Raw genomic sequence first — 230,686 nt, 5'->3', positions numbered from 1 at the left:
GGAACGAGCTTCCGCGCAGAATTTGGTCCTCCCAAGCTTGACCTCACCCCCTCGTATTTACAGAAATACGTAAAATCGTGTTTCTGTTTTTCCGTTCCATGCTTCCAGACCTCATATCACCAGAGCCCGTTTTACAGCCTTGCGGCCGTTAGCTCGATCGTTCTTCTGGTGCCTACCTGGCAGCGCGAAAGATATTAATGACACAGGGCAAACTTCCTGAACTACCTCCGACTGATGCAGGAGTAGACGAACGCCCTTCCTGCTAAAGCACATTCGTCATTTTGTCCTGACCGGCTCGAAGAGGGACTAGTCGCACAACTGGCTAGCCACGAAATAATCAAAAATATAACTACAAAAATTTTCACATGCATTTTTTATTCTTGGGAAATCCTTTTCAACCGGTCCGATCGGTGACGTTCGTGAGAAATCGTGAATCGTCCAATGCTCAGTTAGCAGTGCGAACGGCCTATTCCTCTGCCGCAGTTGACGATCATCTGAGCGAGAAGCTCGCGCAGCCGCACCGGTTCGGCAGACCGGTCAGCTCGTCGTAGTTGGCCATGCGCCAGATAGTCATCGGCCTCCCCCGCCTTCTGACTCACCCGTAGTGAGGAGATGCCAAAGCCACGGCCGACGCGGTTTCGACGAGTAGCCGCCGTTCCTCGTCGTCGAACGCGTCCGGTTTCGCCGCGTATATCATTAGCGCGCCCGTCACCGTCCCGTCCACGCGAACCGGGCAGCGAAATCACTGAAGCATAGCCGCGCTGGAGCGCCTCGTCTCGTCACGGCGCATAGCGCGCATCGTTGAGAACGTCGCGCACAGGGTCATGTGCTGCGGATGCCGCTTTGCTCGGGGGGCATCTTCTCATTTTCCATGTTCTATTCGTGTCCAAGCCGGACTATCCCGACTCTCGCACAGAAGTGCTCGAAGATATATTTTATTATGCCGTCGTAAATCGCGTAGATCCCTGTTCACTTGGGAAAGCGAATGTCGCTCCATTTCCTAGTGTAGCGGGGGACATGGCTTCCCGTGCATGGGCCCAGGGCTTGAGAGCCGATGAAGAAAATACGGACCGGGTATTGCGCCAATACGCGTATTTTAACCGCCAGTAGCAGGGAGCGAAGCGATTGAAGAGCGTTCGCCGCTAGTAGTCTATTCGCGATAGCATCTCCACTGGGAGCGGACGTGTGCAGTCCGGCCCAAACGTACGTTTCCAACTTATTTGTTCCGAAATCCAGTTTAACCACAGGAGGATCAGAACCATGGCTGAACCCACCATTCAAGATCGAGCCGCCGGCGCGATCATGGGCGCCTTTATCGGAGACGCCCTTGGAGTTGGACCTCACTGGTACTATGACCTCGAGGAGCTTCACCGCGACTACGGTGACTGGATCACGACTTATACTGATCCCAAGCCCGGCCGCTACCATGAAGGGCTGAAAGCAGGCCAGTTGTCGCAGGCAGGCATTATTCTCAGGCTCATGCTCCGCTCGCTCGTCGAGCGAGGTGGTTATGACGAAGCGGATTTCTGCAGGCGAATGGACGAAGAGCTGTTTCCCTTGCTTGACGGTACTCCGGCGAACGGACCCGGCGGATACACCAGCCAATCCATCCGCAACGCCTGGCGCAAGCGCGTCGAGGAGGGACTGCCATGGGGACAAACTGGCGGGAATGCCGATACTACCGAAGCCATAGAACGAACACTTGCCCTGGCGGTTCGCTATGCGATGCAACCGCACGAACTGGCCACCGCCATTTCCGATAATGCTCGCCTTACCCAAACCGACGATGTCGTGCTATCGATGACGGTGGCTTACGGGGCCGTGCTCGGCCTCCTGATCCAAGGGCACAAGCTCGACAAGAATCTCTCCAGTACCATGATGCAATTGGTGAAGACGGGCCAACTGCCTTTCCACGCGGTGACTCACTCCGATCTACAGCCACCCCGCCCCGGCGATCCGGATCCTCCCCGTGCAGGAAGGTTCGCATCACCTGACGCGCTGCTGACGCCATCGTATATTTCCACTGCCGCGGCAGATCCCGCCATCCGGATAGAGCCCGCGTGGAAGGTGTCCCTCGTATACGGCATGCCCTGCGCCATCTACCACCAGCTTCCCGCAGCCTACTATTTGGCTGCCCGCTTCCCTCACGACTTTGAATCGGCTGTGCTGCACGCCCTGAATGGCGGAGGGCAAAACCAGGCTCGCGCCATTCTGACCGGAGCGTTAGCCGGAGCCCAAACCGGGCTGTCTGGCATTCCCCAACGCTTCCTGGATGGACTGGAAGAAGACGAAACGCTCAGACAGCTTGCGATGGACTTGGCGGCGAAAGTAGGCACACCGGCAGCCCGCCGGGGAGGGTAAAAACCTGGTAGCCCGGAAAACGATCAGCGAGGTATGCCAAGAGGGCGACTCGAGTGACTCCGCCAGATTGAGAAGTGTAAAAGGACTTCCTTTTGCTACATTGAAACAAGAGCTGCCAGTTGAAAGACTTGCTTTTAAGTGGTTGAGCCCGTAAACGTATGCGCTGTGCAGCCGCTATTGCCTTGCTGGTATCGGACCAGTGGGATCGGGGATGAGGCGGGCTGCAGCTTTCCCATGCCGGGTAATGAGAACTTCTTCCCCATTCTCGACCCAGTCGAGCAAGGTGCCAAGCTTGTTCGTGGCTTCGAAGGACCGATCTCACGCATTTTTTCCCCCATTACGCTGGACTATGAAGCTAGCTTAACTTTAAGGTATGTAAACGGGGGCATCGATAAACTTTCTATACTTTATTTCTCGCCTTAGCTATATTGAAATCGCAGGAGGCAGAGTATCTGCCGAGAAATCCGTCCGCGCGACGATCAGTTGGTGCGTGGGCACGCGAGAGGAATCGTTAAGTACCGGTTTGCAGGCTCTGGAGGTGCGATGTCATGTCGCGCTTGCAATGTAAGCGTGCGGATAGCGATGGATAAGACATAGACTTCCATTCCTCGAATAATATATTCACGCACTATTCTTCACCCGTCCGGAGGACAGCGATATGAGGAAAATTGCGATCGCAGCCGTGGCGAGTGGTTTTATGATGGCGATAGCGATTGCTGCAGCAATCGTGACAAAAACCTCATTTGCAGCTCCTCCTGCTCCCAGTGGAGCCTTCGTATGGAAAGACGGGCCCGAGGTCTATGCCAAGGTCTGTGCATATTGCCACGAGCAGGGCGTTGGGCCAGCCATTCGCGGCCGTGCGCTTCCCCCCATTTATATCCGCACTATTGTACGAAATGGAAACCGGGCAATGCCATCTTTTCGCGCGGCAGAAATTGACGACGAGTCTCTGACAAAATTGGCCGAATACATCTCGGCGAACTGAAAAGGCTGCCAAGGGAAGTCAAACGGGGGAGAGTAGCTCATGGATGTGTATCGACGTAATCTCATGAAAGGCGCATTGATGGGAAGCACGCTGCTGACGCTGGGCATCTCGCCGATAACAACGGCGGCCGCTTCCGCGGGCAAGCCGGGAAGACTGCGACTGTTGCTTGGGAGCGGGGCGGCTGACGCCGAATTCGCAGCTGGAGCTCGCACCGCCTTTGCCGCGAACGCCCGCCGAGCCGCTACAGGGCACGATGCCACTTCCGCAACCGATGCAAGAGGCGCACAAAGTGGGCTGGAGGTGATGAAGCTTAAAGACGGATTGCTGAACGAATACGAGAAAGTTGCCTACTTGCTTGAGACGTTCCGCGATACCCGATGGATCGCAGTCATGGATGATGGCAGCGCCGCGGTCTTCACCGAACTGGTGCGCAACGCGGGCGGCGGTTTGGTTTCGTTGGGTTCTCATGCTTCTTCGGGCGAGGCTTTGGTACGTGGGAGCGCCGCGCGCGTTTCCGGACTCAGGCACGTTTGGGCCGCCGCATCCCCTTCGCATGCCGCAGGCGGCATCCTCGCCGCGCGGCTCGTCCAAAGCCAGCGCAGCTTTTCCATCGTGGAGAATTTCTTTTCCACTCAGGGGGCGGAAGAGCGGGGCACGGCCAATAAATTTCCTCCCGGGTTTCTAGCCTGGCGACTCGAGGGCGCCGGATCCGGACACGACCCGGCCTATCTTTATTGCGCTGGCGTGTCGCCAACGGATGGCTGCCAATTGCTGGGCTGGGACACGACCCCTGCATGGATTCCGGTTAATCAGGAACCAGGGCTCGAAACAGCAGCCTCCGGAAAGCGAAGGAGCGCCTTCGAGAACGATGAGCCGCATGCCAGCGGGTGGGTGGAAGCGGTAGGGTATGCAGTAGTGGCTGCCGCGCTAGGCGCCGAAGCGGGTCATGAATCCTGCTCCGCGCGCGCCCATGTATACCAATCAGGCGGAGTCAAGCGTGGCAGGCCCGACAAGGCAGGCCGGTTCACCTCATTCGTAATAGACATTTAGCCAGGGGACCAAATAATGGCCAGTAAATATATTGCGTTGCCCCACGGCGTGTCCGAACAGACTTTCGATGCCGCCATCAGCGCCTTTCGCGCCGTACTGGGAGATTCTGCTGTGCTCGTATCCGCTGAGCAACTCGCCCCCTACATCAAAACCATGATGCCGGTCCCGGACTCGCGGCACACTCCTTCTGCGGCAATAATGGCCACAAAGGTGGAGCAGATCCAGAAGATCGTGGGCATTTGCAACAAGTACCAAGTACCTGTCTGGCCCATCTCAACCGGCAAGAACTTGGGTTACGGTTCAGCGGCACCGGCCGAACGCGGACAGGTGGTGCTTGATCTCAAGCGCATGAATCGTATTCTTGAAGTCGACAAGGACCTGGCCTATGCCCTGGTTGAACCGGGCGTCACTTATAAACAGCTCTACGACTATATCGCCGAGCACAAGCTGGGCTTATGGCTTTCCATGCCAGCGCCCTCGGCCATTGCCGGTCCGGTAGGCAATACGCTGGACCGGGGAGTCGGATATACCCCCTATGGAGAGCATTTCATGTTTGCCTGCGGAATGGAGGTAGTGCTGGCGAATGGCGAAGTGTTGCGTACCGGGATGGGCTCGCTGCCAAACTCAAATACCTGGCAGGTTTTTAAATGGGGATACGGTCCCTATCTTGATGGAATTTTTACCCAGTCCAACTATGGAATCGTCACCAAATTCGGTTTCTGGCTCATGCCTGCGCCACCGGTTTTCAAGCCGTTCGTCGTTCAGTACCAGGATGAGCAGGATATCGTGGAGATTGTGGAAACAATCCGTCCGCTGCGTATCAATAGTGTTATTCCCAATGCTGTGGTCATAGCCCATGCATTGTACGAAGCCCCGACCAAAGCGCGGCGTGGCGACTATGTAACCGGACCTGGATCGATCCCGGATGAAGCTGTTCGTAAAATTACGAAAGATCACAATCTTGGAATCTGGAACGTGTATGCGGCCCTCTATGGGACACAGGAACAGATTGACGTGAACTGGAAGATCGTAACACAGGCGTTTGGCAAATCCGGCAAGGCGAAGATATTGACTGAGAAGGAAGCGGCAGGCGACGCCGCGTTTGAATACCGGGCCAAGCTCATGAGCGGAGAAATGACGCTCAAGGAATTTTCCCTCTACAACTGGCGCGGCGGCGGCGGCTCAATGTGGTTCGCGCCCGTATCGCAGGCTCGCGGGAGCGAGACGCTCAAACAGATGACCCTGACCAAACAAATTCTTGCCAAGCATGGGCTGGATTATTCCGGGGAATTCATTGTCGGCATGCGCGACATGCATCATGTCGTCGATGTCTTGTACGACAAGGCAAACCCGGAGCAGGTGAAGGCAGCGCACGAGTGCTTCGATGAGCTGCTGACGACGTTTTCGGCACAGGGATATGGAATCTACCGCGTCAACACGGCATTCATGGATAAGGTGGCCGATACATACGGCCCGGTGCAGCGCAACGTCAACAAAATTCTAAAGAAAGCGCTTGATCCAAACGGGATTCTTGCGCCGGGCAAATCGGGCATCCGGCTTTAGCCGAGCCGCATGCGGATTGTCCCATGCTGCCTAAAATCTTTTTCGAAGTTAACCGAATGAGGCATATCGGAGACCAGGGATGAGAGAGATCACGGGGGCAACAATACGCCAGAAGGGCGGCCCTTTCCAGGTCGAGAAACTGTTCCTGGATGAGCCGAGGCCGGACGAGGTGCTGGTGCGGGTAGTGGCGACCGGCATGTGCCATACCGATATGGTTGCGCGCGACCAGCTCTACGATGTGCCGCTACCGATCGTGCTCGGGCATGAAGGCGCGGGCGTGGTTGAAGAGGTGGGCGGCAGTGTGAAAAAGGTCAAGGCAGGAGACCACGTGGTGCTGACCTATATGTGGTGCGGGCACTGCAAACCCTGCCTGCGGGGAGACCTAACCTATTGTGAGAATTTTTACCCGCTCAATTTTGGCGGCGCGCGGGAGGACGGGAGCACAGCCACTTGCGAAGCTGGGGGAAGGCCAATTCACGACCATTTCTTCGGGCAATCGTCTTTCGGGACCTTGGCGCTGGTGCACGAGCGTAACGTCATCAGGGTGCCGCGCGATGCGCCCCTCGAGTTACTGGGTCCGCTGGGCTGCGGCATCCAGACCGGGGCCGGAGCGGTCATCAATGCGCTTAAAGTCACGCCCGGCAGCAGTTTCGCAACCTTTGGCGGTGGGGCGGTTGGATTGAGCGCAGTCATGGCGGCACGTGTGGCGGGTGCAACGACAATTATTGTCTCCGACGTAGTTCCTTCCCGCCTGGAGCTTGCGAAGGAACTCGGCGCCACTCATACCGTGAACAGCCGCGAAACTGACCCGATAACAGCGGTGGGTGAAATTACCGGGGGAGGTGCCGATTTCACGCTCGAGTCAAGCGGCCGGCCCGCAGTTCTTCGCCAGGCGATTGATGCGCTATCGATCGGCGGGACCTGCGGCATAGTTGGCGCGCCCGCCCTGGGCACCGAGGCGAGTTTCGACGTCAATGATGTGATGACGGCTGGCAAGCGCATCATTGGCATTATAGAAGGTGAAAGCAAGCCGGATCTTTTCATTCCGGCGTTGGTCGAGCTTTATATGCAGGGAAGGTTTCCTTTCGACAAGCTGGTGAAATTCTATACGCTCGACCAGATCAACCAGGCAGCAGAAGACAGCGAGAAGGGCGTCACTATCAAGCCTGTCATCCGTCTGGCCGCCAGTGAGGGATGATTCAGCATGCGGGCATCCCATCAGGAGTATGCCAATTTAATCAGATATCCTTGAGGAATATTATGAAGTTTGACAGGCCAACGCCAAGGCGGACAACACCTGGTCGGCGCACCGTTCTGAAAGCCTCAGCAGCTCTACTCGCTGCCGGTATGCTCGCCCCCATAAGTTCTGTTCTTGCCCAGATGACGCTAAGGCGGACACAAGACCAGATCCTGGGTCCATTTTATCCTATCATGAGCAAGCCCAATCGCAGCGGGGACCTAACCCGGGTCCCGGGAGGCTCGGAACGCGCCAAGGGAGAGCTTCTCATTGTCAGGGGCCGCGTGATCGACCCCCACGGGAGACCGGTTGCGGGAGCCGATGTCGAAATCTGGCAAGCCAATTCCGCAGGACGCTACGCTCATCCTGATGACACGAACCCAGCGCCGCTCGATCCCAACTTTGAGGGTTTCGGGGCAGTCACTACCGGCGCCGATGGCCGCTATCAGTTCAAAACTATAAAGCCGCTTCATTACCCCGCTGCACCAGGCATGATTCGGCCAGCTCATATTCACTTCGATGTGAGAGGCAAACGCGACGAGTTGATTTCACAGCTGTATTTCGAGGGAGATCCGTATATCTCAAAGGACCGATTTCTGCAGAGCGTCCTTGATCCGGAAGCACTGATTGTAAAGCTCAGCCCGTCCCGGGAGGAGCCCGACTTCATGGTCGCGGAATTCGATATCGTATTCCGAGGTTAGCCAGTCTTCGCACTTTTAGAAATGTCGTCTACGTTCATGGTTTCCTCTAGTGTGGCGATTAAGATGTGTGTTGGCAGGCTGTCTCAGCCGGAACTGATGGATCTATCAAGACTCTCTTATAGTCCACTCAGCGCCTCAGGCATGCTGGCTTCTGCGGAGGCATGGTTTTCTTTGAGCCTTCCAGCGATCTGTCGGTGCATCGCGGCGGCTTGCAGATTTTTCCTGACAGACTTCTCGTAGTTGCGGATTAATGCATGGGTATGCGATTGCAGATCCTGAGCCCGCCTGCCATAAAGATAGCTTTTATCCTCATAGTGTTCGAGCAGCTCCTTTGTTTCCGCTACCTTTGCCTGCAATTCTGTTGCGGCGTCTTCATATAGCTTTGCCAAGGCGTCATGATCGTCTTGCGTAGTCGCACCCTCGGCTGCCACACGGATCACGGCAGCCTCAACAGGCTCGGATGCCATCACAACAGGACTCAGCGAAGCGAGCAGGCCCGCCATTGATAACGCTGCCATAAGATTCGCCAAATTTGTTTTCATGATCGCAATGATTCAAAGGGGATAGGTAGTTTCATCCTAATCCAGCTAATGGAATCAGTATATTGGGGAAACCTTGGTTTTTTGCTAGGGAAAACTATTAGGAATAAAAACATAACAACGTGCTGCCTACGTAAACCTGATTTGCACTGTCCACATAAGAACAGCTTAGCAAAGGTTCTTTACTTTGTCCACTTATATATGACTAAAGTATCAAATCTTATAACTCATACCCGTCATTTGGTTTTCGTCCCTTGTATTTATCTGACGCCTTGGCCTTGGCGACACTTCTCCGCAGGCAATAAAAAACCGCCGAAGCGGGTTGATCAGGGAAAGCCACAGCACTGGTGCTTTCTCAAGCGCTAGCAGAGATCAGCCAAGCAAGGGAACCGGGGGAGAAAGTACAGGCCTGTTGCCTAAATCCCATTCCAGATCAGTTGCCTTCGTGCCCATCTCACCAAGTAACCGTTTTTATGGAGCGATCTACCAATGGCCAGTGTATGGCGTTTCGCCTCGGAAGTTTTAAAGTGGCGGCTACTGCGAATTGCCGATTCGGTATCCTGTGCCCATTTCCTAGTATCCGTCAGCCGCTCGAAAGTCGTGGATTGAATAGGGAAACCTTTTAGTCTCACCTTTACCGGTACGCAGTCTTGCCGTTCCCGGAAATACATTTCTCAATATTTGCCATTGCTGCCCCGTTAAGATATCCCAAACACCATACGAAGCCAATAAATAGCAACAAGGGATATTAAATCCCTCGAGTGCTTCGTAAAATGTTCAGTAACAGCAATAATAAATAACGTGGCAGACGCGGTAATGGGGCATTCATGGGGCTGTTCTAAGAAAAAGGATTTTTTTCCGCTGTTATAAATAAGCAGAAGCTACGGTGACTGTTACCTCTCACGGCATAGCGGCAACAAAAATGATTTTTTCTCATATAACCCAGCTTCAGGCAAGAACGTTGCGGCCGTTACCGGATATGTTCAAGTCAATAGCACTTTCTACAGGACTATTACTGCCGCTCGAAGTACATCAGCAGATGGTGGGTTGGGAGCAGCGTGTTTATCATGAGTATGCAAAAATAAAAGATTTTTGTACTGTTTTTGGCGGGTAGCTGAAAATCTTTGAAGGCTTTCATAAAGCCAAGATTTGTTCCGGGAAATGGGGGGCTTTCCAGCAATAACTGATGGCAAACATGAAAAACAGTTAGAAAATATCGATGTGAATAATAGGACGCGGATTGCCGCAGAGATAAACCGACTTACGGAAGCATCGCCTGTGTAGCGAATTAGGATTCCCTCTTCCGAAGCTCGGTATATTTCTTAAGTTCGAAGGAGACCGTGGTGACAATTCCTTGAGGAGGTAATGGGTGAGAAGGCAAAATGGAAAATCTGAGTTTGTTGATCGCTTACCCCATAGAGATGGAAGCGAAGTCCAGAGGCCGAGTTGTGGTTGGGGCGAAAAACAGTCGCCTTGTAAAAAACGACAAAGAGGATGTTAAGGTGTGCAATCCGAAGCTCTTCATTTCCTATAGTTGGACGAGCCAAGATCATGAAGCTTGGGTCGTTCAGCTTGCTACTGATTTGCGAGAGTCTGGTATCGATGTGATCCTCGACAAGTGGGATCTCAAAGAAGGCCACGACGCCCATGTCTTCATGGAACGTATGGTTTCCGACCCAGAAATAAAAAAGGTGGCGCTCATCTGCGACAAGGTTTATGTTCAGAAGGCCGACGGCAGAAGCGGTGGAGTTGGAACCGAAACTCAGATCATCTCACCGGAAATCTATACTAGCCAAGCGCAAGATAAATTTGTCGCAGTCGTCAAGGAGCGAGATGACGAAGGAAAGGCATATCTCCCAGCCTATTACCATTCTCGCATTTACATCGACTTCAGTGATGCTGGTACCGCGGGCGAAAACTTTGAGAAGCTGATTCGCTGGGTGTATGAGCAACCACTTTACAGAAAGCCTGGTCTCGGTCAAAAACCAGGTTTTCTCTCGGAGGAACAGCGACAGGTTTCATTAGGTACTTCGTCGCGTCAGAAGCGTGCACTTGACGCAATAAAGAACGGGCGTGGCAACTCCGACGCCGTAACGATCGAGTATCTGACAACGCTTGCGAACGAGTTAGAGAAATTCCGAATCGACGCATCAATTGATCCGTTTGACGACGAGGTAATTCAAAACATTGAGACATTCTTACCTTATAGAAACGAAGCTATTGAGTTATTCGTGAATATTGCTCTATACCGAGATTCGTACGAAACTCATACAGCGATTCACCGCTTCTTTGAACGCCTCATTCCCTACCTCGAGCAGCAGCAGAACGCTGGCAGCTATAGAGAATGGGATGTTGATAATTTCAAATTTATCGTTCACGAACTATTCCTCTACGCCTTAGCAACATTAATTCGCGCTGAAAGATTCGAATCTGCAAACTTTCTCATGGCAAACGGATACTACGTATCCGGCTACTCAAAGTACAGCAAGGAGCCGATGGTTCCGTTTGAGGTCTTCGGCCAACACGTGAAGTCGCTCGAGTATAGAAACAAAAGACTCGGTCTACGTCGACTATCTCTTCGAGCCGACCTACTCGAACAACGCTCGAAAGGATCGGGAGTCGAGTTCCGGTATCTAATGCAGGCGGACTTTATTCTCTTCATGCGTGGCAACCTTGACAGGCCAAATGATCAGTGGCATTGGTGGCCAGAAACTCTCTTGTATGTAGCCAGTCAGCATCCCGGATCTTTTGAAGTATTCGCACGCTCCAGGTCAGCAATTTATTTCGAAAAAGTAAAGATTCTCCTAGGAGTGGAGTCCAAGGATGCTCTTTTGCCGCTTCTGGAAGGATTCCGTACAGAGCGTCAACGCATCCCTAGATGGGAGGGCACATCCTTTGGTCCTTCTGGACTGCTTGGATTTAACGAGATCGCCACGAAACCATGAATAATGCCGAGTCGAACGCTGCAGTCATTGGACGTGACGAAAAATGCGCCGCTGAGTGCTTTGAGCGTAAGCGTCTGGTCTCCCCACAATAGCCAGGCCGATTAAGGTCGCATAGGAACTTCCTGTATCCGCAGGATATAAGGTGGTGTCCCCCCTTCCGTATCTTTTAACAAGTTAAACAGAGCTTTAATATTATTTGTAATTAAACGTATTTATCCTACTAAACGGCCCAAATGGATCTTCTAGAAGAACTAAAAGCTCGAGTTAAAGAATTCAGAACCGATGGGTATCCAATGTCCATCGGGGAGATCGTAAATCTCTACGAGAACGACGAAATGGTCATTAACCCAAACTTCCAAAGATTTTTCCGATGGACTCAGGGGCAAAAGTCGCGTTTGGTGGAATCGTTTCTGTTGGGCATTCCCACACCTGCAATTTTCGTCTATCAGAGGAGCGACGGTGTTTGGGAGTTGGTTGATGGCTTACAAAGAATATCAACCATTCTTGAATTTGTTGGAAAGCTAAAAGGCACTCAAGGGGCGGTATTGCCACCGCTCAAATTGATTGGAACAAAACTACTTCCCAGCCTCGACGGTATCGCTTGGGAGGAATCAAGCCAAAACACAAAACCGCTTCCAAAATCGCTTCAGCTCGATTTCAAGCGTTCGAAATCAAGGTTGAAATTATCCAGAAGGAGTCAGATGCGAACGCTAAATTTGAGGTGTTTCAGCGGTTGAATACGGGTGGAACATTTTTGTCAGAGCAAGAGGTAAGAAACTGCCTGCTGGTGATGTTGAATTTAGCGGCATTTGAATGGTTGGAAGCGGTTAGCCACTTCGATAAATTTGAAGAATGTCTTTCACTAACCGACCGGGCTCTTGATGAGCGCTACGATGTGGAACTGGCCTTAAAGTACTTTGCTTTGTCCCGGAGCGAGTTAGGCGGCAGGGATGTTTCTGACTACTTGACGGATAGCATTGAAAAACTTTTCGTCGAGCAGAACATTGCGACAAGCGATGAAAAAATACGTTTTGAAAAGCTTTTTACCCTGTTATTTAACGCAACTGGAGAATCCACATTCCGTAAATATAATGGCCAGAGATTCCAAGGTCGCTTTCTCGATTCTGCGTTTGAGCCCATTGCGGTTGGTCTAGGTTTTAACCTGGATAGCTACGATGAGAACGACGAAAATGACATTGCGCTTGTTAGGCAGAAAATCAAAGAGATGTGGTCTATGCCGCTGTTATTGGCTAACGTTGGTTCCGGATCAAACGCAAAAATACGCATTCCTCGTTTAGTTGAGCTCGGACGAAAGCATTTCAAAAAATGAGCAAGACTCTTCGAACGTTGTCACAGCTTCAAGATGCGCTGGATGCTGAGAGAGTGTGGCGATTAAAAGAGTTAAGTATATTACGTAAAAAACTCTTATCGGGTATCGGGAAAATTGGGGTGGCTAGGGAGGACGATCTTTCTCTCTTAAGACCTTGCATCACGATGCTATATGCGCATTGGGAAGGGTTCGTGAAGGCAGCATGTGGGGCCTATTTGGAATTTGTTGCCTTGCAGCGGCTTGCCAACAAAGAAATGTTATCCCCGTTTTTGGCGTTGGCTGCACGTCGGCATGTTTCTCAAAGTGACGTTACTGGAGCTGAGGCCGATCGGCTCATGGCTTCCTTTTATCGAGAGCACGGAGACCGTCGTGGTTACATACCATATAAAAACGGCGTGGATACCAAGAGCAATTTGTGGTTCGATGTTTTTCGCGATATTTATGAGTCCCTGGGGTTGTCATGGCAAGGCTATGAGCTGAAACGGATGCTCATCGATACGAAGCTTGTAAGCAAGCGGAACGCAATAGCGCATGGGCGATTTATCGACGTAAAGTCAGATGATGTTGAAGAGTTGTTCGATAACATTATTGAACTGATGGATAAAATAAAAGAGCAATTATTGGACTCAGCTCAGAATGGTAAATACAAATTACCAAACCACTGAGGAAGTTTAGGTGCCGAGCAATCGCCAAGCAATTTGTCACATCAATAACGCCGTGACGTGCTGGTATTGGAGCATGAAATGCGGTCCACCTTCCCGGCCGCAGTTCAAGGTTCTCAGTTGTCTGGTTCAAATGCAAATTTCTTTGGCCAGTGTCCCGTAAGTGCCCCAAAACACGGGATCAAAAAAGTCTGCGAGAAAATCTACATTATAAGTGCTTGAATTTGGTGCCCGGAGCCGGAATCGAACCGGCATGGGCGATTAAGCCCGAGGGATTTTAAGTCCCTTGTGTCTACCGATTTCACCATCCGGGCGGTAGGGTAAGGTTTTTTTATTGTAACTCAAGCGGAGACGCTGGAGACACGGAAACGTCTGCAAAATTTTACCGAGTTTAGAGCGGGCATAAGGTCAAGGTCCGCTGATGGGGAGGGGTGAACAGCATTAAGGCAACATGACAGCCCAGACCCAACGACGCTCAAACAAACTCCCCCGGTCTAAAGCAGCTTATAAGGGTTTCCCTTAGTCTAAAACCATGGTTTCCCCAATGTACTGATGGTATTGACTGCAGTACGATGAACTCACATTAATTCTATATGGGTTCATTCTCATCATGAAAACAAATTTGGTACGTATTTTCGCCGCTTTATCTGTGATGGGGCCGTTAGCTTTGCTGAGCTCTACCGCAACGGCGGCTCAGCCTGTCGACACACCCGAGATTCGCGCCGCTGCTCAGAATGCCACAACTTCGGGCGACCACGAGGCCGTGGCGAAACATTATGAAGATGTTGCTGCTCAGGTGCAGGCGAAATTGAAAGAACAAAAGGAATTGCTGGAGCAATATCAGAATAAAAGCTATCTTTATGGTAGACAGGCCCAAGACCTGCAATCGCATACTGAAGCGTTGATTCGCGCTCACGAGCAGACGGTGACCGCCACTATAGAAGAGGCGAATGTGCATCGTCAAACGGCTTCGAAGCTTCAGGAGAAGCACGCGTCCGATAGTCAACCGGCCAATAGTGTGCGCGGATTATAGTGACCCCTGCAGTTGCGCAATACTCAGTTCAGTCCTTTCCTCAAATATCGGGCTATCGGCGGCGGTGTTTGAGGTAACCGCCGCCCGGACAGTGAGTCCCAACCTTGCCCGGCTGGTGCGTCGGCGGGGTCGTGAAATTCCAGGCGTTCAACAGGGCTTAGGTGCTCCTCTATTGAGGCATCATCCTTTGCCGCCCCGGTCTTGCGCTTGGTTCCTTGCCGGCACACATGTGCGGTCCTACGCATTGTTCAGCGCCACAGCCAGCCCAGCCACTTTGCGTGGAGGCTCTGCACATAGAGCCGGTCTTCAGTTTCTGTAACGGCGGTCGTATCGGGGTAGACCCCGGTGGGGTCCTGCAGATCAGCCACTACCTTGCCGTCTTCCGTGAAGGCCATCAGATGTCCATAGGGCATTGCGATCCGCCACAACGCGCGGAAGTCGCAGCGCGAGTTGGCGCAGAAACGGCGTGCCCGCCATCGAATCGGCCGCCCTGATTACGCGGTTTGGCAAAACCAAGCCAGATCTTGCCGTTCAGTCCACGCATCAGGTTGTCCGGGTAGCCGGGCAGGTTGTCGAGGAGGACAGTGGCCTGGGAGCTGCAATGTCGAGGTGTGAGCCGACACAGGGATCTTCCACACTCGGTATTTACCGGTCTCGTTGATGAACAGGTACTGCTCGTCGTTACTTAGCGCTACACCGTTGGCAAAGCTTAGGCCCCTCGCTATGATTCACACCGCCTGTTTGCTCGGGGTCGTACTCGAGGATGCGCCCAGTTGAGGAGTGGAGTGCTCGACGATGTCGAGCACGCTAGCCTCGAAAGGGCCGCCCTATTCCAAGGGCGCGAAGCGGGTCGGCGCATCGCTGAAATAAATCTTGCCATTACCTGGCGCGATGACGGCATCCGCATAGCGGATCGGGGCGCCCTCCACCGTTTCTGCGAGCATGGGATTCGACCCTCGGGACCGATTGTTAGTAAACCCCTGATCGCGTCAGCTGCGATCAGGTTACCGGCGGAATCGAAGTCGAAGCTCAGCACCCTCCCTCCCGATGGCGCGAAGCGGAAGTACCTTGGCCGCTAACAGCGGTTCACGCCTTCTCGGCGCGCCTGATAGTTGGTCAGGCGGATCTCGAGACCGGATCAGGCTACGCTCATCCCGACCCTATTTTTTCCATAATTGTTTTCAAGGTTGTCTCCAATTAGAGACAATTTGGAAATGCCTTCTGTCTATCGCCATCACGCCGAAAGTGGACGAATTTAAGGATATATTGTCTCAAAATGGAGACAGCCATATTCTCATAATTAATCAATACGTTAGATACATTGCAGCTCTTGCGCGACAGCTTTACTGTCGGGGTCTGCGGCGACAGAGGAGATTGTTCGGGTTGAGGTTACATACGAGTTATTGTCTCGTAAAAGCGCAACTGCAACAAGGAGTTAGGGTTACTGGCATAGTCCCTGCTAAGGGGAAGTTGCAAGGTGCGGGAGTGGATCGTTTTAGGGGTTGACGAGGGAGAGCAGCCTGGTCCATAGAATAATAACCGCCCTGCGACCGGCTTCGGCCGGACCTGTTTTTACATGCATGTAACACAATGTTTAACTCACCCTCAGGAGACAAACATGGGAATCTCTCAAGCAAGCCACGACGATTACGACAAAGATGCAAAGGACCACGGCAAGGGGCCAGGGGACGATAAGAAGGACGATAAGGGCGGCAAGGATAACGGAGACTACGAGGAATACGGCAGTCACCCGGGCAAATACGGCGATAAATACGACGGTGCCTGTCTCCCAAAATGGCTGGAAAACAGGGACTATGACGGCAAATATAAATATGGTAAGGACTGGAAGGACGATCACCTCAATGGCTCGAACAAGAACGACTATCTGAATGGTCGCGGAGGCAATGACACGATTAATGGGAACAAGGGCAACGATGCGCTGATAGGCGGCAAAGGGAATGACAAGCTCAACGGTGGTGACGGCGTCGATATCCTCGTGGGAGGCAAAGGCTATGACACCCTCTGGGGAGGCAAGGGCAACGATTACTTCGCCTTCACCGGTGACAAGAACGGGGGCAAGTTCAATTGGGACGGTCCCGATAAGATAAAGGACTTTGAAGACAACGACCCCAAGCACGGCCGGGATGATTATGACAAAGGCAAATCAGACGACAAACTGGTATTCTGCAAAGATGATCTCGATGATGCGGTCAAAGATAAGAAATACCATGATTGGGAAAAGGACGGTCACTTAAACCCCAAGTATTTCACGGACGAGAAATCGCATCATTATGAAAAGTGGGAAAAACCCGGCGATATTGATCACCATTTCGTCTGGGACAGAAAGGGAGGCTCTGACACGGGTACGCTGTATTTCGACGCTGATGGGGAGCAGGGCGGGCATTCGTACGGACTCGTCAAGTTGGCGGAGATTACGATCGTCGGAAAAGGAGATCTCGATGCATCTGATATCCTCGTAGCATACTGAGGCCGCACCAAGTCCAAGTCTTGTGTACGAGAGACATAAAGCCGACCTGAGATTCAAGTAATCAGAATAGATGCCCGCGGAGGAATCCGTGGGCATCTATTTTTTATGTGCTATCCGGTCGACCAAAACGGAGCGGCAGAAACAGACCTCACGCCATTGAAATCGGATGGGTTCCCGGTTCTCCGTCGTTTTTTTGCGCTTACTTAAGTTCGCTCCCAAGCAGGGTGAACGGAAGCGAATCTTGAAGCGATTTCCTTCACGTTTTTGTCGATACAGCGAAAGGTGCGGGGGCGAAAGGGTGAGGATCGACCTGGCGTAACTTTTTGTTCGAGTTTCTGATTGAGATGAAAGCGCGCAAGTGTCAAAAAAATCATCTTGGCTGTGGTACTTCTGGCCGGTAAAGTTGGATCGTATTCGGGCGCCTGCAGCAGAGGGGAGGGGTCGAGGGAGGGGGCGAGAACTTAGGCGCTCGCCGCACGTACCGGGGGAACAGGCATGCTCCCTTGGAGGCGACTGGTCAGTGCCCGAAGTCCTAGGGAGCGAACGCGGCACGGGCACTGCAACGCGTGCCGGTCAATCGGGCGCTAGCACCGCGGTGCGGGTATCCGCAATGCACGGAAATGGTGGAGCTCGCTATTGAAGGAGCGAAGAATTCCACGTTTTCAGCCATGCTTCAAAATCAGTCGGAACCATGGGTTTTGCATATAGGTAACCCTGGCCTTCGTCGCATTCGATGCTCTGCAGAAATTTTTCCTGCACTTCTGTCTCCACACCCTCCGCGGTAACGCTTAATCCCAAGCTGCGGCCCATTGCGGCAATGGCGCGAACGATGGCCTTGGCGTCATCGTTCGCCGGGAGGTCTCGGATGAAAGACTGGTCTATTTTCAGTCGATCAACAGTAAGCTGTCTTAAATACGATAGACTGGAATAACCAGTACCGAAATCGTCGATCGCTATTTTTATGCCGTGGTCCTTAAGGATACGCATTTTCTGGACAACGGACTCCACATTTTGCATCACTACGCTCTCGGTTACTTCGAGTTCAAGTTGTGTTGGCGAAAGGCCTGTTTCGGAGACTACGCGCAGTACAACATCTGTAAAATCTTTTTGGCGAAATTGCACGGCTGAAACATTTACCGCAATGCTAAAGCGATTAAAGACGCCATCGTCATGCCAGCGGCGCGCCTGTATGCAAGCCTCGCGTAGAATGCGCTCCCCGAGAGACAGAATTAAGCCGCTGTCCTCGGCAACAGGAATAAAGCTTGCAGGTGAAACTAATCCGCGTCTTGGATGGCGCCATCGCACGAGCGCTTCCGCGCCGATAACCTGTCTGTTTGTAAGCTCTATCTGCGGCTGGAATACTGTAAAAGTTTCATCCCGCTCAATCGCCACGCGAAGGTCGCGATCGAGACTGAGCCTTTCGGCTGCCCGGGAATTCAAGTGGTCTGTATAAAACTGATAGCTATTCCTGCCGGCTTCTTTGGCAGAATACATCGAGGCGTCGGCATTACGGAGCAGACTGCCTGCTTCCTTGCCGTTATCCGGATACAGGCTGATTCCGACGCTTGCGGTCAGGATCAGCTCATGTTCGTCGATTAGATACGGGTGAGCAACCACTGCAATAAGTTTTTTGGCCACCCGTGCGGCGTCCTCTTCTTTCTCGATCGGACTTAGCAGGACGACGAACTCGTCACCTCCCACTCGACTTATCGTGTCCGTATTGCGGATGGTGGACCGCATACGCTCCGCGACAACCTTGAGGAGCTTATCGCCGATTTCGTGGCCAAGCGAGTCGTTGACCAGCTTAAAGCGGTCGAGGTCCAAGAATAGCAATGCTAGCCGTGTGGAATATCGGGCAGCGTTTCCTATCGCAATTTTCATCCGGTCTGCAAGCAATGCGCGGTTTGGCAGCTCCGTAAGTGAATCGTAATGGGCGAGATACTCGATGCGCGCCTGTGATTCCTTGCGCTGCGATATATCGCGCAGGACACTTGAGGCGCCGGCGATTCGGCCTGAACCATCCCTTACCGGAGAAATTGTGACGGAAACATCAATGGGTTTATTGTCCTTTCGTAACCGCACAGTCTCAAAATGGCCTATAGCCTTTCCACTCTTGAGATTCATGATGTTGTCCTCTTCTTCCAGGCCGTCCGGAGGCATCAATCGACATATGGAAGACCCTATTATTTCGCTGGCCTGGTATCCAAAAATCTTTTCTGCGCCCGTATTCCAGCTGGTAATAGTACCGTTGAGATCGCTGACAACGATCGCATCGTTGGAGGACTCCACAATAGCCGCTAACTGTGCTGTATAGGCTTCCGCTCGTCTGCGTTCAGTAATGTCACTGAAGCTCCAGACGCGACCCACATTTCGCCCTTCTGCAAATTTGACTTTCGTATATCGTTCAAATACACGTCCATCGTTAAACTGAAGCACATCGAAACTTTCTGGCGGCCACATCACATAAATGTGGCCAGTTAATCGGACGAATTGCTGCGGATCCGTTAACTGAGCGGAACAATACTCGATAATAGGCTGGTGCCTGCCATTGTCCATAAGCGGGCCTGGTATTGGCCACATATCGACATACAGCTGGTTGTAGCAAAGCACCTTGCCGTGCTTATCTGTAACCAGAAGCCCGTCAGCGGTCGATTCTATGGTCGCTCTCAACATGGCGACTGATCGATCCAGTTCCGCCGTTTTTTCCTCCAGTGCTTTTTTTGCTTGATTGAGCTCATGCTCAGTTTGTTCACGCGCCTCAAGGATGGCACGTGAAGTTTGCAGGGCCGTGGAGTAAAGCAGAGCCTCCTCCTGATCGGCGGTCTCAACGGTGGGGGGCTCCCCCTGGTTCGTCCGTTTCTGATAAGAACGAGTTACCGGAGGTAATCTTGGCTTATGCTTCATAAATTCATGGCTGATCAGCCTGGTGCATGGGTTGAAGGAGACAAAATAATCTCAATGCCTTTCCCTGATCGGTAGTATGGCTGCGGGAAGCGCACAAAAGAAAAACAGAATGTAAAGTTTATTACGGACTGGTAACCCTCGGCATCCACGGGATGCGGGGAAGTATGGGTTCATGGACTAAAAACGGACGGTAATGACTTTTATCCAAATTCGAGCCAGCTTGTAACAGGTCAATACCCGGTAGCTAAAGCGTAGCAGCGTCCCGCTCCTTGATACCACCACCGGGTCACTATTGTCCTGTTATTATTTTCGAAGCGAGCGCGGTGCCGCGCACACGCGATTGTATCTTCGCAAACGCTGTGTCACGGCTTGTCGAGGTGTCGTCGGAATCAGGCAGTCCCGATTCGCGAGCGCCTCAGTTAGTTCAGGGGTCTAGGTATACTGCCAACCGGCTCGGTTAGGATTATCATCGCAAACTCCGGCTTCGTTGATAAAAGAAAAACAAGAACTATGTTCTTGATCTGATAATGCGTCGGAGATATGGACTACTGAGCTGGGCTTCACATAAAACTTTGTTTCAATCCCGAATATCTTGCCGTCTTTTTTTTAAAACCCGCATGAGCTCTACGCGTGAAGACGGCGCTGCAGATGGTTCTAACTAAGGCTTACGTCCGGTCCATCAGCCACTCCGGCTACGATGACTGGGTTGATAATATTGTTCGCGCATTATTCTTGTCAACCCGATCGGTACCGGATTCGTTTATTCTGCTTTCCGGCTTCTTCGTACGGCTACCCGCCTGACCAGATCCCGAAAAAAATTTTGTCTTCACTCTAAAGTTCCGCGCGGCACGGCCGTTTCTGTGTGCTGGCACTGATTGCCACCAGGTAAAAAGAGCGCATGCGTTGTTTGCCGGAACAGGCTTCCGCGCTCTTTTCACTCCAGAACAGTTTCTCACACCCCTTCAAAGAGTTCCGCGTAGGAAAACTTCCTACGCGGATTGCTCGCTATTTCCTACACGCAAATCGGATGAATTCCGGTTTCCCCAAGTTGAGTGGATACGGACAATGCACTCATTCACAGACGAAGGGAGGGATTGGGAAATGAACGATAATGAGATGACGACTGAAATCAAGGAACTGAACCTGACATACCTTATGCTGGCCCAGCAGATGGTGCACGCCGATAAGGATATGGCGATTTTCCGGCTGGGCATAAGCAAGGATATAGCAGAAATCCTCAGGGTGCTGACACCCGGGCAAATTCTCAAACTATCCAATTCGAATATGATGTTATGCCGCATCCGTTTCGACGACAGCCTGGTGTTTGGCATGCTCGCGAACTACAGTAAAGAAAAAACGATGGCTCAGTCCCATGCAGCTATTCTTCTCTCAGGTCAATCGGTCGAAGAAATTTCCTGATCACTACGGAGATTTGCTCATGCGCAAGAAGAGCGTAGTATCCGAAGCCAGAGAGATCCAGGCTGCGATAGAGATGATCAATCTGGGTGCGCGACTGCAGTTGCTGGAAAGCGAAACCAGCCTGAGCCGAGAGCGGCTGATCAAGCTCTACAAGGAACTGAGAGGCGTCTCTCCCCCCAAAGGAATGCTGCCCTTTTCCACCGACTGGTTTCTAACCTGGCAGCCGAATGTTCACTCCTCGGTATTTGCCGATATTTACCACTACCTAATCCAGCATGGCGATTGCCGGGGCATTCAGGCTATTGTCAAAAGCTATAAACTCTACCTGGAGCACTGCCGGGTAAGCGAGATGGAGCCGGTCTTAAGTCTTACCCGAGCCTGGACCCTGGTGCGGTTTTTCGATGGCGGGATGCTGCAAACCACCTCTTGTACGCAGTGCCACGGGCATTTTGTGGTGCATACCCACGATCTTCATAACCGTTATGTATGCGGGCTGTGCCATACGCCCTCTCGAGCTGGAAAAACCAATAGGGCGCGACCCAGTACTCTCCCTGCGGTGGCGGCTTAGTTAACCCCCTTAGTTAACCCCCTTAGTTAACCCCCTTAGTTAACCCCCTTAGTTAACCCCCTTAGTTAACCCCCTTAGTTAACCCCCTTAGTTAACCCCCTTAGTTAACCCCCTTAGTTAACCCCGTAGTAACCCCCCTTAGCCACCCCTTTCAATCGTCCTCCCAAGGTCCTCCCGGGCTTCCGCCGCCCGGGGGGATTTTTTTATGGCGCTTTGTATCAACGAGGCGAGGGCTCAGTCGTGTCATTCCCGACCTTTCCCCCGTTTGCTAAAGTTTGCCTGATTCTCACCGTTACTGAAGGTGCGTTGCCTGGTCACGGTCTACCCCCTTATGCGCCTGCTCAGTTTATGTTCGGGACGCGCCGCTGCGATGATCGAGAGGGTGTCGTGGGGTCATGAAGAAGCGCGAACAATCTATCGGAAGCACATTTAAATGCTCGTTATCGTAGGGATTCTCGTCGTTGTCGGCTCGGTATTTGGCGGGTTTGTCCTCGCCGGTGGGCATCTGGTGGCGCTTTATCAGCCGGTTGAACTGCTCATGATTGCCGGGGCGGCGATAGGCGCGTTCCTGCTCGGCAATACGCATAAGGCGCAGAAAGCAACCTTAAAGGCGCTACCGAAGATTTTGCAAGGCCCCAAGTATACGAAGGCGATGTATATGGACCTGATGTCGTTGCTATATGAGCTGCTTGTAAAAGTGCGCAAGGAAGGAATGATGTCAATCGAGGATGACGTGGACCAGCCGGGCGAAAGCCCCGTCTTCGCGAATTACCCCAGCATCCTGGCCAACCATGAGGTGGTCGAATTCATTACCGATTACCTGCGCCTCATGGTTTCCGGCAACCTCAATGCATTCGAGCTGGAGAACCTGATGGACAACGAAATCGAGACTCACCACCACGAGGGTGAGATACCCGTACACTGCATCACCAAACTGGGCGACAGCATGCCGGCCTTCGGCATCGTGGCGGCGGTAATGGGTGTCATTCATACCATGGCCTCCGTCGGCTTGCCGCCGTCGGAGCTGGGTATACTGGTTGCACAGGCGCTCGTAGGCACGTTTCTGGGTATTCTGCTCGGTTATGGTTTTGTCGGGCCATGCGCGGCAGTGCTGGAGCAGAAACTCAACGATTCCACCAAGATGCTGCAATGCATCCGCGTCACCCTGCTTGCCAGCATCAATGGCTATACCCCGGCCCTCGCAGTGGAATTTGGACGCAAGGTGCTCTACACCACCGAACGGCCAAGCTTCACCGAGCTGGATGAACATGTCAGGCAACCGAGAACCAAATAGCGCAACTAGCTGATTGACATAAGCCATGGCCGAAGCAACCCGTCCCATTATCATCAGGAGAATCAAAAAGCATCATCGCAGCCATGGGGGACAGTGGAAGATCGCCTATGCCGATTTCGTTACTGCGATGATGGCGTTTTTCCTGCTCATGTGGTTGATAACCTCCGCCAGCCAGTCCCAGCTGCAAGGTATTTCCGAATATTTCCAGACCCCACTGGATCCGATCCCGAACAGGGGAGCCGGCAGCGGAGACCGTACCAGCCTCATCCAGGGAGGAGGGAAGGACCTGACGAGACGTGACGGGCAGGTCGGAAGTGGAAGTGACCAGCCGGTTAATCTCAAGGCGGCGCAGGGTGAGCTGGAACGCCGCGACAAGCTCAGGCTGGAGGATTTGAAAACCAGGCTGGAGCGTTTGGTCGAGTCCAACCCGACCATGCGGGAGTTTCGCAAGCAGCTGCTGCTGGACATTACTACAGAAGGTTTACGCATCCAGATTATCGATGACAAGAATCGGCCCATGTTCGGCCTGGCGCGAGCCGAGCTGGAACCGCATACGCGCGAAATTCTGCGCAAGCTCGGCGCGGTCCTGAACGAAATGCCAAACAAGGTGAGCTTGTCCGGCCACACCGATGCTACAGCTTATGCGAGCGGGGAGAAGAATTACAGCAATTGGGAACTGTCCGCCGACCGGGCCAACGCTTCACGGCGCGAGCTTATCCTGGGCGGCATGAGCGAGCAAAAGATCTTGCGTGTGGTCGGTTTGAGTTCGGTGGTGCTGTTCGACAAAACCGATCCTGCCAATCCCGTGAACCGGCGTATCAGCATTATCGTAATGAGCAACAAGGCCGTGGAGGCGCTTGGCAAGGAAGGCGCCCAGACGAAGGAAATCCGTACCAGCGCAGCATACGACCCGCGAACGGCGCAACCCCAACGCGCCAGTTAAACCAGATGTAGGCCGGTGCCCCGACAAAACCCGGTTTCACAGTAGTATGAGCATTACACATGGCATAGGCGCCAACGCCTGCCGATCAATGAGTTACGTGGTTTAAAAAAATCCCGGACAATGCCTTTGTCCTTAAAATGGAATTGCGGGACGAATTCCGTTCTTTTCCCTCGATAGCTCGCTACAGACTCATTCAATAATGCCTGCGTGTTTCATGCGCCAATTGTTCCCCTTGCCGGGAGATTGCCTACCGCTGCGGGCGGATATTGGGAAGCAACAGCGTGAGCGAAGAAAGCGATCAAGAAAAAACGGAACCTGCGTCGCCCCGGCGGCTGGAAAAGTCTCGGGAGGACGGCCAGGTTGCCCGCTCGGCAGAACTCTCCACATTCGCAGTCCTCATCGCGGCGGGCACGGGCCTGTGGCTGATGAGCGGACATCTGGCGGCACAGCTTGCCATTCTGATGAAGGACGGCATGCGGGTGTCCCGGGAATCCAGTTTCGATTCGGGGCGCCTAATGGAGCGCCTGTTCGATCAGATGACCGATATGCTGATCGCCTTCAGTCCCTTTCTGATCCTGATGTTCCTGGTGGCATTGGTCGCGCCGATGCTGGTTTCCGGCTGGCTTTTTACCTGGAAATCGGTAGCGCCGGATTTCAAGCGGCTTAACCCGATAAGCGGCATAGGCCGTATTTTTTCGGTGAACAGCCTTGTGGAACTGGCCAAGGCGCTTCTCAAGGCAACGCTTATCGGCGGAGTGGCGATGTGGGCAATGTGGCACAACAAGGAAGCCGTATTGTCGCTCGTTGCCGCTCCCATAACGGCGGGGGCCGGTTACATGGGCGAACTTGTCATTACCAGTTTTCTAACCATCGCGGGAAGCATGGCGCTGATCGCGCTGGTGGATGTGCCGTTCCAGCTTTGGGAGCACCACCGCAAGCTGAAGATGACCAAGGAAGAAGTTCGGCAGGAAAACAAGGAAACGGAAGGCGACCCTCACGTGAAGGCCCGCATCCGGGCGCAGCAGCGCTCGATGGCGAGAAAACGCATGATGGCGGAAATTCCAAAGGCAGATGTGATCATCACCAACCCGACCCACTACTCAGTAGCGCTCAAATATGAAGAAGGAAAGATGCGGGCGCCGCGCGTGGTCGCCAAGGGCGCACATTTGCTGGCCCAGAAAATCCGCGATGTGGGGCGGGAGCACGAGGTACCGGTGATGGAAGCGCCGCCTCTTGCTCGGGCTCTCTATCACCACGCCGAATTGGGAGATGAGGTTCCCCAACCGCTCTACAACGCGGTAGCCGAGGTGCTCGCCTACGTTTACCAGCTGCGCCGCTATCGGGAGGGTGGTGGACATGCGCAAGGTGGCGCCGGAGTTCCCACAATGCCGGAAAATCTGGCCGTGCCCGCCGAACTCGACCCCGAGGGTTCCATTGCTGATGGCCACACGCGAGTGCTTGACTCATGAATGCCATTACCAGACGAATATCGTTTCTGGCCAGCGTGAATGGGCGCAACCTGGCTGCGCCACTGCTGATACTCGTGATCCTTGGCATGATGGTCTTGCCGTTGCCCGCATTTCTGCTGGACGTGATGTTCACCTTCAATATCGCGCTCTCCATCATGGTGTTGCTGGTGAGCATCAATACGCTCAAGCCGCTGGATTTCGCAGCGTTTCCCACCGTGCTCCTGCTCACGACGCTTCTCCGGTTGTCGCTCAACGTCGCCTCGACGCGCATCGTGCTGATGGAAGGCCATACCGGGCCGGATGCCGCAGGGAAGGTGATCGAGGCGTTCGGACATTACCTCGTGGGCGGCAATTACGCCGTGGGTATTGTCGTTTTCATCATACTGGTGGTGATCAACTTCATCGTCATTACCAAGGGCGCGGGCCGTATCGCGGAAGTTTCAGCGCGATTCACGCTGGACGCGATGCCCGGAAAGCAGATGGCTATCGATGCCGATCTCAACGCTGGTCTCATCGGCGAAGAGGAGGCGGGCAAACGGCGAGCCCGGATATCGCAGGAAGCGGAATTCTTTGGCTCGATGGACGGCGCGAGCAAGTTCGTGCGCGGCGACGCGATAGCGGGAATCCTGATTCTTTTCATCAACGTAATCGGCGGGCTGATCATAGGCATGCTGCAACACGACCTGGACCTTGCTACCGCCGCGAGGAACTATACGCTGCTGGCAATTGGCGATGGCCTGGTCGCGCAAATACCCGCACTCATCATTTCGACTGCCGCCGGACTTGTGGTAAGCCGTGTGGGAACGGACGACGATATCAGCACCCAACTCGCGGGACAGCTGTTTTCACAGCCCCAGGTACTGGTCCTGACTGCCTCGATCATTGGCCTCATGGGCCTTATCCCTGGCATGCCCCACGTTGCCTTTCTATTGCTCGCTGCAACGTTGGGCGGAGGCGCCTACCTGCTGATGCGGCGCAGCAAGGGCGGCACAACTGCCCAGCCGGCAGCAGCGCCCGCGGCCCAACCGGAGTTGCAGGACGCAAGCTGGGACGACGTCGTTCCGGTTGATATTCTCGGGCTCGAGGTCGGGTATCGGTTGATCTCGCTGGTAGACCAGTCGCAGGACGGCGAGTTGCTACGCCGGATCAAGGGAGTACGGAAGAAATTCGCGCAAGAGATCGGATATCTTCCACCGCCGGTGCACATTCGCGACAATCTCGAACTGCGCCCGAATGCCTACCGCATCGCTCTTAAGGGGGTGGCGATTGGTACAGGCGAGGTCAATGTCGGCCAATTTCTCGCAATCGATCCCGGTAGTGTTTCAGGCAACCTGCCCGGCGCCGTCACCAAGGACCCCGCGTTCGGATTGCCGGCCGTATGGATTGATGCTGCCCAGCGGGACCAGGCTCAAATGCTTGGTTATACCGTGGTGGATGCAGGCACGGTGGTCGCTACGCATCTGAATCACCTGGTACATACGCACGCGGCAGAATTGCTCGGACGCGCGGAAGTGCAGCAGCTGCTTGACCGTTTGGCGAAAGAATCGCCCAAACTGGTGGAAGACCTTACCCCCAAACTGCTGCCACTTTCGACCTTGCAAAAAATTCTGCAAAACCTCGTCGACGAGAACGTGCATATACGTGACATGCGCACGATCGTCGAGTCCCTGACCGAGCATGCGCCGCGGGTGCAGGACGCGCATGAATTAACCGCTCTGGTCCGTATTGCCCTTGGCCGAGCGATTGTCCAGCAAATATGGCCCCAAGCCGGGGAGCTGCAGGTGATGGCGCTGGATTCGGGGCTCGAAAGACTGCTGACGCACGCCCTGCATGCGAATCCAAACGGGGCCGGCATCGAGCCAGGGCTGGCTGAAACACTTCTCCGCGAGGCCTCGGGAGCAAGCCAGCGACAGGAGCAGGTGGGGCTGGTGCCCGTCCTGCTTGTGCCCGCGCCACTGCGAACACTGCTTGCCCGGTTTCTGCGCAGCGCGGTGCCGCAACTCAAGATTCTGTCGCACGCCGAAGTACCTGATTCGAGCAATATCAAAGTTACTTCCATCCTGGGAGCCAGAGCATGAGCATCAAACGGTTTGTTGCAAAAACCACCAGCGAGGCATTGCGCAAGGTTCGCGACGCCCTCGGGCCCGAAGGCGTCATCCTTTCCAACCGATCGGTCGATGGAGGAATCGAGATCCTGGCGCTGCACCAGGATGCAATGTCGGCGTTGATACCATCCCGTATTGCAAAAGAATCAGGAGCGACGTTCTCGCCACAGCTCCATGTTAATAGTGGCGTGGCCGGGCCCGGGTATCGGGCCGCGGATTTCAGGTCCGCCGATGAGGGATTCCAAAGCTCGGCAAACGGTCGTCCCTGGGCCGGGGAGCAAAGACAGGATGAGATTCGGGCCGAGCGACCAAATAGTGCATCCTTCGGCGCAACGCCGCAATTACCGGAGCGGACAAGGACGGCAGAGGCCACGTCGTTCGGTAACAGACCCCTATCCGGGCGTGCACTCTCGCATGCCAATGAAACGATACAGGCAGACGCTCAACCCGCCGCATCCGTTTCAAAGAGCAAACCCGGTCGCGAGCAAGCGTCCGAAAATCTGCGGCCTCCAAAGCGGTCTGCCAAGGCGGTTCGCACTCCTGCAGCAGCTAAAAAAGCTCAGCCTGATGCGGTCGATACCCATGGGGTAGCCAGCGAGGTGGCAGCAAGCGTGTTGAAAGAAATAAAGGCGATGCGGGGCGCGCTGGAACAGCAGTTGGCATCACTGAGCTGGAATGACGAGGAGCGTCGGAATCCCATGCGGGGCCAGATATTAAAACGGCTGCTGAAGACGGGTTTCAGCGAAGATCTTATCCGCGAACTGGTGGCTCACATGCCTGCGGTCAGCAGTGAGGTCGATGCGATCAATCATGTCAAATCCGTTCTCGGCGGAAAGCTCAAGACCATCGGCAATGAACATGAAATGCTGGAAAAAGGCGGCGTTTATGCGCTGGTAGGCCCAACGGGTGTCGGCAAGACGACCACTACCGCCAAACTTGCCGCGCGATGCGTGGTGCGGCACGGTGCCGACAAACTCGCATTGCTTACGACCGATGGCTACCGGATCGGCGGGCACGAGCAGCTCAGAATATACGGCAAGATTTTGGGCGTTGCCGTGCACGCGGTAAGGGATAAGCACGACCTGGCACTGGCCTTAACTGAACTGCGCGGCAAGCACCTGGTGTTGATTGATACCGTTGGTATGGGTCAGCGTGACCGGATGGTGGCGGAGCAGGTCGCAATGTTCGCTGGTTGCGGCACAGAGGTGAAACGCCTGCTGCTGCTAAACGCGGCATCGAACGGGTACACGCTGAACGAAGTAGCCCATGCTTATCGTGGCGATGGCCTGGCGGGCGCCATCATCACCAAGCTGGACGAAGCAGTCATACTGGGGTGTGCGCTCGACACCGCTGTGCGCCATGCCTTGCCGCTTTACTATGTTGCGCAAGGCCAGCGTGTTCCGGAAGACCTGGAGTTGGCGGATGCGGCAAATCTGTTAACAGGCGCGCTGGACAGTCCGCCAACGTCCTCCTTCGATCTGCCTGACGAGGGGATTTTACTGCCGATGACCGTCGGCAACCAGGATAACGCCGGGCTGGATACAGGAGAACTCTCACTTGGCTGAGCATATCCACGATCAGGCCGATGGGTTGCGACGCTTGCTGATGCAGGATTTCGTGCGCGTTGTAACTGTCACGTCCGGCGGCGCGGCCGCAGGCAAGACAACCACCGTGATCGGTTTGGCCGTGGCGCTGGCGCGTGATGGAAAGAAGGTGCTGGTAATTGACGAGAACGTTGGGGCCCGCAACATTTGCGCAACGCTGGGTTTGAACGCTCACCGCGACCTGCTGGATGTGATCCGTCGCGACAAGGCCCTGGACGCGGTGATCGTTACTGCCCGCGAAGGTATCCGTGTCCTTCCGGCGGGACGTGGCATGAGGGTTCTTGAAAAGCTCGGCGCGGACGACAAGACCCATCTGATCGATGCATTTGCCGGTATCGACCCGTCAGTGGATGTGGTCCTGATTGATGCCGCACCGGGATCGGACAGCAGAGCGCTTCCCCTTGCTCTCCCCAGCCACGAAATTGTCATGGTTCTCCCTCCAGAGCCCGCTTCAATTACCGCGGCATATGCATTGATAAAGCATATCAGCAGTCATCACGAGAGTAAGCGGCGCTACCACGTCCTGTTCAACAAAACGGAGCTGGAGGCGGACGCGCGAAAAATTTTCGAGAACATGGAAAGTGCGGCCAAACGCTATCTGTCCGTCACTCTCCACCTCCTGGGCTTCGTCCCATACGATGGCAAGCATTGCCTGGGCCGCGGGCTGGCGGAAGTGCATCCCAATAGCCCTTCAGCCGGCGTATTTCGCCTCGCCGCAGAGTCGCTGGCTCACTGGCCGTGTCAGGACGGCGAGGGACCAGGACTCGAACGCTTCATGCAGTGTTTGCTGCAAGGCAACCAAGGCGGCAGGCAGAACGCCATTGCCGCACGCTCACAGCGAGTATAGTCATGTATACCTCATCCGGAACGATGGATAAACAGCAACATCTCGAAAAGTTCGCGCCTCTTGTCAAACGGATCGCCCATCACATGATGTCGAGGCTTCCAGTCAGCGTGGAGGCAGACGATCTTATTCAGGTTGGCATGATGGGTTTGATGGAGGCCTTGAATCGCTACGAGGAAATGCCCGGGGCGCAGTTCGAGACTTATGCGCAGCAGCGCATCCGCGGCGCCATGCTGGATGAGCTGCGCCAGCTGGACTGGCTGCCGCGCGGTGCGCGAAAAAATATGCGCCAGATCGACGCGGCAATTAACGCGCTGCAGCAGCGGCTCGGCCGTTCGCCATCGGAAAAGGAGATCGCCGGCGAGCTTCGCGTGACCATTGACGGCTATCACCAAATGCTGCTCGACGCGCGCGGAGCGCAGCTGGTTCATTACGAGGATTTCACGGACAGCGAAGACGACGACTATCTTGAGCGCAACTGCGCCGCGAGCGGTGCCGATCCATTGGCGAATTTACTGGATGGTGATCTGCGCCACGCACTGATTGCCGCGATAGACATTCTGCCCACGCGGGAAAAAACCCTCATGGGGCTTTATTATGAGCAGGAAATGAATTTCAAGGAGATTGGCGCCATCCTCGGCGTGTCTGAGTCCCGAGTATGCCAGATACATAGCCAGGCAGTGGCGCGGCTGCGTGCCACGCTCAAGGAATGCGCGTGGACTTCAATAGCGTAATCGGCATCGTTATCGCTTTACTCGCGATTTTTGGCGGACACGCGCTTGAAGGCGGCCATGCAGGGTCGCTCATGCAGTTCACGGCTTTCGCCATCGTGCTCGGCGGAACGCTTGGGGCAGTGCTGCTGCAAAGTCCAGTGGCCCAGTTTGTGCTCGGCATGAAAATGAGCCGGTGGGTATTTATTCCGCCGATGCTCGACCCTGACGCGCTGGTCGAGCATATCGCGGTCTGGAGCACCGCTGCGCGCAAGGAGGGATTGCTGGCGCTTGATACGCATGTCGAGGGAATCGACGATCCATTCATTAAAAAAGGATTGCAACTCGTGGTCGACGGCACGGAGCCTATGGTACTGAAGCGCGTGCTCGAAGTAGAGATCGATACCTTTGAAGACCTCCACCACCAGGGCGCCAAGGTCTGGGAAGCAGCCGGCGGCTACGCCCCGACTATCGGGATTCTCGGCGCTGTGATGGGGCTTATCCAGGTAATGGAGAATCTTTCCGATCCGGCACATCTCGGCACCGGTATTGCGGTCGCGTTCGTGGCGACCATCTATGGCGTGGGTCTGGCTAACCTGGCATTTCTGCCAATTGCAAGCAAACTCAAGACTCTGATTTCCAGCCAGGTTCTGATGCGCGAAATGCTTGTCGACGGGCTGGTGGGAATCGCCAATGGCGAGAACCCCCGCCTGATAACAGGGCGGCTGCGTGGGTACATGGCCTGATGTGACCCGTGCTTTCAAGGGCAACGTCGCAACGATTTTTAAAAGGAGAAATAATGAACGACAAAGACGGCAAACCTGAAGGCGCGGCAAAGCCCGACGATAAATCGACCGAAGATGTGCCGCGGGACGAGCGTCGAGAAGTGCTGAGGCGATCCGGCGAGGATCGCCGGGACCCCAACGCCAGACACATGCGTGTCCCGGACAGGAGGAAAAACGGCGACCGCCGGATTACGGGCCGGCGCAAAAGCGACCTCAAGTGAGCCATGTGTAACCAATCCCAGGTTAAGTTGCCGTCAGGAAGACGGCGTACGCATGCTGGAAAACACGGACAGGGATGGAATTGAGATCGTGGTGACCGTGGTAGAAAATTCTCATGCATAACCATGCAGGCTGATTACAGCGGGAAAGGGCGTTATGGTGTGAGAGTTAATCCGGCGAGGGCTTATCCATCGCCAAAGAAACCCGTCAACAAAGCTACCGAACGTCAACCGCGGCGGCGCCACCGGGGAGGAAGATACCGGCTGGCAGAACTGGAAAATCGCGATCGCTGGATGGTGTCGTACGCGGATTTCATAACGCTGTTGCTCGCTCTTTTTGTCGTGATGTACGCCATTTCACATATTAACGAAGGCAAGCATCGGATATTGACGGGTTCGCTCGTGAGTGCGTTCGGGGCGAAATCAGACCATCAGAATATCCTGAGTCTGACCCCGGATGAACCGGCGCTACAGGAGCAGGTTGCGGCAAAAAAAGCACGCCGCGCAGCGGAAGCCCAGCGTCAGCGTCGGGAAAGGATGGAGGTGGTCGCACATGACATCATGGCGGCCTTTGCTCCGCTCGGACCACTTATCGAGAATGGTCAGGTAAGGGTCATCCACAGCGATAGGGGCCTGAGCGTCGAAATCAATGCGAGTGTGCTGTTTGCTACCGGTCAGGCTGTATTGCAGGAGGATTCCAGCAAGGTGCTGGAGGCGGTGGCGCAGGTGCTGAAAGACGGAGACCAGATGATTCGCGTAGAGGGCCATACCGACGACATACCTATCGTCACGGAGAAATTTCCCTCGAACTGGGAGTTATCCGCGGTGCGCGCCAGCAGCGTGGTGCGCCTGCTGATTGACAATGGCGTAGCGGGGGCGCGGCTGATCGCCGCGGGTTACGGCGAATACCGCCCAGTGAATTCGAATGACACGGAGGAAGGCCGCATGCGGAACCGGCGAGTGACCATCACGATTTTGTCGTCATCTCCCGATTCTGAACCTGGCGCCTCACCCGGTACGTCCGATAAATTCCACATGCCGCCTGATGCGCTACCCGAGGTATTGAAGGGGCACGCTGCCTGACCGATGTAAAGCGGCCTGCTTCCGGCGATGACTGTCGTCCGACGGCGCAGCGCAGCGTTTTGGGGATTAAACTTCGCCGAGTTGCCGTCCAACCAGGAATGGCTGGGTATGACCGTTGGCGCCGTAGAGGCTGGCGACCTGCGTGGCGTCTTGCAACGCGGCGATCGCCTGCTGGTTATAGCGCAGGCGCTGACCGACGAGCTTTCCATTTATGCTGTTGAGCTGGCTCGCCGTTTCTGCGAGCCGGATGAGCTCTTGCCAAGCGTCCGCCGCGACGGGAAAATCTTGCAGCCAGCGTTCAATGCCGGCTCGATCCGTAGCCTGGCCCTGCGCTGAAAGCAGGCATTTGCGGGCATCGGCGAGCTGGGCAAGTTGCTGTGCCCGCTGCGCTTTTTCCTCTGCCAGGCGCGGGAGCAGCGAAACGTCGGCCTGCCTAAGGGCAGCTTGCTCCCCCCGCAGCGTGTCAATGAAATCACGGATGGCATCGCATTCCGATCGGATGAAATGTACCGGATCAAAAACTGTTTCCGTCAAGGGATGCTCCAAAATCAGCCTTGATTGCTGCGGAGAAGATCACGTACAGTTTCCAGCAGACCATCGGCCACTTTTTCGGGGTTGACCACGAAGCGGCCCTCGCTGATTGCCTGCTTGATTTCCTCTACCCGCCCAGCGTCAAAAACTTCACCCTGCGCAAGTTTTTTCTCTATATCCTGCAGTTGCGTGCTTAGTTGTACTTGATCGTTGCCCGGGGTGGGCTCCGCCGTTCTTTGGCTGAATTTCATGGCTGAGGCTGCTGCCTCGCCAACGTGCGTCGGCATTATTGTATTGTCGATTTTCACGGGTGGTTTCTCCTGCGGTTTAACTGAAGAGTCTAACGGCAGCGTTATGGAAAAACTTGAGGCAAATCTACTGCTTCACGCGGTATTGTTACATACCGCGCTGCAAGTTTAGATGCTTTTCTGCCATTCCATGCAAAAGGCGGAGAAACAGTCAACCCATCAATCAACTCATTATCCGTTAGCGCGTCAAACCCCCTCACCCGAAAAATCCCAAACTATACCTTGGCGCCCGTAAGCGTCATTTGAATTCGGAGCGGAGTGATCCCCGCCCGTCCTTTATCCTGCCGTACCTTTCGACCATTAATAACTCACTTCCACGATCGCCCCTGGGCGCGCGATACCGCTCACCACCGTGCCCGACGCGCTGCGAACCCGGACCAGCTGCCCTTCAGCGGCATTGTTCAGGGCCCTGCCTTCTGCGCTGACGCTAAAGCCGCGTCCGCTTGAGACAAGCTTGACGCTTTGATTCTGTAACACGGCCGCGGGGGCGCGCAGTATGTCCTGGCGAAGAGGGCTGCCAAAGGGAAGGCTGCCGGTCAGCGTGCTGCCAATAGCCCGATTAAAGTCCGTGATTATCCCGGGCGGCAGCTGGGCCAAGTCACCCCTTTGGGTGGTCAGGTCAGCGGCAGTGAGCACCTGTCCCTGTCTCATCGGTCGGGTGCTGACGACGTAATCGGCCACCACCTTGACCGTCGCGCGCACATAAATTGTCCATTGCTGAGGCGAGGCACAGTGCACCGCGACGGCGGTATTGCCCCAGGGGCGGTTACCCGGCGGCAAGGTTGCCTCAAGTGCTGCGCAGGCGGGGAGATTAACCCGCGTATCAATAATGCCGGGCGTGATCTCGACCTCGCCGGGCAGGCTAGCCGACTGTGCATGCAGGAAGTTCATGACGGCCTCCTGGATGAGGCGCGGGTCCTGCCTGGGATTCACAGGCGCCGAGGCAGCGGCGGCAGAAACCAGTGTAATAAAGCTCAGACCGAATGACAGCAGCCGGAAGCAGGTGATGGACATGATGGACTCCTGGAACGATAGTCCGGAACAGGCAAGTGAACAAGCAGCATTCTAGAGTGGGTAAATTTTCTGTGAGGTCCGGAAGTGAGGCGTGTTTTCTCGGTTAATCGAAGGATGGGCGGCAAGCCGACCCGACATACTGCAGCTGCGTCACCGCGCGCTGCTGTGCGCGGCTATAAGGAGAGAACCCTGGATAAGCGGCCCGGGCACCTGGGCCGCCTCGACACTGCTTCGCCGGGATTTGGAATGAGACGTTTCAAAGCCTTGAGATGAAGGTTTTTACCCTCGCTGATTCGACTATTGACGCCGTTCGCCTTCCAATAAGATGGTATGTCTAGTGGATACCGTAGCAAAGAGGTCACGGAGCTTTCATGATCGATAAACTTGATCCCACATTTCGTTTTTATCAGGAGGCGGCCAACCTGCGCGCGCACCGCCAGCAGTTGATTGCTTCCAATATCGCCAATGCCGACACGCCAAAGTATAAAGCCCGCGACATCAGCTTCAAGGACGCGTTGAACAGCGTCGTGGCCGGAAACGCCGTCAACGGCGCTGTCAGGCTGGCTACCAGTGCGCCGAACCATATTCCAACACCAGGGAGAGCGGCCGCGGGCACGCCAGTGCTATACCGTTCCGCAGTCCAGGGCAGCGTGGATGGCAATACCGTGGATATGGATGTGGAGCGTAGTCAATTCGCGGACAACGCGATTCACTATGAGGCCAATCTTACCTTCATCAACGAGCAGATCAGGTTAATGCGCGCCGCCATTCAAGGTTAACGAAAGGGTAAAGGAGAAACGGAAGATGTCCCTGTTCAATATTTTTGTTGTCGCCGGCTCTGCCATGACTGCCCAGAACCAGCGGCTTAATGTCGTTGCAAGCAACCTTGCCAACGCCGATAGCGCCACCAGCTCAAACGGCCAGCCGTACAAGGCGAAGCAGGTCGTATTCACGAGTACTACGCCAATGGATGGCATGGGCCCCAATGGTCCTAACGGCATCAGCAGCACGCACGGCGTGAAGGTGGCGCGCGTGATCGAGAATCAGTCGCCAATGAAAATGGTTTACGAACCGACTCATCCCATGGCTAATCCGGCGGGTTTCGTCACCATGCCAAACGTGAACGTGGTGGAAGAGATGGTCGATATGATTTCCGCATCGCGCTCATACCAGAATAACGTAGATATGATGAACACCGCGAAGACGTTGCTGCTAAAAACCTTGACCATTGGACAATAAAGGATCCCCCCATGAGCGCCATTCAGGACACGCCGCCGACTGTGAACCCTTTTGCGCCGTATAGCGCGCAAAACACAGCAAAATCCGCTGCTGATGACATACAGGACCGGTTTCTCAAGCTGCTGGTGACGCAAATGAAAAACCAGGATCCGCTCAACCCGCTCGATAACGCCCAGGTCACGACCCAGCTTGCGCAAATCAGCACGGTAAACGGAATTGAAAAGCTTAATGCCACTATCTCAGCCATGGCCAGCGGCATTACCGCCGGCCAGTCTCTACAGGCCGCGGGCATGATCGGCAAGGATGTGCTCGTTCCCGGCTCCGCATTGCGGCTTTCCGGCGGGAGCGGGGTATTCGGCGTCGACCTGGCGCAGGCTGCGGATAAGGTAAAAATAACGATATCCGATTCCGCCGGGCACGTGGTACAGGTCATGGACCTGGATGGACGAACCGCCGGGCCGCTGACGCTGACGTGGGATGGCAAGACCACTGACGGCACCTCCGCGGTCGACGGCGAATACAACATCAGCGTCGAAGCGCTGCGCGCGGACCAGAAGATCGAAGCACAGACGTTATCCCGCGGCACAGTTCAGGGCGTATCGCAAGGTAAGGACGGCGTCGGGCTTAACGTTGGAACGCTGGGCACGGTGGGATTGGCCGATGTCAGGCAGATTTACTAGCCGGGCAATTTGCCAGGACAGGGAATAGACATTGGGCAGACCACGTTTTTAGGCGGAGACGCGCGGTTGTCGCAAAGCGAAAACATTCATCAAAACAGGGAATAGGGGATTCAATCATGGGTTTTCAACAGGGTTTAAGCGGCTTGAACGCCGCATCCAAGAATCTGGAAGTTATCGGCAATAACGTAGCGAATACCAACACAGTTGGCTTCAAGCAGTCACAGACTCAATTTGCCGATATGTTCGCGAACTCCCTATCGGGAGGCGGCGGTACCCAGGCGGGAATTGGCGTGAAGGTCGCAGCCGTGGCGCAGCAGTTCGGACAGGGAAGCATTACGGTATCCAATAATCCGCTGGACATTGCTGTCAATGGCGACGGCTTCTACCGCTTGAGCGATCAGGGCGCGATCAGTTATTCGCGCAACGGACAATTTCATCCGGACAAGGACGGTTATATCGTCAACAGTAACGGTCTTCGCCTCACCGGATATGGTGCCGATACTACGGGCCAGATCATCTCGGGCTCACCAACCGACTTGCGCATTTCCAAGGCCGACCTGGCGCCCGCGACCACCACCCAGGTGAATGCATTGGTTAACCTCGACTCACGGGAGACTGCGCTGAGTTCGGCTGCTTTCGATCCAACCGATCCAGCCACCTACCATAGCTCGACTTCACTGCCAATCTATGACAGCTTGGGTAATGATACGGACCTGGCGACCTATTTCGTCAAAACCGCAGCGAACACCTGGGATGTATTCGCTGCCAACGACGGTGCCGTGCTTAACGGGGGACTGGCCGTTGGTTCGTTGAATTTCCTGCCGAACGGTTCCCTCAACCCGTCGGGTTCCAGCGTCTTCAGCATCACATCACCGGTGACAACTGGCGCCAATCCTCTGACTTTTGACCTGGACTTCACAGGCACAACGCAGTTCGGGTCACCTGCTGGTGTCAATGCGCTGTCGCAGGATGGCTATACATCCGGTCAGCTCACCGGTTATTCAGTCGCGCCGGACGGCACGCTTCGCGGCGGTTACTCCAACGGCGAGTTCCTCGACCTCGGACAGGTTGTGCTGGCCAATTTCGCCAACCCGCAGGGTCTTGCGGTGCAGGGCAACAATACATGGAAGGAAAGTTCCACGTCAGGCGCCGCCCTTGTCGGCGCACCCGGTACCAGCGGCCTCGGCGTATTGCAGGCGGGCGCCGTGGAAGAGTCAAACGTGGAACTGACCTCGGAGCTGGTCAATATGATCACGGCGCAGCGCATCTATCAGGCAAATGCCCAGACTATCAAGACGCAGGATCAGATACTGCAGACAATTGTCAACCTGAGGTGATCGGGAAACCAATAAATTAGAGCGGACTCGTCACAGGAGTAATTATGGACCGCATGATCTACGTTGCCATGACCGGAGCCAAGCACACGCTTGGGCAACATGCCGCCGTGTCGCACAACCTCGCGAACACGAATACTACGGGTTTCCGCGCAGAAATCAGCGCATTGCGCGCCGTGCCCGTCTTCAGCGATACGCTGCCAACGCGCGCGTTTGTCGTGGATTCAACTGCGGGTTCGGATTTCCGTCCCGGAACAGTGCAACAGACCGGGCGCGATATCGATGTGGCGGTGCAGGGCAGGGGCTGGATTGCTGTTCAAATGGCAGATGGTACAGAAGCCTATACCCGCGACGGCAATCTGCATGTTAATGCCAACGGCGTATTACAGACGCGTAATGGTTTAAATGTGCGTGGGGAGGAAGGGCTCATTTCCATTCCACCATACGCCAAGGTTTCTGTTGGCACGGACGGTACCGTCTCGACTGTGCCCGCGGGAGCGGGAACGAGCGAGCCCAATATCGCCGTCATGGTCGGACGCATCAAGCTGGTCAATCCACCCGAAGCTCAGCTCACTCGTGGGCTGGACGGCCTGTTTCGGCTTAACAGTGGGGTTGAGGCAGTGGCGGATGCGAACGTGACATTAGGCAGCGGTGCGCTGGAGGGCAGCAACGTCAGCGTGGTCGAGGCGATGGTGGATATGATCTCTCTTTCACGCCAGTTCGAGATGCACATGAAGCTGCTGCAGAACGCCGAAGGTAATGCGCAACGGGCCAGCAGCCTCCTGAGCATGAGTTAGTAGCTGAGCCGTGGCCGCCCACCCTCCGGCGTATGCTCGACCGCGTTCGGACAGGTAACGACTGTTTGAACGGTACATGAAACGGGGGAAAAAGGGTGAAATCTGTTTTTCAGGCCCCGCTCGTCCGCCGGCGCGCAACATGATTGCCAGCGCTAATTATTTCCAGCAAGGTCCTTGCTGATCTTTCTAGACAGATGCTGTATTAACAAACTCAGGAGACTCGCTTGATTCGCTCGCTTTGGATTTCAAAAACCGGTCTGGACGCGCAACAGACTCAAATGGATGTTATCGCCAACAATCTGGCGAATGTGGGGACGAACGGATTCAAACGCTCGCGCGCGGTTTTCGAGGATCTGCTGTACCAGACATTGCGCCAGCCGGGGGCGCAATCCTCCCAGCAGACGCAATTGCCGTCCGGATTACAGCTGGGCACGGGCGTGCGGCCCGTCACAACCGAGCGCATATTTACTCAGGGCAATCTGCAACAGACAGGCAACTCGAAAGACGTCGCGATCCAGGGCCAGGGATTTTTCCAGGTACTGCGCCCCGATGGCTCCACGGCGTATACACGTGATGGCTCGTTCCAGACCGATTTTCAGGGTCAGCTCGTGACCTCGAGCGGCTACTTCATCCAGCCTGCTATCGCTATCCCGCCCAATTCGCAGAGCATTACCATTGGCCGGGATGGAACCGTTTCCGTTACCACGCCGGAGTCCACCGTTCCGGTTCAGGTCGGCACCGTGCAACTTGCCACGTTTATCAATCCCGCCGGCTTGCAGAGCGTGGGCGAGAACCTCTACATAGAAACAGCCTCCAGCGGCACTCCAAACATCACTAATCCCGGCGCCGACGGGGCCGGTGTGCTGAATCAGGGATATGTGGAAACCTCCAATGTCAACGTGGTGGAGGAACTGGTCAACATGATCCAGACCCAGCGCGCCTACGAGATCAACAGCAAATCGGTGCAGACCTCCGACCAGATGCTGCAGCGCCTGACGCAAATATAGATGAGCAGGGCGGGACGTCAGATTGGTGCGGCAATGGATATGAAAGATACGAGGAAGGGATGATTCCCAAATCTTCAGGGAAGCGGGCGAGCCAATTCCTGCTGGGGACGGTCACTATCCTGCTGGGCGGCTGCAGTCTCCCAGACCCGAAACCAATCGTGCAGCAGCCGATGTGGGCGCGCGCCGCCCAGCGCGGACCCCTGCCCAACGATGGCGCAATTTTTCAGCCGGGGCCTCACTACAAGCCCTTATTCGAAGACCGGCGTGCGCGCCAGATCGGGGACACGCTCGTCATTCTTCTCAACGAGCGAACCAACGCAAGCAAACGTTCCAACAGCAGCGCCAACAAGAAAGGCGAAATGAATATCGGTATGCCACCCATTGTTTATGGCGTTCCAATCACCAAAAAACTGGACATGGGCGCGTCTTCCGCCAGTGACTTTGCGGGTGGAGGCGAGGCAGCTTCGACCAACAATTTCAGTGGCACGATCACTGTCACGGTCATCGATGTGCTACCGAATAATTACCTGGTGGTAAGCGGTGAAAAACAGCTTGCCATGGCCCAGGGTACCGAATACATCCGTTTCTCTGGCGTGGTGCGTCCGGAAACGGTTATCAATAATTCGGTTTCATCAATACAGGTAGCCGATGCGCGCATCGAGTACAAGGCCAACGGCTATATCGACGAAGCGCAGACGATGGGCTGGCTGTCGCGCTTTTTCCTCACGGTCTCGCCATTCTAAGCAACGCAAAAATGACGTGCAATCCGATAACCGAATCATCTCCCGCCCCCGTTCGGCACCTGCTCAGCCGTATGCTAGTTATTGCGTTGGCCGGGTGCTGCCTGACTGGTGGACCAGCACAAGCCGAACGCATCAAGGATCTGGCGTCGATTCAAGGCGTACGCAGCAATCAGCTGGTCGGGTACGGCCTTGTGGTGGGACTGGACAACACGGGCGACCAAACCGTTCAGACCCCCTTCACTATCCAGACGCTCAACAACATGCTGAATCAGATGGGTATTAACGTGCCTCCCGGCACCAACATGCGCTTGAGAAACGTGGCCGGCGTAATGGTGACGGCGGTGCTTCCTCCGCTTGCGCAACCGGGGCAGTTGATTGACGTGACAGTATCGAGCATGGGCAACGCCCGTAGCCTCCGGGGCGGAACGCTGCTCATGACACCCCTTAAGGGCGCTGACGGGCAGGTTTATGCGATGGCGCAGGGTAATCTGCTGGTTGGGGGATTCGGCGCGGCGGCGAGTGGAAGCCAGGTCCAGGTCAATCATCTGAGCGCGGGACGCATTACGGCCGGCGCCACGGTCGAGCGCGCGGTGCCCGTGGCGCTTGGCGAGGCGGATATCATCCGGCTCGAGTTGAATACGACGGATTTTACGACGACGCGCCGAGTAGTGGATGCGATCAACGGGAAGTTTGGGGAGGGTACTGCTGCCGCGCTGGATGGGCGGGCGGTCCAGGTACGCACGCCCAGTGGCAGCGATCAGCGCGTCGGATTCCTCGCGGAGATGGAAAGCCTTAATATCAGTCCGGCGCCGGGCCACGCGAAAGTTATTGTCAACAGCCGTACCGGTTCCGTGGTCATGAACCAGGCGGCAACGGTAGAACAATGCGCGATCGCTCACGGCAATCTGACTGTCGTGATCAGCACCGAACCGGTAATCAGCCAGCCGGGGCCATTTTCCAGCGGGCAAACGGTGCAAGCGCAACGCTCGACTATCGAGATCAGGCAGGAATCGGGCATGCTTACCATGGTCGAGGGAGCGTCGCTATCTGAGGTGGTGAAAGCCCTGAATGCGATTGGAGCGACACCGCAAGATCTGCTTGCGATCTTGCAGGCGATGAAATCGGCCGGCGCGTTACGGGCGGAGCTGGAGGTTATCTGATGGTGGCGCCTGCTGATCTTTCCACCAGGTTCGCTCTCGATGTGCAGGCTGTCAATGGGTTGCGTGCGGCTGCCGATAAAACCGGACAGGCTGGACTGGAAGCGGCTGCCCGGCAGTTCGAGGCGTTGTTCCTGGGCATGATGCTCAAGAGCATGCGCGAGGCAACACCCAAGGATAGCCTGTTGGATAGCGACCAAAGCCGACTGTACATGTCGATGCTGGATCAGCAGTTATCCCAGAGCATGGCGGCGCGTGGCGTCGGTCTGGCGGAGATGATGATGCGGCAACTGCGCGATGGGTTGCCGCCCGAGGCGGTGCAGCAAGTGGATTCGATATCCGCACGCTCGGCAGCCAGCGCGGCGGAAGCGGCGGCGGTAGCGTTGCCCATGCTGCCCCCACGCCAGCCGAATCTGCCCCCCGATTCCGCAATCGTCGAGCCGGGGGAGCGGGAGCAGCCAGCACCGCCTGTATCTGCCCAGCCGCCGCTAGCGCAGCCGGAATCTCAATTGCCATCCCAACCTCTGTCCCAACCGCCATCCCAACCGCTTCCGCAATCGCAATCATCATTCCGGACGCAACCGTCGCACGTGGCCGAGTTCAGCGACAGGCTGATGGCATACGCGCAGGAAGCCAGCCAGGCGACGGGTATTCCCGCGCGCTTCGTGCTTGGGCAGGCGGCGTTGGAGAGCGGATGGGGGAAACGGGAGCTGCGCGCGCCGGATGGCGCGCCCAGCCACAACCTGTTCGGAATTAAAGCCGGTGGCAACTGGAGCGGCCGGGTAGTGGAGGCGGTAACAACAGAGTATGTCAACGGCGTGGCCCGCAAGACAGTCGAGCAATTCCGCGCCTACGAGTCATACGCCGACGCGTTCCGGGACTATGCCAAGCTGCTGCGCAGCAGCCCGCGGTATGCCGACCTGCTGGCGCAGGCCGCGCGCGGGATTGACGTGGCGGGCTTCTCGCAAGGCCTGCAAAAGGCCGGATACGCCACGGATCCGGATTATGCCGATAAATTGAGCCGGACAATCAAAACTACGCCTCAATCATAGCAGGCTCGGAACGAGCTCTTCATGCGCCTCGCATTGAATTGTCCAGGGATGCGGTAAATGCCGCGCGAATTAAGGATTTCACAGTCCGGCACCGTTAATACAGATAAGGATATTATCAGGGGCGGAAACGATGGGTAACAGTATTTTCGGCATTGGCCTGAGTGCGCTGCAAGCGGCTCAGCAGGGACTTCTCGTGGCCGGCCATAATGTCGGCAATGCCGCAACGCCGGGCTATACGCGCCAGCAAACGGTTCAGTCAACCAATCAGGCACAACCCACAAGCAGCGGGTTTATCGGTCAAGGCGTGCAGGTCGACACGGTAAAACGCTCGTATAACGAATTCCTGACCCGCCAGGTGGCGCAGGCGAGGACAGAGTCCAGCCAGCTCGACACCTATTTCTCGCAAATGAAGCAGATCGACAGTCTGTTGGCCGACTCAGGTGGCAGTCTCGGTCTGTCTCCCGCGCTACAGGATTTTTTCGGCAGCGTGCAGTCCGTCGCCACAAACCCGGCCGAAGTGGCGGCACGGCAATCCATGCTATCCAATTCCGAGATCCTGGTAAGGCGTTTTCAGTCCATGGATGGGCGGTTGAATGAGATTCAGGATGGGACGAATACACAAATCAAGGACAGTGTTTCGCTCATCAATACCTTGGCCGAACGCGTGGCTAAACTGAATGGAACCATACGCCAGGCCGAAAGCATTGTCGGTGGCCAGCCGGCAAACGATCTGCGTGACCAGCGGGACGAACTGGCGGCGCAGCTCAACGATCAGATCCGCGCGAAGGTTGTCGTACAAGGGGATGGCACCTACAGTGTTTTCATCGGCGGCCAATCGCTGGTGACGGGCACAACCGCAGTCCAGCTCGATGTTGCGCCTTCCGCGTTGGACGCTCGCCGTCTGGAAGTAACGTACGCGTCGGGCGGAAATGCCGTCCCCGTCAAGGAATCGAATCTGGACGGGGGCAAACTGGGCGGCTTGCTTCAATTTCGAAATGAGTCTATCGACGCAGTGCGCAATGGCCTGGGCCGGATTGCGATGGTGATGGCCGGGACTGTCAATGAGCAGCACAGGTTGGGCCAGGATGCCTTGGGAAACCCCGGCGCTGATTTTTTTACGGTCCCCAGTCCATCGGTATCCGCCTCTACTGTAAATACCGGAAACGGGGTCGTAGCTGCGGAAGTGGTGAGCTACAGCGACCTCGCCACCAAAGACTACCAGTTGCGTTTTGATGGGGCTAATTACATTCTTACCTCTGTTACGAATGGAGTGAAAGGCGTTGCGCAGACCTTTTCCACCTTTCCTCAAACGGTGGATGGCGTTCGCCTGAGCCTTACCTCGGGCACCATAGCGGCAGGGGATGAGTTCCTTATCCGTCCAACGGTAAATGGCGCCGCCCAGATCGGGGTAGCGGTCCAGGATACGAGCCTGATCGCGGCCGCTGCGCCAATACGAACAGAAACGCCCCTCGCCAATAGCGGCTCAGGGCGCATCAGCTCGGGAACGGTCGATGCCCCGCCGCCCCCCAACCCCAATCTGCAGCAACCGGTCACCCTGACCTTTACCAGCCCGACCACATTCGACGTGAATGGCGTCGGAACCGGCAGTCCAACGGGGGTTACATTCACCCCCGGCGGTTCGATCAGCTTCAATGGGTGGACGGTAAAGATCACAGGGTCTCCCAGCGCGGGAGATACTTTCAATATCGGACCCAATACCAACGCAGCGGCCGATAACCGGAACGCCTTGCTGCTGGGGGCGCTGCAGACCAGTAACACGATGGCGGGCGGCACCGCCAATTACCAGGGCGCGTATGGGCAGCTTGTCAGCCTGGTGGGGAACAAAACCCGTGAACTGGAAGTGACCAGTGAGTCCCAGGCAGCGTTGCTGAGCCAGACCAAGGCTGTGCAGCAATCCGAATCGGGTGTCAATCTCGACGAAGAGGCCGCCAACCTGTTGCGCTACCAGCAGGCTTACCAGGCAGCCAGCAGGGTAATACAGACAGCCAACCAGATGTTCGACGCCCTGCTCGACGTGACGAGGTAAAAAGCAGGCGCAAACCGCGTTATACACCCCGGATTTCATCTGCCGATTTGATCTTAATAACACATGTACCAAAAGAGGAGCCACCATGCGTGTCAGCAATAACACAAGCTACGAGCTGGGCATTGCCGCGCTTAACCGTCAGCAGACCGCACAGGTCAAGACCCTGGAACAGATAAGCAGCGGGCGGCGCATGCTCACCCCATCCGACGACCCGACGGCCTATGCACGTGCACTGGAAGTATCCCAGGCTGACGCGGCCAATACACAGCATGCCTCCAACCGGCAGTACGCCGCGAATAATTTTGCCATCCTGGAAGGAACGCTGAGCGATGTGACCAACGTGTTGCAGAACGCGCAGCAACAACTCGTATATGCGGGCAACGGTACCCTTAATGATAGCGGGCGGATCGCTATTGCGACGGAATTGCGGGGCAATCTGGATGAACTGGTGGGCCTCGCGAATCGTACGGACGGAAGCGGACAATATCTCTTTTCTGGCTTTCAGGGCTCGACCAAACCCTTTGACGATACGGGTAGCGGCGTTCAGTACTTCGGCGACGAGGGGTTGCGCATGGTACAAGCGAGCGCCTCGCGCCAGCTTGCAGTGAACGAGTCAGGGAAGGAGGTATTCGAGCGTATCCCCGCATCCGGTGGCGGCTATCAAAGCGTGTTCAAGTCGCTCTCCGATGTGATCGACACCCTGGAAAAACCGGTGATAACATCCGCCGACAAGACAGCACTGGCCAGTGGCCTCGGCGCGGCCCAGGAAAATCTCGCTAATGCGCTGGACAATGTACTGAAGGTCCATGCATCGGTGGGCATCCGGATGAAGGAGCTTGATACCCTCAATGAAGGCGGAGATGACCTGAACATACAATACAAGCAGCAACTGGCGGAACTGCGGGACGTCGATTACCCCGCCGCCATCAGCAGTCTCACCCAGCAGAAGACCTATCTGGAAGCGACGCAGCAAGCATTCATCAGGGTACAGGGGCTTTCGTTATTTGACTATCTTCGGTAATGATCCCCGGTCCTTCAAGCATCTGGGCGGGTTTGGGCAAGAACGAAATCACGTGAATGTTTTCCTGGAGTAGAACTCCATATGGCCCAGCTCAACAATGGGCCCACTTTGTTGAACCAATCGCAATATAAGCCCGATTCCGTTTTTTCTCTCCGGGGGTCGGGCGTTAACCGAAACCGGAGTTTGCTTTGAAATGGCCGAATTGAGAACTGGCATGATCTTCGATCCGATACAACAAGTTTCCCTTGTTCCTCAAGTAAAGGAGTTTTTCCTTGCACGTCAGCCGATTCTGGACCGTAACCAGAATCTCGTCGGCTATGAGCTGTTATTCCGCCGGGTCGGGACTAGACCCGGGAATGCAGTTGAGGATTTGCGCGGGGCCGCCTCCATCATCGCGCATACCTCGGAGCTCGGCATGAAATCCGTGATGGGCAACGCGGCCGGCTTCTTCAACGTCGATTACGCCACGCTGATGTCGGACATTGTGAGCTTTCTGCCCTGTGAAAAAGTGGTGTTTGAAATCCCTCAGACGATCAAGATAACGGCCGAGCTTATCCGCAGGATCTCCGATATGGTCGGGGCGGGGTACAAGTTCGCGCTGGATGACGTGATTATCTTTTCGGATTACATCCGGCCGTTGCTTCCACTGATCGAGTTCGTCAAGGTTGATACTTCGGTCATGACCCGAGCCGATCTGAGCACGCTGACCAGCCAGTTCAAGGAAGCCAACAAATTGCTGGTGGCTGAAAAAGTAGAGACGATTGAACAGTTCAGGAATTGCGCGGAGCTTGGATTCGACTATTTTCAGGGGTACTACTTTGCCAAGCCAGTTATCCTTTCGGGAAAAAAACTTACCTCTTCGCAGGCGGCGATCCTGCAATTAATGGCGCTCGTGGTCAGGGATGCCGAGAATGCGGTCATCGAACACCGCATCAAGAAAGAGGCGTCCCTATTCCTGTCCTTGCTCAGGCTCGTCAATACCCCCGCAATGGGTGTCGCGAAGAATATCAACTCGATCAGCGAGGCGCTGCTGGTGCTGGGGCGGCGTCAGTTACGGCAATGGCTGCAGATCCAGCTCTACATGGGGCCTGACACGGACCCCGCATCCGCTTCGCCCCTCCTGCTGCTCGCGACGACACGTGGCAAGTTTCTTGAACTGGCCGCCCGGAAGCTCAAGCCTGCGAATAAAAGTATTGCGGATACCGCTTTCACAGTGGGTACGATGTCGCTGTTGGATACCCTGTTCAGCCAACCCATGACAACCATCCTGGAACAGATTATCCTGGGCAAGGAAGTCCGTGAAGCGCTATTGCATCGCACAGGTTTTTATGGCGATTTACTCAAGCTTTCCGAATATGTCGAAAAGCCGGGCGAAGCCAGTCAACTGCTGCCGCCTCTACTCCTGGAATTGAATCTGCCGAGCGAGAGCCTCTATGCGCTTCAACTGGAAGCATTCGAATGGAGCAACAGTTTATTGCCGTCGTATAGAGAAGCGTAATATCGTCCGGGACGCATTGCTCAAGCGGCACGCAACACCGGCTGCGGCTGAGGCCTGGCGGTATAGCCGACCGTAGCATTATGCGGCAGGCGGATTATAATACCGGGCATGAATAACACGTATGCCGCTGTCGAGCCATCGCGCGGCGAGATTAATGCCCTTGACGGTGCCGCTGTGGTAGAGTTTGGCGCGTCCTGGTGCGGTTTTTGCCGTGCTGCCCAACCCCTTATTGCCTCGGCTTTTTCTCAATATCCGTCCTTACGTCACATCAAGATCGAAGACGGGAAGGGTCGTCCGCTTGGCCGCTCCTTTCGGGTGACGCTCTGGCCGACGCTGATCTTCATGAAAAATGGCAGGGAAATCGCCCGCCTGGTCCGGCCGGGCGATTCGGCCGTGATTGGCGAAGCGCTGCGCAAAATCACCGGCCCATCCTGAAATCTGGTTGCGCCTGGCTTCGTGCAACGTGAGGATACCCTCACTTAAACAATTCATATTATCTGGAGAGAGTTGGGTAAGATCATGGTTCATGGCGTAGCCGCCTGTTGAAAACATGGAGGTGGGGCAGGTGCCAGGCGTACCGATCGCCGTCACCGATGAAAATGTGAATGGACTGCGCTTCGCCCGACTCATCCTTCGGTGATGCAAACGCTGGCATGGTGCCCGCTATCCCACCTGGCATAGAAACATGAGCACGACCACAACGGATTTTTCCAACCCCTACACTGCGGTGTATCTGGTCAATGCCGATACGTTCCGGTGCGAATACGCGAATTTGGCGGCCCAACGCGATCTGCAATATTCAATGGTTGAATTGCGCGAACTCATGCCGCGCGGTGACGCTCCCGGCTTCAGCGTGGAAAGCCTGCTGCCGCTGCTCACTTCCTTGGAGCGGGATGAGCGGCAGGAAGTGACGGGAGATGCGTGTTTTCGCCGCAAGGACGGAACGGTTTTGCGGGTGGCGGTGCGCCTGGCGTTATGGCAAGGTGCCGGCAAACCGCTGCTTGCCATTGCCGCCAGAGATCTGGCTTCATCCGAAAACAGCGAGGAAACGCAGCAGAAGGAAGGGCAAACGTCCGGACAGGCAGATGGGGAAACGCGATCACGATCCATCGTGTCGAACGCGCCTGGAATGGTGTTCCAGTACGTATTGGGCGAGGATGGACACCACTCTCTACCCTTTGTCAGCGACCAGTGCGTGAATCTGCTGGGCATGACGGTGGAAAAACTGCAGGAAAACCCGCCGCTGCTTTTGACGCTCGTACTTCCCGAGGACCAGGACAGCTTGCGCCAATCCCGGGCGGACTCAGCCGCGAGTCTGACCACATGGAACTGGGAAGGGCGCCTGTGGATCAAGTCCTATCACGACGTCAAATGGGTCAGCTTGCGGGCGAGCCCGCGTCGGGAAGAGGGTGTCGGGGTCATCTGGGAGGGAATAATAATCAATGTAACCCAGAGCAGGCGCAGGGAGATCGAGCTGGAGGAATCCCACGAACGTCTGAAGGAAGTTTCGTCCCACATCATGGCGGCCCGGGAACATGAGCGTATTCGCATCGCCCGTGAAATTCACGATGATCTGGGCGGCAACCTGACCGCAATCAAGATTGACCTCGACTGGATCGCGCGCCGGGTGGGTGACGGCAACTTCAACGAGATCAAGGAAAACCCCGCTTTGCTGGCTAAAGTTCATACCGTCTCGCAAATGGTGGACCGCACCATGCAATCCATACAGCGTATCTCGCGCGATCTGCGTCCGGGCATCATGGATTTCGGGATCGTCGCAGCGATCGAGTGGGAGGCGGGAGAATTTTCCAAGCGGCTGGGCATCCCGTGCGAGGTGTCCTGCGCGAGGCAGGATATCGACGTGGAGCCGGATGCGGCGGTAGCCGTATTCCGGATTTTTCAGGAATCGCTCACCAATATCACCAAGCATGCGCGGGCCTCGCGCGTCTGGGTGCGGTTGGACACCATCGCGGCTCAGGCTCAGGAGTGGCTGGAACTGGAGGTAAGGGATAACGGTTTCGGCATCATGCCCGCCGATCTCGCGAAGCTCAATTCGTTCGGTATTCGCGGCATGGTCGAACGGGCGAGTTTCCTGGGTGGGAAGCTGACCGTCAACCGCACGCGGGAGGTAGGCACGGCCGAGCAGGGCACCATCGTGCGCCTTTCGATTCCGCTTGGCCCATATCACGACGACTCGGCGGTGACGCCGGCGGCGGTTAACCCATCTTTCACGCGAATGAAAGGGCAGCAGTCATGAACGTGTTGATTGTAGATGATCATGCCATCGTGCGGCAGGGTTTAAGACAGATACTGGTGGAGAGCGGAAAAATCGACCTGATCGCGGAAGCGGACTCAGGCGCGGGAGCGATGAGGCAATTGCGCGAGGGCGAGTGGGGCGTGGTGGTACTGGACATATCGTTGCCCGACCGGAACGGCATCGAAGTATTGAAACAGATCAAGAAAGAGCGGCCAAAAATTCCGGTGCTCATGCTCAGCATGCACGATGAGGGGTTATACGCGATCCGGGCGCTGAAGGCGGGCGCATCGGGCTATATCACAAAGCAAAGCGCCCCGAGCGAATTGATGGCGGCCATCAACCAGGTCGCCTGGGGGCGTAAATATCTGACGCCAAGCCTGGCCGAGGCAATGGCGGACAGTTTCGGCGCCGATCCCGAGCGTCCCCGTCACGAGACGCTATCCGACCGCGAATACCAGACTTTGCGCCTGATCGCCTCGGGCAAGAGCCTTACCGATGCTGCCGAGGAAATGTGTTTGTCCGTCAAGACGGTCAGTGTTTACCGCAGCCGCGTGCTCGAAAAAATGAAGCTCAAGAATAATGCGGAGCTCACGCACTACGCTATCAAGAACGGCCTGGCCTGAATTTTTGGACTGGCCGGATTTTATTTCAGTCGGCGCCTTGACAACCAGACAACCGTTTTAATACTGTGAAAGCAGGCGTGGTTGGTCGTACTTATATTATTGTCATCATCTCTTACGCATCAATTCCTTAAACTGAGCTGATGGCAGCGGCGGGCTTGCCAGGAACCCCTGGTACATGCTGCAGCCGTGCCGTGCGAGATAATTCCTCTGTGCCTCCGTTTCCACGCCTTCGGCAATCACCTTGAGTCCCATGCTTTTGGCAAGAATGATGATGGCGCGAACGATGGTCGCGTCATGAGGATTCGTAAGCAGTTCTCTAACGAAGGATTGGTCAATTTTTACCCAGTCCAATGGGAGGCGTTTCAGATAGTAAAGCGAGGAATAACCGGTGCCAAAGTCGTCCAACGCAAAACCGACGCCCTCGGCTTTCAGTGCGGTCATTTTCGCAACCGTGTCTTCAATATTGCGCACCAGCAAGCTTTCGGTAAGCTCGAGCTTAAGTTTTCCGGGATTGGCGCCGGTGCGCGCCAGCGTCTCAAGTATTTGGGGGACAAAGTCCGGCTGGCGGAACTGGAGCGGGCTCACGTTCACCGCGAGATCAAGTTGCGCCATCTCCGGTTCCCCCGCCCATGCCGCCAGCTGTGCGCATGCGCTGTCCAGTATCCAGCTGCCCAGAGGAAGAATCAGCCCTGTTTCTTCGGCGTGGGAAATAAAGTCGGCTGGCGATATCAGACCGCGCCGCGGGTGCTGCCAGCGTACCAGCGCTTCGGCACCCACCACACGACGCCCTTTTACCTGGGGCTGAAAGTGAAGAACGAACTCATTCCGCTCACAGCTTTTGTGCAAGTCTGATTCCAGAACAACGCGGTCATTGATCACTGACTGCATATCCGGCGTAAAGAGGCACGCAGAATTACGCCCCGCCGCCTTGGCTTGATACATCGCGAGGTCGGCCTGCTTCAGCAGCTCATCCATTGCGGCCGATTGATCATTGAAGACTGCAATACCGATGCTCGGGGTGGTGTTATGGTTATGACCCCGTAAAGTAAAAGGTTTCCGGAAAGCCGCAACAATTCTGTCGCAGATCGCGCGTATCTGCGCAACGGCTTCCTCCGGTTGGGGGCTAAACCCACCCACCAGTATAATAATGAACTCATCTCCTCCAAGGCGGGCCACCGTGTCGCTGTCGCGCACACAAGAAATAAGACGAGGCGCGACCTGCTGCAGCAACAGATCACCTACGTCATGACCGAGGGTATCGTTGAGTAACTTGAAATTATCCAGATCGATAAACAGCAGCGCACCAGTCTGGTGCTTGCGTCCGCTGATCGCCAGCGCCTGCTTGAGCCGGTCCAGCAGGAGTTGCCTGTTGGGCAGGCCGGTTAAGGAATCGTAGAACGCGAGATGGTGAATCTCCTTTTCCGCCATCTTGCGCGCCGAAATGTCGGTATTGATCGAAAGAATGCGCTGAGGCCCCTCCTCATCGTCTCGCACCAACGTCCAATGCACCTCTGCGGTTAAGGGACTTCCATTCTTGTGGCGTTGCACAATTTCCCCATTCCACTCCCCGTCACGTAGTACCTGCTGGAACGCTTCCCTGAAGGGAATGGGATCGTCATATATGACCTCCTCGACGGAGCGACCGATCACCTCGTCCGAGGTCCACCCATAAAGCCGCTGGGCGCCCTGGTTCCAGAACTGGATGCGGTGGTCGACACCCCGTACGATGATGGCGTCATTGGCCTTATCGAGCAATGAGGCCTGCTGGCGAATGTGCTTATCAGCTTCGCGGCGCATCTTTTCAGCTCGTTTCCTTTCGGTAACGTCGCGGAAATAAACCGCGAGACCCTCCACGGAGGGATAGGCGCGAACTTCGAACCAGCCATCGAGCGGTGCGTAGAACTCCTCGAAGCTCACCGTACAGTTTTCGATCAGGGCCCGATGAAATTCGCGATAAAAAGGGCCGATAATCGCTTGCGGGAATTCTTCCCAAATGTTCTTCCCGAGAAGCTCATCGGACGACAGCCGCAGCAGCCTTCGCGCTTCATTGTTCAGGTAGGTAAAACGCCATTCCCGGTCGAGCGTATAAAAAGCGTCAGTAATGCTTTCGAGTATGCGTTGAGTCCGAAGCGTTGCAATGGAAAGATCTTTTACGGCGGCCTGCTGTTCGTTAATCGCAGACGCCAGCTCTACATTCGCCCGGGCGAGGGCTGCCGTTTTTTCCTTATTGGAGGAAAGCATGAAGACAACCACGGCCGTTAGAATGCTAACCAGAATTCCGCCAAACAGTATGAATTCGGATTCGGAACTGCTTACCGATTGTTCGAACTCCGGACGGGAGTTGGCTTCAATGGTCCATATTTGACCGTACAAAGATACCGGGACTGTCCTCGTGTATTGAGGCGACGACGGATGCTCAAGCCGGTGCTTGCCGCTGTCGAAAAGCAAGGCATCCGGGGTAATTGAGGCGCCATCAAAGATTTTGAAGCCAAGGTCGTCCAATTTCGTGCGAAGGACAGCGTTTATAAAGTCGTCCATACGAAACGGCGCATACACGTATCCAACAAGGGATGAGCGTCGTCGATCAAGTGTTTCCGGGATCCCTCCTGGGCCGTAGTACGGGATATACATAAGAATACCCGCCTGGACATCCTCGCTGGTTTCCTGGACAAGCTTGACCTTGCCTGACAGAGCGGCGGCTCCGGAGTCTCGCGCGCGAGACATGGCCGCTCGCCGCACCGGGTTTGAGAACATGTCATAACCCAGAGCGCGCCGGTTTGTTGTGTTAAACGGTTCGATGTAGACGATCGCGGTGTAATCGTCCCGGGGTGCCCGGGGGACGTCGGGCCAGATTTTGTAAGCCGGAAACCCGTCTGCACGTAGTGAGGCGATGTGTTTCGCCATTTCGGCTGGGCGTATATATTGAGAGAAACCAACGCCGTGGATACCGGGGTAACTTTCATCAAGTCGTAACGACTCGACATATATGCGCCATTCATCGCGCGTGACGGAATCCGAAGCAAGCATAAGCCCAACGCCTCCCTTCAATACCTGTTCATATCCCGCGAAATGATGCTTGATCTGGCCCACAGCTTCGGCCAACGCCGCATCAAATTGATAATGTGCGTTTTGCTCCTGCAAGTTTTTTACAACCAACCAGCTTGCAATCGTGATTGACAAGAAAACGCAAAAGGTGAGGGCGGCTATTGCCGTGCGGGAGGGAGCGTAGTAGAAGGGAAGCTTACGTTTGCTGGTATTAATTTGAGTCTCGGGAATGAATTCCGGCGACGGGAAGGCAGGGACTATTGGCTTTCCGTTATAACCCCTGAAAGGAGCAGATAAGGAGGTGCTGAATATGGCGGATCGAAACGGACCCGATCGAACCTTCCCGATTTTAACAAAATAGCAAACTATCTTTTTTCCCGGCAATGGCGCCTATTTTCTTCCTTTCGGAAGGCGACAATATGAAGATTAGGGCCCGACATTGAACGTTAATCCTCGCATTGCGCCTCCTTCCCGAAGACTATCCTTGTACCCGCAGTCACAACACCCGGCTCGTCGTCCAATTCCCTCTCCCTGCAACCAACCTGGGGGAGGGCGGGTATTGCCAAAAAAACTTGACTAACTATTAAATTTGTTTACCACGGCACCGTTATTAGTTTCAACAGCGGTTGATCAGCCTTCATAAACGGGGCGGACCAAAGTTGAATCGAGACGGTTTAACCCAATAAAACATTAGTCAAGGAGATCCTCAAATGGCTGCAATCATCAATACCAACGTCATTTCGTTGAACGCGCAACGCAATCTTAACAGTTCACAAAATTCGCTCGCCACCACATTGCAACGCCTGTCCTCCGGCTTGCGCATCAACAGCGCCAAGGACGACGCCGCCGGGCTGGCGATTTCAGAACGCATGACTTCCCAGATCCGCGGCCTTAACCAGGCTGCGCGCAACGCCAACGACGGCATATCGATGTCGCAAACCGCCGAGGGCGCGCTGAGCGAGGTCGGCAACAACCTGCAGCGTATCCGCGAACTGGCGGTTCAATCTCGCAACGCGAGCAACAGCGCCAGCGACCGCACCGCGCTCAACAACGAAGTACAGCAGGTCATCGCTGAAATCGACCGGGTAGCGTCCACCACCGCGTTTAACGGCATCAAACTGCTGGATGGCACTTTCACCAACCAGTCATTCCAGGTCGGCGCGAATGTAGGCGAGACGATCGACATCACCAGCCTGGTTGACGCGCAAAGCTCGTCCATGGGTTCGACCACCAGCACAACCGCGAACGTCACGGGCGCCGTGCCGGCATCCGGGGCCATCACCGCTGGCGATCTGACGATCAATGGCACCAGCGTCGGTGCGATTACTGCCGGCGGTAGTGCCATAGCACAGGGCGCGAATATCGCGGCCGCAATCAATTCCGTCGCGAATACTACGGGCGTAACTGCCACAGCAGATGCTGCCACCGGCGCGGTTTCACTCACTAACATTTCGGGCACCAATACCACGATCGGTTTAAGCGGCACCGCTACTTTGGCGAGCACCGGTTTCACAGCTGCCACCACGACGGCAGCCACCGCCACTGTCAGCGGTTTTGCGGGCGTCGACATCAGCAGCAAGTGGGGCGCGGATGTGGCCATCGCCTCCATGGATTCGGCGATGAGCGCGCTTAATGCCGCTCGCGCGGACTTGGGTGCATATCAGAACCGTTTCTCCTCGGCCATTTCGAACTTGCAAACCACGGCGGAGAATCTGACGGCTTCCCGCAGCCGCATCGTCGACGCCGATTTCGCGGCTGAAACCGCGACACTTTCCCGCAACCAGGTGCTGCAACAGGCGGGAACGGCGATGCTGGCACAGGCCAATGCCCTTCCGCAAAGCGTGTTGTCGCTGCTGCGCGGATAAGGGAACGGGGGTACGCCGGCTTCGGCTGACGGCTTTAAATTGAAGGGATGGGAATCCGAAGCGTGCTTCGGGTTCCCGCTGTACTTGGTCAAGGAAATCCGCAATGGGAATCGAACAGCTCGCAGCGGTAAACCTAGCGGTCATGGGGGTAAAGCCCGCCTCAACCGCAACGGTAAGTGCCGGCCCGGCCCGGCAACCAGAGCAAGCGCAAAACCGGGAGGAGCCGGGAGTGGCGGCTGCCGCGGCCGCAGCCGCGACACCGGTTGTCGCGCAGGCGGAAGCAAATTCGATGGAATTCAGCCTGGATTCAGACAGTGGCAGGGTGGTGGTCAAGATCATAGATAGCGCAACCCAGGAAGTGGTGAGGCAGATTCCCATGGAGGAGATGCTTGACCTGGCCAAAGCGCTCGACAAGTTTCAAGGGTTGCTTTTACATACGAAGGCGTAGGCCTTTGAAGAAGTTCCTCCGCCGAATCGGCGTGGAACTTCTTCAAAGGCAGTTTCGCAGTGAGCGCAGTGCCTGATCCGGTTCTGCGCTTGGCAGGAAGTAAATGAATTACGGGACGGGAGACAGACAATGGCGATCACCGCAGCCGGCGCAGGCTCGAATCTGGATGTGAACGGAATAGTAACTCAGCTGATGGCAGTTGAACGCCAGCCGCTCGCTCTCCTGCAACGGCGTGAAGCAGATTACCAGGCGAAGCTTTCGGCTTTCGGCACACTGAAAGGCGCTTTATCCGCCTTTCAGACCTCGATGCAAGGGTTCGCCGACGCCGGCAAATTTCAGTCGATTACCGCAGGTGCCGCCGATACTTCGATTCTGACTGCGACGGCTAATGGCGGTGGGAAGGCGGGCGCCGGCAGCTACGCCGTGGAAGTACAGCAGCTCGCGCAACAGCAAAAAATCCGCTCGGAAGGGTTTGCCAGTCCCTTAAGCGCGGTTGGCAGCGGCACGCTGACTATCCAGTATGGGGATTACGATAGCGGCCTGAACGCTTTTACCCTGAACAGCGCAAAGCCGGCACAGACGATCGTCATTGATCCCTCCAACAATACGCTTTCCGGCGTACGCGACGCTATCAATGGAGCCAATATCGGCGTCAGCGCAACGATCATCAACGATGGCACCAGCAATAAACTGGTACTGACATCCAAGGATAGTGGAGAAGCGAGCAGCCTGAAGATAACCGTCGCAGATGATGACGGCAGTAATGGCGATGCAGCCGGCCTGTCGCAGCTTGCGTACGATCCGGCTGCCGGCGCAGGTGCGGGCAAAAACCTGACCCAGGTGCAGGCCACGCAGGACGCCAAGCTCCGAATTGATGGAATCGATATTGCCAAGCCATCCAACACTATTAATGATGCGATCGAGGGCCTGACGCTCAATCTGCTCAAAAGCAATATCGGCAGCCCGACCACATTGACGGTGGGCCGTGATACTGCAGGTGTGAAGGGAACGGTGGAGGCGTTCGTCAAGGCGGTGAATACCGTGAACCAGGCACTATCGGATCTCAGTGCGTATAACTCAACGTCCAAGAAGGGTGCGATTTTGCAGGGCGATTCCGCGACGATGTCGATTCAACGCGGGATACGCGCCGCGTTGACGGCAGAGGTAGGCACCGCGGGCAACTTCACCTCGCTCTCGGATATCGGCGTTGCTTTCCAGAAGGATGGCACGCTGGCGCTCGATGCGACCAAGCTGCAAAAGGCTCTGGATTCCGGTTTCGACGGTATCGCGGGGTTGTTCACGATGGGCGCGAAATCCTCGGATAGCCTGATCACGTATAACGGCGCCACCGACAAGACAGCAGCCGGAAATTATGCCGTTGCAGTTACACAGCTGGCAACGCGGGCCAGTCTTACCGGAAGCCAGGCGGCGGGGCTGACGATCACAGCCGGGGTCAACGATCAGTTGAATGCCAACATTGATGGAGTAGCGGCCAGTATTACCCTGGCGGCGGGGACCTACCCCTCCGCGGATGCGCTTGCGGCGGAGGTGCAAAGCAAGCTGATTGGCTCGGCTGGCCTTGCGGCAGAGGGGGTTTCGGTAGCGGTTTCCCAGGCTGCCGGCGTACTCAGTATTACTTCGGCCCGCTACGGTTCCGCATCGGGCATTACGCTCGCAGGCGGGAATGGCTCAGCCAATTTGTTTGGGGGTAGTCCGATAGCCGCCCCGGGGCTTGACGTGGCCGGTTCCATCGATGGCGTAGCTGCCACGGGAACCGGACAGGTTCTCTCGGCTGCGGCCGGGGCAGTCACGGAAGGTCTTCGCCTGACAGTCAACGGCGGTGCGCTCGGCGCCCGCGGGACAGTTGAGTTCTCCCGCGGCTATGCGGAACGCTTAAGCACGCTCGCAGGCGATTTACTTGCCACGGATGGCGTTATCGCCAGCCGGGTCGATGGGCTCAACGCCAGTATCAAGGACATCGACCGCCGCCAGGACAATTTTAACAGCCGCCTGAGCATGGTCGAGGCGCGTTACCGCGCGCAGTTCACCGCGCTGGACACCATGCTTAGCAGCTTGAGCCAGACCAGCCAGTTTCTCCAGCAGCAACTGGCCACTCTGCCGAGTCTCAACCAGAACTAATCAAGGAGTCACCGTATGTATACAGCATCCCGTCAGGGCATCAACGCTTATGCTCGCGTTGGTCTTGAGACCGGTGTAATCGCCGCTTCCCCCCACAGGCTTATCCTCATGCTGTTCGAGGGGGCCCGCATCGCGCTGTCTTCCGCTCTTGTCCATATGAGAAGCGGAGAAACCGTTGCCAAGGGAGAGTCCATTTCCAAGGCCATATCCATAATCACGTCGGGTTTACAGGCGAGCCTGGATATCGAGGCCGGAGGCGAGCTGGCGCAGCATTTAAATGCGCTCTATGACTACATGAGTCGCCGCCTGCTGCTTGCCAATCTCCATAACAAGCCAGAATACGTGGAGGAAGTCGCCCGTCTGCTAGCCGAATTGAACGATGCATGGGCAGCCATCGGCACATCCAATGGGGGTGAGCAGGCATCGGTCGCCGCAGGTCCGGTTCCCGAGCCCGCGGGCTCGAAAGGTGCAAGGGCATGATCATGACCAGCCTGCAAGCCATTGCCGCGTTCCAATCTATTTCGACCTTTACCGGAGAGATGACTGAAGCCGCACGGGCCGGTGAATGGGACAGACTGGCCGCGCTCGAACGCCGCTGCGCCGCCGTGGTGGCAACGTTGAAAGCGGCGCCACCCATTCAACTTTCGCCCGAAATGCAACGTCAGAAGGTCGAGTTGATTCAGAAGATACTGGCTGACGATGCCGAGATACGGAGACATACGGAGCCCTGGATGAAAAAAGTGCAAACGTTCCTCGGCAGCGCCGGAATGACCCGCCGTTTGCGCCAGGCGTATGATCCCGGCACGTTGGGTAGCGTCTAGCTCCCTCGCTTTGCAGCAGGGATGTAACGAATCGCGGCACTCCCCGGGATGGGGAAGAGGCGCGACCGATCATCTTTCATTAGATCGATAACCGCCGGCAGGAAGTCTCCCCTTCGAGAAATCCGCCTGCCTCAGGCCCACGTTGACCGAGGCCAGGCAGCACATAAAAGACAAGAGATCCAGAGAATTGGATACATCTGCGCCGACCGCGCTAAACGCGATTACTGCAATCCAGCCTGGCAAGGCGTTGGTCCACCGGGATGCCGGCGAGGCTTTTTTTGCAGAACTGACGCCGGGTCATCGGTTGCGGGCAACGGTACAGAACCTTCTGCCCAATGGCGAATTTGTGGTGATGCTGGGCGCTTTTGCTGGAAGGGATGGGCACGAGGTGCAGGTGAAACTTCCCGCCGGTTTTCGCCCCGGCGACATGATCAACCTGATCTTTGTTTCTCGCGAGCCGCGGCCGGCTTTCATGCTGGCGCCCGACGTTCCGCAACCCGCGGGTAATTCAGCGTCGTTAAGCGGGACCGGCCGCTTCATCCACGATCTGATGCAACACCCGCCGCTTCCAGGCAGTTCAACCGCTTTGTCGAGCACCGTTCCGCTGCTGGCAGCTCCACCTGGCGATGCGGCCCAGCTATTGCAACTGGCGCAAGGGCTGGCGCGCGCTATGGCACGCAGCGGCCTCTTCTACGAATCACACCAGGCGCAATGGATCACGGGGAAAAGGCCGCTGGCGGAATTGATGCTTGAGCCTCAGGCACGGCTTGCCCCTCTGCCTGAGCTGCCCTTCGCCAGCAATGGGTCGCCGTTATCGGTGGAAGCGCGCGATCCTTCCGCCAGCCAGAAGGATTCCGTGCGTCTACCGGGTGTTCACCCGGAGGCCGTGGCTTTGGTACGCCAGCAGCTGGAAGTTTTCGAGACCCATCATATCGGCTGGCAAGGGGAGTTATGGCCAGGCCAGCGCCTCGCGTGGGAGGCAGTCGAGGAAAAGCCGGGAGAATCGGGCGAACGCGATCCGGGTTCCGGTCCTGTCTGGAAAACCCGGCTGAACCTGTCCCTGCCGAACCTGGGACCCATCACAGCCAGCTTGCGACTGGATTCAGGCGGAGTAGACGTGCAGCTTACCGTGAAAGAGCCGGGAACTGCATCAATCATGCGAACTGGGGCCGTGCCGCTGATGCACGGGCTGGAATCCGCCGGCCTCAGACTCGTAAGCATGGGAGTCGACGTGGATGACAAAACACCATCCGCCTGAAATTGCCGTCGCGCTGGCCTACCGCACCGGCGAGTCCGCCCCGCAAGTGGTCGCCAAGGGACGCGGGCTGATTGCGGAAACCATCATCAGCGAGGCGCGAAGCCATGGCGTTTACGTGCACCAATCGCCGGAACTCGTATCCCTGTTGATGCAAGTGGATCTCGATCAGCATATTCCGCCGCAACTCTACCAGGCGATCGCGGAATTGCTCGCATGGTTGTATAAAATGGAAACCAGCGGGGATACGCTGCTTTCCCCACACGATCAGCGGGCCGGCATTCCATTCTATCCGCGGCTCTAATCGGGGTTTGCCCGTTCCGCCCATCTTCCCGCTACCTGAGTGACCTCAATGTTTACGGAGATTTCGCCACTGGCATTCTGCCGGGATGTATAAGGAAAAGAGGTTTTCGCTTCAGCAGGACGCGAGGTCGGCGTGGTCCATACCTATACCAAGAGGAAGAGGGATGATGCCAGTTGCCGGTCAGACCGGCATATTCATGATGTCCTGATACGCCGTGACCAGTTTATTACGCACCTGCACAGTATATTGAAAAGATATCGAGGCCTTTTGCAGTGAAATCATCGCATCGGTCAGGTTGGCCTCCGGCGCGCCCAGCTCAAATTCGCGTCCAAGCCTGGCGGCATGCTGCTGCGCATTATTCACCTGATCCAGCGACCGTTTGAGGACTGCGCTGAAATCGACCCCAGCTTCACCCTGATTTTCCTGCAGGCCTGTCGAGGTGCCTGGCGCTTTGCCCGCGGCGAGGGCCGCGCCTGTTCTCAACTGGGCAAGCATCGAATCGATTTTCGATATTTCCATGCGCTCTTATCTATTATTTTTTGGGAGGCATGCAAGATAACATCGAGCAGCGGTGAGCTGATTGCGGAAAAGGGTAAAAAACCCGTTTCTTTTCGCGGCATTGAACTGATGGCGCGGGACGATAATGCCGCGTATCAGCCAGGATGCCGAGCCAACCTTATATGACACACAACTGCCACCACGTCGAGATCCAAAATGAAGCCACGGCGGGCACCTCATGGCGGTAGTCGCGGAAGCGGTCACCGCAAGTAGTGTCCAGGGTCAGGTTCAGAGTTTCCTGGCCCGGATGTCCAGCCAGCAGAAGATGGGGCTGATGCTGGCGGTTTCCGCGATCGTGGCGCTGCTGGCGGGTGGCTGGCTGTGGACGCAGGCGCCTGAGTACAAGGTTCTGTTCAGTAACATATCCGATCGCGACGGAGGGGCAATCATCGCATCCCTCCAGCAAATGAACGTTCCTTACAAATTCGCCGACGGCGGCGGTGCGATCCTGGTGCCGGCCAATGAGGTACACGATATTCGTCTCAAGCTCGCATCGCAAGGCCTGCCCAAGGGAGGACTGGTGGGTTTCGAGCTGATGGAGACCCAGAAGTTCGGGACCAGCCAATTCCTTGAACAGGTTAATTTTCAGAGGGCGCTCGAAGGAGAACTTGCCCGGTCGATTCAGGCGCTGGCCGCTGTCAGCAGCGCTCGGGTTCATCTGGCCATTCCCAAGCAGTCTGTGTTTGTACGCGAACAGCAGCGTCCAAGCGCATCCGTGCTGGTGAACCTCTATCCGGGACGCGCGCTCGAGCCGCAGCAGGTGAATTCGGTCATTCATCTGATATCAAGCAGTGTTCCCAATCTCCCCCTGAAAAATGTCACGGTAGTGGATCAGCACGGCGAGCTGTTAAGCAAGATTGATGACTCAAGCGCGAATACGGGCCTTGACCCGAGCCAGCTGAAGTACGTGCAGGCCCTGGAGCAGAGTTATATCAAACGTATCGAGACGATTCTGATTCCGATCGTGGGGCAGGAGAATGTACGCGCCCAGGTTGCCGCGGATGTCGACTTCTCGCAATCAGAGCAAACGGACGAGATCTACAAGCCGAACCAGAACCCCAATGATTCAGCCGTGCGCAGCCAGCAAACGTCCGAATCCAGCAGTGTGGGCCAGACTGAGGGCGGGGTGCCGGGAGCCGTTTCAAATCAGCCGCCGGAGCCCGCAACCGCGCCGATCACTACCCAGCCGCCCCGCACGGTTCCGCCTCCCAATCCGAACGCGCCCCCTGGTCCGAACACGGCCCAGCCTCTGGTGGAAGCGCCGCCTCCCCCTCCGACGCCATCCACCAGCAACCGCAAGGATGCGACCACGAATTATGAAGTGGACAAGACCATCCAGCATATACGCAAGCCCGTGGGTGGAATAAAAAGGCTGTCGGTAGCGGTGGTGGTCAACTACCGCAAGGTTACGGACCAGACCGAGGGAGGCGGCAGCCAGCCGCTGACCGAGGCGGAAAAGACCCAGATCACTGACTTGGTGAAAGAGGCCATGGGGTACAACCGGGAGCGTGGCGATACCTTGAATGTCGTCAACAGCCCATTCACGGTTACCGGCCCGGAAGCCGTGCCGGAGTTGCCGTTATGGAAACAGCCGGAAATGATTGAGCTTGCCCAGCAGCTCGGGAAGTCGCTGCTTATTGGCGGCCTGGTTTTGTATCTGGTGCTGGGCGTGTTGCGCCCGTCCCTGAAGCGCATGAACCAGCCGCCCCCGCCGCTGCTTGCTGAGTCTGCCGACGATCAGGATGAGCCGCCGATGATGACTATGAAACCGAATCCGCAAATTTCCAAGCATGAGCAAAACCTGGCCGTGGCCCGGCAACTCGCGAAGGATGATCCCAAACTGGTGGCGAGTGTCGTGAAGCAATGGGTGGCCGGCCGTGAATGAGGAAGGCATTCATAAAAGCGCGGTTTTGCTTTTGTCGATAGGCGAGGAACAGGCGGTGCAAGTATTGAAGCACCTGAGTCAACTGGAAGTGCAGAAACTTGGCGCCGCGATGGCCAAAGTCAAAAACCTCAACGTGGGGCAGATCGATGCCGTACTCAGCGATTTTTGCAGCCGCGTGGTAGCGGAGCCGCTTTTTCTGGACCTGGATCCGGAAAGTTATGCGCGCACGGTACTTGAAAGAGCGTTGGGCGAAGACAAGTCCACCGACAACATCAGCCGTATTCTTGAAGGCCAGGATACGAGCGGCATCGAGGGACTCAAATGGGTGGATTCCCAATCCGTGGCGGAGCTCATCAAGGGAGAGCACCCGCAGATAATCGCGACCATCCTGGTGCATCTCGACCGTGCGCAGGCGAGCGATATTCTGGGCTTGCTTGCCGAGCAGTTGCGTAACGATGTGCTGCTGCGCATCGCCACGCTGGAAGGAATTCAACCATCGGCGCTGCGCGAGCTCAATACCGTGCTGACCGACCTGCTGTCCGGCAGCGAAAATATCAACAAAAGCTCCGTAGGGGGCATCCGGACAGCCGCGGAGATCATCAATTTCATGGGCAGCGCGGCTGAGACCGCTGTTCTGGATAATTTGCGCGAATTCGACGCGGAGCTGGCACAGAAAATAATGGACCAGATGATCGTGTTTGAAAACCTGATGGACATCGACGATCGCGGCATCCAGTTGCTGCTGCGCGAGATTCAATCCGACGCGCTGGTCATAGCGCTGAAGGGCGCGGCGTGGGAATTGCGCGAAAAAATATTCAAGAATATGTCGAAACGGGCGTCTGACATGATGCGTGAGGATCTGGAAGCCATGGGGCCGGTCAGGGTGAGTGAGGTCGAGGCCCAGCAGAAGCAGATCCTGCAGGTCGTCAGACGGCTTGCGGACGACGGCCAGCTCGTTTTTGGCGGCAAGAACGAAGAAAGTTATGTGTGAGTAATATTCGCGCTCCGATAAGGAAACCTCTCAAGGGATTGCCCGAATGAGATCGAAGGCCAGCCGCATTATCCCGAAAGGGCAGTTCTCCACTTATCGCCACTGGGAGATGGATGCCTTTGAGCAGCCGTTACCCGCGCCCGTGTCCCCATCTGCACCTACGCCCGACGACCGTCCGGGCGGGCAAGGCGAGGATGAGCACGTCCCGGCTCACGTCACCATGTCCCTGCCTACAGTTGACGAAATCGAACGAATGCATTTGCAGGCGCAGGACGAAGGATATGCGGCGGGATATGAGGCGGGCCGGGAGACGGGCTTGAAGGCGGGCAGGGAGCACGCCGAAGCCGAGGCCATGAAATTGCAAGCCCTGCTCCGCAGCTTCGATCAGGCTCTGGCTGATGCCGATCAGGCGATCGGCCACGATCTGCTTACGCTTGCCCTCACTCTTGCCAAGCAGATGGTGCGCGAGGCGCTACGGATCAAGCCCGAGCTGGTCTGCTCGATTGTGCGCGAATGCCTGCGGCAAGAGCCCGCGTTCAGTCAGCCGGCGCAACTCCTGCTGCATCCTGAAGATGCTGTGCTGGTGCGGGAGCATATGGGCCACGAGCTGAACGATTGCGGGATTTCGGTCGATCCCCAGTTGGAGCGGGGCGGGTGCCGGGTCAAGATCGGCAACGGTCATATCGACGCCGTGATGGCCACACGCTGGAATCTCATTGCCCGGGCATTGGGTCAGCATGATGACTGGCTGGAACGATAAGATGCAAGCGCCGACTCATGCCGAGCAGTGGCGCAGCTTTCTCGGAGGCTGCGGCGACTTGGCGGCGACTACCGCGCCCTTTCAGCTGTCAGGCAGCCTTACCCGGGTAACCGGACTGATCATGGAAGCATCAGGACTTCGCCTCGGGGTGGGTAACGGCTGCACGGTTCTGATGCCCGATGGCAAAAATGTAGAGGCAGAGGTGGTCGGGTTTCATGGCGACCGGCTTTATCTGATGCCGGCGAATGATGTGCGGGGACTGTCACCGGGAGCCAAGGTCATCCCGTGGGATCATGCCGGGGCGTCCCCTGTGCCTGGCGATTCCCGTCAGCGACGCCGCCGGGCTTCGGACCAGGTTAGAAGGTTTCCCGTGGGCGACGGGCTACTGGGCAGGGTAGTCGACGGAGCGGGCCGCCCGCTTGACGGTCTTGGCGCGCTAAAGGCGGAGCATTACGCCCCACTTACGAACCAGCCCATCAACCCGCTCGATCGCGCCCCGATCAGTCAGGTGCTGGATGTAGGCGTGCGCGCCATCAATGCGCTGCTCACCGTTGGAAGAGGTCAGCGCATGGGCCTGTTTGCCGGGTCCGGGGTGGGGAAAAGCGTCCTGCTGGGCATGATGGCGCGCTATACCAGCGCGGACGTGATCGTTGTCGGCCTGATTGGCGAGCGGGGTCGGGAGGTTAAGGATTTCATCGAGCAAATCCTGGGACCCGAAGGATTGGCTCGCTCGGTGGTAGTTGCTGCGCCGGCCGATACCCTGCCCCTGGTACGACTGCAGGGCGCTTCCTACGCGACATCCATTGCGGAATATTTTCGGGATCAGGGCAAGAATGTGCTGCTGATCATGGATTCCCTTACGCGCTACGCAATGGCGCAGCGCGAGATTGCGTTGGCCATCGGCGAACCCCCCGCCACAAAAGGATATCCACCGTCAGTGTTCGCCAGGTTGCCTCAGCTGGTCGAACGGGCAGGGAACGGCCTCAGCGGGAGCGGTTCCATCACTGCTTTCTACACGGTTTTGACTGAGGGGGATGATCAGCAGGATCCCATCGCGGACGCGGCCCGCGCGATCCTGGATGGACATGTGGTGCTTTCGCGCCAGCTGGCGGAAAGCGGCCATTACCCTGCCATCGATATTGAAGCTTCGATTAGCCGAGCCATGACGAGCCTTATCTCCCCGGAGTATTTCGAGCAGGTACGCGGCTTCAAGCAGCTCTATTCGCGTTATCAGCGCTCGCGCGACCTTATCAGTGTGGGCGCATATTCCCCGGGGAGCGATCCTTTGCTCGATCGCGCGATTGCGCTGTATCCCCAACTTGAATTGTTCCTGCAGCAGAGCATGCTGGAACGGGCAGGATATGCGGAGAGTGCCGCCAGACTGGGGGCATTGATCGCCCCCGGCGCCAATTGAGGCGTGACTGGATATGCAAAAAGCTTCCGCCCTGGAAACGTTGATCGAACTGGCGCAGACCCGTACCGACGATGCGGCCCGGCGGCTGGGCGCGCTAAATGCTACGGGCATGGACATGCGGGCAAAGCTGGCGCTGCTGATGCAGTATTCGGACGAGTACCGCGCGCGTTTTCAGACACTGGCACAGCAGGGCCTGGCAGGTTCGGATTTGCGCAACTATTACGAATTCCTCAACAAGCTGGATGACGCAATCGTTCAACAACGGGAAGCGCTGACGCTGATGCACAAACGTGTGGCTGCAGGCGAGACTGACTGGCGGTCGGCCAAACGCGTACTCAACTCATATGATACGCTGGCGCGTCGGCAGACGCGCGTGGAATCAGTGCGTGCCGCGAGACATGAACAGCGCGAAACGGACGAGCACAACGGCAATACTGTCGGTCGCAAGGACCGCAGCTAGGGCCCAATAGAATGAGCGCCGGAGATATCTCGTGACATCACTTTAGGATGACCCGTTTATGAAGCCCTTTGCCTTTTACTTACTAAAACCTGAGTTGCATATACGGGTTCGAGGATAAATCATGCTATATCCGACAATACTAGGTCCAACTGCTCCCGCCGTAGCAAAAAATGGCTCTCTGGCCATGGATCAGGCATCCGGCGGACAGGCGTCCGGAACGACCGGTTTCAGCAATCTGCTCGAAAAGGAAATGGACGCGCAACAAAATTTGCCCGGAAAAGCGACAGGAGCGTCTGGCGAACGGGCGGATGCTGCAAGCGAAGCCAATAAGGCTGGCGAAGCCGACAACGCCAACGGTCTCCCGGCGGGGGAACCTGATATTGGGAAAGATTTTTCCATTGGCAATGTAGAGACTCAAGCCCGGGGAAAAATGCCGTTGGGCGCTGGTGCCGCCAGTACGCAAGCCGACGCGTTGCCCCGTCGCGCTAACCGACCCGCCATGCTCCATCCGGATACCCGGTCGCCATCAGCCGCAGCCGAAACTCCAATTAAAGGACTCGCCGAAGCTCAAAGCAACGAGGGAGCGGTTGCTCGCGGGGTTTTCAAAACCGGAGATCCGGCGCATGCCCACACCCATATTGAAGCACATTCACGTGCTGACCAGCAGATCGATGACCCATCTGTTCTTCCGGGGGGCGCGCCACAGATCGAAATAGCGGCTTCCCCCCCACCGCGCCAGCCGAATGATATTACCGCTATAAATACGGAGCCGGGCGCTGGCGCAGTGGCGGCGGCCGTAGCGGCGGCAGTAGCGACAGATAAAGGACCGTTTGCCGCGAACGGGGGGAAGAAGGATCCTGCGATGGCCGCTGTCGATGGTATTCAGCAAAACCCCGGAAAATCCGCTGAAGCGCCGGGAGTATCAAGGGCGCTCGCTGGGCGCTCGGCCTTCGCGGGAGACAAGCCATTCAGGCTGGATTCAGGTGAGCGACAGGCCGATTTCCGCCAACTGGAACCGGGTGTGCAGTCGTCCACAATGGCTTTGCAAACCGAACCACTGCGGAAACCGCTGGATTTGTCGCAGCTGCCCCCAAATCCGTCCTTCACCCCAGTGGAGATTCCAGTGGGATCCCTGCCTGCCGAGGCAGGCCCCGCATCCGCGGCACCCGCTCCGGCGATCGGATTACCGGGCGATATTGCATCCCTGGAGCCTCGACTCGGCGCTGCCGGCTGGGACAATGCGTTGGGGCAGAAAGTGCTCTGGATGGTTTCCCAGCAGCAGCAGGTGGCGGAATTGAACCTCAACCCACCTGACCTGGGCCCCTTGCAGGTGGTTTTGTCTATTGACAAGGACGAAGCCAACGCAACGTTTGTCTCGCAGCACGCCGATGTTCGCCAGGCACTGGAAGCGGCGCTCCCCAGACTCAGGGAGATGATGGCGGAAAGCGGAATCACCTTAAACAGCGCGACTGTCAGCCATGAAGGCGCGCGGCAGCATAGCGGATTTGAACGGCAGGGCCGCCCCGGCGGAGGGCGCGGCGGCGGAGGCCATGACGCCCGGACGGATGCATTGGCTGGTACCAGCCGTATCGCGATCGAACCGGGAAGAAGCAGACTGGTGGATACGTTCGCATAGTGTCACCAGCGACTCGAAAGCCTGAATTAGGGAGATGGCAAGTCTTTTACCGTTTGTTTCCCGCACTGCTTAAGGATTGTTCGCCTGATAATCACGCCAACTCTTCGCAACAGGATGCGTCATGGCAAGTAGACCGAACAAACCGGGTAAGGAAACGAACGATGGCAAGGCGGAAAAAAAATCCGGAAAGGCAAAGCTGGTCATTATTATCTCGACGGTGTTGTTGCTCGTCGGGGCAGGGGGGGGCGCTGCATGGTATTACGCCCGGGGCAGCAACGCGGCTCCCGTCACGAAGACACCGGTCTTTCTAAGCCTGGAAACGTTTACTGTCAATCTGGAGCCGGAGAACAGCGATCAACATCTCCAGACCAATTTGACCTTGAAGGTTGGGGATGACGAAGCGGTGAACACGATCAAACTTCACATGCCGGAGGTACGCAATCGTGTCTTGTTGCTGCTCTCCAGCAAGACAGCCTCGCAGGTGGCCTCAGTAGAAGGAAAAAGGAAACTCGCCTCCGAGCTGGCCGCCGAGATAAACCAGCCATTCGGCGAGGGAGGCAAGGGCCAGGCGGTTGAAAGCGTGCTTTTCACTTCCTTCGTCATCCAGTAATTCCGTGAGCAACGATTTTTTATCCCAGGAAGAGGTAGACGCCCTGCTCAAAGGCGTGGGTGGCGGGCCGGTTCCAACTCAGCAAAGCGCCCCTTCCTCCGGGTTCCGTCCTTACAATCTGGCGACGCAGGAGCGGATTGTACGTGGACGCATGCCGACGCTCGAAATCATCAACGAGCGCTTCGCGCGTCTCTTGCGCCTGGGCTTGTTCAATTTCATGCGCCGTAGCGCGAACGTCACCGCCGGGCCTGTCAAAGTCATCAAATTCAGCGAGTTCGTTCGGCATCTTACGGTCCCAAGCAATTTGAATCTGGTGCATGTCAAGCCCTTGCGGGGCACGTCGCTTTTTGTATTCGACCCTGTCCTGGTATTCCTGGTCGTCGACAGCCTGTTTGGTGGAGATGGCCGTTTCCAGCCAAAGACGGAGGGCCGCGATTTTACCCAGACTGAGCAACGCATTATCCAGCGCCTGCTTAACCTGGTGTTTGACAGTTACGGCAAGTCCTGGCATCCGGTGTACCCGATCGAATTCGAGTATGTGCGGGCTGAAACGAATACGCAGTTTGCCAACGTCGCGACCCCGAATGAAGTCATCGTCACGACTACTTTCGAGGTCAACTTCGGCTCGGTGGTCGGTGAAATGCATATCTGCATGCCTTACTCCATTCTCGAGCCTATCCGCGACCTGCTGTCCAGCAGCGTTCAGGGCGAGGCGCTGGAAGTGGACAAACGCTGGGTTAGCCGGTTGTCAAAACAGGTGCAATCGGCTGAGGTGACGATGCTGGTCGATCTGACGCATGTTCAAGTCAGACTCGACCAGATACTCAGCATGCAGATCGGTGACATTATTCCGCTGGATATTCCCGACGTTGTGACCGCCAGCGTCGATGGGGTCCCGGTAATGGAGTGCCGCTATGGGATTTCCAATGGCCGATATGCGCTTCGTATGGAAAAGATACTCGCATCGGGGATGCACGAATGAATCCAGACGAGCGTCGTAACCTTTCGAAACGGCCTTTTATAAACAATCCCGAGGAGACAAACGTGTCCGTCAAGGAATCAAAAGTTGCATCCCGTAACGAGCACGGAACTGCCAAAACCGAGCCTGCCGATGCGTCAGCCTCGGTGTTCCAGGAATTAACAAGTCCGCAAAAGGTGCCGGCCCACAACGACATCGACATGATCATGGATATTCCGGTCCAGCTTACCGTGCAATTGGGGCGTACCAAAATCGCTATCAAGAATCTGCTTCAACTGGCGCAAGGTTCGGTCGTGGAACTCGACGGTCTGGCGGGCGAGCCAATGGACGTGCTGGTAAACGGGTACCTGATCGCACAGGGCGAGGTGGTGGTGGTCAATGAGAAGTTCGGCATCCGTCTCACCGATATCATCACGCCGAGTGAGCGCATTCGCAAGTTAAACCGCTAGGGTGTGGAAGGGCCAGAATTTTCCGGGGAGGAGTGCAGCCAAAATTTTCCTTCCCAGTAACGCTTCCCATGCTTTTCTCTCGAACGACCGCAATGAAATGAATTTTTCCTCCTGCACCGGCGCCACGCCCAGCCATCACCGTCGGGTTGCGCAACCAGAAGCTCTTCTGGCTGCCTTAACCACCTGTCTCTTCTATCTTTCCGGTCTGCCGGCGGTTGCCGCGGGCGCCACGGCGGCCACCGCGGCGGACGGCGGCGCATCCGCAACATCGGGGGGCATGCTCCAGGTTATGCTTGGGCTGGGACTGGTGCTCGCGCTTATTGCGGGTTGCGCGTGGCTGCTCCGGCGTTTTGGCGGATTTCAGGCAAGCAGCGCTGGCGCTGTCAAGGTCATCGGCGGTTCGCCCGTGGGTCAGCGCGAGCGCGTGGTGCTGGTGGAGGTGGCCGATACCTGGCTTGTGATCGGCGTTGCACCGGGAAGCGTAACTGCTTTGCATAGCATGCCCAAAGGCGACATCGCGGAGCAAGAGAACAATACCGGGCCGCGCCCGAACTTCTCCCGCTGGCTCAGGCAGGTAAAAGAGAAACGCGATGCCGGGCAGCATATTGGATAAGCGCGCTTTGTTCGCGAGCCGCGCCCTGCCGGGCATGACATTAGCGGCATTGCTGCTCGCCGCTTCGGCGGCCGCGCTGGCGCAAACCGGCTTGCCCGCCTTCACGAGCACACCCGCTCCGGGAGGGGGGCAAAACTACACGATCAGCCTGCAAACGCTGCTGCTGCTCACATCCCTTACTTTTCTGCCGGCGGCGCTGTTGATGATGACGGGCTTCACCCGCATCATTATCGTGTTATCACTATTGCGCCAGGCGATAGGAACCCAGTCGTCACCACCCAACCAGGTGCTGGTGGGCCTGGCGCTGTTTCTTACATTTTTTGTCATGGGTCCCGTGTTCGACAAAATTTACGAGGATGCCTACCAACCATTCGCCGATAACAAGATCACGATGACACAGGCACTGGAAAGGGGAGCCGCACCCCTGAGAGCCTTCATGCTGAAACAAACCCGGGAAGCGGATCTGGCACTGTTTGCAAAACTTGCCGCCATTCCACAGCTTAACGGTCCGGAGGATGTCCCCCTGCGGATACTGGTGCCGGCTTTTGCAACCAGCGAACTGAAAACCGCGTTCCAGATTGGCTTCACGGTATTTATTCCCTTTCTCATTATCGATATGGTGGTGGCCTCCGTGCTGATGTCCATGGGCATGATGATGGTATCCCCTGTTCTGGTGGCGCTGCCGTTCAAGCTCATGCTGTTCGTACTGGTTGATGGCTGGCATATGCTGATCGGTTCCCTTGCGGAAAGCTTTTATTAGGGGCGGCGCATAAGCCCGGTTATTTACCCGTTAATTTCACCAAACTGAAGAGAAGACAATGACCCCTGAAAGCGTGATGACCCTGGGCCAGAGGGCCATGGAAGTAACCCTGATGATTTCGGCTCCACTGCTGCTGGTTGCGCTGGCTACCGGTTTGCTCATAAGCATCTTTCAAGCCGCGACACAAATCAACGAGATGACATTGTCCTTTATTCCGAAATTGCTGGCACTGTCCGTGACCTTGATCCTGGCCGGGCCATGGATTATTTCCGTGATGGTCGACTACATGCGGGAGATTCTGGAAAGCATTCCGGCGGCGGTGGGCTAGCGGCCGGCCCCCCTGTAATCCGAGGCTTTTCCGGCTGGCTCCCCCATTCTTCACATGATCACCCTCGGCTCCGCTGACCTCAATGCCTGGCTAACCGCCTTCCTGTGGCCATTCGCTCGCATTATGGCGTTGTTAGGAGCGGCGCCTGTGCTTGGAAACATGGCGACGCCCACGCGGATAAAGATCGGACTAAGCGTGATGATCGCGCTGATTATAGCGCCCACGATCGGGGCGCTGCCGAAAGTCGAACTGGCATCACCGGAAGGGCTTTTTGTGCTGGGGCAGCAGGTTCTGATTGGTTTGGCGATGGGCTTTGCGATGCGTATCGTGTTTAGCGCCGTCGAGATGGCCGGGGAGATCGCGGGGTTGCAGATGGGCTTGGGTTTTGCCACTTTTTTTTCTAGCGGTAATGATGGCAGCACGCTGGTAATGGGAAAATTTCTTGGCCTGTTGGCGACGCTTACATTCCTGTCACTGGATGGCCATTTGCTCATGCTATCCGTGCTGGCGGAGAGTTTTACCGTTTTCCCCATTTCCGCCGAGCCATTCTCCGGCGGGGGATGGAAAATACTGGCCGATTGGGGAGGCAATATTTTTCTGGCAGGTCTCCAGCTTGCACTTCCGGTGGTGGCGGCATTGTTGATCGCCAACCTGGCGCTTGGCATACTTACTCGCGCTTCCCCCCAGCTCAATGTCTTCGCCATCGGTTTTCCCATCACCCTGTTCGTGGGTATGGTCGCCTTGATGTTGTCGCTCCCCTATTTTGTTCCCGTGATCGAGCGGCTGATCGAAGAGGCGCTTCAAACCATGCTGCAGGTCGCGGCCGCCGCCCGCGCGAATCTCCCCCCGGCCTCGCCGTGAACTGCAACGCCACGCCACAGCCGGAAAGCCGAAGCCTCAGATAGCTTGTCCAGAGGCGCAACGACGTCGGCCAATTTCCAGAGTCGCGACGCTCGAGGTCTACCGTGACAGCCGACAGCGCATGCCATGCCCGTCGTTCCCTGTTATTTCCCCAACGCGGACAGACTGCCTGTGTATTTTTAGGGAAGAAAAAGTTGGGTGCGTGATTGAATTTTTCTGAATTGCTGCTAAAGTAGATGAAAACAAATGAAAATAAACGTCACCTCCCCCTACCTGCCGCGCGCTTTGGCGTCGCCCCGTCCCCATGGAGCCGGATATGCCTGCACTTGACCACTCGACGTTCATTCGGCGCCTCACGGGAAAAAGCATCGACACGCACCAGTTGCGGAGCGCTTACCCGGACCTGGATCTGAGAAGTATCGATGGTAATGGAGTCATCAATGGAACCACGCCGAACCTGGAAAGATTATGGGAGATCATCGACAATTACGACCACGACGGCAACGTCAACACCATCTCCGATCAGGCGGCACTATCCATTGCCGAGTGGCTATTCAGCAATACCGCAAGTCCCGTTGCCTCTGAAGATGGGCGGGTAAACTGGAGGGAACTCGCGGAACACGGCGACAAAAGCATTACCGAAAATAGCAACGCACATAAGACCGCTATTGAAAATACCGGGGTAGGGCTTTATTACGGCGACCATTCCCCGTTTCATGATTCCATATTAAGAGGCGATCACCGCGCCCTGCAAACACAGTTAGATGCCATGAGCCTGGGCAACTGGAGACTGGACTCGTTTGAGCCGGGGTCGGTTATCCTGGAGGATGCGTCGGGGGGGAGCGCTCGTGTCCGCGAAAGCTCGTGTATCGGATGGGTGATTGAAAATGTCAAAGCGGCGTATGAAGGCGCGGGCCTTGGGGCGCGCTTTAATGAAATCAATAGTAGGGTAAAGGAAGCGGACCTGCGCGGAACCGTCCTGTGCGAGGAGTTGCAGAAGGATGGCTGGACGGCGGTGTTTTATTGCCCGCGTCCGGCCGATGATCTTGCCGGGTCCGGGGAGCGGGAAAAACTGGGGGCCCTCAACATGGCGAAGGCTGGGGCCCGGGTGTGGAAATCGCCGGTGCCGGGATCCACAGGGGTCCGCTGCGACGCTGTGATCGCCGGGTACCGCGACGTGCAGCCGGACGACAGGACGGCTGCTCTGTTGGAGAAGCTGGAGAGGGTGCCTTTTTTTGTGGGCGTTGCAAACGGTGGGATTCACACCTTTGTGGGACACAGGGGGAGCGTGTGCGATTTCCATTGGACGGCGCAGCCAGATGACAAGGACGCGATGACCGAGAACCCCATCCGCCAATGGAAATGGGACACGGGACTTTATATGGTGCCGCCCGGGTACTGGGCATAGCGCCCGGTCCCCCGTCTTCTTTCCTTCTCGTCTGGGGCCTTCGTGCATTCAAGGTTACGCATCCTTGCGCACTTCATCCTCTGTCTTATCCATGGCCTGCATCGGCTGGGGGCTCTTAGTTGATTTCAATGGTCTTGCAATAGTCTTGCTGAAGCGGAGGAAGCGGCGAAAATTATGATTGACGTCAGGCGAGACGGGTCCACCCTGTTGCCCCGACATGAGCGGCTTCTGGTCCTGGCTATGCTGTGCATAACGCCGTGGATGACGGGCTGTGCCCAAATCAAGTCGTTCTCGGTCGCCCCAAGCACCGTATGCCCCGGAGAGACGGTCGAGATCAATTGGACGGCTTCGGATAAAGTAACCTTGAACGCATCTCCTCCATTGGCGGGAGAAGGAGAAGGGCCGGCGGAAGGGCGGCGCGCTCTCGCTCCCGAACGCAGCACCCGGTTTACGCTGACGGTGCCGGGTTTGCTCAAGGGTGATCAACGCGAGTGGGACGTTCACGTCATCCCCCGCCAAAGCGACCGGTTGCTGGGCGGCATCGCGCGCTGTGACGACGCCCGGTTCGTGACCACGTCGTTCACCATTGAACAAACAGCCATGTCTTCCCGGGCCCGTGTAGCATCTATCGCCAATCGCTACGACCGTGCGCTGATTGTCATCAAGGACGACATCGTGGTCGAAATTCCTTCACACGGCGCCACAGACCGGTTCAAGACCGTGCCCCTTGTTGGCGCCTGGGTGATTCGTACCCCGGTGGCGCAGAACGAGACTTGCGATACGGCGCTTGATGCTGTCAGCGGGCGGCTGACCATAAAAACAGTCATGAGCTGCGGAGAGAGCGTGCATGGCGATCCTTGACCAGATACAGACGATCGTCATCGTGATGTTCGAAAACCGTTCTTTCGACAACGTTCTGGGGCACCTCAGCATGGCGCGCTTCGGCAATAGAAAGGATGTCGAGGGGTTAATCGATCCAGAGACCAATCTCGACTATACGAATTTTCTCGATGGGCAAGGCTATCAGCCGTTTGAATTGACAGACGGGTCTCTGCTGCATGATCTTCCACATAACAGGGTTCTTGTAGAGGCTCAGCTGGGCAAGGCGGGTGCCCGCTACACGATGAGTGGTTTTGCGGATGCCTATTTCCGTCATACAGGCAGCAAGGTGGCGGATCCTCCCTCGATGGGTTTTCTCGCGGCCGCCGCAACACCGATGTCGAGTTTTCTGGCTGCGCAATACGCCGTGTGTGACCATTGGTTTGCGCCGCTCCCAACCGATACGCAGCCAAACCGCGCCATGGCCTACAGCGGGTATGCCCCGATTGACAATACCAAGCCTCGTCCTATTCCCATCGTTCCGGGCAGTTTCGTCTTTGAATGGCTGAATGCCCGCAACGTTAGCTGGCGGGTCTATCACTGCGGCATTTCCTTTTTCGCGCTCTTCGACCAGCTTCATGAAGAAGTGCTCGGGCCCAATTTCCGCAGTTTCCGGCACTTTCCCGCCGACATGGAAGCTGAATCACCGGGCCAGATGCCCAGCGTGATATTCATCGAGCCCGAGTACAGCGATTCGCCCGTCCATTTCGGCTGGACCCCTAATGACAATCACCCGCCGACGGCAATGGGCCCCGGGGAGAATTTTCTGAGGGATATATACAAGCTCCTGACAAAGGATGGCGATAAATGGAAGCGCACCCTGTTGCTGGCTATGCATGACGAGCACGGCGGGTTCTTCGATCACGTTTCACCGCTCGCTATTTCGGCTCCGCTTCCGCCAGGCGCGCTTTATCAGGTCCCGTTCGAGAGCACGGGCCCAAGGGTTCCCGCCCTTGCCGCATCGCCGTGGATACCGCCCGGCACGGTGTTCAAGGGTTCGATGGACCATACGTCCATATTGCAGTTGCTGGCGGAAAAGTTTGATGGCACGCCGGATTACAATGAAGAGGTGGCGCGCCGGCGGGAATCGGGGATACAGAGCGTTTCGGCACTGCTGGACCAGGCCCTCGACAGGCCACGAGCTGATGTCCCGTCTCCACCGGAAGATACCATTGTCAGTCCGGTAGCGCTGAAACCGGCGCTCGAGCCGCAGACCGATAGTCAGCAGGCCTTCACTGTTGCCGCGAAAGAACTTTTGGCGCACGACCGCAAGCGCGCGCTGGAGAAGTACCCCGAACTCGTCCAGTTGCCGGAGGAACCAGCCCCCGCTGCACCAAGGGCACCCCACTGAGCCAAGGTAACCGCGCCTTTAATTGACCCTTCAGGCCAGCGCCTTGGCGATACGGCTCAGCGCATTTTCCAGATTGGTCATCGCGGTCGCGAAGGAAAGACGGATGTACCCTTCGCTGCCGAACGCCGAGCCCGGCACAACAGCGACGCCGCCGTGTTCCAGCAGATATTCGCTTAACGCGATGTCGCTGCTCTCGTTGATGACGCCCCTGGACCTCAAATTTCCGATCGCTTCCCGGACATCGGCAAACGCGTAGAATGCGCCTTCCGATAGCAGGCACTTAATGCCGGGTATCGCATTAAGCGCATCCGTCACGAACCGGTTGCGTTCCCTGAATGCGGCCACCATGGGGGTGATACAGGACTGATCGCCCGTAAGGGCAGCTTCGGCGGCCGCCTGCGAGATGGAAGCGGGGTTGGAAGTGCTCTGCGACTGGATGTTCTCCATAGCAGTAATGATATGCGGCGGGCCACCGCAATAGCCAATGCGCCAGCCCGTCATCGCGTAAGCCTTGGACACGCCGTTCAGCACCATGGTCCGGTCGTATAGGTCGGGACAGGCGTTAAGGATATTTACGAATTTTCCTCCCGAAAGAAGAATATGCTCGTACATGTCATCGGTAGCGATCAGGATATGGGGATATTTACCCAACACCTCACCCAGCGCTTTAAGCTCGTCTAACGAATAAACGCTGCCGGAAGGATTGCTGGGGCTGTTGATGACGAACATCCTGGTCCTGGGGGTGATGGCTTTTTCCAGTTGCGCCGCGTTTATTTTGAACCCCTGCTCGATACCGGCGTCAATGATGACTGGCTTGCCTTCGGCAATCAGGACAATGTCGGGGTATGAGACCCAGTAGGGCGCGGGGATGATGACCTCGTCGCCCGGGTTGATGACGGATAGCGCGAGATTAAAAAAACTCTGCTTGCCGCCGGACGAAACCAGAATTTGCCGGGGAGTGTAGTCAAAGCCATTCTCACGCTTGAATTTGGCAATAACGGCATTTTTCAGACCGGGGGTCCCACCCACTGCGGTATATTTGGTGAAACCCTTGTTAATGGCGGATATGGCCGCATCTTTGATGTGCTGAGGGGTGTCGAAATCCGGTTCGCCTGCGCCAAGCCCGATAATATCCTTGCCTTCCGCCTTGAGCCGGGCTGCGCGCGCAGTGACGGCGAGCGTAGGAGAAGGTTTGATGGACTGAACGCGTTTTGAGAGATTCACGATAGGATCCTTGCACCCATGCGAGCTAAGCCCGCGTGATAAAATTTGAAACGAAAAAATTTTTGAAAAATAGAGCCCGCGAATTATACCCGTGATCGTTACCTTCCCCAATAGTCCTTACAAACTGCACCAAGTGTTCGAGCCGGCCGGCGATCAACCAGAAGCGATTGAAAAGCTGGTGGAGGGGGTAGGGGACGGACTGGCGTTCCAGACCTTGCTGGGAGTGACCGGTTCAGGCAAGACCTTCACCATGGCCCATGTGATTGCACGACTGGGTCGCCCGGCGATTATCATGGCTCCGAACAAAACCCTTGCCGCGCAGCTTTATGCCGAGATGCGGGAGTTCTTCCCGGAAAACGCGGTCGAGTATTTCGTATCGTATTACGACTATTATCAACCCGAGGCATACGTTCCCTCGCGCGACCTCTTCATCGAAAAAGACTCCGCCATCAATGAGCACATCGAACAAATGCGGCTTTCCGCCACAAAGTCGCTGCTGGAACGCGATGACGCGATTATCGTTGCCACGGTTTCATGTATTTACGGGATAGGTGACCCGGTGGACTATCACGGGATGATCCTGCATCTGCGTGAACACGAGAAAATTACCCAGCGCGAAGCTATACAGCGTTTGACGGAAATGCAGTATGAACGCAACGATTTCGAATTCGCTCGCGGTACGTTCAGGGTGAGGGGAGACGTGCTCGATATTTTTCCGGCCGAAAGCTCGGAAACCGCGGTGCGGGTATCCCTGTTCGATGACGAAGTCGAGAGCATGACACTGTTCGACCCACTTACTGGCCGGGCCCTACGAAAGGTGTCGCGCTATACGGTATATCCTTCCAGTCACTATGTCACTCCGAGGAGCACTACTTTGCGGGCCATCGACACAATCAAGGCGGAGCTAAGGGACCGCATAGAGTTTTTTCACCAGCACAACAAACTGGTCGAATTGCAACGCATCGAGCAGCGCACCCGTTTCGATCTGGAGATGCTTAATGAACTGGGTTTCTGCAAGGGGATCGAGAACTATTCCCGCCATTTGTCTGGAAAGCTGCCTGGCCAGCCGCCACCCACTTTGATGGACTATCTCCCGCCGGGCACGCTGATGGTCATCGACGAAAGCCACGTCACCATTCCGCAAATTGGCGGGATGTATAAGGGTGACCGCTCGCGCAAGGAGAACCTGGTGGACTACGGCTTCCGTTTGCCTTCGGCGCTTGATAACCGGCCGCTGCGGTTCGATGAATTCCGGCAAATTATGCCGCAAACGGTGTTCGTTTCCGCGACGCCCGCAGAGTTTGAACGTGTGCATAGCGGCCAGGTGGTGGAGCAGGTGGTTCGTCCGACCGGGTTGGTGGACCCGCAGATCGAAATTCGCCCCGCCAGCACACAGGTGGACGACCTCATGTCGGAAGTCCATCTGCGCACTGCGCAGGACGAGCGGGTACTGGTTACGACCTTGACCAAACGTATGGCCGAGGACCTGACGGACTACTTTTCCGACCATGGGATCAAGGTGCGCTACCTCCACTCCGACATCGATACAGTGGAACGTGTGGAAATCGTCCGGGACCTTCGGCTCGGCAAATTTGATGTACTGGTGGGCATCAATCTGCTACGCGAGGGGCTGGACCTTCCGGAAGTATCGCTGGTTGCCATACTTGATGCCGACAAAGAAGGCTTTCTCCGTTCCGAGCGTTCGCTGATACAAACCATCGGCCGCGCCGCGCGTCATATTAACGGCAAGGCGCTGCTTTATGCCGACCGGGTCACAAATTCAATGCGGCTGGCTATGGATGAAACCGAACGGCGGCGCAACAAACAGGTGGTGTTCAACCAGGAACGTGGCATTACGCCTCGCAGCGTGCATAAACGCGTCAAGGATCTGATCGACGGCGTTTACAGCATGGAAACCGCCCAACAGCAACTGAAAGCGGCGCAAGTTCGAGCGCGTTATGATGCCATGAGCGAAGTTCAGCTCGCCAAGGAAATCAAGCAATTGGAAAAGCAAATGCTAGCCGCCGCGAAGAACCTCGAGTTCGAGCACGCTGCGGAGTATCGAGACGAGATAAAGAAGTTAAAAAACAAGCTCTTCGTTGGATTTGTTGAACCAGAACCTGAGGTAGATCAGTCGGACGCAGTCAGAACCCACACCAAGCGAAGAGCTGCTCCTTCACATTAATTTTCAGCTAGTTGCAATGTGTCGTTAAGGTAAATTCTCTTTAGTTAACGACCGTTGCTGAATTAACGAAAATGATCTGATCAAAGGTGCGGTTGAGAGTTTTACTGTTGAAATTCTTCATCACCAGACTCTGCTCGAAACGCACTCGATCGCCGACCTTAACGCGGGTGGTCGGAGCCGCAATCCAGAACTTTTTTTCAGTATTCGCAATCTCCATGTACGTATATCCAGGCGCGTCCAGGGTGGAAAGAACCTTGCCTTCATTCGCCGCCATGCCAGCCGCTGCATTTGCACTGTTAGCTGCGGCTTTCTCCGCCAGCGCATGAAGGGGGCTCAGGGACGCGAGCCCTATGAAAAAAGCCACTGCCAATTGAGTTGTTTTCAAATCCAGCCTCCGTTCGGTTGAATATTTTTCAGAGCCGGCATAATACACCGCTAATCCCGCAACTCCAACAATGCCAATGGGTATACGCCTGCCCGGGGGTCAGGCATCAGGTCTCCAGATGGCCGTCGATACGAGCGGGAGAACCAAGCGTGCAAGCACCGCAAGAAAATCGAATAGGGTTACTGCTATAGTTTTCAGCCGGACGCCGCCATCTTTCAAGGCGCGCCCGTCCAGGGGTCAGCGGTGCGGCGCTCACTTCGGGAACTGGAACTGGAACCGGAACCGCCGGGGTCTGTTCGCGGATCGAACATAAGAAGGGACGGCGCCGAGCCATCCAGCAGGGTCGGGGAGCCCGGGATCTGGCGTTGCATCATCGTGATGCCGGGAGCCAGGGTGTTGGAGGATATCGATTCGGCAGTGAGCCGTTCCTGTTGTCTTTGAAGCACATTGCCGCTCATTCCGGCCTGGTTGTGCTTGTTTGCGCAATAGGCTGCGCCTTCCGCTGTGCTGCGGCCCGCTTTCTGCTCCCCGGCTTCACAAGCCAGTTTTTGATACACGGACATGAACGCGGATGCTTCCTTGTATTTTCCCGCTTTCATCAACTCCTTGACATGTAGTTGTGCCTCGCGGAAGCGGTTTTCAGGATCGCCTTGCTGATAGAGGGGAGGAGGATCGACGGCATGGGCGGAGCTGGTAATCAAGGCCATGAAAACGGTCAGGACTATAACTCTCATGTCTTTTCCTTCCATTGAGGGCGGGTTCTGGAATTATAGAACGGTGTTTTCAGAAAAAAAATAGCCTGCGTTGAAAATACGCATGCGCCGGGTTCGATTTCCATATTGCCTGGTTGTTGCCAGCCGGCTAACCATTCGAATAGACAGGCAGGCATCCGAACGATATGTGCCTTGGCACGGCGTGCACGGAAATGAAAAAGACCCGGCAAGGAGTAGTTGGCCTATGCCGGGTCAGTGGCACCTACTACAAGAGGGAGAAAAAAGTAGGTGCCTGCATTATTCTGGCCGATGCGCTTCGAATGCTCTGTTGCCCATCGCACATAAGATGAATTAATTGGTTCGTCGGCTTAATTCACTCCCGGGATTTGCGCATAATGTATATTATGTTAAATAAGCGATCGAAAATCTTCAAATGGATCCTGATTGGAAGAATGGATTCCGGATTCGCTGCTTCGATTTCAAGCTCCTCCATCTCCTCCCCGAATCCCGTGCCTCGGAGCCATCCGTATAGAGTTCTGTCTCCCTTATCGCGATTAAGCCAGTTTCATAAAGCGACGCCAGCTCGTCATTGTTTCTTATCTGTTCTCGCCGCATTGCGACCCAACGGTACCGCGTAAAGAAATATCTCAGACTCGTCCAGTTTGTCTCTGTTCGACGACACCGCTAAGTGTTTGTGATCAAGAGAGAAAGGTGTGCTGCGGCAAATAACCGCGCAAACCTGTCGTTGACATACGTCACCGTAGGGCCCGGAATATTAAGGCTAAAAGGGCCTGCCTGAATCTCTTCCTGTCGTAGCAAGATGACACCTGTTGCTTTAAAAGCAGCCTCATTGTCATCAATCAAGTGGCTGTTTCTATAGCAAATTTTATCCAGGCATAGATCATGCGTTCCCTACTTCCGCAAGAGGGAGGAACGAGAGGGAGACGAGCTGGAAAATTAAAATTTTATTTTTAACTTCGAGGAAATCAATCATGGCAAATTTTTTTGGAACTGCTTTTAACGACAGCTTTACCGGCAATGGCAACGACGACAATATTTTTGGACAAGGCGGTAACGATACCCTGTCGGGAGCGGGTGGAGAAGACTTTATCGTCGGGGGAAACGGTAACGATCTTCTAAATGGTGGGAATGGTGACGACGTCCTTAAAGGTGAAAATGGTACCGACACCCTTAATGGCGGGAATGGCAACGACGACCTGGACGGCGGCAATGGGAACGACGATCTGAACGGGGGGGCTGGCAACGACAACCTGGTGGGAGGAGATGGTGGCGATGACCTGGTTGGCAACGATGGCAACGATTACCTGAACGGGGGCAATGGGAACGACGACCTGACCGGGGGAAATGGGAACGACAATCTGTATGGTGCAGATGGTAACGACGACCTGGACGGCGACAATGGCGACGACTACCTCTATGGCGGCGATGGCAACGACACCCAGACCGGGGGGGATGGCAACGACAACCTGAATGGAGGAAATGGCAACGACAATCTTAGCGGCGGCAATGGAGACGACGCGTTGTTCGGCGGGAATGGAGGAGACACAATCGCCGGAGGCAACGGGCGCGATTTTCTCCAGGGTGGCGATGGTAACGATAATCTTTCCGGAAACGCAGGTAATGACGTATTGCTCGGCGATGACGGAGATGACACGCTTAGCGGCGGAGCAGGCCGTGATATTCTGATCGGGGGCGCCGGCCAGGACGATCTCACCGGAGGCGCCGGGTTTGACTGGTTCGTTTACGCCCTGACGACTGACAGCCCGCAGGGCGCTGGGATGCGCGACGTTATCACCGACTTTGACGGCAATGGGGGTGGCGCGGGGGATGAGATTAATCTTTCTGCCATCGACGGCAATTTGAATGCGGGCGGACATCAAGCGCTTACCGCCGGTCAAGTGACGTATAACACCGGCAATGGGAATTTGAATGTCAACGTGATCGGTGATCCTGGTGCTGTCGATTTGCAAATCAGCTTGACGGGCGCTCCTGCCGTTAATCTTGCAGACGATATAATTCTTACGTGATAAGGGTTTTTTGGTGATCCACGCACGATTCTGACAATAGAAGGGGAAAAAAGTGGGGGTCAGACGCAAATGGTGCTCTAATTGCAGAGCACGAGTATGTGGTCTGACCTCCATTCATTTTCTTGCCAGGAAAAGTTTTTTTGCTGTATTCATCAGGTTTATTTACGAGTTGCCGCCATTCCACTTTCCTTATGACGAGGGTTGCCCGGACGAAGGAGACTGCTTTGGGCGCATAACCTGCCGCTTCTAACTGTAGCTTCTAACGGCGTTTCGACGTGCACAACCTATTGCCGAGCAAACGCTTTTACAGATTCCCATACGCCCTTCTCTTCCCTCTTCATCCGCTTCAAGCCGGGCCCGCAACCTTCCGGCTCACATCCCCGGTTATATACCTTTGCGCAACCTGATCCGGCGGCCGCTGGCGTGGCCATCTTGAGCAGAGCTATACCATATCCTTTCAAAATTGATTGAAGAATCGAGAAATCCTTGCGGACGCTAACGACATAGCGGCTAACGATATGCGACCTCTACAATGAGCAACATCCTACAGCGGAGTTGCTGCTCTCCGCTAATCAGTCCCATCTCCGCCTGTTCCCGTCATGCATGATCCTGAGCGGGAACAGGAAAAAATTGAAGGAAGCCTATCTCAGGCTCGTCAAAATCGTCGCGATTTGACGACAAAACTAAGGCTTGGCTTTCATTGCGGAAAGACCATACTGGCGTTAAGCAGTAGAAGTCGGTCTCCCTTGGGAGACAAGCAAAGGTTGTCGAAATCAATGACCAAAGGCGCGGCCTGAATCTGATCCTGTCGTACTAAGACGACATGGATTGCGTTAAAAACGGCCTCATTGTCATCAATCAACGGTTTGTTCTTCAGAATATTGTTTCTAGGCATAATTCCTGCATACCCCTAGTTTCACAAGAGGGAAGTCACGAGAGGGAGCAAACACAAAAGTAATGTAATCTTTAATCTGAAGAGAGGAAGACAACCATGGCAAATTATTTCGGAAATGGAAGCAACAACACTTATCCCGGCACGGGCTCCAAAGATGTAATCTTCGGCTTTGGCGGCAACGACACCCTGCGGGGAAACGGCGGCAATGATTTTATCAGTGGCGGAAATGGCGACGACAAGTTATACGGGGACGCCGGTAAGGACACGCTTAAGGGAGATGTGGGTAACGATCACCTGTACGGGAACGCTGGCGATGACAACCTGAACGGCGACACCGGCAACGACGATCTATATGGGGGGATCGGTTACGACAACCTTAATGGCGGGAACGGCAATGACAGGCTTTACGGCGAGAATGATGACGACGTTCTGTTTGGCGGCGCCGGGAACGACACGCTCGACGGCGGGAACGGGAACGATATCCTCGAAGGCGAGGGTGGCAACGATAATTTTAACGGTAATTCGGGCGATGACGTTTTGATTGGCGATGCGGGGGATGACTACTTTAAGGGCGGCGGCGGCAAGGACATACTGGTAGGTGGACCGGGCTGGGATAAATTTGACTACGATTCCCAAAACGAGAGCCCTAATAATTCCAGCCGCGACATTATTGTCGACTTCGATGGCAGTGGGAACAACGTAGGCGACATGATCGACCTTTCAGGCGTTGACGCCAACGCCAGCATGGCGGGCAACCAGGCGTTTACGCTCGGCCAGCTGTCCTACTCAGGGGGAGTACTGACCGCAAATATATCCGGTCCCGGGGGCGATCTTCAGATTCAGTTGAATGGCAGTCCTCCCCTCGATCTATCGGGGCCCTCGATAGACGTAGTTCTTTAAAACAAAAGCAAGTCAGAAATAAAATAAACCCAGGTCAGCGTGCACTCTCGGGCCCATGTGCACGCTGGCATATCGCGGCCGTTTTTCCGTCTGCACGTCCGTTTGCGTTGTGTGCTCTCGCCTTGCGAGGCGCCCTCACGCTTCTGCATCGCGCTTACTTGCAACGAGAGGATGCCTCTCTCCTTCAGGGATTCATCACCCTCCCCTAAACTTATCAAAGCGGCAAATGCCATATAACGGATCCGGCATGTGCCTGGCTACGGTCTTTCGAAGTAGACGAATGAATCCAGCACTTGATTTTTTTGGCTCAGTAAAAGAGATGTTAATTTAGGATTGGAGAAAACGCGGCGCAACCATGCTTCCTATTCCAGGCTCGAAATCGCGCCGGCTGCACGTGTGGCTGAACAGCTTTTCCTCAATTGCCAATAGCCTTTTTCTCCCCGGGCGAGGATGGCCATTTTGCAAAGGCAATAATCCATAGGAGAACCAGGATGCCTCCCGGAATCAGGGAGAGCAACGAGAGGCCGGGCTTGAAACCGGCCCGCTTGCAGATCCTCCAAAATGGCACGACGAAAAAGATGGTTGACGCTATCAGCCATTGCAGTATCGCAAATTCACCCATATTTCCTCCTCAAGCGGCAATGCTCCGCTCGGTTGCCCACTATACATTACAGTGCCTGCTGCCGTAATTTCCGCTCCAGGTATCGGTTTGTCTTTTGCCTGAGCTATCCATTTTGGCGATAATGGCGGTTTCCGATTCCGCGCGGAAGCCGTTCTTTTATGCATCTCTCGATTATTATCCCGGCCTTCAACGAAGAACGTATGATAGTACGCTGCCTGGAATCTATTTATATATCACTGGATGCAAATCACAACCCCGGTTTTACTTCCGAAATCATTGTAGTAGACAATAATTCCACGGACGGCACCGCCCATCTGGCCAGGGCGGCAGGCGCGCGGGTCGTATTCGAGCCCATCAACCAGATCGGGCGGGCGCGAAACGCCGGCGCGGCTGAGGCACAAGGCGAATGGCTGATGTTTATCGATGCGGACAGTATTCTAAGTCCCGGTTTGCTTTCCGAGATTTTGCGCCTGATTGAAGACGGCAACAGCGTGGGATGCGGCAGTACCTGCGTATGGAAGGATTGCCGTGGTGGGCGGACTTGACGCTAAAATTATGGACCGTGACGTCCGTTGTATTTCATTGGGCCGCGGGGGCCCTGGTCGTGTGCCGCAGTGATGCCTTTCGTGAGATCGGCGGCTTCAACCAGGAACTCTACGTTGCTGACGAAATTACACTGAGCCGAAAACTGAGACAGTGGGGGCGGCAACGCGGCCTTGAGTTCGTCATCCTTACAAGGTTTCCGCTGGAAACATCGCCTCGCAAGGTAGTGCTCTACTCCGCCGGTGAGCTTTTTGGCCAGTTTTCTCGGGTACTTCTGAACCCGCGCTGGTCATTGCGCGACAAGAAGCAGCTACCGATCTGGTATGATGGGCGTCGTTAAAACCAAAAGCGCGACACGACCCCTGCGCTCGTCGATTTGTAAGCATTCGCAAAGACGAGGTGTGATAAAGCTTGAATCACCGCGTAGCGGAGTACGAGATGGCGAGTTGGGCAGACGCTCGATCACCGATCAATACGAAACTTGCTCCCTGAGTCTTCGGTCCATCTTAAACCAGAGGGTAAACATTACCGTTAAGGCTCGGTCATGAGCTGCTGCGCAATGTGCTAACCAGGAGAACGTGTTATGTCGGCTATCCGCGTGAAACACCCCTCCCCCTACCTCCACTGAGTTTTCGCGAGTACAACCGGAAAACCACACATCTTGGCAATCTCCCGATCAACATCGGCGGCCTTTCAGAGTAAATACCTCGCTCGTGACGTCCAGGCTGGAGTCATAACCGGCGCAATGGCGATTCCCCTGTCCGTGGGAATCGCGCTGATGTCCGACTTTCCTATCAAGGTGGGCCTCGCGACCGTTGTGTTCGCATGCTTCATCGGCTGGGTTAATGCGTTTATCAGGCCCGGCAATTTCATCGGCGTGCCCGGCATTGCGGCAGGGCTGGCCCCCTTGCTTGCGGTGGGTGTCGAGCGGTTCGGCATGGAAAACATGCCTTTCCTCATCTTATTGACGGGGATCTCGCAGGCGGTGATATGGAAATTCAACTGGCAGAAATACATCTTGCGGGCGGTGCCGGGCTACCTCGTTGAGGGACTTCTGGCGGGAGTAGGAATGACCATCGCGGTGCGGTTCCTGGCTTTTACCTATGAGATACCGGCCGATCAGGAGTCACCGGAGACTTTCTGGAACGCGGCCCGTGCCCGGATGGTGCTGATCTCCCTGGCCGGTCTTGTATTGTTTGTATATCTGTTCTCCATCTTCAAGGATACAAAGCCGGCCCTGCCTTATTTCCTGTTGATCGGTGCGAGTATCGTATTGGCGCAGTTTCTGCCCGTGTCGATGCTGCACGTGGATGACGTGGAGCTTCGGTTTGTTCTCCCAATGCCGCATTTCAGCGAGGGATTGACCTGGGTTTATGTAATCGGGTTTGTCATTATTTTGACCGCCGTCAATGTTATCGAACAGGTGATGAGCAATGCCGCGATCGAAAAAATCGATCCTCTGGGGCGCACTTGCAGCAATAACAACAGTCTGTTCTCCATCTGGATTGCGAACATCGGCTCAAGCTTCTTCGGGGGCATGACCAACCTGGACGGGCTGGCGAAAAGCACCTCCAATGCCCTGGCGGGCGCCATGACCAAGTTTTCCATCCTGGTCATCGGTATAGTCGTGGCGTTCTTCGTCATGAACTCGCAGTACCTGGAGTATCTGCCGAAGTTTTCCCTCGCGGCCATCATGATTTTCACCGGCTGGAAAATGATTTCCCGGCTTTGGAACGTTGCCTACCATGGCCAATACGCCATGATCCTGGCTATTGCCTGCAGCCTGATGGTATACAAAGTTGGCATCTTCGAGGGTCTGCTGACCGCGATTGCCGTGCACGGCCTGGTCAACTACCTGGTTTTCCACCAGGCGGGCAAAATTCCAACCAAGGTGATCATTAAAAAATACATGAAGAAATTTTCCGGGGACGAAGGTATCGATTAAGAAAATGGCAAGCCCCGATCGAGGATTCGCCGTGTGGCGTTTTTCAGCTTTTTGCGGACGTTATCGCCGGCATTAACTGACGTGCCTCCGTCAGCAAAAACTCCCTGAATGCCCGCGCGGCACTTGAAAGCCTCTTGTTTTTGCGGTGTACCACATGCCAATGACGCATGATGGGAAAATCCTGCACCTCAAGCACCCTGAGCCGTTTTGTTTCAAGCTCCAGCTCGACGGTATGCAGCGACATAATCGCAAGTCCCATCCCCGCCTGTACCGCCTGCTTGATGGCTTCGTTGGTGTCCGTTTCCATGCCTCTGTTGATGCTGATATGGTGTGCGGTAAAAAAGCGCTCCATCGCGCTGCGCGTGCCGGAACCCGGTTCCCGCACCAGAAAAGTTTCCTGCTCCAGTCTTTTGACCGGAATCTCGCGAGCGCAACATAATGGATGACCTGGCGGCGCGACCACCACGAGGGGGTTCTCCATGAACGATTGGGTCGCGATGTCAAGATGACCCGGGGGGCGACCCATGATCGCGAGATCGGTCAGATTGTCGGCCAGTTGCTTCAGCACGGTTTCGCGGTTCGAAACGTGAAGACTTACCGTGACGCCACTGTAGCGCTGACAGAACTTTGCCAGCAGATGCGGCGCAAAGTAATTGGCAGTGCTGACCACGGAGATATTGAGCTTTCCCCGTTCCAGCCCCTTCAGTTCGTCAAGGGCGAGCTCCATGTCAGCCAGTTGCTGGGAGATGGCACGGCTGTAGTGGTAAAGTTCGTTTCCGGCATCCGTCAGGTAGATTTTCTTGCCCATCTGTTCAAACAGGGGCAAACCGACGTTGTCCTCCAGTTGCTTGATTTGCATCGAAACGGCGGGTTGAGTCAGAAAGAGCTCCTCCGCCGCGCGCGAGAAGCTCAAGTGGCGGGCAACCGATTCGAATACTTTGAGTTGCCTTAGCGTAACGTGGAGCATGGCTTCCGAGGCGATCGATTATGAATGTTCATAAGGTAAAGGTTATCATAACAATCAAAACATGTGACTTGTATTTATGATAATTCGGTTTACAATCTCTCCTGTTTCACCTTTATCTACCGTCACAAGGAGAACCACATGAGCCAAGAAATAAAAGGCAAAGAGCGCTACAAGTCCGGCGTAATTCCGTACAAGAAAATGGGGTATTGGGATTCGGACTATGTTCCGAAGGATACCGATGTTATTGCCCTGTTCCGTATTACACCCCAGGAAGGGGTAGATCATGAGGAAGCCGCCGCTGCTGTAGCCGGCGAATCTTCCACCGCGACCTGGACCGTGGTATGGACCGATCGGCTGACTGCTGCCGAACTCTACCGTGCCAAGGCCTATCGCTCAGAACTAGTGCCAAATACGGGTCCGGGAACTAAGAACGAAGCCCAGTATTTTGCCTATATCGCCTATGATCTGGATCTGTTCGAGCCGGGTTCCATCGCCAACCTGACCGCTTCGATCATCGGCAATGTATTCGGTTTCAAGGCTGTGAAAGCGCTGCGTCTGGAAGATATGCGCATCCCCGTCGCTTATCTGAAAACATTCCAGGGTCCCGCGACCGGCGTCGTGGTGGAGCGCGAACGTCTCGACAAGTTCGGCAGGCCTCTGCTGGGCGCAACGACCAAACCGAAGCTGGGCCTCTCCGGCCGCAATTACGGACGCGTTGTGTACGAAGGCCTGAAGGGCGGTCTGGACTTCATGAAAGATGACGAGAATATCAATTCCCAACCCTTCATGCACTGGCGTGACCGTTTCCTTTACTGTATGGAAGCGGTCAACAAGGCTTCCGCCGCGACCGGCGAAGTCAAGGGCCATTACCTGAACGTCACCGCCGGTACAATGGAAGAGATGTACGAGCGGGCTGAATTTGCCAAGTCCCTTGGCTCAGTCATCATCATGATTGACCTGGTGATTGGCTATACCGCGATCCAGTCCATGGCTAAATGGGCGCGCAAGCATGACATGATTCTTCATTTGCACCGCGCTGGGAACTCAACCTACTCGCGCCAGAAAAATCACGGGATGAATTTCCGCGTCATTTGCAAGTGGATGCGGATGGCAGGCGTCGATCACATTCACGCCGGCACGGTGGTTGGCAAGCTCGAGGGCGACCCGCTGATGATCAAGGGCTTCTACGACACCCTTCGCGAGCCGCATACCCCCGTGAGCCTTGAAACTGGGCTGTTCTTCGAACAGGACTGGGCTTCCCTGAACAAGGTCATGCCGGTTGCTTCGGGCGGCATTCATGCTGGACAGATGCACCAGCTGCTGGATTACCTCGGCGAAGACGTGATACTGCAGTTTGGCGGCGGAACCATTGGTCATCCGATGGGGATCCAGGCCGGCGCGGTTGCCAACCGTGTTGCGCTGGAAGCAATGGTTATGGCACGAAACGAAGGCCGCGACTACGTGAAAGAAGGTCCCCAGATTCTTGAGGCAGCGGCCAAGTGGTGCACGCCGCTCAAACAGGCGCTGGATACCTGGAAGGATATCACCTTCAATTACGAGTCCACCGATACAGCCGACTTCGTGCCATCCACGACAGCGAGCGTTTAATCGTACCTAGGAGAAACAGAATCATGATGACCAATTTTCAAAACCGTGTCACGCAGGGGCAGTTCTCATTCCTGCCCCCGTTGACAGACGTTCAAATCTCCGCGCAAATCAAATACGCGCTGAAAAACAATTGGGCAGTCGGTATCGAGTACACTGACGATCCCCATCCCCGCAACACTTATTGGGAAATGTTCGGCAACCCGATGTTCGATTTGAAGGATCCTGCCGGTATCCTGGCTGAGATCAACGATTGCCGCAAAACGTACCCGAATCATTATATCCGGGTAACCGCGTTTGACTCGACACGGGGAGTTGAAAGCCCCACCATGTCTTATATCGTCAATCGTCCGAAGAACGAACCGGGCTTTAGGGTGGTGCGCCAGGAAGTGGATGGCCGTGCCATTCGTTACACGATTCATTCCTACGCAACGGATAAACCCGAAGCCGAACGGTACTAACGAAGGAAGCGCCCTTCCCTTTTTTGGGGGAAGGGCGTTGGTCTGGAGCGCAGGTAACGATTTGAACACCCTTGCCACCGGCTTCCTGAAAAAAGCCGAATGCGCTACAGACCCCCTTTTATATAAGCTCCTTTGTATTAAGTAAGTTAAAAAAATACAGACCGAAGCATTACATACCCTTAGTTACTTGTTGGGGATCAAACATGACAACAGACTCTGAAGACCTTATCCCCTCCGATAATACAGTTGATCTGGACGCCGAATTTCGTGCTTCCAATATCAAGGAAGTGCTGGATAAGCTCGATCGCGAATTGATCGGCTTGAAACCGGTCAAAACCCGCATTCGCGAGACTGCCGCGCTATTGCTCGTTGATCGCGTGCGCAAGAAACTGAATATGACAGCCGGCGCGCCCAGCCTGCATATGTCTTTTACCGGCAACCCCGGTACCGGTAAAACAACGGTAGCGCTTCGCATGTCGGAAATATTGCACCGACTCGGTTATGTTCGCGAAGGACATCTTGTCTCTGTTACACGCGATGATCTCGTTGGCCAGTATATTGGCCACACCGCCCCCAAAACCAAGGAAGTATTGAAGAAAGCGATGGGCGGGGTCCTTTTTATCGACGAGGCTTATTATCTTTACAAGCCCGAGAATGAACGCGATTACGGCGCGGAATCGATAGAAATCCTTTTGCAGGCAATGGAGAATAATCGGGAAGACCTGGTGGTAATTCTGGCCGGTTACAAAGACCGGATGGACAAGTTCTTCCACAGCAATCCCGGCATGCGTTCACGGATTGCTCATCATATTGATTTCCCCGACTATAGCGCTGATGAGTTGCTTGCAATCGCAAAGCTCATGCTGGCGGGACAGAATTACCGCTTCAGCCCGGAGGGGGAAAAAGCCTTCGGCGAGTATATCCGGCTACGCATGAAGCTGGAGCATTTCGCCAACGCGCGCTCTATTCGCAATGCCCTTGATCGATCGCGATTGCGTCAAGCCAATCGGTTATTTGAAGGAGCGAAGAAAAACCTGTCGAAGATCGACCTGATGACTATCGAGCAAGAGGATATTCGCGCCAGTCGCGTGTTCAAGGAGGGAGCGATTGATCTGGATGGGGACGAAGGTGCGAATTACGTCGCCGCGGATCAGCCGCCTGCAAGGGCTGCTTCTTAGCCTCTGGCCCCTTTCCCTCTGGTCCTTTCCTCGAAGCAGGTAAGGTAAGGGATTACCATTCGCCCCCCGTGAGGGCGAAGAACTGAAGGAAGAGCACTGACGCCCGGATGAGTCCGGGCTTAGTCTCGACTATAAGAGACATGGAAATAGCGATTTATCCTGCTTCTGCTTCCTGAACTGTCCCCCGGTACTCCCGTTCTGCTTGTCTCTGTTCCTTTCCCTTTGCATCGCCATTTACATCGCCTACCTTCTACGTTCCCGGAAAAGACGTGGTAGCTCACTCTGCTCCCGTTTCATCCTGAGATCATGTTCAACAACCCGTGGTCTTTCCCTCCCCCATTGATCCCTCCCCATTGCAATTTCTGTCCCAAAATTAAATTTTTTTTTTAAAAATAATAAGGGTCGGACCCTGTTTTCCAGTTAAAGCCAGCTAAAAAAACTCCCAACCGCTTTGGAATTCTACCAAGGCAAAAACTCATCACTGATTAGTCCGTCGCATCCCCTTTCTACTAATAGGCGGGAGCTGAACCGGTAATATGCCAACTGAATCTTATTCGCCTGTTGGTTAAAAGACGACGCACGAAATAGCGTAATTGGAAGGCTGGGTTTATGGCCAACTTTAAATACTTTTAACAGTTTGAACATTCACAAATTGATCACAGATACAAAATCTTTCCTTGACGGACGGTATGTTAACTTTCCCGTCAGCGTAATTCACGTCCGGCTTTACTGGTTCCAGCGTTACCTGCCATGACTTTGTCATGGATGGGAAATGATGGGGTCCAGGCAGCCACTTTTATTAAAAGAGGGGTATAACCATGTCAATCTCCAGTCTTCTCGTACCAGCGATACTCTTTTTTGCCCTCGGCATGTTCGCGTGCATAATCAAGTCGGATCTGAAATTTCCGCCTGACATGCACAAGATGATCGTGATCTATCTGCTGATCGGAATCGGACTTCATGGCGGCAAAGCGCTCGCCAGCTCCAATATGGGTGATGCCCTTCCCGCAGTCTGGGCAGCGCTCGCGTTTGGTGTCGGACTGCCTATCATTGCGTACATTATCCTGCGAGCCCTGGGCAAGATCGATCCGCTCAACGCTGCGGCCATCTCGGCGCATTATGGTTCCGTGAGCGCGGGCACGTACATGACGGCGGTCGCGTTTCTTGGCGGCATCGGCGTTACCTACGAAGCTTACCCCGTAATCATGCTGGCAATCATGGAGTCTCCCGCGATCATGATTGGCCTGGTACTAGCCGGTTACTCTCGCAAGGTTATGGGAGGGGCGACAAAGCAGGACAAAGGCATGTACAAGCACCTGATCATAGAGGCCTTTACCAATGGCAGTATCCTGCTGCTGTTTGGGTCCATGGCGATTGGCGCCGCTGTGTCCGATACCAGCTACAAGAAGATCGAACCGTTCTTTGAACTGATTTTCATGGGCGCGCTATGCATATTCCTCTGCGACATGGGGATGGAAGCCGGGAAAAGACTGTCTGAGTTCAAGCAGGTTGGTGTCTTCCTGGTCGGATTCGGGATAGGGATGCCACTGATCGGTGCTTTTTTCGGACTTCTGTTAGGTCATTACTATCTCCACTACTCGGTAGGTGGCGTGACCCTGGTGACGGTGCTGGCGGCAAGCTGTTCCTATATCGCAGTCCCCCCCGCGATGCGACTTGCGATACCCGAGGCTAATCCCTCGTTTTACCTGACTCTATCGCTCGGGTGTACTTTCCCGTTCAATGTAGTCGTTGGCATTCCATCCTATTACGCTGCTGCCCAGTATCTGGCGGGGGCCTAAACGGGAAATCGGAGAATAATGGCGGCGGTTGTAAAAAACCGCCGCCAGGCGCCGGGAAAAGCGGCGATAAGGCAAAGCCAGTTCAATTGAATGCGCCACTCGTTGGGATTCTCCGGAGAAGTCTCCGATACTTACCAGAGTGATCTCAAATCCAGACCATCATGTAAACATTGGGGGAAGAAATCATGGCATTAAGACCAGAAATTTTAATATCGATGAAACGGATCGAAATTGTCATTGACGAAGAATCGTTAAGAGAAGTGATCAAACTGCTTCGGGAAGCCAACGTGCGTGGCTACACAGTCATCAAAAAGGCCGGCGGGCTTGGCTCGCGGGGGGAGCGAGATCCGGATGACTACGTTTTTGAGGATGAAAACGCGGTGATGGTAATAGCCTGTGAAGAAGCCCAGGCGGAGAAAATCGTCAATATGCTTCACCCCAGATTAAGAGACTTCGGAGGAATGTGCATCGTCTCGGATTGTCAGTGGGTTACAGGGCCCGAGCGTTCATACTGAGCTGGAGTTGAGCAGATGCGGTCCGCGGAAATCAATTTTGGGATCAAACTGAATTCCGGGGAGACCGGCTGCGATTCATAATCTTAACTTGATTGGGCGTGAAAAATGGCTAGACCTCCTACGGGACGAGAGTTCATAAAAGCTGCAAAGGAGAGAATCGCATCAGCCAAAACTGTGGATGCCCTGCGTGCTGCACAGGCACTGCTCCTTCCCCTGGAGTTTGGGCTATCGCTTGAAGAGACGGCTACGGTTATTGGATTATCCAAGAGCCGTACGGGAAAGCTCAGGACACAGTTTCAGCGAATAGAAACTGGTGCGTTACAGATCAGAAGCAAAAAGGAGTTGCGAAATCATGCACGGATGAGCCTGGCTGAAGAGGTGAAGTTCCTGGCGCGTTTCGTCGCCCAGGCAAAAGATCCCGGTACCTTGTCTATTGCAGAATTGAAGGCCGAACTTGAACAATGCATAGGCAGGCCGGTTTCGACATCCACGGTTTATCAATTGCTGAGGCGCCACGGAGTGACAAAGCTGGCGCGGCAAACGAGTGCAGATATCATACTTGCGCAAGCATGGGAAAAACTGAGTCGACGAAATAGCGGCATGAAGGGTAAAGCGTGAGAGCTGAGCGAGAATCCTTGGTCGAACATTGAATTAGTGGCTGAGTTACCTGCGTTCTTTCACTAACCCTGTGGCTGACGGATAAGGGCGGGGTGGCTCGCCACTTTTCGGGAGGCGAATTCCAATTAACTTTAAGAGGTTTCCAATGAAAAATTCATTTATTCTCGCTATCGCTTTATTTATTTCAACATTTGAAGTGGCTGCCGCCCCGGCTACGCTAGACGACGCGCAAATTGCCGCTATTGCGGTGGCTGCTAATGAGGTCGATATCAACGCCGCCAAGCTGGCGGAATCGAAATCATCCAATCGGGAAGTCAAAGCATTCGCCCACCGCATGATTGCCGATCACTCCGGTGTTATCAAGGAGGCAACGGCACTTGTCACGAAGCTGAAGGTTACGCCAGAGGAAAATGTCGTGAGCAAGAGTGTTAGATCAGATGGCCAAAAGAATCTGGACCGACTCAGCAAGCTGGATGGCAAGCTCTTCAACAAGGCTTATATCCAGGACGAGATTGTGTTTCACAAGCAAGTACTGAACTTGATAGACGAGAAATTATTACCCAGCGCAAAAAACGAAGAATTGCAGGCCTTGCTGGTCAAGGTGCGTGCTGCAGTTGCTTCACATCTCGAACATGCCGAAAAGATTCAGCCAGTAGTTGATGAGATGCGCGATCCCGGCAAATAATAAATCAAAGATGCTCGAGTTGCTACCAATCCGTCGAGTGGGTTACTTGTAAAGTATGCAGCATAAGTGCGGTTAATGTCAGTTCACACCTCGAGCTTCCTTTTGAGGAGGGATGAAAGAACGCCCTATTCCCTCCTTCTTTTTCAGGCTGGTTGAGATCGGGCGATGGGCCGCCGTTGGTTTTATTATCCCGCCGCTGCGTGATGGCCGATGGCTAACGCTCCATGCGCAGGAATGAATCGAGCACTTCACTCGTATTGATATCTCTGGTCCCGCCGCCACCTCCTGCGCGCAATACTCCTCAGATGGTATTGGAGGCAGCGGGCCGCCAGCCGCCACCTCCTCCTGCGCCACCCTTTCCGGTTCTGCTTTCATTCACCACGTCGATATTTTGCGTAATCGCAAAGACCATCGATTACGAGTGCGGTCTTAAGCGGTGAATTCCTACTGCTTGATGCGTCCTTTCCGAATGCCTGAGAAAAAAGGGAGGGAAACTTAACGCCATAACCCCGGTCAGCGGAGAACAATCGGCGGTGCAAGGGTTAAAATGCGCCAAACCACCGACCTTTTTTAAAACTGGAGGAAATAAGCCAAACTCATGCAATCCAGCGCAAATATCGATAATGACCGGCAAGCAAGCAGTTCGTACCATGTCGTAATCCTTGGGGCCGGCGTCTCGGGCCTTTGCATGGGCAGCGCGCTGCGCAGGGCAGGAATAACGTCGTTCGTCATTGTCGAAAAGTCCGCGGGGATTGGCGGCACCTGGTGGGATAGTACGTATCCGGGGGCAGAGTGCGATGTTCGCTCCCATCTCTACTCGTACTCATTCAATCTCAATCCCGACTGGTCACAGGCGTACGCGCCGCAACGTGAAATACACCAATACCTGGCACGATTTGCGGCAAAGTTCGACGTTCTCTCGCACATTCGATTGAACACTACGTTGACCGCGGCGCGATTCGATGCTCAACGCGGACTGTGGTTGTTGCAACTTGAAAATGGCCATCAACTGACAGCCAACTTTTTCGTATGCAGTGCAGGACCACTGAGCGAGCCGCGTCACCCGGCTATTCCCGGGTTGGATAAATATAAGGGCCGCCTGTTCCATTCTGCTCGCTGGGATCATGACTACTGCTTCGAGGGCAAGCGCGTTGCGGTGATCGGTACCGCAGCCAGCGCGCTGCAGATTATCCCTCGCCTCGCCCTCATGGTTGCCAAGCTTTATGTTTGCCAGCGCTCTCCCAATTGGATCATCCCCAGGCTGAGCCATAAATATGCACCCTGGGAAAAGGCGCTGTTTCGGATAGGGCCCATTGCGCGGGCCCACCGGTCGTTTCTCTACTGGTTCCATGAGCTGAACCGGCTGTCCTTCAATTCGGGAAGTTTGATGGCGAGGGTGGGGCGTGCGCTGGCCGAGATTCACCTGCGCCGTCAGGTGCCCCACAAAAAATTGCGCGATGCCCTGCGGCCCGGCTATCCCTTCGGGTGCAAGCGGGTCCTGCTTTCCAATGACTACTACCCTGCCCTAACCCGCTCCAACGTGGAGTTGATTACTACACCGATTGATCATATCGATCAAACCGGCATCGTCACCATCGACGAGGGCAGGCGTGACGTGGATGCGATTGTCTGCGCGACCGGGTTCGACGTGAGACATGTGCTGACATCGATGAGAATAGAAGGGCTGGACGGATGCCTGCTGGAGCAAGCCTGGGCAGGTGAGCCGGAAGCGTATCGCGGGGTAACGGTCGCAGGTTTCCCCAATTTTTTTATGCTTCTTGGTCCGAACACCGGACAAGGGCACACCTCCGCAATCCTTTTTATAGAAGCGCAGGTGAACTATACGCTGCGATGCATCCAGGAACTCGGGACGCAGGGGAAACGCTATCTTGTCGTGAAGCCCGCGGCCATGGACCGGTATAACCAGGAATTACAGAAGATACTACGGAAATCGGTATGGGCTGCCGATTGCAGAAGCTGGTACAAAACCGAGTCGGGGAAAATCATCGGCATTTATCCGGGGTTCTCGTTCCAATATATGCGAGAGCTTGAAAGGCCGCGGTTTGACGACTATTTCATCTGTTAGCGGCATGGCACTTTGCGTGGGGGCGGGTTTTCCATTCCAGCCGAAGACGTTACAATTTCAGTTCTTAGCACAAACAGGAGATGCTCATGCAGTTCAAGCCCGAGAAAGAACACCAATGGCTGCAAAAACTTGTCGGCGAATGGACTTACGAGGTAGAGGCAATAATGGGGCCCGATAAGCCAGCGGAAAAGTTTACCGGATCGGAAAGCGTGCGGTCGATAGGCGGCTTCTGGGTGCAGTGCGAGGGACGCGGCCAGATGTGCGACGCTGGCGACACAGGGGGCACCGCGGTTACGGTGATGACGCTTGGGTACGACCCGCAGAAACGACGGGTCGTTGGCACCTGGATTGGCTCCATGATGTCTCACCTTTGGATATACGATGGATCCCTGGATGCGTCGGAGAAAGTGCTCACGCTCAATGCCGAGGGTCCTAGCTTCACCGCGGAAGGGAAGCTCGGGAAATACAAGGATGTGATCGAATTTAAAAGCGATGATCATCGGGTGCTGACGTCACACATGCTGGGCGATGACGGAACGTGGCACCAGTTCATGACTGCCAACTACCATCGTACTGGATCGGGGACCTAGAAATTGGAGCACCTAGAAATTCTGGCACATGGTAATTCAAGTTCGCCTCCCCCGTCCTCCCCATGGGCTTATTCGGGAGGGCTGATGGGTGGGTTTATTCGGTGGGCTTATTTAGCAGGTGTTCTGGCACTACCAGAGATCGCCCAGTACCCGGTTTATGATGAAAAGTACGATGGCTAACCCTAGCAGGCCCAGCAATATGCCTTTCTCGTCGGTCGCGTGGGACGAAAGGTCGAAAACACGCTTGAGCCGGGCGAAAAAATGCAAGGCAACGTAAATGCCGACCACCAACGCCGCATACCCCAGCTCTACGTAGCCCACATTAAAATACCATTCGCCGCTATCCACGCTGAACCTCCCGGTTTTTGGGGTGCTTCCCAGTGCCAAGCTCTTCAGGAGAGGCAGTCGTCAGCACGTAACGGCGCCTCCCCCTCCCCCTCGCCTGTTAGCTCCTTATGCTCCATATGCTCCACATGGCAGGGATGTCCGGTTACACACGATCCTTCGGTGCAGCACTTCAGGCGGCATGCAGCAACTGCAGCAGCGCTTCCGCTGCCGGGCCAGCAGAGGCCGGGTTCTGTCCGGTTATCAGCTGGCCATTCACCTGGACGTAAGGAGCCCAGTTGTCACTCTTGCTAAAAACGGCTCCCCTTTCCTTTAATCCGTCTTCCAGCAAAAAGGGAACGATTTCGCTGCAGCCCACGTCATCTTCTTCCTCGTTGGAAAAGCCCGTGACGTGCTTTCCTCTAATCATATAATCGCACTCTTTCCCCCGCACGTTGACGAGAGCGGTCGGGCCATGACAAACTGCCACGATGGGTTTGCCGGCTTTGTCGAAAGCTTCAATCAACGCAATGGAGACCGTGTTGTCGGGCATGTCCCACATCGGGCCGTGCCCTCCCGGATAAAACACCGCATCGAAGTCTTCTGCCGAAACCTGAGCCAGCGCTTTGGTGTTGGCGAGTTCAGCCTGTGCAGCAGTATCGGCGTGAAAGCGTTTTGTTGAAAGGGTAAGATTTTCGGGCAGGTCGCTTATCGGGTCAATGGGCGGCTCACCGCCCTTAGGCGAGGCCAGCGCGACCTCCGCTCCTGCATCCTTCAATATGTAATAGGGCGTGGTGAATTCTTCCAGCCAGAAGCCGGTTTTTTTTCCGGTGTTGCCGAGTTGGTCGTGAGACGTCAGAACAATGAGAATTTTCATAGCGCACCTCGATATTTGGAACCGACAATATTTTTGAACCCGTGGTTAACCCCTATACGTCAGTATGACTCCCACCCGCGGTCCCTCTGTGGTTAATCGGCTGGAAACCTGGCCACTCTTTTTGGGGGAGGACGTGGCGCCACAGTGGGTGGTGGTGGCGGTCTAGTGGTCCCGCCCGAACTTTGCGGCCGATGTTACTGCTTTCTCCACCACCACTAGTTAACCTATAGCAGGAATAGGCATGGCTTACAAATCGGATGTCCATCAGGCAACGATGCAGGCGATCGACATCGCCCGTCCCGGCGGTCCCGAGGTGCTGGTCCCTGCATCACACCCACTACCCCGCCCAGCGAGCGGCGAAATCCTGGTAAAAATTGCGGCGGCCGGGATTAACCGTCCGGATGTGTTGCAAAGGCGCGCGTTATATCGGCCCCCCCGGGGCGCCTCCACAATTCCAGGACTCGAAATCGCCGGTGAAGTCGCGGCACTGGGCGATGGAACCGTACGCTTCCATTTGGGCGACAAGGTTTGCGCGCTGGTTCCCGGCGGCGGCTATGCGGAGTACTGCGTCGCGCATGAAAGTAACGCCCTGCCAGTTCCCGGCGCAGTGAGTCTGGTGGAGGCGGCGGCGCTGCCGGAGACCTTCTTCACGGTCTGGGCCAATCTCTTTCAACGCGGCAAGCTCCAAGCAGGGGAAACGGTACTGATTCATGGCGGCGCCTCCGGTATTGGCACCACCGCCACGATGCTGTCTAAGGTCTTCGGCGCCACCGTGGCCGTCACCGTCGGTTCGGAGGAGAAGGGGAAGGCGTGCCTTGCCCTGGGAGCCAGCCTGGCCATCAATTACCGAACTCAGGATTTTGTCGAGGAAGTCAAAAAATTTACCGGTGGCAAAGGGGTGGATGTCATAGTGGATATTGTCGCGGGAGATTACGTTGCCAGAAACTACCAGGCGGCCGCGCTGAATGGCCGCATTATCCAGATCGGCGTGCAGAATGGACCTGCCAGGGAGCTTGACCTGATGACGATGCTGAGCAAACGGCTTACGCATACCGGGTCGCTGATGCGGCCCCGCAGTGTGGTGGAAAAAGCCCAGATTGCTCAGGAACTGGAGCAGCAGGTGTGGCCGCTGCTGCGGCAGGGAAAACTGAGGCCTAAAATTTTCCGGACTTTTCGGCTGGAGGACGCGTCCAAGGCGCACGCGCTGTTGGAGTCAGGCGTACATATCGGAAAAATTGTTCTGACCACCCCGGCCCTGGGCGAGGATAGCGATTTTTAACCCTGCTTCAACCCACCAGGACGCAATTGCTACTGGATTTAATCAATTTGCGCCTTTCCCGCGGCGAACAATTGCACATACCAGCGCCAGAGCGGCGACCAGCATTCCCTTCGTTTCAGGTTCAGGCGCAGGATTGACCTGCAAAGCGGCGAGCAGCGCAAGTTGCGCGTGGTTGAAGATGCCGAGCACGGCAACGGAGGTTTCTTGAATGAAATTCATTTTGGAAGTCCTCATATCAACAATAACATCAAGTTGCTGTTATAGCCTCCGTATGTGTCAACAGTATGAAAAAAATCGGCTTACATCTTTGTGGTCAGGCGCAGAGCATTGCGGCGTGTTGAGGATACAGGTAGGCTCTGGAATGATTGAAAGACACTCCAAGGGTCGCAGGAATGGCAGAAACCTTCGATGTGGTAGTGATCGGCGGTGGTATCCACGGCGCCGGTATCGCGCAGGCGGCCGCGGCGCGGGGATTATCGGTCATGGTGCTCGAGCAGACGGCAATTGCGAGCGGCACTTCCAGCCGCTCCAGCAAGCTTATCCACGGCGGCCTGCGTTATCTGGAAAGCCGCCAGTTTTCCCTTGTGCGCGAATGCCTGCAGGAACGTTCGCTCCTCTTGAAACTGGCGCCCGGCCTGGTCGAGCTCCGGCCATTTTATATTCCCGTGTACCGGGATACTGCGCGGCGGCCGTGGATGCTGTACGTGGGGTTGAGTTTTTACCGGCTGCTAGGTGGCGGCGGCCCAGCAATGCGCTTCCGCCGCATTCCGCAAAGCCAATGGAAAAATCTCGATGGACTGGAGATGACGGACCTTGAAGCCGTGTTTCAGTATTACGACGCTCAAACCGACGATGCAGCGCTGACGAACGCGGTGATGCGTTCGGCCCAGCGACTGGGGGCGCAACTCAAGATACCAGCCACATTCACCGGCGCGCTGCTCGATGAACCCACCAACGCTATCGAATACCGCCATAACGGAAAAACCGAAACCTGTGGGGCCGCAGTATTGATTAATGCAGCCGGACCGTGGGCACAGGAAGTATTAAGCCGGATTACACCCGCACCGCCACAGCTCGAGATCGAGCTGGTGCAGGGAACCCATCTTCTCCTGCCCGGCAAGCTCACACAAGGAATTTATTATGTGGAAGCAGAGGACAGGCGCGTGGTGTTTGTGATGCCCTGGAAAGGAAATACATTGGTGGGGACAACTGAATTAATTTTCCAGGGCAATCCGGGGGATGTCGCGCCGCTTCCGAGTGAGATTGCCTACCTGATGGAAACCCTTTGCCGCTATTTCCCGCGCTATCGAACCGGAGTGCCCATCCGCGACGCCATCGCCGGTTTGCGGGTACTGCCATCGGGCAGGAATGGAACCGAGGGCGAGGCCGGCACCCTGCATGCCCGTTCGCGCGAAACAGTCCTGTATCTCCACCGGCGGGAGCAATCCGGCACGACCCGTTTGCTTACTGTTTACGGCGGCAAACTGACGACTTACAGGCTGACAGCGGAACGGGTCATGGCCCATCTGGCGGATGCGCTGCCAGCGCGTGTGCCGCTGGCGGATACGCGGGATCTGGAGTTGACCTGAACCGATGGTGACCCTGCGGCAGTTCCGCAGCATGCCCGTGTTGTCGGATCCTTGAGATCCGTTTCCTGCAAGCGTACACCTGCGTTATTTCTGTTTCTCGCAGTTCACCATCCAGGGAGTGCCAAATTGATCGACGAGCATGCCGAAACGGACGGCCCAGAAGGTTTCCTGCATCGGCATGTGCACTGTCCCATTCTGCGACAACACGTGGAACAGCCGCTCCGCTGCGTCGGATCTTCTATTCCCAGCGAAATGTAGAAGCCCTTGGCTTCCTCGTTGCACCCGGCCGGTCCATCCGAGCCCATCAGCAGGTTATTGCCCACTTTAATACACGCGTGCATGATTTTACCGCGCGACTCGGGCGAGGATTCTTCCGCCATGGGATTGGCCATGCGTCATCATCATTTCTATTTTACCGCCCAGGCTCTGCTCATCGAACTTGAAGGCTGCCTCGCATCGGCCGTTGAAGATCAGGTAAGGATTCATTTCCATGATTTTTTCCTGGATGAATAACGGTTGAGATCGCTACGTGAACGGTTACGCGCCGAACATTTGATTTCCATCGTCGCCCGTCGAGCTGGACCGATATACAGTGTTGCTGGAGACCGGTACCGTACGGCGCGATACATTCTATCCGGCACCTTATCTGAATATTCCAGCCAGGGTAACCATAACTTGTACAGCAATCTCAAATCCATGGTTATCTTGTCTGGGCTATGGCTCTATATCTGATATAGCCTCAAGCTGATTCCCGGCAAGGAGATGATCGTTGATCAATTGTCGGGAGTGCTGTCGCAGCGACCTTAACTATTTTTTACTTCAAAATTTTTTTTCAGTTGGCGATAGAGCGCTAATATTAATGTGAAAGATGAAGATATATATTTAACTAATTGAAAATAAAAAATTTAGCTTGTCGCCTCCCCGACAAGCGCCTGGATGCTCAGGCACGGTCTAAACGTCGAAATACTGGATAATTGTGGCACCGAATCGGCGAATTGTAGTCAAAGTAATATAGAGCACGCTGGTATTGGCATTTGAGCAGCTTGGTCTGAGTCAGGAGAATCATCATGAAAACGATGCATGAAATTTTGATGGCGGCGCCACCCGCCCAAGTTACCCGATGCAAAATCGCCATGGTGGAGATGGCACACGGGTATTGGGCCGCCGCCGCCGCGACGCTGGAAAACGCGATAAACGAATCGGAACCGGGAGAGTGGACGCGGGATTGCATGCAGATGAGAGACTTCTGCATGGCGATGGATCAGGTGAAATCCGAGGGAATACGAGGGGTGGAAACACCCGCGAGACCTGGAGCGAGCCGGGTCATGGTTGAGACGACTGCACAGGTTACACTGCTTCATCGGTAATCTCACTACCGCGCCGGGGATGGGATGCTTCGGAAATTTGCGCTTCGGCCCAGTCGCTAGTCGCAGCCCGCCTCGCTTCAGGTCATCTCAGGCAGCGCCGCCGCTGGCACTGATGTTTTGCCCGGTTACCCAGCCAGACTCGTCGCTCACCAGAAAGAGCACCACGCGGGCGATATCCTCCGGCTCGGCGACGCGTCCCTGAAACGACATGTTTGCCATACGTTTGATCGTTTCCTCGCTCTTTCCGTTAAGGAACATTTCGGTATTGACTGGCCCCGGCGAAACGATATTGGCAGTGATGCCACGTTTCCCAACTTCCTTTGCGAAGACGCGCGTGAGTTGCTCGACGGCTCCCTTGCTTGCGGCATAAGCGCCATAATTCGCTAGCATCAGCCGGGTAACGGTACTGGACATGCTGACCACGCGCCCCCCATCTGCGAGCCGGGTAGCGGCCTCCCGCAGGGTATAAAAAACACCTTTCGTATTTACGCTCAGCACCCGATCGAATTCTTCATCGGTGATATCGGCAATCCTGCGGGAAAGAAGCACGCCCGCGTTATTGACAAGGATATCCACGCGATTGAAGCGCCCGATAGCGGCATCAAACAGTATGCGAGCTTCCACGGAGTGACTGACATCGGCTCTTACCGCCAGCGATTCGCCGCCTGCCTGGTTAATTGCGGCGCAGACCGCTTCGGCTGCTTTCCGATTGACCGTGTAATTCACGACGACTTTCGCGCCCGCCCCCGCCAGAGTGTGGGCTATTTCAGCGCCGATTCCCCGGGAGGAGCCGGTGACAATGGCGACCTTATTCCTGAGCGCTTTCATCATTGCAGGGCTCGGCATAGCAGGGCTCGTTTTTTAAACGACGGTTTCAGCATGAACTGGCGCCAGTACAAGCTTCTTCGCAATCTCGGCGATGTGCCGGCCTCGGGAACGGGCAATTTCCAAAGCCGTCGCGCTCCTGAGTACCTCCGTAGCGATAGTAGCAGTAGCAGCCACGAAGAAAAGTGCTTCAGTGCTGAATATCAGTTCCATTATTCGTTACGGTATCCGGAACAGGTCTTACGGCTTGTTCACAGGCTCCTTGAAGCTCAACTCGATACCATTTCCCGCCGGGTCTTGCAGGAATAGCTGGGTAATCCCCAGCGCAGGCACCGCACCCGTACGGAACTCGATATCGTTCAGTTTCAAACGCGCCTCCATTTCCGGTCGATCCGTACATGTAAAGGCAACATGGTCGAGAGTGGTTGCCGTGTGCGTGGGACGGAGCTCATCAGGGGCCGTCTCGCTCAGGTGCAGAACGCATTCGCTCCCGGCGTAAAGCCAATACCCGAAGCTTCCGAGCGATGGCCGCGGGCCTTGCACAAGGCCGAGAACGCCGCAATAAAACTCTTTCAGTTTTTCCATCAACTGGCGCGGCGTGCGCAAATTATAGTGATTGAGGCCAATAACGCTCATGCGCATTCCCAATAATTGATCGCCATCCTGAAACAACCTGACGACCCGACAATAACCGCCCCGGATCGTACGCGACTGTTACTGGGCACCGTTGCTTTTCAATAACTCCGCGAGGTCGGTATTTTTTTTACTCAAAGCCCAGTCCAATGCACTTTTGCCCCATTCGTTCCTCAGGTTTGGGTTCGCGCCGTTCTTCAGCAGAACCTTGGTGGCTGCCACATGGTTGCCGCGCGCCGCCATCATGAGGGGGGTGGTTCCATTGTCCGAGGTTGCATTAACCGGCACGCCACCTTCGAGCAGCAACTCAATAATCCTCGCATGGCCGCCGCTGGCTGCGTAAAGCAAAGGGTTCCAGCCCTTGTGATTGATTTCCGCGCCATTGATATACAAGGTTTCCACAATATTCCCGAGACCCCTGTAACTGGCAAGCATAATGGCGGTCTCCCCGTGCCTGTTGCGCAGGTTGAGCTTGGCGCCCGCATTCACCAGCAGGTCAACCAGTTCGGCGTTGTTATTCCGGACGGCGATCATCAGCAGCGTATTGCCGCTTTCGTCCGGGGTGTTGGGATCAGCGCCCTTTGCGAGCAGTTTTGCGATGTCGCTCGTATGATTTTGTTCGGCCGCTCCCCGCAGATCTTCGTAGACCCCGCCCACGGCAACCGGCGGCTGGCTCAGACTGGCAACGAGCGCCAGACCCGCAAGTGAAAACGATTTTCTTGGTGGGTTCATATTTTCGCTGCCTTGAACAAATTAAAGAAATTGGTGCTGGTGGCTTCAGCAACTTCATGCACGGCGATGCCGCGCAGTGTCGCTATTTCTTCCGCGACATACCGGACAAACGCAGGCTGGTTGGTCTTGCCGCGATGTGGCACCGGCGCAAGGTATGGAGAATCGGTCTCGATCAGCGCTTTTCCCAGTTCGATTCGCGTTGCCACGTCCTTCAGCGCCACCGCATTTTTGAAGGTAACGATACCGGAAAACGAAATATAAAAATTCATTTCGATCGCCCGTTGGGCGACGTCCCAGCTTTCTGTAAAGCAATGCATGACCCCGCCGACCTTATCCGCGCCCTCCTCGGCCATGATACGCAGCGTATCCTCGGCAGCTGCGCGCGTATGGACAATAAGCGGCTTGCCGCACTGCCGGGCTGCACGGATGTGCTGGCGGAAACGCTCCCGCTGCCACTCCAGATCGCCTTTGAGGCGAAAGTAATCCAACCCGGTTTCGCCAATCGCGATGACCTTGGGATGATCAGCCAGGGAGGCCAGATGCGCAGCCTGCGGCTCGGTCAGGTTTTCGTAATCCGGATGAACTCCAACAGAGGCAAACAAATTAGGATGGGCTTCGGCCAGCGCGCGCACGCGCGGAAAATCTTCCAGGTTGACGCTTATGCAGAGTGCGTGGCTGACCTGGTTCTCGCGCATTTTCCCCAGAACCTCGTCAAGGTTGCTGGAAAGATCGGGAAAATCAAGATGACAATGAGAGTCGATAAACATGACTGAACCACGCGCAGAAATTAAAGAAACAGGAGAATCCACTCTCAGACGATACGCGTCAGGCGCGACGTGCGGGCGATAGCGCTTTGACGTAGGAAAGAAGCATCTCTTCCAGGAATAACCGGGAATTTAGCGTATGACCTGCCAGCTGATGTGTTTCAGCCAGGCGGCGCGAGTAAGTCGCGAGCGAGCGAGGTTCGATGCTCGACGCCAGTGATTTTACTGTGGCAAGCATATCCAGGTGATATCGGATTTTCCCGGCAGTGCGGAAACTCATTAGATCATAGCACCATTTTTGCAGCCAGTTGACCACCGTGGGCAGGTCGGCTTTCTGCATAACATCCGCCAACGCAATAATGTCCAGATTTTCCGGCGTGCTGATTTGCCTGATGAATGCCTGGTGCTGCTGTAGGTATTTGTCGTCGTTGAACTCAAGTGCCCCCAATGGTGCGAAACCGGCGGAAGCTAGACAGGTTTCGGCATCTCCGACCCGCTGCTGTTTGAGCCACTCAATAGCGGCAGCGGGCGTAGGCGCGGGCATTCCGATTTGACGGCAACGGCTGCGTATCGTGGGCAGCAGATGTTGCGAGTGATGCGTCACGAGAATGAACAGGGTGCGCGCCGGCGGTTCTTCCAGGTTTTTGAGCAGGGCATTTGCCGCGGAAGGGTTCATTGCTTCGGCCGGATGAATTACGATAATTTTGTAACCATTCTGGTGGCTGGATGTGTTGATAAAATCACTTTGATCGCGTATTTGCTCGACACCAATTTGTTTGCTGGGTTTTTTTTTGGATTTCGCCCCGCTGGATTCAGCTCCCGTTTCTTCCATCGCCGAATCGTTTTCATAAACCGCGGCGCCCTTGGGATCCCCGCCGCCGTCCGGGTTGCCCTCTCCCGACTCAAGCCTTTGCGGCTTCTTGGAGATGGCTTCAGGCTCGACCAAGCGGAAATCGGGATGGCTGCCTTGATCAAACCAGCGGCAACTCGGGCAGTTCCCGCATGCATCACCCGTAGCCGAGGGGTGCTCGCACAATCTCGATTTGGCTAAATAAGTGGCAAAAGCAAGCTTGCCCAGCCCCTTACGACCCCGAAGCAGCAGGGCGTGAGCCGGCGGCGAACCAGCTGCGAGCTTGCGCCAGAGCTCAGTTTGCCATGGATAAATCGTAATCATCACAAAGCTTTAATAATACTTCATCAAGTTGTTTATGAACTTCCACGAGGGACAGGTTGGCATCAATGACGCGTATGCGCTGGGGAAATTGCCGTGCCCTTTCCAGATACGCTTCCCGCACGCGGTTAAAAAAAGTATCGGTTTCTTTTTCGAACCGGTCGGCTAATTTGATGGCGCTGGTTCGTTGCCTGCCTACCTCTACCGCGACGTCGAAATAAAAGGTGAGGTCAGGTTGAAACTCTCCCTGTACCCAGTGCTCGAGCTCGGCCAGTTTCGTCGCTGCGAGCCCTCTTCCGCCACCCTGGTATGCAAAGCTGGCATCGGTGAAACGATCGGAAATCACCCAATCGCCCCGCTCGAGCCCAGGCATGATGACTTTATCCAGGTGTTCCCGCCGGGCCGCGAACATGAGCAGCGCCTCGGTTTCGGCGTGCATGGCCTGCCCGGTGTCAAGCAGAAGCTGGCGCAAGGCCTCGCCCAGCCGCGTCCCACCAGGCTCACGGGTTACCACCACGGTTTTACCTTTGTCGCGCAATACCTTTTCGAACCAGTGCAGGTGGGTGCTTTTGCCAGCGCCGTCTATCCCTTCCAGGGTGATGAATTTTCCAGTAATGGTTTTCGAAGCCGTCATTTCCCGATCGGCGGAAACCCGCCCCATATTTGCATCTGCCCAGTTTAGCCTATACTTGCGCCCGGCAATAGCCCGGATGCGATCAGCCGCATGCCGGATGGGACTGTTCAGCAGTTGCCTGCGGGTATACCATTCGGAAAGATTCAGTTAACCGCCACCTCTATATAATAAATAATTCAGGAGGATCATCAATGATTCGGGACGTTGGAAGTTCGTTAGCAGGCAACGCTGCTTTGATTGCTCTGGTATTTGTGACGGGCTTATCCAGCGCGCTCGCGGAACCGGTGGAAAGGGTGGAGCCAGCGGAACCGATGGGACAGGCGACAGCGCCCGCTGCCGATGTGTCTGAGTTGACCTCGCGACCGATCGGCGAGCGGTTGACGGATTACGAGACCATGGAACTGCATCTCCGGCGCTATAGTGCCGCCGCGAACAATATGGCTCAGCTATTCAAGCAACTGAACCAGAAAATCCAGGAGGTTACCCTGGCTGCCAAAACCGTCGAGGCAAAAAATAACTCACACAACAGGCGCCTGCTGGAGGAAAAACTACGGCAGTTGGAAAATATGCGCGCCTCTTTCAGCGTCCAGCATACGCAGTTGCAATCCCAGATGCAAAACGAGTATCGGAGCTACGCTGCGTTGAGCAGCAACCTCAAAGCCAAATACGATAAGCTGGAGGAGTTGCAGACCAAAGTGGATTCCGCCAAAGCAGCCAAGGAAGCCAAAGAGGCGAAGGACGCCAGGGCCAAGCCGACAAAAGCCAAGCCAACCAAGCCGAAGGATCCCGCAAAGGAAGGAAAGGATACGGCCACGGAAATCGAAAGCCGGCGGGACCTTAAGGCGACAGATCCGGGCTCAAGCGCAAAACCGGCCTCAGGTTCCACTGCGGGCCCAACCTTGCATAATGTCCAATAAGCGTCCACTAAGCATTTGCTGATCATCCGCTAAGCATCCGTTAAACATCCGCGAACCTGATTGAACCGGCCGTAGCCCCTACAGACTGAAGGCCCCTCCTCCGTACGGCAAGCCGGATCTCCCGGGAGCGTTGACTCACCCATATGACCGGCATCGAAGATGTTGCCGGGATTGTCTGCTGCCCTGACGCGGCGGCTTGCCGAGACCTGTGACAGGTGCAAAACCAGGGCCGGGCGCGGTCATTGAGGCTGACAGGCTGGGCTCTGGCGCGATTCTGGAGCGGATATTACAGCGGGTCCTGGGGAGGCTCTGGCGCTACTTCTTCGAGAGCCCCCACACTTCCGCCAGGCGCGCGTCGCGGCCGCAATTGCTGCGGTAATATGAATAGCGGATGGGATTTTTTTTGTAATAATCCTGATGGTAATCCTCCGCGGGATAAAACTCGGTGGCGGGGAGAATGTCGGTGACGATGGGCTGGGAAAAGCGCCCGGAAGACTGGAGTTCGGCCTTGGACCCCTCAGCCTGCCGTTTCTGGTCCTCGTTGTAGTAGAAGATTGCGCTACGATATTGCGAACCGCTATCGCAAAACTGCCGATTTGGTGTCAGCGGATCGATAGTCGGCCAGAACGCGGCCAGTAGTTTAATGAAACTGGTTTTTGCAGGATCGAACCGCACCTGCACTGCTTCAATGTGCCCCGTTTTCCCGGCGGAGACCTGTTTATAGGTGGGGTTGGGCACGGTACCGCCAATATACCCCGAGGTGGTCGAAATCACGCCCGGAACCTTGTCAAAATCGGCTTCGGTGCACCAGAAACATCCCCCGGCGAAGATTGCGACATTTGTAGAGGAAGCAGCACCGGACGGGCCAGCGGGGCCAGCAGCAATAGGCTGGCTGCCGTCCCCCGGCTGTTCGCACGCGCTCAGCAAGATGCCTAGTCCTAGTAACAGGCCACCCAGAAGCGCCCTCGGGCGGCCTCCAACAGGCCCTCCAATATCTCGCGCGTCAGGGAGATGCAGGGTTTTCCCGCTTACACAAAATCCAGGCATGTTCGACTCGCTCAACTCCTGAGCGGAGGTAGAGGTTCATTGCGCAATACAAACCGGAGCGCCACGCCATTGTTGCACCACCGTTCGCCTCGTGGAAGCGGCCCGTCATTAAACACATGGCCCTGGTGGCCTCCGCATCGGGCGCAATGATACTCCGTCCGGGGAAGGACCATCTTGTAATCCCGCTTTGTCCCCATATGGCCTTCGATGGGTTGAGTAAAGCTTGGCCAACCTGTGCCGCTTTCATATTTATTGGCGCTATCGAACAGCGGTAAATAACATGCGGCGCAAAGATAAGTGCCGGGGCGGTCCTCGCGATTGAGCGCGCTGCTGCCCGGGGGTTCCGTCTGTTCCTTGAACAATACCTTATAGGCCGCGGGGGACACCAACGCGCGCCATTCTTCAGCTGGCTTGTTCAGCGCCCGGACCGTCGCTTTCGCAGGAATATTTTCCGCTGCCTTGTTTCGCGAGCATGCCGAAAGTAGCGACAGCGCCGCAAGCGCGGGCAGACTTTGCAGTACAGTGCGTCGGTTCATCGAGAACCTCCTCACGTTTGAGGGGATAAGAGCTTCGACTGCATTCACCGCGCATTGGTTTCACGCGTCCGGCTTGTCGCGACCTGTTCCATGTCTTTCTGTCAAGTCGTTAGCGCTGCCCCGGATCCAGGTTGCCACCAGCGAAAGAACGGGAGGAAGCACGCTCCATGCCTACCCAGGACTTTGGCGATTGGCAGGCGCTAACGGAAAAATGGCGTTTTCAGCAATCCGCGGGAAGCGGACTGTCCTCTGCTCTATTAGGACGCTGTAATAACTCCAACCTTACGTACAACGTCAGAAATCCAGGGAACCTTTAGAGCACTTCTAGCTCATGCTGGGGACATAATGGGTTTCTTCAACTGCCGGCATCGTACCAGCATTTTCTTCATCGCGCTGGCCGCGCAATGGATGGGCGCAAACATGAACATTTGCGCGGACGATTAATCTGGTTCCCGCCTTTAGTGCGGTGATGGGGACGCGCTTTAGTGGCCGGTTTTGAGCATTTTTCAAGTTCATGCGCAGCGGAAACCGTTACTGCCTGGTTTATTTTTCGCGATACGGCTGAACTTGCTTGACTTTATTTCTGGCAGTCTTATTATGTCCATGTTGGAAGAGTGATCCCTCCTTTGTAAGTGGAAACTTGAACCCGAAGCGCTCGCGCGTCTTCGGGTTTTTTATCGCCGCTATTCCGCCTCCCCGGCTCCGCTGTCGGACGAAACGCCAGGAGAAAACAGGCGCGTTTCCACGTCTGTGCTCAGCCGATGTACTATCTGGGCTATTTGCCCCATTTGGGCTATTTGCGATGGGCGAGCACGAGGCCGACGATCTCTACCCCGACACCGAGAGTGAAAAGTATCGCCCCGATCCAGATATTTTCCGGCGCGAAAAACATCAGCATGCCGCCAAGTATGAGCAGCGAAATAGAAAGAATCCGTTTAGTGCGGGGGTTCCTGATCATGGCCTGCAGCAGCTTTTAGGGAACAAGACAATATTCACTATAGTCTTCGCCGGGGAAAAAACCAGGGAAGTGAATGAACTGATCACGCCGCGGATGAAGTAGAGTTGCCGCCTGTTTGAATTTCCTGTCCGGATTTCCTGGGCAGACGGCAGCGTTTTCGGTAAGGGTTGGATAAGGATTGGATAAGAGTTGCAGTCTTTGCTTTATGGGGTTCGAGCGTACGACTTGGAAGCCGGGGAATCGGCCAGGGCGAGAAGTTGCTCGATAGCCGGGTCACCAATGGAGGCCGGGACAACATTGCGCGCCACTGACGTCTTGAGCGCCTCCCGCAAGCGCGCCGGTTTCTCCGCCAGCAAACGGGCTAGATTGGTTGGAAGCTCTTGACGGAAGAGGCCGTAAGCCATGGCCGGCTCCAAAGCGTACTGGAACGTCCATTGCGCATCCAGGCGCAGGTAATTAAGCTGGTCGAACGGGATATCCGTCTTGCCACTGAGAAAGCGCAAGTCCTCATCGGTCAATAACTGGACCGCCTCGCCTTCTATGAGAGGCTGCAACTCGGCGAGATGACGCTCGTATTCGGAGGGATCATTCCGTGACCTAACCTCAAGATCAAGGGTGTACAGGTGGGGCGCATTGAACACAATGGCGGAAACAGCCAGCTCGTCCCCGGTCTCTGCGGCATTCCCAACTCCCGAGGCGCTTGCGAAGACGCGAATGATCAGATCAGGCTGGGCCTTTTTAAGGCGAAACTGCGCGTTACTATAGGTAATCTCGTAAAACCCATCCACATCCGTGACAGTTGACCCGAGTAGCGTTTCTTCCCGCAAGTTCCGGTCAAAAGCGAGCACGGTCACGCCAGCAGCCCGCGTGTTATCCCATCCATGGACGATCCCGCGCACGATGCCCAGGCCTTCAGCAGTGATGTCGAGGTATTCCTGAATCGCGGCCGAACGTTTTTCCACTTCTGCGACGACGCTACCCTGCTGGTCGAATACGCGCACGATCAGATTTGGGCCTTTTCTTCCATCGGGCTGCCAGGCATAGTCGATGAGATAGTTGGCGTTAGCCTGGAGCGTAGCGGTAGTGCCGCAGGGAACCAGCCTGGGTGTCGGCAAACCTGCTGCGACGGAATCAAAGGCGCGAACGGTGAAGCCGCGAGTGCTTAGCGGAACGCCATCCGTGTGAAAAACCTGGCCGCTGACGGTACAAAAATGTGTCTGGGCAACATCGGCGGTAAGCGTCACGGTCGCGATGGCTTCGATCTGATTCCTGAGGTCGTCAGCCTGGCGCTGCTCAAGTTTTTCGATCGTGAACCCCCGTTCCCAGAAGATATCCGCGAACTGATTGTGCCGATGCGGAAGGGGCACCACAAGCCCAAGTCCTAGGAGCGCGCGAAGATCGCCATCGGTAACGCGAACACGGATAGTACTTTCCGAGGTAAGGTAAGTGAACCCGCTCTCTCTCGACAGCATTTCCTGTAGCGCCGCCACATCGTCCGGGCTCAGTCTTTCAAGCAATATTCCATGCGCTAGAATGTGCTGCCGGAGATTTTTAATGCCCTTGATGATGTTCGGCAGTCGCGTTGCAAGGGCGAGTTTCCCGTCCGGGTTGATGAATTGAATGGTGGCTCTCATCTTGCGCTTCCCTTGTTACTGTTCGGATAAATCATGAGTTTCTTGAGGTGTTACCCATCCGATACAATACAGCATAGTGGGCTGAGCGAGCATTTTTCCGCGCAAAAATCCGCCTGTTTTCATTTCCCTCTCATCCAGTTGAAGAACTCGGGAGTCGCGGCGAGTCCAGCAGAACCGGCACCCTTGACTCCCTTAACCATGTGCCAATGGAATTCCTTGTGTCGTTTCGCTCTTGAAAGACAGGCGCCCCGAGTCCCCCGGGTGCCCCGAGTGGCAAGGGCGCGGGAAAACATCGTCTCGCCCGTGTTCCATAAAGATAGCTGATGAGCATGGGATGTCAAGCGTGAAGGTGTATTGCGTCGGTGCGAACCTCCGTTTTCCGGTGAAGGTTCCCCAGCACTTTTATGCCCATATTATTGCGGGCCATTCTTCTCGATTAGAATATGTGCCCCTTTTGTTACAGCTGGACGATGAAAGAACCTTCTAACGCTAATTACGCCTGGCGTCTCGCCAACCTGCCCAAGCCGGTCTACCCCGAAGAGTTGCCCGTAGTCGGACGGCGCGAGGAAATCGCGCGCGCGGTTCGGGAAAACCAGGTGGTGATCGTATGCGGAGAGACCGGTTCCGGCAAGACAACACAATTGCCGAAAATCTGCCTCGAACTCGGGCGCGGCGTAGCGGGCATGATCGGCCACACGCAGCCGCGACGTATTGCGGCGCGCACGGTAGCGGCGCGGATTGCGTCCGAGCTCAATAGCCCGCTGGGACATGCCGTCGGCTACAAGATCCGGTTCTCCGACAACGTAAGCGAGGGAACGTACATCAAGCTGATGACCGACGGCATTCTGCTGGCGGAAACCCAGGGCGATCCGTCGCTGGCGGCATACGACACCATCATCATCGATGAGGCGCACGAGCGTAGTCTCAATATTGATTTTCTGCTGGGTTACCTCAAGCAACTGCTGCCAAACCGCCCGGAGCTGAAGCTTATCGTTACCTCCGCCACGATCAATGCGCAGCGCTTTTCTGCGCATTTCAACGATGCGCCCGTGGTCGAGGTATCAGGACGCATGTATCCGGTGGAAGTGCGTTACCGCCCTCCCTTTTCCCCCCTTTCATCTGCGGCGGCGCGCCGGGAGGAGGAAGGAGGCCGTAACAAGGGGGGCGCGCAGGATCAGGATCAGAATGAACGGGATGAAGGCGATATCGAACAGGCGATTCTTGACGCGGTCGATGAGACCGTCCGCTGCGGTCCCGGCGATGTGCTTATGTTCCTTCCCGGTGAGCGGGAAATACGCGAGACGGCCGAGGCGCTGCGCAAGCATGCTTTCGGCGCGTCGGGAACAGGAACAGGCGGCCACGGCGGTGCGGAGATTCTGCCGTTGTTCGCGCGGCTTTCCCATGCCGAGCAGGAACGCGTGTTCAGGCCGGGCGGGAGCAGCCTGAGACGCATCGTGCTCGCCACCAATGTGGCAGAGACATCGCTGACGGTCCCTGGAATCCGCTATGTGATTGATACGGGGGTGGCGCGCCTCAACCGCTACAGCTACCGTAACAAAGTCGAACAGTTGCAGGTCGAAAAAATTTCGCGCGCGTCCGCCAACCAGCGCGCTGGCCGCTGCGGCCGGGTAATGAGCGGCGTCTGTATCCGTCTTTACGCAGAGGCGGATTACCTGGCCCGCCCGGAGTTTACCGATCCGGAAATTTTGCGCTCATCGCTCGCCGCGGTGATCCTGCGGATGAAGTCGCTCAAGATCGGGGCCGTGGAGAATTTTCCGTTTCTCGACCCGCCCCTGCCGCGCATGGTCGCGGACGGCTACCAGTTGCTGGCCGAACTGGGTGCCGTGGATGAGGCCAACGCGCTGACCAGTATCGGCTGGCGGATGGCGAAGTTTCCCATCGATCCGAAGATCGCCCGCATGATATTGGCTGCCAGGGAGGAGAACTGCCTGAGCGAGGTGCTGATCATCGCCGCTGCCTTGAGCGTGCAAGACGCGCGCGACCGGCCGTTCGAGCGGCAGGAAGCGGCAGACCGGGCTCATCAGCGCTTTCAGGACGAGCGTTCGGATTTTATTGGTTACCTGAAACTGTGGGAATTCTTCGACGAATTGTTGAAGCATAGGAAATCCAAGCGCAAGCTGATCGCCCATTGCCAGGAAAATTTCCTCTCGCACCGGAGAATGCGCGAATGGCGCGAGGTTCACGGGCAACTGCATACGCTGGTGGCCGAATTCGGGCTGCGTCCAAATGAGATCCCGGCCACCTACGACGAGATCCATCGCGCGCTTCTGGCAGGGCTGCTAGGCAATATCGGCTTCAAGACGGAGGAGGACGGGGAGTATCTGGGGGCGCGCGGAATCAAGTTTTCCATTTTTCCCGGTTCAGTGCTCAAAAAGACGAAGCCCAAATGGGTCGTGGCGGGGGAACTGACCGAAACCGCCAAGCTCTACGGACGCGTGGTGGCAAAAATCGATCCGCTCTGGGTCGAGAAGATCGCCGGGAAGCTGTGCAAAAAGCATTACTTCGACCCGCACTGGGAGAAGAGTTCCGCCCAAGTGTCGGCGTTTGAGCGGGTAACGCTGTATGGCCTGACCGTGATGCCGAAACGGCGGGTTTATTACGGTAACGTCAACCCTGGGGAAGCGCGCGAAATTTTTATCCGCGCCGCGCTGGTCGCGGGCGAATATGTAACCCAGGCGCCTTTTTTCCATCATAACCGCGAGCTCATTGCCGACGTCGCGGCTCTGGAACACAAGACCCGTCGGCCTGATGTGCTGGTAGGCGAAGAGCGCATTTTCGAGTTTTATGATGCCCTCATCCCGCAGGGGATGTGCAACGGCGCGGCATTTGAAAAATGGCGCCGGCAGGCCGAACGGGAGAACCCCCGCCTGCTCTACCTCACCCGGGACTACCTGATGCGCCATGGCGCGGAGAACGTGACGGAAGCGCGTTTTCCCGACAACGTGGCGGCGGATGGTATCAGCCTGCCCCTGGCTTATCGCTTCGAGCCCGGCCATGTGATGGATGGGGTCACGCTCACGATGCCGTTGCCGCTGCTGAACAAGCTTGATGTCGTGCAATTCGATTATCTCGTGCCGGGTTTGATCCGCGAGAAAATAACGTGGTATCTCAAGGCGCTTCCCAAACAGATACGGCGCCACGTGGTGCCGATACCCGATTTTGTGACCCGGTTTCTCGAAAATCTTGAGTCGGGCAACATGGATTCTTTCTCAAAGCCCATCCCGCTTGTTCAAGCGCTGGCCGAGTTTATCCGTGCCGAAACAGACACTGCCATCGGTGCGGAGAGCTGGCGCAACGAAGAGCCACCCCCGCACCTCCTGATGAATTACCGCGTGATCGACGATGCGGGGCAGGAGTTGGCGATGAGCCGTGACCTTGCGCAACTGCGGGCGCAGCTTGGGCAGGCCGCACAATTGACATTTTCGCGCTCGGATTCAGGCGAGCGCATGCCGATCGAGCGCGACGACGTGAAGCGGTGGGATTTTGGCGATTTGCCGGAAGAGATTGCTTTTACCCGGGGAGGCAAGAGACTTACCGGATTTCCGGCGCTGGTCGAAACGGAGGGAAAAGTCGCGATCCAGTTGTTCGATATGCGTGAAGCGGCGCAAGCAAGCATGCGCGGCGGGGTAAGGCAGTTGCTGCGCTTTGAGCTCAGGGAGCAGATGAAGCAGCTGGAAAAAAACCTGTCGGGGCAAAACCGATATCTGGGGCAGTCTGTTTTACAACTGCACACGCTCATCACGCCGGACAGGCTTATCGAGGACATTGTCAGTGCCATCTCAGACCGCGCGTTCATCGGCGAGGACACGCCGCCTCGCACCGAGAAGGACTTTGTCGCCCAGCGCCAGCGAGCAAGGGCGCGCCTGCCAGCCGTAACCGAAGGAATTGCGCGGCTGGTGCAAGCCATCGGGAATGAATGCCAGTCTTTGCTCGTCAAGCTTGCGGGAGGTGGAGCCCCCGGCAGTAAACCGAAAGGAGAACCCAATGTGCGACTGAGCGCCCAGCTTCGCGCGCAACTGGAAGCGCTGATTTATCCCGGATTTCTAAGCGCCACCCCGTGGGAGAAGTTGCAACACCTGCCGCGTTACCTCAAAGCGATGAGCCTGCGGCTGGAGAAGTATCCAGGCAACCCGGAGCGCGACGGGCGCCACGGCGCCGCGGTTTCCGGGTTATGGAACCAGTATGAACAGCGCCGGGAGAAGCATCGCAAGGCCGGGACCAGCGATCCCCATCTTGACGAATTTCGCTGGCAGATCGAGGAATTACGCGTTTCCCTGTTTGCCCAGGAGCTGAAAACGCCCTACCCCGTCTCCGTCAAGCGCCTGCAAAAGTTGTGGGAAGATGTCAGCCCATGATCGGATACATAATCTCCGCTTATTGCAGGGACTTGATCTCTTTCAACACTTCCGCCATGTCGCGTTCTATACGATAGTTGGCCACCAGCCGGGATTCGCCCGCAGCGGGTACCTCTACCGCATCCACGTCGGCGTTGGCGGTTTCAACGCAAACAAAGCGTTTGTAGTCGTCATCCTCCAGATCGCCCATTTCCGCGGAGATTTTCACCCACGGGTTCCACACCACCGCGGTTTTGCTGCCTCGCGCGGTAATGCGAATACGCCGGTTAAGGACAGCATCCTCGATGACCTGCTCGCGCTGTACGTTGCGATAGATGCGGTCGACTTCCCGATCGATCGTTATCGCGCCCGCCTGGGCTTTTACGATCCCGTTGTCGGTTTTATCGACGTACTCGGCCCCTTGCATGCCGAATATCGCTATCTGGCTTATATCGCCGACCTTGAAATAAGTGTGCAACGCCTGTGTAATGGTAACCGCCTGTGCCGTTCTGTTACGCGTGACCAGTTCCAGGTTCAGCGACTCCCCGACGGTTATTTCCAACGAGAGGTCGAATAAATGCGGCCATATTGCGCTTGTCTCAGGGGATTCGGTCAGACCCAGCGTAACCTGGCAGTCGCCATCCGGATTTATCCCGGTTTTCGTGACATTCCAGAAACGGGTGCGGACAAACCCATGTGCTGGCCGGCCGCGCCGTTCAGGGTCCGGCCCAAACCACGGCCAGCAGATCGGCGCACCTCCCTTAATTCCTTTTCCCGACTGATAATAGGCCGCCTCGCTGAGAAACATCAGGTTATGCGGCTCATTCGCCGGGTGATAGGACAAAATTTGGCCTCCATATACCGAGATCACGGCACTGGCCCTTTCATTATCAACCCTGATAAAGGGAAACCCACCCGCGCCTGCGATAAATTTGATGTGCTCAGCAATGCCAAAATCGCTGTTTAACTGTTCAATGTTCATATTTTTCTGTCCGAGTTCTTTCCTGATCCTGATACCTAAATCGCCTGTAAATCGCCTGTAAATCATCATAGCATGCCATATTGCCCGCGGAAAAGCTCGGGGCCAAGGCAGGCAGCTGGTTCGTTCAGCGGAGCAGAATCAGTCTGGGTATGGCGTCAGTGCCCGCCCATACGACTGCATTCTGGTCAAACTCCCGGCCCAGCATTTTCGATGCATCGAGTTCGAGCCCGAGCACGAGGAAACTCTTCTCCTCAGTCCATATTCCACGCGGGTCGCACCCCATTCCAGCAATAACCCGGTCTTCGCCGCCGGGCACTTGCCGTAGCCGGTCTAAAAGGCACGCGCTGGCCGCCAGATTTGCATCAGAGCCTTGAGGCTCTCCCCAAGGGTTGAAAGCGGTGACAAACGCAGCGCATTGGTGACCTGAAGAGGCAAAAAGCCGCGATAGCGGTTCAGAATACCGGTCAATGCGCAAGACGAAGGGCTTGCCACTGCTTTCCACCCGGTAGTTGGCGGAACGATAGGCAGCGATGACCTGGTCAGAAATTGGGGATTGCGGCAAGTTATACCTCAGGCATTGCTCAGACATTGGATATGCGGCCAACGCAAGCGTATCCCGCAACCGGCTTGCCTGCGCACAAAATCAATGCCAAGTTCATGAAAAATAACCAGAGTCGTGAGAGCCTGTATCTTGGTCCAATTTTCAAAGCTGCCGCAATCCGTAAGATAGCACTCAGGGCTCATCCCGGGTCCCGCTCAGCGCGGTTCGCGCCCGAATGCACCAGCCTTGCAGAAAACCCCGTGTTTCATTGCGAATAATAGAGGCGTATTCCGTCTTCTATTCTGCATGCCGTCGTTCATTTCACCCGGATAGCATTGCGCGGACGGTCCAGCGATTGACACAGGAGAACCATGATACAGCCGGTTAAAGACTCGGTGCTTGCAAAGAGTAGCGTCGTTCCGACAGACGCGCGCAGCGCACGTTTCGAAGCTGCCATTCGTGGGTTCCTGCACAAACGCCTTCAATTAAAACTGGACGTTCTTCAGAAACAACGGGCCAAACTCAAGGATAGTCAGGCGGATAAAGTACGCGAGATCGAGCACAAGCGCAAAAAAGAGATAGCACGACATCAGTTGGAAGAATGGATCGCCGATGCTGCCCGGCGGGCATCGCGAATCGAGCAGGCGACACACATACTGAAGTTGACGCACCCCCAGGCGAAAGGCTCGAATTTGCTGGCCATGGGTAACAAGGCCATCGGCGAAACCTATGTCGGCACCCACACTATTGGAAGGGATGACCTCAGGCTCGATGTGATCGGTGACGCGGCGGCGCTTGATGTCGCCGCATTTTTGCGCCTGCGCGTCGATGGCAAGTCGCTTCTGGATTATGCGAACAGCCAAGACCCGGCTTTAGCCGCTGCGTTTTGTGAAGACAGGCGACAGGCGGAAAAGTGGATGGAGGCCTTTGGCCGATTGGCACAACCGAGAGGCCCACTTGCATCCCATAAGTTCGCCAAACAGGTTTATTGGCCGGTCACGGAAGGCAGCAAAGCGAAATACCACCTTTTAGCACCGCTATTTTCCACTTCGATTGCCCATTATGTGTGGAAAATAATAGAAGAGGATCGTTTCTCGGTTGACGCGCAAAATGCTCGCGCCGCGCGAAGAGCGGGAGCGGCCTATCCTCACGGTTATCGGACTTACCCTGACCTTGCGATACAACGGGTGGGCGGTGCGAATCCGCAGAATGCCGGTCAGCTCAATCTGGAGCGTAATGGCAAAAACTATCTTCTCCCGTCTTTACCGCCAACGTGGCGTTCCGAGCGCGCGCACCCTCCCTTGCATGTGAATAGCATATTCGACCATTTGTTTGGCAATCGAAACCGGGTGCGCCGGGCGTTAAGGGCAATACATCAGCTTGGAGATGGAGGCGTCGCTGCTGACAGCGGCCCGGCCGGACACATAAGAATTGGAGTCGCGCGGGAGTTGCGCGATGAACTGTTGCAATTTGCGGCGGAATTGCACGAGTTGAAGGCGGGCTGGACCCTGGACCCCGACTGTCGGCTGAATTCCGAGGAGCAGTGCTGGCTGGACCCGCGGCGGGCGGCGCAAGACGAAAGCTTTGCCGCCTTGTGCCGTGCCAACGGGTGGCAGGACGCCATATGCGCCCGATACGCGAATTGGCTGAATGCTCGTCTTGGTAAACCCGCCGCACTTCGAAATCAGACAGAAGCCGCGCATTGGGCTTCTTTCCTTGATAAGGAATTGCATATGACTCGCATCGAACTGAGCTGCCATGACTAACCTTGTGAAGAAGGCCGCTGCCCTCGTGCTTTTGCCGAATCTTTGCGTGCAGAATGCGAATGCCATTTCCGGCCCGCTCAGCTGGGGCTTCCCGTCTCCCACCGCCTTTACCGGCTTCGTTCATGGGTTGCAGCGGAAAGCGATGGAGCGGGGGTTGTCCCCCTCTTTCCAAAACGGATTTGGGGGGGTTGGGATCGTTTGTCACGATTTTCAGCCTCAAGTGTCCTGGTCGTCCGGGGACCGTGCGCATGTGTTTCACCTTACGCGCAACCCGGGGGAAAAAGACGGTCGCGCACCCGCCATGGTGGAGGAAGGTCGTGCCCACATGGAGGTCAGTCTGGTTATCGCGGTGAAGGACGCGCTCTCATCCAGCGAGGGGGAGAGATTCGCCGAGGATATTTTTGGCATGGCGCAGGGCATGCGCATTGCCGGGGGTAGCCTGTTGCCGCCGCGGATCGCCGAGCGGCCGGCCGTGCAGCGATGGTGGCCGCTTGGAGAAGGCCCGGAAGGACAGCTCGAAGTGATGCGTGACCTGCGCCGCAAACTGATCCCCGGCTTCGCCCTGGTGCAACGCAACGATTTGCTGATCGACCATCTGACTGAAATGAGAGCCCGGCAGAACGGGAGCGGAGCGGTGCCCAATATGCTCGACGCGTTACTTGATTTCTCGCGCCTGAATATTGAACCCGGCCTGCCCCGCTCCGATTCCCCCGATGAGGTGCGGTGGGACGTACACAGAAAACCTGGATGGCTGGTTCCCCTGCCTATTGGCTACAGCGTTTTGTCCTCTCTTTATTCTGGCGGGGAAGTGCAAAACACCCGGGACCGAACCACACCATTCGGCTTCGCGGAAAGCCTTTATTCGCTGGGCGAATGGATCAGCCCGAATCGAGTGGAGAATCTGGATCAACTGCTCTGGTACACCGAATCCCAACCAGAAAATGGAATTTATTGCTGCATTAATCGTTATTCCAGCTATCTCGACACGCAGATGGACAAAGGGGCGAATAAATGGCGCTGAAAACCGCCTCCGTACTGGCTTTCGAACGCAAACTGGACCCTTCCGACGCGCTATTTTCCTCCGGACAGTGGAGCGACCGGGACCACGGCGAGTCATGGCCCGCTGTGATAGTCCGAGAAAAATCCGTTCGCGGCACCATTTCCCATCGATTTTCCGCAAAGGATCAGGACCCGGCAAAGCTGGATGACTCGATTCAATCTCCCAACCTCCAGGCGGTGGATGTCGCCACCCTGCCCAATGTGCACGATACGTTGCGAGTGCGCTTCACACTGCGCGTTCTTGATGGAGCGGGCGTTCCAGCCGCCTGCAACAGTGTTGATTATCAGGCGAGGCTCAACGCTATCGTCGAGCATTATGCGAGCAAAGTGGGTTTTGCCGCACTCGCCCGACGCTATGCGCATAACCTTGCAAATGGGCGTTTCCTATGGCGCAACCGGGTGGGAGCTGAACAGGTGGAGGTACGTGCCCGGTACTTGATCCAAGACGACAAGGCGAGCCCGTGCTGGACATTTAACAGCCATCATTTCTCCCTGAGAAATTTTGATGAGCCTGCGCCGGCGGCACCCGCGCTGCAAGAACTGGCACATGTGATCGAGCAGGGGCTTTCCGGCAGCGCTGTACTGCTCGAGGTGATTGCCTACGCCCGTGTTGGTGACGGCCAGGAAGTTTATCCGTCGCAGGAGTTAATCCTCGATCGCGGGAATAAGAAGGGCCGGAAAAGTAAAACGCTTTATTCCCTGGGATCGGTGGCTGCTCTCCACAGCCAGAAAATCGGCAACGCGCTGCGTACTATCGATACCTGGTATCCCGACGATGGCGCCTCTCCGATGGGTCCCATCGCTATCGAGCCTTACGGCTCGGTTACCACTCAGGGGAAGGCATATCGGCAACCGCGAATGAAAGCCGATTTCTACACCTTGTTGAGCGAGTGGGTGCTGAACGGGCGGCCGCCTAGCGAGGAAAACCAGCATTTTGTAATGGCGATGCTTATCCGGGGCGGCGTGTTTGGCGAAAAGGATTCATGAATACCTATTTTGATATACGGCTGTTGCCTGACCCGGATTTTTCATCAACCATATTGATGAATTCAATCTTCAACAGAGTACATCAGGCGCTCGCAGCGCATGGCGCTGAAAATATCGGGATCAGTTTTCCGGACTGGGAACAGAATGGGGTTACGCTTGGGGCGCGGTTGCGCCTGCACGGCAAAGGTGGCGATCTGGAAAAAATAATACAGCCGGGCTGGGTGGCCGGGTTGCAGGATCACGCGACGTTCGGTGAGATCGCGCAGGTGCCAACTCATGCCGGGCACCGCGTGGTGCGTCGGGTTCAAGCAAAAAGCAGTCCTGAACGTGAGCGCCGGAGATTGATGCTTCGAAAAAATATCAGCGCCGAGGCCGCACGACAGATTATTCCCGACAGCGCCGCAAAACGGCTAAGCTTGCCTTATCTTGTCCTGACCAGCCGGAGTACAGGGCAAAAGTTTCGGCTCTTCGTTGAACATCTGCCGCTGCAGGAACACGCTGTGGAGGGGCGATTTGGCACTTATGGACTTAGCCCGACAGCGACCGTGCCCTGGTTCTAGTACAACGACAGGGAGAGGAATCGGCATCGCTTCGGTGTCGGCAGATGTGCGATCAAGCAGCCAGCAATCGCTGGCAAACCGATGGGTGCATGGCGTGAATCACTGCCGGAGAGGCAGTTCAGAAATTAAGGAAATTGATGACAAGCTGGACACTCGTTCACTGCCGGAAAGGCAGCCCAGTCAATCATTTCGAGAAATCAGCACTTTTGAACCGAAAAGTACGCATTGACTCCATCTTATTCCCATCTGATATATTATTAGATGGTAATCAACGAGTTAGATAACATTGTTCGGGCTCTGTATCAAGCAGTCGCTCACGTTGCTCTCCGGGTCATGCTTGGCGCCCCAGCGTAACAACTCCAGAATTGCCGGCGACAGATCCAACCCCTTGTCGGTCAGGGTATAAATGATCCTGCGTGCGTTGCCCGGATCGCGCTGCCGCAAAACGATTTTGCACTCTTCCAGTTTCTTCAACCGGTCCGAAAGTATATTGGATGCGATCTTCTCCGGCGACTCCAGGAAATCCTGGAAGTATTGCTTTCGCATGAACAGGATGTCCCGGATGACAAGCAGCGTCCACTTGTCGCCCAATATATCGAGCGCGCAGCTAACGGGGCAGGAGGAGCGCTTGGTCTGGTCTGGTTTAGCCACTTTACCCCGGCGTATTATTTTGGTTGCAACGTGCAATTAATAGATTATACTTGCATTATGCAACGATAAACGAGGAGAGTAAACTCTTCGCCCTCACCTGTTGCTCAAGGTTATTTTCACACAGCGTTGTTTTCACACAGAGCATTTTCGCTGCAGCTTCCATGGAGGAAACGCGAAGCGGTCAGTGGTGTAGAAAATTCATCCCACATTTCTCTTTACCCGTGTCTTTATTGAGGAGACGTTATGGCACTGCTGGTGTTAAAGTTCGCAGTTCGTTCCATCACCAGCGACTCCTCATGGAGCATAGTTAAAGCATGAGTTCGAGGCACGGCGTTAAGGAAAATCAATCGAGAGGAGTAAACGAATGGTAATCAAGCAAGCGATACAGGCCGGCGCATTGGCTCTTGTCCTTGTCTCGGCGCTTTACAGTGGCGGAGTGGCGGCACACGGCAAAGTATCCATGGAGGAAGACACGTGCGTGCGCCGTCTTGGGGACAACAGCCTGGTGCATTTAAGCGCCTATCAGCCTCAATTCGAGCCTGCTGATCAGTACTGTACGGAAATACCCAAGGAAGGCAATACTTACCTGGTTGTGGACCTCGTCGACCCGGCATTACGCGACATACCCATCGGGGTGCGGGTGGTCAGGGGTACCAACGAAACAGAAGACGAGACCGTCACATATTTGCGCCCGAGCCATCATCCGGACGGCGTGATCAAAGGCGAGACCAGCCTGGATAAGGGTCTTTACACGGTTTTCATCACGGGTGATTCCGTGCCGCCTGTGCGTTACGAGTACTCGTTGCGGGTGGAAATGATTAATTACGCGAAAATGTTCCGATCCGCAATCGGTCCGCTCATCGCATTGATGCTGCTGAGTCTGCTGGCGTACAAAATCACGCAGTCGAAGCGGGTTCGGCAGTGGCGGGCCTCGAGGGACTGATAATTGCGCGGCATCGTGCGGGTTACGGCTGTAATCTAGAACCCCTTTGACAGCCCTCTGCTGAGTAGGGGGCCGTCAAAGCCGGATACAAAATCGCATCATTCTGCGGAAGGTGTTGGGCCCGCCGCGTGCTTCCGGAGGCCCGGAATTGCCGCACGTTGGATCTTGAGATACACGAATCGGGATGTGCGGCGCCTCCCGGTCTTCCTGCCTGCTTCATGCTTCCTTCGCTGCCTTCATTTGTCCATTGCGCGCCATGCCAACCGGTCGGTCCTGAAACTTCCGCCATTTCCATTTCAATAGTAGTAGAAATACTTTTCCATACTTCTTCAGTTGCTGTATCACTCATGGCTTCCATCCGATTCGTCAGCAGGAGGACATCGCCAGGCTGGCATAATAATTTCTTCGTTACATGAAACTGTAACAGGAAAAGTCCACAATCCGATATCAGGGGTTTGCAAATTGATCCGCACTGGGGATGGCTGTCAGATTGATCGACTTGAGGAAGAAATGCTAAAAACACATAACTTTAAATGGCAGGGCGCGGCGGCACTACTTGTTGGGCTTATGGGAGGCGATGGCGCTGGCAGCGTCTTTAGCATTGCATACGCTGAGACGATCATAAAAATTGATGGCTCCAGCACCATGCATCCGATCACGGAAGCGGTAGCAGAAAATTTCCGGAAAGAGAAGAAGGGCGCTGTCGAGGTAACGGTTGGCATTTCCGGCACGGGCGGCGGGCTCGCTAAATTCTGCGCGGGCGAAATCGATATCGTCAACGCGTCCCGCCCCATACAGCGAAGAGAGATAAAGGCGTGCGATAAGGCGCGCATCGAGTACGTCGAACTGCCGGTTGCGTTTGATCCGGTCACGGTCGTAGTGAATCCACAGAATAGCTGGGCTAAAACCATGACGGTGGCCGAACTCAAGAAAATCTGGGAGCCTTCGGCCGAAGGTAAAATAACCCGGTGGAGCCAGGTCAATCCGGCATGGCCCAATGAGCCGTTCAGGCTCTACGGGTCTGGTGCCGATTCCGGCACCTTCGACTACTTTACCCGAGCCATTGTCGGCAAGGCAAAATCGAGCCGTCGCGATTTCATGGCATCGGAGGATGACAAGATGCTGGCGCAAGGGGTAGCGGGTGATAAAAACGGGCTGGGCTTCTTTGGCTTTGGAAATTACAAGCAGAACGAGGACAAGATCAGGGCGGTCGCGATCGACAATGGAACAGGCGAAGGGGTGCTTCCCTCTGCGGAAACAGTGGAGGATGGGACCTATCAGCCTTTGTCCCGCCCCATTTTCATTTATGTGAGTATGAAGGCCGCGGAGAAACCGGAGGTCAAGGAGTTTGTCGGGTTCTATATGAAGAACGCATCTGCCGCGGTGAGAGAGGTCCGGTATATCCCCTTGCCTCCCCGAGCGTATAGCAAGAGTCTGGAAATCTTCAAGACAAAGCGGGTGGGTACGGTATTTGACGGCTTTCTGCCAGTCGGCCTCACCATCGATGATCTGCTTCGGCGCGAACGCTTTCAAGGCATGCTCGATGACGACATGGGCTTAATGCTGGATGATTCGCTGCGGCGGGAAGCCCGACTTCAGGAGAATCAGCAATATTGAACTGGGGGGAAATCAGACAGCAAAAGCCAGCCAGTTGCGGGAATTCCAGCTTCAAGGACTAATGCCGAGCCAGGACTAATGCCGCGCTCTGCGCTGTCGTCTCGTCGGTATCATGCCAACCAGGCCCACGCCTAACAATGCAAGGGTTGCAGGCTCCGGCAGTGGCGCAACCTGCGTGAAAGAGGAAGATGAATCGGCCATGAGCATCAGGTTTGTTCCGTCAATACCGTTGATGTTTCCTAATGTATTGATGTCGCATTCCAGTCCGCTCAGGGTATTTGGACCCCCTCCATTAATCAGCATGCCCGTCCCGTTTTTAAAGCAGGACGATGGATCAGTTTGAGAAAATGGCAGGTCAAGCATGGTCTGGAAATTAAGGCCCAGCCCCGGGCTGAATCCCTCGGGAAAATAGCTGATATCAAAACGATCGATAATTACTGCGAGCGTGCCCTTCCCCATCGCTGCGATGCTGTCCACGTTGGGGTAATTATCGCTGCCTGAAGTGTCAAGACTGCCTGGCGGCACCCTGAGAGCAGAGATCGCCGTTTGCCCTATGGAAGCGTCAATCGCGCCTGACAGTACTGGCACCGCATCCGGATTTGTGGCATCAGGTCCATATCCCGTCCCATTACCCGAATTGGCATTCGGCGTTGGATCGAAATAAAGCCTGAAGAAGTTATCGCCCCCCCCAACAGTGGCCAGCACAACGTTGTTACCGACAGTTGATACTACCTGTTCACGATAGCCTGCGATGAATGCCCACCGGCCGGCCCCCGAACTTCCGATGCTGGTCCCCTGACTATCCTCGAACCCGCTTAGCGATGCGTGGGTGTAACGCTGGAACACGTCACCCAGGGGGTGGGCAAATATTGATGCGCGACCGACGGGCGTTATCAAGGTACTGCCCGGCGCCCAATGCAGGCCTTTTATATCCATGGCAGGATCAAGCCCGGCGCCATCCGGGTCAACGGCAATTGCATGAGCTGTGCTGGCGAGCGCGATCAACAGCGTTGCGAACAGGAGTTTACCTTGTCGATTCATGGCCCTTTACCGATTTATGTTTAAACCAATCAAGCTTGATGCCGGCACGCGAGCCGGTCTGTTCGATGCAACACGGAACCGTAATTTATTGCGGCCAGGGCATATCCTGGAACGATAAACCAAAGACACCAAACCCGACCGGAGCGTCTCGGGAGCGAGGTGAAAACGTCCAGCGACTGTTGCGGCTTATGCACTAGCCTCCCTGCAGCAATTCGAGCGTTACTTCATTCTCGCATAATCCGTCGCGCTCGAATGCGGTGATGTTTTGCAGGGTAGTTTGCGCAATGCTGGAGAGCGCTTCAGCAGTGAAAAACCCCTGGTGGCCGGTAATCAGCACGTTTGGAAAGGTCAGCAAACGCTCAAACACATCGTCCTGTATTACCTGATCCGATAAATCCTGGAAAAACAGGTCGCCTTCCTGTTCATACACATCCAGTCCCACACAGCCGATTTTCGAAGATTTCAGCCCCTCAATTAACGCTTCCGTATCGATCACCCCGCCCCGGCTGGTATTAATCAGCATTACGCGGGGCTTCATGCGCCTGATTGCCTCCGTGTCGATCAGATGATGCGTTTGAGGATTCAGGGGGCAATGCAAGGTGACAATATCGCTATCTGCGTAGAGTTTTTCCAGCGGGACATATTCGACGCCCAGGCGCAGGCATTCGTCGCTTTGCTGCGGATCACAGGCGATGAGGCGGCAACCGAAACCGTGCAATATGCGGGCGACTGCGGTACCGATGCGCCCCGTGCCGACAATACCTACCGTCCTGCCGCGCAGTTCAAAGCCGAGCAACCCGTGCAAAGCGAAATTGCCGTTGCGCACCCGGTTATAAGCCTGGTGAAGATGCCGGTCAAGTGACAGCATCAGGCCGACGCCATGCTCGGCTACTGAGTACGGCGAGTAGGCGGGAACCCGTGCTACGCGAAGCCCAAGCCTGATCGCCGCGTGAATATCCACGTTGTTGAATCCTGCGCAGCGCAAGGCGATCAGTCGCGTACCCTGCGCCGCCAGGGCTTCCAGCACCGCGGCGTCGAGCGTGTCATTCACGAATACGCACACGGCAGGAAAGCCAGCGACGATCTGCCGCGTCTCTCCGCTCAGGCGCGAATCAAAAAATACCAGTTCATGCTCGAAGTCGCGATTGGCCGCCAGCAAAAACTCACGGTCGTACGACTGAGCGCTGCAAACAGCTACTTTCATGATGGCCTCGCCATGCTGGTCTCCTTGAACTGGCCGTCCCTGCCACTTGCGCGGTCAGCTTGAAAATCAGAACCGGATGGTTTAAACCCAAATTGCGTGTGACGATTTTATCCAGGGAGCCGAGGGCAAGTGAACCAGCCAGTGAATGAGCCAGCGCCTGACAGAGCCAAAGTATCAGGGCGAGCGTGCCTATCACCACAATTATGTCACAACGATGATTGCATTCCATGATGAAATTCCGCCTTCCTGAAACAGTCCGGACGCAGCAGTCCGAAAGCAACCGTTCAGCCCCCAAAACTGGACTGCGCGGGTGGTTCACCGGCCCCGAGCGTGATCAGTCCCGGGGGGAGGAAATTGCAAACAGCATCAGCCACGGCATCGCTCTGGTTGCCGCACTTGCGGGGACGCCTTTTCTCATCATCCACGCAACAAGCCATGGGGATGCCGGATTCGTTGTCGGCGTGTATCTCTTTTCCGCAACAATGATCATCCTCTACCTCTCCTCTACGCTCTATCATGGGCTGCGCATAGGCGAGGCAAAGCGTCTTTTTCGGGTCTTCGAGCATTGCGCCATTTTTCTGCTCATCGCCGGCACGTACGCGCCATTTTCACTGGGCGTGCTCAAGGGGGTCTGGGGCTGGACCCTTCTCGGGATGGTGTGGGGTCTTGCGTTAACCGGCGTGGTCGTGGAGGTCTTCGGAAAGAAAACCCGTCCGATGCTCTCCACCGGTCTTTATCTTCTTATGGGGTGGCTGGCTGTGATCGCTATTGGCCCGCTGTTTGCGAGGGTCCCTGCGCCGGGTATGCTCCTGCTGTTTGCGGGAGGTCTGTCGTATACGGCAGGTGTAGCCTTTTTCGCTAGCGATTCGCGACTGCGTTACGGCCACTTTATCTGGCATCTCTTCGTGATAGCCGGCACCACGTGCCATTACTTCGCGGTGTTATGGTATGCGGGTTGAGGCGCGGGCCCAACCGAGTCGAGCGCCTCAAGGCATGTGAATACTATCTTTTCGAAGCCCGGTGGCACGATGCCACGAGTTACATATGTTCAGTTATGTACTGCTTGTTTGTTCTTCCCTTCCTATTAGTAAAATCAACTTCATTACCTCTGGAATTTCAGGGGACGCGCCGTTAATCCCGATGAGAAAGATGTTTTCTCAGCCGTATTGGATAAACTCTTCCTGAAGCGCTACCATATCATTAAGCCGGACTGTACCTTGGTCCAATGGGTTAAAGCAGTCAAAGCTCATAAGATTACCATGATGATTACCGCGCGGATTGACCACGTACTGATCTGTAGAGCTCATGATTAAACTGTAATCGGACGAGTTTTTGGGGGAAGTAGGATACGGCCGTATGTATTTTCCGCGGTGTGGCACTGACACGTAAATAAATAAAAATATCATGCGACTTAGCAGAATCATTATCAATAACTTTCGTAACTTTAAATTACTCGATGTGCAGCTCGGACAGCATGCTGTAGTGCTCGGCGAAAATAAGGTGGGAAAGACAAACCTGCTGTTCGCCCTCCGTCTGTTACTTGATCCATCGCTGCCAGACTCTATGCGCCGCCTCCGGATTGATGATTTTTGGGATGGGTTACCGCGGCCATTAACTCCTACGGATAGGATTGAGATCGGGGTTGAGTTCCGCGAGTTCGAGCACAACGAAAATCTCTTGGCGATACTGGCCGATCACCTTGTGCAGCCGGTTCCAATGGTGGCGCGGATTACCTATCGCTTTCAGCCAATTCCTGGGCTTGAAAGCGGGCCAAGAAGCGAAGCCGACTACGAGTTTCTTCTGTTCGGTGGCGACCGACCCGAAAACGCCATCGGGTACGATTTACGTCGCTGGATGCCGCTAGACCTCTTTCCCGCCTTGCGTGACGCCGAATCCGATCTGGCTCGGTGGTCGCGTTCACCACTGCGCCCATTGCTCGACCGGGCGGCAAAGTCGGTAGACCCAGTCACCTTGAAGACGATCGCTAGCGAGGTTCATGAGACGACTTCGAAAATTGCCGCTTTACCCGAACTCGCTACAATCATTGGTAAGGTCAACACACAGGTCACCACAATGGTAGGTGACAAGCACGGACTTGAAACGGCACTCGGCTTCGCGCCAACTGAGCCAGATCGCTTGCTCAGGGCTCTACAGATGATGATCGACGGTGGGAGACGGGGTGTGGCAGAAGCGAGCCTAGGTTCGGCTAATGTGCTTTATCTTGCACTTAAGCACTTGGAACATCAGTATTTGGTAGAAGAGGGAGAACGTCAACATACCTTTCTAGCTATCGAAGAACCCGAGGCTCATCTGCATCCGCACTTGCAGCGACTCATTTACCGGAACTACCTACAGGCCAAAGGCGATGCTTGCAGCGATCCTGAACCCCGCAGCATCTTGCTGACCACTCATTCCCCGAACATTGCCAGCGTGGCGCCGCTTTCCAATGTCGTCGTATTGCGTCATCTTACTCAGCTAGGGCATACCATAGGGCGCTCGTTGCAAGGCGTCGAGTTGGAGGATAACGAACGCGATGACCTGGAGCGCTACATTGATGTGACGCGAGGTGAACTGTTCTTTTCTAAGGCTGTGATTCTCGTGGAAGGTGATGCCGAAAAATTCCTGTTGCCTACGCTTGCCAGGTTGCACGACGAGACCCTGGACTTCGACGCGATGGGTATTACTGTCTGTTCGATCGCGGGAACCAATTTCTCTCCTTACATCCGGTTGCTTGGGCCGAACGCGCTGGACATTCCTTTCGTCGTACTCACCGATTTTGACCCGAAAGTAGAGGATGTTAGCCAAGAGGATGCGGACCCAGATGACGATGCTGTGGGTGACAGTTACGGCGAGCGCCGGATCGTAAACCAGATAATAAATCACTTGATCCCAAACGATGACCGGCAAAACATGTCGTCCACAGAGATACTAGAAACGGCCAAGGGCTATGGAATTTTCCTGAATGATTTCACATTTGAGATTGATCTCTTCAGGGCTGGGGCTGCAAATGAGTTTGCAGAAGCTATTAAGGAACTGACGAGCAACAAGAAAATGAAGGCGCGATTCGACGCTCTATCCGCCGACCCAGGTACGCTCAACCCAAAACAATTTCTAAAGGATATCGATTCGCTGGGAAAAGGTCGCGTCGCGCAGCGCTTAGCATCTGTCCTTATCGCCAATAATGTGGATGTTTGTCCACCGTATATCCAACTGGCGCTAGCCTACCTGAAAGCAAAACTAACATGAAGATTGCTTCGTCTTCATATCTTCAGGCCGCTGAGGAGCTTCGGGGAAATTGTGATCAATGGAGCGCTTATTCGACGGATGGGAATTGTGTCATCCTCGCGGGGCCGGGTAGCGGCAAGACTAAAACCATCACGATAAAGATTGCGAGGATTCTTCATGAGGATTTACGACGACCGCGTCGGCTTGCATGTATTACCTTTAGCAACGCCTGTGTTGATGAGCTAAGGATACGCTTGAGAAAACTGGATATCGAAGATGGAGACCGGCTTCTCCTCTCGACGGTACATTCCTTTTGCCTTAGCGAACTAGTGTTGCCCTATGCTGCATTGGCTGGCATCGCGATACCTGATCCACTTGTAGTGGCATCGCCAGCTCAATCAAGGAAATTATTTTGCCAAGCGTATTCCCAGGTACTTGGAAGTGATGCTCCCACTTGGTTTCGCACGGCTTGCGATAGGTTGAGGCGAACCATTCTTGATCAAGAGAGCATTGAATGGCGAAATTGGAGCCGGCGGGAAACGGCCGTCGTGGAAGCGTATGAAGCACTCCTTCTCGCTCATGGTTTTGTCGACTTTGACGGACTCGTCTTAGCTGGTCTAAAGCTAGTCGAGAATCATCAATGGATACGACGCTCTATCCAAGCTAAGTACCCTATTATCGTTATCGATGAGTACCAAGACCTTGGCCTGCCACTCCACCGCATGGTGATGGCGTTGATGAATGCAGCCGCGGTACGGATTATAGCTGTCGGCGATCCAGACCAATCTATTTACGGATTTACCGGGGCAAAGCCTAGCCTGCTACGAGCCTTGGGGGAACTGCCAAATGTCGAGTCTATACGCCTCAAGCTGAATTACCGATGTGCAGACCAAATCATTGCTGCGTCCAAGACGCTTTTAGTAAGTCCTGCGGAATCGCAGTCCCATGATGGGCGGCCAGGTGAGATATGCATCCACCGTCTCGAGTGCGATATTAATCATCAAGCAAACTATGTATTGGGAACCGTCGTACCGGCGATGCTGGAAGCGAACCCGACGTGGAAGCCGGGCGACATCGCGTTGCTTTATCGGACCCTGAATGAGGGTACTCCCATTGCTAAGGTTGCCGACGCGTTGGGTTTAAATTATTTCCGTCTTGACAACGGATCACCTATCAAACGATCCCGCTTAAACGAGTGGCTAATTGACGCCGCCAAATGGTGCTCAGGGGGGTGGGAAACGGGGACCGTGACCCTCTCACAATTGCTCAAAGCGTGGCGGCTAATGCGCCGGTCGTTGATCAGAGAGAGAGACGCGTTGGCCGAGCGAACAGAACTGATCTCCATTTTGTTTGCTCATCGGGACAGTTCCATTACCCTTTATCACTGGCTCGTAGTCCTGCGCGATAGCGTGCTCAATGAGGCCTTAAGTGAAGAGCCTTGGCTCGCGGACGAAAAAGACAACTTGGCTGCTCTTATTACGGCTTCTGCAAAGGGCGGGGCCTTAGAGGCGTTTACCGTTGAGATTTTTGGGAATCATGGTAAAAGCCCCGATCAAATAAACCTAATGACACTGCACAGTTCTAAGGGATTGGAGTTCGAGGCTGTCATCATGATCGGCCTAGAAGACAGTGCTTTCCCAAATCCCTTTGACTATAAAAACGAAGAGCAACTAGAAGAAGCAGTGCGGCTTTTTTACGTCGGTGTCACACGCGCAAAGACGCAAATTCACTTAACATATGCGTACAACGAATCTACCTTGATTACAAGTATTCGGAAGGTAACGTAGGGGCGGGTGCGCTCACCCTTATGGCGATCCGTTGGTACAGAGCAGTGCGAACCCACGAATCTACCAGTAACCCCCTCCCCCATTAATTCGCGACTACCAACAGGCGAAATTGATTCTCGAAAGCTGGACAGCTAAAGCTGTGTCGGCGGTCGAGAACCCTCGCTTTTTATCGGTCCGCTATTTGTTGCGCCAAATTTTTGGATCTTACTGTCTCGCCTGCTCCGCCATGCGCCGATGAGCGTTTGCCATCCGCCTGTTTTTCTCGGCGGCTTCCTCATAGTCACGAATCAGCGCCTGGGAATGTTCTTTCAGGTCTTCTGTTTGCCTGCCATAGTAGGCTGCGTGCTCTATATACTCGCCCAACTCCCCTTTTTCCGCTTCAGCCTTTGCCTGCAGCGCTTTCGCCACTTCGTCATACTGGTTGGCCAGCGCGATGTGATCTGCCCTGGTTTTTGCGCTTTTCTCAGCGGGGGTCATATCCGCTGGGCGTGGGTCGGTGTGCGCGCACGAGGCGACTAAGGCGAGGGCACCCAAGATGGCGAAAACAGTACGGGATTTCATTTTTTTGTCTCCCCTGTTGATTTGAATAGAAAAAATGATAATAACACTACTGGAGGTAAGAGTATTTCATATAAACGGTTTTAATGCATTCCGCCCTAGGGAAAGTATAGACAACCGCAACAATATCGTTGCGAAATCTTACCGTTTAAACCAGAAGCGGCAGGCCAGGATATTTATTTGCCCGCATAAGAAGTCATAAATGAAGTCATAAATTCTTTTCTTCCACTCAAAATTGTCTATTATTTTAATACGAATCATTTCTGTCTAGATTCACAAAAAAATCACAAACGTTACAGAGCAGTTGATTTGTCACCGCTGGGTTATGGTATGTCAGCGGTGTTTCAGCCAGCACGCCCTATCGAGGTAAGCCAGCCGATTTTTTCTTAATTTGCGAGGTATGGCTGTGCAACCGTCTCCATTTTTTCTGGCACTGCTTCGCACATGTCATCCGCTGGAATCGCTCAACCTGTGCCTCGGTGCGGCGGTGGCAGGCCAGTGCAGGGTCAAAGTCCGCGGCTCTGCACGGTACTTGCCGTCACGCAGCTTGCTCCGGGTTTGGTGATATTCCCGCCGGAACGCCCCTCCCTGCCTACGGTATCAGCTTTTCTTCGCAACTGCGGTTGCGGAAGGCTTAACCGGCGAATGGGAGATGGGATTAAAGGCGTTATGAAACCAAAGCTCGTTTTTCATCAGTTCTTTCATTTACCCCTTGGGAGGAGAAAATGAACATATTCAAACCAAATAAGGCCCCGGCATGGTTATTGTCGGGAATGCTTGCAGTTGCCGGAGCAGCCCATGCGACTGCATACGTCCAGACCAACCTTGTCGCGAGCAACGATACCTACGGAGCCGGCATCGTCGACCCGAGCCTCATCAATGCGTGGGGAATCGCAATTCGTCCGGCCGGATTCGGCGGGCATTTTTGGGTGGAAAGCAACGGCGCGGGAACGTCGAACCAGTTTGTAGGCGATGTTGGGGGCCGGCGGCTGTACACGGACGACCTCCGGCTGGTGACGGTTCCAGGGCCTTCCACAGGACAGGTTGTTACGCAGGGCACACCGACCGGGGTCGTATTCAACCCCGGCGCGCAGTTCACCATTACTCAAGGCTCGATTACCGAGCCCGCGAAATTTCTCTTTGTGACGGATAGCGGAACCATTTCGGCCTGGACTGAACACAAGAATCCGGACGGCAGTTTTGATCGCCCCGCTTTCGCCAAGCTCATGGTGGACCGGTCGTCTGCGGGTTCGCATTACTTCGGCCTGGCGATGGCGCCTAACAATGACCGCATCCACGTAGCCGATTTTGGCCCCAACGCGGGTATCCAGAGTTTCAACAGCAGTTTCGCGGAGGTGAGCACGCCGGGGGCATTTGCCAATCCTTTCTCCACTTCCACGACCCCCAAGCCCGGCGATTATGCGCCATTCAACATTCAGACGCTCACCGGTCCGGATGGAAACAGCCTGTTTGTGCCCTACGCCAAGACGCAGGCGGACCCGGCGCGACCCGGACATATTCTCGGAGGTGAAGAAGTCGCCGGCGCCGGACTGGGGCGGCTGGCACAGTTTGATGCATCTGGCGCCTTGATTCATACCTGGGATGATCGAGGCCTGTTGAATGCGCCATGGGGTGTGGCTTTTGCTCCGGATGGCTTTGGCGACTACAGCGGGAACCTGCTCGTAGGTAATTTTGGCGACGGTACCATTGTCGCGTTCGACCCTGCCACCCATACTGCCATCGACTACGTGCGGGACGCTCAAGGTCACCCCATATCGATCGAGGGCCTGTGGGGATTGCAATTCGGCAATGGTGCCAGCCTCGGCATGGCGGATGCGATGTATTTCGCCGCTGGACCGCGCGATGAAACCGAGGGGCTTTTTGGCAGGATCCAGGCGGGGCCTATTCCCGAGCCGGAAACCTGGGCGTTGTATATTGCCGGACTCGTCCTTCTCGGCTCGATTGCAAGGCGGCGTTCCCAACGTTCTAGCGTCTGAGCGGTTTGGGCGTTTGGGCATCCGCGCTCGCTTTGTGTATCGACCGGCGTTACCGGCTTTTGTGTGCTTTGATCCGGCGGCCTCATAGCCTGATGCGGTTGAGCCGCAGCGCGTTGGTCACAACCGATATTGAGCTCATCGCCATGGCCGCGCCGGCAAACATAGGCGATAAAAGCAGCCCGAAAAACGGGTAAAGCACCCCGGCTGCGACCGGGATGCCGAGCGCGTTATAGCCAAACGCGAAAACCAGGTTCTGACGGATGTTGCGCATGGTGGCGCGTGACAGTACGATCGCGCGCTCGATCCCGCGCAGATCGCCTTTGACCAGGGTTACGCTTGCGCTTTCCATCGCTACATCGGTGCCGGTGCCCATCGCGATGCCCACATCGGCTTGCGCCAGTGCCGGCGCATCGTTAATTCCGTCTCCCGCCATCGCCACCTTGCGTCCCTCGCCCTGCAGCAGCTTGATATGGTCGGCCTTATCCTCAGGCAGCACCTCGGCCAAGGTGTGGTCGATGCCCAGTTGCCGGGCGACCGCATCGGCGGTGCGCCGGGAGTCTCCCGTGAGCATGATAATATTGACGCCCAGCCTCCGTAGTCCCGCAATCGCTTCGGGCGTGCTTTCCTTGATGGGGTCGGCCACCGCGGCGAGCCCGGCCGCGATGTCATCCACGGCAAAGTAGACCACGGTTTTGGCTTCTGTCCGCCACGCGTCGGCCTGCTCTTCCCAATGCTGCGTGTCGATACCCTGCTGCGCTAGAAAAGTGCGGCTGCCAACCAGCACGCGCTTGCCCTCGATTACCGCCTGGACGCCAAGGCCCTTGAGCGCATGGAAATCGCGCGCCGTCGCGGGGCCGGGCTTTATGCCGCGATTTTTCGCGGCTTCGACAATTGCGTGCGCGATCGGATGTTCTGAAAGCTGCTCCACGGCTGCTACCAGCGCAAGTGCTTCCTCCTCGGGGATGCCTTCCACCTCAAAATCGGTCATGGCGGGCCGCCCCAGCGTGAGCGTGCCGGTTTTATCCACCACTACGGTATCGATATCGCGCATGCGCTCGATCGCTTCGGCGTTGCGGAACAGGACGCCCATGCGTGCACCCTGCCCCATCGCGACCGTCATGGAAATGGGCGTGGCGAGGCCGAGCGCGCAGGGACAGGCTATGATGAGCACGGAAATGGCATTGATGAAAGCATAGGCGAACTTCGGCTCGGGACCGAGAAACCACCACGCAAGCGCCGTGACGATAGCAAGGGCGATGACGGCTTGGACAAAATAGGCGGCAATGACGTCGGCGAGCCGTTGGATGGATGCGCGTGTGCGTTGCGCCTGCCCAACCATGTGAACGATGCGTGCCAGCAGGGTTTCGGAGCCGACACGCTCGGCGCGAATGATGATCGAACCGTTGCCGTTCACGGTTCCGGCGGTTACCTTGTCGCCCTCGGCTTTGGCTACCGGCATAGGCTCCCCGGTGATCATCGATTCATCCACCCGTGTCGCGCCCTCAAGCACAACGCCATCCACCGGCATTTTCTCTCCCGGCTTCACGCGCAGCCGGTCGCCCACGGCCACCGTGTCGAGGGGCACCTGTTCTTCGGTCCCGTCGTCGCTCACGCGCCAGGCCTGGTTGGGGGCAAGCTTCAGCAACTGCTGTATGGCGCGGCTGGTCTGTCGCATTGCCCGCATTTGCAGGAGGTCGCCGAGCATCACCAGCGTTACGATGACAGCCGCGGCCTCGAAATAAGTACCCACCGAGCCGTCGTGTTCGCGAAACTCCTGCGGAAACCAGCCCGGCATCAGCACGGCAGCCAGACTGTAGAGGTACGCAAAACCCACGCCCAAGCCAATGAGGGTGTACATATTGAGCGCCCGATGCACCAGCGAAAACCAGAATTTACGCAGGATCGGTCCGCCAACCCAGAGCACAACGGGCGTACCCAGCAGCAGTTCAATCCACCCGCGGGAGCGTGGCTGCAGTCCGAACGGCTCATGGATGCCAGCCATGGGCGCCATCGCGAGCACGACCAATGGAATCGATAGGGCGACGCCAACCCGCAGACGGCGGGCGAGATCACGAGCTTCGGAATCATCAGGTTCGACTTCGCCCAGGTTTGCGCCCGCGATGGGCACCAGCGTCATGCCGCAGATGGGGCAATCGCCCGGCCTATCCTGGACGACCTCGGGGTGCATCGGGCACGTCCATCGTGCCCCCGTTGCCGTTGTCCCTGTTCTTGTGGCGAAGGTAGCGCCCTGCTTATGCCCGGCATGCTCATGCGCAGGTGCAGATTCAGCGGCCCCCCTGTGACCGGCGTGCTGATGAGCATAAGGAGTATGCGAGGAATGACTCGAATCTTGACTCATTTTCCACTCCTGGTCTGCACTGCCGATTTTCCCCCATGAATAGCTTCCCTTGAGCCCTTCGAAGCTTCACGGGGTGAGAAGTTGACGAGATTGCCGCGGGGCCTGCCAAGTACTTAATTTATACTAGGCCAGTTTTTGCTTCACTGAACTAAAGATAACCAACCTAGATAATGGAGAGTCGGTGAGGTGTCAGCGAAGTCCGAGCCCTGCCGAAACGTTCAGCGCCATCCAGTGTATGAGGCGCTGCTGGAAGCGACAGCACGACAACTCGGCGCTGCCATCGCCGCCGTGGAATTGTCGTTTTCGTTATCGGATGCCGATGAGCTGCGAACGCTACTAGGTGATGCAGGCTTTCAACACATACAGATTACTCCCCAGTCGCTCGATATTCACCTGCCGTCGCCAGAGCGTTTTGTGCAGCTCACGGTTTTGGGTGTGGCAACGTCGATACCCGCATTTATGCGGCTCGGTGCTGCGGAGCGCTCCACCCTCGTGGATGCCGTCATTGACGAGACGCACGCAGTCGCTAAACGTTACCGCAAGGGGCGCACGCTACATTTCCGATGATCTCCCATCTTGCAAGCGCAAGCAGGTAATACGGTAAAGGGAGGGGCTCGCCTGGCCCCGCGCTCTTAAATTGGCTAGGCCCAGCGGCGGCGGTGTGAATTCAATTCCTATCCCCTATCCAGCTGACATCGCGGGGGATTAGCGCTCCCCGCATCCTTATAGATCGGCTGGCCTCGGAAAACATCTGGATATCTGGCTCAAGATTGAGGAGGATCGCCATGCCCTATCGCAATCTGGCGTGATCGTCCACCGGCATCCCTTGTGCTTCCGAGGCTGGCATATGTCAGTTCCTGGAATCATTGCGCTCTCTTAGTGGGCAGTTCTGTTACTTTTCAGTCCGGTTGCTAAAATCTGATCCGCGTCCTAGCATTGTTTATCTGCTGCTTACCTGGCGCAGCGGTTCCCCGGCGGCGGCATTATTACCTTTCGCAAATTCCGACATCCTGCGGTGAAAAGCACCTTGGGCAGCGGCTTTCTTTGCGTCCAGGTTGTATTTTCGCGCCATAGCTATGGCCTGCGCCTGGAAATCCTGCCCGCGCCTCCCGAAGAGGTAGCTTTTGTCCTCGTAATGCTGGAGCAATTTCTCGCGTTCCTCCGCCTTTACCAGTAGTTCCTTAGCGGTATTTTCATACCGCTTTGCAATAATGTCGTGGTCGCTCAAAACTCTGGTATTTTGTAAAGCCGCGCTGGTACTGTCGCTCTGCCCTTTGAGAAAATCGGTCTGGGCGCAGGAAGCCAGCAGGCCCAGGGTGGCGACGGCGGCAACAAAGTTCCTTATCTCTGTTTTCATGATGGGTTGTCTCCAATAGAGTGTTATGAAATGAATGAAGTGACAGCAGTTTCATCCTAATCCAGTCCATACCATTGGTATATTGGGGAAACTCTGGTTTTAAGCTAGGCAAAACCTTGAGCAACCCTAGGTGAACCCTTAAGAAAAATACAGTGAAACCCTTAGCGATGCATGAGAAGCTCCGCGCGAGCCTTGATTATCCGCACCAACGCTATATAGCGAATACGTCCTCGAGGACAGGATTCCACGGGGTTCTGCCCGTCAGCGGTTCCTGCGCTTTATTTAGCATGATTTGTTCTCGCAGGATCGCCAGATGGGGCGGGCGCGGGTTCTTGCCCCGCCCTGCGGACAAGCCATTCCTGCTTCCGCAGGAACAGAAACTCATCGGCGCCGTCGCAAACCTACCTGGAGAGATGGCGAGGGCAACGACCTAGAGTAAATGCTGGTTTCCATTACGGAAACATATCAGCATACGATGGGGCAGGAACTGTACGACAATCTTGCACAGCAGATGGGTCGATCGGCTTTCAGGCGGAGACCCGGAAGCTGAACATGTCGCCTTTAAGGTAGCGCATACGCAAGTTGCCCGGTCCATCGCTACTCAAGCGCGTCACGTAGTGGGCGATGCAAGGCACTAGCCCAGAGCCTGACCTGTTGATGTGCGACGATGCCAGCGGGATTGCCGGTATTGACCCGGAGCATGGCTCCGCGGGGATATGAGAATTAAAATGATGCATTGCCGTGCCCATCAGCTTGGCACCACGCTCAAATTCCTTTCCCCCTAAGGGGCGCAAGAAGCGGCTAGAAAGGCGAATGGTGAAGGAACCGCAAGCATGGGAACCTCGAAAGCACAAGTGGGGCTGGTCGACGATGACGCGGTTTCGACTCCGAACTTCAAGTCGCGAGCCGCGTCAACAATCCTGCCTGTATTTGCCTGCTTAGATATAAATTCCCTTTCAATACTTCGCAAATAGCGTTCGCAAGCACCTTGCCCGGCTCCTGCTTCATCACATAGCCTTGCGCGTCGGCCCGTAAAACGCGTTCAGCGTACACTGTTTCCTCCAGCGCCTCCGTGCTATTACTGGCCTCGGCAAACACCTCCATATCGGGTTCGAGGTTGATGCGCATGGCCATGCCCCGCCGCCCGCAACACGGCATGATCGTCCACCAGCAAAACTTGTGCTTTCGAAGCTAATATAGTTTTAGTACCTGGAATCATCACGCTCTTGAAGCTCATCGCTGTTACTCGCAGTCGGGTGTAGAATCCGATCCGGTCCTAGGCTTTGTTTTAACGTTTGCTTGCCTGATGCACGGGCTCCCCGGCACCGATATAATCAGGCTCTGTAGGTTCGGACATCCTGCGGTGAAAAGCACCGTGGGCAGCGGCTTTCTCTGCGGCCAGGTTGTATTTCCGGGCCATCGCCACGGCCTGTGCCTGGAAATCCTGCCCGTTCCTCCCGTAAAGGTGTCTATTGTCCTCGTAGTGCTGGAGCATTTTCTCGCGTTGTTCTGCCTTTACCAGAAGTTCCTTCGCCGCATTTTCATACCGCCTTGCAATAACGTCATGGTTGCCCAAAACCCCGGTATTTGGTGAAGCCGCGCTGGTACTGTCCCTCTGCCCTTTAAGAAAATCGGTCTGGGCGCAAGATGCCAGCAGGCCCAGCGTGGCTATAGCGGCTACAACGTTCCTTATTTCTGTTTTCATGATAAGTTGCCTCCAATAGAGTGGTATGAAGTGAATGAAGTGACAGCAGTTTCATCCTATTCCAGTCGATATCATCGGTATATTGGGGAAACTCTGGTTTTAAGCTAGGCGAAACCTTGAGCAACCCTAGGTGAACCCTTAAGAAAAAATCAGTGAAACCCTTAGCGATGTTCATTGGGTAAACCCCTAAGCGATGCACGAATGAGCGTTCGTGGGAGGCTTATGATCACCAATGAGCGCGTCAGCCCGGGAGGCGTGCACGATGGATAGCCTGCATTGCCGTCTTTTCAACGCGGGAAGGGTACCTGGTGCTTTAGCCTCGTCTATAGAAAAGGCCACTGGCTCAGTGGCATGGTTTGCCAAGCCCGAGCATCTGACAGTTCGCTCTTTTCCATTCCTGAGCGACCGTGGTTCCACCCCTGCGACTACCGAGTTCCGATTTCGGCACATACGTCTACCTTGTGTTCCGATTTCTACCGGTGGGACGAATAGCTCCGATCCGCCACCTTTTCTACCCGCCTCTCAGATTGGTTCTCCACCGCCCGCGCAAACGGTCTCACCCGGCGCTGACAATAGGCTGAAGGTTGTTATTCTCACGCGGCAAGCCAAGGCGACCCGGTTCCAGACATCGGTCGCGCGGCTTAATTCAAGAATGTGGTAAGGCGCGCCCCCATCCCCGGTAATAGTCCATACGGTCTATTTTTTAGCGCTATCGCTATCGTTAGTGCTATACAGAACTAGGAAAGTCCGAATAAAAACGGCAAAAAACATCGGATAATAAAAGAGGGGGAGTCCTCATGATCAGCAAAAACGTCGCGACTGCTGTAACCAACGGGCAGACAGAAGAGCCCGCAAGCGTGGGAAAGGCGCTGCGGGAGCGGTTCAAGGAGATCACCGCTCTCTACGAAAGCCGCCGTCGGATGGGGCCCGAATTACCCCTGGACGATATTTGCCGGCAGATTTTTGACCATTTGATACCGGCAATGCACTTCCCGGTAATGGCGAGCGCCATGATCGAACTTGACGGCAGGTGTTTCACGTCAGGGAACTATCGCGACGGTAGTATGCACGAGCTGCAATCGAACATTGCAGTGCTCGACAGGCTGTGCGGGCACTTGCGCGTGTTTTATCCTGACAATACGTCATTCCTGCTGCCGGAAGAACAGGAGCTCGTCGACGCAATCGCCTGCGACCTTGAGAGATGGCTTAAGGAAATTGAGTGCCTGTATGAGATTCGACGCGGATCAGGTCTGGAATTGCCGTTGGAGGATGTCTGCCAGAAAATGTTGGAAAACCTGATACCGGTGCTGCAATTCCCAGAATCCGCTGCCGTCGTCATCGAACTCGAAGAAAGGCGATTTGCTGCCGCGAGGCAAAAGCAGGGGTTTACACACGAGCTACACTCGAAGATTAGTGCGGCCAACAAGTTAGGTGAGCAGGGAACGACGCACCAGCTGCGATCGAACATTACGGTGAATAATAGACTGTACGGGCATTTGGGCGTTCTCTATCCTGAAGATACGCCATTCCTGCTACCGGACGAGCAAAAACTCATCGACGCACTCGCGCGCGAGCTGGAACGATGGCTTAAGGAAGTTAACTGCCTTTATGAGATCCGCCGCGGTGCAGGGCTGCAATTGTCGCTGGACGATGTCTGCCAGGAAATTTTGAAGCACCTGATACCGGCTCTGGAATTCCCGGAATCGGCGACCGTTGTGATTGAACTCGACGACAGGCGATTTGCTACTCCGAGTCACGAGCAGGGTCTTACGCACGAGCTACACGCGAAGATTAATGCGGATAACACATCACCTGGGCAGTTACGCCTATTCTATCCCCTGGACAAGCCCTTCCTGATGCCGGAGGAACAAAGACTAATAGACGCCCTTGCCGCTGAATTGGGGAAATGGCTCGAGGCCAAAAAAATCAATGAAACGTTGCGCAAGCGCCTGGAGGAAATTACCTGCCTCTACGAGATACGCCGGACCTTGGGGCGAGAATCATCGCTCGATAACGCCTGCCACCATATCGTCAGGCACCTGGTTGCGGCAATGCGATTCCCGGAAATGGCTATCGCCATGATCGAACTCGACGACAGGCGCTACAGCTCGGAGAATCAAGCCCATGTTCTTACGCACGAACTGCGATCGAACATTACAGCGAACAAGAGGCTGTGCGGGCAGTTGCGGGTGTTCTACCCTGAAGACAACCCCTTCCTGTTACCGGAAGAGCAGAGATTAATCGACGCCGTCGCCCGCGACCTGGAGCGATGGCTGGAGGGCAAGCGCCAGGAACAAACCCTGGTTTCCATTGCGGAACAATATCAGCATACGATCGGGCGGGAATTACACGATAATCTTGGGCAGGAGATTGCAGCGCTCGGTTACCAGGCCGAGGCCCTGGAACAAGACATGTCGACTTCCGGTAACGCGAAGGCCGCGAAAATTGCTGCGTCCATCGCCAGGCAAGCGCAGGGCGCGGTCGGGCGATGCAAGGAACTGGCCCAAGGCCTGCTTCCATTTGAATTGGAAACCCATGGCTTGGTGAAATCGCTGCAAGCACTCTCAAACAGGGTTGCTGACGCCTATAAGATCAGCTGTGAATTCATCCAGGCGAATGATGTTGCCATCAACGATAACGAGATTGCGCTTAATTTTTATCGGACTGCACAGGAAGCAGTCAGCAATGCGATACGTCATGGGGGTGCGCATCATATCGTCATTTCGCTGGGCTCCGGCAGCGGAATGCTCTACCTGTCGATATGCGACGATGGCAGCGGGATTTCCAATATTGATACCGAGCATGGCTCCAGCACGGGAGTGGGAATTAAAATCATGCATTACCGTGCCCGCCAGTTGGGTGCTGCCCTGAGATTCCTGTCCCGCCCCGAAGGGGGCACCGAAGTGCGGTTAGAGATGCGAATGGTTCAGGAAACATAAGCATGGAAACGTCGAAAGCGCGAGTAATGCTGGTCGACGATCACGCCATGTTTCGGCATGGCATGGAGATGCTTATCAATCGCGAGCCCGATATTGAGGTGTTTGCCGAGGCTGGTGATGCCGAGGAAGCGCTGGCCATCCTCAAGGCGGGCCATCAGCCTGATATTATTTTGATGGACGTGTCTCTAAAAACCCATTCCGGATTCGAGCTAATAAAGAAGGTGCATAGCGTAATGCCTGAAATGCCCGTGCTGGTGGTGTCCATGCACGACGGGGCAGTGTATGCCGAACGAGCTTTGCGGGTCGGAGCGAAAGGTTATGTGATGAAGCAGGAGCCGGGCAAGGTACTTGTGAATGCTATTCGCGAAGTATTGAAAGGAAACTTATATTTGAGCGAGCCGATACAGGACAGATTGTTGAAGCGCATCGCGAACGGAAATTCAAATTCCGAACCGCTGATCAGCACCCTGACCCCCACCGAGTTTGAGGTACTGCATCTGATTGGAGCCGGACATAGCAGCCAGCAAATTGCCGACCTGCTTAATCGCAGCATTAAAACAATTGAAACGCATCGTTACAACATGCGTATCAAACTGAATTTGAAAGATGCGGCTGATTTGGTACGGTATGCGGCTCTCTGGGTCTCGGAAGGGCAATAGCATCGTGCCCCGAATGTTTGAATTCTTCATCCAACGTTGATCCTATGGATCACGTTCATGGATCAAGCAGTGCCGCCCATCCTGCGAGCCCATAATGTTCCCGGCAATAATGCGTATCAGGGCTGCTCTCCTGTTGCGATCTTTATGGCGCCCCGGCTATTAGGGGGGTCTCTTTTGTAGTCCCACTGCAAAGCGTTATTTCGTGTTTCTTCGCGATCTGGTCGCAACGGTTTCTATCCGGCATTTGTGCTCCGGTCCACCAAGGCTTTCGCCCCAAATTTTTTGCGGTCGATTTCGCCGCGCGTCCTTATACCGAGGGGACGCAATAGCGGGAGCGGCGGGCACCAGCCTCGCAGGGCGTGCCGCAGCAGGAACGCAAGAACTCCTACCGATAGCGTAAACCATCTCTTATCAACGGTGAGGCCCCGCACGAGTCTCGTTAACGCCGCGCATCCTGCGCTTGGACCCGCCAGCGCAATGGGCAGCTGTAATAAAACAAAAAATCTATTTCATCCTGGCGTCTGTTCTTTATATTCACCAGGAGCGGATCGGGGTGGCCGCCGTTGGATTGGATAATTTCCATTATATATAATTAGAAAATAGTAACTTGAGATACATTTATAATGTATCTAGTAAACGTGGAACATCATAATTTGAGATGTTATATGCATTTTGGGAAGACAAAGCGAATCTTGTTATGACAACATGCTTTACGCGAAATGCGAGCTATGGACAGATGCATAACCAGGGGATTGTGGCTAAGGTTGGGGTGGAGCTTTGGCGTGGCCGGCTGGCTATTGCCGGGACGGCCCAAGGCATATCAAAATCCGCTACGGTGGCCGGCCAGGAAGTCCGGCTTCTTATGCGGCTACTATTACGGGTTCCCGGACCACTGATCGGCGGTTGCGCGGCGGCAATGCGCTATCTGTATCAACAGAGAGACGGAATACCGTGCCAGCGCAAATGCGGGATTGGAATCAGTGCCCGGATTCACCCTGGGCATGTCCATGCTGGTGAGCGCCATGCCCCCCTGTTCCGTGCCCGGATCCCATGTCTACCTCTGCGTTAGCTTCTCTTACAATCTCCCTGTATGCCTCCGACGTCATCCCAGGCAACTTGTTGATGAAGGCAACGATGCTCCACAGAGTGATGTCGTCGTGGGTGCGCCCCCATGCGGGCATGCCGGTCATCTTGATGCCGTGCTTGATGACCCAGAAAGCGTTTGCCGGATCGATGCGCGTTCGGGACAGGTCGGGTGGCTCGGGATAAAGACCGCGCCTTATCTCCGAATTGCCGAGGCCGGGGGCAAGATGGCAGCCCGCGCACATTGCGTCATACTGACCCGCTCCCTTGAGGGTCAAGCCGGGATCCTCCAGATCGGGAATCACGATATCTCGCGTGCGGCGTTCGATAGAACGATCGCGCAGCGACGTTATGATCTTTGTCGTGGCAAACCAGTGAGGCTGGTCGGCGGCAATGTTGTAGTGACCGGAATAGATATATGCGCCCAGGCCCAGCAGGGCAACCCCGGCGAGCACGCCTGTCATGCTCAGCCATCGCTTGAAACGGTCCCTGGTACCCATGTCCATCCGGTGCTCTCTAGAGTGGATTCCGCGGGCCAGAAGGCCTGCGCCAGTGAAACTGGTGCTGCCTCCGACGAGAGTGCGGGCGGTCGTGAAGATACGGTAGGTGGGGGAGAACGTCCCGCTTGATTTTTATTTGCATTGCTGACCCTTGCGAACCCGGATAGCAGGTCTCATGCTCACCGGGCTCATGGCGGCCCATAGCAGTTTTGGTTGCCTGTTGATTCATCTTAGCCCAGGCGGTGGCATTTGGCGGGGTTTGAGCCATTTCATGTCGATTTTTGGCCCGGTTTTTCCGACGGTGCCGAGCCCGACCTGTTCCCGTGTCCTGTTATCGCACCACCCTGTCCTCCTCCGCCCCATGGTCATGTTTCTTTGCCCGGCTGGCGCAGCGAAAGTTCCTTGGCAAGTGCATACACTGCGGGAAAAACGATCAGCGTCAGTATGGTGGCGGAAACCATGCCTCCCACCATGGGCGCAGCAATGCGGCGCATCACCTCGGAGCCCGTGCCGCTGCTGAACATGACCGGAAACAGCCCGACCACGCTGCCGACAATGGTCATCATTACCGGGCGTATGCGATGCACCGCGCCCTCGACGATGGCGTCATAAAGATCGGCGACGGTAATTTTTTCGCCTGCGGCCTTTCGCTCTGCGGCAATGCGCGCGAACGCCCGATCCAGGAAGGCGAGCATCACCATCCCGGACTCGGCGGCGACCCCGGCAAGGCCGATGAAGCCCACCGCCGCGGCGATACTCAAGTTGTAGTCGAGCAGATACATCAGCCATATGCCGCCCACCGCGGAGAAAGGGACCGAAAGCATCACGATGAGCGTTTCCGTGAGCCGACTGAAATTCAGATATACGAGCAGAAATACGGCCAGGATCGTGAGCGGCACCACCAGCTTCAGTTTCTCGATCGCGCGTTCCATGTACTCGAACTGGCCGCTCCAGGTTGCGTAATAACCGGGTTGAAACTGAACCTTTTCGCGTACCGCGCGTTGCGCATCGGCGACGTAACTGCCGATGTCGCGGCCGTGGATGTCGACGAAAATGTAAGCTGACAGCAGCGCGTTTTCGGTGCGGATACTGGGGGGGCCTTTGATAAGCCTGACGCTTGCCAGCTGGCCGAGGGGGATCATGGTTTCGCCCATCGCCGGCACGAGCACCTGGGTGGCAATCGCCTGGGGATCGCTGCGCAGCTCGCGCGGGTAGCGCACGGTGACGGCGAAACGTTCGCGTCCTTCCACTGTGGTGGTGACTCTGTCGCCGCCAAGGGCTATCGAAATCGCGTCGAGAAGATCGCCGACTGCCAGCCCATAGCGCGCCAAAGCGATGCGGTCGGGTTCGATATCGAGGTAATAGCCGCCCGTGGTGCGCTCCGCGTATACGCTGGTGGTGCCGGGAACCGTTTTTACAACGGACTCGATCTGCCGCGCCAGCATTTCGATTTCGCCCAGGTCCTTGCCGAACACCTTGATGCCAAGGGGCGTACGTATGCCGGTGGCGAGCATATCGGTCCGGTTTTTGATCGGCATGGTCCAGGCATTGCTGACGCCCGGCATCTGGAGCGCCTGATCCATTTCAGTCACGAGTTTATCGATGGTCATGCCCGAGCGCCATTCCGCCGGCGGTTTGAGGTTGATGATGGTCTCGGTCATCTCCAGGGGCGCGGGGTCCGTGGCGGTATTTGCGCGCCCCGCCTTCCCGAATACTGACGCCACTTCGGGGAAGCTTTTGATTATCTTGTCCTGGGTCTGGAGGATTTCGCCCGCCTTCGTAACTGAGATACCGGGCAGCGTCACGGGCATGAAAAGCAGGGTCCCCTCATTCAGCGCAGGCATGAACTCCGTGCCAAGCTTGAGCGCCGGGTAGACCGTAACCCCAGCCACTGCGATGGCCGCGAGGATAATGGCGGTTTTCCACCGCATCACCCATGCGATCACAGGACGATAAACCAGGATCAGAACGCGGCCGAGCGGGTTATCCTGCTCGCGAGGAATACGGCCGCGGATCAGAAGCAAGATCAGGGCCGGAACCAGGGTAATGGACAGGATCGCGGCACCGGCCATGGCAAAAGTCTTGGTGTAGGCCAGGGGCTGGAACATTCGCCCTTCCTGCGCTTCCAGCGTAAACACGGGCAGGAACGATGCCGTGATGATCAGCAGGCTGAAGAATAATGAGGGCCCCACCTCCCTGCAGGCCGCGATAACGGCGTCTGAACGGGAGGCGCCGTCCGAGCCGGGATCGAGACGCGCAAGATGCTTGTGCGCATTCTCCACCATGACGATGGCGGCGTCGGTCATCTCCGCGATCGCAAGGGCGATCCCGGCCAGGCTCATGATATTCGAATTGATGCCGAGGAAGCCCATGGCGATAAAGGCAATCAGCACGCCGATCGGGAGCATGATGATCGCTACCAGCGCGCTGCGCACATGCATGAGGAAGACCACGCACACAATCGCTACGATTGCGATCTGCTCGACAAATACTTCATGCAAGGTGGCGATGGCGCGGTGGATCAGATCCGAACGGTCGTAGACAGGCTGCACCGACACGTCTTCCGGCAGGCCGGATGCAATTTCACTGATCTTGTTTTCGACGTTGCGGGTGACGTCCAGCGCGTTCTCGCCGTGCCGCGCGACTACGATGCCGCCCACGACCTCTCCCTCGCCGTCGAGCTCGGCAATGCCCCGCCGCTCTTCTGGCACCAGTTCGACGCGGGCAATATCGCGCAACAGCACCGGGGTGCCCTTTTCCGCCTTGACCACTAGTTTTTCGAGGTCGCCGATACCACGCAAATAGCCCTTGCCGCGAACCACATACTCGGTTTCCGCCATCTCGATCACGCGCCCGCCCACATCGCGGTTGCTTGCGGCGATGACCTCGGTCACTTTCCTTAGCGGCACGCCGTAGGTTTGCAGCCGCCACGGGTCCACGGTAACCTGATAGCTTCTTACAAAACCTCCCACGCTCGCGACTTCCGATACCCCATGCGCTGCTGTCAGCTGATAGCGGAGGTACCAGTCCTGAATGGCGCGCAACTCGTCGAGGGCACGCTCCTTCGCGACCAGAACATATTGATAAACCCAGCCGACCCCCGTTGCATCCGGGCCGAGCGACGGCCTGACGTTATTCGGCAGCCGACTGGCAGCGAAGCTGAGATATTCCAGCACCCGCGAACGCGCCCAGTAGATATCCGTGCCGTCTTCGAAGATGACATACACGAAGGAGACGCCAAAATTGGATAACCCGCGCACCACCCGTGTTTTTGGCACGCTCAGCATGGCGGTGGCAAGCGGAAAGGTCACCTGATCCTCGACAACCTGGGGCGCCTGTCCCGGATACTCGGTGTAAATGATGACCTGCGTATCGGAAAGGTCGGGGATGGCGTCGATAGGCGTTCTCCATACGGAGTACGCTCCCGCGGCCACGAGCACAAACGCCGCGATCATCACCAGGAACACGTGGCGCACCGACCATTCAATGATATTGCCTATCATCTCAGTGTTTCCGCAGGTTGAGCCCGCGCTGCTGGTCCCGCTCCGGCTGCTTCCGCCCCGCGGGTGCCTTGGCGTCGTCGGATGCGCCGATGCGAACGATCAGATACTCCCCCGCTGATTCTTCGATGATCTCGAAGGCAATCTTCTGGCCGGGTTTCAAGGTGCGAAGCTGTGCCGGGTCCACCCGAAAATCCATTACCATCTCGGGCCACCCGAGGCTGGCAATGGGGCCGTGCGCCAGCGTTACGATGGCATGGGCAAAGTCGACTGCCTCGACAATGCCTTCGCCGCGATGGATTTCGGGTTGGGCGGAGGCGCGAGCCGAGCCGGGAACGCTTCGCCGCTCGTCGGGTGCTGAGCCATGGGCGCCATGCCCCCCCTGGCCGCCGTGCCCAAAACCGCCCAGCGCGGCCTTGAGATTGCTTTCGGCATCGATGAGGAAGTTTGCTTTGACCACCACCCTTTCCCCCTCCTTCAGCCCGCCCAGCACTTCAGCATACCCATCGGCATGGGGACCAAGCTTCACTGTTCGCGGCTCGAACCTGCCGTCACCAAGATCAACCAGCACGACCTGACGTGTCCCGCTGTGCAGCACGGCCGAATCGGGCACGGCGAGGACTTTTTCTTTCGGCCCCTGGGAAACGATCTCCACCCTTCCGTACATGTCCGGCTTAAGCAGCCTTTGCCCATTAGGGAGTTCGATCCGCACCTTCGCGGTGCGCGTCGCCGGATTCACGGTCGGATAGATATAGGTCACCTTGCCGTTGAACAGTTGGTCGGGGTACGCGTCGACGCGTATGGTGGCGGTCTGGCCCTTGCGCACCAGGGCAAGATCCTGCTCGAAAACATCCGCGAGCATCCAGACACTGGAGAGATCGGCGATCTGGTACAGGATTTCTCCAGGCATGAAGCGTTGCCCCTGGATCGCTCTCTTTTCCAGCACGATGCCGCCCGCCGGTGACCGCAATGTCAGGTTCTGGCTGACCCGGCCCTCCTGCCGGACCGCCTTCAGATCGTTCTCCGATATGTCCCAGTTGCGCAGTCTCTGCAAGGCGCTCTCGCCCAGCCGCTGCATGCCCTCGATAGCATCCAGCCCCCCATTCTCGACGTGTTGCGTTCCTTTCTTCGCAATAAGGTATTCATGCTGCGCCGTCACCAGCTCCGGGCTGTACACATCCATCAGCGCATCGCCTTTCTTTACCGCTTGACCCGTGGTGTTGACGTAGAGCCGCTGAATCCAGCCCTCGAATTTTGGCGCGACCGTGTACAGGCTGCGCTCGTCCGGCTGTACCGTGGACACCGCCCTCACGGTGCGGGTGAGTTCACGCAACGTGACTGCTTCAGTTTTAACCCCTAGCTTTTGGATTTTTTCCAGACTGATCTTTACCTCGTCATTACCGGAAGCCGGTTGTTCACCTGCATAGACCGGGATATAGTCCATGCCCATCGGATCTTTCTTCGGCACCGGAGAAATGTCCGGCAGGCCCATGGGGTTGCGGTAGTAAAGAATTTTTCTCTCCGGCGCCGAGACCTCCGGTGGAGTGTCCGTGGACGGCAGGGATCGGGTTTTACCCAACCAGAAGCCGGCGGCTAGTGCAATTGCCATCAGGGCAACAACGGCGGTTACTTTTACAATGGACTTCACGTGAGCTCCGCTATAGGCGTGCGATCTGGTTATTCGCTGTGGTTACCGGTCTGGTTGTTCGTATGGTTATTCGGCGCCTTGCCGGTGAGCAGGTCAATTTCCGCCAGCGTCTTGTTGTAGCTGGCCATGGCCTGCACCAGGCTGATCTCGTAGTTGAATACCGTCATCTGGCTATCAAGCAAAGTGAGGAAATCGACCCGATTGACGCGGTAGGCTGCGAGCGCTGATTCAACCGTCAACCGGGCTTGCGGCAGGATCGCATCCTGGTACAGCCGGGCCGATTTCATGGTCTGCTCCGCAGCCGCCACCTGCTGCCGTAATTGGGCACCCACCTCGTTGCGTTGCGCCTGGTAAATGCTCAGGGCCTGATCGCGCGTGGCAAGCGACTCCAGTTCGCGAGGCTCGAGCTTATTGCCGCGCCAGACGGGCAGATTAATCGCCACGGTAAGGCTCACCATGTCCGGTCGCCGGCTGCCGTCGAGCATGTTGTCGCGCTGGCCGTAGGACATGCGCACGTCCAGGTCGGGGTAATAGTTCTTGCGTGCCAATTCCAGTGCCTTGTCATTGCGCGCCACCAGGCTTTGCAGCGCCAGCAGCCGTGGGCGCTGTGCAAGGGCCGCCGCTCGCAAGGACTCAACATGCAAGGACTGGTCGTTGAAGTCATTCAGCAACGGGGGCTCGGGTACAGGCGCAGCCATGTTGGCGCTGCGACCCAGCGCCCGGATAAGCTCTGCCTCGATCGTCGTCCGTTCGCGTGCGAGCCTGAGCAGCTCATCCGTCATCCGGGATACCTGGGTCTGCGCTTTCAGCACGTCCGTCTGGTTTCCGCGGCCGACCGAATAATGATCTTCCGCAATATGGAGAAACTCATCCAGGATCGATTTATTTTTCTCGACCAACCGGGTGAGCTCAAGCGTCAAGCCCAGATCGAAATAGGCTATTTTGATTTCACGCGTGACGCGGTTTACCGTCTCCGCATAGCCGTGTTCGACGGCTTCCGCATCCTTGGCCGCGACATCCTTGCGCAAACCGCGTTTTCCGGGAAAGGGCAGGCGCTGCGACAGACCGATCATTTTCATGGTCATGTCCTCTCGGTTGAAGGTCGACGAGGCCAGCGGCGCATTGATCACCCCCGCTTCGAGCACCGGGTCATCGAGCGCTTCAGCCGGCGATATCCTCTGCCGCGCCGCTTCGCGCTCCCGCAGTGCAGCCTGAACCTCCGGACTGTTCTCCAGGGCCTCGGCGATCAGGGCACGCAGGCCAGGAAAGTCATTACTATTTGCTGTTGCAGAAGCGCCCGAGGGTATTTGTGGCACGGCGCGCGTGGGCGCTGCCGTGCCAGTCCAACTGGAAATTTCGCCGTGGGCTTGCGACTGAAGCAAGGCAAGGGTTAGTGCTGCCGCGATGATTTGCTTGTGGATCACTGCGAATCCTCCTGTCCATGGGTGTCCTGCCGGTTGGCGTTTACTTCCGCCATTTCACGATGACGTAGTCCGAACCGGATTTTTCCAGGAAGAATTCCACTGCGTCGCCTTTCTTCACCTGGTCTGCCAACGCGCTTTCCTTCAAGCGAAATGACATTGTCATTCTCGGCCAATTTAAAGCGGGGATGGGATCGTGGTTCATTTTTACCGTGGCATTAGCCCGGTCGATGGTCAGCACTACTCCTCTGCCAGGAATGAGACCTGTAGCGGCAGTGGCGGCCGTGCTTGCGGCCGCGGCAGAACCAGCAGCCAGGGTGAGGGCATCTTTCCCGGATCCTGATGTGAGCTTCTGCTTCTGTAAAAACCGATCTCCGGATAATTCGGTTTGGTACTGTGGCGAAATATTGACAGGCGTGGGATCAACTGGAGCCGGATAGGTGATTTGTCCGCCAAATGCCAAGGCGGGCACCCATGCGAGCGCCAGCGCCAGTTGCCGTGCAACAGAAAATTGAATTGTCATTCCAGCCTCCTGAATGGGAACCACGCGAAAACGGATGAGCGATAGCCAGCCCGATGCGCTTTTGCGACCCGATGTGCTTACCGGGAACAAGGCAAGACGGTGGGACGCGCGGCTAATGCCACGTAACGACGGCGGTTTTGCCGTTGTTACGGACGGATTTGTGGCGTCGAGTGATTAAGCTAGAGGGGGACGTTGCAACTGCTCAAGAACGAGCAAGGTGAAGCGGGAATTGAATAATACGGCGTAGGAGGCGCCGTCGCCGGGCAGCGTGGTAGAAGCAGCAGAGGGAATCGGGGCGGTGCAACTTGCCTGGCAGGGCGTACCATCGCATTTTGGTATGGGCGTGCTCTCGCCAATACCCTGTGCCGATTCGTGGGCGTCGTCGTTGGTACTGGCAGTCTGCTCGGGGTCGGGAATCTCCTGGGTATCAGGTGCGGCATTCATGGCTCCCGCGCATGGCAACATGCCGGGAATGGCGGGTACGCTAGCCCCTGGAGCTTCGGGGGTATTAGTGGTAGTGGGCGTATCAAGGCGGCCGATGCTCATCTCCTTGTCTTTCAGGCAAAGAGACATGGTCGCAGCCATGGCCCCTTGCAGGGGGAGCCATAACATGATTAAAACCAGTACGAGTTTTCGCCAGGGGGCAATCATGCTTTCCAGTATAGATGACCTTCCCGGTTAGTCAAGCATGGTAGCCTGCGAAATCATACCAGACGCAATCAGTGTGACGAAGAGCTGAGCATGGGATCACAAGAATATTTGCGATGGGTACAACCGTCACGATAATGCGTGCCCAAGCGTATCCAATATGCCGGCCTCAAGCGCCAGTGTCCGTCTGCTTACGCGAGAATATTGAGACCTGGGGATTGCCCTTTGGGATTTCGACTGCTAGGCGATTCGCCCAACGGGACTTACGAGGTGGGGGCGCTCGGCGATGTTCTCACGCGATGTTGAGGGGGATACCGCGCGCCTTAAAGCGCCTGATCTCTTCGTTGCGGCCGCGATCGTCCAGCGAGCGGAACAGCGACTGATCGTATTCCCGGTTGACCAATTGTGAAATGACAATAAAAGCCAGATCGCATATGCGGCCGCGAACGTCGCGTTCGATGTATTCCGGCATATTGTCCGGCAGTGGCCGGGTATCGTCCAGCAGCTTGTCAAGATCGGATTTAACCGCGGAAAGGGTTTCGCGCACCGTCCACGCCTCTTCGGCGGCAAGCAATGCCCACAGGATTTCGAGGCCCTCCTTGCGGGCGTTGAGTCCTGCCGTGCCCAATTTGGCGAGCAGATGCGAAACGGCATCCGCTTCGAACAGACATAGAATTCGCCGTGCATTGTACGCCTCCAGCGTCTGGCTCTGTTCCAGCGGATCGACCAGTTCTGCCGCGTTTGACGCATCGCTGAGGATAATCGCCCTAACAATCGGGGATTCTGTCACATCCTGTGTTTTCGGCGTGCGCAGGACTTGCGCGAGCATTTGCGGGGGGATGGCCATTTCTACCTCAATAAATGTTCACGATGCCTGAGTCACTGACGCCATTCAACGCTTTAACCACCGCTTTTGAGCCTTTTTTGGAGACGGGGTCGTGCCCCTTGATCAACACCTGTTCCAGAAACATGGTCGCATGCGTCGTAGCGCAGACGAACCCCGTCATCAAAAATTTGCACGCTGATTTGGCGGCTTTGCGCCGGTTGTCCAGCGGCTTGAAGAAATGTACATGGCTGGAGCAGGAAGCCATGAACAATAGCTTGCACGCCAGCGATGACTTGTCGAGATGGGCTGAGCCGACCTGTACGGAGGTTTCGAACTCGGGGGGCTTGCGTGCCAGGATGTTGTAGAAATGCCGGCCCTTGAGAGGCTTGTCGCCGCGCGCTGTCGTGGTGGTTGAGAGCTTGGCGTAACAGGTATCGAACAAGCGCCAGGCGCCAGCCGTGGAGCACGCCGCTGCGGCTGCGATTTTCTTCGCCTTGATCGCTTTCTGCTGCGCTTTCGCGTTCGCGGCAGCGGTGGCCAGGGCTGCCGGCAGGAAAGCCTTGGGACCGGAGGTGGTAAGGTCGTATTCCGCCGGCGTGACCGAATGGTGGACGAGGTCGCCTATGCATTCCGTATCGGTCGCGTCGTAGCCCATGCGAAAATGGACTCCCCAAGGGTTGACCGGAAATGTCTTCGTGTCCGGCACCTTTGGCGTGCCCGCCGGCGCGAAAGCCGGGCCCTGACCGTAACGTGAGTGGCCCTCGTACACCACAAAAATATCGGCGGTGTCCAGCGCCTTGGCGAATTCCGCCTTGGTATACACCACCTCCACTTCGTGTGTAACGCCTTTCGCGCTTGCGCCTTTCGGATACGTCCATGCCGAAACCGCGCCTTTCTTCGGGTCGCATTTGTCTTTCAGAAACTTAAGCAGCGCTATCCCCTGACCCACGTCTCGGATTTCGACGCCCTCCGCGATGACGATCTTTTGTGCCATGGCCCTACCTCATCCCTTTCCAAACAAGGCTGATCCAAGCTGCCAGAGCTGCCATGAGCCATAAGAGCTCTTCAAAGCTGCTTTCAGCTACGCGCGACGTTTTGCTGCCTGCTGCGCGCCGCCCGCTCAGCTATCAGCTACGGAATGATGACCTTCAGCTCGTCATACACGAATCCATCGGTCGGCACGGTGACATCAAATTCATCCACGACCGGATATACCCCTTCAGGTTTCGCCGGATCGGCCGGGGCGCCCGGAGTCGATTCCACGGTTACGTAATCCGCGCCATTCATGCCCAGTTTGTCCTCGCGGCCGCGGTACTGCTCGATTTCCGTCAACAGTCCGGCAAGCGGGCCCGAGGTGATGTCGTAGCCAACTTCGCCTTCCATATGCTTGGCGAGCCACTGGATCGCCTCGCGCTCGCGGCTCCTGCGCATCGGGACGCAGATGCGTGCCCACGGGCTATTGAGAAACTCGTTTCGCCGCCGGTCGCCATCCAGTTGAATCAGCCAGCCGAGCGAGCTGCCCAGGGGCGCGGGGTCGCTCTCAGCGGTAATTTCATAGGCTTCACGCTCGAGCCCCACGGTCTTGGAGGCGAATCGTGGTTTCCACCACGACGGATGGGTATAGGTGAAGATGCCGTCGATATCGAAGTAGCGATGGAAATACTCGATCTCCAGCGGGGTGGGTTCGCTCGGATCGTCGCCGCGGCCGAACAGGTAGCTCACCATGCGGTTCATGACCTCGTAGCGCTCCTCGCGCCGCAGGTCATTCGCGGGACGACTCTTGATCTTGCTTTTTTCAGTGATGAGGGCCTTGTTCTGCTCAAACTGCTTCTGGAGTGCCTCTTCGGTGATCTTGGCGACTGCGGCCTGACGCTGCGCTTCCCAGGCGGCCATCACGCTTTCGGACGGTTTCCAGACGTAGCTGTAGTTCACCTGCACCGGCGCGCTGTCGCCGGGCAGGACGCCAAGCTTGGCGGTATAGGTGCGGGTGCCCGGGTCCCATGTCGATCCCAGGTCGAATTCATTGTGCGGCGCCGGAGAGAGATCATCCTTGCCGCCCCCTTCGAGATCGGTGATGTTGTCGATGCGCACGCCGGTCACGTCGCGGTCATCGCCCGGCTTGACCACGATGGTGACGTAGTACATCTTTCGGCTGGAATCGTACAAAATGCTGGTCGAGGTCGAGTCGGACTCAACCCCGCCCCCGGGCCGCGGCGGAACGCCCGGCGGGATCTCCGGCACCGTGATCGGGCCTGTCTCCCGGAAGTGGACGAAACGGCTGCGCGCCAGGCCGGTGCCGGGGTTGCGCAGATACAACTGCCACACCAGTCGCGGACCCAGATCCTGCACCTTTACGCTCACGCGCCGGAGCACACGCCGCAGTCCATAGCTGACCGGCTGGGGGCTTTCATTGCGGATTACGCGCCTCGTAGTAGTGGTCTCAGTGACTTCGGTTGTATCCCGCGTTTTGATGCTGAAGCTCTTGGTGATGCGCTCCGACGCCCGCTTGGTCACTTCTTTCAGGCGCCGAGTGGAGTATTCGCGGCTGCGCTGCGAGCTGACGCCGAAGCTCGCCGATGCGGACGCGCCCACCTGCCACACCCCAACTCCACCGGATGCGCTCGCCGACATCGAGGCGGAGACATCCTGCTGCACCATCGATGAAACTTTGTCCGATACTTCATCCAGGTTCTTTTCTTCGACTGCCTGCTCGCTCACGATTTCCAGCCCCTGTTCGAGAATCTCCTCATGAATCTGCTTGCGTACTGTCTGGTAAATCACCTCCAGCGTTTCGAGGGGGGCAACGGTGAACGCCTCCTCGATGGGCCCCACGCCTTCCTCCTTGTTGAAGTAGAGCTGCCGGTAATAGTGCGCGATTCCGATCGGGGATAACGCCTCGTGGATGCTGATTGCTGCCGGCCACATATGGGGCAAAACGGTTCCCCTGAAATTGGTGTTGGCCAGCATCAATTGCATCAGGTCTTTGTCGGGCTGGGCGACCCACTCCTGCGCGGCTTTCAACAGATTTTCCTGGATCACGTCCCGGGTGCCGATGAAATCGAAATCTGGCGACCTCGCGCCGAGGCGGCTCGAAACGGCCATGGGGATGGTTTTTAACCCTTGGGTGAATGAATTGAAGCGGGCTGATGCAGCTGCCGCGCCCGCCCCACCGGCACCGCCAGCTCCGCCAGCTCCGGCGCCTCCAGCGGCTCCAGCGGCTCCAGCGGCTCCGAGGTTGGCAGCCTGCTCACGGGATAATTGGGCGGGATCAGTCAGGGAAAACCCGTTCAGGTAGACATCTTTCCCGATTGCGACCGCATTGGGAAAATTAGGCACCTCCACCTTCTGTATCGCTTCCGGAGGAATTGCCCGGCCATGGATATCGATCGGCACCCGCAATTCCTGACCCCTGAACTCGAAATCGATCTGTGCCGGGAGGGGCTTGCGGAGTGTCTTGCTGAGCGCGAGGGCGGATGGTGTTTTTCCATCGAACTTAATAGCCGCTGCTTTTGGCAGGCGGTACGCGACCGAGTTGGAGATGAACCGGATGCCGATGAGTGAAATCCAGCGCAAAATAAGCGGTTCATACGCTGCCACGGTCATGGTGGCGTATGCCTCGGTAAAACGCTTCAATTCTGTAGTCATGGTCTTCTCCTTGATCTTTACTCGGTCTTTTGGTGGAACGTGGCGCTAACGGTAATGGGCGAGGAATTTCACAACTGCGGTCATTCACCGATCTCAGGTGTTTTGTTCGGCACGCGACACAACACCGGCAAATCCGGTTGGTACAATCTGTTCCGCTTGAATGATAAAAACGATTTGCTGCAATCGAGCCGGCAGTGCGTAGAATATAGGTATAGATGAACTTTCCATGGATGGCAATTGAAGTGAGGCTTCGTGTCACTTCCTGGGAAGGAGTTCTGCTGCCCGCGGACCGATGCGCGCCCAAACGGGTCCGATAGGAGCCAGCGGCCTTACGATGTGATAGCCTGCCGTGATCCGATGGATTTGAAGTTGCAGTCATCCATTCCTCTTACGAAAGCCGGTAATGAATGCATAATTCACGGTTGAAACCACTCACTCGACACCACGGCCATGAGCAAAAAAGGCGACAAGAAAGAAAGCGGCACGAAGAAAGAAAACGGCAAGGCTGGCAAACTAGCCACCAGCAAGCCGGCAGTCGAAATGTCGAAGAAAGACTATGAAGAAACGCTATACCGGCTGCAGATCGAGCTCGTGAAGCTGCAGCGGCATTTAATCAAAAGCAATGAAAAGATCGTGGTCATCTTCGAGGGTCGGGATGCCGCTGGCAAGGACGGGACGATCAAACGCATTACTGAACATCTGAGCCCGCGTGAAACACGCGTCGTGGCCCTGGGCAAGCCTTCCGATCGGGACCGCAGTTCGTGGTACTTCCAGCGCTATGTTCAGTATTTGCCCGCCGCGGAGGAACTGGTGCTGTTTAATCGCAGCTGGTACAACCGGGCCGGGGTCGAACGGGTCATGGGTTTCTGTACTAACGATGAGTATGAGGAATTCATGAGTTCCGTATTGGAATTCGAGCATATGCTGATCCGCTCGGGCCTCAAGCTCCTCAAGTATTACCTGGACATCAGCAAGGCCGAGCAGGCAAAACGCCTGGAAGGGCGCAAAAAGGACCCCCTGGCACAGTGGAAAGTCAGTGCGCTTGATGAATACGCATTGAAAAAATGGGATGAATACACGCTAGCGCGCGACAAAATGCTGGTGCACACCCACAACCTCATCACGCCGTGGATCATTGCCCACGCCGATGACAAACCGTCTACCCGGATCAATGTCATCAAGGACATGCTCAGCCGACTGGAGTATGAGGGCAAGGAAGAGCGGCTGATTCTGCCGGACCCGAAGATTGTGGCAACGTTCGACGCCTCCTTTATCGAGGAAGGCCTTCCTGCAAGATAAGCGCGAAAACGCCCCTACACTTTGACGCGCCTGCCTCGGGGGTCTCTTTGGGGGGGTCTCGGAGCCTGGACCAGGGACACAAGGACAAGGACACAAGGACACCAAGGACACCAGGGACACCAAGGACTCCGTCGTGGCACCCCCAATCAGATTTCAGTGAGAGGAACTATCAGAATGCTTTGTTTGAGAAGCAGGAGTTCCAACGTTCACGTATTTGCGGAAAAGCTCATCAACCTTGGTTTTGTATTCATCCAGCCGGGGGTCCTTGCCATAGGCATCTGCGGTTTCAAGTATTGCCTTGTTGAAGTCTTCATCGCCCGTGCGCAAGGATAGCGTCAAGGATCCGTCTTTAGCGAGTGCTCTTTCCCAGCGGGCACGGATATCCGCCCAGAAGCCGCTAGTCGATTTCCAATAGTCCAAGGCGGGTTTAAAGTCGTAACCGTCAATGCGACGGTACTCATTGAAACCGAATTCCCGCACGAGTACCACGTCCTTACCATCCTCTTTGCGTATTACTTTGGTATTGTCCTGCTCGTGCGTCCAACCCTGGGGCGTGATGGTATGCCGGTTCTCCCCATTGATCAGTTGGTAGTCGTCACGCTTGGTGTATTCGCGCCGTGGCAAAGGCCGCCAACCGCGTTCGGAGGTCCAGGTTGAAACCCCATATCTGTGGTTCCATTTTCCGCTGCCGGAGTAGCGCGGCGCATCATTTACCTCGTATACCAATTGCGTCCATGTGCCCGGGATTGCGGCTGCTTCCCTTTGCCGTGGTTCGACGCGCTGATTACCTACATAAACCCAGTGCTTCGGTGATTCGTAAACCCAGTCCTGACGCCAATGCTTGGTGATCGTGCCGCCACCCATGACGAGGATATGTTGCAGCGAGATACGCTTACCCGTGTCTTCGACCAGCAATACATGCTCGAACGCGCCGCTGCGTTTGGGATCCTTGCGGGTGTAACCCGGCTTTAACACAACGGTTTCATCGAAATTGAATCTCACCTGGTAGTTGCCCGGCATTGCGAGAATCGCCCGGCGATCGCACTCGAACGCATTCTCTCCGGCTGCACAGCCCGCAACGGGACGTTCGACAGTCGGGTAGTCGGCGGAAGCTGCTACGGAAGCCGGGACAGAAGCTGTTTTTGCTAGAAATGATTTCCCTGCGCATGCACTTAACAGGGGCAATAAAAGCAAGCAGGCTGCAACCTTTGATGCGCGTTTCATTCGTATCTCCTGGCCAGGAACCAAATTGATAAGACTGATAAGACCTGAAAATTTCACAGTTGTTGCCACGCAAAAATCGCAGATCAGGCTTTGTCGTCGCTTCGGCTCTACCCCTTTCGGGCGGTTTTAGCCTGTGAGGCGGCTGGCTTGCTGGCGGGCTGGCTTGGTTGCTGGCTGGCTGGCGGGCGGGCACCTGTATTACGGTCTGCTACCGGTGTGACATTGTCACTGTAAACAGGTTCGGGAGAATGCAACAGGTTGTTGCTGGTTCAAGGTTCTTCACTCTGGAGCATCGGGCTCTCCGTATAAAGGCATTTTGCTATTCCCGGGAAACATCGCTGATCCGGCGGTTCATTACTTTCAGCTGCGCATTTGCCACATTCCCGGAGTAATTAGTCAACAAGCAGGCAAGTTTAACTGGAAAAGACGAGGTTCGTAAGATCCGGGCGGATATTACGAACCTCAAGGAGGTGATGAACCTAAGGAGAAAAGAATGAAAATACACCACGTACTACATGCTTATCAGAAACAACAAGCAGCTTAAGTATAGAGACGGCGGACCAGCTTTGGAATGCGACATATTGCCGCGCGACAATTTGTCGCACCCGCGCGGATTGGTCGTCGAAACCAGCACCACTTTTACGACAAATATAGACAACCACGCGCCCCGCTTTGCTCTGTACTACTTTAACCATACCTATTTTTGCGCCTCAGGGCGGATATGCGAGCTAAGGCTGAGGAGCGAAGGCAGCCATATAGGCGATATGCGATAGGCGGATGCGGCATATTTCCGGATCGCTCCAGGTTTTCGGCACTTCATGTGGCGGCCGCGAAATACGCCTTGAAAGCATAAAATGTGTCGCCGGGGATAAGTCTCGTCGTCTGAACATTCCGATAGCCCGCATCCTGCAACTGATGGACTAGTTCGTCCACGGCGGGTAATCGCCCGCGGGTTGCAGTTGCCGCGCCCCATAGATTTAGCACCTCGATCCCCAGGTTCCCTCCCTGGCAGCAGGTCGTCATTAGCAGAAAACCTCCGGTTTTGATGAATTTCCCCACCTGCCGCAGGAGAGTAACTCTATCTTCAACCGGAAAATAATAAATATTGTTGTAAAGCGTTACGATATCGAAAAGCTCGCCAGCAGTCTTTCCCCTGATGTCTCCGATTTCAATCCTGGCCCGGTCCTGCAAGGCCCACTCACGAATATTCCGGCGGGCGACTTCGGCGACGTGCGGCTGTAATTCCAGTCCCAATGCTGAAAGTAATGGGTTCCTTGATGCCGCATACTTGATGTAGAAGCCAGAGCCGCAGCCGATCTCCAGCAGGCTAACGCGGCCGGAAACGGGAAAGGTACGATCGATGGCACCTGTCTGGAATGCTTCCAACACCCGTGATGACCGCGCAATCACTTCTCCATCCTGATCTTTCAAACCCCAGAATTCCCCATTTCTCAGTTTCTCGGGGGTACGGGAGATCAATTTGTAATGAAGATCGGCCACCTCCTGCACCAGGGCCAAGGCCGCGTCATTCTGCGGCAACGCCAGTTTCTTTGCCAGGCCCCTCAGATTGTATCCTCGTTGGCTCAATTCCAGGAAACCGAGACGAACGCCCAATTGTAATCAGGCTTCCAGCGCCTCGCGGCCCTTTGGATCCCTGCAATACGTCCCAGCCAGTTCTTGCCCACTCACGGGCCCGTGGGACAAAAGATCGAACAAGCCGCTATTTTTAGCCGCGGCTAGATAAGAGAGCTTGTAGAAGTTTTTGAACAATGCGCTGGTGCAGGTCAACGTAGAAAGTTGATCATTTTTGAATAATTTCAGGAACGGCTTTATAGACATGAGGCCTCCGTGATGAGCCACTATTTGGTGTCCAGCCCATGCAGGAATAGTTCCAGCATGCGATCGAATTCAGTGTTCAGGTCCAGTCCCGGCGTGTGGAGCCAGCGCAGCAGCGCCGCGAGATGAAGGTATTGCAGATAATAGGCAAGCAATGCGGCGTTTTGCGCCGAGCTGAATTCACCGCTCAGCTGGCCGGCTGAAATAAAGTTAGCGAAGACCGAATCCAGCCCGCTTTCGCGCTCCCGCGTCTCTCGCATTCCTACCTCCCCGAGGCAGAAACGTAAATAGGGAGCCAGGTAGTCGCGATGCGCTACCGACCACTCAGCCGAGTGCCGGAAGAATTCATGCAGGCGTTGGACGACGGTCGGTAATTTAGCCAGGTCGGCCAGCAGCGTGGGGAGTTCGTTTGCCAATCCACGATGGATGCGATGTCTGAGCAGTGCCTCCTTGACTGGAAAGTGCTTGTACAAAGTCGCTTTCGCAACGTCCGCTACGTCGGCGACGCGTTCCATGGTCACTGCGTCAAACCCATGCATTTTAAACAGGGCCCAAGCTGTATCGGCCAGATGGTCAGCAATCTGTTGCCGCTTGCGTTCTCGTCGGCCGGTGGCGACCATACTTGAATTCTTCAAGATATTCCGAAGACAGGATTTATATAAAGGCATACAACGTATGGAGGTATACATCGTATATCTTATATTTCAATATTATTAGCGCAGCTGCATTTCCCATACTTTACACATATAAAAGTTGACAAAGTGTCATCGATTTGTGATAATTTGTGCCTTAGATAAAGCACTTCGTGATGTTTGGCCTCATCAATCAGTGTCCGCGCGGCAGTATTTAGGCAAGTCAGCGTGAAAACAGGAAAAGTGTTCGTTATGGCCGCCACCCTGGGGATACTGTGTGCATGCGCACCGATGAGCCCTTATGAAGCGGTGAACAGCCCCGCTGTTCTAAAGATAGTCGAGAATGCCCGCACGACGGGGGATCATGCTGCATTGAGCACGTATTTTGAAAATCTGGGGGCGGAGATGCGGATCAAGGCCGAGGAACAGAGGAAACTTCTCCAGCATTACCAGGAGAAAAGCTATCTCTATGGACGGCAAGCGCAGGACCAGCAGTCGCATACGTGGGCCTTGATGCACAGGTATGAGCAGGCGGCAAAGACGAGTCTTGGCAAGGCGGCTTCGCACCGGCAGATCGCGGCCAGGCTTGCGCGGGAGAGTGGGAACGCTACACCTCGTCCGGATCGAGGACGGTAGAGAGCTTAGGGTCGGTAGACGCTCGCCCTGACGGCAGCTCTGACCTCAGCCCTCCCCCCGCGCTCTGAAAGCAAGTAAAAGTAACTAAGCGTTTCAGTAGATCGACGCCCAAAGTATCGAGTGCGCGTTATTTTATTGTTCAGGCAGTGCCGCATGGCTAAGCAACGGGCCAATCAGCCTGCCTTAGCCTGCTTTAGCCTGCCTTGGGGGCAACCCGCCTGAAGGGCATGATGCCAGGGAGGTAATTTTGCGAAACATCTGGTTACCGGTTGCCATACTTGCCATCTTTCTGCTGATCAGCATTGCCGCATTGGCTGGACTCGGGAGGAATATCGCCCAGAAACGGGACGCTTACAGCGATCCATTATGCAAGGCATTCATGGACAAAACTCCCCAGGCCGTGGACAACATGGCGGCCAAAAATCCGGGTGGACAGGAAAAGAACAAGGAGGAGCACGGCATGTCAGGGCCTGAGCCTTACCGTGCCGTCGGAAAAAACGTTTCCAGTAAATACAGGATCGCCGCCAGAAGCGGTACAAACCAAAGTATGAAAATGATCCGCCGCGCGCCCACCAGTTCGGGCAGCATGATTTTGCCGCGGTTGCCCCACTTTAAAATAGTTGAATCCAGAAAACCCGACATTTCTGCGTAGAGATAACTGCCTGCCAATAAGCCAAAAACGCCCGCGATGGCATCAAAATTCCCCTGCCCAAGCGCTGCGGCCCCCGTACCCGGGCAGTATCCCAGCAATCCGAAGCCAACTCCAAAAATCAAACCACCGATTATGTTAGCCGCATAACGCGTCGGTTTCACGTGCAGCTCTACAAGTCCCAATGCATGCATCGAGAAGATCCCGATCATGCCGGTAGCTATTGCCGTTAGCATGATCTTCATTACCGTGAAATCCGTCAGGAACAGGGCACCCATCAGCACCTCGTACTTGGCCACCCCGCCTTTTTGAAGCAAAAACCCGAATATCGTGCCGAAGAAAAGGCCCAGCATGAGCTGATGCGCTGCCTCGGGATTGAATTTCTCCTGGCGGTCTTCCGTCAGGGAGCGGGACACATTTCCACTGAGGCTTTCCTCGGTTTCGTCTTCCAGGCCACCCGGTGCGACTGAGTTCATATTTGCTCCTATTCGATCCTAGATGCCGAACATGAGGTTCGCGGTAACCGCTCCGCCAATGAAAAAGCACATCAGCGCGATCCATGACCCCACCGATAGCTGCATTGTGCCGCTGATGCCATGTCCGCTGGTGCAGCCGCCCGCGAGACGCGCCCCAAACGCCATGGCCGCTCCGCCGAGGAAGGCTACTCCAAGCCTGAGCGCATGACTGGAACCGAAATGTTCTTCCCATAGCTGAGGTATCCACCGGCCGGTAAACTCGTCCCCCGTATACGCCGCGATATAAGCACCCAAAAGTATCCCGAACAGGAGCATCACGTCCCACTGGATCTTGGGTTTTGTTTCCTGGTAGAACTTCAGCGACTCGGTATGGCGTTTTGAAAACAGTTTTCCGATAAGCCCGGCAACCCGGGCATAGGCCGTCGACGCGCCAATCGGCTGGTTGGAGAAATAAAATGTCGCCATCGACAGCACCCCGATCAATGCGCCGACCAGATAGGGAGACCATGCGCCGACATCGCTTCCACTGTAGTCCATGATTGCCCCCTATCTTGAAGTGGACCGGCTAGCTTTTGCTGCCGTTATTCGGGTCAGTTGGTTTGGCGGGCTTTTCAAGCGGGAGATGGAGAGCCTCCCAGGCCTTGAGGCCGCCCAGCAGGTTGGAAACGTTCATGAATCCGCTGCGCCTGAGAATGCTTGCAGCGAGGCCGGCGCGATGGCCAACGCTGCAATGCACCACCAGTTCATCTTCTTTCGGTAGCGGAGGAATTTTTTCTTCGAGGTCACCGACATAAATATGGAGCGATCCGGGTATGCGTTTTTGTTCCCGTTCATGGTCATCCCGGACATCCAGCACGCTGATACGGTCCTTCTGCATCCGTTCGGCGCACTCCTGCGCGTTGGTGGTGCCCAACCTGTCGAATGCAAGCCCCTGGTTCCGCCATGCTTCTATTCCGCCAGCCAGCACCCCTTCCACGCGATCCAGGCCGATACGCGCGAGGGACGTTACCGCTTCATGAATATGCCGGGGCTCCTCGACTACCAGGAATATCGGGGTGTTCTCATCCGCTATCCATCCGGCAAACGCAGGAAGGCCCTGCAGCCAGACGTTGTATGATAACGGTATATACGCGCCGGCAAAGGCATCCGGCGGGCGGCAATCGATCACGATACCCTCCTTCATCCTTTCGTGGAATTCACGGGGCTGCAGCATGCGCACACCGCTTCGCGGGCGCGGTCTTCCTCCTTGCAAATTCACCTTTTCCATCTGGGAAAAATAAGGCGGACAAGGCAGCTTCTCCGCGACCTTGTGGTCCATGAACGCCTCGCGGCTGGTTTTAAAGACCAGGTTTGTTTCTTTTTCGATGCCGAGCGTGGAGTCGTCACGATCGGAAATGCTGCCGCCGCAGGCGGAGCCGGCTCCGTGCGCTGGAAAAATCAGGGTTTGATCGCCTAACAGCGCGATCCTTTCATGGATGGAATCATAAAGGATTCCAGCGTTTTCCCGTGTCTTCGCCGGGTCTGAGAGATCCGTACGCCCGGTGTCGCTGACAAACAGCGTGTCCCCGGTAAAAATGCCCCAGCATGTCGCTCCGATGTCCTTCGTATAAGCGGCATATGCCATGCTTTCAGGAGTATGCCCGGGCGTTTCCAGTGCAACGAAGCGCGTGGTGCCGGCCTTGAGTTCCTGTCCGTTTTCGAGCTTGATATCCGATTGGCCGAACAGTTCGTGCTTGCCGGTGACAATGTGGGCGCCAGTAGCGTCCGCCAGCGCGCGCGAGCCGAATTCGAAATCTTCCTGACGGTGCGTTTCGAAAATATAAGCGATGCTCAAGCCGTTGTTTTGCGCGAGTTCAAGGTATTCCTCGACATCCCGGCGCGGGTCGATCACCACGGCTATTCCTTCTCCGCAGCCGAGTATGTAAGAGTTCTGTCCCAATCCTGACGCTTTCAGTCTTTTGAAAAACATGCGCCGCTCCAATTTTCGCCAAATTTCGCCCCACAAGCTCTACTACCACCCGTCATTCGAACGCTAATTAAAGTATCAGGGGGACCTTGCATGGTCAGTACGATCGCACACATAGATGGGTAGACGTGGCATGAGGCAGGCAATGGAACTGAAACACAGCCAATAGTCCAATTGCCGGGGGGGATATCCAAGTGGGTATGCGGTGCGTTCTGCGGAGCACTGCGTTATCATGGCGGCAGTTTTTCCGACCTTGCCCATGCCCGATATCGATTCGTTCTTTTCACCCGAGGGCCCGCTGGCGCGGACAGTGTCCGGGTACAGTCCGCGCGCGCAGCAGCTGGAGATGGCGCGGGCAATTGCTGAAACCATCGCGGCAAACTCCGTCCTGGTGGCCGAAGCGGGTACCGGCACGGGTAAAACCTTTGCCTATCTGGTTCCGGCTTTGCTCGGCGGTGGCAAAGTAATCATCTCCACCGGCACCAAGACCTTGCAGGATCAACTTTTCAATCGCGATATTCCGACCGTGCGCGCTGCGCTCAAGGCGCCGGTCACCGTGGCGTTGCTGAAAGGGCGGGCGAATTACGTTTGCCATTATCACCTGGAGCGCACCGTGCAGGAGGGGCTGCCCAGCCTTGCCAGCCGCGAAGAGGTGAAATATCTCAAGCTCATCGAGCGCTACGCAAAGGTCAGCAAAAGCGGCGACAAGAGCGGCCTGAGCGAGGTGCCGGAAAATGCCGGTATCTGGCAGCAGGTGACTTCCACCCGCGACAATTGTCTCGGTTCCGAATGCCCTCATCACAAGGAGTGTTTTGTCATGGAGGCCCGCAAGCAGGCGCTGGCGGCGGATGTGGTGGTCGTCAACCATCACCTCTTTTTCGCCGACGTCATGCTGCGCGACGAGGGTCTCGCCGAACTGCTCCCCGCATGCAACACGGTCATTTTCGATGAAGCCCACCAGCTGCCGGAAACCGCCAGCCTGTTTTTCGGCGAAACGGTCAGCACCAGCCAATTGCTGGAACTGGCGCGCGACACGGAGGCTGAAGCATTGCGGGGGGCGAAGGATTTTGCCCCCCTGCCCCCGGCCATCGCGGCGATGGAGAAAGCCGCGCGTGACTTCCGTCTGACGGTGGAGGGCGAGAATACCCGCATGCCGCTGGCGGCGACAATGAAAAATCCGAAATTCGGCATTGCCCTCGATGAGCTGCTGCAAAAACTTGATGCGATGACAGAGATGCTGGAAAGCCAGGCACAACGCTCGGAAGGCCTGGATAACTGTTGGCAGCGGACGCGCGAAATCGGCGCCAGCATAAAGCGATGGCGTAATGAGGCCGAGGCCGAGGGGTTCGTTCGCTGGGTGGAGGTGTTCAGTCAGGCCCTGCAACTCAACGCGACGCCGCTTTCCATCGCTGAAATTTTCAACAAGCAGTTAAGCGGGTCCCCGCGCGCATGGGTATTCACCTCGGCGACACTGTCAGTGAAAGGCGATTTTTCACACTATACCAGCGAGATGGGCTTGAACGCTGAGTTGGTGGCGGCGCGGTCGGCCTGCTGGGAAAGCCCGTTTGATTTCGCCAATCAGGCTTTGCTCTATGTCCCAGCCGGCCTCCCGGATCCCAACAGCCCGAAATATACGGAAGAGGTGGTGAAGGCGGCGTTGCCGGTATTGAAGGCCAGCCGTGGACGCGCATTCTTGCTGTGCACCAGCCTGCGGTCGATGACGCGCGCACACGAGCTGCTGCTGGAAGCATTCAAGGCGGAACAGCTCGACTATCCGGTATTGCTGCAAGGCCAGGGCTCGCGTTCCCACATGCTGGAGCGTTTTCGCAACACGGCCAACGCGGTACTAATCGGTAGCCAGTCCTTCTGGGAGGGGGTGGACGTGCGCGGCGAAGCCTTGTCCCTGGTGGTGATCGACAAGCTTCCCTTCGCCCCGCCCGATGACCCGGTGCTGGCGGCCCGTATTGATAAAATCAACAAGGAGGGCCGCAACGCCTTCATGGAGTATCAATTGCCGCGCGCGGTTATCAACCTGAAGCAGGGAGCGGGAAGATTGATCCGCGACGAGAGTGATCGTGGCGTGCTGATGATCTGCGATCCGCGCCTCATTACCAAACCCTACGGCAGGAAGATCTGGCAAAGCCTGCCGCCCATGAAGCGTACGCGTGTGCTCGGCGACGTGGAGTCATTTTTCGCCAAACGCTGAACGCATTGGATAACATCTTCGGGAGTTTCCCTGAAACATCCGCTCCAGATTGCCGTTTGACTCAACAGCTTCGCCTGTTTTCGTATGCCACCGTACAGATTCAGCTACAGAAAACATGAATACTGCTCGCCAAACAGCTGAAATTGCTGGTTTTGCAACATCATTGTTTTTGCCGCTCCGGCCCCGGCGCTCGCCGGACGAGATACGCAGCACTGGCATTTGCCGGGGCAAAGAACTTCAATTCAAAGCGATGAAAGCAGGGTATCTGCCACACTGAAATCAGCCTACACCCGATAAGCCCAGTCTGCTTCGGCATACCCCTTTCTCACATGGCTTATAGGCGATGCAAGCATGAATCGGATGCATTCCTTCATTCGTTTTGCGATTATTCTGCCCGCGATTCTCGCCGGGCTAGGCCTGCCACATCATGCAAGGTCGCAGGAAGACCGGCCTGAACCGATGGTGTACGATCTTGTTGATCCGCTTGGCGCCACTAAAGGTAAAACGGAAATCAATACTTTGATGGCCTATTCACCCCGCACAGGCGAGATGGCGTGGTCGCCTGAGATCGAATATGCATTTGCCAAGGGTCATTCAGTTGAGTTTGAGCTACCGATGGAAAATACGACCGTAAACCAATACAAGGTTACAGTGCAAGGTTATTTCGGCGAGTTGATGAAGGGCCGCATGCTTCACGGCTGGCAGGCCGGAGGGCGGCGCATAAACGATGAAAAGGCCTATGCAGCGGAAGTGCTCTACCTGAATGACTACAAGTTTTCAGAGAAGTGGAGCATGATGAATATGCTGGGCGTCAGGCACACCGCAATCGGTAAATCCGGTGATTTCATAGGCTTGCTGAATAACAGCCTGTTTTATAGTTTCAGCAAGCGTTTTTCGTTTGGGGTGGAATTAAATAGTGAAATTGGTGCGCGGAAGTACCGCTACCAGCTGACCCCACAATTCCAATACAGCATCAGCAAAAACGGGATAATCCAGATTGGCGGTGGACCGTCGCAGCTGACAACGCAATGGAACGAGGAGAAAAAAACCGAATGGCTGCTCATTTCCCGTCTTATTTATGATTTTTGATTGGTCGCACAGACGAGTCATAGGCAGAGCTTCTTTAGGGAACCGGTTCCAGCAGGCAGCAGGTCAATAAATGTGCTTAGGCGAGCAGCCATAGCGTGCCAGGCGCACCTATTTTAACCGCCCCTCGCGTCCCATGAGGTCCCATGAGGCCGGAGGGGAACCGTTCGGAGCATCGACCGCATTTCGTCACTCAGGAGGAAAGAGTGGAGCTTGCGAAAAACGGACGCCTCCTAGGAGCGGTCACGCAGTTCCGTTACCCCCTCCTGTCCGGCGCAATGATTACAGCAGAACATAACGCCATTCTTTTCAAGCCCGTGCCCCACGATTCTTACCTTGCAGTGCGCACAAGCCGGCGCCAAGGTACTGATAGCGCACTCGAAGCTATCGAAAGTATAGGTTTTGCTTGCGGCGATCACCTGAAACGATTTGTCATAGTCATTCCCGCATGCATCGCATTTTGGCATAACGCCTCCTCTATTTTAGTGAACGGACAGGTGCATCCCCGAGGATGCTCAACAGCCTGAATACCTGGCTGATTGTGCATCGCCTGTCGGCAAATTAAAAGTGAAAGGTATTCGCCTCTTTTGCCGACAGGCGCATCCTGAGACATAAGTCGCCGAATTGGCGCAAGTATCCAGCGAGGGAAGCGGGGCCGGCATGTCATTCGCTAGAACCGCAATTGCTTCAGGCCCCCTTGAGTGTTCGCATGTGAGTGTTCGCATCTAGCCGCATCTAGCCCAAGGTGAGCACCGGCTCATGGCACAGAATCCAGGGATAGCCATCCGGGGTACGCTTGCATTCGCAGTTTTGCAACGGATGAGTTCGTTGGGAGGTACACACGAATCTTCCCAGCGACGGCACATAACCGCAGCATCGCATCAATGGAAAAATATCGAACCCCCTCCAGATCTGGCTCGGGGTCACCTGCATCGAACCTGATTTACTGGCAGGCGCCCTTCCCCGGTAGGTATTCACGGATGGGCCAAGCGAGGCTTCCGCATTAAACAGTGGCATGTTCATTTTCATTTCCTCCTGATCACATCATAAAGGGCAACCCCCTTATCCTTAAAGTTCGCCCAGTAACGCATGTATTACGCGCATCGCGCCTCCTGACGTGCAGACGCAGATATCCGTTGCGGCGTCGCATTCACAGGTCCAGTCCCGCAGCTTGATGCGTTGGGGGATAACCAGCCCTCCATCGGGCGTGCTGACCCCGTCTGCCATCTGGCGATAAGGCGCGTTGATATGCCCGAGCGAGGCTTCGGCCGTAAATCCCGGTATGGTCATCGTATTCATTTTGTTACCTCCTTGCGGTTGGTGCTTCAAACAGTCGTGGTGGCGGTTACCGATCGTAGTAAGGCGACATTTTGGTCACCAGGAATGGAAATTCCTCGGTGGCGTCAACGCGCACGAAAAACTTCTCGGTAAAGTCGGTGTTACGATTGGTGTAGGAGAAGATGGCCTTGTAGATCCTGCGGGTGCTGCTCAGCGATGACGGCACGACTTCCACCCCGGTGAGCGAACAATCTGCACCGTATTTTTCCGCTGTCTTCGCATAAATAACCTGATAACGCATCGCGAGATAGTTGAGGACGCGATGCTCGTCGGTCGCGCCCGCGTTATCCGTCATCTGCATGATGCGGTTGAACAGTTCTTCGGCGGCGGGTCCAAATTGTTCGTCGCCGACGTTTTCCGGCCTGGGAATGGCCTTGATCAGGGCATCGTGCGCGAACGAGTAGATCTGGTCGAAAGCGACAATGGGAACCATGAGTCCGTTGCATATTTCGGGCGGCGCGATGGGCCCGCGCAGGCCGATAACCACGTCGATATCGTTTGGGGTGGGCGCCGGGCGGATCGCGTCGATCAGCATATCGATATCGGCCGGGTCGCGCGGCTGCAGGAGATAGGTTTCCAGTCCCTGTATGGTAAAGACCCAGCACAGCTGGCGTACCAGGTAGCGGTTCTGGCGTTGCGACAGCACCTCATGAAAGGCTTGCTGATCGGTTTTTCCCGCAGTGTCGGCACGGCCCGTTGCCTGTGCGAATTCCTTTTCGGCAGCAAGATTCGGGAACCGGGCCTCGACCCGGCCGATGGCGTAAACATACGAGATCACGCCGCTGCCATTTTGTGTCATTCCCGCTGCGCCGCCGCAGCTACATCCGCCGGCGCCCGTCTGCGGCGCGACCGGCATGTTTGACCGTGCCTCCTTGAAAGGGGCGGATGCGCGCGTATCCTGCCCCGTCATGTCTTGTCTCATTGTATTCGCCGTATTCGCTTCCCCCATCGGTTGTTCTGGTGTCTCGATCTGTTCGGTCATTTTTTCTCCTCCCAATAGTCAGAGTGTTGTTAGGACTTTCGTCCGTGCCCCCGCTTCATTACGCGCTACGTTGCCATGCGCGCGAGCCAAGCAGGATCTGGTAAGCCGCCTCGGCATCCAGCAGAGGCGGAACGACGGAAGCCCGCCGGGTACTGGAGCAGTGCGTCAGGGCAAGTTTGATCTGCGCCGCGTTCAGGGAGGGAAATTGCGACCACAGCAGCGCAATGGCCCCGGTAATAAATGGCACCGCTACGCTCGTGCCTGAGAGGCTGATGAAGTTGCCATCCGACCCCAGGCTCGTGATCCCATCGCCGGGTGCGCTCAGCCCACGCCTGCCAATTGACCCTCCCAGGTTCGATTCGTTGAGCGGACGCCCGCGCGAATCACAGGCCACTACCGGAATCACCCATGGATGACGCGTTATCGGGGAGGTCCCCAACGTGCCCTGGTTCCCCGCTGCCGCGACAATCAGCACGCCCCGGTGAAGCGCTTGATCGAGCGCCTGATCCAGCTTCCATTCGCCCCTGGTGGACGGCTGTGCCAGGGCCACGCTCAAATTGATTACGCGCGCGCCGGCATGGATGCAGTCCAGGATTGCTGTGGCCAGCTCCCCTGGCGTCGCAGCCGGCATGTGTTCCTGTCCGGCACTGGCCTCGCTGAAGATGGGGCGAACGAGGAGCGTGCAGTCAGGACAAATGGCGGGTGCCGGGGATGTCCGCTTCGCGGACAAAATCCCGGCGATGAATGTCCCATGCAGGCAGGCCATGCTCTGGTTCCGGGTGCAGCTCGCCTGGTTGGGTGCGGCGATCTTGCGCATATGCGCCGCGGCCAATTCGGAATGGTGGGTAAAGACCGGACCATCGATGAGCCCGATACTGATCTCGGTGCCGCCGCTGGTGCGTTCCATTAACGCGCTGAGCCTGATGAGTTGCGTGGGGACCATAGGTGGGGGGAACCAGAGAACTTGCAGAAATACCACTGGGGAAGGAGGGGTTCCGTTCGATATCAAACATAGTGGAAGTAATGTACGTCCCGCCCCACAGCCTTCAAACCGTCCCCTAAAAGCGCGCAATTTGCCTTCCCAACCCAAAACCTTTTCTGCCATGCTGGCAGGAGGCTCGCACCCTGCACTCACGTCGTTATCGCAGTATCTTGCGCAGACGATTTACCGCTTCGGCCGCCGCTTTTCCGCGCATTTGCGCAACTCATTATTTTCGATTCCGCAATGATGCTTCGTTTCGCCGGAACAAAATCATCCTTACAATGCGTGGCGACTTAAATAACGGATTGACTCTGGCAGAATGGGGCAAAATTACAGATAAGCCAGGCGTTGAAGAGATGCCGTTGTTGTTATAACGCCAGCAAGAAGCTCATGTCCGACAGGCTGATTGATAAGCCGGAATGATCGATCCTGAGACGATATTGGGGGGCAATCGGCTTTTAGCCACATCGGTGCAGAAGAAACCATGATCGAAACGGAGAAAAACTTATCGATGCGAGCTCGTCTCCTGTTTATCGGGATCGCTACGCTGGCGGTCATGCTTTTCGTTGGAACGCAGTTTCAGGTGAGCTCCCAGGGAGACTCCTCCACAACCTATCCAAAAGGCTTTCGCGGGGGTACCTGCACGATCGAATCCGACGCTCTGCTGGTCGGTTACTCGGCTTATTTCATTCCGGCAGACTATGCCATCCCCGAGAACGCAATAAGCGCGGTATCTGTGCCGGTGTTGTGCGGCAAAGTACCCAAGCCGGGGACGCTTGGAGTCACCATCGACCTGCTCTACCCCGAGTCTGCGCGCAACCGGCCGCTGGCTTTGAGCCTGGTCAGGATGGAGGAGAACGCATCGAAAAGAACGATTTTATCCATTCCTCCCAGATCTTATGAAACTGGCATTCTCACTCATGTGATGCAGATCGACTCAACCGGCGAATACAGGCTCTACCTTTCCGGGAAGAATGAAAATCAGGTGGAGTTCCGCCTGGAGATACCGGTTACCGTCGGGACGCCTTGGTACGGGGGTATTGCTACGTTCTGGCCGATGCTGCTGCTCACCATTGCAGCCATCGTCTTTTATAATTTCAGGAAGATATTTGATTGATTGCAGTGTGACGAGTTAATCGCGGCGCGAGCAAGCCATCCAGTCGCAGTCACCGCTCAAAGGTGGAACGAGGCGCTCCCTACCCTGCTCTTCCGGGAAGCTTTGGAGAACGGCATTCTTGTTTCCCGGGAAAATACCTGATTTTCCTTTCTGGTTGCTGGCGCCCTATTCAGGGCGCACAGGCCTCGCCTGTCAATTCCGCATATCCTTTCTATCCCTTGGCTGGTTCCTGCTTACCGCTTCCACCGCTGGGCCTGGCCCATTACCTGTCCATGACCGGCGGTTTTAATGGAAAGGCTTACCACCGGTACAAAGGTACAATACGCGAAACGATCCAGCGAGTAGCTGATCAATACAGCGCCTATACCACGTGCCCTGCTTCTATCTGGTCTGCGTGTGTGCCGCCGAACAGAACTAGCTTCAGTCCTGGCGTACACTGTCCTTCCATTCATAAAAACAGGAGATCACCATCATGAACTATTTGAAACCTGTTCTGGTTGCCGCGATGCTGTCGTGCACCCTTGCGGCCTGCGATTCGAAACAGGAAAACAAGCGCGAAGCAGTGCTGGAAAAGAAAGCTGACATACTGGAAAAAAAAGCCGATATAGCGCGTGATCAGGGCGAAGCCAAGGCCGACCGTATTGAAAAGGCAGACCCCGGGATAGAGAGCAAGTCGACTGACCGCGCCGCGGAAGCCGCACGCGATACCTCGGAACGCCGGGCTGACCAGTTGGAAAATGAGGCGGACCGGGTAAGAGAAAAAAAATAGGGCCAATAGAGCCCCAAACTTTTACGGTCTTGCCGAGTGGCCGGCATTTAGCAATGGATAGCGGGCTGCACAAGGATGATGGTCGGGTGTGAAAACGTATAGAGCCTGACCATTGTCGGGGCTTCGCTTTCGGGATAAGCATTTCCTGACAGCAAGCCCTGTCCTGCATGCTGCTCTTGTTGCTGTAATGGCGCCTCTCACGGAGGGCAACAATAACCGGAGACAGGATGATGAATTACATGAACTCACCCGGGCGTTTACTGAGCCGCCTGCTCGCCATATAGCCTGGTGATCTCATCCGCGAAGCGCTTTTTAACTTCCGGACGCTTCAGCTTCAATGTCGGTGTCAGCAGTCCATTTTCCACCGACCAGGGTTCCAGGGTCAGGTAAACCGCGCGAACGCGCGCGTATTTGGGAAACCCGCGAACGGCCGCCTTAATCCTGTTAATCACGTAATTCTTCACAACTGAACTTGCGAGCGCGGCGGGGTCCGCCGCGTGCAGACCGAGACTGACTGCAACTTTTTCCCATTCGCCAGGGTTCAGTACTAGAATCGCCCCCAGATGGGGACGCCCTTCGCCCACTACCATCGCTTGGGAGATCAGCGCATCCTGAAGGATCGCCGCCTCCAGGTCTGCAGGAGGGACTTTCTCCCCGCTCGATGTGACCAGGATCTCCTTGAGGCGTCCGCAAATGAAGACGTGACCTTCAGCAATGCGCGCTTGATCGCCGGTGTGCAGCCACCCCTCCGGATCGATCCGGACGCGCGTGTCTTCCGGCCTGTGCCAATACCCGAGCATGACCCCCGGGCTGCGCGCCAATAATTCATCGTCATCACCGAGCCGGACTTCGACGCCAGGCAATGGCAGGCCGGCGGACTCTGGAATATTATCGTCAAGGCGGTTGACGGTCAGTACCGGGGCTGCCTCGGTCATTCCATAGCCCTGCACAAGCGGAAGCCCAAGTGCGAGGAAGTATCGCGAAACCTCGCCGCCCAGGGGTCCTCCTCCGCTTACCGCTATCCGTAGCCGTCCCCCGAGGCTTGCCAACATCTTGTCCGCCACCAGTCGGCGCAACAGCGGCCAGGCGAGGCGGTGCCATAGGGGCAGCGACGTCTTCTGTGGCCGGTGCTGGGCGGCGATAAACTGTTGCCAGCCGATTGTTAACGTCCAGTCGAACAGCAATCCGGCGAGCCTGCCTTTCTCCTGCACCTGCTGGCGCGCCTTGGCTTGAACGCCGTCAAACATCTGCGGCACGCCGATGAGTATGCGCGGGCGGATGGTGGCCAGGTCTTCTTTCAGGTCCTTGAGGGAGCGCGCATACGCCACGCTGCTCCCCGCCATCATGGGAAGATAATATCCCGCGGTACGCTCAAACATATGCGAGAGCGGCAGCAGGGAGAGATAAACATCGTCCCGGTACCCGGATACAGCCGTCAGAATCGCCTCGGTGTTCCACAATATATTGTGGTGAGAGAGCATGACGCCTTTTGGCTTGCCGGTTGTGCCGGAGGTATAGACAAGCGTCGCGAGCCGGTTCGGGTCGGCATTTCGAGATTTGTCGATTTCAGACTGATGAGGTTGAGCGTCGGGTTCGCCTCTCCCAGGTCCACCGGGGCGTCCCAGCCAGCTCTCGACCGCTTCCACAGGAATTTTCCTGCCGGAATCCGCTGGAGCATCCTCCTCGGGCCGCTGCACGCACAATACTTTTTCCAATCGGGTCAGATTGGCACAGTGGGGAGCCAGCGTTTTCCAACGCCCATGAGTTCCCACCAGGAGCAACCTTGCACCGGCGTCCTCCAGGATATAGGCGATGTTGTCCGCGGTATCAGAGAGATAGAGCGGCACGACGACAAGGCCAAGCGCCAGGGCGGCCTGATCGAAGCATACCCATTCGAGCGAGTTCCGCAGCAGCACCGCCACGCGCTCGCCGGGATCGAGATTCTCCCCGGCCATGGCTGTTTTCCAGGCTGTCACCAGCCCACCCGTTTCCCGCCAGGTATAGCTCTGCCAGTTGCCACTGGCCGGATCGAACTGGCGATAAGCCGGATCATCCGGCGAGCGCTGGACCCGCAAAGCAAACAGCCCCGGGAGGGTACCCGCCGCGGCGCTCGAGATAACGTCAGCTTCCGGCATGGCAACCGCTCGCGCGTTCATCACCAGAAGCCTCCCCTGCCGCCTGCGTTGGTCGCCGGTGCACGGTAACGTCATGGTGACGGGAATAGGGACGGCCATGGCAACGGAAGCCGCAAGGCAAGTTACCGATGATTAACTTCGTCTGATTGCCAGCCAGCACGCTTTCCTCCTTGGTGCCCGGTCTCTACATGTCAATCATAGGCTAAAACGGGACGATAACCAGAACGAATTTTTGATAGTGATCGGGAGGCCCAGTCATGCACTGCATTTATGCAGGCGGCAATTGACTGCGGCCATAGGCAGAGCCGACGCTTTTGCCAGCGACAGGTCGTGCTCGCCCGGGGAGAGCCAGATCTTGAGCGCGGGATGCATAAACCACCCAGGGGGAGTTTAAGCCAGCAACGTTCGGTTCCCAACAGACACACGGCATTGGAAATCTTTACTTTAACTTTCGGGGGCAAGCACGTGCTATCGGCCCTTTTTCTCCTAAACTTCAAGCCGGAATCCATCATGACAAAAATCTATGGAACAAAAAATTTCGATGTGATCACTCCTGGCTCCAGCTCTCTGGGCGTCAGTGGAGTTCCAAGCAAGCTCGTTACGGGTTCCGCCGACACCATCTATGGCCTGGGCGGAAACGACAAGATAAACGGTGGGGCAGGTGCGGACACGATGTATGGCGGGGCAGGCCACGACAGTTACTATGTCGGCACGATGTTGGACAAGGTCATCGAAAATGCCCGTCAAGGCACTGACAGTGTATACAGCTCAGTCAATACTGCTAATAAATGGCTGCCCCGCAATGTCGAAAACCTGACGCTCACCGGCACCGCGTTTTTCGGGGGCGGCAACGATCTCGACAATGTGATTACCGGCAATGCGTCCGCCAATACGCTACATGGTTATGGCGGCAATGACCGCCTTAGCGGGGCCAATGGCAACGATAATTTGTATGGCGGCAGCGGTCACGACACGCTCGACGGCGGCGCGGGTGCGGATGCCATGTACGGCGGCGCAGGTAACGATAATTACCGGGTGGACAAACTGACCGACAAGGTTATCGAATACTCCGGGCAAGGAATTGACGGTATTTATAGCTCTGTCAGCACCAGTTATAAATGGCTGCCCCGCAATGTGGAGAATCTTTCGCTTTCCGGCGCCGCCAAGCGAGGGGACGGCAACGATCTCAACAACACGATTACCGGCGATGTTCTCGACAATTCGCTTTATGGCTACGGAGGAAGCGACAAATTATACGGCGGCAGTGGAAATGACGTGCTAAGCGGAGGCGCAGGCAGGGACACCCTGGTAGGGGGGCCGGGCAACGATGTGCTCGATGCGGGGGCGGGTTTGAACACCCTGTACGGAGATGCAGGCAAGGACCGGTTCGACTTCACGAGTGCAGAGCGGAATGAGACGTCCCTTCGCACAATCATCAAGGACCTGAAGATCGATGACGACCGCATCGGTTTGGCAGCGCAGGATGGCGAGGCATTCTCCGAAGGGCTGAGCTGGGCGAAGGAAGGCGTCGCCGGCAGCACGCTCAAGCCCGATTGGTACTTCGAAGGGAGTACCGGCGATGACGGGGAGGACCCGAGCGGAATTTATCTGAGTTTTCGCGGCGCCGCCCCGTCCAGCGCGACCATCGCCGACCTGTGGTACAACCCTACCTTCGCGATCGCGGGGGACAGCAGCTGGTTTGCAACCGTAGAGTTCGCTGCCGATGCAAAAATAATCGGGCTGTCGGCGGACGACTTCGTGCTGATCTGAGTTACGTTTCCACGTCCGCCAGGTCGGCAAGCGTGTCGTATTCGTAGTAACGCTTGTAATCGACCATTTGCCGTGGCGTGACCGTATCGTTGAAGATACTGTAAAGCGCATCGTCGACACGGTGAAACTGCAGCGTCTCCGGGGAGGTCATATCCGGCAGGTAGGGGGAATCCGGGTGCCTTTCCTGCCACGCTGCCCAGATGCGGTCCACGTTACAGTGATGCAGGAAGAATATCGGGTCGTTGGGCGACGATGATAACGACATGTCGCCGCCAATCCATACGTGCACATTGTTGTGAATGCGGGCGCTTCCGATCCAGCCTTCAACCAGGTTACGCATGCCGTCGGAGGATGAATTAAATGGCGGAGAGTCGTAAGCGGGCTGCTCGCGGACAACGGCACGAACGTCCTCGCGGCGTGGTAGCCTTCCCGTGCTGCCGAGAGAACGTTGCAGCGAGCGGTCGGCGCGCCGGAGATCCCCGGTCCTCAGATTCATTTCCAGCCGCACGCGCCAGTCGCTACCGGCGAATTGGCCGAGGTTCGCGTTATTCCACACGGAAGATGTGACTGGTTCATCCAATTCCGCATCGGCGCTCCAGTCCCAGTACGGAATTCTGAACTCGTCGTCGTTTACCGCCCGCCTGAGCAAGCCTTCAAAAGTGACAAGAAAGTAGCGGTGCCATGGAAGGAATGACGGACCGGAGTGCGCGGCATTGCGGTCGCTTTGGTTCGGGGGGGTCATCAACATCATCGTCTGGTGGTGCCAGAAGACAAAAGAGTCGTAAACCGACAATCCATCCTGGCCCGGCCATGGCGACTGAGCAGGGTCTTTAAGCCGCCTTACCCCGTCGATGTAGCGCTGGGCGGCATCGGCGTCGGTTAGAAAATTGCGGCGGATCATGAGTGATCTCCATGATGGTTATGATCGGAATCGCTCGGGGTGGTGGAAGAATTGGAGAATGCGTCCTCCGGATAGGCGTCCATGACCGCTTTCATCAAATCGACTGCGGAAGCGTACGTCACGAATGGCGTAGCATGCGTGAATACCTGTCCGTCTTCGTCAACCGAAAGGTGGAGGTCAGCCGGTTTTCCATCCACCTCTACGCGATAGGTTGTAATGATCCTGACTGTGTGGCCCTTATGGGCGAGCTCGCGCACGCTGGTCGCTTCATGCTTGCCGTGGGGCTCAACATAGGAGGGAAACTTCGTTTTGACCCACTCGGGGTGGGATTGGGCACCGTCGGTGGGAGAATACCGCGCCAGAACCGATATATCTGGATTGGTAATGGGGTTGGTCCGTTCTCCGAGGGGCACCGCTTCGCCTTGCTTGCTCTCCTTTCCCCTCCCGCCTCCACCTTTGCCCGGCACTTTCTTTTCTTCCATAACGATTCCTCCACGATCCCGTCAAGACAGCGAAATTGACTCTTAAGCCATTTTCATGTGGCCGGGTTGCTCAAAGCACGGGTATGTCTTCCGCCACGCCTTTCAAGTGGACGACATCGTAAGACAGTTCAGCGCCTGCCGGATTGATCAGCCGTCCGCGGCTACGAATCCTGATTCCGAGCGTGTCGAAATCCTGCCGCGCCTCGCCCCCAAGATTGACCGGCGGGAGAATCAGCGCGAAATCGAGCCCTCCGGCGTCTGCGTTGGGTTTCAACACCACTGAAACGACCGACCCGAGCACCGTCTGTTCCTGCGTAATATCGTCCCCTCGGAAGATAAATTGCCCTTCCAGACCGTGGTATTCAAGCTGCGCTTCCGTCGAAGATTCGCTCGTACCCAACGGCGTAAGCGCCCTGGGGAAAAAAACGATGCGCGTGCCCTTGCTGCTGTCGGTGAGGGTGAACCGGTTGGGTTGGCGATGAGGTTGTCGGGCACCAGCCACCAGTGCTGTTTGTGAATTTTTCGCAGCATGTATACGCACCCCTTCGACGCCCTCAGGAGAATTCTCCCATATGTCTGAAACCTCGATTACGGAGATTACCTGGGTAGCGGCGCCGGCGGGGGGGTCGGCGATGAAATCGAATCCGTAAATACCGTCCGGAGGCGCCTGGATATGGATATGCGGTATCAATTTGGGGTTTGACCAGCCGCCGGTCGGCACGGTGCCGAACGCATCGATCTTTAATTTTGGGGGAAAGCTTTCCAGTACTGAAAGCTTGACACTGGTTATTTCAAGAATTTTTTCCATGCCCGATTCCCGGTAAGGGATACCACACGCGTGCTTCTGCTCTCATACCTTTATAGTTTACAGCACGGAAAAGGCAAGGATATATCGAAACACCAACCTGCTCCCCGGCAAACGGGAATATTGCCCCGCCCGGTTTTTACATGCTTTTCATAGTCAACAATCAGGGCGTACCATCCGAAGGGAGGTTTATAGCGATCTCCTGACAGCGCTGGCGGCTCCTCCATGGGGCCCATCCTGTTTCTTTGCTGCTTAAAGAAGACGGTTTCGAAACAGCCAGGCGGCCAGAGGCAGCGTAATGGCTGAAATGATCAGCAGCGGGATCAGGTCATAGACAACCATGAGCAGTCCGGCTCCTTCCAGATAGACGCGTTGCATCAGGTCGATGGCGAATCGCAGCGGGTTAACCAGGGTGGCAATCTGCAGAAATTGCGGCATGTTGCGGACGGGGGTGGCCAGTCCGGACAGCAGTATCAAAGGCATGATAAGCATGAAGGTATAGAGCATGGCCTGCTGCATGTTTGCGGAAACCGCCGAGATGGACAGCCCCAGGCCGACGCTGGCAATTATAAACAGGACCAGCCCGGTATACAGCGTCACGAGCGAGCCCGCCAGCGGTATCTCGAACCAGAACAGCGCCACCATAAGGACGATTGTCGATTGCATCAAGCCAATGAGCATGATGGGGATGGCCTTGCCGATCATTATCTCTGTAGGTGAAAATGGCGTTACCAGCAACTGGTCAAAAGTGCCGTTTTCGCGCTCGCGGGCGACGGACAGTGCAGCGAGCATCAGGGTCTGTATCATGCTGAGCGAGGCGATAAGGCCCGGCAGCAGGTTCCAGCGCGTTTCAAGGTTGGGGTTGTACCAGGCGCGCGCCTCGACCGTAACCGGAGGCCGATTCTGTTCGCGCAATGACGCGTTATACGACTCAATCACCGTGCCGACATAAAATGCGGCGGAGCCCGCGGTGTTGGAGTTGCGCCCGTCGAGGATCAGTTGCACCGGGGCGGGTTCGCCTGCGTTGAGCTGCCGCTCGAAGAGCGGGCCGATTTGGATCGCCATCAGCGCTTCTCCGGAATTGATGACGCGCGCGATCTCGTTTGGTGTTTCCAGGGTCGCCACCCGGCGGAACACGCCTGTTCCATCCAGACGCGCGACCAGTTCAACGGAGGCAGCGCCCCTGCTTTGATCAAGTAACGCGTATGGCACGTTGTTCAGGTCGTAGGTGGCGGCGTAACCGAACAGAAAGCTCTCCATCAGCGAGGGAACCACCAGAATTATCCGGTTGGCGGGATCTTTCAGGATGGCCAGTAATTCCTTCCGGCACAGGCTGACCACGCGGCGCAGAAAGTCGAGCATGGGTTAGTCCAGACTCTTGCGCGTGACGAATCGCGCCAGCCCGAGCAGCAGCACTGCGTAGCCAGCCAGGATGGCGCTATTCTTTAGAATCAGCGGCCACACATTGCCGGCGAGAAACAAGGTCCTGATCAGTTCCATGAAATAGGTAGCGGGCAGAAGCTGACCCACCAGATAAATGACAGTTGGCACGTTGCGCAGGTCGAACAGGAAGCCGGAGAGCATCAAGGCAGGCATGAAGCTGCTAATCAGGGCTATCTGGCTGGCCAGGAACTGGTTTTTCACCGACGAGGAAATGACCAGTCCGAGGCCCAGTGCCACCAGCATATAGAGCATCGAGCTGCCCAGCACGATCAGAAACGAGCCGAACATCGGTACCTGGAACAGGAAGCGTGCGGCGACCAGGCACATGCCCAATCCCAGCATTCCGACCAGAAAATACGGAATGATCTTGGCCAGCAGGATCTCGGTTGGCCGCACTGGCGAAACGAATAATGCCTCCAGAGTGCCGCGTTCCCATTCCCGGGCCATTACCATCGCGGTGAGGAAAGCGCCGACCAGGGTCATGAGCAGCACGATGAGCCCCGGCACCAGGTACCAGGTGCTCGTGTTCGCGGAGTTGAACCACATCCGTTCAACCAGCGTTACAGATCCTGCAGAAACACTGTCCGGGCGCCCTCTCCGGTCGGCAAGGCGTTGGGCCCATTGGCTGATGGTGCTGCTTACATAGCCGCGTATGATCAGGGCGCGGCTGGCCTCGGAGCCATGCACCAGCAGTTGCACCTGGGCATCACCCGCCGCCAGGCGGCGGGAAAAATCATTCGATACCCGCACGATGGCATCCACCCTGCGTGCCAGCATGAGGCGCTCGGCATCATGCATCGAGCTTACCACCACAGGTGATATGTATGCGGAAAGCTCCAGCCCCGCGACGACGTCAGCGGCCATGGGCGATGGGTCTTCGAGCACCACTGCGACAGGCGCGTTCTTAACATCGAGCGACAGTCCATAGCCAAAAATCAGGATGAGGGCGATGGGCAACCCAATACCAATAGCAAGATTGCTTTTGTCACGCAGGAGTTGACGAATCTCCTTGCGGGTTAAAGAGAGAACGCGTTTCCAAAATCCTCTAAATCCTTCGGGGCGACCCCCGTCCGCATCTTCCCGGACAGGCGTCCTTATTTTGCTCATCAGCCTGCTGTCTCCACATGGGTTGCATCCTCTCTCTGCCTCGCGCGTGCAACAATACCGATGAACGCCTGCTCCATGCTCAGTTTGCTATCTTCCCCGCCTGCCTGCCGACGCACCTCCTGGGGGGTGCCGAGCGCAAGCAGTTTGCCTGCATCCTGTATTACGATGCGGTCGCAATACTCAGCTTCTTCCATGAAATGGGTGGTGATGACGATCGTCGTTCCCACCTGTGACAGCGCCGTAATACGGCGCCAGAACGCGCGCCGCTTCAGCGGATCGGTGCCGCTGGTAGGTTCGTCAAGGAACAGGATGTCAGGTTGGTGCAACAGACCGACGGCCATTGCGAGGCGTTGCTTGAATCCACCGGGCAGTTGGCCGCTGGGCGAATTTTCCCTGCCGCCAAGGTCGAATTGCTGAACTACGGTGCGGATGCGGTCACGCAAGCGGGCGCCATGCAAGCCATACGCGCTGCCGAAGAACTCCAGGTTTTCCCGTACCGAGAGGTCGCCGTAGAGAGAGAATTTCTGCGATACGTATCCGATATTGCGCCGCGCAACGGCTCGCGCATGCCGCAGGTCTACCCCGGCGACATGGACGAAACCGCTGCTCGCGGGCAAAAGACCGCACAGCACGCGAAAGGTGGTGGTTTTGCCGGCGCCATTTGGTCCCAGCAAACCAAAAATCTCGCCGCGGCGAACCGAAAACGAGACATGATCCACGGCGACGAATTCGCCAAAGGTGCGCACAAGATCTTTCACCTCAATTGCGATTTCATCCCCAATTCCTGTTGCAGGACGGTGGGTATCCTCCGCTTCGGCATCCGCCGGCGCGATGGTTTCCACCTCCGCATCATGCCATTTTCGCAGCAGGACCATGAACCCGTCCTCAAGACGTGCCTCTGCCGGGAACACCTCGATACCGTCCAGCAAGGCATCCAGCCGCTGCTTGTCCGCATCGGCACGACGGATGAAACGAACGGCGCCAGCCTGGGGAACCGCATCTATAATACTTTCCACCTCATCCAGCAGGCGTGCCTGCAGGATCCGCGGCGGCTGGTCCGCCGGGGGGATGGCGATAAAGCACAGGTGGTTCGCCTGAGCCTGAATATCCGCGGGGGTGCCGCTGGTCAGCAGCCTGCCCTCGTGCAGCACGAACACCCGGGCGCAGCGCTCGGCTTCATCGAGATAGGCGGTAGTGACGAGCACGGTCAGGCGTTCATCGTGAATCATCTGGAGGATAATGTCCCACAGCTCGACGCGGGATAGCGGGTCCACGCCGACGGTCGGCTCATCGAGCAGCAGCAGTTCGGGTGAGCGGACGAGCGTGCAGGCGAGGCCCAGCTTCTGCTTCATCCCACCGGACAGTTTTCCCGCCGGGCGGGAAGTAAAGCGCGCCAGATTGGTCATGTGCAGCAGGCGGCGGTAGCGTTCCTTGCGAGCCTCCTGCGTCACGCCGTGCAGATCCGCATAAAGATCGAGGTTTTCCTGCACGCTCAGGTCTTCATACAGGCCGAAGCGCTGGGGCATATAGCTGATACGGTCCTGAACCGCTTGCGGATCTGCGGCGACATCGATACCCAGAACCTCAAGCCGGCCTTCGTCCGCCTTCATCAGTCCCGCCATCATCCGCAGCAGCGTCGTTTTGCCCGCGCCGTCCGGCCCAACCAAAGCGGTGAGCGTCCCTGCGGGTATTTCGAGAGAGACATCGGTGACGGCGGGCACAGTCTGTCCCGTTTCCTTGACCAGAAAGCGCTTGTGAAGTCCGCTTCCCGCCAGCGCCGCCGTTTCGCTCATCCTTACGTCCTGGGGAGCTGTTTGTCCAGCTGTTTGTCCTCTTGCAGAGGAATATGCACGGTAGCCGGCATGCCTAAACGCAGCCGATCATCGGCATCGTCGACATAGACGCGCACTTCGTATACGAGGCTGGTACGCAACTCTTCAGTCTGGACGGTTTTAGGCGTGAACTCCGCTACGGAGGAAATATAGCCTATGCGTCCCTGGATGGGCCGGTCGGGGTGGCTGTCGATGGTCACGCGAGCGCTCATTCCCGGCTTGATATGGCCCAGATCGACTTCAGTTATGTAGGCGCGCACCCATTTCGGGTCTGTAATCGCCAGCGCATAAACCGGGCGTTCCGGCGAGGCCATATCGCCTGGTTCCAGCAGGCGCGAGCGGATCGTGGCATTGATAGGAGCTTTCAATTCCGCCTGATTGAGGTAATGAATGAACAATGCCAGTTCGGCCCGGGCCACGTTCAGCTGCGCCTGGGCCTGGGAAATGTCCTCGCGGCGCGGACCGATCCGCGCCAGTTGCAAGGCCTTTTTGCGGTTTTCAAGTTGTGCGCGGGCTACGCGCCGGCGGGAACGCGCATTATCAACAGCCTCCTCGCTGACAGCCCCGGAAGAATTGTCGGTTATCTCCCGGAGGCGGGTCCAATGCTGTTCAGCAAGATCCGTCTCGGCCTGCGCGGCACGCACCTCAGCCCTGGCCTGCGCCACCTCCTCCGGACGCGTGCCGTTCTTCAGCCGCAGTAAAACCTGCTCCTGCACCGCGATGCGAGCTTCCGCCTCCGCGATTTGCAGGGTCAGGGCGCGGGTATCCAGGCGCGCGATGACCTGGCCGGCCTCGACGCGGTCGCCTTCCTGCACGCGCATCTCGGCTACCCGTTCGCTGCCGTTGAACGCCAGTGAAACCTGGCGGATATCCACGTTACCGAAGAGTACCAGTGTGGCGGTATCGGCGGGCTGCCGGGTGAAATACCACCCCCCCAGCGCCAGGACGGCCAAGCCGACCACTACAGCAGCCGGTGCGAATCGTTTGAGTCGTTCATCCATAAGGTAAATTGGGCAGTCCCGTTATTGCAGCGCTCCCATGCGCTGATCGTTCGGTTCCGGCTTTATGAGCCCGGAACGCGATTTTATCGAGCTCTGCTGTTTGCGCAAGTCTGTCTGATCAGGCCCCCTCACCGCCCTGCCGCTCGACAATGGCTGTGGCGGCGTCATTCACCGCTACTATTGCAGCGGGAATAGCCGCCGCGTTGCTGGAGGATACCGCCGCGGCGAAGAGGATCAGCGCGGACGCCAGATCAAGCGCCTGCTTGAGGGTGGCGATATGTTGCACCGCCGACTTTGCCGCTTTCACGCTGCACTGCAAATGGACAACCGCGGTCTGGCTATCCATCAGGACAAGTCCGACAGCCGTCGTGTATATGCTGGACGCCATGTTCAACAGGCGAATCTCCCGGCCGTCAAGCACATCCCATTCGGCTTTCGTCAGGCTGGACCGATTCCTGATGCGCCAGTCGCCCAGCAGAATTGCGGCATCCCGAAACTGGTTGCCTAACTCGAACGCATCATCCGGCGTAAGTTTATCCATGGCGCTTTCCCGTATTATCGCGCAACCTCAACGAAATGCCGGTAAGCATACCGAAGTTCATCGATATACGGGCTGAATTGCTTGCTCAGCTCGTCATTACCAATCATGCCCGTATGCTCATGCAGAAACCGGTGCCCGTGCGCGATCTTCTCCAGCACGTCGTCGTACGCCTGGACGCTTCTGAGCCGTGCATCCACGCGCCCGAGCGCATCCGCCCTGGCTTCTCGCGCCAGCGCCATCGCGACAGGTTCCGGAGGGTTATCCGGCGCGAGCATGAAGTTGTCGTAATACCTTGTGACGAGCGTAGATTCAACCTGCAAATCGGCGCCGATACCTTTCGTTACGATTTTGCGGGTAGCCTTGATAATATCCTGCAGAGGCTCATTGCCGTCCCGGATCAGGTTCTTGATCTCATTCTGCCGATAGGTCGCGGTGACAGCCCGCGCGAGCAAGGTCGATAGCGCGCCCACCGCTTCTTTCTCGCCACTGGTAAGCAGTGTCGCCTTGTTGAGACTGGCGCTGAGGTCCTTCAGCGATTTATCGTACGTTCTGATCTCGCCAGTCGTGAGTCCAGCCAACCCCTGCATGTAATCGGCTATCGTTTGCTGAAGTAAATCCAGGCTTGCTTGCTGCGCTTCCCGGCGCGTTTTTTGTGCTTCCAGTTCTGCGTGGTATTCAGGTGGCTGGTATTGCTTGCGTCTGTCCATCGCCGCAATATAGTCTCGCGACAGGGCTTCATGTTCCGTTGCCTTGAATGAAAGCGTCGCGAAGGTTTTTACATCTGTAAAATTCGCGCAACTGGATACCCCCATCGCCAGCAGAAAAATGGCGGCTGCCGGAAAGAAATTTCCTGAACGGAGGGGGCGAGTCATGTTGAATTCCCTGTACTAAATGAACAATTGTCGCGGTGTTGCAATATCGCCGCCCATTCCAGACACTGCCGCATATATTCAGCTCATCATTTCTCGTGGAAAATGCGTATTGCGTGTGGCATGGTCGAGTCTCATGCCCCGTTAACGGAATGTGAAGTAAAAAACTGATATGGTTTCATTCTTCGGGCGGATGGCCGGACGCGGTGCTCATGCATAATTCGCGGTTTTAATAATACTGAAAATCCCGTCCTCATGAGAAGAATTCCTTTGAGCGCCATTGCCCTGGCGGCAAGTCTCGCCATAGCGGCCGCCTGCGCTGCCGCCCAGCCAGGCAATGGGAATGAGCACGGTGGCTTCAGGCTGAACTATATTGGCCACCAACTCGTACCCAACAAAACCCGTTTCAACGGTACCACCATTGGTGGTTTGTCCTCTCTTGACTATGACTCGGCCAGCGACCGTTATATTACGGTCAGCGACGACCGCAGCAACATCAATACCGCCCGGTTTTACCAGCTTTCCCTCGATCTGGCCCTATTCACTCGCTCAGTGGCGCCGGGCATGGAAGGGGTGGTGTTTCACTCCGTAACGACGATCCAGCAACCCGACGGAAGCGCCTTCAAGAGTGGTACGGTCGATCCGGAAGGCCTGCGGTTTGACCGGGCGCGCAACAAGATATACTGGAGCGACGAGGGCCAGCGGGGAATCGTACGCATCAGGAACCCGGCAGTGCGTGAAATGAATCCGGATGGGAGCCACAGCCGCGATTTCAGCGTGCCCTACTACTATTATCCGCGCGGCTCGAGGCTGGGGATATTCCCTGGCGATCGCGGCGTCTACAGTAACCTGGCATTCGAGAGTCTTGCGTTATCGATTGACCGCAATATTCTCTATACAGCCACGGAAAATGGCTTGATTCAAGATGCGCCCCCCGCCAATATTGTTACAGGCTCGCGCTCACGAATTCTGTCCTTTGACATCGCCAGCGGGGCGTCGGGCGCTGAGTACGTCTACAACGTCGATCCGGTTGCATTCATTCCGGCCTCGATCGTGGGATTCGCAACCAATGGTCTTACAGACTTCGTTGCAATTGGAGACCGACAGTTCATCACGATTGAACGCGCTTTCACGCTCGATGCGCTCTTACCCGGCAGCAACTCGACCGGTTATACTATCCACCTTTATTATGCAGATGCGCGAAACGCCACCGATATTTCGGGAATGCCGACAATTGCAGGCTTCAGCGTTATGCCGGTACGGAAAACATTGCTGCTGGATTTATCGGAACTGAAAAACGACGACGGTTCCGCGCTGGCGCAGGGTAACATCGAAGGTATCACGCTGGGGCCGATTTTCAATGGCAAGCGCACCGTCATCCTGGTAGCCGATAATAATTTTTCCCGCAGCCAGTTGACCCAATTTATTGCTTTCGAGATCAGTCCGGAGTGAGATGCCGGTTGGGGGAAGTTTTCCCCTGCTGGTCGCAGGGTTTCCTGTAATCTTGATTCCCGCATTGAAATAACCGGGACATTTCATGAAGAATACCTACGCAGTGCTCGGACTCGGTATTTTCGGATCAACCGTTGCGCTTGAGCTTTCACGGCTGGGCCACGATGTCATAGGGATCGATCTTGACCCCAATCTTGTCAATAATATCGCGGAGAAGATAACTCAGGCCGTCATCGCTGACGCGCAGGATGAGAAGGTGTTACGCGACCTGGGCGTTCACGAGTGCGATGGCGTGGTGATTGCAATTGGAGAAGACATCGAGGCAAATATTCTTGCCACTTTGATCGTCAAAGGGATGCCGAAGCCAAAAGTTTGGGCAAAAGCGCACAATCCCAACCACCATAAGATACTGGAAAAACTGGGCACCGATCATATCGTGCACCCCGAGCATGAAATGGGTCTGCGCCTGGCGCGGGGAATGGTCTATCCCGAGGTGATGGATTACATCAGCTTTGGGGATGACCATTTCGCGGTGCAGGTGCGAGCTTCAGAGCGGCTTGCCGGGCAGAAACTGGATTCCCTGCATCTGGCGGAAAATGATCTTCAATGCTTGCTGATCAAGAATCAGGATCAGGTGTTGAGGCCGCCACCACAGCAGTACGAATTCAGGTGTAACGATAAGATACTGTTATGGGGGACACTGCGCAATCTGCGAAAGATCAGCAAGTACTTATGAAATTCGCATTACTGGGCGACAGGCTGTTTCAGCAGGTCAAAACGCATGTTCTCGGACTGACGCCTCCCCAGGCCCTGGTTCTCTCCTATATCGGTTTGTGTTTCGTTGGCTCGCTGTTGTTGAAGCTGCCTGCGGCCACTCAGATCCCCATTTCCTGGTCGCAGGCTATCTTTACCGCTGTGTCGGCTTCGACCGTGACCGGCCTGGTCGTGGTCGATACTGGCACCCACTTCACCCTGCTGGGCCACTGGATACTGCTTTTCCTGATGCAATGCGGCGGGCTCGGGTTGATGACGTTTGGCATACTCATCATTCACCTGATGAAAGGCCAGCTGGGGCTTAAGCACCGCGCGGCATTGCGTGAAAGCTTCAATCAGAGCGGGCAAGGAGACTTACGCCGGCTTATGTTCTGGGCGGTCGGTTTCACCGCCATCATGGAGTTGCTCGGGACCGCCATGCTGGCCATTCAGTGGGTCCCGGAAATGGGATGGAACCGAGGGCTGTTCTATAGTTTTTTTCATGCCCTTTCCGCCTTCAACAACGCGGGTTTTGCATTAGCGCACGATGGTCTGGTTGCCTATGTTGCCAACCCCCTCGTGAATATCGTGATATCGCTGCTGCTCATCTGTGGGGGAATCGGCTTTGTGGTCGTGGCCGACGTCATCGGCAAAAAGCGTTTCGCGCAATACTCGCTGCACACCAAACTGATGCTGATCGGTACGCTTGCGATCAACCTGGTTGCAATGCTCGTGGTTCTGGTGCTCGAATATGGAAATCCCGCCACTTTGGCCGCATTGCCCGGCTGGGGAGCGAAACTCTGGGCATCCTGGTTCCAGGCTGTGACACCGCGCAGCGCCGGTTATAACACGCTGGATATCGGAGCCCTTCTGCCGTCAACCGCATTTTTTATTACCGGGCTGATGTTTATCGGCGGCGGCAGCGGCTCGACGGCTGGCGGCATTAAACTCAGCACGTTCCTCGTGGTATTGCTCACGACCTGGGCATTTCTAAAAAAGCAGGAACGCCCGGTGGTATTTGGCCGCAGCATCCAGCTGGATATCATCCGTAAATCGCTGGCGATTATCGTCATTTCGCTGCTGTGTGTAACCACCGGCATATTCCTGCTGACCATAACAGAAACGGCGGCTTTCCTGGATCTGGCGTTTGAGGGCGTATCCGCAGCGGCCACGGTCGGGTTGTCGCGGGGAATCACCGCGGATTTATCATTGGCGGGTCAGGCCATCATTGTCATACTGATGGTGATCGGCCGCGTCGGGCCGCTCACTATCGCATTCACGCTGGCTACCACGCGTGGGGAAAGCATTCAGTATCCGTCAGGACAGGTGAGCATTGGATAGCTGGATAACGGCTGGCGCGTGGTCGAACTGCCCCGGGGCTATTCTAATGCTCATCCTGGTGCTTATTCGGTTGTGTGGGGGAGAGATCGTGCGTTCCCCTGGTCGATCACGCCGGGGATATCCCTGGTGGGACGGGAAAATTTACCTTTCAGGTCGTCAACGCCCGATTGTGGCTTGGCATACTGCTTGAGGTCTTCGCGCTGTTTACGCACCTCGGAGGTGTCGATCTTAAGTTTCTTGTCCCGCTTCTCCACCAATCCGGGTATCGCTTCGCCATCCCTGCTGAAAGACCAGCCCAGCATCGGCTCACCCAACGGCAGTGTCGTGCCCAGCTTTCCTTCATGACCGGTGTCCCAGACGTGCCAGGTTTTGCCATAGCTGTTCATTTTTCCTTTCATCAGCGATTTTTCGGCCATGTTCGGAATGCCGGGGGCGATAAGCTGCCCGGAAAGAATTTCGCCATTATGAGGATGCCAGTACTTTTTTTCCTCCTCGGGGAGGCTAGCAAAAAGCTTTTCGGAAATAATGTATTCAATGCCGTTCAGATTCGCGTCCGCGGTATTGCCATCGAACAGCGCGCACTGCGCGAAGTCCTCATTTACCTGATGGCAATAGTGATGGGCCTCCATCTGGTCTTCGGGAGAGTCCTTCATGGGATGGAAGCCTACGAGATAGATATCGAAGCGCTTCAACGGAGAATTGCTCTGTAGAAGTTTCGCGCCTAATTCCAGGACTCTTGTTTTTGGGGTTTTTGTCTCGCCAGCCGGAACGATATCCGGCTCCTTTGACTCTTGCGCGGAGCTTGCCGGTGCAAGAGCGATCAGCATCAGTCCTGTCAGCAAGGCGTACCCCGTCGAAAAACTTCCATTCAGCTTATGCATATCCCCTCCTGGGTAAGCTTGCGGGAAACCATTCTACGGATAGTGCCGCGCTTTTCGGTACGCTAACGCACACGGTATGCTTGCAACTACCGTCGCAGTACCGCACAAAGCCACGCCATATCGGAACATGGCGTGGCATTCAGTCAATAACTGACCTCCGGTTGGCGAGCTAGTCTGCTCCGCCTCCACCCGACGAAAATTTATCGAGGTATTTTTTGATGATGACCTTCCCCGGTACTTTATCCGCCTGGCTGAAGACAACATAATTGATGAGGCCGTGCACCGCCATGGCGATCAGCAATCCCTCGAATATTCCTACCTTATAGACCAGCAAGCCGCAGACGGTGGCAAGGATCATTGCGTATTGCCCGTAATGCGCCACGTGCCAAAGCCCCATGATCATTTTCCAGCCCGAGAAAATCATGATCGCGGCCAGCGAAAACTTGGGCAGATACTCCAGGTACTGCGAGTTCAGGACGAAGAACGCGACCACGACCCCGACCACGAGGACCGAGAATTTGGTCATCGCGCCGGCCAGCTTATTCGTCGTACTTTTTGCCAGTCCGTCGAGGTTGGTCATGCCGCCAAAGAAGCTGGAGCCCATGTTTGCTATCCAGATGGCCAGCAGGCTGTTGTTGGTATTGCACTTGCGCCCCAGCGGATCGATTTTCTCGATTGCTGCATTGCTCATCACCTGCTCGATGACGTCGATCACGGCCAGCATGGCGGCAAAGCCAATTACGTACACCCAGGTCAGCGTGCTATCGAAATGTGGCAGCGGCAGCGCCAGCAGAAGCTCCACGTCATCCACATGCAGCATCGGGACCGGCAGGAATTGCGCCAGCACAATGCTCGCACCGATCAGGAGGAAATAAGGCACGGCCGGCTTCGTGTCCTTGAATTTGGAGAACAAGTAAACAAAGGTGGCAAAACCGACCAGGGAAATAAGGGCCATCTGTATCCGTGCGCCGTTCCAGAATGCATCAGCCGCTTCCTGCTCGGCTGGTATCTCGTAAGTGAAGGTCAGGAACTTCAGCGCAATTTTCAAGCCGACGCCTGCCAGCAGTCCTTCGACGAGATAGCTGGGCACCGCCAGCAAAATGTACTTTTGCCAGTTGAACTTCCATATCATTGCCTGCATCGCGGCAGTAAGAAAAATGACAAAGGCCATGTTTTCCATGCCGAAACTCGCCACACCCATGGCGAGCACAGGCGCGAGGCCTGCGGCAACCCCAGGCGCGCCGATATAGTTCCCGGGCCTGATAAAAGCGTTAATCCAGCCGATGAAACAGGCAAAGGCGACGGTTGCGAGGGCAACCTTGATGGGGTAGTCGGACATCAATGCAATGCCGACAGACAGGGGAATCGCCATTGCGCCGGTGATGATGCCAGCTTGTACGTCGCGGGCAAGGTACTTGGCTTCAAACGCGGCCGACGCCGGCTTAATGCCCGAGAGCGATCCCGCACTTCCAGCGCTGTGGGCGGCGAGGTCGCCGTGAGCCGCCGACGGAGGCTCGTTGTGGTGCTTGGTTTCAGACATGTGGATTATTCCTTCCGAATTTGGCTATTGCTGGTTTGTTGCAATCTTGCCGGGAGTTGCAAAAGGCTTTCGTTATCAGTCCTGCCTGGTACCCCGCAAGTCTCTTCATTTTTTCCCCCTCTTTTGTGTCCCTTCAGTGGACTGGGCAGAATCGCGTGTCCTGGCGGAGGTGCTGCGCTTCGGTTTTGTGTAGCCGGGATTGATCTCGGTGTCATCCCCAAAGGAATCATTAGCCATGTTGGTATCTGGGCGGACAAAGTCCACGCTTGCGCAAAACTGTATTGCGTCCGGCTCCGCCCCGGTGGTTCGGATAGGATGTTCCGGAGCTTCCGCGCGGGCAGCGGGCGACGCGCGCGACAGCGCCGACACTTCGTTGCGCGCACGCTCCGCGTGCAATTCGGAAAGCACATCAGCGACCCGTTGGCGATCCGCGTCGAGGTCCTGCTTAAGTTGTTGAAACGATACGGCCATGCGTTCCAGCGCGGGTTGAGCCATTAGCATGAATTCGGAAATCACACCACTCATGCTTTGCCCGCTCGCAGCGCTGATCTTGCGCAGAATAGCGTGTTGCTCCTCGGTAAGCGTTACGGTTATACGCGGCTTGGATGTGGGCATAGTTGCTCTCCTGATAAGTTTTCTCTGCGTCAATGTGATGCACCAGATTCTGGTGATGCACCTGATGTACAAAAGGCTAGTGCATCACCTTGGGCAGTCAATAAGATAATTCCAAGGGCGAGCCGAGCGACCGGGTGACGGCTTCGAACGGCTTTGCTCGGCGCCTCGTTCAGCCAGCTACGGCTAAGCGCGGATCAGAGGCGACGTGGTGGAATTAACGCATTAAAGAACGTACGGTTGACAAAGATGTGAAGTTTTCGTGAAAAAAACGTGAATATGGCTGCGGCGGAATGATGGGGACAGCGGCGGCCGCGGTGGTGCGCCGACTTTGCCGCTGAGTAATTGCCGTTCAGGATCATGACGGCCTTCAGCGGCCGCTAATGAAAAAAAGGGGGGGTGCCCTGGCAACGAAACACCCCCCAGGCACAAGCGCGGGGTTACGCTGAAGCAAAGCCCGAGGCGGTACTGTTGGCAGCGGTCGCGGCGGCGGTATTGCTGCTGACACAGGTATTCACGAATGAAGCTCTCTCATTGGGAAAGCGAAGTTGAGGGTGGTGACGGGTCTGGTTGTCGTAACCGTTACGGGGTGGCCAATCTTGGTCAATTGCGAAAGCTTGACGCAGAAATCAGATAAGGTGTTCCAACTGGCTGCGGCCGAGGGCATCGCCACCAGATCGCCGATCTGGTGTGGCGTCGCACCTGCATAAATCGCGTTAATGACCTGGCCGACCTTGGTTTGTTCGGCCTCCCACATCGCCGCAATCGGTGGCATCTGGCTATTCATCTCCAGCATGCTTTTATCGAAGTTGTCGATCAACTGGGAAACTGCCTTGCTTATGGCGGCGGCTTGCGCGTTTTCCGACATATTAACCCGCAATCTCACGATCCTGCCGATCGTTTGATCAATCTCTTTATTAGTGACGATAAGATCATAAGTCATCTTGCCGACGGTAAACAGCAGGCCCGCGATCGCCAGGTAAGGAACCTCGACGCCTGCTGCGGAAACCACGGTATAGCGGATGGTGACCGAAGACTGAATGAAGTTTTTGCCGGCCGAGATTTCCGCGCTCGACAGGGTTCCTCCAAGCCTGTTGAACTGATCTTGAAGTGCCGTGACTTGCGTGGCGAGGTCGGTCATGGCTTGCTCTTCGCTGGCCAGGCTGTTCCATGCAGTCGCAATACTGGCGTCGAGTGCCTGCCGAATATTGTTGAGATTATTGATCTGCAAGGTAAACTGACCTTCTGCGGCGCGTGTCACATTTTTTCCCGTAGCGAGCGCCGCGCTCATCGTATTCAATATGTCCATCCAGGCGTCCTTGTCATCGCCAACGCTGGACGCAACCTGAGCAAAGCGGGAAAACAAGGTGGCATAGTTTATAAACTGGTTTAAGACCGGAGTCCAAATATCTAATTTCTCTGCCTGCCATTGCTCCCCCGCTTGGCTCAGGAGCTCAATGCTCTGTCGGGCAGCGGCCGCCCACGGGGGATTCGGACTCAGTCTCCCTACCCTCGTATTCATACTGGCAAAGGCAAAAGCGTCCACTTGGCGAATGATGGAGTACCCTCGGGCCAGCTGGTCAGTCGCGTTATTGACATTTGGGCTTAGCATTTTTCCCCCCCCGGGAATTTGGATGTGCCCTTTTGGGGCAGAAAGCATGTATGAACCGGTACACCCCTGTAATCGATCCTAAGAATTGGCATTACAGAGTTTCCAAGCCAGATGAGGCGGACGAGACTGGAGCAGCACGAGCGCCGCTGCGTAAAAATGCCGTGCCTCAACCGTCTTTAACGAGCATTTTTTGCTGCTCGTTGCCCACTCGTATCTAACGGCAAGGTCATGAAAATACTTGAATGGAATTTTACGAAGGCAGTTGAATATTTGTGACTGATCAGCTGTATGGACCAGTTGGGGGGATTAAAGGCCTAAAGGAAGGTCTAAAGGCTAAAAGAAATTCGAGTGGTGGCGATGATCAACGTCACAACGAATCATGTCTGAAGGAAGGCAGCCTCTTACCGCAGTTTTTCTAAAACGTGTAACTCGCGTTCAACCCCACCATATAGTTCCGTCCCGGCGAGGGCTCATAAAAGCGCCCATTGGCTTCATTCACAATTACTGCTCCGGCATAACGGGTTCCGGTAATATTGTCCACGCGCGCGAACCCGCTGATCTTCCACGCGCCGATCTGACGCGAGTACGCCACCCGGACATTGGCAATGGCGTATGCCTTTGCGGCTTCAGAATTGATGTCGTTTACAAAAATACGGTCCCGATAGATTGCCTCCACCGCGGCCGAGAATCCTGGCAAGCCACGCCGCCAGGCCAACTCTCCGAAGGCGGTATTGCGTGGCACGCCCGGCAGGAAATTTCCCTCTGCGACCGTTACCGTGGCCCCCGCCGCACCGGCGCGATAGCTGTATTGATCCAGAAAGACCGCGTCCAGATAGGTATAAGACACAAAGGCCGACAGATCACGCTGGAAATACGCATCCAGGGAGAGCTCCACGCCGCGTCGTCGCGTATCGGAAGCGTTCTGAAAAGTCGCCCGCCCGCCAGAATTCGTGGCTGGCACAATCTCGCCATTCACATGGGTTTCGAAAAGCGCCAGGTTGATGCGCGTGCTGTTCGTTGCCAGCCATTTGAACCCTGCCTCGAAGTTATTGCTTTTGCTCGGCTGGAGCGCGAAATTGAGGCCGCCGACGCCGTCGGGCCGATAGGCAAGCTCGACGAAAGTGGGCGTCTCGAAGCCTTGCCCGGCGCTGGCGTAGAGATTGAGAGTGGGAGTCGCTTTATACAAGAGCCCCAGTACCGGCGTGATCTTGCGAAAAGTAATCCTGCCGCTGTCGTCCGCATTGCCTGCGCGGATAAAAAAATCTTTGGACCTGAATTTCACTTCGGTATTGCGCACACCGGCGGAAAGCGACCAGGCGGGAGTAAATTGCCACTCGGCCTGCGCGTACTGACTGAAGCTCGTCACTGTGTTGTCTTCGTTACGCCGAATAGTGCCGTGCACGCCCAATGTGTCCCCGGAAAAATTTTCGAAACCTTTGCGTCGTTCCCCCATGGCATCGTATTCGATTGCCGCGGTCAGCGTGAACGGACGGGGGCCAATGCTGCGATGCGTCCATCTCAATCCCAGACCGCCGAACTCGCGATCAAGATCCACTACCCCGCCCGAGTTTGTCTGCGGGATCTGCGCGCCTCGAGGCACTGCCAAAAACTGTTCCACTTGCCGGGTTCCCGCATAACCGATCAGTTTGATCGAGCTTGTTGCGGAAAACTTGTGCTCATAAACGAGCCCCCCCTGGGTATTGTCAATGCTCTTGCGGGTATTGAAAGCAATCGCGCCGGTACCCGCCTGTCGCGGGTCCGCCATCATTTGCGCGCGTGTCAGCCCGAGCGGGTCCTGGGTATTGCCCTGGTGAAGTTCGTTAAACACCAGCGTAAGCGTGTCATTGTTGGTAAATCGATAGGTGAGCTTTGCGTTGGCCTGGTACCGTGTGGCGGAGCTGTGTTCGCGGTAGCCATCGGTCTGGAAACGGGAGATATCCACGATGTAATTGAAAGGTCCAGGGAGTGGGTTGCCGTCGGATCCCTTTGTTCCACCAAGTGTTCCGCCCAGCTTGATCTCGCCTCGGCTGGTGCCAAAGCTGCCGCCGAGCAACGAGCCGGACAGCATCGTTCCCGATGGCCCGTCCTCGGTAAACGCCTGGATTACGCCGCCTGAAGCATTTCCATGGATCGCGGAAAAAGGACCGCGCAGAACTTCGATGCGTTGGACCGAGCCGAGGTTGATATTGGCCGCCTGGCCCTGCCCGTCCGGCATTGTGGCGGGGATGTCATCGACAATCATCCGAACGCCGCGAATCCCGAAAGTGGAGCGCGCGCCGAATCCGCGGCTTGAGACCTGCAGATCCTGGGCGTAATTTTGTCGGTTTAGAATGACCAACCCCGGCACTCGGGATAACGCTTCGGAGAGATTCACACGTGGCTGGCTGTCCTGGATCACCAGCCCCTCCACCACATCGACCGACATGGGCAGAGAGAAGCTCGATTGCTCGACACGGGTGCCGCTGACCACGACCGGGCGGAGCGTGACCGGGGCGCCGCCCGGAGGGGAAATTGCCTGCGCGAACGAGGAATCCGTTCCGGATATCAGGATTGATGGCGCTATTGCCGCTGTGGCAAGCATCGAGGTCAATGTCTTCAAAGATCTTGCTTCCCCGGACTTGTAACGTCGGAATGGCGACATCGAACGGGGCGCGCTCAACCCCCTTTTCGAAACTACAGTTGGCTACGGTAACTCAACTCGCTGAACTCCATGAAAGCCGTAAAACGGACCCCGATGGGCGTCTTTGCTATTCAGATACCGCTATATTATCGCTCTAATAGCCCTGACCGCCGGGCATGGTTCCCGCGGGCGGAACTAAGACAGGAGAGGGAGAAGAAGAGCTGCGTTCTACTTTTTGCCTGCCGGCGGTGGCATCCTGGTTTACTTTTTCGATAGCTTCGTTTATCCGCGCCTGTTCAGCGGTTGCCCCCTTATTAACTGCTGTGCTGTCGGCATTCGCCTCTTTCACCATGCAGTCGTGATACGCCTGTAGCTGCTTCTGCCACTCATTGATTGTGCCGATGCTTTTGTTGAACGCCTCCGCAGTGCTCGAATCGATGATGGGTTTCTGCGGCAATGCTCCACACCCGGTTGGCGCCCATCCTTCCGGACCGAGGACGCCGGCCTGGGCCGTGAATGCCGCAGCATATCCAAATAATGCGGCAACAAAAATAACCGGTCTCATGATAGATCCTCCTTTTAGGTGGTTTTAGCCATTTTAACCTATCGGGGCGCCAAAACCCGACTTTGAGTCGGTGCGTGAAAGGATCGAACGGCAACAGGCGCCCTCTCCTTCTATTTTAGCCACGCACCAAAAACGAGGCCTTTTTCCATCTAATGTTCACATGCCTCGTCGTCGCCCGATCTCCCTCGCCATATATAGGTTATTATACCGGCACTTATGATTCCCCCTGCCTTTTGAAGGTGGCAATTTTCGCCCATCCTCCCGTTCCCTTGCACGGGGTCGACGCGTTCCGCGACGCGCTGGCAAAGTTTGCGCTGCTGTTCTTCGGCATTGCCCTCTGGTACAAAGGGCTGAGCTTTTATGCCTACTACCTTCTTCCCCTGGTCTGGATACTGGATGGCGGCCTGGGCCGTTTCAAGGAGACGATGAAGGAACCGCTGGTTGTCGCCCTTCTCGCTCTCTGTGTCGTCCTTGCGCTTGGAATACTGTGGAGCGACGAGCCTAAGGCAGGATTTAAAGTCTGGCGGCGATATTTCGCGTTTCTGGTTTTCATCCCCTATCTAGCGCTTTTGAATAAAAAACGGCTGCGCTGGGCGATAGCGGGCTTGCTGGCAGGTTATTTTGGCGCGGTGGCGATGGGCATTTATCAGTGGCTCATTGTCGGCACGCAAGGGGTTCCGCCGCTTGGAATGCTCTACCTGCACTTTTCCTCGATATTAGGGATCGGAGCAATCGTGGCTTTTTATCTTGCCGGCCGCAGCGCGAATAAAAAGACCAACATAGCGTTTTGGCTGTTCGCAATCCTCTTGCTCTTTCTCCAGTTTAATCAGAGCGCACGCGGAATTCTTATCGCCACAATTATTTCATCGTCAATTTTACTTTTTTTGCTACACAAGCGGGAGATCAAGACTTTTCTCGCCGTAATGGCATTGCTGGCCGCGATACTCGCAGCTTTTGCCTACAACAGCAGCAATTTTCACGAAAGGCTCGCTCAGGCCAGGAATGACATCGAGTTATCCAGGGCCGGAAACTTCAGCACCAGTATTGGATACAGGCTCGCTCTCTGGGATATCGGCCTGCATGGAATCGCCGAGCGGCCCTTTTTGGGGCACGGCACAGGCGCGGCGGTAAAGTATTTCGAAAAAAATGTGGAGACATACAAAGGCGGCATTTACAAAGACTTGCGGGCGTTCCACGAGGATATCCTTCATTACCACAGTGACTGGATCGAAATTGGAATGCATCTGGGCGTGCTCGGGCTTGCGGCTTATGCGTATTTATTATGGAGCTGGTACAAAACGTTCAGCCTGCATCGAATGGCTTCATTAGGCGCCGCTCTCGTCTGCTTTATTTTTCTTTGTGGCACGACAGACAACCTGGTTTTCTTCCGGCAAACTTTTTACCTGCTCCTTGTCCTTACCGCCGTTAGCATCGCCTGGCAAAGATGGAATGGGGATGCCTCCCAGCCCTTCACTCGTTCGGATAGCTGACAGACATGATCTTTACGCCCAGCCGCAAGCAACTAGCGACAGAATATGCCAAGTACAACGATTACGCCCGGAATTGGCACGGAGCTGGAACCGAAGCTGGCTGCGCCTGCCTGATGATGCAGAGGAACGGGGATTAATGCGGATCTGCTTCATATCTCATACCGCCGCACGAAACGGCGCCGAACTTGCGCTGCTTGAGCTGTTGAAAGGCTTGAGCACGTTAAATGTTCAATGCCTGGTGTTCGTGCCAGAAAAAGGTCCGCTCGTGCCAGAACTGGACAAGCTGGATATCGATTGGCGCGTGGTGAGCTATCCATGGTGGTGGAAGTTGAGGGGAAAATCGCTTCCACGTCGTGCTTTGCGCACTCTCGGAGGCTTGGCAGCAGCCACCCGGATCGCGATAATGCTGAGGCGGTGGCGTTGTGATGTGGTGGTTACCAATACCGTTGCGATCAGTACGGGTGCCTTTGCCGCGTGGTTGGCACGCAAGCCGCACGTCTGGCACCTTCACGAGTCCCCGTATCGCGACTCCAGAATCACGTTCGACCTGGGAATTCGCTTATCAATGCGCCTGATAGATCGCTTGTCAACACGTATTGTCGCGGTTTCCCACGCAGTCGCCGATGATTATTCGCGCTATATCAGACGGGATAGGCTCCGCGTCGTTTATCAGTCGATAACTTCGGGCGCGGGTTTATCGCAAGACGAGATCGGGGGAATACATTATCCGACTTTGGATACAAATGTTTTCAAATGCGCAATCGTCGGTTCTTTGCAACCCTGGAAGGGACAGGACGAGGCCATTAAAGCCCTGTCTGAAATTGTCCGTAGAGGGATCGACGCTCACCTATTAATAGTGGGCGATGGAGATAGCCTCTTCACAACTGCCCTGCGCAACCAGGTAAAAGATTACGGTCTGGAGCACCGGGTCACATTCACAGGGTACGTAAATGACCCCACACGGCTTATCCAGGGAACCGACGTCGTGCTGATGTGTTCGCGCTGGGAAGCTTTTGCCCGAGTTATGATAGAGGCGATGTTAGCGCGCAAGGCCGTGATAGCGAGTGCTAGCGGCGGCACAATGGAACAAATTCACGATGGGGAAACCGGTCTTCTGTATGAGCGCGGCAATCATGTTGAGCTTGCCGAAAAAATACAGTATTTGTACCAGAATCCGCAAGCTCGATTGAAACTAGGTCAAGCTGCTAATGACTGGGCCGTGGGAAGGTTTACTCAGGAGCGTTATGCCAGCGAGATGCTTGATCTTTTCAAAGGTATACTGACGAAAGAAAGAACGTCGGCTTGATCGCTCTTGTAGCCTTTTCACAGCAAAACACCACAGTGATACTTGTACGATTAATACTTTCGTTAATCCAACGGTTTACACCCTTACAGGGGCACCGGAGTCACTCGGTAGTCAGAAAATGACCGCACAGCTCTCATTGTCCGTCGCTCTCGCTAGCTATAATGGAGAACGCTACATCGGCGAGCAACTCGACAGTATCGCACGTCAGACGCGACTGCCAGACGAATTGATAATCTCCGATGATGCGTCAACTGATTCAACTCCTGCCATTGTCTATGATTTCGCACAGCGTGTACCATTCCCAGTCCGGTTTATCCAGCATGAGCGCCTCGGTAGCACACGCAACTTCGAGCTAGCGATAGCGGAATGTAAGGGAGATATTATCTTTCTTTGCGACCAGGACGATGTTTGGTATCCAAACAAGGCCGAGACTATTGAAGGGGTTTTCATCAGCACACCGGAAGCCGGCGCGGTATTCACGGATGCAGACGTGGTTGATGAAAATTTACAACCGCTGGGGTCTCGGTTATGGCGATTCTTCAGATTCAAATCTGAAGAGCAGGCACAGTTGGCGGCAGGCGACGCGCTTGGCGTGCTGCTGAGGCATCCGGTGGCTACTGGCGCAACCATGGCGTTTCGTTCCAGCTTTCGCGATTTCGTGCTGCCGATGCCACCCACATGGCACGATGCGTGGATCGCTCTGCTCATCGGTGCCTCATCTCACTTAGTTGCATTGCCAATTCCACTTATTGCCTATCGGCAGCACGGCCATAACCAAATCGGCATACCGCGCCCTGGCAGAAACAGGGATAAAACCGTTGCTGACATTTATGGACCGCGAGTGTTGTTGTATGAAACAGCCCAAGCACGTCTCTTGGAATTTGCAGACCGCTTTCCGACGGGGGCGCAGCGGATTTACCTTTTCACGGAGGTTGTAAACCTTCTTCGCGCCCGTGCCACACTACCGGACGCCCGATGGCGGCGCCTGCCCATTGCTCTACAAGGGCTAATTGCATACCGATATCATCGGTACGCGTATGGATGGGGAAGCTTTCTCAAAGATTTATTCCGATAAAACGAGACACTGGTATAAATACTCTCTGTTTTATTTATTAGGCCTTGTCGTGGAAAATCCTAGTTTACCGGAAAGGGCACGATGGTAGAGGTTAGCCTTCTTTTATTAGCTCGAGGTAAACCGCTTCATATTTCTCACGTAAGGTCAATGGGTTGAATTTAGAAACCGCTTCAGGTACTTGATACAAGTGATTACGGTACAGCTCGGTGTTTTCAACGTACTCAACTATAAGTCTAGCGACCTCCGTAATGGGAATATTCCAGTTGTTAAGGTCAAACACAGTTCCAGCGCGGCCTTTACTGGTTGATAACATGTTTTCAATTTCCCCTAGGTTACTCGCCAATATCGGGCGGTTCGAATGAAGGCATTCGATTAATACAAGAGGAAAGCTTTCTGCTGGATAGCGCGAAGGCAGGAAGCCTAAATCGGACGCTGCGAAATAATCGCGCACATTCGCTCTAAAGCCTAGGAAATGTACAAACTTATCCTCCGTTAAAGGCTTAAGTCGCTCGTATTCCGGTCCTGCACCGATTAGCAGCAGATGAATATCTCTCTGGCTGATTTCACGTGCTAATTTTACGGTTTCGATCGCCTCCTCCCATCCTTTTTCAGGAATAGCCCTGCTCACCAAGCAAATTAGGAATGCTTCTTCGGAGACACCGAATGTCTCACGAGAGACAGGCGTTACCGGAATTATGTCCAAGGCGTTACCAATTTTAACGAAGCAATCGGTATCAAATTGATGAGATTTAAATACCGGAAGGTTTTTATCCGTTAAATACACAAACTTGTTCACTCTCTTTCTTAGCAGTGGAAAAATCTGAGCCAACACGGCGGGAGGGGTCATCTCATATATGCCGTGAGAGGTTACTACCAATTGAACATCGGAATGGTCTTCGAGAAAATAGGAAACACACACGTCAACCCATGAATGGTGTGAGTGCACAAGTTCAATACCCATATCATCAATTACTGTGGCAAGCTTCGAAAGCGTATCAAGTTCTAGTAGGGGGATAGTTGGAAGCAACATGCGCCTCACTCCGACTTCGGTAGGGGCTTTGTGGCAATTTAGGAAAGTAATACCATAACCAGCGATCTTTAGCAGGTTGGCGAGCTGGATGGGAAAGGTTTCTCCCCCGCCTGCTGTTAAAGCGAAAGAGGCCATGAGTAAATTAGGCTTCCGCTCCAATACCGCCTTCTGGATCCACTCGTCGTCATAGCGTCTAATAAATGAATCCTCTGAGCAATCCATATGAAAAGTACGCCACGACGATTTTAAAGTACGCGTTTGGCGTATTACTACCTGTGTTTCCAACTTATACAACGTAATTAGTGCTTTTGCGACTTGCTCCTGCTCTTCGTACAAACAACGGGTACTCGACGCACCTTGAGAAGCGTTATGCTGATGAAGCCGGGAATAATTAGTAACTTGTGGAGAGAAGGCGACCAGCCCTCCGCGTATCAGGTGTAAATAAAATATCCAATCGCCAAATATTTTCATTCGTCGCCAATTTTTGTTATTCAGCAATTCCAGTTTCCCCGGATGGCGAAAAATCGTACTACTGATTTTTGGCACGTTACTCTTGATCGACCACGCTTTATTTACTAGCTTATGAGCTGACATTACAAATTGATCAGGCCCTAACTCGAAATTCACTTCGTGTGGATATTCCGTCGAGCTATTCACGGGTTCATCAAATCTCCCATCGACAAGTTCATTTTTACAGTAAGCAAGCATTACTGCCTCATTTGCAAAGTACTTCACGAGCTCTGCCAGCAGGGTCGTGGAGCAGTAATCACCAGTTTCAGCTATCCATACTAAATCCCCTCGCGCCAGTTGAATCCCCCGTGCCCATTGAGTGGTAGTAACAGATTCTTCCTCAAAGGAACAGCGTGTGATGCGGGGATAGCGATGGCAATATTCTTCGAGAATATCTCTACTCTTGTCCGTCGAACCGTCATCCAGGAGAATGACCTCGAAATTGGAGAATGTCTGTTGGTAAATCGAATTAAGGCGTTCCCGTAGAGATCCAGCATCGTTGTAGCTTGGTACGATTACTGTGACCTTGGGATTAAAGTTGGCGGGAATAGATGTGATAACCTGATAGATACTTTCCGAGACGGGATTACGCCATGAGCGATCTCGGTGTAGATACTGCTTTCTAAGATACAGCTTCAGTTTCTCGAAGACCAGTTCATGCAATATCGGAAGTACCGGTATGACGATTTTAGTTGAAATGCCTTTAGCTAAGACATAGCAATAACGAATCCAGTTATTCGATACATATTGCTTTACTAAGAATTTTGCCGTGGCTCTGATAATTTGCCTCCCACCGCGCCCGGCCTCGTTTAGCTGATGTACTTGCATGTCTTTTGTCGAATAATAACGAGTGCGGCAATGGTGAGGCGCACTCGATATCGCTTGGCTCATTTATCCGCCTGATTGGGGCCACGGGGAACCCCGTTCCAGATAATATCGCGGGTAACCCTTAACTACAAAGACCGTCGATAAAATAGCACCCGAGCTTTTGCTTGGGTATCGAATCGGTATGTACGAAGAGCTACAGTTCTGTTAGAGCATTCACCTATAATAGAAGAGCTAAGATAGCCACAATAAAATTCTTGTGGTGAGGTTCAGATTGGATTTTAGCTTCCGTTACTCGAACATTCGCAAAATCCTTGATACCTATTATCAGCCGCTCAAAATGAGGCGCGTTAACGCAACACGCGTAAATAAGTAATTATGCTAAGAACAACGCATACCCGTCCGTGCACTTACTCGTTATTTGAGCCAGCCACAATCCTAAAGTTTTCTAAAATATGGGCGAAGAGCTTTGTAAACTTTTTTTTTAGCCGTAAGCGGTTTCTTTTAATTTCTCCGCCCTTTTGCAAGGTTCAGCTAGCGTTTGATCGTCACAAAAAATCTATATTTACTGTTCAGATCAGAGACGCGATTGACTGGTGTACAACTAAACAAATCTATTTAGATCATGATTATAGTTTTAAGGACCTGAGGCGTAGAAACGAGGTTGATGTGTATTACCAGACTCTAGAGAGCAAAGGAATTTCTCCACTAATTGTCGACTGTGGCGCGAATATTGGATTAGCAACGAAGTATTTTTCTCAGACCTATCCTTTCGCCAGCATTATTGCGATTGAGCCGGATAAAGCTAATATTCAACAAGCGAGAATTAACAATGCATCACAGAGCGTCGAGTTTTATGAAGCAGCTGTGGCAAGTACTGACACGCGTGGGACCCTAATCGACGTGGGACTAGGCAATAACGCCTTTCAAGTTGCCGCAAACCCCACTGGAAACTTAACTATGCGTTCTATCAACTCCATTATTAAAGATGCAGAGTCAAAGAAATTGGAGCCCTTCATAATAAAAATCGACATTGAGGGATTTGAAAGCGAGCTGTTCTCAAAGAATACTGAATGGATCGATCGGTTTCCCGTGTTGATTATTGAACTACATGACTGGATGCTACCGAAAGAAAGAACTTCACTTACTTTCCTAGCTGCGATTTCGAAATTGGACCGGGATTTTGTGTACGTTAAAGAAAATATCTTTAGCATATCTAATAGAATCGCGTAAGCGATTCCTCGTTAGAAGGGCTATTCATCCCGTTAGGATAGAGATAGTCACTTGGGAAAAACTTTCTTGCAATTCCCTTCAAATTAATATCTCGTTCTCGTCCATCTTCGAAACTGAATTTCCAGCTATTATTTAGCGGATCATCCGGATTGGTGCGCACGGGGTCGTCGGCGAGCTTTATTCCCCCGTTTCTCAGGACCTGTGCCGCTCCCTTGCCATCGCCACTCAGCAATAGATGCAACGCATCTGGAATACCCCTTTTCTTTGCGCCATAGGCTTCGTTCATCCAGGGAGCCATTTCGTCCAGAACACCATGTTTCTTATAGATGCTTGCCATGCGCGTCAGCTCATCCGGGTCTTCCAGCAGGTTGCCGGTCAACATCCGTTTGCCGATTATTTCATCGGATGAAACTGCCGGGAGCGAAGGCCGTTTGTTCACGCTGGAAAGCCCCGGGGCACGCGGGTGTTTCATTACTGGTGCGTTCGCTGATATGTCCTTCAACCCGGGCGCGATGGGTGGCGCTCGCTGCGGGGCAGGCAGACCCCATCCGGCTGTTATCTCATCATTGGCAGCCCTCAGCCGGTTGCGCTTTAGCCTGTAGAGGTTAAGCGCATCCATCCGCGCCTGATGCACTTCCGCATCACGCTCATTGGCTTTTTTCTGCTCATCGACGTATTGCTGCCGTAATTTCATATCCTGGCCGACGCGCATCCCGTCGGATAGCCCGCCCGCAAATGCCCCCAGGCCGCTAATCATTTTCCATCTCCCTTGTTCGTGATGTTTGCATTCCGCCCCTTTGTCATGCCAAGTCCTCCTGCATTAACACGGTGAATGAAATCCTCTCCCACGAGCTCCACCGCTTTCTTGTTCAGCACGGCTTCGCCATTCGAAAGCCGGATAGGTTGTACCCCCTCGATATCAGCCGGAATCGAATCGCTGGTGCCGGAGCCTGGGCCATTCAGGAGGCCGCCCGCTGTGTAACCCCTGCGTTTGAGGGATGCCAATCCATAGTTATAACCTCGGGGTTTGAAAGTATAAGCCCTGTAACCTCGTATGACGCCCCCCTTGCGCAGTCCTTTCATGAGGTATGCGCCGCCCAGCGTTCCGGCAAGGCTGCCGAGTCCGCCCAGGGCACTGTTCAATGAATTCTGCCGCGCTTGCCACGCATCGAGCTGTGCCTGGTGCTGGCCTAGCAACAGATTCCCGGACAAGCTGTTTGCATTGGTGGCGCCGCCGAGCCAGTTTTGCGCTGAATTCATGTTTGCGTTGCGGATACTCGAACCTGCCGCCAGGTTTCCAACGCCCGAGTTACCGGCACTCAGGGCAGCCGCATCAGCGGCGAGCCCCGTATTGGGCATGTTGCGTCCAAATTTGGCGGCCCCTTCGCGCAATGCCATGCCTTGCAGTTCTGTGTCGAGCCTGGCCTGATTCATCGCCCCGGCGGTGTCCTTTGCGCGGCTCAGGTTGATTTCATGCGTCAGGGACTGAAATCGGCCGGAGTTCGGGTTTACGCCCATGCGTTCCATTGCGCGCAGGTTTGACGCCAGCGCACCCTCGTATCCTCGCGCCACGTTCGCCCCGGCCTGTGCAGCCATCCGATCCTTGCGCTCCTCCGAGTCGAAGTCGTTCGCATCTCGCACCATGCGCTCTTCCAGGGGAGCGAAAAGGTTGCGGTAAATCTTCCATTGCTCTTCCGACCGCACGGCGTTTGCGTCGCCCGAGCCGATTTGCTGATTGACGATTTTCTCAACCAGCGGATCCTGTACCTTTGCCCGTTCTCTTTCCCACGCCAATTGATCCTTTGCGATCTCCGACATTGCTTGCGCGATTTGCGCCTGTTGCTTCGCGGCTTCGCCTATAGCCGGGTCCGGTCTGGGTATCTTCGGTGCGCACATCTCAGTCCTCCAATATTTTGCTCAATCCGTTTTCAACGTGGCGATAGCCAAGCATGCGGAAAAACCGCCCAGCCTTGTTCACTGTTTTGACGGAAACGTTGATTTCCTTCACGCCCAGCGACTTCAATGCGTTTTCGCAGTACTCGACAAACTGTCTTGCAGCGCCGCGCTTGCGGGCTTCCGGCAGCAGATAAAGTGTGTCTTCCGTCGCGATAAGGGTTTGCGTATGGGTGCTTTTGTCCAGGTACAGCGCGCAATTTCCCTGTAATCTCCCATCGTTTCTCAGGGTGAACAGAACATACCGGCCCGCACGCTCGTAACGGTAAAACATGTCATAGTCGGGATTGAGCGCCAGCCCGTGCCGATGCGCCTCCGTCTCGTTCCAATGGGCCTGATGAAGCAGTTTCATTTCATGGACAATATCTTCCATGCGCTCTCGCGCAAATACCGTGTCCTCATAAATTACAGGGCGAATCTGTTCAATGTTGCTCGGATTCACCAACGTTTCGATCCGGCCGGCTGCGACGTAAATATCCGCAGCCAAATCCCAGGTCAAGGGCACACCCATGTTCGCCTTCAGCAACGCAATAAGTTGAGTATTCAATTTTTAGCTGTCCAATCTTTTAATGATCTGCTCCAGTGAGTGCCGGACGGCATTGATATAGCGGTATAACGCCTCGCACTCCCCTTTGGTGGGAACGGCGGAAAAAGTCAATTCCTGGAACTTGGGCACTTCCACGCGATTTCCGCGCCGCCCGGTCAAAATTTCCATTGTTGTTTTCAGCCACATCGGGGTTCCGACGGGTATGCCTGGTTTCTTGACGGACGCAACAGGGGCTGAAGCGATGCGCGTAAGCAGCTCCGTCTCGATGATGCGTTCGCCTCCAAGCGACGCGTCGGCGGCGTTATTTATCTGGCCTGCGGCCGTACCGGACAGAATGTGAGTCTGGCTGACGGATCCTGCTCCGTTAGCGTTCTGCTGGATGGCCGGCTGAGGAACAAAATTGCCGATGCCGCGCGCAATTTTGCCGGTGCTGCTCTCGTTTTCTTGCGTAGCGCTGGCGCCAGCAGCAATATGGTTTTGCGTGATTGCCTCGGCCACCCGGATGCCGTGCTGAGCGAAGGTGGCAATGCCGGACAGAATGTGAGTCTGGCTGACGGACCCTGCTCCATTGGCGTTCTGCTGGATGGCCGGCTGAGGGACAAAATTGCCGATGCCGCGCGCAATTTTGCCGCCGCTGCTCTCATTTTCTTGCTTAGCGCTGGCGGCAGCAGCAATATGTTTTTGCGTGACTGCCTCGGTGGCCCAGATAGCATGCTGAACGGGGGCGGCAATGGGCACAGCCGGCAGAAAGTGATTCTGGGTAACTCCCGCGGTGCCGGCGGAATTTCCATGAATGATTTCAGCGCGCGCTAGGTCAATGACCATGCTCAAGGTGATCGCATCTGCGCCGCTCGGATTTGCCTGTGTCGAGGCCGGGGCGCGAAGCCCGTGCACCTGGGCAATATTGCCAAGCCCGGCGCTATTGCTCTGCCCAAAGGCTGTGCCGGTTAGGTTGGTTTCCGCGGCAATAACCCATAACCGTCTGGAAGGCGCTTGCCAAATTGCCCATACGTTTCTCGACAGATCCGCAATCTCTGATGCGGAAAGCACCCTTTTCAGGATGATGACATCGTATATCTCGCCACTGAAACGAGAAAAATTGTCGGTGCGGTTGCCGAGTTTCAGCGATACGGACGTCGGCGTCGGCGCGCCAGTCCCGGTGCCGCCGTATAACCCGGTTGGGGTTCCGCTATCGAAGCCGCCATCAATAAAGAATTTTGGCGGAACGGATATTTCGCCGCCCTGCGTGGCCGCGATCACCGCTAGTTGATTGACCGCCAGGGTGGCGGCACTGGCCCAGACGCGGAAGGGTGTGCTGCCGCCTGCGTTGGATCTGTTAAAGGATATCGCGCCGGTGGATTCGACCAGAAGCCCGAATGGCGTGTTCGTTCCACCGGATGTCTCGGCCTTATGGACGATTGACCCTTGCGAGGTTGCGCTAGCCTGACGAATAAGTGCAACTGCCGTGACCTCGCCCAGCACGTTGTAATCGTCGATATTCGGGAAGGCCAGATGGCTGTTCGCCGCGCCGGTCCGGACGTGTTTCCCGTTTGCGCCATATCCATATAGCATCGTCCCGGCAAAAGACCCTGATTTGCCGGGATGCTTCCCGTCGAGCAACCCCCGCCCTGCGGAATACGCGAATACAATGTCCTTGAACAGCGGGTGATTGGGATCCAGCGGCGCTGCATGCTGAGGCTGTTTTAAAAACCTCTGCGATAGCGATAGCGCCACTTAAACCGCCATGGTCAGTTCGCTTAGATATGCCTCGACCGTCACCGCCTGGCCCGTGTTGCCGGTGAATTCCACTTCGAGGCACATGATGGCCGGATCAATCGGGATGCCAACCTCGGTCGTGGCGTTGGGCATGGTGCCACCGCCATACGATGCAATTATTTTCCAGTCTGCTCCCGCCGAAGCCGCGGCAGGTAAGGTGGAACTGTGAGCGACAAGAATATTGCACACACATTGCACCGCAGGCCCGGTGACGCCATTCGTCATCTTGATTGTCAAAAACCCGCCGCCCTGCGCCAGATTCATGTTGAGCCTGCCGCGTGTCGCGGCCCCTGCCGCATTTGAAGCGGTCGAAACGAGTGTTCTCGCCGTTTTTATGAGTGCCATTGTGTAAAATCCTCTTTTTTGCCAGCTCAACCCGGTATCGCCGCACTGTTGCCTGGTGCCCCCGGCTGTAGCGCGAGGTCTATGAGGTTCTCTAGGCCGGCTGGTTGCTGGTGTAGGTGAGGTTAGGAAAGTTGATGGTGTTGCCGCTCGTCACTACCTGGTCAGATGTCTCATCTGTCACCATCAGTACTTTGTTTGCGCCGTTCGTAAAAGCGATATGCAAGTCCGGCGCAGGACCGGAGTTTGCGGATGCGGTTCCGCTCTTGGCCGCAACGGTGAGAACGCGCGCTGCTCCGTCGGGCCCGGACAGGGTGTAGTCGGCAGCGGCCATGTTGACGGTGCAGATCGCGTTCCCGCTAACGGTGGTGTAATTGTCCGCGGGGGAGTAGGCCTTGAGCAGCAGCATTTGGGTCGCATTATTCTGTATTGCGTTTAGACCTCCGTCCAACACATCTGCATGAGCGTATTTCGCCATTTGGTTCTCCTTCTGATAGCCATAAAAAAAGCCGCTCAGCAAGCTGGCGGCTCACGCTTCCAATTCTTTCAATGCAATACTCCTACGCCCGCTACGCCTGCTTTAGCCCATCCATCGTCTCAGCCAGTACGGCGCCCGTAACCTTCACATTGCCTGATAACACGATTTCCACGTTATCCGCCTTATAGCCGGCGGGAAGCCGGAAGGCTCGGTTGTTGCTGACCTTCTTGGTGAATTTCAACGCGCCATCGGCCCAGAGCTGGAATTGCAGGGAGTCGGCAATCAATGGCGGAATTTCATCCATCGCATCGCCTCCAATGGCGTATTCACCCAAGCCTGGATCAGCCAGCCCATCATCCATGCCTCGTTGGGTGATTACTGCCCGATTAGCGGCAATGGCTGAGTCATGGGCAGCTTGTGTCGCTGCCAATTCCGCCTCCGACACATCGAAGTCGGCATCTATCTTGGCCGCGCCATAATTCACCGGCGGTGTGGTAACGAACTTTTTGCTCTTCCACTCGTAGGAAAGTTTGCTTCCCGCATCACCTTCCCATTCGTAAATTTTCTTCTCCGCTGCCACATACAGCCTGCCCGTGGCCGGGTCCGTCCATATACAGCTGATGCGCTGATTGATCCGGATAAAAGAGGCCCTCTCGGTCTTGTCGATCACGAACATGAGTGAACTGTCGTCGATGGTATACCCGCAGTAATACCGGTTATCGGCGGAAGCGGCGATAAAGGTCCGCGGGTTCAATTCCGACCATTCCTTCTGGGTGAAAAGGTCGTTGGTGACGATGTCGCTGCTCGCGCCGATGATGACCATCCCCTGCGGCGCGGGGTAGCCCACTCCGAAGGCAAAACTCGCCACGCCGCGCTTGGCCATGCACGGCCACGCCACGCCAAGCTTTTCCATGCCCCCACCCATTGTCACCGGCTCCACCCCGGTAATGGTGAAGGGGTTCCCCTGTGTCATCCCGACCAGGGTGGTGCCTGTGAAGCCGATGGCGACTATGTCCTGGTCGTAAGTCTGGCGATAAGCTGTGGGCCATGCGTATGGCTTGAAGGGCTCGGAAAAATGGACTTCGTTGCCTGAAAACCCCGCGGCGACTCCATTTGGCAAAATCAGAATGCCTTTCAGGTCGGCCGGTGGCATCTCCCAGTTGGCAGAAGGAAGAATTTCTCCCAAGGCGACGTCTTCGTCGCTCGCCGTATCGGTATAGGCAGTGGCGATTGCCGGAATCGTAGCGACATAGTGATACTCGGTGGCTTCCGACGTGGAGAGCGTGCGGTATATCCGCTTGATCATCCCGTGGGTGTTATGCGGAGCCTTGCGTGCCCACGTCCCGCCTGCGATATAGATTTGTGTGGTCGAAAGCGGCACCACGATTTTGTTGGTGCCCGCGTTGACGCTATGAATCGCAAAGGTGGCATTCAGGTCTGTCATGCCTGAAACCGATGCAAATGTAATTTCCTCATGCGCCCGCAGGCCAAAAACGCTGTCCAGCATGACCTCGACATGTCCCGGCAGCGGCGTGTTTCGGCTTGCCCCCGTCACCGTCCCGCTATTGGGCGGGGCCGTATCAAGATTGGAAAGCATCCATGCCGCATCGGCGTTCGCCGTCGCGGTAGCAGCCGGGGAAGGTTTCGACTCCTCACCCCATGGCGTGACAAAAGTGCACACGTAGGCACGCGTTACCACTGCTCCCGCTCCGCCGGATATGGATATTGCAGGCGCTTTAAGTGGCGGCGTGACGCCCAACACAAAACAACCCGAAGGATAAGGCCCCGTGCCCCGGGTCGCGGTTTCGTAGTCCGAGACGCGCGGTTCGCCGTCTCCGGTATAGTAAAAGCGCCGCGATGTATTCCCCGCGACGGGAGAGCGTGCCACGTCAACATCCCTGTCCCATGCCAGCCACTTTTCGTTGCCGTCTTTTTCCATGCGAAACATGGAAACGATGTCATTGTTGATGACGGGAGCGAACACCGCTTTGGGGCCGCTTCTAGGGCGCAAATCGCCGGACGTAAGATCGCAATTCGTCGCGATCTGTGCTTGATAAGGCGCCAGCAACTGCTTTGCCAGTCTTGGCACCAAGCCGGAGAAACCTGAGATTCTGAAAGCGCTCACTTTGGCCAGATCCTAATTCCGGGACACTGCTATTGCAGGTTCGCCGGATTTTTTTCCTTCGCAAATTGCCCGCTCTTCAGCTCGACGCTTGACAAGACCGGGCAATACTTTTCTTCCCGGCCCATACTTGAACGCCTCGATGCGCGCGCAGGCCTCCGCATACTTTTCAGCATTGATCAGGTCGATCAGATTGGCCGGCTTTCCAGGCTTGGCCTTGCGGCAAAACGTCGGCACACCAATGTTATAGGCCAACCTTACAAACGCCTCGAACTCATGCGGGTAGAGAGGCACGGTTACGCAATTTTTAACGCCTGCAGCATAAACATCCTCGACTTCGCCAAGCAAACGGACAAGGGAACGCTCCGGTGTTGTTCTGTCACCCATTCGGACGCCGGAGGTTGTGCCAAACCCGATGGTGGGTACGTCGCCCGGCACCGGGATATAGGCTTGTTCCTTATAACCTTCATGCAGGGCAATCCCGACCAGTGTTGAGGCGGCGAGCGCCAGCGCCGCCAATGCGGACCGTGATTCTGTAATCGATGGTTTAATCACTTGAGCGCTCCTTCATGTTCAGCGTCTCGCCGCAGCGGCGCATGAACATCATTTGGCGTTTTCTGAAATACAGTCGAGCTTTGCCCTTATTGTTTCTTTGAGGTCTGGCATCTTCAGGTTGGCGCAAGACGATACCTCGGGCGCCGGCGTGGGCAACGACGCCTTGGGTTTCGGCTTGCGGGCTTCCTGCTCGCTTTCGGAAACCGGTGGCGCAGGCGTGGAAGCAGGCGCGTGCTGTTCGATTGATGCGTTGTCCATCGCTGAAGGCGTTAGCGTGGTGCATGAGGCGAGAAACACGGCTCCGAGGAGATACCTCATAGCTTCCTCCCCCGGGGCCACTGATCGATGATCCTGTCGAGCTTCTCGTTGAACTCCCTCATGGTTTCGCGCTGCTCGATTCTGAGCGATTTCATCTCATCGCTCAGGCGCTCATTTGTTCTTTCCTGGTAAAGTTCTCCTCGTTTCAGGCTTGCGATGTCGTTTTGCACGGAGTTATATGTCGCCACCCCCGATGCCGCAAGACCTGCTACGGCGATAATTCCTCCAAAGGACAGCGTATACGTGGAAGGGCCGCGACGCCTCTCAGGCCGTTGCTCGCTATCGTCGGGGGCCATGATCAGAACAGATTCCACAGGGCGACAACCGCAAACAGGGCAGCGGCCGATAAAACGGCAATCGATATGGCAGCGGTCCATTTCGACGCTATGAAGCGCTCAAGCAAACTGTCCACGTCGGCATCGGCTGCCGCGTTTTTTTTATCTATCGCTTCCTTGATCAACTGGATGCGTTTGCGCTGGTACATGGTCATGATGATTTCTCCGAAGTAATATGTTTGAATAAGAACCATTAAGTCGTTGCAAAAAAAACGCGGCAACGCCGCGTTTGAGTCGGATGAAGTATGGTTGGTCTCGTCACCACTGAATCGCGTCCAATTGCTGTTGGGTCGGGTTGTCGCCGAGCGCGATAATTTCATCGCGCAGTTTTTGCCGTTTGCCCGTGAGTTGACCATGCGCGGGCGTGAACAGCGACGCTTTCGTGATGATCTTGGCAATCAGCGCGGCCTTGTCAATTCCCCGCCCCGCAGCTGCTGCGTCGATCCAGGGCGTGCTGGCCCTTGAATCCATTAACCAGGCTCGGGCTTCCGCCTCCTGCTGCGGCCAACTCCCGACTTCGTCGCCAGGGTAACTTTTGGTCATCGCCTTGACAGCCGCCTCATAGGCGCTATCGATTCTCGCGAGCGCGGCGGCTGTCATCTGCCGAGCGCCGGGAGGAACGGGCGGTTGCGGCGCAGCCGTATTCCACAGGTCGACGAACGTCTGGAAGGCCGCCAGATCATGCAAAGTTGTGTTTGCACCATGGTCGTACTCGACATGGCCGCTTACGCCATTCCATTGCAGCGCGCGAATTCGCGCAGGCAACGCCGACAGGTCAACCCGTCTGAATACGCCGTCCACTCCGACAACACTGTCATCTCGAATGATCGTTACTCGCATATCTGGGCCTGTTCCAGGGTTTTACCGTCTTGTTCCCGGTTTGGGGGTCGTGCCGCCACCAGCAGCATCTGTTGTGTCTGTGCGCCTTGCTTAACCATCTCATTGCGGAATGATTCGATAGCGGCAACGCTTTTACGCGACTCGTTTGCCGTGTTGATCATCAGGGTGGGCATCCAGGTGATGGCGCAACCCCAGGTCCCTGTCTCTTGACCGGTATTCGTATCCACGCCTCGAATCTGCACATACCAGGGGCAACGATAGAGAACCGGTTTCCCGTATTCCATCTTGACCTCTTCGCACTTGGCCCCAAGGGGGCAGTCAGCTACACAAGTTCTCATTAATCTTTGCTCGCTATAATCATGTCTACGTACTGCACTGCAAGGTTAATCGCTGTACCGGTGAAAGAATGTGAGTGTGATCCTCCGCCGCCGATACTGTTATTTGTCGAGATGGCACCCTGCGTGTTATTTGTCGTTCCCACTGTAGAGCCTGCGTCTGCTCCGGCAAAGCCGTAAGGAATTGCGTGGCTGTGCGCAGGAATCTGTGCTGTTGTTAGGGTAGTAGCGCCGATAGCCCCGCTGATCCCTAGGGAGGTGAATGCAGCCGTAAAGGACACGGAGCCGCCGGAACCGCCGCCAGCACCACCAACTACCCGCAACGCCTTGTTGTGATGCGTTGTGATCTGTGTCCAGCCAACCGGGGCGGCAGCCTGGAAAAAGGACATGACCGTACCGGATGGTATGAGAGCGGCAACCGCTGTCGGCACCCCCAACGTCAACCGTGCCGATGCCGCATCCGCATCGTCAAGCAGGGTCCGGATAAATGGGGTCAGTTCCGTGAGCGCCGCCGTGGCGTTGCCGGTAAAATATGGTAACTTGCCAGCAGACGATGGCAGGGCCCCTAACGCAATCAGGGCCGGATTTGATAGCGACTCCTGCAGCGCGGCATTCGTTAAACCGGCGACAAAATAATCTCCCGCCGCCCAGGTTCTGGCCGCGGTGCCGTCCAGCCCGCGCCCGCTCGGCGCAATGGTGAGGCTATCGCTGCTGCGCGCCTCGATCCTCACGATTTCCCGGTTGCCGGAAGCGTCCTTGAAAATTCCGTAAAAATAATCCCCCGCCCCGAGCGCCGGAAAAAGAAGCCCTTTCCCCGCCTCTACCGTGAAGCTCAGCCCGGCTGTTCCGTTGGGGGCCGAGGCGACGACCGCTTTGCCAAAATTTGAAAACCGAAGCCCCATGGCGCTATCCTCTTCTCAGGATGGCGGTTCGTAACGGGCCGCGGGTGAAATTCCTTGCCGCCCGCGTTCCTGCCATCGCTGTCTGGATCAAGAATTGCTGCTGATGATATTGCGCGAGTTGCGTATTGGTATAAGGCTTCTTTGGGGACAGCATCAGGCGCGCCAGGGCTCCATGAACGATCGCTTCCCGATATTCGTTGAACAGGTGCTCGTCGATGCCTGCGGAAGACGCGGACGGCTTCAACGCCACGGTGATGGTCAGCGTTCCTCCGGCGTCAGGCTCGGGTACCAGTCGCAATGATGTGGGCCCACCCAGTACGTATTCGGGTGTCCCCGTTTGATTGCGCCAATCTCTGGTTGTAAAATTGAGTTCACCCGTATGCGGACTTATTTCCTTCCCATTGAACCGGGCATACGTTATCGCGTGCACTGCGGCCCCAGTGGGCGGGATAAAAGCGTACTCCGCGGTTTCCGCCTGTACCGCAACCGGCGGATGCTCTTCCTGCCACGCCAAAGACTGCGCGCAGAAAACAATGGCTGACTGTCGCAAGGCGCTGTTCACCGCTGCGAATGCACAACCCGGCAAATCCGGCGTCACCAGATCATATAGATCGCTCCACAGCTTCACGGCTGAGCCTCCGCGTCAAAAAGTTGCATGAATACGCCTGCGCGTCCCGAGTTCACGTGCTCGTCGTCGGTCATCTCGGCCCTTGCCGTTACGTAATCCGCTATTGTTTGAACGTATTCCGCGGGAAGAGGAAAGGCGTCGGCCAGGCCGTTCTGCCCATGAAGCGGGTTGCCGAACTGCCCTATGAACAGATCGGGCCGACGCTTGAGAATCTGCAGCAGGGCATGATTGACAAAGAGCAGCAGGGTGCTGTCCGGGTACCGCGCCTGGTCTGCATCGTTAAGCGGTATTCGGGCCAGGTCCACGACTGATTGACAGGTAAAAGGCATCAGTCAGCCATCTCGTGTTTAGTGAACAGGGTGATGACCTTGTGCCGGATCGTCTCTTCGCTCAGTCGCTTATCCAGCCGTTCGTTATACTTATCCTCGGCAAACTCAACCAATGCCGTCTTATCCATGGCGTGAAAGTCGATGACGGGGAGCGGTTCTTCAACTGGTTTTTCTGCCTCCGCCAACCCGACCGGTTCAACATCAAGTGCTTTCCCGGCCTGCTCTCGTACCCAGGTATCGGTAAACGCGAGCAGCCGTTCGGCCACCTCTGCCGTCACATTACGTACCTGGCCGGGCTCCCAGCGAAGCCCGATTCCGCTGATGCTGTCCGTCTTGACGCTTGACCCTATATATTTCACTTGCGGCATTCTCTGACTCCATAAAAAAGGGCGACGCGCCTTTCGGCGGAGGTCACCCGTTTGATCGCGCTGAGCCGCGATGCCTGCCTGCTATTTGACGCCGGTGGCATCTCCCGTAACGATTGCCGTGATCGTGCCTCCGACAAACGTTGTCGCCGCAACGGTGACGGTGAGGTCCACGTACACATCTTTCTCGAACTTGAGTGGCGGGAAACGCAGGTCGGTAAGGTTGGGTGCGGAAAGAATCGTCGTTGCAGGCGAGAAGTAGTCGTCATCGCCCACAGGTCCATCCGCAGCGCTAACCGGTGTGTAGCCGATTTTTACCGCGAATAAGGTTCCGCCCGCATCCAGGTCATCATTGTTGATCTTGAGCCCGGTGACGGTCATGCCCGCCGGAATCCTGACCGGGCGGTAAACGCTTGCCACGGCGCCTGAGGTGGGTGTAACCGATCCATAAACCAGTGCCGCATTGCCATATCCGCCCATGGGCAAGGGTTTGGTATTCAAATCTGGTGCGCTATGCGTAGCCATTTAAACTCCTTAAAAATTATCAACTTAAGATTATCCATTAAAGTTGATTATTAAATCTAAATAACAGCCGATTATATGGATCAGAGCGGCACGGCGGAATCAATCGCGATAACGCCAAAGTCAGTGGGAACCCTGGAACCGGTACCATCGTCCGTCGAAAAGCGGGTCTTCATGTGCCCATACACCACCTCGCCCATGACTTCCAGATTGCTTTCGAAGTTGTACCAGTGCTCTTTCCAGCCATACTGCATGCCACTGACTTTGGTCTTGCCGTACGCAACGCCGAGTGCTTGTGCCCCGAGCAGCAAGCCGCGTTCCACCGCGAACCCGGAGGCCAGCGCGGCGTTGATAACCTGGTCGGTTTCCGTCGCAGTGGCGGCATTGAGGGCCGTGACGACCTTGGTGGACTCCCCGGGCAAAAAGCGGATGGCGCGCTCATTCTTGATTACAAGGATGCCATTCCACATTCCGACCTCGCCCGCGAACAGCGGATGGCGGGTGTCGAGATAAGCGGCGCGATTAACCGCATTTTGCTGAAACGCGCGTAGCGAGCCTTCCGACAGAAGAATGGAATACTGGTTGGGCGTGGCAAGGAAGACCCACATTTTCGAGGTCTGGGCTGCCCGGTCCCCGGCCAGCTTTACCGCCTGCAGGGGCTGGTCCATGTCGTCGATCTTCTTGCGGAGAAGATCCAGATGCGCCAGCTTCAGGGCGTCGGTAGAAACGATAGACCCGAGCTGCTGCCCGCCTTGCGTCAGATTAGCGCCATTGACCACATAATGGCGGTTATAGGTCGGCGCCTTGACCGGATTCACCATTACCGAGGAGAAGTTGGTGGCGGATTGCAGCGGAATCACCCAATCGCTTCCCGTCTGTGATCCACGGGCGCCGGCCAGATGCACCAGCGCGGTTTGCGCGCTCAGTCTGGGGAAATAGCCGGACAGCTGTGCGAGGGCGATCTCACGCAGTTGGTGCTTGGTGCGTTGCTGCGACATCGATCCACCAGCATCGATCACCTTGCTCGACAGATCGATCTTGATTTCCATTGAAGAGAACGAGAGCGCACTGCCCCGGCCTTCCCGGTTGACGTCGCCCATCAATGGCTCACCGCCGATGGTATCGACCAGATCCAGCGACACGGCATCACCCGCGCCTTTCATCAAATTATCGATCCGGACCACCGGCATGCCGGGTTGTGTCTGACCCGCGATGTTCTGCATTGCCGAGGTGGGCTCGACCGGTCCCACGAGGTTTTCCATTGCCGTGGCGCCCCTCAGCGTATTGGCGAAGAGGGCGGCACTGTAATGTTTTATTGCGAGGGAACTGCCGCTTGTTATGCTTGTTTCAGCCATTGCAAAAATCCTTATTCAAGTTCGGCTCTCAGGGCTGCCGACTGATGCGGGGGCATCTTCATGAGCTTTTGAGTCAATTCAAACGGACTCAAATTCTCCAGTCGCTCCCGCTCAGAGGCTGGATTGGCTCCGCCCTGGATATCCGATAGGGTTGTGGGTTTCCTCACCGGAGCAGCATCAAGCTTTGCTTTCGCGTCCGCTTTAAGCTTTTCCGGATCGGCTGCTTTCTTTGGTGCCGAAGCTTCGGGCATAACCGCTCTGACGCGACGGACGACTTCATCGAACCGTTCAGCGTAGGGCTTGTTTATCCACTTGCTATTGGTCCGCAGAATTTCATCCTGCTTCAAGGCTTCGTCCCAGGCTTCCGGATCGTTGATCTCCCAGTGCACCAGATCGGGGTTATTGTCCTTCGCTTCGGCAACCTGCTCGGCTACGCTTGATTCACTCGCCCGTTCGGATTCCTCCTTTTCGCGTTTAAATTCTTCAAGCGTTTTTTCCAGCTTCTCGCCCTGCTTTCGGCTCCCTTCAAGCACAGCACTGATTACCTGGTGGAGTTCGGGCATATCCCGTTTCAGTGCTTCAAGATGCTTTGTAATTGCATCATCCGCTACGGCAATGTCAGCCCCTTTCGCCTCGTCCTTCTGCTTCAGAAGCTCTTCGAGACTCGTTTGTGCGGTCTCTAACTGCTCGCGTAGCGCTGAATTCTCCACCCTCAACTGCTTGTGTTTCTCGTAAGGAATAACTCCCTTTCCGCTCTTGTTCAGCACGACAGGGTCAAGCTCATCTGTGGGGCTGCTGGTGTTGTCGGGCTCGCTGCCGTCTTCTTCCCGTTCAGGTTTTTTTCTGCGGGTTTCTCCTGATAAGTTCGTTACGCCGAGAATCTCAACGAGCTGATGGGGATCGTTCTCGAGCATCTCGATCTGTTCCCGCGTCAGGTTTGCGATTTGTTCATCCGTAAGCTGTTCGACTTCCATCATTCCTCCTACTGCTTTACCCAGTGAGCGGGCCTGCCGAAGCAGGATTGATAAAACTGCGGTCTCGCCGTGAGCGCGTCCCCGTTTTCAGTGGCACCCAAATCGGTACAACTGAATCTGGAATAAAAAAAGCCGCTCGAGAGCGGCCTGATCAGTGAGAGATAACGCTTCTAGACGATGGTGGTTCCTGTGCTGGTCCTGTAGATCAATCTTCCATCGAACAACTTGGAGGCGGAAAGTATTGAGCCGCTAAGAAGCAGCTCACGCAGCGCGTTCCAACGACCGCCGATATTTATTCTTTCGCGAAATCCCATCACGTCATTGTCCCACTGATAGTACATTGTCCTCGCAATGCCCTTCGCCGCTGCGGTGACCATGAATCGTGTCAGGTAGCGGTCGAGCTGGTCATCACTTAGTGCGGATGCATTGGGCGCAATAGGTGCGCTCTCGGTATCCCATGTTTCCATTGACGACACGCCCGCCGCTGCCTTGGCTGCGTTGACCCGGTCAATCATCCCCGCCAGATCCGCTGTGCTGTTGCCAGATGACAGGTAGAGGTGCACGCCAACGATGTCCACCCAATCCTTCATGGTTGTCGAACCGTCACCTGTCGGGGCCGCCATCATTCCAGTAAAGTAGTTTTCGGCGCTCTGCCCCGCCTTTGCTGCCCAGTTCGTGACAGCGGGGCTCACGATCTTTGCGGTGGGATCCACCGCCTTGATCGCTATGTTCGCGCGTCGCACTATTTCAGCCAGCTTGGCGAAGGTGCCGGAAAAGAAAAAAGTAGTTCCCGGGATAGGAGCGGTGCCGTCGTTATACATGTTGGGCTCGTTCCAGACCTCGTAGTACTTGATCTTTCCCCGGTACCGGGAAGCGATCTTGGCACAAAACCGGTCCCACTTTGTCATGTCCGCCGGTTCGGCCTGGGTACCGGGATTGCCCGGCCCGTAAGCCCCTATTTCGGTGGGCCTTGCAGATGCCCACGTCGGCGTGCCATAAAGCGTGAAAAGCAGGTCCCTTCCCGCGTCGTAATGGGTATTGACCCACGCATCCAGATCGGTGAAAGTCCACGTATTGTCGCTCGTTTCGATGAATCTCCAGCGTCCCTTCCCGTTTTGGAGGTCATGCCCCCGCACGGTCTTGAGCATGATTCCCGGCAGCCGATCAAATGCGCGCCTGTTGGCGTGCATTCCAAAAAACTCGGGCGCGACGGAAATCGGATTTTCAGATAACACGGTTACGGGCGAGTTTGGCATTCCCCGTACCTTTGCATCAGGTACAAGCAAATCTGCGTTCTCGCAAAACGTCATGACTGATCCGCCCGTGTAATGCCCCCCATAATGCCGTGTCGGGTAAGATTCACTGCGGCCGTTGATAACTGGATAATCCATCAGACCCCCGGGTAATGCCAGATTGAATAGCCGAGCAGAGTAATATTCTCATTCGCAATGTTTGCGCTCCATCTCACTTTGAGATCGATCGCGACATTTGCGGTTGTATCTTTGAATGTCGATGTGTGAGCCGACGGGGTAGTCGCGAAGGTGGACGTGTTGAGTATCCTTTGCGCGGTCAGGCTATTGGCGTTAAAAATTTCCATCATGAGCTTCGTACCCGCCGTGGTTGTATAAGCCGGCCCTGACACGTTACTGCCTCCCCAATCCATGGCCAGTGTTTTAACGCTCGCCGAGCTTGTGTAAGTCCAGTCGCTTACAATGACTAGCTTGCTGTTCGCCCCCATCGTTCCTGCCGGAACAATGATGGAGGCAAGGATGACCCAACCGGTATCTGTGGCATTATCCGAACTGCGTATTACCGGCGCGAACGATTGAGCGATGCGCACCGGGAGCACGCCAATCGATGAAAAATTTATTGCCCTGGTAGCGTCGCCTTCCGCTATCAGCCCATCCTCCATTGCCGAATCAAGTTCGACAAGTGCGCCCTGCCCGAACCTCACGCCGCCAATAGTCGTATCATACAGTAATCGAATCATTGCGTAGCCATCCCGTTAGTTTGTGATTGCCTTTCCGTTCCGCGTCACTGCTTTTGCGGTTCCTGTCCGCTGGGTCCAACGCCTATGCCAGCGACTTGCCGCAACTGGTTTGCCAGCTCATGCCGATTGGGTACATCAGACAGCTCGAGCATGGCCGGATACAGGACCTTTTGGTAAGCCGGAGGGGCCGACTGGACCACCTGGCTGAACGCCTGCAGCTGTTGCGCCCTGAAGCTGGGGGTGGCCGGAATGTCTTCCAGCAACACCTTGACCTGGGCGGTTGTAACGTCGTTCTCCAGTTCGGGGCCGGCATCCGTGATTACTCGCCGGTTGAAGTACACCAGCTTCCGGCCAGCGCCCTGGTTAACGGCGATAGCGGAAGTTTTGCCCGCCAGGTCAGCAATGAGAATAGCCAGGAGCTGTTGCCCGACCAGGCGCCGCCCGTAGCGGAAATTGTCGTTCGGCTCGGCCAGCACGGTCGAGCCCTGCTCAACCAGATTGCTGATGGCGATCCCGCTGGAGGCGTCTGTCGACGCTCCCAGCATGGCGCGGTAAACGCCACCGACCTCTTCAATGCGTCGCTTGCGCTCTTGAACAAGCTGAAACACCTGAGATGCGAGCGCATGTTCGCGCGTTACCCTGAATCCGTTCGCATTGCGGCGGTTCGCATTCAATACCGTCATGGAACGCAGGCTGCTGATGTTCTGCGCCACTTCCTGGTAGGTGTTCTGGCTTAAATCCAGCGCGTCGTTATCGATCTCCACCTTGACCGAGTTGAGGATCTCGTAGAGCAGAATGTCCAGATCGATAATCTGATCCTGGGGTCCGCGCATGTCCCGAATCAGGCCGTAAGGGGCGCGGCTCCTGTCCTTGCGGAAGCACCAGAAGGGGATGTAGGGAAAATTCCCGTGCGGAAAGGGAGAAGGTGAATCCATGAGCTTGTGAGGTCCCAGCCAGATCGAAACCCGGACCCTTTGCAATAACGTTTTTTGCGCCTGCACCAAGCCCTGCGTCAACGCCGCCACATGGTAGGGATTATCCTCGCGATATTCCAGCATGTTGCCGTCCGGAAGGGCGAGCACATATCCTTCCTCATAATGCCGATACCATAATTCCGAAAGCCGCACCATGCCCGCATTGCGGTTCAGGTAGTCTTCGTGCGTGCGCCCCCAGGCCTGCTCGACCTCAAATGCCCGCACCATGTGAGTATCGGTGCCGTCGTAAACGTCGGTTTTTGCCCACCCGTTCCACGTGTTTTCCACCAGCGCGGACTGCTCCGGGAACATCATCGCCGCCTGGACCCTATCCACCCATTTGTCCCGGCGGAGGTAGCGCGCATCAGACAGGTCCGGTTCACGCGAGGTCCAGTCCCAGTAGATATCGTTGCGGTGTACCTCGCGCACCCGGTACGGGTACTTTAGCGGATCAAACTCCCGCGACACCTCGACCCAGCCGATGCCGGAGCGCATCATGCTCGAATAGGCATCAGACATGGCGCGGTCTGCGCGCGATTCAGTCTCCACTTCCTTGATCTTCGCGGAGAGCGCCTGCGCTATCTCGGCCTGGCTCTCGTCATCGGACGAGATGCGATAATCCGTCCGGCTTCTGGCTTCCAATCCCAGCACTGCGTTAACCGTTGGCTTGATCAGATTCGAATCCTGCTGCGGAATGCCGGCATTCTTCAGCCGCTGCATGACTTCGGCGCTGATTTGTGCGCCATCGTAATAATCGCAGTCGGTATCCGCATCCGGGCGCCACTTGGGTTGCTCGCGAATATCCCGGCAGATGCCGTCATAGGCCTCGACCGATATGTTCCTGGTAATGGGCGCTCCCATCAGGCACGCCATCCGGTCATGCGGACGCCGCGGGCGCTAGCCACCGGCCGTTCCTCTTCAATAGAAAGCGCAAAGTAGCGGAAAGCATCGGCTGCGTGACTGTGATAATCGTGCAATGGGCGCCCGCTAAACTGTTTCGTGTCACTGTCCACCTCATAGCGGTAATGCCTCAGGCTCTGCAGGCCCTCGGCGCATTTCTGTTCGTCAAAATAACAACGGTTCAGCACGGTTCTCGCTGCGTTTATTCCATCTGAAACCGAAAGGTTCGGCACGATCCTCACCTTGCGTCCGGCCGCATGCATGATTTCCTCTATGCTTCGCCCTGTCGCCAGCGTCTTTGCCTTGGCGTCGTGCGGCAGCCAGTCTGTCCCGTACATATAGCCCTTGTTTTGCAGTATTCCGATGTAATGCTGTATCGGCATCTGGTTGTTGCTGTAATAATCGATCAGCCTGAGCTCGTTCCCGACCGTCTGGGCAAACCATATGCTGGTGTTGTCCGCCCAGCCCAGGTCAAAGAACGTGTGAACGGCCTTCGCCGCATCATGAGGCACGCTTCGGATGCGCCCTTCCGCTTGGGTCTGCCGGAGTTCCCTCGCGTAGACTGCGCCGTCAAGCGCTACCCGGCAATTCCCTTCCCATATGTTCTGATACGCATCGGGATCGCGACCCTTGAGTTCGTCTTTTTCCCGCCGCAGGGTATCGGGAAACCACGGGTTGTCATTCCAGTTGATCTTTACCACTGCAGCCCCAGCGGGTGGGTGTACGACGAAGCGCTGGTGAGTCTCGTCGGTTTCGAGTTCCGGGTTATATGTAACCCAGATTTCCGAGCGTTCCCTTCGGATGGTTGGAATGAGCGTATCCCAGCTCGACTTGCTCACCGTTTGTGCTTCTTCCACCCATACCCGGTCTACACCCTCGAACGACTTGATTTTAGCGACATTGTTGCGCAATCCGGCGAACACGAATTCCGAGCCATTGGCCCCTCGGATCATGCTGTTCTGCACCTCGTAGAACGTGGCCAGGTCGAGCGCACTGATCTGGGCCTGCAACAAATGATGCACGGATTCGACAATCGAATTTTGATACTCCCGCGCGCACAGGATGCGCAGCGGGGTCGCTGCGGCCTGTATCAGTAATGCTCTGGCGGCGCCCCAGCTTTTTGCGCCGCCTCGTCCGCCGTATAAAACCTTGTAACGCGCGGGATGGAACAGGAACCTCAGTTTTTCAGGAAACTCTGCTTTATGCACGGCCACGGCGAAACGAAGGATAAATGAGGGTGGTCACGGCTTCAGGGGCTCCGGGTTCGTGCCGGACTCCGCCGGTGCTACGAAAGTCACCTCGACGCTGTGCATAACGGGCTTCCTTGCATCAGCGGCTTCGTGCGTCACGGGCAATTTATCCCCATATTTCTTTGGGGCCAGCCTCGCCGCGTACCACTTGCGCGCATCGATCCGCAATTGCGCGCGGGCAATTACGTCGCGGTTGACGACTTCCCGTCCCTTCTCGTCGATATGGACATCTCGCGATCCGTCATCCGAAATCTCGATGATCTCCTCCGCATAGGCGTCCACGCATAATTCCTTTGCCCGCAGGTAATTGCGCATGAGTTCCTGGTCGTTTGCCAGCCAGTTCCATAACACCCTTTGGCTGATACCAACTTCGACGCACATTGTGCGTGCCGATTTGCCGAGAGAAATCCCGGCAAGGATCGCCTCCAGTAGTTCCGGTGTTTTTATTGTCGGAGCGCCTTTTCGGCCTGATGACGTGCTGGCCGTGCTTGTGGAATTCCTTGATAGACCTTTCGCTGCCGCGTCACTTTCCGTTCCGCTCATAGTCCGCTGTGTTCAGTCTCGGGCGTGGATTGCATCCCCTTGCCACATCCTCTGACCGCTGCCAGCAGCTTGATTTCGCAAGCCCATCGTTCCTCTATTTCGGCGCGCAATGCCCTGTTGATGAGCAAGGCATCGTCCTTTACTGAAAGCCGGTCCGTTGCATACCGCGACTTGCACTCTGGCGGCGTCCGCACCGCGCAAGGCACGGCGACCGGTTTTTCCACGACTTCGGTTCGGATGATTGGCTTGCCGGCACAACCGCTTAACAGGCTGGCCAATAGAACGGGAATCACAACGACGGGTATCAAGATCGGGCGAGTTTCAGGTGTCATTTTCAAATCTCACAGATAAGCAGGAAAGCAAGCATCACGGAGTTGATGCGCGGGTCGCACACCTGCGCTAATAATTCTGGCGGCGGGTACGTATATAGTCTGACTGCTCTCGTGCAATGGCTTCACAATGGTACTGGGGCGCCACAGGCCCGAGCGAGCGTATATCTTTTGCCCTGCGGACATGTTTTGCCGCTGCCGCGCCCGCGTTCCGCATCGCAGTGGCCGCATTTTTCTCTCTTGTTGCCGAAGTTGCGATTAAGGCATCCATCGCGGTGCGCACCGACTGAATATCCTCTGCGCATTTATTGTTCGAGGCCGATAACATGGCGTTATCGGAATTGAGCCGCCGTATCTCTGCCGTTGACCGCCAGTCGCTTACCGCGAATCCTCCGACAAACGCCAGGGCGGCCAGCACTGCGATGATTATTGCTGTGATTGCTGGACTGATCATTTGATTTAATGGTTGGGTAGTGATCGCCTTGCGTAAAAAAACCTGCCCATGCATGCTTGCGGGGAAATGCATGCCTTAGCTGGCAGGCGTTCGCCCGTACAGCGCGGTAGAAACAAAAAAACCCGCTCGAGGCGGGTTTTGATAGCTACCATCAACTTTATTTACCGTTACGTATACCCGCCGAGCCAGAAGAGCCGGGTCACATGAACGACGCGAAACCTGGACGAACGTGCAATAAAAAACCCGCTCGCGCGGGTTTGATCTCTGCTTATCTTTGTTGGTGGATTCCTGTCGTGTCGTCGAATATGTTTACTACGTGCACAACAATCCACCATATGGATTCGTATTGTACAGCGTTACTACCGAATGTCAACAGGTTTTATAGGAAAATTTATACGTACAACCGCGACACCACTGCGGGTAATTCTCGCGTTACTCTAAATTTTACTGGCCACATCCATGATGGTTCAGCTTTGACGAGTTAGCTTCCTTTATTTCTCTTGATGTCGGTCGTAATGGTCTCACCGCCCGGGCACAGGAAGAATTGAATATTTCCACACGAGTGCTATAAATAGGATCAGTATATGATTGCATCGTATTCGCCCTTCCTTTTCACTCGAATTCGGTTTGACAGCGACATCGTGATCAAACGTTTCGCACTGCTGTTTTTGACTGGTCTGGCTCATTCCAGCCAGGCATCTGCTCAGGAACCGGATTCTTTTGCGAGTTCCGGAATCACAGGTGAGGTCCCGTCGGGTATGATCGGAGCAGGCCCTCTTATGCATGGGTCGCCAGTACCGCCTGGTCAGTTCCCGCCGGCTCCGCCATATCCTGCCTCCCCTTACGGCAATCATCAATATGGACAATATGGGCAACAGGGGAATTGGGCAGGCAGACCGATTGTCATGCTGCCCATGCCACTACCCATGAATAATGGAGCCGGGTTTAATAACCCTTACGGGTTCCAGTTTCCCGGGAGTTATATGCCTCGAGAGACGCCTCTTCACAAATTCAATGGCTACGAAGTCTGCGATCCGCCCAGCCTGGCTGAAAACGCCGGCCCCGGAACGCCGTCGAGCCCACCGGCACGGCGTCTGGTCAAGATCACATCAACACGCTCGCTGGCAGCGCCAGGCTCTTCTCAGCCATGCCCCATCTATACCATTAATGGCCAGCTCCCAAGGCAGAACAGCTACGCCACGGGGAAAGCGCCTGCGCCACAAAATGGATCCCCTCCACGAACAAAACCCTAAGGAGCGTGGCATGAAATTCGGGAATGACGAAGCCGTTGCCACAAAAGGATATGTTCGGTCCGGTTGGGTGGTCGCATGCCTGAC

The 230,686-nt window shown here is 55.7% G+C and carries 220 protein-coding genes, 1 tRNA gene and 1 pseudogene (1 of these 222 cut by a window edge); 116 read left to right on the top strand and 106 right to left on the bottom strand.

What is annotated here, in order from left to right:
• Positions 1-595 precede the first annotated feature (595 nt).
• On the bottom strand, positions 596-697 hold the full coding sequence (locus C8R31_RS16750) for a hypothetical protein (protein WP_375136122.1): 102 nt from the start codon (positions 695-697) through the stop codon (positions 596-598).
• A 563-nt stretch (positions 698-1,260) separates the two neighbouring features.
• Here C8R31_RS16750 and C8R31_RS06565 point away from each other — a divergent pair.
• Positions 1,261-2,361: an ADP-ribosylglycohydrolase family protein gene (locus tag C8R31_RS06565; protein ID WP_107693232.1), complete on the top strand. Its 1,101-nt coding sequence runs from the start codon at positions 1,261-1,263 to the stop codon at positions 2,359-2,361.
• Positions 2,362-2,535: 174 nt separating this feature from the next.
• Here C8R31_RS06565 and C8R31_RS16745 read toward each other — a convergent pair.
• Positions 2,536-2,655, bottom strand: a pseudogene (locus C8R31_RS16745) (type II toxin-antitoxin system Phd/YefM family antitoxin); the annotation flags it as partial.
• A gap of 364 nt (positions 2,656-3,019) precedes the next feature.
• On the opposite strand from C8R31_RS16745, the gene C8R31_RS06555 reads away from it, so the two are divergent.
• The 5 genes from C8R31_RS06555 (at position 3,020) to C8R31_RS06535 (ending at position 7,897) form a co-directional block, all read left to right on the top strand.
• Positions 3,020-3,346 carry a cytochrome c gene (locus tag C8R31_RS06555; RefSeq protein WP_107693231.1) on the top strand — a complete coding sequence of 109 codons (327 nt, stop codon included), beginning with the start codon at positions 3,020-3,022 and terminating at the stop codon, positions 3,344-3,346.
• 39 nt (positions 3,347-3,385) lie between these two features.
• Entirely contained in the window at positions 3,386-4,396 is a 1,011-nt protein-coding gene (locus C8R31_RS06550) for a hypothetical protein (RefSeq protein WP_107693230.1), read from the top strand.
• Positions 4,397-4,411: 15 nt separating this feature from the next.
• Positions 4,412-5,959: an FAD-binding oxidoreductase gene (locus C8R31_RS06545; protein ID WP_107693229.1), complete on the top strand. Its 1,548-nt coding sequence runs from the start codon at positions 4,412-4,414 to the stop codon at positions 5,957-5,959.
• Positions 5,960-6,038: 79 nt separating this feature from the next.
• Positions 6,039-7,157, top strand: a complete 1,119-nt coding sequence (locus C8R31_RS06540) for an NAD(P)-dependent alcohol dehydrogenase (protein WP_107693228.1) — start codon at positions 6,039-6,041, stop codon at positions 7,155-7,157.
• A gap of 149 nt (positions 7,158-7,306) precedes the next feature.
• On the top strand, positions 7,307-7,897 hold the full coding sequence (locus C8R31_RS06535; protein WP_219907463.1) for a hypothetical protein: 591 nt from the start codon (positions 7,307-7,309) through the stop codon (positions 7,895-7,897).
• 116 nt (positions 7,898-8,013) lie between these two features.
• Here C8R31_RS06535 and C8R31_RS06530 read toward each other — a convergent pair whose 3' ends face one another.
• Positions 8,014-8,439, bottom strand: a complete 426-nt coding sequence (locus C8R31_RS06530; RefSeq protein ID WP_107693227.1) for a hypothetical protein — start codon at positions 8,437-8,439, stop codon at positions 8,014-8,016.
• Positions 8,440-9,322: 883 nt separating this feature from the next.
• On the opposite strand from C8R31_RS06530, the gene C8R31_RS15830 reads away from it, so the two are divergent.
• The 5 genes from C8R31_RS15830 (at position 9,323) to C8R31_RS06510 (ending at position 13,376) form a co-directional block, all read left to right on the top strand.
• A complete protein-coding gene (locus C8R31_RS15830) occupies positions 9,323-9,550 on the top strand; it encodes a hypothetical protein (RefSeq protein WP_146164570.1) in 228 nt (75 codons plus the stop codon).
• Positions 9,551-9,818: 268 nt separating this feature from the next.
• Positions 9,819-11,381: an SEFIR domain-containing protein gene (locus C8R31_RS06520; RefSeq protein ID WP_258192594.1), complete on the top strand. Its 1,563-nt coding sequence runs from the start codon at positions 9,819-9,821 to the stop codon at positions 11,379-11,381.
• A 233-nt stretch (positions 11,382-11,614) separates the two neighbouring features.
• Positions 11,615-12,118, top strand: a complete 504-nt coding sequence (locus C8R31_RS16225) for a DUF262 domain-containing protein (protein WP_219907462.1) — start codon at positions 11,615-11,617, stop codon at positions 12,116-12,118.
• Positions 12,119-12,135: 17 nt separating this feature from the next.
• Positions 12,136-12,711 (top strand): hypothetical protein, encoded by a 576-nt coding sequence (locus C8R31_RS16220; RefSeq protein ID WP_219907461.1) that lies wholly within the window; start codon positions 12,136-12,138, stop codon positions 12,709-12,711.
• A complete protein-coding gene (locus tag C8R31_RS06510) occupies positions 12,708-13,376 on the top strand; it encodes an MAE_28990/MAE_18760 family HEPN-like nuclease (protein WP_146164569.1) in 669 nt (222 codons plus the stop codon). Before C8R31_RS16220 ends, C8R31_RS06510 begins: the two co-directional genes overlap by 4 nt.
• A 222-nt stretch (positions 13,377-13,598) precedes the next feature.
• Here the strand turns inward: C8R31_RS06510 and C8R31_RS06505 are convergent.
• A tRNA-Leu gene (locus C8R31_RS06505) sits at positions 13,599-13,687 on the bottom strand.
• Between the two features lie 296 nt (positions 13,688-13,983).
• Between C8R31_RS06505 and C8R31_RS06500 the strand changes: the two genes are divergently transcribed.
• Positions 13,984-14,406 carry a hypothetical protein gene (locus tag C8R31_RS06500; protein ID WP_107693225.1) on the top strand — a complete coding sequence of 141 codons (423 nt, stop codon included), beginning with the start codon at positions 13,984-13,986 and terminating at the stop codon, positions 14,404-14,406.
• Between the two features lie 248 nt (positions 14,407-14,654).
• Here C8R31_RS06500 and C8R31_RS16215 read toward each other — a convergent pair whose 3' ends face one another.
• A complete protein-coding gene (locus C8R31_RS16215) occupies positions 14,655-14,819 on the bottom strand; it encodes a hypothetical protein (protein WP_219907460.1) in 165 nt (54 codons plus the stop codon).
• A gap of 53 nt (positions 14,820-14,872) precedes the next feature.
• Between C8R31_RS16215 and C8R31_RS16510 the strand changes: the two genes are divergently transcribed.
• Together C8R31_RS16510 and C8R31_RS06490 are read left to right on the top strand one after the other, a co-directional pair.
• Positions 14,873-15,067, top strand: a complete 195-nt coding sequence (locus tag C8R31_RS16510; RefSeq protein ID WP_258192593.1) for a hypothetical protein — start codon at positions 14,873-14,875, stop codon at positions 15,065-15,067.
• Positions 15,068-16,024: 957 nt separating this feature from the next.
• Positions 16,025-16,894 carry a calcium-binding protein gene (locus C8R31_RS06490; RefSeq protein ID WP_219907459.1) on the top strand — a complete coding sequence of 290 codons (870 nt, stop codon included), beginning with the start codon at positions 16,025-16,027 and terminating at the stop codon, positions 16,892-16,894.
• A 633-nt stretch (positions 16,895-17,527) separates the two neighbouring features.
• On the opposite strand, the gene C8R31_RS06485 is transcribed toward C8R31_RS06490, so the two are convergent.
• A complete protein-coding gene (locus tag C8R31_RS06485) occupies positions 17,528-19,798 on the bottom strand; it encodes a bifunctional diguanylate cyclase/phosphodiesterase (protein ID WP_258192592.1) in 2,271 nt (756 codons plus the stop codon).
• A gap of 1,101 nt (positions 19,799-20,899) precedes the next feature.
• Here C8R31_RS06485 and flhD point away from each other — a divergent pair.
• From flhD to motD, 12 genes are all read left to right on the top strand, one after another.
• On the top strand, positions 20,900-21,217 hold the full coding sequence (flhD, locus tag C8R31_RS06480) for a flagellar transcriptional regulator FlhD (protein WP_107693223.1): 318 nt from the start codon (positions 20,900-20,902) through the stop codon (positions 21,215-21,217).
• A 19-nt stretch (positions 21,218-21,236) separates the two neighbouring features.
• A complete protein-coding gene (gene flhC / locus C8R31_RS06475; RefSeq protein WP_107693222.1) occupies positions 21,237-21,785 on the top strand; it encodes a flagellar transcriptional regulator FlhC in 549 nt (182 codons plus the stop codon).
• A gap of 433 nt (positions 21,786-22,218) precedes the next feature.
• Positions 22,219-23,079 carry a flagellar motor stator protein MotA gene (motA, locus tag C8R31_RS06470; RefSeq protein ID WP_107693221.1) on the top strand — a complete coding sequence of 287 codons (861 nt, stop codon included), beginning with the start codon at positions 22,219-22,221 and terminating at the stop codon, positions 23,077-23,079.
• Positions 23,080-23,104: 25 nt separating this feature from the next.
• On the top strand, positions 23,105-24,022 hold the full coding sequence (motB, locus tag C8R31_RS06465) for a flagellar motor protein MotB (RefSeq protein WP_107693220.1): 918 nt from the start codon (positions 23,105-23,107) through the stop codon (positions 24,020-24,022).
• Between the two features lie 281 nt (positions 24,023-24,303).
• Positions 24,304-25,491, top strand: coding sequence for a flagellar biosynthesis protein FlhB (flhB, locus tag C8R31_RS06460; protein WP_107693495.1), 1,188 nt, complete (start codon positions 24,304-24,306; stop codon positions 25,489-25,491).
• Entirely contained in the window at positions 25,488-27,569 is a 2,082-nt protein-coding gene (gene flhA, locus C8R31_RS06455; RefSeq protein WP_107693219.1) for a flagellar biosynthesis protein FlhA, read from the top strand. Before flhB ends, flhA begins: the two co-directional genes overlap by 4 nt.
• A complete protein-coding gene (gene flhF / locus C8R31_RS06450) occupies positions 27,566-29,161 on the top strand; it encodes a flagellar biosynthesis protein FlhF (protein ID WP_107693218.1) in 1,596 nt (531 codons plus the stop codon). Before flhA ends, flhF begins: the two co-directional genes overlap by 4 nt.
• Positions 29,154-30,047, top strand: coding sequence for an AAA family ATPase (locus tag C8R31_RS06445; RefSeq protein ID WP_107693217.1), 894 nt, complete (start codon positions 29,154-29,156; stop codon positions 30,045-30,047). The genes flhF and C8R31_RS06445 overlap by 8 nt, the downstream gene beginning before the upstream one ends.
• 2 nt (positions 30,048-30,049) lie before the next feature.
• Positions 30,050-30,778, top strand: a complete 729-nt coding sequence (locus C8R31_RS06440; RefSeq protein WP_107693216.1) for an RNA polymerase sigma factor FliA — start codon at positions 30,050-30,052, stop codon at positions 30,776-30,778.
• Positions 30,760-31,500: a flagellar motor protein gene (locus tag C8R31_RS06435; RefSeq protein WP_107693494.1), complete on the top strand. Its 741-nt coding sequence runs from the start codon at positions 30,760-30,762 to the stop codon at positions 31,498-31,500. The genes C8R31_RS06440 and C8R31_RS06435 overlap by 19 nt, the downstream gene beginning before the upstream one ends.
• 53 nt (positions 31,501-31,553) lie before the next feature.
• A complete protein-coding gene (locus C8R31_RS06430; protein WP_107693215.1) occupies positions 31,554-31,760 on the top strand; it encodes a hypothetical protein in 207 nt (68 codons plus the stop codon).
• Between the two features lie 123 nt (positions 31,761-31,883).
• Entirely contained in the window at positions 31,884-32,840 is a 957-nt protein-coding gene (gene motD / locus C8R31_RS06425) for a flagellar motor protein MotD (protein ID WP_107693214.1), read from the top strand.
• A 66-nt stretch (positions 32,841-32,906) separates the two neighbouring features.
• Here the strand turns inward: motD and C8R31_RS06420 are convergent, their stop codons facing one another.
• The 3 genes from C8R31_RS06420 to flgA form a co-directional block, all read right to left on the bottom strand.
• Positions 32,907-33,374 (bottom strand): flagella synthesis protein FlgN, encoded by a 468-nt coding sequence (locus C8R31_RS06420; RefSeq protein WP_107693213.1) that lies wholly within the window; start codon positions 33,372-33,374, stop codon positions 32,907-32,909.
• A gap of 14 nt (positions 33,375-33,388) precedes the next feature.
• A complete protein-coding gene (gene flgM, locus C8R31_RS06415; RefSeq protein WP_258192591.1) occupies positions 33,389-33,679 on the bottom strand; it encodes a flagellar biosynthesis anti-sigma factor FlgM in 291 nt (96 codons plus the stop codon).
• Positions 33,680-33,979: 300 nt separating this feature from the next.
• The gene (flgA, locus tag C8R31_RS06410; protein WP_107693212.1) at positions 33,980-34,693 is read right to left on the bottom strand and encodes a flagellar basal body P-ring formation chaperone FlgA; all 714 of its coding nucleotides are present in this window, start codon (positions 34,691-34,693) and stop codon (positions 33,980-33,982) included.
• Positions 34,694-35,064: 371 nt separating this feature from the next.
• Between flgA and flgB the strand changes: the two genes are divergently transcribed.
• The 15 genes from flgB (at position 35,065) to C8R31_RS06335 (ending at position 50,148) form a co-directional block, all read left to right on the top strand.
• On the top strand, positions 35,065-35,472 hold the full coding sequence (gene flgB, locus C8R31_RS06405) for a flagellar basal body rod protein FlgB (protein WP_107693211.1): 408 nt from the start codon (positions 35,065-35,067) through the stop codon (positions 35,470-35,472).
• Between the two features lie 25 nt (positions 35,473-35,497).
• Positions 35,498-35,932, top strand: coding sequence for a flagellar basal body rod protein FlgC (gene flgC / locus C8R31_RS06400; protein ID WP_107693210.1), 435 nt, complete (start codon positions 35,498-35,500; stop codon positions 35,930-35,932).
• An 11-nt stretch (positions 35,933-35,943) separates the two neighbouring features.
• Positions 35,944-36,612: a flagellar hook assembly protein FlgD gene (locus tag C8R31_RS06395; RefSeq protein WP_107693209.1), complete on the top strand. Its 669-nt coding sequence runs from the start codon at positions 35,944-35,946 to the stop codon at positions 36,610-36,612.
• Between the two features lie 116 nt (positions 36,613-36,728).
• Complete coding sequence (gene flgE, locus C8R31_RS06390; RefSeq protein ID WP_107693208.1) at positions 36,729-37,949, top strand: flagellar hook protein FlgE; 1,221 nt, start codon at positions 36,729-36,731, stop codon at positions 37,947-37,949.
• A gap of 44 nt (positions 37,950-37,993) precedes the next feature.
• Positions 37,994-38,743, top strand: coding sequence for a flagellar basal body rod protein FlgF (locus C8R31_RS06385; protein WP_107693207.1), 750 nt, complete (start codon positions 37,994-37,996; stop codon positions 38,741-38,743).
• 224 nt (positions 38,744-38,967) lie between these two features.
• Entirely contained in the window at positions 38,968-39,750 is a 783-nt protein-coding gene (gene flgG, locus C8R31_RS06380) for a flagellar basal-body rod protein FlgG (protein ID WP_107693206.1), read from the top strand.
• A 59-nt stretch (positions 39,751-39,809) separates the two neighbouring features.
• The gene (locus C8R31_RS06375; protein ID WP_107693205.1) at positions 39,810-40,493 is read left to right on the top strand and encodes a flagellar basal body L-ring protein FlgH; all 684 of its coding nucleotides are present in this window, start codon (positions 39,810-39,812) and stop codon (positions 40,491-40,493) included.
• Between the two features lie 71 nt (positions 40,494-40,564).
• A complete protein-coding gene (locus C8R31_RS06370) occupies positions 40,565-41,653 on the top strand; it encodes a flagellar basal body P-ring protein FlgI (protein ID WP_107693492.1) in 1,089 nt (362 codons plus the stop codon).
• A complete protein-coding gene (gene flgJ, locus C8R31_RS06365) occupies positions 41,653-42,702 on the top strand; it encodes a flagellar assembly peptidoglycan hydrolase FlgJ (RefSeq protein WP_107693204.1) in 1,050 nt (349 codons plus the stop codon). The genes C8R31_RS06370 and flgJ overlap by 1 nt, the downstream gene beginning before the upstream one ends.
• Positions 42,703-42,832: 130 nt before the next feature.
• Positions 42,833-44,749, top strand: coding sequence for a flagellar hook-associated protein FlgK (gene flgK, locus C8R31_RS06360; protein ID WP_107693203.1), 1,917 nt, complete (start codon positions 42,833-42,835; stop codon positions 44,747-44,749).
• 85 nt (positions 44,750-44,834) lie between these two features.
• On the top strand, positions 44,835-45,770 hold the full coding sequence (flgL, locus tag C8R31_RS06355; RefSeq protein ID WP_107693202.1) for a flagellar hook-associated protein FlgL: 936 nt from the start codon (positions 44,835-44,837) through the stop codon (positions 45,768-45,770).
• Between the two features lie 193 nt (positions 45,771-45,963).
• Positions 45,964-47,268, top strand: coding sequence for an EAL and HDOD domain-containing protein (locus tag C8R31_RS06350; RefSeq protein ID WP_258192590.1), 1,305 nt, complete (start codon positions 45,964-45,966; stop codon positions 47,266-47,268).
• A gap of 108 nt (positions 47,269-47,376) precedes the next feature.
• On the top strand, positions 47,377-47,703 hold the full coding sequence (locus tag C8R31_RS06345; protein WP_107693200.1) for a thioredoxin family protein: 327 nt from the start codon (positions 47,377-47,379) through the stop codon (positions 47,701-47,703).
• A 250-nt stretch (positions 47,704-47,953) separates the two neighbouring features.
• Positions 47,954-49,525: a sensor histidine kinase gene (locus tag C8R31_RS06340; RefSeq protein ID WP_258192589.1), complete on the top strand. Its 1,572-nt coding sequence runs from the start codon at positions 47,954-47,956 to the stop codon at positions 49,523-49,525.
• Positions 49,522-50,148 carry a response regulator transcription factor gene (locus tag C8R31_RS06335; RefSeq protein WP_107693199.1) on the top strand — a complete coding sequence of 209 codons (627 nt, stop codon included), beginning with the start codon at positions 49,522-49,524 and terminating at the stop codon, positions 50,146-50,148. Before C8R31_RS06340 ends, C8R31_RS06335 begins: the two co-directional genes overlap by 4 nt.
• Positions 50,149-50,253: 105 nt before the next feature.
• Here C8R31_RS06335 and C8R31_RS06330 read toward each other — a convergent pair whose 3' ends face one another.
• Positions 50,254-53,328, bottom strand: a complete 3,075-nt coding sequence (locus C8R31_RS06330; RefSeq protein ID WP_146164568.1) for an EAL domain-containing protein — start codon at positions 53,326-53,328, stop codon at positions 50,254-50,256.
• A 575-nt stretch (positions 53,329-53,903) separates the two neighbouring features.
• Here C8R31_RS06330 and C8R31_RS06325 point away from each other — a divergent pair.
• The 7 genes from C8R31_RS06325 to C8R31_RS06295 all read left to right on the top strand — a co-directional run bounded on the left by C8R31_RS06325 (position 53,904) and on the right by C8R31_RS06295 (position 60,025).
• Positions 53,904-55,058 (top strand): flagellin, encoded by a 1,155-nt coding sequence (locus C8R31_RS06325; RefSeq protein ID WP_107693197.1) that lies wholly within the window; start codon positions 53,904-53,906, stop codon positions 55,056-55,058.
• 103 nt (positions 55,059-55,161) lie between these two features.
• On the top strand, positions 55,162-55,506 hold the full coding sequence (locus C8R31_RS06320) for a flagellar protein FlaG (RefSeq protein WP_107693196.1): 345 nt from the start codon (positions 55,162-55,164) through the stop codon (positions 55,504-55,506).
• 129 nt (positions 55,507-55,635) lie between these two features.
• A complete protein-coding gene (gene fliD, locus C8R31_RS06315) occupies positions 55,636-57,645 on the top strand; it encodes a flagellar filament capping protein FliD (protein WP_107693195.1) in 2,010 nt (669 codons plus the stop codon).
• Between the two features lie 15 nt (positions 57,646-57,660).
• The gene (fliS, locus tag C8R31_RS06310) at positions 57,661-58,125 is read left to right on the top strand and encodes a flagellar export chaperone FliS (RefSeq protein WP_107693194.1); all 465 of its coding nucleotides are present in this window, start codon (positions 57,661-57,663) and stop codon (positions 58,123-58,125) included.
• Positions 58,122-58,466: a flagellar protein FliT gene (locus C8R31_RS06305; protein ID WP_107693193.1), complete on the top strand. Its 345-nt coding sequence runs from the start codon at positions 58,122-58,124 to the stop codon at positions 58,464-58,466. The genes fliS and C8R31_RS06305 overlap by 4 nt, the downstream gene beginning before the upstream one ends.
• Before the next feature lie 187 nt (positions 58,467-58,653).
• On the top strand, positions 58,654-59,724 hold the full coding sequence (locus C8R31_RS06300; protein WP_146164567.1) for a flagellar hook-length control protein FliK: 1,071 nt from the start codon (positions 58,654-58,656) through the stop codon (positions 59,722-59,724).
• On the top strand, positions 59,702-60,025 hold the full coding sequence (locus tag C8R31_RS06295; protein ID WP_107693191.1) for an EscU/YscU/HrcU family type III secretion system export apparatus switch protein: 324 nt from the start codon (positions 59,702-59,704) through the stop codon (positions 60,023-60,025). The genes C8R31_RS06300 and C8R31_RS06295 overlap by 23 nt, the downstream gene beginning before the upstream one ends.
• Before the next feature lie 180 nt (positions 60,026-60,205).
• Here C8R31_RS06295 and fliE read toward each other — a convergent pair whose 3' ends face one another.
• Positions 60,206-60,544: a flagellar hook-basal body complex protein FliE gene (gene fliE, locus C8R31_RS06290; protein WP_107693190.1), complete on the bottom strand. Its 339-nt coding sequence runs from the start codon at positions 60,542-60,544 to the stop codon at positions 60,206-60,208.
• A 217-nt stretch (positions 60,545-60,761) separates the two neighbouring features.
• Between fliE and fliF the strand changes: the two genes are divergently transcribed.
• From fliF to C8R31_RS06210, 16 genes are all read left to right on the top strand, one after another.
• Entirely contained in the window at positions 60,762-62,468 is a 1,707-nt protein-coding gene (gene fliF, locus C8R31_RS06285; RefSeq protein ID WP_107693189.1) for a flagellar basal-body MS-ring/collar protein FliF, read from the top strand.
• The gene (gene fliG / locus C8R31_RS06280) at positions 62,461-63,459 is read left to right on the top strand and encodes a flagellar motor switch protein FliG (protein WP_107693188.1); all 999 of its coding nucleotides are present in this window, start codon (positions 62,461-62,463) and stop codon (positions 63,457-63,459) included. Before fliF ends, fliG begins: the two co-directional genes overlap by 8 nt.
• Positions 63,460-63,505: 46 nt before the next feature.
• Positions 63,506-64,219 carry a flagellar assembly protein FliH gene (locus C8R31_RS06275; protein WP_107693187.1) on the top strand — a complete coding sequence of 238 codons (714 nt, stop codon included), beginning with the start codon at positions 63,506-63,508 and terminating at the stop codon, positions 64,217-64,219.
• The gene (fliI, locus tag C8R31_RS06270; RefSeq protein WP_375136118.1) at positions 64,197-65,633 is read left to right on the top strand and encodes a flagellar protein export ATPase FliI; all 1,437 of its coding nucleotides are present in this window, start codon (positions 64,197-64,199) and stop codon (positions 65,631-65,633) included. Before C8R31_RS06275 ends, fliI begins: the two co-directional genes overlap by 23 nt.
• Before the next feature lie 13 nt (positions 65,634-65,646).
• A complete protein-coding gene (fliJ, locus tag C8R31_RS06265) occupies positions 65,647-66,093 on the top strand; it encodes a flagellar export protein FliJ (protein WP_107693185.1) in 447 nt (148 codons plus the stop codon).
• Between the two features lie 121 nt (positions 66,094-66,214).
• On the top strand, positions 66,215-67,729 hold the full coding sequence (locus tag C8R31_RS06260) for a flagellar hook-length control protein FliK (RefSeq protein ID WP_107693184.1): 1,515 nt from the start codon (positions 66,215-66,217) through the stop codon (positions 67,727-67,729).
• A gap of 121 nt (positions 67,730-67,850) precedes the next feature.
• The gene (gene fliL, locus C8R31_RS06255) at positions 67,851-68,339 is read left to right on the top strand and encodes a flagellar basal body-associated protein FliL (protein WP_107693183.1); all 489 of its coding nucleotides are present in this window, start codon (positions 67,851-67,853) and stop codon (positions 68,337-68,339) included.
• A 4-nt stretch (positions 68,340-68,343) separates the two neighbouring features.
• Positions 68,344-69,321 (top strand): flagellar motor switch protein FliM, encoded by a 978-nt coding sequence (gene fliM / locus C8R31_RS06250; protein ID WP_107693182.1) that lies wholly within the window; start codon positions 68,344-68,346, stop codon positions 69,319-69,321.
• Between the two features lie 62 nt (positions 69,322-69,383).
• The gene (gene fliN / locus C8R31_RS06245; protein WP_258192588.1) at positions 69,384-69,767 is read left to right on the top strand and encodes a flagellar motor switch protein FliN; all 384 of its coding nucleotides are present in this window, start codon (positions 69,384-69,386) and stop codon (positions 69,765-69,767) included.
• A 97-nt stretch (positions 69,768-69,864) separates the two neighbouring features.
• Positions 69,865-70,380 carry a flagellar biosynthetic protein FliO gene (gene fliO, locus C8R31_RS06240; RefSeq protein WP_107693490.1) on the top strand — a complete coding sequence of 172 codons (516 nt, stop codon included), beginning with the start codon at positions 69,865-69,867 and terminating at the stop codon, positions 70,378-70,380.
• A gap of 34 nt (positions 70,381-70,414) precedes the next feature.
• Positions 70,415-71,140 carry a flagellar type III secretion system pore protein FliP gene (fliP, locus tag C8R31_RS06235; RefSeq protein ID WP_107693489.1) on the top strand — a complete coding sequence of 242 codons (726 nt, stop codon included), beginning with the start codon at positions 70,415-70,417 and terminating at the stop codon, positions 71,138-71,140.
• Positions 71,141-71,198: 58 nt separating this feature from the next.
• Complete coding sequence (gene fliQ / locus C8R31_RS06230) at positions 71,199-71,468, top strand: flagellar biosynthesis protein FliQ (protein ID WP_107693180.1); 270 nt, start codon at positions 71,199-71,201, stop codon at positions 71,466-71,468.
• A gap of 54 nt (positions 71,469-71,522) precedes the next feature.
• A complete protein-coding gene (gene fliR / locus C8R31_RS06225) occupies positions 71,523-72,329 on the top strand; it encodes a flagellar biosynthetic protein FliR (RefSeq protein WP_107693179.1) in 807 nt (268 codons plus the stop codon).
• Between the two features lie 316 nt (positions 72,330-72,645).
• A complete protein-coding gene (locus tag C8R31_RS06220) occupies positions 72,646-73,737 on the top strand; it encodes a hypothetical protein (RefSeq protein WP_107693178.1) in 1,092 nt (363 codons plus the stop codon).
• 174 nt (positions 73,738-73,911) lie between these two features.
• On the top strand, positions 73,912-74,598 hold the full coding sequence (locus C8R31_RS06215) for a hypothetical protein (protein WP_107693177.1): 687 nt from the start codon (positions 73,912-73,914) through the stop codon (positions 74,596-74,598).
• Positions 74,585-75,967: an alkaline phosphatase family protein gene (locus C8R31_RS06210; protein ID WP_107693176.1), complete on the top strand. Its 1,383-nt coding sequence runs from the start codon at positions 74,585-74,587 to the stop codon at positions 75,965-75,967. Before C8R31_RS06215 ends, C8R31_RS06210 begins: the two co-directional genes overlap by 14 nt.
• Positions 75,968-75,997: 30 nt before the next feature.
• Here the strand turns inward: C8R31_RS06210 and C8R31_RS06205 are convergent, their stop codons facing one another.
• Positions 75,998-77,191: a pyridoxal phosphate-dependent aminotransferase gene (locus tag C8R31_RS06205; protein WP_107693175.1), complete on the bottom strand. Its 1,194-nt coding sequence runs from the start codon at positions 77,189-77,191 to the stop codon at positions 75,998-76,000.
• 91 nt (positions 77,192-77,282) lie between these two features.
• Here C8R31_RS06205 and uvrB point away from each other — a divergent pair, with 91 nt between their 5' ends.
• Positions 77,283-79,376: an excinuclease ABC subunit UvrB gene (gene uvrB, locus C8R31_RS06200; RefSeq protein WP_107693174.1), complete on the top strand. Its 2,094-nt coding sequence runs from the start codon at positions 77,283-77,285 to the stop codon at positions 79,374-79,376.
• Positions 79,377-79,416: 40 nt separating this feature from the next.
• On the opposite strand, the gene C8R31_RS06195 is transcribed toward uvrB, so the two are convergent.
• Positions 79,417-79,761 carry an NrfJ-related protein gene (locus C8R31_RS06195; protein WP_258192587.1) on the bottom strand — a complete coding sequence of 115 codons (345 nt, stop codon included), beginning with the start codon at positions 79,759-79,761 and terminating at the stop codon, positions 79,417-79,419.
• A gap of 215 nt (positions 79,762-79,976) precedes the next feature.
• Entirely contained in the window at positions 79,977-80,495 is a 519-nt protein-coding gene (locus C8R31_RS06190; RefSeq protein WP_107693172.1) for a hypothetical protein, read from the bottom strand.
• A 971-nt stretch (positions 80,496-81,466) separates the two neighbouring features.
• On the opposite strand from C8R31_RS06190, the gene C8R31_RS16645 reads away from it, so the two are divergent.
• A complete protein-coding gene (locus C8R31_RS16645; RefSeq protein WP_107693171.1) occupies positions 81,467-82,522 on the top strand; it encodes a calcium-binding protein in 1,056 nt (351 codons plus the stop codon).
• 991 nt (positions 82,523-83,513) lie between these two features.
• Positions 83,514-84,317 carry a calcium-binding protein gene (locus C8R31_RS06175; RefSeq protein ID WP_107693169.1) on the top strand — a complete coding sequence of 268 codons (804 nt, stop codon included), beginning with the start codon at positions 83,514-83,516 and terminating at the stop codon, positions 84,315-84,317.
• A gap of 415 nt (positions 84,318-84,732) precedes the next feature.
• Here C8R31_RS06175 and C8R31_RS06165 read toward each other — a convergent pair whose 3' ends face one another.
• The gene (locus C8R31_RS06165; RefSeq protein ID WP_258192586.1) at positions 84,733-84,939 is read right to left on the bottom strand and encodes a hypothetical protein; all 207 of its coding nucleotides are present in this window, start codon (positions 84,937-84,939) and stop codon (positions 84,733-84,735) included.
• Positions 84,940-85,139: 200 nt separating this feature from the next.
• On the opposite strand from C8R31_RS06165, the gene C8R31_RS16500 reads away from it, so the two are divergent.
• The 3 genes from C8R31_RS16500 to C8R31_RS06155 all read left to right on the top strand — a co-directional run bounded on the left by C8R31_RS16500 (position 85,140) and on the right by C8R31_RS06155 (position 87,427).
• Positions 85,140-85,484: a glycosyltransferase gene (locus C8R31_RS16500; RefSeq protein ID WP_258192585.1), complete on the top strand. Its 345-nt coding sequence runs from the start codon at positions 85,140-85,142 to the stop codon at positions 85,482-85,484.
• Positions 85,481-85,822 carry a hypothetical protein gene (locus C8R31_RS16495; RefSeq protein ID WP_258192584.1) on the top strand — a complete coding sequence of 114 codons (342 nt, stop codon included), beginning with the start codon at positions 85,481-85,483 and terminating at the stop codon, positions 85,820-85,822. The genes C8R31_RS16500 and C8R31_RS16495 overlap by 4 nt, the downstream gene beginning before the upstream one ends.
• Before the next feature lie 321 nt (positions 85,823-86,143).
• The gene (locus C8R31_RS06155; protein ID WP_258192583.1) at positions 86,144-87,427 is read left to right on the top strand and encodes a SulP family inorganic anion transporter; all 1,284 of its coding nucleotides are present in this window, start codon (positions 86,144-86,146) and stop codon (positions 87,425-87,427) included.
• Positions 87,428-87,470: 43 nt separating this feature from the next.
• Here the strand turns inward: C8R31_RS06155 and C8R31_RS06150 are convergent, their stop codons facing one another.
• Positions 87,471-88,394 carry a LysR family transcriptional regulator gene (locus tag C8R31_RS06150; protein WP_107693166.1) on the bottom strand — a complete coding sequence of 308 codons (924 nt, stop codon included), beginning with the start codon at positions 88,392-88,394 and terminating at the stop codon, positions 87,471-87,473.
• Between the two features lie 138 nt (positions 88,395-88,532).
• Here C8R31_RS06150 and C8R31_RS06145 point away from each other — a divergent pair, with 138 nt between their 5' ends.
• From C8R31_RS06145 to C8R31_RS06105, 10 genes are all read left to right on the top strand, one after another.
• Positions 88,533-90,002, top strand: coding sequence for a ribulose-bisphosphate carboxylase large subunit (locus tag C8R31_RS06145; RefSeq protein WP_107693165.1), 1,470 nt, complete (start codon positions 88,533-88,535; stop codon positions 90,000-90,002).
• 23 nt (positions 90,003-90,025) lie between these two features.
• On the top strand, positions 90,026-90,460 hold the full coding sequence (locus tag C8R31_RS06140; RefSeq protein ID WP_107693164.1) for a ribulose bisphosphate carboxylase small subunit: 435 nt from the start codon (positions 90,026-90,028) through the stop codon (positions 90,458-90,460).
• Positions 90,461-90,663: 203 nt separating this feature from the next.
• Entirely contained in the window at positions 90,664-91,638 is a 975-nt protein-coding gene (gene cbbX, locus C8R31_RS06135) for a CbbX protein (protein ID WP_107693163.1), read from the top strand.
• 818 nt (positions 91,639-92,456) lie between these two features.
• Positions 92,457-93,437 (top strand): sodium-dependent bicarbonate transport family permease, encoded by a 981-nt coding sequence (locus C8R31_RS06130; RefSeq protein WP_107693162.1) that lies wholly within the window; start codon positions 92,457-92,459, stop codon positions 93,435-93,437.
• Positions 93,438-93,622: 185 nt separating this feature from the next.
• Entirely contained in the window at positions 93,623-93,952 is a 330-nt protein-coding gene (locus C8R31_RS06125) for a PG0541 family transporter-associated protein (RefSeq protein WP_181320465.1), read from the top strand.
• A gap of 105 nt (positions 93,953-94,057) precedes the next feature.
• Positions 94,058-94,570 (top strand): hypothetical protein, encoded by a 513-nt coding sequence (locus C8R31_RS06120; protein ID WP_107693161.1) that lies wholly within the window; start codon positions 94,058-94,060, stop codon positions 94,568-94,570.
• A 145-nt stretch (positions 94,571-94,715) separates the two neighbouring features.
• Positions 94,716-95,255: a DUF4142 domain-containing protein gene (locus C8R31_RS06115; RefSeq protein ID WP_107693160.1), complete on the top strand. Its 540-nt coding sequence runs from the start codon at positions 94,716-94,718 to the stop codon at positions 95,253-95,255.
• A gap of 112 nt (positions 95,256-95,367) precedes the next feature.
• Positions 95,368-95,493 carry a hypothetical protein gene (locus tag C8R31_RS16490; RefSeq protein ID WP_258192582.1) on the top strand — a complete coding sequence of 42 codons (126 nt, stop codon included), beginning with the start codon at positions 95,368-95,370 and terminating at the stop codon, positions 95,491-95,493.
• 360 nt (positions 95,494-95,853) lie between these two features.
• Positions 95,854-97,341, top strand: coding sequence for an NAD(P)/FAD-dependent oxidoreductase (locus C8R31_RS06110; protein WP_107693159.1), 1,488 nt, complete (start codon positions 95,854-95,856; stop codon positions 97,339-97,341).
• An 86-nt stretch (positions 97,342-97,427) separates the two neighbouring features.
• Entirely contained in the window at positions 97,428-97,931 is a 504-nt protein-coding gene (locus C8R31_RS06105; RefSeq protein WP_107693158.1) for a DUF1579 domain-containing protein, read from the top strand.
• Between the two features lie 129 nt (positions 97,932-98,060).
• Here C8R31_RS06105 and C8R31_RS06100 read toward each other — a convergent pair whose 3' ends face one another.
• Both C8R31_RS06100 and C8R31_RS06095 read right to left on the bottom strand, forming a co-directional pair.
• Complete coding sequence (locus tag C8R31_RS06100; RefSeq protein WP_107693157.1) at positions 98,061-98,279, bottom strand: hypothetical protein; 219 nt, start codon at positions 98,277-98,279, stop codon at positions 98,061-98,063.
• A 169-nt stretch (positions 98,280-98,448) separates the two neighbouring features.
• Positions 98,449-99,132: a type 1 glutamine amidotransferase domain-containing protein gene (locus C8R31_RS06095; RefSeq protein WP_107693156.1), complete on the bottom strand. Its 684-nt coding sequence runs from the start codon at positions 99,130-99,132 to the stop codon at positions 98,449-98,451.
• A 241-nt stretch (positions 99,133-99,373) separates the two neighbouring features.
• On the opposite strand from C8R31_RS06095, the gene C8R31_RS06090 reads away from it, so the two are divergent.
• A complete protein-coding gene (locus C8R31_RS06090) occupies positions 99,374-100,411 on the top strand; it encodes an NAD(P)H-quinone oxidoreductase (RefSeq protein WP_258192581.1) in 1,038 nt (345 codons plus the stop codon).
• Positions 100,412-100,453: 42 nt separating this feature from the next.
• Here C8R31_RS06090 and C8R31_RS16020 read toward each other — a convergent pair whose 3' ends face one another.
• The gene (locus C8R31_RS16020; RefSeq protein WP_181320463.1) at positions 100,454-100,630 is read right to left on the bottom strand and encodes a hypothetical protein; all 177 of its coding nucleotides are present in this window, start codon (positions 100,628-100,630) and stop codon (positions 100,454-100,456) included.
• A 173-nt stretch (positions 100,631-100,803) separates the two neighbouring features.
• Here C8R31_RS16020 and C8R31_RS06085 point away from each other — a divergent pair, with 173 nt between their 5' ends.
• Positions 100,804-102,000: a glycerol-3-phosphate dehydrogenase/oxidase gene (locus C8R31_RS06085; RefSeq protein WP_107693155.1), complete on the top strand. Its 1,197-nt coding sequence runs from the start codon at positions 100,804-100,806 to the stop codon at positions 101,998-102,000.
• Between the two features lie 345 nt (positions 102,001-102,345).
• On the opposite strand, the gene C8R31_RS16195 is transcribed toward C8R31_RS06085, so the two are convergent.
• Positions 102,346-102,492, bottom strand: a complete 147-nt coding sequence (locus C8R31_RS16195; RefSeq protein ID WP_219907458.1) for a hypothetical protein — start codon at positions 102,490-102,492, stop codon at positions 102,346-102,348.
• A gap of 575 nt (positions 102,493-103,067) precedes the next feature.
• Here C8R31_RS16195 and C8R31_RS06075 point away from each other — a divergent pair.
• Positions 103,068-103,367 carry a hypothetical protein gene (locus C8R31_RS06075; protein ID WP_107693154.1) on the top strand — a complete coding sequence of 100 codons (300 nt, stop codon included), beginning with the start codon at positions 103,068-103,070 and terminating at the stop codon, positions 103,365-103,367.
• Between the two features lie 87 nt (positions 103,368-103,454).
• On the opposite strand, the gene C8R31_RS06070 is transcribed toward C8R31_RS06075, so the two are convergent.
• The 7 genes from C8R31_RS06070 to tmk form a co-directional block, all read right to left on the bottom strand.
• Positions 103,455-104,213, bottom strand: a complete 759-nt coding sequence (locus tag C8R31_RS06070; protein WP_258192580.1) for an SDR family oxidoreductase — start codon at positions 104,211-104,213, stop codon at positions 103,455-103,457.
• A gap of 15 nt (positions 104,214-104,228) precedes the next feature.
• Positions 104,229-104,405, bottom strand: a complete 177-nt coding sequence (locus C8R31_RS16015; RefSeq protein WP_181320462.1) for a hypothetical protein — start codon at positions 104,403-104,405, stop codon at positions 104,229-104,231.
• 27 nt (positions 104,406-104,432) lie between these two features.
• Positions 104,433-104,828, bottom strand: a complete 396-nt coding sequence (locus C8R31_RS06065; RefSeq protein WP_107693484.1) for a VOC family protein — start codon at positions 104,826-104,828, stop codon at positions 104,433-104,435.
• Between the two features lie 78 nt (positions 104,829-104,906).
• Positions 104,907-105,557, bottom strand: coding sequence for an ankyrin repeat domain-containing protein (locus C8R31_RS06060; RefSeq protein ID WP_107693153.1), 651 nt, complete (start codon positions 105,555-105,557; stop codon positions 104,907-104,909).
• Positions 105,554-106,324, bottom strand: coding sequence for a TatD family hydrolase (locus tag C8R31_RS06055; RefSeq protein ID WP_107693152.1), 771 nt, complete (start codon positions 106,322-106,324; stop codon positions 105,554-105,556). Before C8R31_RS06055 ends, C8R31_RS06060 begins: the two co-directional genes overlap by 4 nt.
• 58 nt (positions 106,325-106,382) lie before the next feature.
• Entirely contained in the window at positions 106,383-107,495 is a 1,113-nt protein-coding gene (gene holB, locus C8R31_RS06050; protein WP_107693151.1) for a DNA polymerase III subunit delta', read from the bottom strand.
• Positions 107,467-108,126, bottom strand: coding sequence for a dTMP kinase (gene tmk / locus C8R31_RS06045; RefSeq protein ID WP_107693483.1), 660 nt, complete (start codon positions 108,124-108,126; stop codon positions 107,467-107,469). The genes holB and tmk overlap by 29 nt, the downstream gene beginning before the upstream one ends.
• Positions 108,127-108,317: 191 nt before the next feature.
• On the opposite strand from tmk, the gene C8R31_RS06040 reads away from it, so the two are divergent.
• Positions 108,318-109,043, top strand: a complete 726-nt coding sequence (locus tag C8R31_RS06040) for a hypothetical protein (protein ID WP_107693150.1) — start codon at positions 108,318-108,320, stop codon at positions 109,041-109,043.
• 315 nt (positions 109,044-109,358) lie between these two features.
• Here C8R31_RS06040 and msrA read toward each other — a convergent pair whose 3' ends face one another.
• The 3 genes from msrA to C8R31_RS06025 all read right to left on the bottom strand — a co-directional run bounded on the left by msrA (position 109,359) and on the right by C8R31_RS06025 (position 111,142).
• Positions 109,359-110,090 carry a peptide-methionine (S)-S-oxide reductase MsrA gene (gene msrA, locus C8R31_RS06035; protein WP_107693149.1) on the bottom strand — a complete coding sequence of 244 codons (732 nt, stop codon included), beginning with the start codon at positions 110,088-110,090 and terminating at the stop codon, positions 109,359-109,361.
• 11 nt (positions 110,091-110,101) lie between these two features.
• On the bottom strand, positions 110,102-110,626 hold the full coding sequence (gene msrB, locus C8R31_RS06030) for a peptide-methionine (R)-S-oxide reductase MsrB (protein ID WP_107693148.1): 525 nt from the start codon (positions 110,624-110,626) through the stop codon (positions 110,102-110,104).
• Positions 110,627-110,950: 324 nt separating this feature from the next.
• Positions 110,951-111,142 (bottom strand): hypothetical protein, encoded by a 192-nt coding sequence (locus C8R31_RS06025; protein ID WP_107693147.1) that lies wholly within the window; start codon positions 111,140-111,142, stop codon positions 110,951-110,953.
• Positions 111,143-111,428: 286 nt separating this feature from the next.
• Between C8R31_RS06025 and C8R31_RS16010 the strand changes: the two genes are divergently transcribed.
• Positions 111,429-111,686 carry a hypothetical protein gene (locus tag C8R31_RS16010; protein ID WP_181320460.1) on the top strand — a complete coding sequence of 86 codons (258 nt, stop codon included), beginning with the start codon at positions 111,429-111,431 and terminating at the stop codon, positions 111,684-111,686.
• Positions 111,687-111,787: 101 nt separating this feature from the next.
• Here C8R31_RS16010 and C8R31_RS06020 read toward each other — a convergent pair whose 3' ends face one another.
• The gene (locus C8R31_RS06020) at positions 111,788-113,218 is read right to left on the bottom strand and encodes a hypothetical protein (protein WP_107693146.1); all 1,431 of its coding nucleotides are present in this window, start codon (positions 113,216-113,218) and stop codon (positions 111,788-111,790) included.
• Between the two features lie 470 nt (positions 113,219-113,688).
• Here C8R31_RS06020 and hrpA point away from each other — a divergent pair, with 470 nt between their 5' ends.
• The gene (gene hrpA, locus C8R31_RS06015; RefSeq protein WP_107693145.1) at positions 113,689-117,594 is read left to right on the top strand and encodes an ATP-dependent RNA helicase HrpA; all 3,906 of its coding nucleotides are present in this window, start codon (positions 113,689-113,691) and stop codon (positions 117,592-117,594) included.
• 19 nt (positions 117,595-117,613) lie between these two features.
• Here hrpA and C8R31_RS06010 read toward each other — a convergent pair whose 3' ends face one another.
• Positions 117,614-118,555: a D-hexose-6-phosphate mutarotase gene (locus tag C8R31_RS06010; RefSeq protein WP_107693482.1), complete on the bottom strand. Its 942-nt coding sequence runs from the start codon at positions 118,553-118,555 to the stop codon at positions 117,614-117,616.
• A gap of 124 nt (positions 118,556-118,679) precedes the next feature.
• Entirely contained in the window at positions 118,680-119,117 is a 438-nt protein-coding gene (locus C8R31_RS06005; RefSeq protein ID WP_107693144.1) for a DUF3293 domain-containing protein, read from the bottom strand.
• Between the two features lie 350 nt (positions 119,118-119,467).
• Between C8R31_RS06005 and csy1 the strand changes: the two genes are divergently transcribed.
• The 4 genes from csy1 to cas6f are packed head-to-tail and all read left to right on the top strand — an operon-like array spanning position 119,468 to position 123,468.
• Positions 119,468-120,862 carry a type I-F CRISPR-associated protein Csy1 gene (gene csy1, locus C8R31_RS05995; RefSeq protein WP_107693142.1) on the top strand — a complete coding sequence of 465 codons (1,395 nt, stop codon included), beginning with the start codon at positions 119,468-119,470 and terminating at the stop codon, positions 120,860-120,862.
• Positions 120,855-121,883 (top strand): type I-F CRISPR-associated protein Csy2, encoded by a 1,029-nt coding sequence (csy2, locus tag C8R31_RS05990; RefSeq protein ID WP_107693141.1) that lies wholly within the window; start codon positions 120,855-120,857, stop codon positions 121,881-121,883. The genes csy1 and csy2 overlap by 8 nt, the downstream gene beginning before the upstream one ends.
• Positions 121,874-122,908, top strand: a complete 1,035-nt coding sequence (gene csy3 / locus C8R31_RS05985) for a type I-F CRISPR-associated protein Csy3 (protein WP_107693140.1) — start codon at positions 121,874-121,876, stop codon at positions 122,906-122,908. Before csy2 ends, csy3 begins: the two co-directional genes overlap by 10 nt.
• A complete protein-coding gene (gene cas6f / locus C8R31_RS05980) occupies positions 122,905-123,468 on the top strand; it encodes a type I-F CRISPR-associated endoribonuclease Cas6/Csy4 (protein WP_107693139.1) in 564 nt (187 codons plus the stop codon). The genes csy3 and cas6f overlap by 4 nt, the downstream gene beginning before the upstream one ends.
• 276 nt (positions 123,469-123,744) lie before the next feature.
• Here the strand turns inward: cas6f and C8R31_RS05975 are convergent, their stop codons facing one another.
• Positions 123,745-124,119, bottom strand: coding sequence for a helix-turn-helix domain-containing protein (locus C8R31_RS05975; protein ID WP_219907457.1), 375 nt, complete (start codon positions 124,117-124,119; stop codon positions 123,745-123,747).
• A gap of 364 nt (positions 124,120-124,483) precedes the next feature.
• Between C8R31_RS05975 and C8R31_RS05970 the strand changes: the two genes are divergently transcribed.
• Both C8R31_RS05970 and C8R31_RS05965 read left to right on the top strand, forming a co-directional pair.
• Complete coding sequence (locus tag C8R31_RS05970) at positions 124,484-125,062, top strand: hypothetical protein (protein ID WP_107693138.1); 579 nt, start codon at positions 124,484-124,486, stop codon at positions 125,060-125,062.
• Positions 125,063-125,572: 510 nt separating this feature from the next.
• Complete coding sequence (locus C8R31_RS05965) at positions 125,573-126,679, top strand: PstS family phosphate ABC transporter substrate-binding protein (protein WP_375136117.1); 1,107 nt, start codon at positions 125,573-125,575, stop codon at positions 126,677-126,679.
• Between the two features lie 75 nt (positions 126,680-126,754).
• Here C8R31_RS05965 and C8R31_RS05960 read toward each other — a convergent pair whose 3' ends face one another.
• Positions 126,755-127,720 (bottom strand): PEP-CTERM sorting domain-containing protein, encoded by a 966-nt coding sequence (locus tag C8R31_RS05960; RefSeq protein WP_107693137.1) that lies wholly within the window; start codon positions 127,718-127,720, stop codon positions 126,755-126,757.
• Between the two features lie 193 nt (positions 127,721-127,913).
• On the bottom strand, positions 127,914-128,924 hold the full coding sequence (locus C8R31_RS05955; protein WP_107693136.1) for a 2-hydroxyacid dehydrogenase: 1,011 nt from the start codon (positions 128,922-128,924) through the stop codon (positions 127,914-127,916).
• A gap of 227 nt (positions 128,925-129,151) precedes the next feature.
• On the opposite strand from C8R31_RS05955, the gene C8R31_RS05950 reads away from it, so the two are divergent.
• The 3 genes from C8R31_RS05950 (at position 129,152) to C8R31_RS05940 (ending at position 133,936) form a co-directional block, all read left to right on the top strand.
• A complete protein-coding gene (locus C8R31_RS05950; RefSeq protein ID WP_258192579.1) occupies positions 129,152-129,883 on the top strand; it encodes a hemolysin III family protein in 732 nt (243 codons plus the stop codon).
• Positions 129,884-130,328: 445 nt separating this feature from the next.
• Positions 130,329-132,170, top strand: coding sequence for an ATP-dependent endonuclease (locus tag C8R31_RS05945; protein ID WP_107693134.1), 1,842 nt, complete (start codon positions 130,329-130,331; stop codon positions 132,168-132,170).
• Positions 132,167-133,936, top strand: a complete 1,770-nt coding sequence (locus C8R31_RS05940; protein ID WP_107693133.1) for an ATP-dependent helicase — start codon at positions 132,167-132,169, stop codon at positions 133,934-133,936. Before C8R31_RS05945 ends, C8R31_RS05940 begins: the two co-directional genes overlap by 4 nt.
• A 204-nt stretch (positions 133,937-134,140) precedes the next feature.
• Here the strand turns inward: C8R31_RS05940 and C8R31_RS05935 are convergent, their stop codons facing one another.
• Positions 134,141-134,497, bottom strand: a complete 357-nt coding sequence (locus C8R31_RS05935; protein ID WP_107693132.1) for a hypothetical protein — start codon at positions 134,495-134,497, stop codon at positions 134,141-134,143.
• A 722-nt stretch (positions 134,498-135,219) separates the two neighbouring features.
• Between C8R31_RS05935 and C8R31_RS05930 the strand changes: the two genes are divergently transcribed.
• Complete coding sequence (locus C8R31_RS05930) at positions 135,220-136,491, top strand: TIGR03118 family protein (RefSeq protein ID WP_107693131.1); 1,272 nt, start codon at positions 135,220-135,222, stop codon at positions 136,489-136,491.
• 82 nt (positions 136,492-136,573) lie between these two features.
• Here the strand turns inward: C8R31_RS05930 and C8R31_RS05925 are convergent, their stop codons facing one another.
• Positions 136,574-138,850 carry a copper-translocating P-type ATPase gene (locus tag C8R31_RS05925; protein ID WP_107693130.1) on the bottom strand — a complete coding sequence of 759 codons (2,277 nt, stop codon included), beginning with the start codon at positions 138,848-138,850 and terminating at the stop codon, positions 136,574-136,576.
• A 186-nt stretch (positions 138,851-139,036) separates the two neighbouring features.
• Between C8R31_RS05925 and C8R31_RS05920 the strand changes: the two genes are divergently transcribed.
• On the top strand, positions 139,037-139,417 hold the full coding sequence (locus tag C8R31_RS05920; RefSeq protein WP_107693129.1) for a hypothetical protein: 381 nt from the start codon (positions 139,037-139,039) through the stop codon (positions 139,415-139,417).
• 373 nt (positions 139,418-139,790) lie between these two features.
• Here C8R31_RS05920 and C8R31_RS05915 read toward each other — a convergent pair whose 3' ends face one another.
• The 3 genes from C8R31_RS05915 to C8R31_RS05900 form a co-directional block, all read right to left on the bottom strand.
• A complete protein-coding gene (locus C8R31_RS05915; protein WP_107693128.1) occupies positions 139,791-140,207 on the bottom strand; it encodes a hypothetical protein in 417 nt (138 codons plus the stop codon).
• Between the two features lie 894 nt (positions 140,208-141,101).
• A complete protein-coding gene (locus tag C8R31_RS05905; RefSeq protein ID WP_258192578.1) occupies positions 141,102-141,341 on the bottom strand; it encodes a hypothetical protein in 240 nt (79 codons plus the stop codon).
• A gap of 154 nt (positions 141,342-141,495) precedes the next feature.
• The gene (locus tag C8R31_RS05900; RefSeq protein ID WP_107693126.1) at positions 141,496-141,912 is read right to left on the bottom strand and encodes a hypothetical protein; all 417 of its coding nucleotides are present in this window, start codon (positions 141,910-141,912) and stop codon (positions 141,496-141,498) included.
• A gap of 797 nt (positions 141,913-142,709) precedes the next feature.
• On the opposite strand from C8R31_RS05900, the gene C8R31_RS05895 reads away from it, so the two are divergent.
• Together C8R31_RS05895 and C8R31_RS05890 are read left to right on the top strand one after the other, a co-directional pair.
• Positions 142,710-144,851 carry a sensor histidine kinase gene (locus C8R31_RS05895; RefSeq protein ID WP_258192577.1) on the top strand — a complete coding sequence of 714 codons (2,142 nt, stop codon included), beginning with the start codon at positions 142,710-142,712 and terminating at the stop codon, positions 144,849-144,851.
• 2 nt (positions 144,852-144,853) lie between these two features.
• Positions 144,854-145,510, top strand: coding sequence for a response regulator transcription factor (locus C8R31_RS05890; RefSeq protein ID WP_107693125.1), 657 nt, complete (start codon positions 144,854-144,856; stop codon positions 145,508-145,510).
• A 977-nt stretch (positions 145,511-146,487) separates the two neighbouring features.
• On the opposite strand, the gene C8R31_RS05885 is transcribed toward C8R31_RS05890, so the two are convergent.
• The 5 genes from C8R31_RS05885 to C8R31_RS05865 form a co-directional block, all read right to left on the bottom strand.
• A complete protein-coding gene (locus tag C8R31_RS05885) occupies positions 146,488-147,093 on the bottom strand; it encodes a cytochrome c (protein ID WP_258192576.1) in 606 nt (201 codons plus the stop codon).
• A gap of 365 nt (positions 147,094-147,458) precedes the next feature.
• Positions 147,459-150,596 carry an efflux RND transporter permease subunit gene (locus C8R31_RS05880; protein WP_107693124.1) on the bottom strand — a complete coding sequence of 1,046 codons (3,138 nt, stop codon included), beginning with the start codon at positions 150,594-150,596 and terminating at the stop codon, positions 147,459-147,461.
• A 1-nt stretch (position 150,597) separates the two neighbouring features.
• On the bottom strand, positions 150,598-152,241 hold the full coding sequence (locus tag C8R31_RS05875) for an efflux RND transporter periplasmic adaptor subunit (RefSeq protein WP_107693123.1): 1,644 nt from the start codon (positions 152,239-152,241) through the stop codon (positions 150,598-150,600).
• 29 nt (positions 152,242-152,270) lie between these two features.
• Positions 152,271-153,665, bottom strand: coding sequence for a TolC family protein (locus C8R31_RS05870; RefSeq protein ID WP_258192575.1), 1,395 nt, complete (start codon positions 153,663-153,665; stop codon positions 152,271-152,273).
• A 40-nt stretch (positions 153,666-153,705) separates the two neighbouring features.
• Positions 153,706-154,185 carry a copper-binding protein gene (locus C8R31_RS05865; RefSeq protein WP_107693122.1) on the bottom strand — a complete coding sequence of 160 codons (480 nt, stop codon included), beginning with the start codon at positions 154,183-154,185 and terminating at the stop codon, positions 153,706-153,708.
• Positions 154,186-154,219: 34 nt separating this feature from the next.
• On the opposite strand from C8R31_RS05865, the gene C8R31_RS16005 reads away from it, so the two are divergent.
• Positions 154,220-154,363, top strand: a complete 144-nt coding sequence (locus C8R31_RS16005; RefSeq protein ID WP_181320458.1) for a hypothetical protein — start codon at positions 154,220-154,222, stop codon at positions 154,361-154,363.
• Here the strand turns inward: C8R31_RS16005 and C8R31_RS05860 are convergent.
• The 4 genes from C8R31_RS05860 to C8R31_RS05845 form a co-directional block, all read right to left on the bottom strand.
• The gene (locus C8R31_RS05860) at positions 154,360-154,836 is read right to left on the bottom strand and encodes a hypothetical protein (RefSeq protein WP_107693121.1); all 477 of its coding nucleotides are present in this window, start codon (positions 154,834-154,836) and stop codon (positions 154,360-154,362) included. The genes C8R31_RS16005 and C8R31_RS05860 overlap by 4 nt on opposite strands.
• A 289-nt stretch (positions 154,837-155,125) precedes the next feature.
• Positions 155,126-155,680: a hypothetical protein gene (locus tag C8R31_RS05855; RefSeq protein ID WP_107693120.1), complete on the bottom strand. Its 555-nt coding sequence runs from the start codon at positions 155,678-155,680 to the stop codon at positions 155,126-155,128.
• A 7-nt stretch (positions 155,681-155,687) separates the two neighbouring features.
• Positions 155,688-156,653, bottom strand: coding sequence for a hypothetical protein (locus C8R31_RS05850; protein ID WP_107693119.1), 966 nt, complete (start codon positions 156,651-156,653; stop codon positions 155,688-155,690).
• A 137-nt stretch (positions 156,654-156,790) separates the two neighbouring features.
• Positions 156,791-159,304 (bottom strand): hypothetical protein, encoded by a 2,514-nt coding sequence (locus C8R31_RS05845; protein ID WP_181320456.1) that lies wholly within the window; start codon positions 159,302-159,304, stop codon positions 156,791-156,793.
• A gap of 450 nt (positions 159,305-159,754) precedes the next feature.
• On the opposite strand from C8R31_RS05845, the gene ppk2 reads away from it, so the two are divergent.
• Positions 159,755-160,603 carry a polyphosphate kinase 2 gene (gene ppk2, locus C8R31_RS05830; protein ID WP_107693115.1) on the top strand — a complete coding sequence of 283 codons (849 nt, stop codon included), beginning with the start codon at positions 159,755-159,757 and terminating at the stop codon, positions 160,601-160,603.
• Between the two features lie 153 nt (positions 160,604-160,756).
• On the opposite strand, the gene C8R31_RS05825 is transcribed toward ppk2, so the two are convergent.
• The 4 genes from C8R31_RS05825 to C8R31_RS05805 form a co-directional block, all read right to left on the bottom strand.
• Positions 160,757-161,827, bottom strand: a complete 1,071-nt coding sequence (locus tag C8R31_RS05825) for a DUF6607 family protein (RefSeq protein WP_107693114.1) — start codon at positions 161,825-161,827, stop codon at positions 160,757-160,759.
• Positions 161,828-162,643: 816 nt separating this feature from the next.
• The gene (locus C8R31_RS05815) at positions 162,644-163,441 is read right to left on the bottom strand and encodes a cyclopropane-fatty-acyl-phospholipid synthase family protein (RefSeq protein ID WP_107693112.1); all 798 of its coding nucleotides are present in this window, start codon (positions 163,439-163,441) and stop codon (positions 162,644-162,646) included.
• Between the two features lie 6 nt (positions 163,442-163,447).
• A complete protein-coding gene (locus C8R31_RS05810; RefSeq protein ID WP_107693111.1) occupies positions 163,448-163,666 on the bottom strand; it encodes a hypothetical protein in 219 nt (72 codons plus the stop codon).
• Between the two features lie 20 nt (positions 163,667-163,686).
• Positions 163,687-164,298 (bottom strand): TetR/AcrR family transcriptional regulator, encoded by a 612-nt coding sequence (locus tag C8R31_RS05805; protein WP_258192574.1) that lies wholly within the window; start codon positions 164,296-164,298, stop codon positions 163,687-163,689.
• A gap of 225 nt (positions 164,299-164,523) precedes the next feature.
• Here C8R31_RS05805 and C8R31_RS05800 point away from each other — a divergent pair, with 225 nt between their 5' ends.
• Positions 164,524-164,931, top strand: coding sequence for a hypothetical protein (locus C8R31_RS05800; protein ID WP_258192573.1), 408 nt, complete (start codon positions 164,524-164,526; stop codon positions 164,929-164,931).
• A gap of 477 nt (positions 164,932-165,408) precedes the next feature.
• Here C8R31_RS05800 and C8R31_RS05795 read toward each other — a convergent pair whose 3' ends face one another.
• From C8R31_RS05795 to C8R31_RS05785, 3 genes are read right to left on the bottom strand one after another with little or no spacing between them, the layout of a single operon-like run.
• Positions 165,409-166,056, bottom strand: coding sequence for a YeeE/YedE thiosulfate transporter family protein (locus C8R31_RS05795; protein WP_107693108.1), 648 nt, complete (start codon positions 166,054-166,056; stop codon positions 165,409-165,411).
• An 18-nt stretch (positions 166,057-166,074) separates the two neighbouring features.
• Complete coding sequence (locus tag C8R31_RS05790; RefSeq protein ID WP_107693107.1) at positions 166,075-166,593, bottom strand: YeeE/YedE thiosulfate transporter family protein; 519 nt, start codon at positions 166,591-166,593, stop codon at positions 166,075-166,077.
• 28 nt (positions 166,594-166,621) lie between these two features.
• Positions 166,622-168,025: an MBL fold metallo-hydrolase gene (locus C8R31_RS05785; RefSeq protein ID WP_107693106.1), complete on the bottom strand. Its 1,404-nt coding sequence runs from the start codon at positions 168,023-168,025 to the stop codon at positions 166,622-166,624.
• Between the two features lie 256 nt (positions 168,026-168,281).
• Between C8R31_RS05785 and C8R31_RS05780 the strand changes: the two genes are divergently transcribed.
• Both C8R31_RS05780 and C8R31_RS05770 read left to right on the top strand, forming a co-directional pair.
• Complete coding sequence (locus C8R31_RS05780) at positions 168,282-170,228, top strand: ATP-dependent DNA helicase (protein WP_107693476.1); 1,947 nt, start codon at positions 168,282-168,284, stop codon at positions 170,226-170,228.
• Between the two features lie 360 nt (positions 170,229-170,588).
• On the top strand, positions 170,589-171,317 hold the full coding sequence (locus tag C8R31_RS05770) for a hypothetical protein (protein ID WP_258192572.1): 729 nt from the start codon (positions 170,589-170,591) through the stop codon (positions 171,315-171,317).
• Between the two features lie 230 nt (positions 171,318-171,547).
• On the opposite strand, the gene C8R31_RS05765 is transcribed toward C8R31_RS05770, so the two are convergent.
• The 5 genes from C8R31_RS05765 to C8R31_RS05745 all read right to left on the bottom strand — a co-directional run bounded on the left by C8R31_RS05765 (position 171,548) and on the right by C8R31_RS05745 (position 174,541).
• Positions 171,548-171,781, bottom strand: a complete 234-nt coding sequence (locus tag C8R31_RS05765) for a hypothetical protein (RefSeq protein ID WP_107693104.1) — start codon at positions 171,779-171,781, stop codon at positions 171,548-171,550.
• 268 nt (positions 171,782-172,049) lie between these two features.
• A complete protein-coding gene (locus C8R31_RS05760; RefSeq protein WP_146164564.1) occupies positions 172,050-172,337 on the bottom strand; it encodes a hypothetical protein in 288 nt (95 codons plus the stop codon).
• A gap of 45 nt (positions 172,338-172,382) precedes the next feature.
• Positions 172,383-172,613, bottom strand: coding sequence for a hypothetical protein (locus C8R31_RS05755; RefSeq protein ID WP_107693102.1), 231 nt, complete (start codon positions 172,611-172,613; stop codon positions 172,383-172,385).
• 46 nt (positions 172,614-172,659) lie between these two features.
• Positions 172,660-173,634, bottom strand: coding sequence for a hypothetical protein (locus C8R31_RS05750; RefSeq protein ID WP_107693101.1), 975 nt, complete (start codon positions 173,632-173,634; stop codon positions 172,660-172,662).
• Between the two features lie 58 nt (positions 173,635-173,692).
• Entirely contained in the window at positions 173,693-174,541 is an 849-nt protein-coding gene (locus C8R31_RS05745; RefSeq protein ID WP_258192571.1) for a S8 family serine peptidase, read from the bottom strand.
• Between the two features lie 559 nt (positions 174,542-175,100).
• Between C8R31_RS05745 and C8R31_RS05735 the strand changes: the two genes are divergently transcribed.
• Together C8R31_RS05735 and C8R31_RS05730 are read left to right on the top strand one after the other, a co-directional pair.
• Complete coding sequence (locus C8R31_RS05735; protein WP_181320454.1) at positions 175,101-175,733, top strand: hypothetical protein; 633 nt, start codon at positions 175,101-175,103, stop codon at positions 175,731-175,733.
• Between the two features lie 472 nt (positions 175,734-176,205).
• Positions 176,206-176,502 carry a hypothetical protein gene (locus C8R31_RS05730; RefSeq protein ID WP_107693098.1) on the top strand — a complete coding sequence of 99 codons (297 nt, stop codon included), beginning with the start codon at positions 176,206-176,208 and terminating at the stop codon, positions 176,500-176,502.
• 257 nt (positions 176,503-176,759) lie between these two features.
• On the opposite strand, the gene C8R31_RS05725 is transcribed toward C8R31_RS05730, so the two are convergent.
• Complete coding sequence (locus C8R31_RS05725) at positions 176,760-178,736, bottom strand: long-chain fatty acid--CoA ligase (protein ID WP_258192570.1); 1,977 nt, start codon at positions 178,734-178,736, stop codon at positions 176,760-176,762.
• 411 nt (positions 178,737-179,147) lie between these two features.
• Between C8R31_RS05725 and C8R31_RS05720 the strand changes: the two genes are divergently transcribed.
• Complete coding sequence (locus C8R31_RS05720; protein WP_181320452.1) at positions 179,148-180,407, top strand: calcium-binding protein; 1,260 nt, start codon at positions 179,148-179,150, stop codon at positions 180,405-180,407.
• 1 nt (position 180,408) lies between these two features.
• Here C8R31_RS05720 and C8R31_RS05715 read toward each other — a convergent pair whose 3' ends face one another.
• The 3 genes from C8R31_RS05715 to C8R31_RS05705 form a co-directional block, all read right to left on the bottom strand.
• On the bottom strand, positions 180,409-181,308 hold the full coding sequence (locus C8R31_RS05715) for a tyrosinase family protein (RefSeq protein ID WP_107693096.1): 900 nt from the start codon (positions 181,306-181,308) through the stop codon (positions 180,409-180,411).
• Positions 181,305-181,790 carry a hypothetical protein gene (locus C8R31_RS05710; RefSeq protein WP_107693095.1) on the bottom strand — a complete coding sequence of 162 codons (486 nt, stop codon included), beginning with the start codon at positions 181,788-181,790 and terminating at the stop codon, positions 181,305-181,307. Before C8R31_RS05710 ends, C8R31_RS05715 begins: the two co-directional genes overlap by 4 nt.
• 70 nt (positions 181,791-181,860) lie before the next feature.
• Entirely contained in the window at positions 181,861-182,598 is a 738-nt protein-coding gene (locus tag C8R31_RS05705) for a hypothetical protein (RefSeq protein ID WP_107693094.1), read from the bottom strand.
• Between the two features lie 83 nt (positions 182,599-182,681).
• Here C8R31_RS05705 and C8R31_RS16740 point away from each other — a divergent pair, with 83 nt between their 5' ends.
• Entirely contained in the window at positions 182,682-182,801 is a 120-nt protein-coding gene (locus tag C8R31_RS16740) for a galactose oxidase-like domain-containing protein (RefSeq protein ID WP_107693472.1), read from the top strand.
• Between the two features lie 46 nt (positions 182,802-182,847).
• Here C8R31_RS16740 and C8R31_RS05695 read toward each other — a convergent pair whose 3' ends face one another.
• From C8R31_RS05695 to C8R31_RS05670, 6 genes are all read right to left on the bottom strand, one after another.
• On the bottom strand, positions 182,848-183,957 hold the full coding sequence (locus tag C8R31_RS05695) for an ABC transporter permease (RefSeq protein ID WP_107693093.1): 1,110 nt from the start codon (positions 183,955-183,957) through the stop codon (positions 182,848-182,850).
• 3 nt (positions 183,958-183,960) lie between these two features.
• Positions 183,961-185,145, bottom strand: a complete 1,185-nt coding sequence (locus C8R31_RS05690) for an ABC transporter permease (RefSeq protein WP_107693092.1) — start codon at positions 185,143-185,145, stop codon at positions 183,961-183,963.
• Positions 185,145-186,938, bottom strand: coding sequence for an ATP-binding cassette domain-containing protein (locus C8R31_RS05685; RefSeq protein ID WP_107693091.1), 1,794 nt, complete (start codon positions 186,936-186,938; stop codon positions 185,145-185,147). Before C8R31_RS05685 ends, C8R31_RS05690 begins: the two co-directional genes overlap by 1 nt.
• 2 nt (positions 186,939-186,940) lie before the next feature.
• On the bottom strand, positions 186,941-187,978 hold the full coding sequence (locus C8R31_RS05680) for an HlyD family efflux transporter periplasmic adaptor subunit (RefSeq protein WP_107693090.1): 1,038 nt from the start codon (positions 187,976-187,978) through the stop codon (positions 186,941-186,943).
• A 118-nt stretch (positions 187,979-188,096) separates the two neighbouring features.
• Positions 188,097-188,519, bottom strand: a complete 423-nt coding sequence (locus C8R31_RS05675) for a hypothetical protein (RefSeq protein WP_107693089.1) — start codon at positions 188,517-188,519, stop codon at positions 188,097-188,099.
• Between the two features lie 14 nt (positions 188,520-188,533).
• Positions 188,534-189,391: a hypothetical protein gene (locus tag C8R31_RS05670; protein WP_107693088.1), complete on the bottom strand. Its 858-nt coding sequence runs from the start codon at positions 189,389-189,391 to the stop codon at positions 188,534-188,536.
• 252 nt (positions 189,392-189,643) lie between these two features.
• Between C8R31_RS05670 and C8R31_RS05665 the strand changes: the two genes are divergently transcribed.
• The 3 genes from C8R31_RS05665 (at position 189,644) to C8R31_RS05655 (ending at position 192,934) form a co-directional block, all read left to right on the top strand.
• Positions 189,644-190,840 carry an esterase-like activity of phytase family protein gene (locus C8R31_RS05665; RefSeq protein ID WP_107693087.1) on the top strand — a complete coding sequence of 399 codons (1,197 nt, stop codon included), beginning with the start codon at positions 189,644-189,646 and terminating at the stop codon, positions 190,838-190,840.
• Positions 190,841-190,925: 85 nt separating this feature from the next.
• A complete protein-coding gene (locus tag C8R31_RS05660) occupies positions 190,926-191,576 on the top strand; it encodes a TrkA family potassium uptake protein (protein ID WP_107693086.1) in 651 nt (216 codons plus the stop codon).
• Positions 191,573-192,934 carry a TrkH family potassium uptake protein gene (locus C8R31_RS05655; RefSeq protein WP_107693085.1) on the top strand — a complete coding sequence of 454 codons (1,362 nt, stop codon included), beginning with the start codon at positions 191,573-191,575 and terminating at the stop codon, positions 192,932-192,934. Before C8R31_RS05660 ends, C8R31_RS05655 begins: the two co-directional genes overlap by 4 nt.
• A 62-nt stretch (positions 192,935-192,996) precedes the next feature.
• Here C8R31_RS05655 and C8R31_RS05650 read toward each other — a convergent pair whose 3' ends face one another.
• The 6 genes from C8R31_RS05650 to C8R31_RS05625 all read right to left on the bottom strand — a co-directional run bounded on the left by C8R31_RS05650 (position 192,997) and on the right by C8R31_RS05625 (position 200,764).
• The gene (locus tag C8R31_RS05650) at positions 192,997-193,815 is read right to left on the bottom strand and encodes an OBAP family protein (RefSeq protein WP_107693084.1); all 819 of its coding nucleotides are present in this window, start codon (positions 193,813-193,815) and stop codon (positions 192,997-192,999) included.
• 169 nt (positions 193,816-193,984) lie between these two features.
• Positions 193,985-195,355: a SulP family inorganic anion transporter gene (locus C8R31_RS05645; RefSeq protein WP_107693083.1), complete on the bottom strand. Its 1,371-nt coding sequence runs from the start codon at positions 195,353-195,355 to the stop codon at positions 193,985-193,987.
• Between the two features lie 105 nt (positions 195,356-195,460).
• Complete coding sequence (locus C8R31_RS05640) at positions 195,461-195,970, bottom strand: hypothetical protein (protein ID WP_107693082.1); 510 nt, start codon at positions 195,968-195,970, stop codon at positions 195,461-195,463.
• 511 nt (positions 195,971-196,481) lie between these two features.
• Positions 196,482-197,579, bottom strand: coding sequence for a hypothetical protein (locus C8R31_RS05635; protein WP_107693081.1), 1,098 nt, complete (start codon positions 197,577-197,579; stop codon positions 196,482-196,484).
• A gap of 415 nt (positions 197,580-197,994) precedes the next feature.
• Positions 197,995-200,178, bottom strand: coding sequence for a TonB-dependent receptor (locus C8R31_RS05630; protein WP_258192569.1), 2,184 nt, complete (start codon positions 200,176-200,178; stop codon positions 197,995-197,997).
• Positions 200,179-200,353: 175 nt separating this feature from the next.
• The gene (locus tag C8R31_RS05625; RefSeq protein WP_107693079.1) at positions 200,354-200,764 is read right to left on the bottom strand and encodes a hypothetical protein; all 411 of its coding nucleotides are present in this window, start codon (positions 200,762-200,764) and stop codon (positions 200,354-200,356) included.
• Between the two features lie 239 nt (positions 200,765-201,003).
• Here C8R31_RS05625 and C8R31_RS05620 point away from each other — a divergent pair, with 239 nt between their 5' ends.
• From C8R31_RS05620 to C8R31_RS05610, 3 genes are all read left to right on the top strand, one after another.
• A complete protein-coding gene (locus tag C8R31_RS05620) occupies positions 201,004-202,254 on the top strand; it encodes an O-antigen ligase (RefSeq protein ID WP_258192568.1) in 1,251 nt (416 codons plus the stop codon).
• A 136-nt stretch (positions 202,255-202,390) separates the two neighbouring features.
• Complete coding sequence (locus C8R31_RS05615; protein WP_107693077.1) at positions 202,391-203,560, top strand: glycosyltransferase family 4 protein; 1,170 nt, start codon at positions 202,391-202,393, stop codon at positions 203,558-203,560.
• 118 nt (positions 203,561-203,678) lie between these two features.
• Complete coding sequence (locus C8R31_RS05610; RefSeq protein WP_107693076.1) at positions 203,679-204,635, top strand: glycosyltransferase family 2 protein; 957 nt, start codon at positions 203,679-203,681, stop codon at positions 204,633-204,635.
• A 91-nt stretch (positions 204,636-204,726) separates the two neighbouring features.
• On the opposite strand, the gene C8R31_RS05605 is transcribed toward C8R31_RS05610, so the two are convergent.
• Positions 204,727-207,066, bottom strand: a complete 2,340-nt coding sequence (locus C8R31_RS05605; RefSeq protein WP_107693075.1) for a glycosyltransferase — start codon at positions 207,064-207,066, stop codon at positions 204,727-204,729.
• A 603-nt stretch (positions 207,067-207,669) separates the two neighbouring features.
• On the opposite strand from C8R31_RS05605, the gene C8R31_RS05600 reads away from it, so the two are divergent.
• Complete coding sequence (locus C8R31_RS05600) at positions 207,670-208,233, top strand: FkbM family methyltransferase (protein WP_181320450.1); 564 nt, start codon at positions 207,670-207,672, stop codon at positions 208,231-208,233.
• Here C8R31_RS05600 and C8R31_RS05595 read toward each other — a convergent pair.
• From C8R31_RS05595 to C8R31_RS05465, 27 genes are all read right to left on the bottom strand, one after another.
• A complete protein-coding gene (locus C8R31_RS05595) occupies positions 208,217-208,990 on the bottom strand; it encodes a hypothetical protein (RefSeq protein ID WP_181320448.1) in 774 nt (257 codons plus the stop codon). The genes C8R31_RS05600 and C8R31_RS05595 overlap by 17 nt on opposite strands.
• On the bottom strand, positions 208,987-210,129 hold the full coding sequence (locus C8R31_RS05590) for a hypothetical protein (protein ID WP_107693073.1): 1,143 nt from the start codon (positions 210,127-210,129) through the stop codon (positions 208,987-208,989). Before C8R31_RS05590 ends, C8R31_RS05595 begins: the two co-directional genes overlap by 4 nt.
• A 1-nt stretch (position 210,130) precedes the next feature.
• Positions 210,131-210,733: a GNAT family N-acetyltransferase gene (locus C8R31_RS05585; RefSeq protein ID WP_107693072.1), complete on the bottom strand. Its 603-nt coding sequence runs from the start codon at positions 210,731-210,733 to the stop codon at positions 210,131-210,133.
• A 3-nt stretch (positions 210,734-210,736) separates the two neighbouring features.
• Positions 210,737-212,467 (bottom strand): LamG-like jellyroll fold domain-containing protein, encoded by a 1,731-nt coding sequence (locus C8R31_RS05580; protein WP_107693071.1) that lies wholly within the window; start codon positions 212,465-212,467, stop codon positions 210,737-210,739.
• Positions 212,468-212,854, bottom strand: coding sequence for a hypothetical protein (locus C8R31_RS05575; RefSeq protein ID WP_107693070.1), 387 nt, complete (start codon positions 212,852-212,854; stop codon positions 212,468-212,470). It abuts the gene before it with no gap.
• 91 nt (positions 212,855-212,945) lie between these two features.
• Positions 212,946-213,329 carry a hypothetical protein gene (locus C8R31_RS05570; RefSeq protein ID WP_107693069.1) on the bottom strand — a complete coding sequence of 128 codons (384 nt, stop codon included), beginning with the start codon at positions 213,327-213,329 and terminating at the stop codon, positions 212,946-212,948.
• Between the two features lie 91 nt (positions 213,330-213,420).
• Positions 213,421-215,454: a hypothetical protein gene (locus C8R31_RS05565; RefSeq protein ID WP_107693068.1), complete on the bottom strand. Its 2,034-nt coding sequence runs from the start codon at positions 215,452-215,454 to the stop codon at positions 213,421-213,423.
• 12 nt (positions 215,455-215,466) lie between these two features.
• The gene (locus C8R31_RS05560; RefSeq protein WP_258192567.1) at positions 215,467-216,006 is read right to left on the bottom strand and encodes a glycoside hydrolase family protein; all 540 of its coding nucleotides are present in this window, start codon (positions 216,004-216,006) and stop codon (positions 215,467-215,469) included.
• A 48-nt stretch (positions 216,007-216,054) separates the two neighbouring features.
• Positions 216,055-216,324, bottom strand: coding sequence for a hypothetical protein (locus C8R31_RS05555; protein WP_107693067.1), 270 nt, complete (start codon positions 216,322-216,324; stop codon positions 216,055-216,057).
• On the bottom strand, positions 216,321-216,620 hold the full coding sequence (locus tag C8R31_RS05550) for a hypothetical protein (RefSeq protein WP_107693066.1): 300 nt from the start codon (positions 216,618-216,620) through the stop codon (positions 216,321-216,323). The genes C8R31_RS05555 and C8R31_RS05550 overlap by 4 nt, the downstream gene beginning before the upstream one ends.
• Before the next feature lie 2 nt (positions 216,621-216,622).
• Positions 216,623-216,814, bottom strand: coding sequence for a hypothetical protein (locus C8R31_RS05545; RefSeq protein ID WP_146164563.1), 192 nt, complete (start codon positions 216,812-216,814; stop codon positions 216,623-216,625).
• 103 nt (positions 216,815-216,917) lie between these two features.
• The gene (locus C8R31_RS16190) at positions 216,918-217,499 is read right to left on the bottom strand and encodes a hypothetical protein (RefSeq protein ID WP_219907456.1); all 582 of its coding nucleotides are present in this window, start codon (positions 217,497-217,499) and stop codon (positions 216,918-216,920) included.
• Positions 217,490-217,837: a hypothetical protein gene (locus C8R31_RS05535; protein WP_258192566.1), complete on the bottom strand. Its 348-nt coding sequence runs from the start codon at positions 217,835-217,837 to the stop codon at positions 217,490-217,492. Before C8R31_RS05535 ends, C8R31_RS16190 begins: the two co-directional genes overlap by 10 nt.
• Positions 217,837-218,736 carry a hypothetical protein gene (locus C8R31_RS05530; RefSeq protein ID WP_107693064.1) on the bottom strand — a complete coding sequence of 300 codons (900 nt, stop codon included), beginning with the start codon at positions 218,734-218,736 and terminating at the stop codon, positions 217,837-217,839. The genes C8R31_RS05535 and C8R31_RS05530 overlap by 1 nt, the downstream gene beginning before the upstream one ends.
• Positions 218,737-218,740: 4 nt before the next feature.
• On the bottom strand, positions 218,741-219,364 hold the full coding sequence (locus C8R31_RS05525) for a hypothetical protein (protein WP_107693063.1): 624 nt from the start codon (positions 219,362-219,364) through the stop codon (positions 218,741-218,743).
• Entirely contained in the window at positions 219,361-219,693 is a 333-nt protein-coding gene (locus tag C8R31_RS05520; RefSeq protein ID WP_107693062.1) for a DUF6682 family protein, read from the bottom strand. The genes C8R31_RS05525 and C8R31_RS05520 overlap by 4 nt, the downstream gene beginning before the upstream one ends.
• Positions 219,693-220,061, bottom strand: a complete 369-nt coding sequence (locus tag C8R31_RS05515; protein WP_107693061.1) for a hypothetical protein — start codon at positions 220,059-220,061, stop codon at positions 219,693-219,695. The genes C8R31_RS05520 and C8R31_RS05515 overlap by 1 nt, the downstream gene beginning before the upstream one ends.
• An 81-nt stretch (positions 220,062-220,142) precedes the next feature.
• Positions 220,143-220,583 (bottom strand): hypothetical protein, encoded by a 441-nt coding sequence (locus C8R31_RS05510; RefSeq protein WP_107693060.1) that lies wholly within the window; start codon positions 220,581-220,583, stop codon positions 220,143-220,145.
• A gap of 80 nt (positions 220,584-220,663) precedes the next feature.
• A complete protein-coding gene (locus C8R31_RS05505; RefSeq protein WP_107693059.1) occupies positions 220,664-221,935 on the bottom strand; it encodes a N4-gp56 family major capsid protein in 1,272 nt (423 codons plus the stop codon).
• An 11-nt stretch (positions 221,936-221,946) separates the two neighbouring features.
• A complete protein-coding gene (locus C8R31_RS05500; protein ID WP_258192565.1) occupies positions 221,947-222,912 on the bottom strand; it encodes a hypothetical protein in 966 nt (321 codons plus the stop codon).
• A gap of 167 nt (positions 222,913-223,079) precedes the next feature.
• Positions 223,080-224,165, bottom strand: coding sequence for a hypothetical protein (locus C8R31_RS05495; protein ID WP_146164562.1), 1,086 nt, complete (start codon positions 224,163-224,165; stop codon positions 223,080-223,082).
• Between the two features lie 134 nt (positions 224,166-224,299).
• Positions 224,300-224,899 (bottom strand): hypothetical protein, encoded by a 600-nt coding sequence (locus C8R31_RS05490; protein ID WP_107693056.1) that lies wholly within the window; start codon positions 224,897-224,899, stop codon positions 224,300-224,302.
• Between the two features lie 44 nt (positions 224,900-224,943).
• The gene (locus C8R31_RS05485) at positions 224,944-226,734 is read right to left on the bottom strand and encodes a phage portal protein (RefSeq protein ID WP_258192564.1); all 1,791 of its coding nucleotides are present in this window, start codon (positions 226,732-226,734) and stop codon (positions 224,944-224,946) included.
• The gene (locus C8R31_RS05480; RefSeq protein WP_258192563.1) at positions 226,734-227,981 is read right to left on the bottom strand and encodes a PBSX family phage terminase large subunit; all 1,248 of its coding nucleotides are present in this window, start codon (positions 227,979-227,981) and stop codon (positions 226,734-226,736) included. The genes C8R31_RS05485 and C8R31_RS05480 overlap by 1 nt, the downstream gene beginning before the upstream one ends.
• Positions 227,982-228,014: 33 nt before the next feature.
• Complete coding sequence (locus tag C8R31_RS05475) at positions 228,015-228,566, bottom strand: hypothetical protein (protein WP_107693053.1); 552 nt, start codon at positions 228,564-228,566, stop codon at positions 228,015-228,017.
• The gene (locus C8R31_RS05470) at positions 228,563-228,898 is read right to left on the bottom strand and encodes a hypothetical protein (protein WP_107693052.1); all 336 of its coding nucleotides are present in this window, start codon (positions 228,896-228,898) and stop codon (positions 228,563-228,565) included. The genes C8R31_RS05475 and C8R31_RS05470 overlap by 4 nt, the downstream gene beginning before the upstream one ends.
• 67 nt (positions 228,899-228,965) lie before the next feature.
• The gene (locus C8R31_RS05465; protein ID WP_146164561.1) at positions 228,966-229,349 is read right to left on the bottom strand and encodes a hypothetical protein; all 384 of its coding nucleotides are present in this window, start codon (positions 229,347-229,349) and stop codon (positions 228,966-228,968) included.
• Between the two features lie 1,263 nt (positions 229,350-230,612).
• Between C8R31_RS05465 and C8R31_RS05455 the strand changes: the two genes are divergently transcribed.
• Positions 230,613-230,686: the beginning of a Bor/Iss family lipoprotein gene (locus C8R31_RS05455; protein WP_107693049.1), read on the top strand. It continues 334 nt past the right edge of the window; 74 of the gene's 408 nt are visible here — the first part of the coding sequence; it begins with the start codon at positions 230,613-230,615; its stop codon lies beyond the right edge, outside the window.

It is taken from the genome of Nitrosospira sp. Nsp2 (assembly GCF_003050965.1).
Classification (GTDB): domain Bacteria; phylum Pseudomonadota; class Gammaproteobacteria; order Burkholderiales; family Nitrosomonadaceae; genus Nitrosospira.
Note: the sequence above shows the minus strand (reverse complement) of the source record. Positions and strands in the feature narration are given on the sequence as shown.

Excerpts from the sequence above, each read along its gene's own strand:
- C8R31_RS16750 (WP_375136122.1), bottom strand. The coding sequence starts at position 697 with ATGATATACGCGGCGAAACCGGACGCGTTCGACGACGAGGAACGGCGG.
- C8R31_RS06565 (WP_107693232.1), top strand. The coding sequence starts at position 1,261 with ATGGCTGAACCCACCATTCAAGATCGAGCCGCCGGCGCGATCATGGGC.
- C8R31_RS06555 (WP_107693231.1), top strand. The coding sequence starts at position 3,020 with ATGAGGAAAATTGCGATCGCAGCCGTGGCGAGTGGTTTTATGATGGCG.
- C8R31_RS06550 (WP_107693230.1), top strand. The coding sequence starts at position 3,386 with ATGGATGTGTATCGACGTAATCTCATGAAAGGCGCATTGATGGGAAGC.
- C8R31_RS06545 (WP_107693229.1), top strand. The coding sequence starts at position 4,412 with ATGGCCAGTAAATATATTGCGTTGCCCCACGGCGTGTCCGAACAGACT.
- C8R31_RS06540 (WP_107693228.1), top strand. The coding sequence starts at position 6,039 with ATGAGAGAGATCACGGGGGCAACAATACGCCAGAAGGGCGGCCCTTTC.
- C8R31_RS06535 (WP_219907463.1), top strand. The coding sequence starts at position 7,307 with ATGCTCGCCCCCATAAGTTCTGTTCTTGCCCAGATGACGCTAAGGCGG.
- C8R31_RS06530 (WP_107693227.1), bottom strand. The coding sequence starts at position 8,439 with ATGAAAACAAATTTGGCGAATCTTATGGCAGCGTTATCAATGGCGGGC.
- C8R31_RS06520 (WP_258192594.1), top strand. The coding sequence starts at position 9,819 with ATGGAAAATCTGAGTTTGTTGATCGCTTACCCCATAGAGATGGAAGCG.
- C8R31_RS16225 (WP_219907462.1), top strand. The coding sequence starts at position 11,615 with ATGGATCTTCTAGAAGAACTAAAAGCTCGAGTTAAAGAATTCAGAACC.
- C8R31_RS06510 (WP_146164569.1), top strand. The coding sequence starts at position 12,708 with ATGAGCAAGACTCTTCGAACGTTGTCACAGCTTCAAGATGCGCTGGAT.
- C8R31_RS06500 (WP_107693225.1), top strand. The coding sequence starts at position 13,984 with ATGAAAACAAATTTGGTACGTATTTTCGCCGCTTTATCTGTGATGGGG.
- C8R31_RS16215 (WP_219907460.1), bottom strand. The coding sequence starts at position 14,819 with ATGCCCTATGGACATCTGATGGCCTTCACGGAAGACGGCAAGGTAGTG.
- C8R31_RS06490 (WP_219907459.1), top strand. The coding sequence starts at position 16,025 with ATGGGAATCTCTCAAGCAAGCCACGACGATTACGACAAAGATGCAAAG.
- C8R31_RS06485 (WP_258192592.1), bottom strand. The coding sequence starts at position 19,798 with ATGAAGCATAAGCCAAGATTACCTCCGGTAACTCGTTCTTATCAGAAA.
- flhD (WP_107693223.1), top strand. The coding sequence starts at position 20,900 with ATGAACGATAATGAGATGACGACTGAAATCAAGGAACTGAACCTGACA.
- flhC (WP_107693222.1), top strand. The coding sequence starts at position 21,237 with ATGCGCAAGAAGAGCGTAGTATCCGAAGCCAGAGAGATCCAGGCTGCG.
- motA (WP_107693221.1), top strand. The coding sequence starts at position 22,219 with ATGCTCGTTATCGTAGGGATTCTCGTCGTTGTCGGCTCGGTATTTGGC.
- motB (WP_107693220.1), top strand. The coding sequence starts at position 23,105 with ATGGCCGAAGCAACCCGTCCCATTATCATCAGGAGAATCAAAAAGCAT.
- flhA (WP_107693219.1), top strand. The coding sequence starts at position 25,488 with ATGAATGCCATTACCAGACGAATATCGTTTCTGGCCAGCGTGAATGGG.
- flhF (WP_107693218.1), top strand. The coding sequence starts at position 27,566 with ATGAGCATCAAACGGTTTGTTGCAAAAACCACCAGCGAGGCATTGCGC.
- C8R31_RS06440 (WP_107693216.1), top strand. The coding sequence starts at position 30,050 with ATGTATACCTCATCCGGAACGATGGATAAACAGCAACATCTCGAAAAG.
- C8R31_RS06430 (WP_107693215.1), top strand. The coding sequence starts at position 31,554 with ATGAACGACAAAGACGGCAAACCTGAAGGCGCGGCAAAGCCCGACGAT.
- motD (WP_107693214.1), top strand. The coding sequence starts at position 31,884 with ATGCAGGCTGATTACAGCGGGAAAGGGCGTTATGGTGTGAGAGTTAAT.
- flgA (WP_107693212.1), bottom strand. The coding sequence starts at position 34,693 with ATGTCCATCACCTGCTTCCGGCTGCTGTCATTCGGTCTGAGCTTTATT.
- flgB (WP_107693211.1), top strand. The coding sequence starts at position 35,065 with ATGATCGATAAACTTGATCCCACATTTCGTTTTTATCAGGAGGCGGCC.
- flgC (WP_107693210.1), top strand. The coding sequence starts at position 35,498 with ATGTCCCTGTTCAATATTTTTGTTGTCGCCGGCTCTGCCATGACTGCC.
- C8R31_RS06395 (WP_107693209.1), top strand. The coding sequence starts at position 35,944 with ATGAGCGCCATTCAGGACACGCCGCCGACTGTGAACCCTTTTGCGCCG.
- flgE (WP_107693208.1), top strand. The coding sequence starts at position 36,729 with ATGGGTTTTCAACAGGGTTTAAGCGGCTTGAACGCCGCATCCAAGAAT.
- C8R31_RS06385 (WP_107693207.1), top strand. The coding sequence starts at position 37,994 with ATGGACCGCATGATCTACGTTGCCATGACCGGAGCCAAGCACACGCTT.
- C8R31_RS06375 (WP_107693205.1), top strand. The coding sequence starts at position 39,810 with ATGATTCCCAAATCTTCAGGGAAGCGGGCGAGCCAATTCCTGCTGGGG.
- C8R31_RS06370 (WP_107693492.1), top strand. The coding sequence starts at position 40,565 with ATGCTAGTTATTGCGTTGGCCGGGTGCTGCCTGACTGGTGGACCAGCA.
- flgJ (WP_107693204.1), top strand. The coding sequence starts at position 41,653 with ATGGTGGCGCCTGCTGATCTTTCCACCAGGTTCGCTCTCGATGTGCAG.
- flgK (WP_107693203.1), top strand. The coding sequence starts at position 42,833 with ATGGGTAACAGTATTTTCGGCATTGGCCTGAGTGCGCTGCAAGCGGCT.
- flgL (WP_107693202.1), top strand. The coding sequence starts at position 44,835 with ATGCGTGTCAGCAATAACACAAGCTACGAGCTGGGCATTGCCGCGCTT.
- C8R31_RS06350 (WP_258192590.1), top strand. The coding sequence starts at position 45,964 with ATGGCCGAATTGAGAACTGGCATGATCTTCGATCCGATACAACAAGTT.
- C8R31_RS06345 (WP_107693200.1), top strand. The coding sequence starts at position 47,377 with ATGAATAACACGTATGCCGCTGTCGAGCCATCGCGCGGCGAGATTAAT.
- C8R31_RS06340 (WP_258192589.1), top strand. The coding sequence starts at position 47,954 with ATGAGCACGACCACAACGGATTTTTCCAACCCCTACACTGCGGTGTAT.
- C8R31_RS06335 (WP_107693199.1), top strand. The coding sequence starts at position 49,522 with ATGAACGTGTTGATTGTAGATGATCATGCCATCGTGCGGCAGGGTTTA.
- C8R31_RS06325 (WP_107693197.1), top strand. The coding sequence starts at position 53,904 with ATGGCTGCAATCATCAATACCAACGTCATTTCGTTGAACGCGCAACGC.
- C8R31_RS06320 (WP_107693196.1), top strand. The coding sequence starts at position 55,162 with ATGGGAATCGAACAGCTCGCAGCGGTAAACCTAGCGGTCATGGGGGTA.
- fliD (WP_107693195.1), top strand. The coding sequence starts at position 55,636 with ATGGCGATCACCGCAGCCGGCGCAGGCTCGAATCTGGATGTGAACGGA.
- fliS (WP_107693194.1), top strand. The coding sequence starts at position 57,661 with ATGTATACAGCATCCCGTCAGGGCATCAACGCTTATGCTCGCGTTGGT.
- C8R31_RS06305 (WP_107693193.1), top strand. The coding sequence starts at position 58,122 with ATGATCATGACCAGCCTGCAAGCCATTGCCGCGTTCCAATCTATTTCG.
- C8R31_RS06295 (WP_107693191.1), top strand. The coding sequence starts at position 59,702 with ATGACAAAACACCATCCGCCTGAAATTGCCGTCGCGCTGGCCTACCGC.
- fliE (WP_107693190.1), bottom strand. The coding sequence starts at position 60,544 with ATGGAAATATCGAAAATCGATTCGATGCTTGCCCAGTTGAGAACAGGC.
- fliF (WP_107693189.1), top strand. The coding sequence starts at position 60,762 with ATGGCGGTAGTCGCGGAAGCGGTCACCGCAAGTAGTGTCCAGGGTCAG.
- C8R31_RS06275 (WP_107693187.1), top strand. The coding sequence starts at position 63,506 with ATGAGATCGAAGGCCAGCCGCATTATCCCGAAAGGGCAGTTCTCCACT.
- fliI (WP_375136118.1), top strand. The coding sequence starts at position 64,197 with ATGATGACTGGCTGGAACGATAAGATGCAAGCGCCGACTCATGCCGAG.
- fliJ (WP_107693185.1), top strand. The coding sequence starts at position 65,647 with ATGCAAAAAGCTTCCGCCCTGGAAACGTTGATCGAACTGGCGCAGACC.
- C8R31_RS06260 (WP_107693184.1), top strand. The coding sequence starts at position 66,215 with ATGCTATATCCGACAATACTAGGTCCAACTGCTCCCGCCGTAGCAAAA.
- fliL (WP_107693183.1), top strand. The coding sequence starts at position 67,851 with ATGGCAAGTAGACCGAACAAACCGGGTAAGGAAACGAACGATGGCAAG.
- fliO (WP_107693490.1), top strand. The coding sequence starts at position 69,865 with ATGAATTTTTCCTCCTGCACCGGCGCCACGCCCAGCCATCACCGTCGG.
- fliP (WP_107693489.1), top strand. The coding sequence starts at position 70,415 with ATGACATTAGCGGCATTGCTGCTCGCCGCTTCGGCGGCCGCGCTGGCG.
- fliQ (WP_107693180.1), top strand. The coding sequence starts at position 71,199 with ATGACCCCTGAAAGCGTGATGACCCTGGGCCAGAGGGCCATGGAAGTA.
- fliR (WP_107693179.1), top strand. The coding sequence starts at position 71,523 with ATGATCACCCTCGGCTCCGCTGACCTCAATGCCTGGCTAACCGCCTTC.
- C8R31_RS06220 (WP_107693178.1), top strand. The coding sequence starts at position 72,646 with ATGCCTGCACTTGACCACTCGACGTTCATTCGGCGCCTCACGGGAAAA.
- C8R31_RS06215 (WP_107693177.1), top strand. The coding sequence starts at position 73,912 with ATGATTGACGTCAGGCGAGACGGGTCCACCCTGTTGCCCCGACATGAG.
- C8R31_RS06210 (WP_107693176.1), top strand. The coding sequence starts at position 74,585 with ATGGCGATCCTTGACCAGATACAGACGATCGTCATCGTGATGTTCGAA.
- C8R31_RS06190 (WP_107693172.1), bottom strand. The coding sequence starts at position 80,495 with ATGAGAGTTATAGTCCTGACCGTTTTCATGGCCTTGATTACCAGCTCC.
- C8R31_RS16645 (WP_107693171.1), top strand. The coding sequence starts at position 81,467 with ATGGCAAATTTTTTTGGAACTGCTTTTAACGACAGCTTTACCGGCAAT.
- C8R31_RS06175 (WP_107693169.1), top strand. The coding sequence starts at position 83,514 with ATGGCAAATTATTTCGGAAATGGAAGCAACAACACTTATCCCGGCACG.
- C8R31_RS06165 (WP_258192586.1), bottom strand. The coding sequence starts at position 84,939 with ATGGGTGAATTTGCGATACTGCAATGGCTGATAGCGTCAACCATCTTT.
- C8R31_RS16500 (WP_258192585.1), top strand. The coding sequence starts at position 85,140 with ATGATAGTACGCTGCCTGGAATCTATTTATATATCACTGGATGCAAAT.
- C8R31_RS06150 (WP_107693166.1), bottom strand. The coding sequence starts at position 88,394 with ATGCTCCACGTTACGCTAAGGCAACTCAAAGTATTCGAATCGGTTGCC.
- C8R31_RS06145 (WP_107693165.1), top strand. The coding sequence starts at position 88,533 with ATGAGCCAAGAAATAAAAGGCAAAGAGCGCTACAAGTCCGGCGTAATT.
- C8R31_RS06140 (WP_107693164.1), top strand. The coding sequence starts at position 90,026 with ATGATGACCAATTTTCAAAACCGTGTCACGCAGGGGCAGTTCTCATTC.
- cbbX (WP_107693163.1), top strand. The coding sequence starts at position 90,664 with ATGACAACAGACTCTGAAGACCTTATCCCCTCCGATAATACAGTTGAT.
- C8R31_RS06130 (WP_107693162.1), top strand. The coding sequence starts at position 92,457 with ATGTCAATCTCCAGTCTTCTCGTACCAGCGATACTCTTTTTTGCCCTC.
- C8R31_RS06125 (WP_181320465.1), top strand. The coding sequence starts at position 93,623 with ATGGCATTAAGACCAGAAATTTTAATATCGATGAAACGGATCGAAATT.
- C8R31_RS06120 (WP_107693161.1), top strand. The coding sequence starts at position 94,058 with ATGGCTAGACCTCCTACGGGACGAGAGTTCATAAAAGCTGCAAAGGAG.
- C8R31_RS06115 (WP_107693160.1), top strand. The coding sequence starts at position 94,716 with ATGAAAAATTCATTTATTCTCGCTATCGCTTTATTTATTTCAACATTT.
- C8R31_RS16490 (WP_258192582.1), top strand. The coding sequence starts at position 95,368 with ATGAAAGAACGCCCTATTCCCTCCTTCTTTTTCAGGCTGGTTGAGATC.
- C8R31_RS06110 (WP_107693159.1), top strand. The coding sequence starts at position 95,854 with ATGCAATCCAGCGCAAATATCGATAATGACCGGCAAGCAAGCAGTTCG.
- C8R31_RS06105 (WP_107693158.1), top strand. The coding sequence starts at position 97,428 with ATGCAGTTCAAGCCCGAGAAAGAACACCAATGGCTGCAAAAACTTGTC.
- C8R31_RS06095 (WP_107693156.1), bottom strand. The coding sequence starts at position 99,132 with ATGAAAATTCTCATTGTTCTGACGTCTCACGACCAACTCGGCAACACC.
- C8R31_RS06090 (WP_258192581.1), top strand. The coding sequence starts at position 99,374 with ATGGCTTACAAATCGGATGTCCATCAGGCAACGATGCAGGCGATCGAC.
- C8R31_RS16020 (WP_181320463.1), bottom strand. The coding sequence starts at position 100,630 with ATGAATTTCATTCAAGAAACCTCCGTTGCCGTGCTCGGCATCTTCAAC.
- C8R31_RS06085 (WP_107693155.1), top strand. The coding sequence starts at position 100,804 with ATGGCAGAAACCTTCGATGTGGTAGTGATCGGCGGTGGTATCCACGGC.
- C8R31_RS16195 (WP_219907458.1), bottom strand. The coding sequence starts at position 102,492 with ATGGAAATGAATCCTTACCTGATCTTCAACGGCCGATGCGAGGCAGCC.
- C8R31_RS06075 (WP_107693154.1), top strand. The coding sequence starts at position 103,068 with ATGAAAACGATGCATGAAATTTTGATGGCGGCGCCACCCGCCCAAGTT.
- C8R31_RS06070 (WP_258192580.1), bottom strand. The coding sequence starts at position 104,213 with ATGCCGAGCCCTGCAATGATGAAAGCGCTCAGGAATAAGGTCGCCATT.
- C8R31_RS16015 (WP_181320462.1), bottom strand. The coding sequence starts at position 104,405 with ATGGAACTGATATTCAGCACTGAAGCACTTTTCTTCGTGGCTGCTACT.
- C8R31_RS06065 (WP_107693484.1), bottom strand. The coding sequence starts at position 104,828 with ATGAGCGTTATTGGCCTCAATCACTATAATTTGCGCACGCCGCGCCAG.
- C8R31_RS06060 (WP_107693153.1), bottom strand. The coding sequence starts at position 105,557 with ATGAACCCACCAAGAAAATCGTTTTCACTTGCGGGTCTGGCGCTCGTT.
- C8R31_RS06055 (WP_107693152.1), bottom strand. The coding sequence starts at position 106,324 with ATGTTTATCGACTCTCATTGTCATCTTGATTTTCCCGATCTTTCCAGC.
- holB (WP_107693151.1), bottom strand. The coding sequence starts at position 107,495 with ATGATTACGATTTATCCATGGCAAACTGAGCTCTGGCGCAAGCTCGCA.
- tmk (WP_107693483.1), bottom strand. The coding sequence starts at position 108,126 with ATGACGGCTTCGAAAACCATTACTGGAAAATTCATCACCCTGGAAGGG.
- C8R31_RS06040 (WP_107693150.1), top strand. The coding sequence starts at position 108,318 with ATGATTCGGGACGTTGGAAGTTCGTTAGCAGGCAACGCTGCTTTGATT.
- msrA (WP_107693149.1), bottom strand. The coding sequence starts at position 110,090 with ATGCCTGGATTTTGTGTAAGCGGGAAAACCCTGCATCTCCCTGACGCG.
- msrB (WP_107693148.1), bottom strand. The coding sequence starts at position 110,626 with ATGAACCGACGCACTGTACTGCAAAGTCTGCCCGCGCTTGCGGCGCTG.
- C8R31_RS06025 (WP_107693147.1), bottom strand. The coding sequence starts at position 111,142 with ATGAACTTGAAAAATGCTCAAAACCGGCCACTAAAGCGCGTCCCCATC.
- C8R31_RS16010 (WP_181320460.1), top strand. The coding sequence starts at position 111,429 with ATGGGCGAGCACGAGGCCGACGATCTCTACCCCGACACCGAGAGTGAA.
- C8R31_RS06020 (WP_107693146.1), bottom strand. The coding sequence starts at position 113,218 with ATGAGAGCCACCATTCAATTCATCAACCCGGACGGGAAACTCGCCCTT.
- hrpA (WP_107693145.1), top strand. The coding sequence starts at position 113,689 with ATGAAAGAACCTTCTAACGCTAATTACGCCTGGCGTCTCGCCAACCTG.
- C8R31_RS06010 (WP_107693482.1), bottom strand. The coding sequence starts at position 118,555 with ATGAACATTGAACAGTTAAACAGCGATTTTGGCATTGCTGAGCACATC.
- csy1 (WP_107693142.1), top strand. The coding sequence starts at position 119,468 with ATGATACAGCCGGTTAAAGACTCGGTGCTTGCAAAGAGTAGCGTCGTT.
- csy2 (WP_107693141.1), top strand. The coding sequence starts at position 120,855 with ATGACTAACCTTGTGAAGAAGGCCGCTGCCCTCGTGCTTTTGCCGAAT.
- csy3 (WP_107693140.1), top strand. The coding sequence starts at position 121,874 with ATGGCGCTGAAAACCGCCTCCGTACTGGCTTTCGAACGCAAACTGGAC.
- cas6f (WP_107693139.1), top strand. The coding sequence starts at position 122,905 with ATGAATACCTATTTTGATATACGGCTGTTGCCTGACCCGGATTTTTCA.
- C8R31_RS05970 (WP_107693138.1), top strand. The coding sequence starts at position 124,484 with ATGGTAATCAAGCAAGCGATACAGGCCGGCGCATTGGCTCTTGTCCTT.
- C8R31_RS05965 (WP_375136117.1), top strand. The coding sequence starts at position 125,573 with ATGCTAAAAACACATAACTTTAAATGGCAGGGCGCGGCGGCACTACTT.
- C8R31_RS05960 (WP_107693137.1), bottom strand. The coding sequence starts at position 127,720 with ATGAATCGACAAGGTAAACTCCTGTTCGCAACGCTGTTGATCGCGCTC.
- C8R31_RS05955 (WP_107693136.1), bottom strand. The coding sequence starts at position 128,924 with ATGAAAGTAGCTGTTTGCAGCGCTCAGTCGTACGACCGTGAGTTTTTG.
- C8R31_RS05950 (WP_258192579.1), top strand. The coding sequence starts at position 129,152 with ATGATGAAATTCCGCCTTCCTGAAACAGTCCGGACGCAGCAGTCCGAA.
- C8R31_RS05945 (WP_107693134.1), top strand. The coding sequence starts at position 130,329 with ATGCGACTTAGCAGAATCATTATCAATAACTTTCGTAACTTTAAATTA.
- C8R31_RS05940 (WP_107693133.1), top strand. The coding sequence starts at position 132,167 with ATGAAGATTGCTTCGTCTTCATATCTTCAGGCCGCTGAGGAGCTTCGG.
- C8R31_RS05935 (WP_107693132.1), bottom strand. The coding sequence starts at position 134,497 with ATGAAATCCCGTACTGTTTTCGCCATCTTGGGTGCCCTCGCCTTAGTC.
- C8R31_RS05930 (WP_107693131.1), top strand. The coding sequence starts at position 135,220 with ATGAACATATTCAAACCAAATAAGGCCCCGGCATGGTTATTGTCGGGA.
- C8R31_RS05925 (WP_107693130.1), bottom strand. The coding sequence starts at position 138,850 with ATGAGTCAAGATTCGAGTCATTCCTCGCATACTCCTTATGCTCATCAG.
- C8R31_RS05915 (WP_107693128.1), bottom strand. The coding sequence starts at position 140,207 with ATGAAAACAGAGATAAGGAACTTTGTTGCCGCCGTCGCCACCCTGGGC.
- C8R31_RS05905 (WP_258192578.1), bottom strand. The coding sequence starts at position 141,341 with ATGGCCATGCGCATCAACCTCGAACCCGATATGGAGGTGTTTGCCGAG.
- C8R31_RS05900 (WP_107693126.1), bottom strand. The coding sequence starts at position 141,912 with ATGAAAACAGAAATAAGGAACGTTGTAGCCGCTATAGCCACGCTGGGC.
- C8R31_RS05895 (WP_258192577.1), top strand. The coding sequence starts at position 142,710 with ATGATCAGCAAAAACGTCGCGACTGCTGTAACCAACGGGCAGACAGAA.
- C8R31_RS05890 (WP_107693125.1), top strand. The coding sequence starts at position 144,854 with ATGGAAACGTCGAAAGCGCGAGTAATGCTGGTCGACGATCACGCCATG.
- C8R31_RS05885 (WP_258192576.1), bottom strand. The coding sequence starts at position 147,093 with ATGGGTACCAGGGACCGTTTCAAGCGATGGCTGAGCATGACAGGCGTG.
- C8R31_RS05880 (WP_107693124.1), bottom strand. The coding sequence starts at position 150,596 with ATGATAGGCAATATCATTGAATGGTCGGTGCGCCACGTGTTCCTGGTG.
- C8R31_RS05865 (WP_107693122.1), bottom strand. The coding sequence starts at position 154,185 with ATGACAATTCAATTTTCTGTTGCACGGCAACTGGCGCTGGCGCTCGCA.
- C8R31_RS16005 (WP_181320458.1), top strand. The coding sequence starts at position 154,220 with ATGAGCGATAGCCAGCCCGATGCGCTTTTGCGACCCGATGTGCTTACC.
- C8R31_RS05860 (WP_107693121.1), bottom strand. The coding sequence starts at position 154,836 with ATGATTGCCCCCTGGCGAAAACTCGTACTGGTTTTAATCATGTTATGG.
- C8R31_RS05855 (WP_107693120.1), bottom strand. The coding sequence starts at position 155,680 with ATGGCCATCCCCCCGCAAATGCTCGCGCAAGTCCTGCGCACGCCGAAA.
- C8R31_RS05850 (WP_107693119.1), bottom strand. The coding sequence starts at position 156,653 with ATGGCACAAAAGATCGTCATCGCGGAGGGCGTCGAAATCCGAGACGTG.
- C8R31_RS05845 (WP_181320456.1), bottom strand. The coding sequence starts at position 159,304 with ATGACTACAGAATTGAAGCGTTTTACCGAGGCATACGCCACCATGACC.
- ppk2 (WP_107693115.1), top strand. The coding sequence starts at position 159,755 with ATGAGCAAAAAAGGCGACAAGAAAGAAAGCGGCACGAAGAAAGAAAAC.
- C8R31_RS05825 (WP_107693114.1), bottom strand. The coding sequence starts at position 161,827 with ATGAAACGCGCATCAAAGGTTGCAGCCTGCTTGCTTTTATTGCCCCTG.
- C8R31_RS05810 (WP_107693111.1), bottom strand. The coding sequence starts at position 163,666 with ATGTCTATAAAGCCGTTCCTGAAATTATTCAAAAATGATCAACTTTCT.
- C8R31_RS05795 (WP_107693108.1), bottom strand. The coding sequence starts at position 166,056 with ATGAACTCAGTCGCACCGGGTGGCCTGGAAGACGAAACCGAGGAAAGC.
- C8R31_RS05790 (WP_107693107.1), bottom strand. The coding sequence starts at position 166,593 with ATGGACTACAGTGGAAGCGATGTCGGCGCATGGTCTCCCTATCTGGTC.
- C8R31_RS05785 (WP_107693106.1), bottom strand. The coding sequence starts at position 168,025 with ATGTTTTTCAAAAGACTGAAAGCGTCAGGATTGGGACAGAACTCTTAC.
- C8R31_RS05780 (WP_107693476.1), top strand. The coding sequence starts at position 168,282 with ATGCCCGATATCGATTCGTTCTTTTCACCCGAGGGCCCGCTGGCGCGG.
- C8R31_RS05770 (WP_258192572.1), top strand. The coding sequence starts at position 170,589 with ATGCATTCCTTCATTCGTTTTGCGATTATTCTGCCCGCGATTCTCGCC.
- C8R31_RS05765 (WP_107693104.1), bottom strand. The coding sequence starts at position 171,781 with ATGCCAAAATGCGATGCATGCGGGAATGACTATGACAAATCGTTTCAG.
- C8R31_RS05760 (WP_146164564.1), bottom strand. The coding sequence starts at position 172,337 with ATGAACATGCCACTGTTTAATGCGGAAGCCTCGCTTGGCCCATCCGTG.
- C8R31_RS05755 (WP_107693102.1), bottom strand. The coding sequence starts at position 172,613 with ATGAATACGATGACCATACCGGGATTTACGGCCGAAGCCTCGCTCGGG.
- C8R31_RS05750 (WP_107693101.1), bottom strand. The coding sequence starts at position 173,634 with ATGACCGAACAGATCGAGACACCAGAACAACCGATGGGGGAAGCGAAT.
- C8R31_RS05745 (WP_258192571.1), bottom strand. The coding sequence starts at position 174,541 with ATGGAACGCACCAGCGGCGGCACCGAGATCAGTATCGGGCTCATCGAT.
- C8R31_RS05735 (WP_181320454.1), top strand. The coding sequence starts at position 175,101 with ATGATCGAAACGGAGAAAAACTTATCGATGCGAGCTCGTCTCCTGTTT.
- C8R31_RS05730 (WP_107693098.1), top strand. The coding sequence starts at position 176,206 with ATGAACTATTTGAAACCTGTTCTGGTTGCCGCGATGCTGTCGTGCACC.
- C8R31_RS05725 (WP_258192570.1), bottom strand. The coding sequence starts at position 178,736 with ATGGCCGTCCCTATTCCCGTCACCATGACGTTACCGTGCACCGGCGAC.
- C8R31_RS05720 (WP_181320452.1), top strand. The coding sequence starts at position 179,148 with ATGACAAAAATCTATGGAACAAAAAATTTCGATGTGATCACTCCTGGC.
- C8R31_RS05715 (WP_107693096.1), bottom strand. The coding sequence starts at position 181,308 with ATGATCCGCCGCAATTTTCTAACCGACGCCGATGCCGCCCAGCGCTAC.
- C8R31_RS05710 (WP_107693095.1), bottom strand. The coding sequence starts at position 181,790 with ATGGAAGAAAAGAAAGTGCCGGGCAAAGGTGGAGGCGGGAGGGGAAAG.
- C8R31_RS05705 (WP_107693094.1), bottom strand. The coding sequence starts at position 182,598 with ATGGAAAAAATTCTTGAAATAACCAGTGTCAAGCTTTCAGTACTGGAA.
- C8R31_RS05695 (WP_107693093.1), bottom strand. The coding sequence starts at position 183,957 with ATGCTCGACTTTCTGCGCCGCGTGGTCAGCCTGTGCCGGAAGGAATTA.
- C8R31_RS05690 (WP_107693092.1), bottom strand. The coding sequence starts at position 185,145 with ATGAGCAAAATAAGGACGCCTGTCCGGGAAGATGCGGACGGGGGTCGC.
- C8R31_RS05685 (WP_107693091.1), bottom strand. The coding sequence starts at position 186,938 with ATGAGCGAAACGGCGGCGCTGGCGGGAAGCGGACTTCACAAGCGCTTT.
- C8R31_RS05680 (WP_107693090.1), bottom strand. The coding sequence starts at position 187,978 with ATGGATGAACGACTCAAACGATTCGCACCGGCTGCTGTAGTGGTCGGC.
- C8R31_RS05675 (WP_107693089.1), bottom strand. The coding sequence starts at position 188,519 with ATGGATAAACTTACGCCGGATGATGCGTTCGAGTTAGGCAACCAGTTT.
- C8R31_RS05670 (WP_107693088.1), bottom strand. The coding sequence starts at position 189,391 with ATGACTCGCCCCCTCCGTTCAGGAAATTTCTTTCCGGCAGCCGCCATT.
- C8R31_RS05665 (WP_107693087.1), top strand. The coding sequence starts at position 189,644 with ATGAGAAGAATTCCTTTGAGCGCCATTGCCCTGGCGGCAAGTCTCGCC.
- C8R31_RS05660 (WP_107693086.1), top strand. The coding sequence starts at position 190,926 with ATGAAGAATACCTACGCAGTGCTCGGACTCGGTATTTTCGGATCAACC.
- C8R31_RS05655 (WP_107693085.1), top strand. The coding sequence starts at position 191,573 with ATGAAATTCGCATTACTGGGCGACAGGCTGTTTCAGCAGGTCAAAACG.
- C8R31_RS05650 (WP_107693084.1), bottom strand. The coding sequence starts at position 193,815 with ATGCATAAGCTGAATGGAAGTTTTTCGACGGGGTACGCCTTGCTGACA.
- C8R31_RS05645 (WP_107693083.1), bottom strand. The coding sequence starts at position 195,355 with ATGTCTGAAACCAAGCACCACAACGAGCCTCCGTCGGCGGCTCACGGC.
- C8R31_RS05640 (WP_107693082.1), bottom strand. The coding sequence starts at position 195,970 with ATGCCCACATCCAAGCCGCGTATAACCGTAACGCTTACCGAGGAGCAA.
- C8R31_RS05635 (WP_107693081.1), bottom strand. The coding sequence starts at position 197,579 with ATGCTAAGCCCAAATGTCAATAACGCGACTGACCAGCTGGCCCGAGGG.
- C8R31_RS05625 (WP_107693079.1), bottom strand. The coding sequence starts at position 200,764 with ATGAGACCGGTTATTTTTGTTGCCGCATTATTTGGATATGCTGCGGCA.
- C8R31_RS05615 (WP_107693077.1), top strand. The coding sequence starts at position 202,391 with ATGCGGATCTGCTTCATATCTCATACCGCCGCACGAAACGGCGCCGAA.
- C8R31_RS05610 (WP_107693076.1), top strand. The coding sequence starts at position 203,679 with ATGACCGCACAGCTCTCATTGTCCGTCGCTCTCGCTAGCTATAATGGA.
- C8R31_RS05605 (WP_107693075.1), bottom strand. The coding sequence starts at position 207,066 with ATGAGCCAAGCGATATCGAGTGCGCCTCACCATTGCCGCACTCGTTAT.
- C8R31_RS05595 (WP_181320448.1), bottom strand. The coding sequence starts at position 208,990 with ATGATTAGCGGCCTGGGGGCATTTGCGGGCGGGCTATCCGACGGGATG.
- C8R31_RS05590 (WP_107693073.1), bottom strand. The coding sequence starts at position 210,129 with ATGTGCGCACCGAAGATACCCAGACCGGACCCGGCTATAGGCGAAGCC.
- C8R31_RS05575 (WP_107693070.1), bottom strand. The coding sequence starts at position 212,854 with ATGGCACTCATAAAAACGGCGAGAACACTCGTTTCGACCGCTTCAAAT.
- C8R31_RS05570 (WP_107693069.1), bottom strand. The coding sequence starts at position 213,329 with ATGGCGAAATACGCTCATGCAGATGTGTTGGACGGAGGTCTAAACGCA.
- C8R31_RS05555 (WP_107693067.1), bottom strand. The coding sequence starts at position 216,324 with ATGAGGTATCTCCTCGGAGCCGTGTTTCTCGCCTCATGCACCACGCTA.
- C8R31_RS05550 (WP_107693066.1), bottom strand. The coding sequence starts at position 216,620 with ATGGCCCCCGACGATAGCGAGCAACGGCCTGAGAGGCGTCGCGGCCCT.
- C8R31_RS05545 (WP_146164563.1), bottom strand. The coding sequence starts at position 216,814 with ATGACCATGTACCAGCGCAAACGCATCCAGTTGATCAAGGAAGCGATA.
- C8R31_RS16190 (WP_219907456.1), bottom strand. The coding sequence starts at position 217,499 with ATGCGAGTAACGATCATTCGAGATGACAGTGTTGTCGGAGTGGACGGC.
- C8R31_RS05535 (WP_258192566.1), bottom strand. The coding sequence starts at position 217,837 with ATGAGAACTTGTGTAGCTGACTGCCCCCTTGGGGCCAAGTGCGAAGAG.
- C8R31_RS05530 (WP_107693064.1), bottom strand. The coding sequence starts at position 218,736 with ATGGGGCTTCGGTTTTCAAATTTTGGCAAAGCGGTCGTCGCCTCGGCC.
- C8R31_RS05520 (WP_107693062.1), bottom strand. The coding sequence starts at position 219,693 with ATGCCTTTTACCTGTCAATCAGTCGTGGACCTGGCCCGAATACCGCTT.
- C8R31_RS05515 (WP_107693061.1), bottom strand. The coding sequence starts at position 220,061 with ATGCCGCAAGTGAAATATATAGGGTCAAGCGTCAAGACGGACAGCATC.
- C8R31_RS05510 (WP_107693060.1), bottom strand. The coding sequence starts at position 220,583 with ATGGCTACGCATAGCGCACCAGATTTGAATACCAAACCCTTGCCCATG.
- C8R31_RS05505 (WP_107693059.1), bottom strand. The coding sequence starts at position 221,935 with ATGGCTGAAACAAGCATAACAAGCGGCAGTTCCCTCGCAATAAAACAT.
- C8R31_RS05500 (WP_258192565.1), bottom strand. The coding sequence starts at position 222,912 with ATGATGGAAGTCGAACAGCTTACGGATGAACAAATCGCAAACCTGACG.
- C8R31_RS05495 (WP_146164562.1), bottom strand. The coding sequence starts at position 224,165 with ATGCCAAACTCGCCCGTAACCGTGTTATCTGAAAATCCGATTTCCGTC.
- C8R31_RS05490 (WP_107693056.1), bottom strand. The coding sequence starts at position 224,899 with ATGATTCGATTACTGTATGATACGACTATTGGCGGCGTGAGGTTCGGG.
- C8R31_RS05485 (WP_258192564.1), bottom strand. The coding sequence starts at position 226,734 with ATGGGAGCGCCCATTACCAGGAACATATCGGTCGAGGCCTATGACGGC.
- C8R31_RS05475 (WP_107693053.1), bottom strand. The coding sequence starts at position 228,566 with ATGAGCGGAACGGAAAGTGACGCGGCAGCGAAAGGTCTATCAAGGAAT.
- C8R31_RS05470 (WP_107693052.1), bottom strand. The coding sequence starts at position 228,898 with ATGACACCTGAAACTCGCCCGATCTTGATACCCGTCGTTGTGATTCCC.
- C8R31_RS05465 (WP_146164561.1), bottom strand. The coding sequence starts at position 229,349 with ATGATCAGTCCAGCAATCACAGCAATAATCATCGCAGTGCTGGCCGCC.